The 229,172-nt window shown below is 64.7% G+C and carries 206 protein-coding genes, 4 tRNA genes, 1 pseudogene and 1 other annotated feature (2 of these 212 running past the window's edge); of the genes and pseudogenes, 116 read left to right on the top strand and 95 right to left on the bottom strand.

Features of this window, described 5'->3' with window-relative positions; all coding sequences use genetic code 11:
* Positions 1–762, top strand: the end of a protein-coding gene (gene pheT / locus ACO055_RS13975) for a phenylalanine--tRNA ligase subunit beta (RefSeq protein ID WP_422059484.1). Its footprint begins 1,626 nt before the window's first position; the window shows 762 of its 2,388 coding nt (coding positions 1,627–2,388); its start codon lies beyond the left edge, outside the window; the stop codon is at positions 760–762.
* A gap of 150 nt (positions 763–912) precedes the next feature.
* Here pheT and ACO055_RS13980 read toward each other — a convergent pair whose 3' ends face one another.
* The 8 genes from ACO055_RS13980 to ACO055_RS14015 are packed head-to-tail and all read right to left on the bottom strand — an operon-like array spanning position 913 to position 8,175.
* Positions 913–1,422 (bottom strand): hypothetical protein, encoded by a 510-nt coding sequence (locus ACO055_RS13980; RefSeq protein WP_422059485.1) that lies wholly within the window; start codon positions 1,420–1,422, stop codon positions 913–915.
* Positions 1,423–1,424: 2 nt separating this feature from the next.
* Positions 1,425–2,120: a nitroreductase gene (locus tag ACO055_RS13985; protein ID WP_422059486.1), complete on the bottom strand. Its 696-nt coding sequence runs from the start codon at positions 2,118–2,120 to the stop codon at positions 1,425–1,427.
* Positions 2,107–2,973 (bottom strand): RDD family protein, encoded by an 867-nt coding sequence (locus ACO055_RS13990; RefSeq protein WP_422059487.1) that lies wholly within the window; start codon positions 2,971–2,973, stop codon positions 2,107–2,109. The genes ACO055_RS13985 and ACO055_RS13990 overlap by 14 nt, the downstream gene beginning before the upstream one ends.
* Complete coding sequence (locus tag ACO055_RS13995; protein WP_422059488.1) at positions 2,970–3,989, bottom strand: stage II sporulation protein M; 1,020 nt, start codon at positions 3,987–3,989, stop codon at positions 2,970–2,972. The genes ACO055_RS13990 and ACO055_RS13995 overlap by 4 nt, the downstream gene beginning before the upstream one ends.
* The gene (locus tag ACO055_RS14000) at positions 3,986–5,302 is read right to left on the bottom strand and encodes a DUF58 domain-containing protein (RefSeq protein WP_422059489.1); all 1,317 of its coding nucleotides are present in this window, start codon (positions 5,300–5,302) and stop codon (positions 3,986–3,988) included. Before ACO055_RS14000 ends, ACO055_RS13995 begins: the two co-directional genes overlap by 4 nt.
* Entirely contained in the window at positions 5,299–6,264 is a 966-nt protein-coding gene (locus ACO055_RS14005) for an AAA family ATPase (RefSeq protein ID WP_422059490.1), read from the bottom strand. Before ACO055_RS14005 ends, ACO055_RS14000 begins: the two co-directional genes overlap by 4 nt.
* Positions 6,254–7,486: a DUF4350 domain-containing protein gene (locus ACO055_RS14010; protein WP_422059491.1), complete on the bottom strand. Its 1,233-nt coding sequence runs from the start codon at positions 7,484–7,486 to the stop codon at positions 6,254–6,256. The genes ACO055_RS14005 and ACO055_RS14010 overlap by 11 nt, the downstream gene beginning before the upstream one ends.
* Positions 7,483–8,175 carry a DUF4129 domain-containing protein gene (locus tag ACO055_RS14015; RefSeq protein ID WP_422059492.1) on the bottom strand — a complete coding sequence of 231 codons (693 nt, stop codon included), beginning with the start codon at positions 8,173–8,175 and terminating at the stop codon, positions 7,483–7,485. Before ACO055_RS14015 ends, ACO055_RS14010 begins: the two co-directional genes overlap by 4 nt.
* A 132-nt stretch (positions 8,176–8,307) precedes the next feature.
* Here ACO055_RS14015 and ACO055_RS14020 point away from each other — a divergent pair, with 132 nt between their 5' ends.
* Positions 8,308–10,518: a dehydrogenase E1 component subunit alpha/beta gene (locus ACO055_RS14020; RefSeq protein ID WP_422059493.1), complete on the top strand. Its 2,211-nt coding sequence runs from the start codon at positions 8,308–8,310 to the stop codon at positions 10,516–10,518.
* Between the two features lie 145 nt (positions 10,519–10,663).
* Complete coding sequence (locus tag ACO055_RS14025) at positions 10,664–11,713, top strand: ACP S-malonyltransferase (RefSeq protein WP_422059494.1); 1,050 nt, start codon at positions 10,664–10,666, stop codon at positions 11,711–11,713.
* Positions 11,714–11,755: 42 nt separating this feature from the next.
* On the opposite strand, the gene ACO055_RS14030 is transcribed toward ACO055_RS14025, so the two are convergent.
* The 13 genes from ACO055_RS14030 to ACO055_RS14090 all read right to left on the bottom strand — a co-directional run bounded on the left by ACO055_RS14030 (position 11,756) and on the right by ACO055_RS14090 (position 25,685).
* The gene (locus tag ACO055_RS14030) at positions 11,756–13,126 is read right to left on the bottom strand and encodes a sensor histidine kinase (protein WP_422059495.1); all 1,371 of its coding nucleotides are present in this window, start codon (positions 13,124–13,126) and stop codon (positions 11,756–11,758) included.
* 5 nt (positions 13,127–13,131) lie between these two features.
* A complete protein-coding gene (locus tag ACO055_RS14035; protein ID WP_422059496.1) occupies positions 13,132–13,818 on the bottom strand; it encodes a winged helix-turn-helix domain-containing protein in 687 nt (228 codons plus the stop codon).
* Positions 13,787–14,209 carry a PDZ domain-containing protein gene (locus ACO055_RS14040; RefSeq protein ID WP_422059497.1) on the bottom strand — a complete coding sequence of 141 codons (423 nt, stop codon included), beginning with the start codon at positions 14,207–14,209 and terminating at the stop codon, positions 13,787–13,789. The genes ACO055_RS14035 and ACO055_RS14040 overlap by 32 nt, the downstream gene beginning before the upstream one ends.
* On the bottom strand, positions 14,209–16,797 hold the full coding sequence (gene mprF / locus ACO055_RS14045; RefSeq protein WP_422059498.1) for a bifunctional lysylphosphatidylglycerol flippase/synthetase MprF: 2,589 nt from the start codon (positions 16,795–16,797) through the stop codon (positions 14,209–14,211). The genes ACO055_RS14040 and mprF overlap by 1 nt, the downstream gene beginning before the upstream one ends.
* Positions 16,794–17,225, bottom strand: a complete 432-nt coding sequence (locus ACO055_RS14050) for a DUF2147 domain-containing protein (protein WP_422059499.1) — start codon at positions 17,223–17,225, stop codon at positions 16,794–16,796. Before ACO055_RS14050 ends, mprF begins: the two co-directional genes overlap by 4 nt.
* Complete coding sequence (locus ACO055_RS14055; RefSeq protein WP_422059500.1) at positions 17,222–17,956, bottom strand: AcvB/VirJ family lysyl-phosphatidylglycerol hydrolase; 735 nt, start codon at positions 17,954–17,956, stop codon at positions 17,222–17,224. Before ACO055_RS14055 ends, ACO055_RS14050 begins: the two co-directional genes overlap by 4 nt.
* Before the next feature lie 268 nt (positions 17,957–18,224).
* The gene (locus ACO055_RS14060; protein WP_422062473.1) at positions 18,225–19,283 is read right to left on the bottom strand and encodes a L,D-transpeptidase family protein; all 1,059 of its coding nucleotides are present in this window, start codon (positions 19,281–19,283) and stop codon (positions 18,225–18,227) included.
* A gap of 221 nt (positions 19,284–19,504) precedes the next feature.
* Positions 19,505–19,579: transfer RNA gene (locus tag ACO055_RS14065), tRNA-Glu, on the bottom strand.
* Positions 19,580–19,629: 50 nt separating this feature from the next.
* A tRNA-Glu gene (locus ACO055_RS14070) sits at positions 19,630–19,705 on the bottom strand.
* A gap of 92 nt (positions 19,706–19,797) precedes the next feature.
* Entirely contained in the window at positions 19,798–21,564 is a 1,767-nt protein-coding gene (gene recJ / locus ACO055_RS14075; RefSeq protein ID WP_422059501.1) for a single-stranded-DNA-specific exonuclease RecJ, read from the bottom strand.
* Complete coding sequence (locus tag ACO055_RS14080) at positions 21,561–23,087, bottom strand: PH domain-containing protein (protein ID WP_422059502.1); 1,527 nt, start codon at positions 23,085–23,087, stop codon at positions 21,561–21,563. Before ACO055_RS14080 ends, recJ begins: the two co-directional genes overlap by 4 nt.
* Positions 23,084–23,611 carry a PH domain-containing protein gene (locus ACO055_RS14085; RefSeq protein ID WP_422059503.1) on the bottom strand — a complete coding sequence of 176 codons (528 nt, stop codon included), beginning with the start codon at positions 23,609–23,611 and terminating at the stop codon, positions 23,084–23,086. Before ACO055_RS14085 ends, ACO055_RS14080 begins: the two co-directional genes overlap by 4 nt.
* Positions 23,612–23,723: 112 nt before the next feature.
* On the bottom strand, positions 23,724–25,685 hold the full coding sequence (locus tag ACO055_RS14090; RefSeq protein WP_422059504.1) for an alkyl/aryl-sulfatase: 1,962 nt from the start codon (positions 25,683–25,685) through the stop codon (positions 23,724–23,726).
* A gap of 65 nt (positions 25,686–25,750) precedes the next feature.
* Here ACO055_RS14090 and ACO055_RS14095 point away from each other — a divergent pair, with 65 nt between their 5' ends.
* A complete protein-coding gene (locus ACO055_RS14095) occupies positions 25,751–26,236 on the top strand; it encodes an NAD(P)H-dependent oxidoreductase (protein WP_422059505.1) in 486 nt (161 codons plus the stop codon).
* Between the two features lie 194 nt (positions 26,237–26,430).
* Here ACO055_RS14095 and ACO055_RS14100 read toward each other — a convergent pair whose 3' ends face one another.
* The gene (locus ACO055_RS14100; RefSeq protein ID WP_422059506.1) at positions 26,431–26,898 is read right to left on the bottom strand and encodes a hypothetical protein; all 468 of its coding nucleotides are present in this window, start codon (positions 26,896–26,898) and stop codon (positions 26,431–26,433) included.
* A gap of 19 nt (positions 26,899–26,917) precedes the next feature.
* On the opposite strand from ACO055_RS14100, the gene ACO055_RS14105 reads away from it, so the two are divergent.
* On the top strand, positions 26,918–27,238 hold the full coding sequence (locus ACO055_RS14105) for a hypothetical protein (protein WP_422059507.1): 321 nt from the start codon (positions 26,918–26,920) through the stop codon (positions 27,236–27,238).
* Between the two features lie 400 nt (positions 27,239–27,638).
* Here the strand turns inward: ACO055_RS14105 and glpX are convergent, their stop codons facing one another.
* A complete protein-coding gene (glpX, locus tag ACO055_RS14110; protein WP_422059508.1) occupies positions 27,639–28,613 on the bottom strand; it encodes a class II fructose-bisphosphatase in 975 nt (324 codons plus the stop codon).
* 132 nt (positions 28,614–28,745) lie between these two features.
* On the opposite strand from glpX, the gene ACO055_RS14115 reads away from it, so the two are divergent.
* Positions 28,746–29,150, top strand: a complete 405-nt coding sequence (locus ACO055_RS14115) for a hypothetical protein (protein ID WP_422059509.1) — start codon at positions 28,746–28,748, stop codon at positions 29,148–29,150.
* Here the strand turns inward: ACO055_RS14115 and ACO055_RS14120 are convergent.
* The 3 genes from ACO055_RS14120 to ACO055_RS14130 all read right to left on the bottom strand — a co-directional run bounded on the left by ACO055_RS14120 (position 29,147) and on the right by ACO055_RS14130 (position 32,414).
* Complete coding sequence (locus ACO055_RS14120; protein ID WP_422059510.1) at positions 29,147–29,980, bottom strand: hypothetical protein; 834 nt, start codon at positions 29,978–29,980, stop codon at positions 29,147–29,149. The two genes, ACO055_RS14115 and ACO055_RS14120, sit on opposite strands and share 4 nt — an antisense overlap.
* A gap of 55 nt (positions 29,981–30,035) precedes the next feature.
* A complete protein-coding gene (locus ACO055_RS14125) occupies positions 30,036–31,367 on the bottom strand; it encodes a homoserine dehydrogenase (protein ID WP_422059511.1) in 1,332 nt (443 codons plus the stop codon).
* Positions 31,368–31,529: 162 nt separating this feature from the next.
* Positions 31,530–32,414, bottom strand: coding sequence for a hypothetical protein (locus tag ACO055_RS14130; protein ID WP_422059512.1), 885 nt, complete (start codon positions 32,412–32,414; stop codon positions 31,530–31,532).
* 268 nt (positions 32,415–32,682) lie between these two features.
* On the opposite strand from ACO055_RS14130, the gene ACO055_RS14135 reads away from it, so the two are divergent.
* The 4 genes from ACO055_RS14135 (at position 32,683) to ACO055_RS14150 (ending at position 35,321) form a co-directional block, all read left to right on the top strand.
* A complete protein-coding gene (locus ACO055_RS14135) occupies positions 32,683–33,336 on the top strand; it encodes an energy transducer TonB (RefSeq protein ID WP_422059513.1) in 654 nt (217 codons plus the stop codon).
* A gap of 68 nt (positions 33,337–33,404) precedes the next feature.
* Positions 33,405–34,220, top strand: coding sequence for a MotA/TolQ/ExbB proton channel family protein (locus ACO055_RS14140; RefSeq protein ID WP_422059514.1), 816 nt, complete (start codon positions 33,405–33,407; stop codon positions 34,218–34,220).
* A gap of 121 nt (positions 34,221–34,341) precedes the next feature.
* Positions 34,342–34,860: an ExbD/TolR family protein gene (locus ACO055_RS14145; RefSeq protein ID WP_422059515.1), complete on the top strand. Its 519-nt coding sequence runs from the start codon at positions 34,342–34,344 to the stop codon at positions 34,858–34,860.
* A 35-nt stretch (positions 34,861–34,895) separates the two neighbouring features.
* Positions 34,896–35,321, top strand: a complete 426-nt coding sequence (locus tag ACO055_RS14150; RefSeq protein WP_422059516.1) for an ExbD/TolR family protein — start codon at positions 34,896–34,898, stop codon at positions 35,319–35,321.
* A gap of 117 nt (positions 35,322–35,438) precedes the next feature.
* Here ACO055_RS14150 and ACO055_RS14155 read toward each other — a convergent pair whose 3' ends face one another.
* Positions 35,439–35,978, bottom strand: a complete 540-nt coding sequence (locus ACO055_RS14155) for a phosphatase PAP2 family protein (protein ID WP_422059517.1) — start codon at positions 35,976–35,978, stop codon at positions 35,439–35,441.
* Positions 35,979–36,002: 24 nt separating this feature from the next.
* Positions 36,003–36,794: a hypothetical protein gene (locus ACO055_RS14160; RefSeq protein ID WP_422059518.1), complete on the bottom strand. Its 792-nt coding sequence runs from the start codon at positions 36,792–36,794 to the stop codon at positions 36,003–36,005.
* Positions 36,795–36,921: 127 nt separating this feature from the next.
* On the opposite strand from ACO055_RS14160, the gene ACO055_RS14165 reads away from it, so the two are divergent.
* Entirely contained in the window at positions 36,922–37,455 is a 534-nt protein-coding gene (locus ACO055_RS14165) for a helix-turn-helix transcriptional regulator (protein ID WP_422059519.1), read from the top strand.
* A gap of 122 nt (positions 37,456–37,577) precedes the next feature.
* Positions 37,578–38,150 carry a superoxide dismutase family protein gene (locus ACO055_RS14170; RefSeq protein WP_422059520.1) on the top strand — a complete coding sequence of 191 codons (573 nt, stop codon included), beginning with the start codon at positions 37,578–37,580 and terminating at the stop codon, positions 38,148–38,150.
* 16 nt (positions 38,151–38,166) lie between these two features.
* Here ACO055_RS14170 and ACO055_RS14175 read toward each other — a convergent pair whose 3' ends face one another.
* A complete protein-coding gene (locus tag ACO055_RS14175; protein WP_422059521.1) occupies positions 38,167–39,759 on the bottom strand; it encodes a spinster family MFS transporter in 1,593 nt (530 codons plus the stop codon).
* Positions 39,760–39,867: 108 nt separating this feature from the next.
* Here ACO055_RS14175 and ACO055_RS14180 point away from each other — a divergent pair, with 108 nt between their 5' ends.
* Complete coding sequence (locus ACO055_RS14180) at positions 39,868–40,347, top strand: low molecular weight protein-tyrosine-phosphatase (RefSeq protein ID WP_422059522.1); 480 nt, start codon at positions 39,868–39,870, stop codon at positions 40,345–40,347.
* Here the strand turns inward: ACO055_RS14180 and thpR are convergent.
* The gene (gene thpR, locus ACO055_RS14185) at positions 40,263–40,904 is read right to left on the bottom strand and encodes an RNA 2',3'-cyclic phosphodiesterase (protein ID WP_422059523.1); all 642 of its coding nucleotides are present in this window, start codon (positions 40,902–40,904) and stop codon (positions 40,263–40,265) included. The two genes, ACO055_RS14180 and thpR, sit on opposite strands and share 85 nt — an antisense overlap.
* 141 nt (positions 40,905–41,045) lie before the next feature.
* Here thpR and ACO055_RS14190 point away from each other — a divergent pair, with 141 nt between their 5' ends.
* A complete protein-coding gene (locus tag ACO055_RS14190) occupies positions 41,046–41,777 on the top strand; it encodes a Bax inhibitor-1/YccA family protein (RefSeq protein WP_422059524.1) in 732 nt (243 codons plus the stop codon).
* Between the two features lie 931 nt (positions 41,778–42,708).
* Here the strand turns inward: ACO055_RS14190 and ACO055_RS14195 are convergent.
* Positions 42,709–43,344 carry a glutathione S-transferase family protein gene (locus ACO055_RS14195; RefSeq protein WP_422059525.1) on the bottom strand — a complete coding sequence of 212 codons (636 nt, stop codon included), beginning with the start codon at positions 43,342–43,344 and terminating at the stop codon, positions 42,709–42,711.
* Between the two features lie 103 nt (positions 43,345–43,447).
* Between ACO055_RS14195 and ACO055_RS14200 the strand changes: the two genes are divergently transcribed.
* Positions 43,448–44,209, top strand: coding sequence for a competence/damage-inducible protein A (locus ACO055_RS14200; protein WP_422059526.1), 762 nt, complete (start codon positions 43,448–43,450; stop codon positions 44,207–44,209).
* On the opposite strand, the gene ACO055_RS14205 is transcribed toward ACO055_RS14200, so the two are convergent.
* Entirely contained in the window at positions 44,182–45,420 is a 1,239-nt protein-coding gene (locus tag ACO055_RS14205; protein WP_422059527.1) for an MFS transporter, read from the bottom strand. The genes ACO055_RS14200 and ACO055_RS14205 overlap by 28 nt on opposite strands.
* 60 nt (positions 45,421–45,480) lie before the next feature.
* On the opposite strand from ACO055_RS14205, the gene ACO055_RS14210 reads away from it, so the two are divergent.
* Positions 45,481–46,266, top strand: coding sequence for a transglutaminase-like domain-containing protein (locus ACO055_RS14210; RefSeq protein ID WP_422059528.1), 786 nt, complete (start codon positions 45,481–45,483; stop codon positions 46,264–46,266).
* A gap of 535 nt (positions 46,267–46,801) precedes the next feature.
* Positions 46,802–47,122: pseudogene (locus tag ACO055_RS14215) on the top strand (ATP-binding protein); the annotation flags it as partial.
* Positions 47,123–47,616: 494 nt separating this feature from the next.
* Here the strand turns inward: ACO055_RS14215 and ACO055_RS14220 are convergent.
* The 4 genes from ACO055_RS14220 to ACO055_RS14235 all read right to left on the bottom strand — a co-directional run bounded on the left by ACO055_RS14220 (position 47,617) and on the right by ACO055_RS14235 (position 50,257).
* Entirely contained in the window at positions 47,617–48,849 is a 1,233-nt protein-coding gene (locus tag ACO055_RS14220; RefSeq protein WP_422059529.1) for a tyrosine-type recombinase/integrase, read from the bottom strand.
* A 212-nt stretch (positions 48,850–49,061) separates the two neighbouring features.
* Positions 49,062–49,135 (bottom strand) — tRNA-Gly (locus ACO055_RS14225).
* A gap of 65 nt (positions 49,136–49,200) precedes the next feature.
* Positions 49,201–49,911, bottom strand: a complete 711-nt coding sequence (locus tag ACO055_RS14230) for an RES family NAD+ phosphorylase (RefSeq protein ID WP_422059530.1) — start codon at positions 49,909–49,911, stop codon at positions 49,201–49,203.
* 7 nt (positions 49,912–49,918) lie between these two features.
* Positions 49,919–50,257, bottom strand: a complete 339-nt coding sequence (locus tag ACO055_RS14235) for an MbcA/ParS/Xre antitoxin family protein (protein ID WP_422062475.1) — start codon at positions 50,255–50,257, stop codon at positions 49,919–49,921.
* Positions 50,258–50,543: 286 nt separating this feature from the next.
* Between ACO055_RS14235 and ACO055_RS14240 the strand changes: the two genes are divergently transcribed.
* Entirely contained in the window at positions 50,544–51,695 is a 1,152-nt protein-coding gene (locus ACO055_RS14240; RefSeq protein WP_422059531.1) for an acyl-CoA dehydrogenase family protein, read from the top strand.
* Positions 51,695–52,633, top strand: a complete 939-nt coding sequence (locus ACO055_RS14245) for an acyl-CoA dehydrogenase family protein (protein ID WP_422059532.1) — start codon at positions 51,695–51,697, stop codon at positions 52,631–52,633. Before ACO055_RS14240 ends, ACO055_RS14245 begins: the two co-directional genes overlap by 1 nt.
* Before the next feature lie 281 nt (positions 52,634–52,914).
* On the opposite strand, the gene ACO055_RS14250 is transcribed toward ACO055_RS14245, so the two are convergent.
* Complete coding sequence (locus ACO055_RS14250) at positions 52,915–53,385, bottom strand: Lrp/AsnC family transcriptional regulator (protein WP_422059533.1); 471 nt, start codon at positions 53,383–53,385, stop codon at positions 52,915–52,917.
* A 97-nt stretch (positions 53,386–53,482) separates the two neighbouring features.
* Here ACO055_RS14250 and putA point away from each other — a divergent pair, with 97 nt between their 5' ends.
* The gene (gene putA / locus ACO055_RS14255) at positions 53,483–56,575 is read left to right on the top strand and encodes a bifunctional proline dehydrogenase/L-glutamate gamma-semialdehyde dehydrogenase PutA (RefSeq protein WP_422059534.1); all 3,093 of its coding nucleotides are present in this window, start codon (positions 53,483–53,485) and stop codon (positions 56,573–56,575) included.
* A 128-nt stretch (positions 56,576–56,703) separates the two neighbouring features.
* On the opposite strand, the gene ACO055_RS14260 is transcribed toward putA, so the two are convergent.
* Positions 56,704–57,642, bottom strand: a complete 939-nt coding sequence (locus ACO055_RS14260; protein ID WP_422059535.1) for a TPR domain-containing protein — start codon at positions 57,640–57,642, stop codon at positions 56,704–56,706.
* 158 nt (positions 57,643–57,800) lie between these two features.
* Between ACO055_RS14260 and gdhA the strand changes: the two genes are divergently transcribed.
* The 5 genes from gdhA to ACO055_RS14285 are packed head-to-tail and all read left to right on the top strand — an operon-like array spanning position 57,801 to position 68,933.
* Positions 57,801–59,156 (top strand): NADP-specific glutamate dehydrogenase, encoded by a 1,356-nt coding sequence (gene gdhA, locus ACO055_RS14265; protein ID WP_422059536.1) that lies wholly within the window; start codon positions 57,801–57,803, stop codon positions 59,154–59,156.
* 47 nt (positions 59,157–59,203) lie between these two features.
* A complete protein-coding gene (locus ACO055_RS14270) occupies positions 59,204–60,658 on the top strand; it encodes a multiheme c-type cytochrome (RefSeq protein WP_422059537.1) in 1,455 nt (484 codons plus the stop codon).
* Positions 60,659–60,663: 5 nt separating this feature from the next.
* On the top strand, positions 60,664–62,640 hold the full coding sequence (locus tag ACO055_RS14275; RefSeq protein WP_422059538.1) for a heme-binding protein: 1,977 nt from the start codon (positions 60,664–60,666) through the stop codon (positions 62,638–62,640).
* A gap of 3 nt (positions 62,641–62,643) precedes the next feature.
* Entirely contained in the window at positions 62,644–64,590 is a 1,947-nt protein-coding gene (locus tag ACO055_RS14280) for a hypothetical protein (RefSeq protein ID WP_422059539.1), read from the top strand.
* A 2-nt stretch (positions 64,591–64,592) separates the two neighbouring features.
* A complete protein-coding gene (locus ACO055_RS14285) occupies positions 64,593–68,933 on the top strand; it encodes a hypothetical protein (RefSeq protein WP_422059540.1) in 4,341 nt (1,446 codons plus the stop codon).
* A 527-nt stretch (positions 68,934–69,460) separates the two neighbouring features.
* Here the strand turns inward: ACO055_RS14285 and ACO055_RS14290 are convergent.
* A complete protein-coding gene (locus ACO055_RS14290) occupies positions 69,461–71,554 on the bottom strand; it encodes a RelA/SpoT family protein (protein ID WP_422059541.1) in 2,094 nt (697 codons plus the stop codon).
* 126 nt (positions 71,555–71,680) lie between these two features.
* Here ACO055_RS14290 and ACO055_RS14295 point away from each other — a divergent pair, with 126 nt between their 5' ends.
* Positions 71,681–72,565 carry a glycosyltransferase family 2 protein gene (locus ACO055_RS14295; RefSeq protein ID WP_422059542.1) on the top strand — a complete coding sequence of 295 codons (885 nt, stop codon included), beginning with the start codon at positions 71,681–71,683 and terminating at the stop codon, positions 72,563–72,565.
* A gap of 108 nt (positions 72,566–72,673) precedes the next feature.
* Here the strand turns inward: ACO055_RS14295 and ACO055_RS14300 are convergent, their stop codons facing one another.
* Positions 72,674–73,000 carry a CC_3452 family protein gene (locus ACO055_RS14300; RefSeq protein WP_422059543.1) on the bottom strand — a complete coding sequence of 109 codons (327 nt, stop codon included), beginning with the start codon at positions 72,998–73,000 and terminating at the stop codon, positions 72,674–72,676.
* 127 nt (positions 73,001–73,127) lie between these two features.
* On the opposite strand from ACO055_RS14300, the gene ACO055_RS14305 reads away from it, so the two are divergent.
* From ACO055_RS14305 to ACO055_RS14315, 3 genes are read left to right on the top strand one after another with little or no spacing between them, the layout of a single operon-like run.
* Positions 73,128–73,637 carry a winged helix-turn-helix transcriptional regulator gene (locus ACO055_RS14305; protein ID WP_422059544.1) on the top strand — a complete coding sequence of 170 codons (510 nt, stop codon included), beginning with the start codon at positions 73,128–73,130 and terminating at the stop codon, positions 73,635–73,637.
* A gap of 49 nt (positions 73,638–73,686) precedes the next feature.
* Positions 73,687–74,811 carry a sensor histidine kinase gene (locus ACO055_RS14310; protein ID WP_422062476.1) on the top strand — a complete coding sequence of 375 codons (1,125 nt, stop codon included), beginning with the start codon at positions 73,687–73,689 and terminating at the stop codon, positions 74,809–74,811.
* On the top strand, positions 74,808–75,614 hold the full coding sequence (locus ACO055_RS14315) for a LytR/AlgR family response regulator transcription factor (protein WP_422059545.1): 807 nt from the start codon (positions 74,808–74,810) through the stop codon (positions 75,612–75,614). Before ACO055_RS14310 ends, ACO055_RS14315 begins: the two co-directional genes overlap by 4 nt.
* Before the next feature lie 110 nt (positions 75,615–75,724).
* Here ACO055_RS14315 and ribA read toward each other — a convergent pair whose 3' ends face one another.
* The 4 genes from ribA to ACO055_RS14335 form a co-directional block, all read right to left on the bottom strand.
* Positions 75,725–76,780, bottom strand: coding sequence for a GTP cyclohydrolase II (gene ribA, locus ACO055_RS14320; RefSeq protein WP_422059546.1), 1,056 nt, complete (start codon positions 76,778–76,780; stop codon positions 75,725–75,727).
* Positions 76,777–77,565 carry an exodeoxyribonuclease III gene (locus ACO055_RS14325; RefSeq protein ID WP_422059547.1) on the bottom strand — a complete coding sequence of 263 codons (789 nt, stop codon included), beginning with the start codon at positions 77,563–77,565 and terminating at the stop codon, positions 76,777–76,779. The genes ribA and ACO055_RS14325 overlap by 4 nt, the downstream gene beginning before the upstream one ends.
* A 336-nt stretch (positions 77,566–77,901) precedes the next feature.
* Positions 77,902–78,543 carry a LolA family protein gene (locus tag ACO055_RS14330; RefSeq protein ID WP_422059548.1) on the bottom strand — a complete coding sequence of 214 codons (642 nt, stop codon included), beginning with the start codon at positions 78,541–78,543 and terminating at the stop codon, positions 77,902–77,904.
* 112 nt (positions 78,544–78,655) lie between these two features.
* On the bottom strand, positions 78,656–80,968 hold the full coding sequence (locus ACO055_RS14335; RefSeq protein ID WP_422062477.1) for a DNA translocase FtsK 4TM domain-containing protein: 2,313 nt from the start codon (positions 80,966–80,968) through the stop codon (positions 78,656–78,658).
* A gap of 143 nt (positions 80,969–81,111) precedes the next feature.
* Here ACO055_RS14335 and ACO055_RS14340 point away from each other — a divergent pair, with 143 nt between their 5' ends.
* Complete coding sequence (locus tag ACO055_RS14340; RefSeq protein WP_422059549.1) at positions 81,112–82,341, top strand: FAD-dependent monooxygenase; 1,230 nt, start codon at positions 81,112–81,114, stop codon at positions 82,339–82,341.
* 41 nt (positions 82,342–82,382) lie between these two features.
* Here ACO055_RS14340 and ACO055_RS14345 read toward each other — a convergent pair whose 3' ends face one another.
* Together ACO055_RS14345 and ACO055_RS14350 are read right to left on the bottom strand one after the other, a co-directional pair.
* Positions 82,383–83,033, bottom strand: coding sequence for an LON peptidase substrate-binding domain-containing protein (locus tag ACO055_RS14345; RefSeq protein WP_422059550.1), 651 nt, complete (start codon positions 83,031–83,033; stop codon positions 82,383–82,385).
* Positions 83,033–83,944 (bottom strand): tetratricopeptide repeat protein, encoded by a 912-nt coding sequence (locus tag ACO055_RS14350; RefSeq protein ID WP_422059551.1) that lies wholly within the window; start codon positions 83,942–83,944, stop codon positions 83,033–83,035. Before ACO055_RS14350 ends, ACO055_RS14345 begins: the two co-directional genes overlap by 1 nt.
* Before the next feature lie 161 nt (positions 83,945–84,105).
* Here ACO055_RS14350 and ACO055_RS14355 point away from each other — a divergent pair.
* From ACO055_RS14355 to ACO055_RS14410, 12 genes are all read left to right on the top strand, one after another.
* Positions 84,106–84,180: transfer RNA gene (locus ACO055_RS14355), tRNA-Gly, on the top strand.
* 288 nt (positions 84,181–84,468) lie between these two features.
* Positions 84,469–85,662: a DUF932 domain-containing protein gene (locus tag ACO055_RS14360; RefSeq protein WP_422059552.1), complete on the top strand. Its 1,194-nt coding sequence runs from the start codon at positions 84,469–84,471 to the stop codon at positions 85,660–85,662.
* 120 nt (positions 85,663–85,782) lie between these two features.
* Complete coding sequence (locus tag ACO055_RS14365; protein WP_422059553.1) at positions 85,783–87,876, top strand: ParB/RepB/Spo0J family partition protein; 2,094 nt, start codon at positions 85,783–85,785, stop codon at positions 87,874–87,876.
* A 190-nt stretch (positions 87,877–88,066) separates the two neighbouring features.
* Positions 88,067–89,098: a DUF7146 domain-containing protein gene (locus ACO055_RS14370; RefSeq protein ID WP_422059554.1), complete on the top strand. Its 1,032-nt coding sequence runs from the start codon at positions 88,067–88,069 to the stop codon at positions 89,096–89,098.
* Between the two features lie 310 nt (positions 89,099–89,408).
* On the top strand, positions 89,409–90,341 hold the full coding sequence (locus ACO055_RS14375; RefSeq protein WP_422059555.1) for a DUF2493 domain-containing protein: 933 nt from the start codon (positions 89,409–89,411) through the stop codon (positions 90,339–90,341).
* Between the two features lie 231 nt (positions 90,342–90,572).
* Positions 90,573–91,316: a helix-turn-helix transcriptional regulator gene (locus ACO055_RS14380; protein ID WP_422059556.1), complete on the top strand. Its 744-nt coding sequence runs from the start codon at positions 90,573–90,575 to the stop codon at positions 91,314–91,316.
* A gap of 84 nt (positions 91,317–91,400) precedes the next feature.
* Positions 91,401–92,015, top strand: a complete 615-nt coding sequence (locus ACO055_RS14385) for an acyl-homoserine-lactone synthase (RefSeq protein WP_422059557.1) — start codon at positions 91,401–91,403, stop codon at positions 92,013–92,015.
* A 10-nt stretch (positions 92,016–92,025) separates the two neighbouring features.
* Complete coding sequence (locus tag ACO055_RS14390) at positions 92,026–92,931, top strand: phytanoyl-CoA dioxygenase family protein (protein WP_422059558.1); 906 nt, start codon at positions 92,026–92,028, stop codon at positions 92,929–92,931.
* The gene (locus ACO055_RS14395; RefSeq protein WP_422059559.1) at positions 92,928–93,551 is read left to right on the top strand and encodes a GntR family transcriptional regulator; all 624 of its coding nucleotides are present in this window, start codon (positions 92,928–92,930) and stop codon (positions 93,549–93,551) included. The genes ACO055_RS14390 and ACO055_RS14395 overlap by 4 nt, the downstream gene beginning before the upstream one ends.
* A 93-nt stretch (positions 93,552–93,644) precedes the next feature.
* Positions 93,645–93,767 (top strand): benenodin family lasso peptide, encoded by a 123-nt coding sequence (locus ACO055_RS14400; RefSeq protein ID WP_422059560.1) that lies wholly within the window; start codon positions 93,645–93,647, stop codon positions 93,765–93,767.
* A gap of 55 nt (positions 93,768–93,822) precedes the next feature.
* Positions 93,823–94,473, top strand: coding sequence for a lasso peptide biosynthesis B2 protein (locus tag ACO055_RS14405; RefSeq protein ID WP_422059561.1), 651 nt, complete (start codon positions 93,823–93,825; stop codon positions 94,471–94,473).
* Positions 94,473–96,161, top strand: coding sequence for an asparagine synthase-related protein (locus tag ACO055_RS14410; protein ID WP_422059562.1), 1,689 nt, complete (start codon positions 94,473–94,475; stop codon positions 96,159–96,161). Before ACO055_RS14405 ends, ACO055_RS14410 begins: the two co-directional genes overlap by 1 nt.
* Here ACO055_RS14410 and ACO055_RS14415 read toward each other — a convergent pair.
* From ACO055_RS14415 to ACO055_RS14435, 5 genes are all read right to left on the bottom strand, one after another.
* Entirely contained in the window at positions 96,062–98,032 is a 1,971-nt protein-coding gene (locus tag ACO055_RS14415; protein ID WP_422059563.1) for an Atxe2 family lasso peptide isopeptidase, read from the bottom strand. The two genes, ACO055_RS14410 and ACO055_RS14415, sit on opposite strands and share 100 nt — an antisense overlap.
* On the bottom strand, positions 98,026–100,962 hold the full coding sequence (locus tag ACO055_RS14420) for a TonB-dependent receptor domain-containing protein (protein WP_422059564.1): 2,937 nt from the start codon (positions 100,960–100,962) through the stop codon (positions 98,026–98,028). Before ACO055_RS14420 ends, ACO055_RS14415 begins: the two co-directional genes overlap by 7 nt.
* 63 nt (positions 100,963–101,025) lie before the next feature.
* Complete coding sequence (locus tag ACO055_RS14425; RefSeq protein ID WP_422059565.1) at positions 101,026–101,985, bottom strand: FecR family protein; 960 nt, start codon at positions 101,983–101,985, stop codon at positions 101,026–101,028.
* Positions 101,982–102,563 carry an RNA polymerase sigma factor gene (locus tag ACO055_RS14430; RefSeq protein ID WP_422059566.1) on the bottom strand — a complete coding sequence of 194 codons (582 nt, stop codon included), beginning with the start codon at positions 102,561–102,563 and terminating at the stop codon, positions 101,982–101,984. Before ACO055_RS14430 ends, ACO055_RS14425 begins: the two co-directional genes overlap by 4 nt.
* Before the next feature lie 467 nt (positions 102,564–103,030).
* Positions 103,031–103,744, bottom strand: a complete 714-nt coding sequence (locus tag ACO055_RS14435) for a thermonuclease family protein (protein ID WP_422059567.1) — start codon at positions 103,742–103,744, stop codon at positions 103,031–103,033.
* A 254-nt stretch (positions 103,745–103,998) separates the two neighbouring features.
* On the opposite strand from ACO055_RS14435, the gene ACO055_RS14440 reads away from it, so the two are divergent.
* The 9 genes from ACO055_RS14440 to ACO055_RS14480 all read left to right on the top strand — a co-directional run bounded on the left by ACO055_RS14440 (position 103,999) and on the right by ACO055_RS14480 (position 115,091).
* Complete coding sequence (locus ACO055_RS14440) at positions 103,999–104,322, top strand: DUF736 domain-containing protein (RefSeq protein ID WP_422059568.1); 324 nt, start codon at positions 103,999–104,001, stop codon at positions 104,320–104,322.
* A gap of 76 nt (positions 104,323–104,398) precedes the next feature.
* Positions 104,399–105,328, top strand: coding sequence for a HEPN domain-containing protein (locus ACO055_RS14445; protein ID WP_422059569.1), 930 nt, complete (start codon positions 104,399–104,401; stop codon positions 105,326–105,328).
* Between the two features lie 358 nt (positions 105,329–105,686).
* Positions 105,687–108,506, top strand: a complete 2,820-nt coding sequence (locus tag ACO055_RS14450) for a dsDNA nuclease domain-containing protein (RefSeq protein ID WP_422059570.1) — start codon at positions 105,687–105,689, stop codon at positions 108,504–108,506.
* 106 nt (positions 108,507–108,612) lie between these two features.
* On the top strand, positions 108,613–109,896 hold the full coding sequence (locus ACO055_RS14455; protein WP_422059571.1) for a YiiX/YebB-like N1pC/P60 family cysteine hydrolase: 1,284 nt from the start codon (positions 108,613–108,615) through the stop codon (positions 109,894–109,896).
* A gap of 307 nt (positions 109,897–110,203) precedes the next feature.
* Positions 110,204–110,839 carry a type II toxin-antitoxin system toxin DNA ADP-ribosyl transferase DarT gene (darT, locus tag ACO055_RS14460; RefSeq protein WP_422059572.1) on the top strand — a complete coding sequence of 212 codons (636 nt, stop codon included), beginning with the start codon at positions 110,204–110,206 and terminating at the stop codon, positions 110,837–110,839.
* Positions 110,839–111,927 (top strand): type II toxin-antitoxin system antitoxin DNA ADP-ribosyl glycohydrolase DarG, encoded by a 1,089-nt coding sequence (darG, locus tag ACO055_RS14465; RefSeq protein ID WP_422059573.1) that lies wholly within the window; start codon positions 110,839–110,841, stop codon positions 111,925–111,927. The genes darT and darG overlap by 1 nt, the downstream gene beginning before the upstream one ends.
* Positions 111,928–111,939: 12 nt before the next feature.
* Positions 111,940–112,719 (top strand): DUF5131 family protein, encoded by a 780-nt coding sequence (locus tag ACO055_RS14470; protein WP_422059574.1) that lies wholly within the window; start codon positions 111,940–111,942, stop codon positions 112,717–112,719.
* 134 nt (positions 112,720–112,853) lie between these two features.
* Positions 112,854–114,137: a three-Cys-motif partner protein TcmP gene (locus tag ACO055_RS14475; RefSeq protein WP_422059575.1), complete on the top strand. Its 1,284-nt coding sequence runs from the start codon at positions 112,854–112,856 to the stop codon at positions 114,135–114,137.
* Between the two features lie 12 nt (positions 114,138–114,149).
* The gene (locus ACO055_RS14480; protein WP_422059576.1) at positions 114,150–115,091 is read left to right on the top strand and encodes a hypothetical protein; all 942 of its coding nucleotides are present in this window, start codon (positions 114,150–114,152) and stop codon (positions 115,089–115,091) included.
* Positions 115,092–115,246: 155 nt separating this feature from the next.
* Here the strand turns inward: ACO055_RS14480 and ACO055_RS14485 are convergent, their stop codons facing one another.
* A complete protein-coding gene (locus ACO055_RS14485; RefSeq protein ID WP_422062478.1) occupies positions 115,247–115,450 on the bottom strand; it encodes a DUF6527 family protein in 204 nt (67 codons plus the stop codon).
* A gap of 147 nt (positions 115,451–115,597) precedes the next feature.
* On the opposite strand from ACO055_RS14485, the gene istA reads away from it, so the two are divergent.
* Positions 115,598–117,112, top strand: a complete 1,515-nt coding sequence (gene istA / locus ACO055_RS14490; protein ID WP_422059577.1) for an IS21 family transposase — start codon at positions 115,598–115,600, stop codon at positions 117,110–117,112.
* Positions 117,099–117,827 carry an IS21-like element helper ATPase IstB gene (istB, locus tag ACO055_RS14495; RefSeq protein ID WP_095385564.1) on the top strand — a complete coding sequence of 243 codons (729 nt, stop codon included), beginning with the start codon at positions 117,099–117,101 and terminating at the stop codon, positions 117,825–117,827. Before istA ends, istB begins: the two co-directional genes overlap by 14 nt.
* A gap of 96 nt (positions 117,828–117,923) precedes the next feature.
* On the opposite strand, the gene ACO055_RS14500 is transcribed toward istB, so the two are convergent.
* From ACO055_RS14500 to ACO055_RS14515, 4 genes are all read right to left on the bottom strand, one after another.
* Positions 117,924–118,649 carry a JAB domain-containing protein gene (locus ACO055_RS14500; RefSeq protein WP_422059578.1) on the bottom strand — a complete coding sequence of 242 codons (726 nt, stop codon included), beginning with the start codon at positions 118,647–118,649 and terminating at the stop codon, positions 117,924–117,926.
* 122 nt (positions 118,650–118,771) lie between these two features.
* Positions 118,772–119,257 (bottom strand): hypothetical protein, encoded by a 486-nt coding sequence (locus tag ACO055_RS14505; RefSeq protein WP_422059579.1) that lies wholly within the window; start codon positions 119,255–119,257, stop codon positions 118,772–118,774.
* Positions 119,258–119,288: 31 nt separating this feature from the next.
* Complete coding sequence (locus ACO055_RS14510) at positions 119,289–119,618, bottom strand: hypothetical protein (protein WP_422059580.1); 330 nt, start codon at positions 119,616–119,618, stop codon at positions 119,289–119,291.
* Positions 119,619–119,678: 60 nt separating this feature from the next.
* A complete protein-coding gene (locus ACO055_RS14515; RefSeq protein WP_422059581.1) occupies positions 119,679–120,197 on the bottom strand; it encodes a LuxR C-terminal-related transcriptional regulator in 519 nt (172 codons plus the stop codon).
* 218 nt (positions 120,198–120,415) lie between these two features.
* Here ACO055_RS14515 and trbB point away from each other — a divergent pair, with 218 nt between their 5' ends.
* The 11 genes from trbB to ACO055_RS14570 are packed head-to-tail and all read left to right on the top strand — an operon-like array spanning position 120,416 to position 129,660.
* Entirely contained in the window at positions 120,416–121,396 is a 981-nt protein-coding gene (gene trbB / locus ACO055_RS14520; RefSeq protein ID WP_422059582.1) for a P-type conjugative transfer ATPase TrbB, read from the top strand.
* Positions 121,393–121,716, top strand: coding sequence for a TrbC/VirB2 family protein (locus ACO055_RS14525; RefSeq protein WP_422059583.1), 324 nt, complete (start codon positions 121,393–121,395; stop codon positions 121,714–121,716). The genes trbB and ACO055_RS14525 overlap by 4 nt, the downstream gene beginning before the upstream one ends.
* Positions 121,716–121,985 (top strand): VirB3 family type IV secretion system protein, encoded by a 270-nt coding sequence (locus ACO055_RS14530; RefSeq protein ID WP_105999342.1) that lies wholly within the window; start codon positions 121,716–121,718, stop codon positions 121,983–121,985. The genes ACO055_RS14525 and ACO055_RS14530 overlap by 1 nt, the downstream gene beginning before the upstream one ends.
* Entirely contained in the window at positions 121,982–124,426 is a 2,445-nt protein-coding gene (trbE, locus tag ACO055_RS14535; RefSeq protein WP_422059584.1) for a conjugal transfer protein TrbE, read from the top strand. Before ACO055_RS14530 ends, trbE begins: the two co-directional genes overlap by 4 nt.
* 5 nt (positions 124,427–124,431) lie before the next feature.
* Positions 124,432–125,148 (top strand): P-type conjugative transfer protein TrbJ, encoded by a 717-nt coding sequence (gene trbJ / locus ACO055_RS14540; protein ID WP_422059585.1) that lies wholly within the window; start codon positions 124,432–124,434, stop codon positions 125,146–125,148.
* A gap of 1 nt (position 125,149) precedes the next feature.
* Positions 125,150–125,392 (top strand): putative entry exclusion protein TrbK-alt, encoded by a 243-nt coding sequence (trbK-alt, locus tag ACO055_RS14545; RefSeq protein WP_422059586.1) that lies wholly within the window; start codon positions 125,150–125,152, stop codon positions 125,390–125,392.
* A 4-nt stretch (positions 125,393–125,396) separates the two neighbouring features.
* The gene (gene trbL, locus ACO055_RS14550; protein ID WP_422059587.1) at positions 125,397–126,677 is read left to right on the top strand and encodes a P-type conjugative transfer protein TrbL; all 1,281 of its coding nucleotides are present in this window, start codon (positions 125,397–125,399) and stop codon (positions 126,675–126,677) included.
* A 4-nt stretch (positions 126,678–126,681) separates the two neighbouring features.
* Positions 126,682–127,365, top strand: a complete 684-nt coding sequence (gene trbF / locus ACO055_RS14555; RefSeq protein WP_422059588.1) for a conjugal transfer protein TrbF — start codon at positions 126,682–126,684, stop codon at positions 127,363–127,365.
* Positions 127,362–128,216, top strand: coding sequence for a P-type conjugative transfer protein TrbG (gene trbG, locus ACO055_RS14560; protein ID WP_422059589.1), 855 nt, complete (start codon positions 127,362–127,364; stop codon positions 128,214–128,216). Before trbF ends, trbG begins: the two co-directional genes overlap by 4 nt.
* The gene (locus ACO055_RS14565) at positions 128,213–129,442 is read left to right on the top strand and encodes a TrbI/VirB10 family protein (protein ID WP_422059590.1); all 1,230 of its coding nucleotides are present in this window, start codon (positions 128,213–128,215) and stop codon (positions 129,440–129,442) included. Before trbG ends, ACO055_RS14565 begins: the two co-directional genes overlap by 4 nt.
* Positions 129,439–129,660, top strand: a complete 222-nt coding sequence (locus ACO055_RS14570) for a DUF2274 domain-containing protein (protein WP_293645110.1) — start codon at positions 129,439–129,441, stop codon at positions 129,658–129,660. Before ACO055_RS14565 ends, ACO055_RS14570 begins: the two co-directional genes overlap by 4 nt.
* A gap of 376 nt (positions 129,661–130,036) precedes the next feature.
* Here the strand turns inward: ACO055_RS14570 and ACO055_RS14575 are convergent, their stop codons facing one another.
* A complete protein-coding gene (locus ACO055_RS14575; protein ID WP_422059591.1) occupies positions 130,037–130,849 on the bottom strand; it encodes an alpha/beta hydrolase in 813 nt (270 codons plus the stop codon).
* Between the two features lie 554 nt (positions 130,850–131,403).
* On the opposite strand from ACO055_RS14575, the gene ACO055_RS14580 reads away from it, so the two are divergent.
* From ACO055_RS14580 to ACO055_RS14590, 3 genes are read left to right on the top strand one after another with little or no spacing between them, the layout of a single operon-like run.
* The gene (locus tag ACO055_RS14580; RefSeq protein WP_422059592.1) at positions 131,404–131,679 is read left to right on the top strand and encodes a metal/formaldehyde-sensitive transcriptional repressor; all 276 of its coding nucleotides are present in this window, start codon (positions 131,404–131,406) and stop codon (positions 131,677–131,679) included.
* A 7-nt stretch (positions 131,680–131,686) separates the two neighbouring features.
* A complete protein-coding gene (dmeF, locus tag ACO055_RS14585) occupies positions 131,687–132,631 on the top strand; it encodes a CDF family Co(II)/Ni(II) efflux transporter DmeF (protein WP_422059593.1) in 945 nt (314 codons plus the stop codon).
* Complete coding sequence (locus ACO055_RS14590) at positions 132,628–132,807, top strand: DUF1289 domain-containing protein (RefSeq protein WP_422059594.1); 180 nt, start codon at positions 132,628–132,630, stop codon at positions 132,805–132,807. Before dmeF ends, ACO055_RS14590 begins: the two co-directional genes overlap by 4 nt.
* 53 nt (positions 132,808–132,860) lie before the next feature.
* Here ACO055_RS14590 and ACO055_RS14595 read toward each other — a convergent pair whose 3' ends face one another.
* A complete protein-coding gene (locus ACO055_RS14595; protein WP_422059595.1) occupies positions 132,861–133,565 on the bottom strand; it encodes a hypothetical protein in 705 nt (234 codons plus the stop codon).
* 405 nt (positions 133,566–133,970) lie between these two features.
* Complete coding sequence (locus ACO055_RS14600) at positions 133,971–135,467, bottom strand: SulP family inorganic anion transporter (RefSeq protein WP_422062479.1); 1,497 nt, start codon at positions 135,465–135,467, stop codon at positions 133,971–133,973.
* Between the two features lie 59 nt (positions 135,468–135,526).
* Positions 135,527–135,582, bottom strand: a sequence feature (sul1 is cis-regulatory element that is thought to sense ions involved in sulfur or methionine metabolism; They are found in Alphaproteobacteria).
* A 238-nt stretch (positions 135,583–135,820) separates the two neighbouring features.
* Between ACO055_RS14600 and ACO055_RS14605 the strand changes: the two genes are divergently transcribed.
* Genes ACO055_RS14605 through ACO055_RS14615 form a run of 3 tightly spaced genes read left to right on the top strand, consistent with a single transcriptional unit; the run spans position 135,821 to position 141,401 of the window.
* Entirely contained in the window at positions 135,821–137,326 is a 1,506-nt protein-coding gene (locus tag ACO055_RS14605; protein WP_422059596.1) for a TolC family protein, read from the top strand.
* Entirely contained in the window at positions 137,323–138,363 is a 1,041-nt protein-coding gene (locus ACO055_RS14610; RefSeq protein ID WP_422059597.1) for an efflux RND transporter periplasmic adaptor subunit, read from the top strand. The genes ACO055_RS14605 and ACO055_RS14610 overlap by 4 nt, the downstream gene beginning before the upstream one ends.
* Entirely contained in the window at positions 138,360–141,401 is a 3,042-nt protein-coding gene (locus ACO055_RS14615; RefSeq protein WP_422059598.1) for an efflux RND transporter permease subunit, read from the top strand. Before ACO055_RS14610 ends, ACO055_RS14615 begins: the two co-directional genes overlap by 4 nt.
* 18 nt (positions 141,402–141,419) lie before the next feature.
* Here the strand turns inward: ACO055_RS14615 and ACO055_RS14620 are convergent, their stop codons facing one another.
* A complete protein-coding gene (locus ACO055_RS14620) occupies positions 141,420–142,499 on the bottom strand; it encodes an endonuclease/exonuclease/phosphatase family protein (RefSeq protein WP_422059599.1) in 1,080 nt (359 codons plus the stop codon).
* Positions 142,500–142,653: 154 nt separating this feature from the next.
* Here ACO055_RS14620 and ACO055_RS14625 point away from each other — a divergent pair, with 154 nt between their 5' ends.
* From ACO055_RS14625 to ACO055_RS14655, 7 genes are all read left to right on the top strand, one after another.
* Positions 142,654–143,418, top strand: coding sequence for a hypothetical protein (locus ACO055_RS14625; protein WP_422059600.1), 765 nt, complete (start codon positions 142,654–142,656; stop codon positions 143,416–143,418).
* A 1-nt stretch (position 143,419) separates the two neighbouring features.
* Positions 143,420–144,526: a glycosyltransferase gene (locus tag ACO055_RS14630; RefSeq protein ID WP_422059601.1), complete on the top strand. Its 1,107-nt coding sequence runs from the start codon at positions 143,420–143,422 to the stop codon at positions 144,524–144,526.
* Positions 144,523–145,269, top strand: a complete 747-nt coding sequence (locus ACO055_RS14635; protein ID WP_422059602.1) for a DUF2334 domain-containing protein — start codon at positions 144,523–144,525, stop codon at positions 145,267–145,269. Before ACO055_RS14630 ends, ACO055_RS14635 begins: the two co-directional genes overlap by 4 nt.
* A gap of 250 nt (positions 145,270–145,519) precedes the next feature.
* Entirely contained in the window at positions 145,520–146,266 is a 747-nt protein-coding gene (locus ACO055_RS14640) for a hypothetical protein (RefSeq protein WP_422059603.1), read from the top strand.
* On the top strand, positions 146,263–146,787 hold the full coding sequence (locus tag ACO055_RS14645; protein WP_422059604.1) for a DUF2141 domain-containing protein: 525 nt from the start codon (positions 146,263–146,265) through the stop codon (positions 146,785–146,787). Before ACO055_RS14640 ends, ACO055_RS14645 begins: the two co-directional genes overlap by 4 nt.
* Complete coding sequence (locus tag ACO055_RS14650; RefSeq protein WP_422059605.1) at positions 146,784–147,959, top strand: glycosyltransferase; 1,176 nt, start codon at positions 146,784–146,786, stop codon at positions 147,957–147,959. The genes ACO055_RS14645 and ACO055_RS14650 overlap by 4 nt, the downstream gene beginning before the upstream one ends.
* On the top strand, positions 147,959–149,155 hold the full coding sequence (locus ACO055_RS14655) for an LptF/LptG family permease (protein ID WP_422059606.1): 1,197 nt from the start codon (positions 147,959–147,961) through the stop codon (positions 149,153–149,155). Before ACO055_RS14650 ends, ACO055_RS14655 begins: the two co-directional genes overlap by 1 nt.
* A 160-nt stretch (positions 149,156–149,315) precedes the next feature.
* Here ACO055_RS14655 and ACO055_RS14660 read toward each other — a convergent pair whose 3' ends face one another.
* Positions 149,316–150,050: an HAD family hydrolase gene (locus tag ACO055_RS14660; RefSeq protein WP_158258062.1), complete on the bottom strand. Its 735-nt coding sequence runs from the start codon at positions 150,048–150,050 to the stop codon at positions 149,316–149,318.
* 88 nt (positions 150,051–150,138) lie between these two features.
* Between ACO055_RS14660 and ACO055_RS14665 the strand changes: the two genes are divergently transcribed.
* The 6 genes from ACO055_RS14665 (at position 150,139) to ACO055_RS14690 (ending at position 157,268) form a co-directional block, all read left to right on the top strand.
* Entirely contained in the window at positions 150,139–151,341 is a 1,203-nt protein-coding gene (locus ACO055_RS14665; RefSeq protein ID WP_282949231.1) for a hypothetical protein, read from the top strand.
* Entirely contained in the window at positions 151,331–152,647 is a 1,317-nt protein-coding gene (locus ACO055_RS14670) for a lipopolysaccharide biosynthesis protein (RefSeq protein ID WP_422059607.1), read from the top strand. Before ACO055_RS14665 ends, ACO055_RS14670 begins: the two co-directional genes overlap by 11 nt.
* A gap of 113 nt (positions 152,648–152,760) precedes the next feature.
* Entirely contained in the window at positions 152,761–153,339 is a 579-nt protein-coding gene (locus ACO055_RS14675; protein ID WP_422059608.1) for an RNA polymerase sigma factor, read from the top strand.
* On the top strand, positions 153,326–154,276 hold the full coding sequence (locus ACO055_RS14680; RefSeq protein WP_242446189.1) for a FecR family protein: 951 nt from the start codon (positions 153,326–153,328) through the stop codon (positions 154,274–154,276). Before ACO055_RS14675 ends, ACO055_RS14680 begins: the two co-directional genes overlap by 14 nt.
* Positions 154,277–154,280: 4 nt before the next feature.
* Positions 154,281–156,653: a TonB-dependent receptor domain-containing protein gene (locus tag ACO055_RS14685; protein ID WP_422059609.1), complete on the top strand. Its 2,373-nt coding sequence runs from the start codon at positions 154,281–154,283 to the stop codon at positions 156,651–156,653.
* A 51-nt stretch (positions 156,654–156,704) separates the two neighbouring features.
* A complete protein-coding gene (locus ACO055_RS14690) occupies positions 156,705–157,268 on the top strand; it encodes a cytochrome b/b6 domain-containing protein (RefSeq protein ID WP_282949228.1) in 564 nt (187 codons plus the stop codon).
* 179 nt (positions 157,269–157,447) lie between these two features.
* On the opposite strand, the gene ACO055_RS14695 is transcribed toward ACO055_RS14690, so the two are convergent.
* The 7 genes from ACO055_RS14695 to ACO055_RS14725 form a co-directional block, all read right to left on the bottom strand.
* Complete coding sequence (locus ACO055_RS14695; protein ID WP_282949227.1) at positions 157,448–158,782, bottom strand: MFS transporter; 1,335 nt, start codon at positions 158,780–158,782, stop codon at positions 157,448–157,450.
* 90 nt (positions 158,783–158,872) lie between these two features.
* A complete protein-coding gene (locus ACO055_RS14700) occupies positions 158,873–159,487 on the bottom strand; it encodes a transmembrane anchor protein (RefSeq protein WP_282949226.1) in 615 nt (204 codons plus the stop codon).
* 17 nt (positions 159,488–159,504) lie between these two features.
* Positions 159,505–160,227, bottom strand: coding sequence for a HupE/UreJ family protein (locus tag ACO055_RS14705; protein ID WP_282949225.1), 723 nt, complete (start codon positions 160,225–160,227; stop codon positions 159,505–159,507).
* A gap of 65 nt (positions 160,228–160,292) precedes the next feature.
* Entirely contained in the window at positions 160,293–163,460 is a 3,168-nt protein-coding gene (locus tag ACO055_RS14710; RefSeq protein ID WP_422062480.1) for an efflux RND transporter permease subunit, read from the bottom strand.
* A 28-nt stretch (positions 163,461–163,488) separates the two neighbouring features.
* Entirely contained in the window at positions 163,489–164,736 is a 1,248-nt protein-coding gene (locus ACO055_RS14715; protein WP_282949223.1) for an efflux RND transporter periplasmic adaptor subunit, read from the bottom strand.
* Complete coding sequence (locus ACO055_RS14720; RefSeq protein ID WP_282949222.1) at positions 164,733–165,965, bottom strand: TolC family protein; 1,233 nt, start codon at positions 165,963–165,965, stop codon at positions 164,733–164,735. Before ACO055_RS14720 ends, ACO055_RS14715 begins: the two co-directional genes overlap by 4 nt.
* 110 nt (positions 165,966–166,075) lie before the next feature.
* Positions 166,076–166,504 carry a hypothetical protein gene (locus ACO055_RS14725; RefSeq protein WP_422059610.1) on the bottom strand — a complete coding sequence of 143 codons (429 nt, stop codon included), beginning with the start codon at positions 166,502–166,504 and terminating at the stop codon, positions 166,076–166,078.
* Positions 166,505–166,895: 391 nt separating this feature from the next.
* Between ACO055_RS14725 and ACO055_RS14730 the strand changes: the two genes are divergently transcribed.
* The 13 genes from ACO055_RS14730 (at position 166,896) to ACO055_RS14790 (ending at position 179,966) form a co-directional block, all read left to right on the top strand.
* Entirely contained in the window at positions 166,896–167,288 is a 393-nt protein-coding gene (locus ACO055_RS14730) for a DUF3703 domain-containing protein (RefSeq protein ID WP_422059611.1), read from the top strand.
* The gene (locus tag ACO055_RS14735) at positions 167,285–167,668 is read left to right on the top strand and encodes a hypothetical protein (RefSeq protein ID WP_282949219.1); all 384 of its coding nucleotides are present in this window, start codon (positions 167,285–167,287) and stop codon (positions 167,666–167,668) included. The genes ACO055_RS14730 and ACO055_RS14735 overlap by 4 nt, the downstream gene beginning before the upstream one ends.
* Positions 167,669–167,723: 55 nt before the next feature.
* Positions 167,724–168,932, top strand: coding sequence for a TolC family protein (locus ACO055_RS14740; RefSeq protein ID WP_282949218.1), 1,209 nt, complete (start codon positions 167,724–167,726; stop codon positions 168,930–168,932).
* Between the two features lie 13 nt (positions 168,933–168,945).
* Positions 168,946–170,118 (top strand): efflux RND transporter periplasmic adaptor subunit, encoded by a 1,173-nt coding sequence (locus ACO055_RS14745; protein ID WP_282949217.1) that lies wholly within the window; start codon positions 168,946–168,948, stop codon positions 170,116–170,118.
* A 1-nt stretch (position 170,119) separates the two neighbouring features.
* A complete protein-coding gene (locus ACO055_RS14750) occupies positions 170,120–173,401 on the top strand; it encodes an efflux RND transporter permease subunit (protein ID WP_282949216.1) in 3,282 nt (1,093 codons plus the stop codon).
* Positions 173,402–173,484: 83 nt separating this feature from the next.
* A complete protein-coding gene (gene copM, locus ACO055_RS14755; protein WP_422059612.1) occupies positions 173,485–173,889 on the top strand; it encodes a CopM family metallochaperone in 405 nt (134 codons plus the stop codon).
* A 1-nt stretch (position 173,890) separates the two neighbouring features.
* A complete protein-coding gene (locus ACO055_RS14760) occupies positions 173,891–174,520 on the top strand; it encodes a cation transporter (RefSeq protein ID WP_422059613.1) in 630 nt (209 codons plus the stop codon).
* Between the two features lie 209 nt (positions 174,521–174,729).
* Positions 174,730–175,200, top strand: a complete 471-nt coding sequence (locus ACO055_RS14765) for an SRPBCC family protein (RefSeq protein WP_282949213.1) — start codon at positions 174,730–174,732, stop codon at positions 175,198–175,200.
* A gap of 186 nt (positions 175,201–175,386) precedes the next feature.
* On the top strand, positions 175,387–177,876 hold the full coding sequence (locus ACO055_RS14770; RefSeq protein WP_282949212.1) for a heavy metal translocating P-type ATPase: 2,490 nt from the start codon (positions 175,387–175,389) through the stop codon (positions 177,874–177,876).
* Between the two features lie 100 nt (positions 177,877–177,976).
* Positions 177,977–178,396 carry a hypothetical protein gene (locus tag ACO055_RS14775; protein ID WP_422059614.1) on the top strand — a complete coding sequence of 140 codons (420 nt, stop codon included), beginning with the start codon at positions 177,977–177,979 and terminating at the stop codon, positions 178,394–178,396.
* The gene (locus tag ACO055_RS14780; protein WP_282949210.1) at positions 178,393–178,839 is read left to right on the top strand and encodes a disulfide bond formation protein B; all 447 of its coding nucleotides are present in this window, start codon (positions 178,393–178,395) and stop codon (positions 178,837–178,839) included. The genes ACO055_RS14775 and ACO055_RS14780 overlap by 4 nt, the downstream gene beginning before the upstream one ends.
* Positions 178,836–179,480 (top strand): DsbA family protein, encoded by a 645-nt coding sequence (locus ACO055_RS14785; RefSeq protein WP_194954596.1) that lies wholly within the window; start codon positions 178,836–178,838, stop codon positions 179,478–179,480. Before ACO055_RS14780 ends, ACO055_RS14785 begins: the two co-directional genes overlap by 4 nt.
* Positions 179,481–179,660: 180 nt before the next feature.
* Positions 179,661–179,966, top strand: a complete 306-nt coding sequence (locus tag ACO055_RS14790; protein ID WP_194954597.1) for a hypothetical protein — start codon at positions 179,661–179,663, stop codon at positions 179,964–179,966.
* A 28-nt stretch (positions 179,967–179,994) separates the two neighbouring features.
* Here ACO055_RS14790 and ACO055_RS14795 read toward each other — a convergent pair whose 3' ends face one another.
* Both ACO055_RS14795 and ACO055_RS14800 read right to left on the bottom strand, forming a co-directional pair.
* On the bottom strand, positions 179,995–180,654 hold the full coding sequence (locus ACO055_RS14795) for a class I SAM-dependent methyltransferase (RefSeq protein ID WP_282949209.1): 660 nt from the start codon (positions 180,652–180,654) through the stop codon (positions 179,995–179,997).
* A gap of 47 nt (positions 180,655–180,701) precedes the next feature.
* Positions 180,702–181,391, bottom strand: coding sequence for a helix-turn-helix transcriptional regulator (locus ACO055_RS14800; protein ID WP_282949208.1), 690 nt, complete (start codon positions 181,389–181,391; stop codon positions 180,702–180,704).
* A gap of 315 nt (positions 181,392–181,706) precedes the next feature.
* Between ACO055_RS14800 and ACO055_RS14805 the strand changes: the two genes are divergently transcribed.
* Positions 181,707–183,629: an FTR1 family protein gene (locus ACO055_RS14805; protein WP_422059615.1), complete on the top strand. Its 1,923-nt coding sequence runs from the start codon at positions 181,707–181,709 to the stop codon at positions 183,627–183,629.
* Between the two features lie 68 nt (positions 183,630–183,697).
* Here the strand turns inward: ACO055_RS14805 and ACO055_RS14810 are convergent, their stop codons facing one another.
* Entirely contained in the window at positions 183,698–184,336 is a 639-nt protein-coding gene (locus tag ACO055_RS14810) for a cation transporter (protein ID WP_282949207.1), read from the bottom strand.
* 68 nt (positions 184,337–184,404) lie between these two features.
* Here ACO055_RS14810 and ACO055_RS14815 point away from each other — a divergent pair, with 68 nt between their 5' ends.
* Entirely contained in the window at positions 184,405–184,812 is a 408-nt protein-coding gene (locus ACO055_RS14815; RefSeq protein WP_194954601.1) for a MerR family transcriptional regulator, read from the top strand.
* Between the two features lie 30 nt (positions 184,813–184,842).
* Here ACO055_RS14815 and ACO055_RS14820 read toward each other — a convergent pair whose 3' ends face one another.
* The 9 genes from ACO055_RS14820 to copC form a co-directional block, all read right to left on the bottom strand.
* Positions 184,843–185,205, bottom strand: coding sequence for a copper-binding protein (locus tag ACO055_RS14820; RefSeq protein WP_282949206.1), 363 nt, complete (start codon positions 185,203–185,205; stop codon positions 184,843–184,845).
* Positions 185,206–185,227: 22 nt separating this feature from the next.
* Positions 185,228–188,362, bottom strand: coding sequence for an efflux RND transporter permease subunit (locus tag ACO055_RS14825; protein WP_422059616.1), 3,135 nt, complete (start codon positions 188,360–188,362; stop codon positions 185,228–185,230).
* A complete protein-coding gene (locus ACO055_RS14830; RefSeq protein WP_282949204.1) occupies positions 188,359–189,597 on the bottom strand; it encodes an efflux RND transporter periplasmic adaptor subunit in 1,239 nt (412 codons plus the stop codon). Before ACO055_RS14830 ends, ACO055_RS14825 begins: the two co-directional genes overlap by 4 nt.
* Positions 189,594–190,823, bottom strand: a complete 1,230-nt coding sequence (locus ACO055_RS14835) for a TolC family protein (protein WP_282949203.1) — start codon at positions 190,821–190,823, stop codon at positions 189,594–189,596. The genes ACO055_RS14830 and ACO055_RS14835 overlap by 4 nt, the downstream gene beginning before the upstream one ends.
* Positions 190,824–190,890: 67 nt before the next feature.
* Positions 190,891–191,157, bottom strand: coding sequence for a hypothetical protein (locus tag ACO055_RS14840; RefSeq protein ID WP_422059617.1), 267 nt, complete (start codon positions 191,155–191,157; stop codon positions 190,891–190,893).
* A 65-nt stretch (positions 191,158–191,222) separates the two neighbouring features.
* Complete coding sequence (locus ACO055_RS14845; protein ID WP_282949201.1) at positions 191,223–191,588, bottom strand: hypothetical protein; 366 nt, start codon at positions 191,586–191,588, stop codon at positions 191,223–191,225.
* A gap of 167 nt (positions 191,589–191,755) precedes the next feature.
* Positions 191,756–194,077: a heavy metal translocating P-type ATPase gene (locus ACO055_RS14850; RefSeq protein WP_282949200.1), complete on the bottom strand. Its 2,322-nt coding sequence runs from the start codon at positions 194,075–194,077 to the stop codon at positions 191,756–191,758.
* 186 nt (positions 194,078–194,263) lie between these two features.
* Entirely contained in the window at positions 194,264–195,229 is a 966-nt protein-coding gene (copD, locus tag ACO055_RS14855) for a copper homeostasis membrane protein CopD (RefSeq protein ID WP_422059618.1), read from the bottom strand.
* A 4-nt stretch (positions 195,230–195,233) separates the two neighbouring features.
* Complete coding sequence (gene copC / locus ACO055_RS14860) at positions 195,234–195,617, bottom strand: copper homeostasis periplasmic binding protein CopC (protein ID WP_282949198.1); 384 nt, start codon at positions 195,615–195,617, stop codon at positions 195,234–195,236.
* A gap of 144 nt (positions 195,618–195,761) precedes the next feature.
* Here copC and ACO055_RS14865 point away from each other — a divergent pair, with 144 nt between their 5' ends.
* The 10 genes from ACO055_RS14865 (at position 195,762) to ACO055_RS14910 (ending at position 205,826) form a co-directional block, all read left to right on the top strand.
* Positions 195,762–196,028: a hypothetical protein gene (locus tag ACO055_RS14865; protein ID WP_282949197.1), complete on the top strand. Its 267-nt coding sequence runs from the start codon at positions 195,762–195,764 to the stop codon at positions 196,026–196,028.
* A gap of 26 nt (positions 196,029–196,054) precedes the next feature.
* On the top strand, positions 196,055–196,468 hold the full coding sequence (locus ACO055_RS14870) for a periplasmic heavy metal sensor (protein ID WP_422059619.1): 414 nt from the start codon (positions 196,055–196,057) through the stop codon (positions 196,466–196,468).
* Entirely contained in the window at positions 196,465–197,049 is a 585-nt protein-coding gene (locus ACO055_RS14875) for an RNA polymerase sigma factor (protein WP_282949195.1), read from the top strand. Before ACO055_RS14870 ends, ACO055_RS14875 begins: the two co-directional genes overlap by 4 nt.
* A 114-nt stretch (positions 197,050–197,163) precedes the next feature.
* Complete coding sequence (locus ACO055_RS14880; RefSeq protein ID WP_282949194.1) at positions 197,164–199,014, top strand: copper resistance system multicopper oxidase; 1,851 nt, start codon at positions 197,164–197,166, stop codon at positions 199,012–199,014.
* Positions 199,011–200,216: a copper resistance protein B gene (locus ACO055_RS14885; protein WP_422059620.1), complete on the top strand. Its 1,206-nt coding sequence runs from the start codon at positions 199,011–199,013 to the stop codon at positions 200,214–200,216. The genes ACO055_RS14880 and ACO055_RS14885 overlap by 4 nt, the downstream gene beginning before the upstream one ends.
* Positions 200,217–200,254: 38 nt before the next feature.
* Positions 200,255–200,698, top strand: coding sequence for a DUF305 domain-containing protein (locus ACO055_RS14890; RefSeq protein WP_282949192.1), 444 nt, complete (start codon positions 200,255–200,257; stop codon positions 200,696–200,698).
* 58 nt (positions 200,699–200,756) lie between these two features.
* Entirely contained in the window at positions 200,757–201,224 is a 468-nt protein-coding gene (locus ACO055_RS14895) for a DUF411 domain-containing protein (protein WP_422059621.1), read from the top strand.
* Positions 201,225–201,677: 453 nt separating this feature from the next.
* Positions 201,678–204,380 carry a TonB-dependent receptor domain-containing protein gene (locus ACO055_RS14900; RefSeq protein ID WP_422059622.1) on the top strand — a complete coding sequence of 901 codons (2,703 nt, stop codon included), beginning with the start codon at positions 201,678–201,680 and terminating at the stop codon, positions 204,378–204,380.
* A 10-nt stretch (positions 204,381–204,390) separates the two neighbouring features.
* A complete protein-coding gene (locus ACO055_RS14905) occupies positions 204,391–205,095 on the top strand; it encodes a PepSY domain-containing protein (RefSeq protein WP_282949188.1) in 705 nt (234 codons plus the stop codon).
* A complete protein-coding gene (locus ACO055_RS14910) occupies positions 205,092–205,826 on the top strand; it encodes a hypothetical protein (RefSeq protein ID WP_422059623.1) in 735 nt (244 codons plus the stop codon). The genes ACO055_RS14905 and ACO055_RS14910 overlap by 4 nt, the downstream gene beginning before the upstream one ends.
* Positions 205,827–205,836: 10 nt before the next feature.
* Here ACO055_RS14910 and hutC read toward each other — a convergent pair whose 3' ends face one another.
* The 5 genes from hutC to ACO055_RS14935 form a co-directional block, all read right to left on the bottom strand.
* The gene (hutC, locus tag ACO055_RS14915) at positions 205,837–206,643 is read right to left on the bottom strand and encodes a histidine utilization repressor (protein WP_422059624.1); all 807 of its coding nucleotides are present in this window, start codon (positions 206,641–206,643) and stop codon (positions 205,837–205,839) included.
* 63 nt (positions 206,644–206,706) lie between these two features.
* Positions 206,707–207,462, bottom strand: coding sequence for an arsenical resistance protein ArsH (arsH, locus tag ACO055_RS14920; protein ID WP_422059625.1), 756 nt, complete (start codon positions 207,460–207,462; stop codon positions 206,707–206,709).
* Between the two features lie 5 nt (positions 207,463–207,467).
* The gene (arsB, locus tag ACO055_RS14925; protein ID WP_422059626.1) at positions 207,468–208,532 is read right to left on the bottom strand and encodes an ACR3 family arsenite efflux transporter; all 1,065 of its coding nucleotides are present in this window, start codon (positions 208,530–208,532) and stop codon (positions 207,468–207,470) included.
* Positions 208,533–208,543: 11 nt separating this feature from the next.
* Positions 208,544–208,972, bottom strand: coding sequence for an arsenate reductase (glutaredoxin) (gene arsC / locus ACO055_RS14930; RefSeq protein ID WP_422059627.1), 429 nt, complete (start codon positions 208,970–208,972; stop codon positions 208,544–208,546).
* Positions 208,973–208,985: 13 nt separating this feature from the next.
* The gene (locus tag ACO055_RS14935; RefSeq protein WP_282949176.1) at positions 208,986–209,315 is read right to left on the bottom strand and encodes an ArsR/SmtB family transcription factor; all 330 of its coding nucleotides are present in this window, start codon (positions 209,313–209,315) and stop codon (positions 208,986–208,988) included.
* A 175-nt stretch (positions 209,316–209,490) separates the two neighbouring features.
* Here ACO055_RS14935 and ACO055_RS14940 point away from each other — a divergent pair, with 175 nt between their 5' ends.
* A complete protein-coding gene (locus tag ACO055_RS14940) occupies positions 209,491–209,976 on the top strand; it encodes an arsinothricin resistance N-acetyltransferase ArsN1 family B (RefSeq protein ID WP_282949174.1) in 486 nt (161 codons plus the stop codon).
* A gap of 125 nt (positions 209,977–210,101) precedes the next feature.
* Here ACO055_RS14940 and ACO055_RS14945 read toward each other — a convergent pair whose 3' ends face one another.
* On the bottom strand, positions 210,102–211,370 hold the full coding sequence (locus ACO055_RS14945; protein WP_282949172.1) for a site-specific integrase: 1,269 nt from the start codon (positions 211,368–211,370) through the stop codon (positions 210,102–210,104).
* Between the two features lie 470 nt (positions 211,371–211,840).
* On the opposite strand from ACO055_RS14945, the gene ACO055_RS14950 reads away from it, so the two are divergent.
* Positions 211,841–212,038, top strand: coding sequence for a DUF2274 domain-containing protein (locus tag ACO055_RS14950; RefSeq protein ID WP_422059628.1), 198 nt, complete (start codon positions 211,841–211,843; stop codon positions 212,036–212,038).
* A gap of 265 nt (positions 212,039–212,303) precedes the next feature.
* On the opposite strand, the gene ACO055_RS14955 is transcribed toward ACO055_RS14950, so the two are convergent.
* The 3 genes from ACO055_RS14955 to ACO055_RS14965 all read right to left on the bottom strand — a co-directional run bounded on the left by ACO055_RS14955 (position 212,304) and on the right by ACO055_RS14965 (position 216,702).
* On the bottom strand, positions 212,304–213,860 hold the full coding sequence (locus ACO055_RS14955; RefSeq protein WP_422059629.1) for a wax ester/triacylglycerol synthase family O-acyltransferase: 1,557 nt from the start codon (positions 213,858–213,860) through the stop codon (positions 212,304–212,306).
* A 14-nt stretch (positions 213,861–213,874) separates the two neighbouring features.
* Entirely contained in the window at positions 213,875–215,074 is a 1,200-nt protein-coding gene (locus ACO055_RS14960; protein WP_422059630.1) for a molybdopterin molybdotransferase MoeA, read from the bottom strand.
* A gap of 200 nt (positions 215,075–215,274) precedes the next feature.
* On the bottom strand, positions 215,275–216,702 hold the full coding sequence (locus ACO055_RS14965; protein WP_422059631.1) for an aldehyde dehydrogenase family protein: 1,428 nt from the start codon (positions 216,700–216,702) through the stop codon (positions 215,275–215,277).
* 98 nt (positions 216,703–216,800) lie between these two features.
* Here ACO055_RS14965 and ACO055_RS14970 point away from each other — a divergent pair, with 98 nt between their 5' ends.
* The 4 genes from ACO055_RS14970 (at position 216,801) to ACO055_RS14985 (ending at position 222,166) form a co-directional block, all read left to right on the top strand.
* On the top strand, positions 216,801–219,146 hold the full coding sequence (locus ACO055_RS14970; RefSeq protein WP_422059632.1) for an enoyl-CoA hydratase-related protein: 2,346 nt from the start codon (positions 216,801–216,803) through the stop codon (positions 219,144–219,146).
* Complete coding sequence (locus ACO055_RS14975) at positions 219,143–220,321, top strand: CaiB/BaiF CoA transferase family protein (protein ID WP_422059633.1); 1,179 nt, start codon at positions 219,143–219,145, stop codon at positions 220,319–220,321. Before ACO055_RS14970 ends, ACO055_RS14975 begins: the two co-directional genes overlap by 4 nt.
* 9 nt (positions 220,322–220,330) lie before the next feature.
* Positions 220,331–220,951 carry a TetR family transcriptional regulator gene (locus ACO055_RS14980; protein WP_422059634.1) on the top strand — a complete coding sequence of 207 codons (621 nt, stop codon included), beginning with the start codon at positions 220,331–220,333 and terminating at the stop codon, positions 220,949–220,951.
* 129 nt (positions 220,952–221,080) lie between these two features.
* Positions 221,081–222,166 (top strand): acyl-CoA dehydrogenase family protein, encoded by a 1,086-nt coding sequence (locus tag ACO055_RS14985; RefSeq protein WP_422059635.1) that lies wholly within the window; start codon positions 221,081–221,083, stop codon positions 222,164–222,166.
* Here the strand turns inward: ACO055_RS14985 and ACO055_RS14990 are convergent.
* The 6 genes from ACO055_RS14990 to ACO055_RS15015 form a co-directional block, all read right to left on the bottom strand.
* Positions 222,141–222,803 carry a TetR/AcrR family transcriptional regulator gene (locus tag ACO055_RS14990; protein ID WP_422059636.1) on the bottom strand — a complete coding sequence of 221 codons (663 nt, stop codon included), beginning with the start codon at positions 222,801–222,803 and terminating at the stop codon, positions 222,141–222,143. The two genes, ACO055_RS14985 and ACO055_RS14990, sit on opposite strands and share 26 nt — an antisense overlap.
* 96 nt (positions 222,804–222,899) lie before the next feature.
* On the bottom strand, positions 222,900–224,084 hold the full coding sequence (locus ACO055_RS14995) for an acyl-CoA dehydrogenase family protein (protein WP_422059637.1): 1,185 nt from the start codon (positions 224,082–224,084) through the stop codon (positions 222,900–222,902).
* A gap of 10 nt (positions 224,085–224,094) precedes the next feature.
* Entirely contained in the window at positions 224,095–225,003 is a 909-nt protein-coding gene (locus ACO055_RS15000; protein WP_422059638.1) for an NAD(P)-dependent oxidoreductase, read from the bottom strand.
* The gene (locus ACO055_RS15005; RefSeq protein WP_422059639.1) at positions 225,000–225,317 is read right to left on the bottom strand and encodes a 2Fe-2S iron-sulfur cluster-binding protein; all 318 of its coding nucleotides are present in this window, start codon (positions 225,315–225,317) and stop codon (positions 225,000–225,002) included. The genes ACO055_RS15000 and ACO055_RS15005 overlap by 4 nt, the downstream gene beginning before the upstream one ends.
* Positions 225,317–226,558 (bottom strand): cytochrome P450, encoded by a 1,242-nt coding sequence (locus tag ACO055_RS15010; RefSeq protein WP_422059640.1) that lies wholly within the window; start codon positions 226,556–226,558, stop codon positions 225,317–225,319. The genes ACO055_RS15005 and ACO055_RS15010 overlap by 1 nt, the downstream gene beginning before the upstream one ends.
* Positions 226,558–227,256: an enoyl-CoA hydratase/isomerase family protein gene (locus ACO055_RS15015; RefSeq protein ID WP_422059641.1), complete on the bottom strand. Its 699-nt coding sequence runs from the start codon at positions 227,254–227,256 to the stop codon at positions 226,558–226,560. Before ACO055_RS15015 ends, ACO055_RS15010 begins: the two co-directional genes overlap by 1 nt.
* 236 nt (positions 227,257–227,492) lie before the next feature.
* Between ACO055_RS15015 and ACO055_RS15020 the strand changes: the two genes are divergently transcribed.
* Together ACO055_RS15020 and ACO055_RS15025 are read left to right on the top strand one after the other, a co-directional pair.
* Positions 227,493–228,953, top strand: a complete 1,461-nt coding sequence (locus tag ACO055_RS15020; RefSeq protein WP_422059642.1) for a hypothetical protein — start codon at positions 227,493–227,495, stop codon at positions 228,951–228,953.
* 17 nt (positions 228,954–228,970) lie between these two features.
* Positions 228,971–229,172, top strand: partial view of an acyl-CoA reductase gene (locus ACO055_RS15025; RefSeq protein WP_422059643.1) — the start only. It continues 1,277 nt past the right edge of the window; 202 of the gene's 1,479 nt are visible here — the first part of the coding sequence; its start codon is at positions 228,971–228,973; the stop codon falls past the right edge of the window.

Here is a 229,172-nt window from a genome sequence, read left to right on the forward strand (position 1 = left end):
ATGCGCCCATCGCTGCTCGCCGGCCTGCTCGCCGCGGCGCAGCGCAACCAGAATCGCGGCGCGGGCAGCATCCGCCTGTTCGAGATCGGGCGCCGCTATCTCGGCACGACCGAGCATCCGACGCTCGGCATCGTGATGGCGGGCGAAAAGCGCGCACGCGGCTGGCAGGCCGGCAAGGCCGCGCCCTTCGACGCCTTCGATGCCAAGGCCGCCGCGCTGGTGCTGCTCGAAGCTGCGGGTGCCCCCGCCGACCGGCTGCAGGTGATGGAGCCCGTCGACGCGGCCGGCATCTGGCATCCCGGCCAGTCGGCGACGCTGCGGCTCGGCCCCAAGGCCGTGCTCGCCGAATTCGGCGCGCTCCACCCTGCGCTGGCGAAGCATTTCGACGTCGATGGCGCGGTGATCGCGGTCCAGATTTTCCTCGACGCGATCCCGGCCAAACGCGCGAGCGGCCCCGCCCGCGCCGCCTTCACGCCGCCCGCGCTACAGTCGGTGCGCCGCGACTTCGCGTTCCTCGCGCCCGATACGCTGGCCGCGGGCGATCTCGTCCGCGCGATCCGCGGCGCCGACAAGGCGGCGATCGTCGACGCCCGTCTGTTCGACCGTTTCGCCGGTCAGGGGGTACCTGAGGGTCAGGTCAGCCTGGCCGTCGAAGTCGAGCTGCAACCGCTGGAAAAGAGCTTCACCGACGCCGAGCTGAAAGCGATCGCCGGTCGGGTGGTGGCTGCGGCAGCCAAGGTCGGCGCTGTGCTGCGCGGGTGAGAAGCGTCTCGCGCACGCACGAGGACCGTCGCTGAACGCGCGGCAGCTAACGACCGGTCGGGGTCGTTCTCCATCATCGTGATCCCGACTTGATCCGGGATCACGGAAGGAGAAGGTGTTCGCTCCCCAGCAAAAAACCCGAATCCGCGATCATCCCCGGCAATCCTCGATCACCCGCCCGATCTCCGACTGTACGGGCAACGTCAGCCCGCTGCCGCCCGGCGCGTCGAGCGCGAAGCGGCCGCGGCTGAAGGCAATGCGGTCGAGGCGGATGTCGCGGCTCGGCATCGTCGCGCTGCCGCCATCGAAGCGGATCTGGTCGACTCCCGCACTGGTCAACAGCGTGACATTGCCGTCGAGCGACGCGGTCAGGCGGATCCCGCCGCCGCTGCACGTTATCGTCAGCAGCGCGCCCGAATTGCCGGCCGGAACGAAACTCGCCGTCCGGTTGCCCGCATCATAACGCCACGCGCCGCGGTCGACCGGGCGCTGTTCCCACGAACCGGTCGGGGTCGGAGCGGGCGCCGGGGCCGGGGTCGGCGCGGGCGTCGGACGCTGGGGCGGCGGCGCTTGCGGCGTCGGAACGGCGGTGCAGCTCGCGAGCGCGAACATCATCGGCAGCCCGATGCCATAGGCCGTCCATATCTGCCCGCGCTTCATATTCAAAATCCTTGCCAATCAATCGCTTCCTCGACCCCGACGCGCGGGACGGTCCATTGGTTCACCGCCGCCTCCTCGTCGGCATGGCCGATGGCGAGACCGGCGAACAGAATCTGGTCGTCGCCCAGACCCAGCGTTTCGCGCACCGTGGCGCCGTACATCGCCCAGCATTCCTGCGGACAGCTGGCCAGGCCATTCTCGACGAGCAGCAGCATCACCGACTGCAACCACATGCCCATGTCGGACCATTGCGGCGGACCCATGATGCGCGAGCAATGGAGGAAAAGCATTACCGGTGCGCCGAAACCCCGGTAATTCTCCACGAACTGAGCCAGGCGCCCCGCCTTGTTTTCGCGCGGGATGCCCAGCGAGGCATAGAGCGCCTCGCCGATCCCGAAACGCCGACTTTCCCACGGCTCGGTCAGCCCCTTGGGATAGATGTCATATTCGGGCTGATAGCCGTCACGCCCCATCGCGAGCCGCGCGCCGACGGCGTCCTTCACCTGCTGCCAGGGTGCGCCGGTCAGCACGGTCGCCTGCCAGGGCTGAAGGTTGCCGCCCGATGGCGCGCGCTGCGCCGCCGCGAAGATCCGCTTCAGCACCTCGGGATCGACCGGCCGGTCCGAAAAGGCGCGCACCGACCGGCGCTGGTGCAGCGCGTCGGCGACCGAGTGGGGGAGGGTGTCACTCGCTGGCATATTTATCCTCTCGTCGTTTTCCGAACAGCAGGCCGCGTTCAAGGCGGGCTTTGAGCTGGCGGTAATAGGAAAGCAGGAAGACGTCATCCTCTTCGGCGACCGGGCGGCCGATCTTGGCGCGGATCGCATCGGCTACCTCGCGCATCGCGCGCGCATCGCGGCCGCGCAGGATGCGCTCGAGTTCCTGCAGTTCGAAAATGCCATAGACCGCCAGCTCGGCGTCGCTGAACTGCATCGCCTGCGCATCGGCGGCCGTCGTGATGTCGCTGTCGAGCTTCACGCGCTGCGCCATCACGACCCACGTTCCGGCAATCAGGTCGCCCATCCGCATCCGGTCGCGGTTGAACAGCAGGAACAGGCTGAGCGTCAGCGACCAGACGACGCCGGCCAGGATCGTCCAGCCCGACACCATGTCCTCCGACGCGCCATTGCCGAGCATCATCAGCGGCAGAAACAGCTCGAGCTCGCGGATCAGGTTGCGTGCGACGACCGCGTCGGCGGTCAGCCGGCCGCCGTCGCGTGCGACGACGCGGATGCCCATCAGCCGCTTGCCCGGCGTCGCGGCGCGCGAGCCAAGCTCGAACCCGATGAACCAGAACGTCCTAAGCGCGAAAAAGCCGAGCATCCAGACGGTGTAGGCGATATCGCCGCTGCCGCCGAAGCCGACCCACACCATGAAGAGCGAGAAGAGGAACAGCACGGCGACGATGAGGATCAGGTCGACGATCAGCGCGCCGAGCCGCAAGCCCGAGCTTGCGATCCTCAGCTGGAGGTCGACCCCCTCGGGCGTGATGAACTGGCGGATTTTCTTTGCGGTCGCGTTGCGCGCCTTGGCATTGGCAGCGGCGGTCATGCGACATCCTCGCGCCGCGGGATGTAATAATAGGCGAGCCAGAAGAGCAGCATCAGCGTGCCGATGCCGTAGCGCAGCAGCGTGTCGGTGATCAGCTGGCGGCCAAAGCCCTCGAGCAGGCCGGCGACGAGCAGCATCAATATGACCCCGACCATCACCTTGCCCGCGACCCGGCCCGCATCGGACGCCGCTTCCAGCCGCCCGCGCGCGCCGGGAAAGACGACCGCCGTTCCGATCCGAAGCCCCGCCGCGCCCGATAACGCGGCGGCGAACAGCTCGGTCGTGCCATGGATGAACAGCCAGCCGCCGAAATCGACCCCCAGCCCCTTGCCCGTAAACACCGCAAGCATCGCGCCGAGACCGATCCCCTGATAATATTCGAGCATCATCGTCGGCACGCCGAATGCGAAGCCGAGCGCGAAGGACATGATCGATACGCCGCTGTTGTGCGTGAACAGGAAGGCCGCGAACATATGGAGCGCGCTTTCCTCGTCGCCGGCCGCGGCTTTGCCGTGTCCGATCGTCGATTTCAGGAACTCGACCGTCGCGCGCGGGTCGCGCCCGCCCGACATCTCTTCGGGGACGAAATTGAAATACCATTCGGGGTTGTGTGCAACGAGCGACCAGCTCGTCAGCGCGCCCAGCGTGATGATCAGCGCGATGATGATCGTCTCTTTCCACACCGACCGCACCGCGGCGGGCCAGTCGTACAGAAAGAAACGGCGCGTGCGGCTCCACCGCGTCTCGCGCACGCCATAGACGAGGAAATAGCCGCGGATCGAGAGCGCTTCCAGATGGTCGAGCAACGCCTTGTCGAGGCTGGTCGCGCGCGCGATCGACAGCGACGAGAGAGTCGCGCGATACAGGATCGGCAGTTCGAGCAATTCCTCGCTCGACAGCGCCTTGGCGCCGCGCTTCTCCAGCTTCGTGAGCAGCAGGTCGAACGCGATCCAGTCGGCCTCGCGCTCGTCGCGAAAACGGCTTGTCGAAAAGCCGGGAAGCTCGGCGGCGCTCACAGGCTGCCTGCCCGCTTGATGCCCAGATAGGCTTCGACCACGCCGGCGCCCATCGCGTCGGCGGGCACTTCCAGCACGTCGGCGCCCAGTCGCTGGAGCCGCGCGATCACCAGCTGGCGGTCGCGCAGCATCGCCGCCGCGACGTTCGATCGGGTGATGTCGGCGGCGCTTTCGGGGCGGCGGCGTTCCTCTTCCTCGACCTCGTCGTCGCGGATCACCACGAACAGCAACCGGTGCTTCTTCACCAGCCGCCCCGCGGCGCGAATCATCAGGTCGGCGCTCGTCGCGTCGGTGAATTCGGTGAACAGGATGATCAGCGAGCGGCGGTTGAGTTCGGCCGACAAGGTCATCAGCGCGAGGGTGAAATTGCTTTCGACCGGAGCATAGTCGATCTTGCTCGCCGCGCGTTGCAGCGCCGGAAAGTCCTGGATGTTCATATAGGCCGGGGTCAGCGCCTGCGGCTTTGCGGCAAAGGAAAAAAAGCTGATCCGGTCGCCGAGCTTCAATCCTGCATAGGCGAGCAGCAGCGCCGCCGACACCGCGCGGTCGACGCGCGGCATCCCGCCGACCGGCTCGGCCATCGTCCGCCCGGCGTCGATCGCCAGGACGACGCGGTTGTCGCGCTCGACGCGATATTCCTTGGCGAGCAGTTTGACGTGCCGCGCCGACGCGTTCCAGTCGATCGCGCGCCGGTCCATCCCCGGCTGATACTCGGCGAGCGCTTCATATTCGGTGCCTTCGCCGCGCAATTGCTGTTGGCGGAGGCCGAACCAGCTGTTGCGCTGGAACAGGCGGCTGCCTTCCTCGGTGACGGAGCGAAGGCTGGGCACCACGGCGATTTCGCGGCCGAGCCCGAAACGGCGCTGCTTCCAGACGAGCCCCAGCGGCCCTGCCCAGCGCAGCCACAGCGCGTCGATCATCGCCTGCCCGCGGCGCGAGGCCGCAAGCGGCAGCGTGCGGACGAGCGTATTGGTATCGACCGCTCGCACCATATCGCCCGCGAGCCGCCCGCCCGGTGCGAAACGTTCGTCGAGCGCCAGCGCGATTTCGGCATGGCGCGGCACCGATCGGCCGGTCGCCGACAGCCGCAGGTCGAACGGATCGCCGACCCCGACCTGGTGCGGCACCTGCGCATCGAGCGCCAGGCGGCGCGGATTGGCCCCCAGCATGGCGTCGAGCAGCAGCCCGAACAGAAGCAGCGCGATCCAGGCGGGCGCAGCGACCCAGAATTCGGGACGCAGCAGGCCGAGCGCCAGTGCCAGAGGTGCGCCGAGCAGCAGCAGATAAATTGCCCGGCGCGTCGGATAGATCACCGCGGCACTTCCTCGCGTTCGACCAGATCGGCGATCACTTGCTCGACGTTGCGTCCTTCGATCTCGGCGGCGGCCGACAGGATCACGCGGTGGCGCAGCACGCCTGCCGCGAGCCGCTGGACGTCGTCGGGGATCACATAGTCGCGGCCCTCCAGCGCGGCCGCGGCGCAGGCGGCACGCGCGAGCATCGTCGCGGCGCGCGGGCTGGCGCCGCATTCCAGGTCGGCGCTCGCGCGCGTCGAACGGATCAGGCGGACGATATAATCGACGACCTCCTCGGCCAGCCGCACCGTCGCGATGACGTCGATCGCCGCGCCGATCGCTTTCGCGTCGGTGATCTGCGTGACGCCGAAATCGGCCACCGCGGGGCTTTTGAAGCGCCCGCCATGATCGGCGACGATGCGCCGTTCCTCGGCGGCGTCGGGATAATCGACGACCAGCTTGAACAGGAAACGGTCGAGCTGCGCTTCGGGCAGCGGATAGACGCCCTGCTGCTCGATCGGGTTCTGCGTCGCGAGCACGGTGAAGCGCGGACTCATCGCGTGCGCCTCGCCGTTGATCGTCACGCGGCGTTCCTGCATCGCCTCCAGCAGCGCGGCCTGCGTCTTCGGCGGGGTGCGGTTGATTTCGTCGGCCAGCAGCAGCTCGGTGAAGATCGGCCCCTTGGTCAGGGTGAAGCTCGACGTCTGGAAGTTGAACAGGTTCGACCCCAATATGTCGCCGGGCATCAGGTCGGGGGTGAACTGGATGCGTCCGAAATCGAGCCCGACCGCGCGGGCAAAAGCCTGCGCAAGCAGCGTTTTCGCCGTTCCCGGCGGGCCTTCGAGCAACACATGCCCGCCCGCGAGCAACGCGATCGTCACCATCCGCGTCAGCGGCCCCTGGCCGAACACGACCTTGGCGACCTCGCTCTCGATCGCGGCGCCGAGCGCCTGGACGCTCCCGATGCTGTCAGCCGTCACGCAATAATTCCTTTCTGATGTCGTGCAGCGCCTGGGCGTCGCTCAAAAATTCATGCTTGTTTCGCGCGAGCGGCAGCCGCCGCGCGAGAGCGGAAAACAGGCTGCCGCCTTTCAGCCGCTTGTCGATCCACGCGTCGGTCGCCGCGGCGTCGAGCCCGCTCGGCGCGTGCAGCCGCCGCGCAATCGCGAGGCGCTGGCTGCGGACATAGGCGTCGGCGCCGTCGAGCTCGCGGCGGGCCTGTTTGATCAGGTCGGCGCTGTTCGCGATCAGCGCGGCTTTCGAGATCGCGATCGCGCGTTGGGGCTTCAGCGCCGGGCCGAAGCGCATCCACGCCTGCCACAATGCGAGCAGCCCCGCAGCGATCAGGCAGAGGGTGATGCCGATGAACGGCGGCACGAAAGCAAAGCGCAGCAGCGAGCGCTGGCTGCCGAAACCGTTGAGCGTGAGGTCGAACGCCAGCGCGTCGGCGCCTGCATCCTCGCCCACCGCATCGATCAGCATGGCCGCTGCCTGCGCCTTGTCGCCCGATGCAAAGGCCAGATTGTTGACGAGGTCGGGGTCGGCGAGGACATAGACATCATGCTCCTTGGCGATCGCCAGCACCGCGCCGCCGCTAGCGCCCGCGATCAGCGGAACCAGCCCGTCGCCCTTCACCGTCTGGGCATTGCCCGGAAGATAGGCCGAAAACCCGCGCCCGGCGATCTCGGCCGCGACAATCTGCTGCTTCGCGCGTGGTCCGTCGATCGCCACCTTGCCGAATATTTTCTCGGGTAGCAGGCCCTCGGGCGGTGCGATCGGGATGCCGAATCCCGCCCAGCCCGGCTTCACCGACTGGCCGGGGATCCGCATCGTCTGCCACTTCGGCAGGACGATCAGCACCGGGCCCCCGGCGGCACCGTCGAGCAGAGCCGACATCTCTTCGGGTTTGGTGCGATGCGTGGGGGTCAGGATCAGCAACGTCTCGCCACCCGAAAAGACCTCCTTGCCTTCGCGGCGGCGCAGCTCGACATCGGCGCCCGATCGTTCGAGCAAGTCGACGATCGCCGCATAGCCGGGTGCCCCCTTCGACAGCGCATGGCCCCCGCCGTCGTTGCCGCTCGACAGCTGGGGGCCGAGAGCGATCAGCGCCCACAGCGCGATGAAGGCGATCACCCCGACGATCACCACGCCGGCAATCAGCAGCGGGTTGAAGCCGCCGTTGTCGGATGCCCCGTCGCTCATGCGCGCGCCCAATTCTTCGGCACGGTCAGTTCGGCATAGGCGCTGCGGCATTCGGTCCACGCGGTCTCGTCGATCGCCCGCCCGCCGAACAGGCTGATCTCGACCGCGCGCGCGATGCGGCTGAACGCCGTGCGGGCGACCGCGGGCAAATCTTGCACCGCGGCGAGCTCGCGCGAGGTCATGGCGGGGCGAACCAGGCCGGGGCGGCGCGTCTCGATATCGTCGACGCTGCGATAGAGGAGCAGGTGGATCGCTTCGGCAAAGCGCCCCGCGGCGGCGAGCGCGTCGGCATCGGCGAGCCGCGCGCGCGCGCGCCCGGCCTCGGCCTCGCCCACGACCTCCTCTTCGGCGTCGCCGCGCTTGCGACCAAAGCGGATGGTGTCGACCCAATCGGCAAAGGAGGGCACGAAATGATAGAGGATGATCAGGAGCAGGATCGCCGCGCCGATCCAGGCGAGCGGTTTCAGCGCCGGCGCGCTCCAATCGAAGAAATCGCGCAGCCAGTCCAGATTCCAGCTCGACGGTTTGGGCGGTGGCGGCGGCGGCGGAAAGCTCGTCTGGATTTCGCCGCCCGCGATCGTCTGGCTATAGGCGGGACCCGCGAGTTCGGGATCGATCAGCCAGCCCCCGCTTCCGTCGGTGCTCGGCGCTTCGGCAGCGGCCGACGCCTGGGCGATCCACAGCGACATCATGTTGAAATTTGGAACCCGCCCCGCTCAGTCATCGCTGATCGTGGTAGCGCGAGGCCGCGCGAGAAGGCAAGAGATGCTTGCGCGCCGGAGTGCCCCGTTCTAGCGCGCGCCAATTGCGATCGATGGAGGATGTCGGTGGACGCGGCGCAGGCAGTACATGAAAAATTCCTCGCGGCGCTGGCGAGCGGATCGCTTGGCCGCAACGCCGACGCGCCCGATCCTGCGGTGATCGGCCTGTCGCGATCGGCGGCGACCGACATTTTCCTGTCGCAGTTGACCAGCCGCCAGATGGACCGGCTGTCGCGCCATCTGCAGGCGCGCGGCGAAGGCTTTTATACGATCGGATCGTCGGGGCATGAAGGCAATGCCGCGGTCGCCGCGGCGCTGCGCGTGACCGACATGGCGTTCCTTCACTATCGCTCGAACGCCTTCCAGCTGCACCGCGCGCGGCAGGTGCCGGGTGAAAGCGCGACCTGGGACATGCTGCTCAGCTTCGCGGCCTCGAGCGAGGATCCGATTTCGGGCGGACGGCACAAGGTCATCGGGTCGAAGCCGCTCAATATCCCGCCGCAGACGTCGACGATCGCTTCGCATCTGCCGAAAGCCGTCGGCGCGGCCTTCTCGATCGGCATCGCGCGCCGTAACGGCATGAAAGACCTGCCGCTGCCCGACGATGCGGTCGTGCTGACCAGCTTCGGCGACGCCTCGGCGAACCATTCGACCGCACAGGGGGCGTTCAATACCGCGGGCTGGACGGCCTTTCAGGGCTCGCCGATGCCGCTGATCTTTCTCTGCGAAGACAATGGTATCGGCATTTCGACCCGCACCCCGACGGGCTGGATCGAGGCACAGTTCCGTCACCGCGCGGGGCTGCACTATATCCAGTGCGACGGCACCGACCTCGCGTCGGCCTATGCCGGGGCCAAGGAAGCCGCCGACTATGCGCGGCGCACGCGCAAACCCGTCTTCCTCCACATGGCCACCGTGCGCCTGTACGGTCACGCCGGGTCGGATGTGCAGGGCGCCTATCTGCCCAAAGCGCTGATCGAAGCCGACGAAGCGCGCGATCCGTTGCTCGGCGGCGCGGCGCTGATGGTCGAGCAGGGCTGGATGACCCCTGCCGAAATCGCCGACGCCTATGACGGCATCGGCGCGACGCTCGCGCGGCAGGCCGAAGCCGCGATCCTGCGGCCCAAGATCACCACGACCGTCCATGTGATGGAAAGTATCGTCCCGCCGAAGCGCGAGATTGTCCGCGCGAACACGCCGTCGGCCGAAGACCGCAAGACGATGTTCGGCAGCGACGCGGGTCAGATGGACAAGCCGATGCACATGGCGCGGCTCTTGAGCTGGGCGCTCGCCGACCTGATGCTCGCGCATGAGGAAATTGTCGTCGCGGGCGAGGATGTCGGGCCCAAGGGCGGCGTCTATAATGTCACCGCAAAGCTTCACCAGCGCTTCGGTTCGGCGCGCGTCGTCAACACCCTGCTCGACGAACAGGCGATCCTCGGTCTTGCGATCGGCATGGCGCACAACGGCTTCGTCCCGATGCCCGAAATCCAGTTTCTCGCCTATGTCCACAATGCCGAGGATCAGATCCGCGGCGAGGCCGCGACCTTGAGCTTCTTCTCCGACGGACAATATACCAACCCGATGGTGATCCGCATCGCCGGGCTCGGCTACCAGAAGGGCTTCGGCGGCCATTTCCACAATGATAACAGCCTGGCGGTGTTCCGCGATATTCCGGGCGTCATTCTCGCCGTCCCGTCGAACGGACGCGACGCGGTGCACATGCTGCGCGAATGCGTCCGGCTGGCGCGCGAAGAACAGCGCGTCGTCGTCTTCGTCGAACCGATCGCGCTCTATATGACACGCGACCTTCACGAGGAAGGCGACGGCCTGTGGACCAGCGTCTATGAAGCGCCCGGCGAAGGCGCGCCGATCCGCCTCGGCGAGGTCGGCGTCCATGGCGACGGCACCGACCTGGCGATCGTCACTTATGGCAACGGCGCCTATCTCTCGCGCCAGGCCGAAAAGCGGCTCGCCGACGACGGCGTGAGGGCGCGCGTGATCGACCTGCGCTGGCTCGGCCCCGTCGATGCCGATGCGCTCGTCGCTGCGGTCGGCGAAGCCAAGCGCATCCTGATCGTCGACGAATGCCGCATCACCGGATCGCAAAGCGAGGCGCTGATGGCGCTGTTCGTCGAACGGACGCCGGACAGGAAACTCGCGCGCATCGCCGCCGACGACAGCTTCATCCCGCTGGGCCGCGCCGCGACGCTGACGCTGCCCAGCCGCGACAGCATCTACGCCGCGGCGAAGGCGCTGCTCGCGAAATGACGCCCTTTCAGCCTGTGCCCCTGCGAAGGCAGAGGCCCTTCACCGTGGCTGTCCTTCTTCACCACTGCGCGCAGGACGTCGCGACGTCGGGAGATGGGCCCCTGCCTTCGCAGGGGCACAGCGATTTTTTTGAAGGACAGGTGCCATGACTGCAGCGAAGAAAACCGCGCTCGTGGTCGCTCCCGGCCGCGGTACCTATGGCAAGGGCGAACTCGGCAGCATCGCGCGGTTGCACGGCGCCCGCTTCGCCGACCGCCTCGCGAACGTCGATGCCCAGCGCGCCGACCGCGGCCAGCCGACCGTCACCGAACTCGACGGCGCCGACCGCTTCAGCGTCGCGACGCATATGCGCGGCGATGTCGCCGCGCCGCTGATCTACACCGCGACCGCACTCGACTATCTCGGCATCGACCGCGACCGCTTCGACATCGTCGCCGTCGCCGGCAATTCGATGGGCTGGTACAGTGCGCTCGCGCTCGGCGGCGCGGTGTCGGTCGAGGACGGCTTCCGCATCGCGAACGCGATGGGGCTCAACAGCCAGACGCACGGGCCCGGCGGGCAGATTCTGTTGCAAGTGGTGGACGAGGATTGGCGCCCGGTCCCCGGCCTGCGCGACAGGCTGTCCGACCTTGTCGCCGACATCGCCGCGCGCCCCGGCCACGCGCTCGCGCTGTCGATCGACCTGGCCGGCATGCTCGTCCTTGCGGGCAATGAGGAAGGCCTTGCTGCGCTGCTCGCCGACGCGCCGCCGACCTCTGGGCGCGACCCGCTGCGCCTCGCCGGCCACGGCCCGTTCCACACGCCGCTGATGTTCGGCAGCTCGGACAAGGCAAAGGCCGAACTGCCGGTGTCGCTGTTCGGTGCGCCCGCGATCCCGATGGTCGACGGCCGCGGCCATATCTGGCGGCGCTTTTCGTCCGATCCGGCGGCGCTGTGGGATTACACTTTCGGCCACCAGATCCTCGCGCCCTATGATTTCGCGCTGTCGGTGCAGGTCGCGGTCAAGGAGTTCGCGCCCGATGTGATCATCCTGCCCGGCCCCGGCGACACGCTGGGCGGCGCGATCGCCCAATCGCTGATCGCGATCGAATGGCAGGGGATCGCCGGCAAGAGCGATTTCATGGCGCGGCAGGCGTCGGACCCGATCCTGCTCTCGATGGGCCGCGCCGAACAACGCCCGCTCGTCACGGGCTAGTGGCCTGACCCTGGCCCCGCCGCGCTCGCGGCAGCTTGGGCGTCAATCCGACGCGATCGGCAGGTGCAAGCTCACGATCATGCCATGCGGCGCGGCGCCGCCGATCGCTATCGAGCCGCCGTGCATATGCGCGATCGTCTGCGCCAGCGACAGGCCCAGCCCCGCGCCCGAACCGCCGCGCGCGGGGTCGAGCCGGACGAAACGCTTCGCCGCTTCGCCGAACTGCTCCTCGGCGATCCCGGGGCCGTCGTCGGCGACCGACAGCGCGACGCTCGCGCCGTCGCGCGTCGCCGTCAGTGCGATCGCGCTTCCGCCCGCCGCATATTTCAGCGCATTGTCGATCAGGTTCGACAGCGCGCGGAGCAGCATTTCGCGGTGTGCCACGACATCCAGGTCCGCGGGCGCGTCGACGATGATCGCAAAGCCTTCGTCCTCGGCCAGCGGGCCATAGACTTCGGCCAGGTCCTCCAGCACCGGCGCGAGCGCAAAGCGGGCAAACTGGTCGCGACCGATTCCCGCCTCGGCACGGCTGATCTCGAGCGCGGTATCGAGCAGGCGATGGAGCCCGTCGGCCTCGTCGATCGCACTCGCGAGCGCGGCGGTCGCCTGCGGCTCGCGCGTGCGGCCCAGCGCCTGCTCCAGCGTCGCCTTCATCCGCGACACCGGTGAACGCAGGTCGTGCGCCATCGAATCGGTCACCATGCGCAGTTCGCCGACCAGCGCCTCGATCCGGTCGAGCATCGCGTTGATCGACGTGCCGAGCCGGTCGAAGGCATCGCCGGTCTCGTCGCGTTCGACCCGCGCATCGAGCTTGCCGCCCGCGATCGCCGAGGCAGCGCGGGCAAAGGCATCGACGCGCCGCGCCAATATCCACGCCGCGATCGCCGCGACGACCGCAGCCAGCAGGAGGCCGGCGGCCAGCGCATAAAGGAACGCCGCCTGGCTCGCGCGCGTCAGCTGCGCCTGCGCTTCCAGCACTTCGCCGGTCAGCAGCACGCGGCCTTCGCCCAGCCGCGTCGTGACAATCCCCATCTCTTCGGCGGCCAGGCCGCCCTCGCGGAACAGGCTGATCCGCCGCCAGCGTTCGGCCGGCCCGACCGTCGCCGGCCATTGCTTCAGATTGCCGGCAAGCGGCGACCCGTCGGGGCCTTTCAGCAGCACGACGAAATTGCGGTCGTCGCGCGCTGTCAGCCGGTCGCGGATCGCCCGGACCAGGCCCGCTTCGCCTTCCTGCCGATATTCCTCGGCAAAATCGTCGCGCGCGACCTCGGCGGCGGTGCGCGCGTCGGACAGGATCGTCGCGGCGGTGAAGCGGTGGATGATGGTCAGCCCCAGCGCGAGCGCCGCGACCTGCACCAGCAGCAAGGCGAGCGCGAGCCGGAACGTCGTCGACTGGAAAAACCCCCGCGTCATGCGCGTCAGCCGGTCTTGCCGAGCATATAGCCCGCACCGCGGATCGTGTGCACCAGCGGCTTGTCGAACCCGTCGTCGACCTTGCGGCGCAGGCGGCTGACATGGACGTCGACGACATTGGTGCCGGGGTCGAAATGATATTCCCACACGCCTTCCAGCATCATCGTGCGCGTGACGACCTGTTCCTTGTGACGCAGCAGATATTCGAGCAGGCGGAACTCGCGCGGTTGCAGCTCGATCCTTTGACCCGCACGGGTCACGCGGCGGTTGAGCAGGTTCATCTCCAGATCCTCGCACGCCAGCATCGTTTCGACCTGCGTTCCCCCCGACGGTTTCGCGATCAGCAGCTTCAGCCGCGCGAGCAGCTCGGAGAAAGCGAAGGGTTTGACCAGATAGTCATTGGCGCCCGAGGTCAGTCCCTCGACCCGCGCATCGACCGCGCCGAGGTTCGACAGGATGATCACCGGCGTCGCGACCTTCGCCGCGCGCAAGGCGGCGAGCACGGCCATCCCGTCCATCCCCGGCAGCATGCGGTCGAGGATGATCGCGTCGTAACTGCCGTCGGTCGCGTGAAACAGCCCGTCGCGCCCGTCCGCGGCGTGATCGACGACGAACCCCTCGCCGGTCAGGCTCTTGACGACGAAATCCGCGGTTGTGGGGTCATCCTCGACGACGAGTATTTTCTGCGACATGCGGTTCCTTCGCGCGGGCTGGCGGCAGATGCTTATAGCGGCTCTCGCCGGCATGGCGAATATGAAGCTCGACGCCCTTCGCGGCGTCGCTCTTCACCGCGCGTGCGACGGCGGAGACCGATGCGATCGGCTTGCCGTCGATCCGGTCGATCACGTCGCCAGCGGCGATATCGGCCTTCGCCGCGGCGCTGCCGTCCTGGACGCTGGTGACGACCAGCGCGAGCGGCGCGTGCGGCGTGGGGCGCTCGGTTTCATAGGTCAGCCCCGGAATCTGCTCGCCCGGCGGGGCATAGGGCGCGGCGGCCAGATGCGCCGCCAGCGCCACCACCGCTGCGAGCATCGCCAGCAGCGCGCCGGCGGGCGGCATCGGGCGAAGCGGCACGACGTCCATCAGACCAGCACCGCGACCGGCGGCACGGCCTTTTTCTTCGCGGGCGCGCGGCTGACGATATGGTGGACCGCGGCCATGCTCTGCGCGAACGCCATGCCGCGCGGGCCGGCGATATAGCGCGGCTCCCAATGCGTCGCGAATTTTGCCTTGTAGCTGCGCAGCCCCTCGAAGCCATAGAGCATCTCGCCATGGCGAAAGACGAACGCCGCCCCGCGCGCCCAGACGGGGGCCAGCTTGCGGCCGTCGATCCCCGACAGCGGCGCGATGCCCAGCGTGAAGCGGCGATAGCCCTCGGCCTGCGCATATTGCATCAGGCGGATGAACAGAAAATCCATCACGCCATAGGGAATGGCGGCGACATGGCGCATCAGGTCGACCGACATTTCGGCACGGTTCGCTGTCGCCAGGATGTTCGCAAAAGCGACGATGCGCCCCTCGATCCGCACCACCGCGCACGGGAAATGCGCCATATAGGCGGCGTCGAAGCTGCCCAGGCTGAACGCTTTTTCGCGCTGCTTCTTCGCCGCCAGCCAGTCGTCGGACACGGCGCGCAGCTCGGCGATATGCGCGGGCACGGCGGCGGCGGGGATGATCGCGAACGCGGCGCCGTCCTGCACCGCGCGGCGCTCGGCGTGGCGCAGCGACTTGGCCTGCGGACCTTCCAGCGTGAAGTCGTCGAGTTCGACGCGTGCTTCCTCGCCATATTTGACGATCGACAGGCCCAGGTCGATGGCATGCGGCAGGCAGCGGCTGCCGATCTGATACAGCAGGATGCGCCCCTGCGCGGCGTCGGCCTTTTCGCGCAGCTTCCACAACAGGTCGGACCAGCGCGCTTCATTGCCGACCGGATCGCCCATCATGATCCAGTTCGCCCCCTGGGCGCGGTACATCAGGAACGCGTCGCCTTCGTCGGCGAGCAGGAAGCGCTTGTCGCCGGTAAACGCCAGGAACGCATCGGTCTGGTCGGCCAGCGCGAGCGCCGGTTCGAGCTGGTCGAAGTTCACCGCGCTGCTGCGCCCGCTGCGCCCCGACGGCGCGAACAGCCGCCACAGCGCCAGTCCCGCGAGCAGCACCGCGATGCCGAACAAGGTGCGCAGGAACCGCGGGGCATCGCCGCGCAGGCTGAACTGCCACCACAGGCTGCTGTCATAGGCGACATGCTTGTACGCGAAGAAACCCGCGAACGTCGCGGCCAGTATCGCGGTCAGCGCTGCGGCGATCCACCCGGTCGACAGCGGCGCATCGATCAGCGCGGTCTGGCGATAAAAGGCGGCGCGGCTCCATTGCAGCGCGGCGGCGATCCCGGACAGGATCAGCGCTTCCTCATAATCGAACCCCTTCGCGAGCGAGAAGAGGATCGCGGCGACGATCAGCGCGCGCGTCGCGACGAACGCACCGTCGAGGCGACGGAGCAGGCCGGGCGCGAGGAACAGCAGCAAGGTCCCGGCCAGGCTCGCCGCGAGGTGCGAGGCTTCGACGAAGGGCAGCGGAATGAAATGCTTGAGGTCGTGCATGCGCGCCGCATCGGCCGGCGTCGATCCCGAAAACAGCAGGATCAGCCCGCCGGCGAAGACGAGCGCGGCGAGCAGGGACGGCGCCAGTTCGCGCAGCAACGACTGGCCCGCCGCGGCAAGATCCTTTGCCGGCGCGTGCCACGCGCGGCCTTCGTGCCACGCCAGCAACAGCGCGGCGAGCAGCAGGGGCAGCAGATAATAGATGACGCGGTACGCGAGCAGCGCGGCGAGCAATTGCGCCTTGTCGCCGGGGACGGTCGCGATCACCACCGCCTCGAACACCCCCAGCCCGCCCGGCACATGGCTGATCAACGCCGCGATGATCGCGAGCGCATAGCCGAGGAAGAACAGCGGATAGGCCGATGCGTCGGGCGCCGGGAGCAGGACATAGAGCGCCGCGCTCGCCGCGGCGAGGTCGAGCGCCGCCACCAGCGTCATCGACGCGCTCATCGCTGGGCCGGGGAGCGGCGTGCGCCAGCCGCCGATCTCGACCGCCTCCAGCCCGAAATGGCGCAGCAACAGCGGCATGAAACACACGGTAATCGTCACCAGCCCCGCGACATGCAGCCAGTGAAGCGAGAGATCCCAGTGGAAAAAAGGCAATATCCGCGCACTAACCCCCCCCGCGACCCCGGCGAGCAGGATGACCCCGTTCCAGAAGCTGAGGCTGGCAAGCGCGATCACGCTGCCGATCTCGCCGCCGCCCAGCCCCGCGGCGCGATAGACGCGATAACGCGCCGACCCGCCGGTGAGCAAGGCAAGGCCCAGATTATGGCTGAGCGTATAGCTGGTGAACGAGGCCAACGCCGCTGTGCGCCACGGCAGGGGCCGCCCCAGCACTTTCAGCGCGAAGCTGTCGTAAAGTGTCAGGAGCAGATAGCTCGCGGCGGTCAGCGCCAGCGCCCCTGCGACCTGCGCTGCCGACAGCGCTTCGAAGGCCTGGCGGATCGCGCGCGGGCGGACCGAATGGAGCAGCCCGAACAGCGCCGTGAAGCCGATCGCGGCGACGATCAGCGCCGCGAGGATTGACACCAGCCGCTTGTGCGCGCGGCTCCAGGCGAAGAGGCCGGTCATTGCCGCGTCCAGTCCTGCCGCTTGCACAGTAGCCCGCCCAGGATGCAGCCGGAAATGCGGATATCGTTCGGCCCCTTCTCCTCGATCGTCGAATAGAAACGGCGGCCTTGGTCGGGGACATAGACCTGCCCCGTCCAGCGCCCCGCGCCGCTGCGCCGATAGTCGCTGAGCAATTCGGTGCCGATCAGCGACGACACGCCCGCGTCGCGCGCGTCTGCCATCGCCTTCGCGCTCGCCCAGACGACATTGCCGCAAAGCTGCTGGCCGCCGCACAGTCGCGTGCGGACGCGCAGCGTGCCCTTGGGGTTCTGCCAGATGCCGATCGGCGAAGTGGGCGCCGCCGGCATCGCGGTCGCCGAAGCAGCGAGCGCCAACGGCATCATGGCGGCCGACGCGGCGAGTGCCAACGCCATCGCTATCATTTTCATTGCACACCCTCCGTGGCTTGCGCGATCGCGGGCAGGATCGCCGCGGTCAGCGCTGCATCGTCAAAGTTCAACCGGTGCCCGCCGGGCATCTCGATCTTGTCGACGTTCGGCAGCGTCAGTTCAGGACAGAGGCTGCTTGTTTCTTTTGCCCCCCAGATGCAGGTAACGGGCACCCAGCCGAGCTTCGCCGCGGTCGGCAGCGCCAGCGCATCGGGGGTTTCAAGCCCGGCCAGTTCGATGGGCGAGGCGCGAAAGATGATGTCGTGTCCGGGAACGACGAGCACGACCGCGCGGATCGGCGCCCGCGCCGCCGGGCCCATCTCGGCCAGCCCGGCGTGCAGCATGTCGGCGCCGAACGACTGGCCGATCAGCACGACATGGTCTGTCTTTCCCAGCGTTTCGGCGCGCTGCATCGCTCCCGCGATCAACGCCGCGGCTTCGGCGGCGGTGCGGCGCGGCGAAAAGAAGGACAGGCTGTTCACTGTCACCACGGCATAGCCGCGCGCGTTGAGCCGCGCCGCGACCTTGGGCGTCATCCCGACGCGGTCGCCCATATCGCCCGACAGCATGACGATCGCGGGCCGGTCTGCCCCGGCACTCGCCGCCGGCATGTCGCGAAAGATATCGTGCCGGTAATATCCGGCATAGACATAATAGCCTGCGCAGCCGAGCAGGATCAGCAGCAGGAGAGCGAGTCCCGCCGTGCCGCGCGATAGCTTCAGCCTGTTCATGCCCTTGATCATGCGCCCGGCATAGCGGTGCGCGCGTCTCCGCAAGCTGACGCGCGGATTACGACTTTGTCATGTGGCGGTCATCCGCCGGATGGATGGCGATGCCTAGAAAGGTCGTGCCCGGAGCGAATGCTCCCCGGCGACCCGACCAGGGCCGCACGGACTGAAACCCGGCACCCGCCAGTCCGATGCGACCTGCATCCGGCCAGCTCTTCCTCCCCCCGTTGCAAGAGCTGGCCGGTTTGTCGTTCGGGCGCCTCACGCTGGGTCAGGGTTGAAGCTTGGCGGGGGTCCCGGGCTTCACCATCGCGGCCAGTCGCGCGGCGTCCCAGTTGGTCAGGCGGATGCACCCGTGGCTTTCGGCGCGGCCGATCGTCTGCGGCTCGCTGGTCCCGTGAATGCCGTAATGCGGCTTGTTGAGATCGAGCCAGACGACGCCGACCGGGCTGTTCGGGCCGGGTTTCAAAAGCTGCGCGTCCTTCGCATTGCTGACATCCCAGAACAGCTTGGGATTATAGTGGAAGTCGGGATTGCGGCTGACCCCCTGAATCTTCCAGTCGCCGATCGGCAGCGGGTCCTTGCTGCTCCCCATCGTCGCCGGAAACTGCGCGATCAGTCTGTCGTCGGCACCATAGACTTTGAGCACGCCTTCGGACTTGTCGACGACGATCTTCTCGGCCTTCGGCTGATCGGGCGCAACACCCAGGCGCTGCAAAGTGTCGGCCCATCCGCGCGCATCGTCGCCCGGCGGGGCGGCGGGGGCATTGGGAATATTGGGCACGCGGATCGGCTTGCCGGCGCCGACCGGCGTCTCGGGCGTGTTGAGCGCGACGATCGCCTCGGGCGTGGTGTGGAACCGCTCGGCCAGCGCTTCCATCAGATTGCGGTAACCCAGCGCGGGCAGTTTGGCCTGTTCTGCTGCATCGGATGGAAAGTCGGGGAGGAAGGGGCCGGCGGCGAAGGCGGCGGGGATCACTACCACCCGCGTGGCCGGAATATTGTTCCCTTGCGGCAACTTCGCCAGCGTCGCTGCGTCGAGCTTGCCGCTCTCGGGCAGGTCGTTCGCTGCCTGAAAACCCCGCAACGCGGCGCGATAGGATTCGCCCTCCTTGCCGTCGATCACCCCGGGCGAGAAGCCGAGATGGTCGAGCAACACCTGCGCGCGAAGCGCCGGTGTCTCCGAAATCGCGGAGGCTGTGCTCTTGGCGTCCGCGAAATCGAGCGTCGGCGCGGCGGGCTTGGCGGCTTTCGATGCCGTCGCTTCCTCGCGTTCGGTCGATGCATTGCATCCGCCGAGCAGCGCGACGGCGACGAAATAGGGTGCAATTTTCAACGCTTGATCCTCTTGTTCCGATAAGGACCAAACGTCGAAGCCGTTGAAAGGATGCCCGCTCAGCGCTGCGGCCCGGCGGCGATCCCGATCAGCCGGGAGTGCATCATGCTCTCCCGCAGTCGTGGTTGGTGACCCCTACGGGAATCGAACCCCGGTGGGTCGGCTGTTGCCGATCCACCCGACGCGGAATCACGGGTTCGTGAGGCAGTCGTGGTTGGTGACCCCTACGGGAATCGAACCCGTGTTTCAGCCGTGAGAGGGCCGCGTCCTGACCGCTAGACGAAGGGGCCTTATGGTCGGTGATGGTCGAGAATCGCGGGCCGACCGCCCGCTTGACCGATGGTGACCCCTACGGGACTCGAACCCGTGTTTTCGCCGTGAAAGGGCGACGTCCTAGACCGCTAGACGAAGGGGCCGTCTGATCGGTGAAGCGGCGCCTTAGACTCGGCGGTTCAAGCGGTCAAGCGCAGCGGCACCGGGCCGCGCAAAAATATTGCGCGGACCCGCCTCAATCTGCCCAGGCTGCGTCCTCGAGGTGCAGCTCGGCGGCGGGGCGACTGCCCCAATCGTCCCGTTTCGCGCGGCCCGCAAGCCACAGCTTGCGCCCGCGTGCATTCAGCAAGGTCTGCCCCAATTCGGTCTCGGCGTTGCGAAAGGCGATCGCCTTGAACCGGCCGCCGTCCTCGCCTGCGACGATCAGGCGGAGGTGGTCGGTGCCGACGATCCCCGATTCGACGATGCGCACCGGCCCCGTCGCGACGCGCGGTGCGGGCCAGCCGGCGCCATAGGGGCCCGCGCTCTCGATCGCTTCGCACCAAAGGGGATTGATCCCGCGCGGTGCGAGCACGGCGTCGATCAACAGCGATTTGTCACCGCTCGCCCGCTCGACATCGACGGCCAGTCGCTCGTTCAGGAACGCGCCGAGCGCATCGATCTGATCGGCCTTCACCGTCAGCCCCGCCGCCATCGCATGCCCGCCCCCCGCGACCAGCAGCCCGCTTTCCTTCGCGGCGAGGATCGCGGCGCCCAGGTCGACGCCGCTGATCGATCGGCCAGACCCTTTGCCGGTGCCGTCGTCGTCGAGCGCGATCACGATCGCCGGGCGATGGAGCTTTTCCTTCAGCCGCCCGGCGACGATCCCGATCACGCCGGGGTGCCAGCCCTGCCCCGCCACGATGGCGACCGGCGCGTTGGCGCACGCCGCGCTCGCTGCCATCGCTTCGTCGAGGACGCCCGCCTCGATCGCGCGCCGCTCTTCGTTGAGCCGGTTGAGCTCGACCGCGATATCGGCGGCCTCCTGCGGGTCGTTCGTGGTGAGCAGCCGCACGCCCAGGTCGGATTTGCCGACGCGCCCGCCGGCGTTGATGCGCGGACCCAGCGCAAAGCCCATGTCGCTGGCGGTCGGCGGCTTGGTCAGCCGCGCCGCATCCATCAGCGCCGCCATGCCGATATTACCGCGCCGCGCCATCACCTTCAGTCCCTGCGTCACCAGCGCACGGTTGAACCCGGTCAGCCGCGCGACGTCGGCGACGGTGCCGAGCGCGACCAGGTCGAGCAACTCGATCAGCGACGGCTCGGCGCGGCTGCCGAAATAGCCGCGCGCGCGCAGCGTCCGGAGCAGCGCCGCGCCCAGCAGGAATGCGACCCCGACGGCCGCCAGATTGCCGTGGACCGCGGCCTCGGGTTCTTCGTCGAGCCGGTTCGGATTCACCAGCGCGAGCGCGGCGGGCAGGGTGGTCGCGCATTGGTGATGGTCGACGACGATCACCTCGACCCCCGCGGCATTGGCTTCGGCGATCGCGTCGAACGCTTGCGCGCCGCAATCGACGGTGACGACGAGCTTCGATCCTGCCTCGCCGATCTTGACGAGCGCGGCGCCCGAGGGGCCATAGCCTTCCATCAGGCGGTCGGGGATATAGGCGCCGACGGGCACGTCGAGCGCGCGGAGCAGGCGGACGAGCAGCGCGGCCGAGGTCGCGCCGTCGACGTCATAATCGCCGAAGATCGTCACCGCTTCGCGCTTTTCGACCGCGTCTGCGATCCGCGCCGCAGCGGTCTCCATGTCGCGGAACAGCGACGGGTCGGGCATGAAACCGCGCAGCGTCGGGACGCGCTGGCGCTCGATGTCGTCGCGCGCGACGCCGCGCGCCATCAGCAATTGCGTCACCAGATCGTCGGGAGCCAGGCTTTCGCCGCCCATTTCCGCACTCGTCCGCCGCCAGTGCCACGGTTGACCCAGGATCGAACGCGTGATGCCGAGCGCGGCGTCGGTCATGCGCGCGCGCCGCTGGCCAGGATGCGCGCGCGCAAATCCTGCGCCGTCGCCAGCGGGATCGCCGGAATCTCGTGGCTCGCCAGGCTGCTGCCGCCGGGTACGCCGAAAACGAGCGTTGCCAGGCCCAGCGGGCGGAGAAGGAAGTCGGTCTTCAGATCGACGCTCTGCACCGACGCGTGCGGCAGCAAGGTCATCCTGGGCTTCCACACGCCGCGGCGGATCGCGACGAGCGTGCCGACGTCGGCCCAGCGGTGATAGCGCGCGGCCCACAGGGCGATCAGCGCGATCAGCGGCGCCGCGACCAGCCCCAGCCAGCCGACGGCATTGCCGAGATACAGCGCAACCCCGCCGCCGATCGTCGCGGCGGTCGCGCCGATGATCGGGCCGAGCGCGACGATATGGTGGCTGTGCTGCCACGGCTGCGCGTCGTCGGGCCGAACGATCGCGACTTCGCTGAGCACCGGGTCGATCTCGCCCAGCTTGCCGAAGGGGACGACCTGATGCTCCTTTTCCTTGCCGCCGTCGCTCGCCAGGCTCTGGAGGCGAAGCTCGTGCCAGCCGAAGCGCTTGCGAAACCAGCCGGTGACGACGATCGCCGCCTGCACGCGCTTCACCGGCACCGCGACGTCGGTGCGCGTCGTCAGCCCGCGCGTCCGGCGCAGCGCGCGCGGTTCGCGCGTCAGGCGGAAATCCCAGTTCGCAAAGGCCATCGTCGCGATACCGCTCGCAAAGCCGATGAACAGCAAGGAGATCGCCGCGCCTACCCCCGCGATCCAGCGATGCGCGAGCAGCCAGGTGTCGAGGCCATAGCCTTCGGCGACGTCGATCCAGTCCATCGGGTTGAAGATGTTGAAATCGAACGGCAGCAGATTGTCAAAGAACTGCATGCCCGCGCCGACCACGGCGAGTGCGGCGAGCGAAAAGTTGAACAGCCCGGCAGTCAGCAACCGGCGCGGCCCCATCGCGAAGAGCAGCCTGTCGTCGGCCGCCGCGGGTGCCGCTTCGGGCGTGTCCGCAGCGACCGGCGGCGCAACGACCGGGGCGCTGCGATGCGAGCGGATCGTCGTGCGCAGCGCCTGCGCGGCGTCCAGCCCGATCGCGTCGAGATGCGCATCATTTTCCTTGCCACCGCCCGCGCCGGTCTCGAATCCGACCTTGGCGATCCCCAGCGCCCGCGCCACCAGACCCTGTTCGATGCTGACGTCCTGGATGCGGTCGAACGGGATGGTGCGATGCTGGCGCGAAAGGACTCCGCTTTCGATCACCACCTCGTCGGCGCTGACCGCAAAGCGAAAGCGCAGCCACTGGAACCAGGCCGCGAGCAGCGAGATCAGAAGAAAGGCCAGCAGGGCAGGGACGATATAGATCCAGTTGCCCGTAAAGCCGAGCGCTGCGAGCGCGGGCAGGAAGTTGAACGAGCGCGGTCCCAGCTTGACGATCGCGAGCGCCAGCGTCGCGGGATGCAGCCGCTGCCAGTGTGGCTCTTCGCTTTGCATCGCGGGCGCGGCGGCGACCTCGCTCATGCGAAATCGGTCTGGATATGACGGCGGATCGTCTCGCGCATCGTGGCAGCAAGGTCCGATGGGAGCCCCGGCAAGGTCACGGTGCTGTTGTGCGTGCCGGAGGTGTGGACGACCAGATGCGACAGGCCGAACAGGCGCTCGACCGGCCCCTGACCGACGTCGATATGCTGGACGCGCACGAACGGGACGATCGTGTCGGTGCGGAACAGCCAGCCGCGCGCGACGCGCAGCTGGCCTTCGCCGATCTTGTAGCCCCAGCGCGCGACGCGCCGCGCGGGCAGCGTGACGATCGCGATGATCGCGAGCAGCCAGGCCAGGGTCGTGACCAGCCCGTATGGCCCGCCGATTTCGGGCATCAGGAAAAAATCGAACACGCTCGCGGCTATCGCGATCGGGATCAGGTTGAGCGCGGTGGTGATCCGGACGACATGGCCATAGGAGGGATCGACCGGATCGAGCCCTTCCGCGGCGTTGAGCGCGTCGGGAGCGAAGGGGTCGGCGGGCGCAGCGGGGGTGTCGGTCATGATACGGCCTTTAGAGTGTGATCGGTCGGGACTGAACCCATATATATTTCCGTTCGTGTCTCGACTTCGCCCGACACGAACGGCCTTCATATCGATTCGAGATCATGGGCTGCTAGGGTACGACAACATTGAAGCGCGGGTCTTGCGGCGGGTGCAGCGCGAACCAGCTCAGGAACGCCAGCTTGTCGCCGTCGATCTTGATCGCGCCTGACTGCATCAACGCGGGAAACTGCGCCTGCCCCAGCATCACATCGTCCAGCGTCTTGCGGTCGATGGCGATCGTCGCGGTCGGCGCCGCGTCGGTCACGCCATAGCGCGGGAATTCGACCCCGCCGCCGACGACCACCGCGACCGCTTCCCTGCTGTCGGGCAGGATGAACTGGAAGGTGCCTTTCAGAGCGCCTCCCTTGGCCCCGTCGAAACGCGTCGCGAGCGCGTCGAAAAAGACCGCGGTCGGGATTGCGCTGACGAACGACCGGCTCTGTCCGTTGCCCGACGTGCTTTCGACCGCCTTGCCGCGCAGGCTGGCGGCAGCGGCAAGATAATAGTTCCGCCACGCCCCCGATTCGGACTGATAGCCCATCTGGTCATAGGCCGACGCGAGCGCTGCCCGCGCCTCCGCATTGCCCGGCTGCGCAAAGACGAGCTTGTTCAAAAGCTCGGCCGCCCAGCGATAATCGCCCGCCTTCAACGCGTCGCGTCCGGCGGCGAGCATCTTGTCGGCACCGCCCATCAGCGCGACATATTTGGCCGCCGACGCCTCGGGCGGCAGCGGGTTGAAATTCGCCGGATTGCCGTCCCACCAGCCGAAATAGCGCTGGTACACCGCCTTCATGTCGTGGTTCAGCGTCCCGTAGTAGCCGCGCGTCGCGAAATCCTTTGCCTGCACTGGCGCTTCGGCCGTCTGGTCGGCCAGCTCGTGCAGCGTGGCGCCCTTGTTCGCCAGGAACAGGGTCCGGTCGTGGACATAGCGGTACGCGTCGCGCTGGTTTGCCAGCAGGTCGCCGACCTCGCCCGTTCCCCAGGTCGGCCAATGGTGCGACGCCATCGCTACCTCGGCCTTGCCGCCCCATTTTAGCAGCATCGCGTCGATGACCTTCGACCAGTGCAACGCATCGCGCACCTGCGCCCCGCGCAGGGTCAGCACATTGTGCAGCGTATGCGTCACCACCTCGGTGGTGTGCAGCGCCTTATAGGCGGGGATATAAAAGACGAACTCCGACGGCGCCTCGGTACTGCCGGCGTCGAGGAACTCGAAGACGATCCCGTCGATCGTCAGCGTCCCGCCCTTGTCCGACACTGTCTCGGTCGGCTCCATATAGCCGATCGTCCCTGTCGACAGCTTCGGTCCCAATCCCGTGTCGACCTGTCCCCGTTCGCCCGGCGGCAGGATCGACCCGAACATATACAGCGCGCGCCGCCCCATCGCGGTCCCCGCAAGGACATTCTCCGACGTCGCTTCTTCCGAAAAGCCGTGCGGCGCGATGATCCGGACCTTGCCCGCCTTCACCTGCTCGGGGGTGACGATCCCGCCGACCCCGCCGAAATGGTCGCTGTGGCTGTGGCTGAAAATCACCGCCTTGATCGATAGCGGCTTCTCCTTCGCTGCGACCGTGTCGGCAAACAGCTTCCACCCCGCCGCCGCGGCTTCCTCCGACAGCAGGGGATCGACGACGATCCACCCCGACTTGCCGCGGATGATCGTCATGACCGAGATGTCATAGCCGCGGATCTGCCAGATCTTGCCCGGTACCACTTCGAACAGCCCGTGCACCGCATCGAGCCGCGCCTGCCGCCACAGCGACGGGTTAACCGTGTCGGGCGCCTGCGCCTGGCTCAGAAATGCGTAAGGTCGCCGGTCCCACACCGTCTTGCCATTTTTGTCGAGGATCACCCCGTCCGGAATTTCGGCAAGCTTGCCGCGCATCACATTGGCCTCGTCGCGCGGATCGTCCAGCGGCAGGCGTTTGGCGAGTTCGGCCTGCGCCGTGCGTGTCGCTTCGCTCGCGTCGTCCTGCGCTACGGCGGCAAACGGCAGGCAGCTCGCCAGCAGCACGGCGGTCAATCGGCGCATCTCTTTTCTCCCCCTGCTTTGGGGACAGCTTGCGCTGCGGTCCGGCGCTTGGCAAGCATCGGCGCATGACCGACGCGCCGCACCTCCTGATCGTCTGGCACAGCCGCACCGGCGGCAGCGAAGCGCTCGCGCGCGCCGCGGCGGAGGGGGCGGGGACGGCCAGGCTCGCCGCTGCCGCCGATGTGACGCCCCAGCTGCTGCAAGCCGCCGCCGGCTATCTGTTCGTCGCCCCGGAAAATCTCGCCGCGCTCTCGGGCGCGATGAAGGAGATGTTCGACATTTGCTATTATCCGTGCCTCGGCCGGATCGAAGGCCGCCCCTATGCGACGATCGTCTGCGCCGGCTCGGATGGCGAAAATGCCCAACGCCAGCTCGACCGCATCGCAACCGGATGGCGGCTGCGGCGCGTCGCCGACCCGATGATCGTCAACACCGCCGCGCAAACGCCCCAGGCGATCCTTGCCCCCAAAACCATCGCCGCCGACCGCCTCGCCGCCGCGCACGATCTGGGTGCCGCGCTCGCGGAGGGGCTGGCGTCGGGAATATTCTGAGCCGCGTTCCACGACCGATCCTAACCGTATTATCGATATAATACAGTGAAGGCGCGACGCGGGTCAAGCGGCGCGCGTCCGGTTTGGGGTGGATTGCGGTCGGTCACCTTGCAGTCGTTCCGACCTCAAAACAGCCGTTGCTGAATCAACCTCCACCCTAATCGCATTTGGATGTCGATGAGTTGTCCCTCCCCTTAGAGAATTTCGATATCCTCGTCATCATGCACAACGATCGCGGTTCGACACCTGTACTCTCCCTTATCCAACCCCTGCCATGCATTACGGACCCATACTCTAAGCAACGCTTTATCCACGTCATCAGTCGGCTGTTCGAGAGCGATCATACGATCCCGTCCTTCACCTTCCCAGACATAGAACCGATCGCGTTCGTCGGTTGAAATCAGCGGCGGCATGGTTCTCAAAAGGTCGTTGCTGTGGGCCACGCCATCGACATCCCGGATTTGCATTCCGTCAGGCCCAAAGGCGTGGACCAAGATGGGAGGCTGTTCGGTCAGCCCATCGTCGGGAAAAATCGCTATTTCGATTTGACATTTCATCGACGGCGGTTCGCGCAAAAGCGGCATAAGGGCGGTTCGAAGGTCGTCGCTCCGGGATTGAAGACGCTCTCGTAAAAAGGCCGTGTAATGTTCCTTTAGCGACATAAGATACTTCCTTCGGCAATTGTTCAAGTGGATCAGGCAGAGGATACTTGGCGCCCAGCTTGAACTTTGGGAAAGTGAAGTGATGCAACCTATTTTAGATAAAATTGCCGATACGCTGGCGGATGGTTCACTAAACTATGGCGTATTCTTACAGTTTTTCGAGTTGAAATTAGATTGTGCTGGCACTTCAAGCAACCTCATCGAAAAAGCCTTTGGGAGCGGTGCCATAGTTGGCGGCATCCAAGAAGTAGAACCCTTTGCTGTCTGGCCCGAAATCCAACAGTGCATATTCTTTGATCAAGGCCCCCGACTGGTGGCGCCGGTCCCGCTCAATCGGTAATCGCTTCATCCGAGCTTGCATGGCTGGCGAGTTCGCTGCGTAAGCGGGTTGATGAGCTGGCCGGAGCAGCGACCAAAATCGAGTCGTTTTGGTTGCGAGATGGTCATCCCGCATATCCAGTATTTTGGGACTTTGCATGTCTGTTTCAAGCCGAGGCTAGCGCCACCATGCTAATTGGGTCGGCTCAAATTAAGTCGTTGGGGTCATTCCCGTCAGTGTCGGCTTTAGGGCACGTTGCGGTGCTGATAAACGACGGGCTTCGGTCGATACCAGTCATGGCATCCCGATATGGAGGGAACAATGGGAACAGGGGGAAGCGGACGATTCCCACTCCCGTCATCCCGGACCCGGCCGGGGCCGACTGCAGCACCGTCGTCATAGACCTCGGAAGATGCCCCGATCAGTGCGTCCGATGCTCGCCCTTGACCCAGCGGACCGTCCCAGACGAGGCGCGCATCACCACCGTCTCGGTGGTCATCACGCCGTCACGGCGATGCTTGACGCCGCGCAGCAGCGATCCGTCGGTGACGCCGGTCGCCGCGAAGATCACATCGCCCTTGGCCAGGTCTTCGAGGTCATAGACGCGGTCGAGATCTTCGACGCCCCATTTGGCGGCGCGGCGGCGTTCGTCGTCGTTGCGGAACAGCAGGCGGCCCTTGAACTGGCCGCCGACGCAGCGCAGCGCCGCCGCGGCCAGCACGCCTTCGGGCGCGCCGCCGCTGCCCATATAGATGTCGATATTGGTCTCGGGATTCGTCGTGGCGATCACCCCCGCGACGTCGCCGTCGGGGATCAACGCGACGCCGCAGCCCAGCGCGCGCAGCTCGGCGATCATCGCCTCGTGACGCGGGCGGTCGAGCACGCAGACCATGATGTCCTTGGGGCCGCAGCCTTTTTCGCGTGCCACCGCTTCGACATTCTCGCGGATGCTGTTGTCGAAATTGACGATGTTCGGTGAATATCCGGCGCCGACCGCAAGCTTGTCCATATAGACGTCGGGGGCGTTGAGCAGGCATCCCTCTTCGGCGATGGCGAGCACGGCGAGCGCGTTGGGGCCGGCCTTGGCGGTGATTGTCGTGCCTTCCAGCGGGTCGACCGCGATGTCGATCTTGGGCCCCTTGCCCGGCGCATTGCCGACCTTTTCGCCGATATAGAGCATCGGCGCTTCGTCGCGTTCGCCTTCGCCGATGACGATGGTGCCGTCCATATACAGCGTGTTGAACGCGGTGCGCATCGCTTCGACGGCGGCGGCATCGGCGGCCTTTTCGTCGCCGCGCCCGATCAGCTTGGCGGCGGCGATTGCCGCGGCTTCGGTGACCCGCACCATTTCGAGCACGAGCACCCGGTCGAGATTGCTGCCGCTGCTATTCGTCATCGCCCTGACTCTCCGTCTTTACTTGTTCCGCTCATGCGGCATTGTGGGCGCCATATGGTCGCCCGCGCCGCTTGTCGAGAATACATCGCCCGATTCGGGGCTGCTTTTGTGGGATTTTGGGTCATTGCTATGATGATCTCTCCTGCCGCGGGACAGATGATCGGCCCGCCGACGCCCAGGCCGGCAAAGTCGGCCGCCGACACCGCCGTCGAAAATGCCAGGGACATGACCGACCCCGTCCGGCGCTGCAAGCCCGCCGAGGACGGGTCGATCACCGTGTGCGGCAGCGACACCGAGCGCCACCGACTGACGCCCGAATTGCGTGCGATCGCGCGCGAGGGGCGCGAAGCGCCGCCGAAACTGCCGCGCGCCGAGGCCAAGGCGATGAGCCTCGACAAGCTGCCGTATAATTGGATGTCGATCGGCGGCCGCTATGCCCCCGGCCCCGCCTATAATCCGCTCTATGAAATGGCGAAGCGTGCGACCGATCCCGACAAGGGCGAACCGCCGCCGCCACCCGCCGAAACGCCGCCTTAAGCGAACACCGCCGAGGCGGCGCGCGGACGCGACGCGCGCAGAAAGCCCGCCGCGAACAATATCTGGCCGAGGAAATAGGCCGCGAAGAGCAGCACCCACGCAAAGCTCATCGCCGTTTCGAGGATCGAACCCGGCGCCTGCGCATTGTTCCAGATGACCATGCCGTGCAGCAGGACGAGCCCGCCGAACGCCGCGCCGACGACCAATCCATAGGCGAAGTAGAAGGCCAGGAGTCTTCCCTGCGCTTCGCGGGTCAGCCGCCATGATTCGGCAAAGGCCGAAAAGGGTTCGAGCTTGCCCGACGCGCCCATGATCGCGCCGGTCAGGCAGAGCCGCGCGCCGATCCATGTGCCGAGCAGCGACAGGATCAGGCGATAGACCGCGCTGATCGCGCCGCCGCCGATGCTGTTCCATTCGGACAGGCCGATGGTCGCCGCGATCGGCAGCACGGCGAGCAGCCCGGTGCCCAGATAGACGACGACATTGGCGACCAGAAAGGCGGCGCCCGCGACCATCCCGTACATGATTTCGGACACATAGCCTTCGCGGATTTCGGCGAGGATCGCGTTCCACGCGGCGAGCATCGCGCCCGCAACGATCACCGACACGATGCCGAGCAGATAGAGCGGCCCCGCGATCGAGCCGCTGACATAGGCGCTGTACGGAGAGGCGATCATCGACATCACGGTGCGCAGGTTGAAGATCGGCTCGCTCGACAGCAGCAGATAGGGAACGACGACCCCCAATAGGGCATAGATCGCCAGCGCGCCCTTGTGCTCGCCGGCCAGCGCCCGCGCTTCGGCGAGCCCGCTTCGAATATCGATGTCCATGATGCCCCCTCGTTCCCCGACGAGGGGTATCAAAGGCGGCGTCTATTTCAAGCCGTTACAGCGCGAGGATCGGCATGTGCATCGGGGTGCCGACGACATGGTCCGACGCGGCCAGGCGATCGAGCGCGGCATGGATCGCGCTGGCCGGACCGTCGTGGGTGACGAGCGCGATGACGACGCCGTCGTCGATGTCGGTGCCGCGCTGGATGAAGCTTTCGATCGAGACACCGGCGTCGCGCATCGCGGTCGCGATTTCGGCGAGCACGCCGATCCGGTCCTCGACGATCAGGCGGACATAATGTTTGCCGACCCGCGCCCCGGCATCGGCGACGGGCGCGGCGTCGAGCATGTCGACCGGCATGGCAAAGGCCGGACCATATTCGTCGCGCGCGATGTCGATGATGTCGGCGACGATCGCCGACGCCGTCGGCCCCGCGCCCGCGCCTGCGCCCTCGAAGAACAGCCGTCCGACGAAATTGCCCTCGGCGACGACTGCGTTGAGCGCGCCGGGGACATAGGCAAGCGGATGGTCGGCGGGCACCAGGCACGGCTGCACATGCTGGTACAGCGCGCCATTGGCCAGCGCGCCGTCGCGCTCGGCCATGCCGATCAGCCGCACGCGGTGGCCCAGCGCCTCGGCCTCGCGGATGTCGGCGGCGATCAGGTTGCGGATGCCTTTCGCGGTCACCGCATCGATGTCGAGCCGCGTCCCGAAACAGAGCGCGGCGAGGATCGAAAGCTTGTGCGCCGCATCGATTCCGTCGACGTCGAACGTCGGGTCGGCCTCGGCATAGCCCTCGGCCTGCGCCGCAGCCAGTGCGTCGGCGAAGCTCGCGCCGTTCCGCTCCATCTGCGTCAGGATATAATTGCAGGTGCCGTTGAGGATGCCATAGACGCGCGCGATCTGGTTCGCCGAAGCGCCTTCGCGGATCGCCTTGATCACCGGAATGCCGCCCGCGACCGCGGCTTCATATTTCAGCGGCGTGTCGGTCGCTTCGGCGAGCCGCGCGAGGTCGATCCCGTGATGCGCGATCATCGCCTTGTTCGCGGTGACGAGCGCCTTGCCCGCGCCCAGCGTGTGGCGCGCCAGCGTCAGCGCCGATCCGTCGGCGCCGCCGATCATCTCGACGACGACATCGACATCGGCCGCCGCGACGAGCGCGTCCATATCGTCTTCCCAGCGATAGCGGGCGAGGTCGATGCCGCGGTCCTTGTGCCGGTCGCGCGCCGATACCGCGACGATCTCGATCGCCCGCCCCGCGCGCCGTGCGATCAGGTCGTGATTCGCCTCGAGCAGTCGCACGACGCCGCCGCCGACGACGCCGATGCCCGCGAGCGCGACGCGCAGCGGTGGGCGAGGGGCGGCAGGGGCGGGAGACGGCGACATCGAGGCACTCCTATTATCAGGCGCGCATCGACGCCGCCATCACGAGCGCCCCTATCGGCTTTCCGATGCGAAACAAGGAATTTCACGCGAAGGCGTGACGGCGCGAAGAGGATATTTGGGGCCGGAAAGCCCTCTCGTTCCTTCGACGCCGCGACTGGTCGCTCAGCTCCCCGCCGGCGGCGTCCGTGTGCGGGTGCATTCGCCGAGCGCGCCCAGCACGACGCCATAGTCCGACACCGCCTTTTTGCGGTCCTCGGGTGCGGTGCCGCCCAGCTTGGCGAGCGGCAGCGCGCGCGGCAGGCCGCAGGCGAGGCGATACCACGCCAGCGTATCGCGCGCCGGCACCGCGGCCGATCCGTCGACGATCTCGCCGAAGGCCGCGGCCCAGCGGCGCGATCCGTCGGCGGCGGTGAGGATGGTCAGCGACACCGGCTCGCCGGTTCGGGTGTCGAGGAACAATTGCGTCTCGCCCTCGCCGGGCAGCGTGCCTGGAACGTGGAAGCCATTGGCGACCCCGGTGATCGCCGGGGGCGCACCGGGTTTGACGGTTTCGGTCAGGATCGCGCGCAGCTTCGCCTCGGTCGCGGGGTCCCATGGCAATTGCGCGTCGGGCGAGACGAGCCGCACGCTCGCCGTGCTGTTCGTGCCCGCGGCGGAGCCCGCGACGGGGCGGGCGAAGATCAGGATCGGCTGCTTCTTTTTCAGCTTTGGCGGCTTGCCCTTTGCGTCGAGCGGCAGGTCGACAAGATAGGAGACGCGGGCCGCCAGCGGGCCGCTGCCGCGAATCAGCCCGACGACGTCGGCCTCGACATAGAGTCGCGCCTGTCCTGCCTTCAGGCCGGGCGCCTGCTCTGGTTTCAGCGCGACGGCCTTATATATTCTGCCATGAATCGCCATCGGCGCGATTGTCGCCAGATCGGCGATATCGGCATAGCTATACGGCGAAGCCGCTGTCACCGGTGTCTGCGCCTGCATTGCAGAAACACTGGAAAAACCGTAGCTTAGCGTGACTAGGCCGACGGCCAGAGCCGGCAGGAGCGCGCGCATGATCGAACCACCTTCCATCGTTCAAAGCGCCCGAAAGGCGCCAATTCCCCATCATGGGGAAGCGGACATTAACCGCTGATAAAGGGTTTGCGAACTTGCCGCCACCGCGATAGGACGATGGGCGACGCGTCTGGCAAGAACATAATAATGCTGGTCGCAACGCCGCCGGGTCTGTGGAACGCATCGGAAATCATCCGGGCATTTGGCAACCGAACCCGTCGGTGCGGAATTGGTGTCAGGATGATCTAGCAAGGAGCGTCGTCCCTGAATGGCTTATGGTGATAATGTCGACCCTAAAAACAGGGTAGTGGCAGTTGTCTTGGTGGGCTTGCTGACGGCAGTGCTGGGCTATGGCCTGGTAAACGGCCTGAATATCAGCATCGTCAAGAAACTAGCCGAGAAATTGGACGTGGTGGACGTTGAAGAGCCGCCGCCGCCGGAGGAGCCCCCGCCGCCGCCGCCGCCGGATAACAAGCTGCCACCGCCGCCGCCGGTCGTGACCCCCCCGTCGCCGATCCCGCCGCCGGTGAGCACGAACACGATGCAGTCGGTGCAAGAAGCGCCGCCGCGTCCGCCGGCTCCGGTGTATGTGCCTCCGGCGCCCCCCGCGCCGCCGGCACAGGATCTCAGCGCCGCCGGTACGCCAAAGGGCAATCCGGGCCGCTGGGCGACCAACGACGACTATCCGGCCCGTGCCATGCGCGAAGAGCGTGAAGGTACGACCGGTTTCCGCGTCAGCTATGGCGCCGATGGTCGTATCACATCGTGCGACGTGACGTCGTCGAGCGGCCACGCCGATCTCGATGCCGAAACCTGCAAGCTCATCCAGCGCCGAGGCCGGTTCAATCCGGGCAAGGATCGTGCGGGCAACCCCACGGGTGGTTCGTACAGCAACCGTATCCGCTGGCAGATCCCGCGCTAAGGCGCCGGGGTCTCCAACGGACCATACCAGTTTTTTGATCTTTCGTTTTCTGAGAGGGAATAACCGAAATGTTTAATCTGATTGCAAATGCCGCCGCTGCGGCGCCGGCAGCCGCTCACGAGGCCGGTCTCAGCCTGATGCCCGCGTCGATGTGCGTGAAGGAAGAAGGCACGAACCCTTACGGCCTCGTCCCCGCGCTTTGCGAAGGCGGCATCGTGTCGCAGGTCACCTTCCTCGTCCTGCTGATCATGTTCATCGGCACGCTCTACATCCTGTTCACCAAGCTGTTCGAACAGAATAAGGTGATCAACCAGGGCAAGGCAGTCGACGCCAATTTCTGGCGCGCCCCGACCCTCGCCGACGGCATGTCGAAGCTCGAGAAGAACAGCGCCTATCGTCAGGTCGTTGAAGACGGTCTGCGCGCCAACGAAGAGCACACCAAGCTGACCGACCCCGTCGAGGCCCATGACTGGATGCACGGCACGCTCGAGCGTTCGCAGAACCACATCAACTCGAAGCTGAACTCGGGCCTCGCCTTCCTCGCGACGGTGGGTTCGACTGCTCCGTTCGTGGGTCTGTTCGGTACCGTTATCGGTATTCTTCGCGCCCTCGTGAAGATCGGTGCATCGGGCCAGGCCTCGATCGACACCGTCGCCGGTCCGGTCGGTGAAGCGCTGATCATGACCGCGATCGGTCTGATCGTGGCGGTTCCCGCGGTGCTCGCGTTCAACTGGCTCCAGAGCCGCAACAAGTCGATCGCGCGCCGTCTGTCGACCTTCTCGAACGACGTTCTCGGTTCGATCATGTCGGGTGGCCAGGTGAAGCCGGTTTCGGCAGCTCCGGCCAAGGCTGCCGCTCCGGCTGCCGCGCCGAAGAAGGCCTAAAGTCTGCGGGCTTCGCGGCATCGCCGGTGGCGATGGTGCGGGGCCGCTGGGCGGGACGGGGCGCTGTTCAGGCGTTCCGTCCCGGTCCATGACAGTAATTTTGTGACAGGATGCTAATCCTATGGCGATGAGTGCAGGCGCAAAGGGCGAAGATGCCCCTATGTCCGACATCAACACGACGCCACTCGTGGATATCATGCTCGTGCTGCTCATCATCTTCCTCATCACGGTTCCCGTGGTGCTGAAGACGGTGACGCTCAAGCTGCCCGACGTGGTTTTCGAGCCGACGACGACGAAGCCCGAAAACGTGCTTCTCTCCGTCCGCTCGTCGGATACCGACGGCGATGGCGAGCCCAATCCGGAGAGCACGGGTTGCGAAGTCTATTGGGGCCAGACCCCGGTCGATTCGCGCCAGCTGCTCGAAAAGGGGCAGGCGAAGCTGGAACAGCTTCTCAAAGACATCGGCGGTCCCCAGAATATCACCGAAGAAAACTTCCCCGAAGTGCACATCCGCGGCGACGTCAATACGCCGTACCAGTGCATCGGCGGTGTGATCTATACGATGCAATATGCCGGCTTCCAGAAGATCGGGTTCATTTCCGAACCGGCGGCTGGTTCGGGTACGCTGGGCCGCCTCTAAGGCGTCGGTCCACTTAGGAATGAAGGAATAATCCTATGTCCATGGCCGTTGGCGATCGGGACGACAATGAACCGATGATGGAAATGAACACGACGCCGTTGATCGACGTCATGCTCGTGCTCCTCATCATGTTCATCATCACCCTCCCGGTCCAGACCCACGCGGTGAAGATCGACCTGCCGATTCCGACCGACGCAAAGAACAACGTCGATCCGGAAAAGAACAAGGTGATGATCGACCCCGCCGGGACGATCACCTGGAATGGCACGCCGGTCGATCTGGCGCAGCTTTCCAGCTTTCTGGAACAGACCAAGGCACTGCCGGTCGAACCCGAATTGCAGGTTCAGCCGGATCCTTATGCCCGCTATATCGTCGTCGACCGCGTGATGGCCGTCGTCAAGCGTAGCGGCGTCGGCAAGCTCGGCTTCGTCGGCAACGAACAATATGCACGCGCGTTCTGATCGCTGATCGGAATTCACGTTCAAACGAGAGGGCCGCGGAGAAATCCGCGGCCCTTTCTGCTTTGGGGTTGAGGGTGCGCAGTCGAGGCCTGCCCGACCGCGGGCAGGTCGTACCTGCTAAAAGCGCATCGTGGCGGTCACGCCGCCGCCGTCGGTACTGCCCCAGGGAAAGACCTGGATCCGGTCGGTTGCCTTGCGCGTGATCAGGAATCCCGATGCCTCGCCGATCGCGGCGCCCACGAGCACATCATGGACATGATGCTTCTTCGCCTCGACGCGGCTCAATCCGACGAAGGCGGCGACGAGTTGTGCCGGGAGGCCGACCTTCCAGCCATAGCGGTTCTGGAGCGTTGCTGCGGCCGCGAAGGAGATCGAGGTGTGACCTGACGGAAAGCTTTTCGTGTCGCTCCCGTCGGGGCGCCGCTCGGGGAACACTTCCTTGAGGCCATAGGACAGCCCGCCAGCGACCCCGATGCTGGCCCCGGCCTGCAGTGTACCATCCCAATCGCCCTGCGCCGCAGGAACGCCGAACGCCGCGACGACCAGCGCGTCGCGCGCCAGCGATCCGGCATGGTCCCAGTCCTTGTCGCTTGCATGGGCAGGATTCGCGAACAGCAGCATCGCCGCGGTGGCCGTCGTCGTCAGGGACCTATGCATGGCATTCTCCTCTTCCGGGGGAGGTCAACTCGAAATGACGGTCGCGGTGGGGCGTGCCGGCCGCGACCCGACCCTTTTGGCACCCTGTGGCAAGGCGAGGATCAGCGTCGTGATGACGAGGCCCAGGACCAGCGACGCGCCGGCGCGGCTCAGTTCGAGCCCTCCGTGCGCAACGGGCTTGTCGAGGAAGTCGCCGATCACGGCGCCGAGCGGGCGGGTCAGAATGAAGGCGGCCCAGAACAATCCGACGCGGCTGATCGAAGACCGGTAATGGGCCAGCGCGAGGAGCGCGAGCAGCACGCCGAACATCACCGCCGCACCTGGATAGCCGAGCGGCCCGTCGGCGACCCAGTCGCCCAGCGCGGTGCCGAGCGTCTGCGAAAAGGTGATGGTCAGCCAATAATGAAGCTCGGCCTTCGGTTCGTGCACCGAATCGACCGATATGCTGCCGAGCGCCCGGTGCCAGATCCCTAGCGATGCCAGCACCGCCCCCAACAGCAGCAGCGATCCGCCCGGATATCCGATGCCCAGCGATCGCGTCGCAAAATCCGCCATCGTCGTGCCGGCCGTCGTCGAGGCGATGATCGTTGCCCAATAGAGAAAGGGGTGGAAACGCCTCGCCCGGATCTGAAAGGCGACGAGGACCGCGAGCAGCACGCCGAAAATAGCCGTGCCGATCAGATAGCCGAGGTTCATCGACATGCTGACCGTGTCGCCCGCGGTCTCGCCAAACGTCGTCGCCAATATCTTGATGGCCCAGAAACCCATCGTCACCGCGGGTACTTTGGTCATCAAGGCTTTCGGATCGTCCGTCATTGGTGCCACGCCTTGCCTTTCGCATGTGGGGAAGAGATTTCCCCCGGTTGGTGTCAGGACGCTAGGCCTGCCGTCAGGCGCGGCCTATAAGCAGGCGCTCAAATCGACCGACGTAAGCGGGAGTGCCATGCCGACCGAGCCCCGATCTTTGGCGCCGCGCCTCAAACCGCCCGCCGCTCGCCGTCTGGTCGGTCCGGCGGCCATCGTCGCGCTCCAGGGCGTCGCGGCGGTCTATTTCCTCATCGACGGTGTCGATGACCTGATCGTCGAGGCACGGCGGGGCTTCAGCATCGGCATGGCGATGGAATGCCTTGTCGCGATCGCGTTGCTCGCCGGCGTGATCATGGGCTCGCGCCATATCCGCCGGATCACGATGGACCTGCGCCGGAACGAGCGCGCGCTGGCCCGCGCCCGCGGCGCACTGGCCGATCATATCGCTTTGCGTTTCGACGAGTGGGACCTGACCCCCGGCGAGAGCGACGTCGCGCTGTTCGCGCTCAAGGGCTGCGACGTCGCCCAAATCGCGCGCTTGCGGGGCGCCGCGCAGGGGACCGTCCGATCGCAACTCAGCCAGGTCTATGCCAAGGCCGGGGTCACGAGCCAGGCCATGCTTGTTTCGCTATTCTTTGAAGACCTTTTGGAGACGGGTCCCGGATCCTGACGCCCAACCGGAGCAATCCTGCTAAAAGCCTTGGAAAGCGGGCCGATCGCAGGCATCGTCGGGCTGGATCGAAAACGGCGCCCGCGACGTTATGAGTCCGACCCAACCGGAGAAACAGATCGATGACCGCCCCTTCGCACCCCCGTTCCCTATTCGCCGCGAGCCTTCTCGCGACCGCAGCGCTGGCGCTCGCCGGTTGTGCCAGCATGGGCAAGGGACCGACCGAGACATTGCCTGCCGCCGATGCGTCGGCGCAGCTTGTCGACGCGCGCGGCGCCGATCGCGGGCGCGCCGATTTCTATCGCGATACCGACGGGCTGCGCATCGAACTCGTCGCGCGCGGCTTTGCCGTCGGCACCTATGGCATGCACGTCCACGCCGTCGGCCGGTGCAATCCGCCCGACTTCGCCAGCGCCGGGCCGCACTGGAATCCGACCGCCGCGCAGCATGGCCGCGACAATCCGATGGGCGCGCATCATGGCGATCTGCCCAATCTGGTGATCACCGACGGCGCGATCGGCCGCGCGACGCTGAAGCTGGTCGGGACGCGGCTGTCGGGCGAAGGCGGGCTGATCGATGCCGACGGCGCCGCGTTCGTGATTCACGCGCAGGCCGACGACCTCAAGACCGATCCCAGCGGCAACAGCGGCGCGCGCGTCGCGTGCGGCGTGATCGAACTGCCGGCAGCGAAATAGGCGAAGCGCAAGTGCGCTAGGCGGGATCGCCCGCCGCGCGCTCGGCAATCGTCGCTTCGGCGTCCGGCACGGCGCGGTAGGCATAGAGCAGCAGGCACAGGGCAATCGGCGCGACACCGATCAGCGACAGGATGCCGGTGCGCAGATCGCCGACCGGCTTTCCGTCGACCATCGTGCCCGCAAGGTCCGAAATCTGTCCGACCATATAGGGGCCGAACGACAGGCCGACGAGCGTGGTGCCGAGGAAGAACGCCGCCGTGGCCGTTCCGCGCATCCGCGGCAGCACCAGATCCTGCGTCGTTGCCGCTGCGGCGCCGAGCGCAGCGGCGCCGAACATGCCGGCGAGGAAATTCATGGCATAGAACAGCGTGCCATTCTCGGTCGTGTAGCCGATCCAGATCGGGATCACCGGCGCGACGACGCCGAAGATGATCATCAGGATGCGCCCCGCCGGATTCCTCGTCCGCAGATGGTCGGCGACCCGCCCGCCGACGATGACGCCGACGAATCCCGCGAGTGCGCCATTCGCGCCCAGGATGAACGCCAGTTCCTGTTTCGGCAGGTGCAGCACCGTTTCGGCATAGGGTGCCGACCAGAAAGCGATCGCATAGGCGGCAAGGCTGACCATCCCATAGCCCAGCGTCGTGCAGATGAATGCCGGGGTTCCCCAGATCAGCCGGAACGTCGCGGGATCGCGCGCGCGCAGCGTGCAGGCCCACGAAAAGACCGCATAATAGCCGAGCCCGACGGCGGTCCACTGCGGGAAATTGCCCGTCAGCTTGATCATCCACCACGCAAAACCGGCGATGGCGACCGCGAAGCCGATGTTGATCGCAAAGGCGGCCGCGCCGCGCTGCGCCGCGCCGACCAGCGTGAAGGGGGGCACGATCGTCGACAGGTCGCGGACGAACTCGCGGAACGGCGTCGGCGAACTCGGGCTCGCGACACCGTCCATGGCGCCGCGAACGGGCTCGCGCAGCGTCGACACCCATAGCGCGACGATCAGGCCGGGAATACCGACGGCCAGAAACGCCGCCTGCCAACCGACCAGCCCCAGCGGGCCGCCGCCCGGAAAGCCCTCGTTCCACGCCTTGACGATCAGCGCGCCGATGAACAGCGAGACGCCGCCGCCCAGGTAAAGCCCCGACGAATAGATGGCGAGCGCCGTGGCGCGTTGCCGCTTCGGGAAATAGTCCGAGATGAGCGAATAGGCGGTCGGACTCGCGGTCGCCTCGCCGACGCCGACACCCATGCGGGCGAAGGACAAAGAGACCTGGTTGCGCGCGAAGCCCGACAGCGCGGTCATCGTCGACCACAGGGCAAGGCCGACCGACAGCAGCTTCACGCGGCTCCAATTATCGGCAAGTCGTCCGAGCGGGATGCCGAACAAGGCATAGAAAACCGCGAAAGCGGCGCCGCCGAGAAAGCCCATGTCGGCGTCGGTCAGGCCGAGGTCGGCCTTGATGTCGACCGCGAGGATGCTGATCACCTGCCGGTCGATGAAGTTGAGAATATAGACGACGACGAGGACCGAAAGGACGTACCAGCTGTAACCGGTGGCTTTCGGCTCGCCCGGAACCGGCGCACCATTGGTGTCGTCTTCGCCCATCTGGCAACCCTCTCCCTGACCCATTATCTGTTATGGATCATGGCTAGCAGAGTCGGACACAGGCGCAAGTTGAAAGTCGGTTCAACTTCGGCGGAACAGAGAGGCGATATGCGCGACGATAGACAGAATGGCCCCGCGATCCTGTTCCTCTGCCTTGGCAATATCTGCCGCTCGCCGTTGGCCGAAGGCGCTGCCCGCGTGGCGTTTGCCGAAGCCGGCATCGGCGCGACGCTCGATTCGGCAGGGACCGGCGACTGGCACGTCGGCCATCCGCCCGACCGCCGCGCGCAAGCCGAGGCGCGCCGCCGCGGCACCGACATTTCGGACTTGCGCGGCCGCCAGCTGCAACGCGACGATTTCTATCGCTTCGACCTTATCCTCGCTGCCGACGCCGCGAACCTGCGCGATGCGCTGGCGCTGCGGCCCGCCGACGCGTCGGCCGACATAAAGCTGATGCTCGACCTGATCCCCCGCCGCCGGGGCGAAAGCCTCGCCGATCCTTATTATGGCGACGACGACGGTTTCGCCGCGACGTGGGACGATGTCAGCGCCGTCGCCGCCGCGCTTGTCGCGTCGGCCAGAGGATAGCGCGCCGCGCTTGTCGCGTCGGCCAGAGGGTAGCGCGCAACGGGGTGATAGCGCGATCCGCCATGCCCCATCTCGCTTTCGTACAGCGTGACATGGCCGAGGATGAAGGGGTCGCTCGCCAGATCGCTGTTCAGCGCCAGAAACGGTGCGACCGGCCCCGCGCTCCGGTTCAGTCGGGCCAGCGTGATATGCGGCAGGAACGCCCGCGTTTCGGGTACCACACCGACGCGCACGAGCAATTGGTCGACCTTGCGGTTCAGCGCCGCGAGCGGCTCCGCCGGCTCGACGCCGGCCCAGACCATATGCGGCTGGCCCCGCCGTTCGAACAGGCTGACCCCGGCGATGCGCGCGGTCACGGCCGGCGCATGAAGGCTGCCGAGCGCGGCGGCGATATCCTCGGCGCGGTGATGGTCGACCTCGCCGATGAAGCGCAAGGTCAGGTGGAGTTGCTCGTCATCCTGCCAGCGTGCGCCCGAAATGCCGTGCATCGCGGCGACCAGCGTCTCGCGAACGGGGCGCGGCGGACGGAGAGCGACGAACAGGCGGTGGGTCGACATGGCGCCGCCAGCATAGGCCTTTCACCGGGCGGTGCCACGGCATATCAAACGGCTCCGTCCGGTTTCGCTTGAAACAAGGCGCGAAAATCCCGATATTGTCGGCATGGCCGGTATCGTCTGGCCGAAGATGGAGTAAAGACAATGGCTAATTGGAACGACCCCAATATGGCGGCGTCCGGCTTTCCTGGCAGCGCGAGCGCGATGGATCAGGCCGTCGACGCGGGCCTGCGGTCGTACATGCTGTCGGTTTACAACTATATGGGTTCGGGCGTGCTGCTCACCGGCATCGTCGCGATGCTCGCCTATAATTCGGGCTTCACCGCCTCGATGGTCGGCAGCCCGCTGATGTGGGTTGTCGCGCTGGCGCCGCTCGCGTTCGTGCTGGTGCTGAGCTTCGGCATCAACAAGCTGTCGACGACCGCCGCGCAGATGCTCTTCTGGGCCTATGCGGCGCTGATGGGCCTGTCGATGTCGACGATCTTCCTCGCCTTCACTGAGACCTCGATCGCGCAGACCTTCTTCGCGACGGCGGCGGCGTTCGTCGGGCTCAGCCTCTATGGCTACACGACCAAGAAGGATCTGTCGGGCTTTGGCACCTTCCTGATCATGGGCCTCGTCGGCCTGCTGGTCGCGATGCTGCTCAACGCCTTCGTGTTCAAGTCGGGGCCGATGGGCCTGGCGATCAGCGCGATCGGCGTTCTGCTGTTCGCGGGCCTCACCGCCTATGACACGCAGAAGATCAAGAGCATGTATTTCTATGTCCGCGGGACCGACTTTGTCGGCAAGTCGGTGGTGATGGGCGCGCTGACGCTCTACCTCGACTTCGTCAACATGTTCACCTTCCTGCTCAATATGCTGGGCAGCCGCGACTAAGCGGTCGGACAAGACGCAAGACAAGGGGGCCCGGCGGAGCGATTCGCCGGGCTCTTTCTTTGGGGGTTGGTCCGAGTTTGTGGAGCGAATGACGGCTAACGACTGAAAGAAGACGTCCCATTTGTCGTCATCCCGGACTTGATCCGGGATCCATGGGCTGCCGTTTCCTTCGACGGCGCGCGAGATGAGAGGTCCGGCCATGGATGCTGAAACAAGTTCAGCATGACGGATGGCTAACGACCCATTGCCGACGATTGTGACGTGTTCCCCGGCGAAGGCCGGGGTCCACAGCGTGCGCACGCAATGCCGGCTCTCGAACGTCCTGGACCCCGGCCTTCGCCGGGGAGCACGCTGGGCCGGGTGACTGTCCACTCACGACCCCAACCGGACGCGCAATCGATCGTCACCCCGGACCCTTCGGCATGCTCGGGACAGGCTTGATCCGGGGTCCCCGACGACGGTGCAGCTATGGACCCCGGATCAAGTCCGGGGTGACGAACGAGGAGACGATCGCTCTCCGCTTCGGCCTCAGCCTGCTGGTCCATGTGGAAACCGGGCAACGACCCATTGCGGACGTCCCTTTTGTCGTCATCCCGGACTTGTTTCAGGATCCATGGTCCGCCGTTTCCTTCGACACGGCGCTGACGGAGAGGTCCGGCCGTGGATGCTGAAACAAGTTCAGCATGACGGAGGGCAAACGACCCATTGCGGACGATGCTGATGTGCTCCCCGGCGAAGGCCGGGGTCCAGTGCGTATTCACGCAACGCCGGCTCTCGAACGCCCTGGACCCCGGCCTTCGCCGGGGAACAACACGGGTCAGCTGCCCCGGCCTTCGCCGGGGAGCACCACGGGTCAGCTGCCCCGGCTTTCGCCGGGGAGCACGCTGGGTCGGGCGAACATCCGCTTCCCGCCCCAAAGCCGAGGTTCACATCAGTTCGGGTCCGCCGCCTGCATCTCGGCGATCAGCGCATTGTCGATCGCTTTCGCTGCCTTGTATCCCGCGCGCTCGCGCAGGCCCGCGGCATAGGCCTCGAACGCCGGACGCGACGGGATCGTCCCGAATTGCAGCCCCCAGTCGACCTGGCTGCCGACATAGACGTCGGCGGCGCTGAAGCGGTCGCCCGCGACATAGGTCTTGCCCGCGACGGCGCTTTCGAGCGCGTCGAGCGCGTGCTCGAGCGTCCCGAAGCCTGCCGAACGCTGCTGATCGGTATCGGGGTCGATCCCGAAATGCTTGGCGGTGATCGCCTGTTCGACGGGTCCTGCCGCAAAGAACATCCACCGATAATAATCGCCGCGATCCGCCGCCGCCGGTGCCAGCCCCGCCGCCGGAAAGGCATCGGCCAGATAGGCGCAGATCGCCGCGCATTCGGTCACCACCGTGCCGTTGTGGACGATCGCCGGAACCTTGCCCATCGGGTTGATCGCCAGATAGTCGGCGTCCTTCATCGAGGTGCCATAACCAAGGATATGCGTCTCATAGGGCGCGCCGACCTCTTCGAGCATCCAGCGGACGATCTGCCCGCGCGACATGGGGTTGGTATAGAAAATCAGCGCATCGGCCATCGCGGCTCTCCCTTTGCATTGCGAATCGAGTGCGAACATAACAGGAACATGTTCGATGTTCCATCCCACTTGTTTTGTCATGCCAGCGGGCTAAGGCAAAGCGATGAGCGATGAACGCATCTGGACCGCCGCCGTGCTGGTCATCGGCGACGAGATTCTCTCGGGCCGCACACAGGACAAGAATGTGTCGCAGATTGCGACCTGGCTCGACGTGCAGGGCATTCGCCTGCGCGAAGTCCGCATCGTCCCCGATGTCGAGGACGAGATTGTCGCGGCGCTGAACGCGATCCGCGCGCGCTACGACTATGTCTTCACGACGGGCGGGATCGGCCCGACGCACGATGACATCACCGTCGACGCGGTGGCAAAGGCGCTCGGCGTCGGCGTGATCGTCCATCCCGATGCGCGCGCCATCCTCGAGCGCTATTACACCGCGCGCGGCGGCGAACTGACCGAGGCGCGCTTGCGCATGGCGCGCACGCCCGACGGCGCCGAACTGATCCCGAACCGCATGTCGGGGGCGCCGGGCATCCGCATCGGCAATCTCTTCGTCATGGCGGGGGTGCCGCACATCACCGCGGGCATGCTCGACGCGCTGACCGGCGAGCTGGAAGGCGGCGCGCCGCTCGTCGCGCAGACGATCGGCGCGTGGGCGCCCGAAAGCGAAGTCGCCGACCTGCTCCGTCAGGGCGAAAAGGACTATCCGGGTGTCGCGATCGGCAGCTATCCCTTCTTTCGCGAAGGCAAGGTCGGCGCGAACTTCGTCGTCCGCTCGACCGAAAGCGATGCGGTCGCGGCCTGCGTCGCGATGCTTGCCGCGGGGCTCGAGGCTGCGGGTTATGCGGTGACCGACGGCGGGATCTGATCGGTTTCGCGCGTCGCCCGCGGCAGACGGCGAAGCATGACGATCGCGAACAGGCCAAAGATCGCCGCGACGATGAAGGCGGCGCCCGGAAAATGCACCGGGGCCTTGTCGGCGGTGAACCAGGCCATCGTTCCCGTCAGCAGGATCGGTGCGAAAAGCTGGCCCAGTCCCATCGCCATCGCCGAAATCCCCTGCACCTCGCCCTGCGTCTCGGGCGTTGCGCGCCGCGACATCATCGCCATCAGCGAGGGTTGCACCGGTGCCTGGAGCGCGACCGGGATCAGCAACAGGAAGGCGCCGATCGTCGATGTCGTGAACGCATATCCGACATAGACCGCGACCGCGACGAGGATGCCGAGCGTTGCGGCGTCGCGTTCGCCGAAGCGGGCGACGGCGGGGCCGACGACAAAGACCTGGCCCAGCGCGATCGCCACGCCGACCGCCGCCAGGCTCGCGCCGATCATGCCCGGTGTCCAGCCGAGCTGCGCGATGCAGTAAAAGCTCCACGTCATCGGATAGACAAGGCTGGCGATCTGCCACAGCACCAGCACCGTCGCGACCCCGCCCATGCCCGGCAGGCCGCGCATCGTGCGAAGCGCGCCGAGCGGATTGGCGCGGCGCCAGTCGAACGCGCGGCGGCGCTCGGCGGGCAGCGTCTCGGGAAAGATGATCAGGCCATAGAGCATGTTCGCGGCGGCCAGAATCGCGGCCGCGACGAACGGCGCGCGCGGGCTCAGTTCGCCGAGCAAGCCGCCGATCGCGGGTCCGACGACGAAGCCGACGCCGAACGCCGCGCCGACGAAGCCGAAGTTGCGCGCGCGCTCGGCGGGTTTGGTGATATCGGCAATCGCGGCCTGCGCCGCCGCATAGCTGCCCCCGAAAATTCCCGAGATCGCCCGCGCGACGAACAGCCAGGGCAATGTACCGACGACGGCCAGCAGCACATAATCGGCGGTCAGTCCGCCCAGCGACAGCAACAGCACGCGTCGGCGTCCGAACCGGTCCGACAGATTGCCGAGCACCGGCGAAGCCAGGAAGGTCGCGACCGCCATCACCAGGCCGATCCATGCGCCGATCTCGATCGCGTGCGGCAGGTCGATCCTGCCGACCTCCATGACGAGTTGCGGCAGCACCGGCATGATGATGCCGAACCCGATCGCGTCGATGAAGATTGTCACGACGATAAAGGGTATCGTGCGCGCGGGCGTCACTTGCGCTTTCTCTTTGCGACCACTAGCGGCACCGATCCCTCCCTCATGCGTTGGCGATAGATGAAACTCAAAATTTCCGCTTCCCTAAATTATCGCCTCCCCGAACCGGTCGACCTGATGCTTCAGGTCGAGGCGGCGAACGGGCACGGGCAACGCGTGATCGACACGTCGCTCGACCTCGGCGATCCCGAATATCTGGCGCGCGTTCCCGCGAGCGACGGCATTTGCGAGCCGATCTGGCTGCGCAGCGTCGGCGAACTGCGCGCCGAATATCGCGCGCTGGTCGAGGTCGACCGGCCCGACGTCGATTTCCGCACCCTGGCGGCGGTGCCGCTCCATCGTCTGCCGGCCGAGGCCGTCCCTTATCTCAACGAATCGCGCTATTGCCCGTCGAACAAATTCCACGCCTTCGTCGATCGCCGCTTCGGCGAGCATGACGGCGGCGCCAAGATCGGGCGCATGCGCGACTGGATCGAAAGCCGCTTCACCTATGTGTCGGGCGCCAGCAATGCCGAGACCGGCGCGCTCGACAGCTTTGTCGAGCGGCGCGGCGTGTGCCGTGACTATGCGCATGTAATGATCGCGCTCGCGCGCGCCGCGCATATCCCGGCGCGCATGGCGAGCGTCTATGCCCTCCGCGTCGATCCGCAGGACTTTCACGCCGTTGCCGAAGTCTATCTCGATGGCGATTGGCACATGGTCGACGCGACGGGGATGACGCGCCCGACCGAGACGGCCCGCATCTGCGTCGGCCGCGATGCCGCCGATATCGCGTTCCTCACCGCATACAGCGAGATCGAGTTCATCGGTCAAAAAGTGAAGGTGAAGCGCGACAGCTCGAACTAGGCCGGCCTTCGTCGCGATTCGAAAAGTGGAGCGGTGAAGGGAACCGCGAAATAGGCAAATTCCCCCAGATTTCCGACGTTTCTTATTGTGAGCATTTTCAAAATACCCCCAATAATACCCCCAAGCTTGAAAGCTAGGGGTGAAATTTGCCCTTGTTCGGCTTCGCCCAACGGTTCCCGCTGGCTTGGTTTGCATGGTCCGAAATTGCCATACGGGATGGAATGCCGCAACCATCATCTCAGTTTGAGATACACACCGTACGCGAGCACTCGCGCGCACCAAACGATTGGAATAGAACAGGAAATTGACATTTTCTCACGCGTGCCACTTCTCAATCATGAGGATCAGCGTGCAATAGGCACCCCCGTCGGGGGGTGATCGGCGTGTAAAAAGGACCCCTTCATCCCGAGGATTTAGGCGGCTGACTGGTTTGATCAGTTGGCGAGAACGGGATGTTGGTAGTGGAGACAGTGGTTCGGATTCGGCGTGAGCATGCGTCTGGGAAGGCGATCAAGGCGATCGCCCGTGATCTTCGGTGGTGACACGCCTCGAAGAGGAGACCCGGATCGGCAAGGGCGGGACCCTGGCGGCGCAGCTGTCGCGGCTCGACCTGATCGTGCTCGACGAGCTTGGATATCTGCCGTTCGCACGCTCGGGAGGGCAGTTGCTGTTCCACCTCATCAGCAAGCTTTATGAGCGCACCAGCGTCATCATCACCACGAACCTCGCGTTCGGCGAGTGGCCTACCGTCTTCGGCGATCCCAAGATGACCACGGCGCTGCTCGACCGCGTCACCCACCACTGCGATATCGTCGAGACGGGCAACGATAGCTGGCGCTTCAAAAACCGCAGCTGACCGCCACCTTCGCCGCCTTCAAAAATCTATCTTGCGCTGCGTGCGCCTCCGGTCGGGCTACGCCCGACCTCCGCCGCACGCAGCGCAAGGCTCACCTCAACAAACCCCCATCATATCCGCAAGGGGGTCCTTCTTCGACGCCGATCGGGGGTCCCGTTTGAACGCCGTTTGACAGATCAGAAGCGACAAGCGGAACGGACCAAGGCTCATTGCCGTGATGAACCCAGTTCTCCCGCAGCTTGCGCAGAGCCTCTTGTAGCCTGCCCACGGGGTCTTGCCGCAATGCGACGGTTAGCGGATTGGCATGTTCAACTGGCTTGTCCACTCCGCTTCCCTCGCGGCTCCCAGGTTGAAGCGGGGAAACACGTGGGATGCGCGCTTGTCGGCTGGCCTGCCTATCCCCAGCGCGCAGCATAGGAGAACAGAGCGGGAATGTGCAATATGTGGCTTATCTGCCCACTTATTCCGTGGGGGAAAAGGTGGGGTCGATTCGGTCAGGCAGCGCCCTGCTTTCGAAGCGCCACGATCTCGGCTCCTTTGCGCAACGTGTCGAGGTAGTCGCTCCACCATTGCGCCATTTCCACGCGCTCTTGCCAATGCGCCCCTCGGTGATAGGCCGCGCGCACCTTGTCGGTGTCACCATGGGCAAGGGCACGCTCGATTGCATCCGGATTCCATTTGCCGCTTTCATTCAAGAGAGTGGAGGCCATGGCGCGGAAACCGTGCGCCGTCATTTCGTCGGTGGCATAGCCCAGCCGCCGCAGCCCGGCATTGATGGTGTTTTCGCTCATTGGGCGGGCGCGTGTTCGGATCGAAGGGAAAACGTAGCCGTTCGGCCCGGAGACCGATTGCAATTCGCGGAACAGCTCGACAGCTTGCCGCGACAGCGGAACATGGTGCGCCTTGCGCATTTTCATCTTGCCCGCAGGGATGATCCAGAGTGCGCCGTCCAGATCGATTTCGCTCCATTCCGCATGGCGCAGTTCGCCGGGTCGAACGAATACATGGGGTGCGATTTGCAAAGCGGCCTTCGTAATGCCGCTGCCTTCATAGCCATCGATGGCGCGCAACAGTTCGCCAACCCGCTTGGCATCGGTGATCGCGCCGTAATGTGTCACGGTTGGCGCAGTCAGCGCGCCGCGCAGATCGCGGGTCGGGTCCGACGCCAGCCGCGCCGTCGCCACGGCATAACGAAACACCGCGCCAGCCAGTTGCAGGCTGCGCCGGGCGCTTTCCAGCTTCCCCTTGCCTTCGATCCGGCGAATGGCTGTCAGTACGTCCGCCGGTTCAATCTCACCAATGGGCAACTTGCCGATTGAGCCGCAAACCAGCGAAAGAAGATACTCGCTGCGAATGGCCGTGGCGGGTGCCCAGCCCTTGGCACCGTCGCGCCTCCGCTTGGCGCAATACTCGGTGCTGATCGCTGTGAACGTGTCCGCTGCCTGTATGCGGGCGCGCACCTTGTCGCGCTGCTTTTCGCGCGAAGGGTCTTTGCCAAGGGCAATCAGCTCCCGCGCTTCCTCCCGGCGACGGCGAGCTTCGCCAAGCCCGATTTCGGGATAGGCCCCGATGGCCAGCAACTTTTCGCGCCCATCGACGCGATACTTGAGCCGCCAGAGCTTACCCCCGGCTGGTGTAACCAGCAGGAACATGCCGCCACCGTCCGCCAGCTTGATCGCTTTCGCGGCTGGCTTGGCATGGCGGATGGCTACATCTGTCAGAGCCACGGGATTGCCAGCCTTTCCGGGGCCTATACCCCCAATATACCCCCAAGCGTGGGGGTATCGACTTGGCCATTTCGCAAATGCCCCCCAATCATACCCCCACCGGATAGCGGCTGTATGCGGACGCAGGCGGATGCTATCGGCCTTACAGCCGCTAAATACCTTAGATTTTGGGGGTTTGTCTAGACGCCTATGAACATCGGCGAACAGGAAATTGGAGCGGGTGAAGGGAATCGAACCCTCGTCACTTGCTTGGGAAGCAAAAGCTCTACCATTGAGCTACACCCGCGCACCGATTTCGGCCCTTTGCCGCCTCGCCTAGCTGCGGTCAATCCCCGAAGCGGTTTGGGCCGGTCATATCTCCAGACGGAATATCGGGCCGTCGCCATCGAGGCGAAGCTCGTGGATCATGTCGATCCGGGCGCCATTCCAATGGTAGCGAAAATGGCGGCCCTGGATCGGCGTCGCCACCACGTCGGGCCAGAAGGCGGCGATGCACGCGCCGCCGCGATTGCGAACCGAGGGATAGACGATCCCGTTGCCACCGGCGTCGCGCTGCTGCCGGGCAAAGGCCTGCGACGGGGCATAATCCTCGGGCGCGAGAAGCGCGTCGAAACCGCCGCCGCGGATGTCGACGAGTTCGGCCCGTACCGATCCGACCAGTTCGCGCATGTCCGAAATCCAGCCGGGCTCGTCGCCGGTGTCGAGCAGGCGCCGGGCTTGATGATGCGTGACTTCGGCGACGGCGGTCTCGAAATCTTCGGCCGCGTAATAGGCGCCGAAGTGCCCGTCGTGGAACCGGCCCGGCCGGTCGGGCGAACAATGGGTGAAGGGTGCCATGACATAGCTCGCCCCCGGTCCCGAAACGCGGCGGTGCGCGGGGACGAGGTCGAGGTTGCCGATCGTCTCGGCCAGGCGCGGGTTGGTCTTTGCTTCGGCTGCCGCGAGCAGCTCCCAATCTTCGGGATCGGCGATATCCTCGAACAGGTCGATCGGCGGATATCGGCTTTCGATCAGGCGGACGGCCAAGGGCCAGTCGACAGGAAACAGCGGAGGCTGGATCATCCGGTCGTCACCAGGCGCCGCGATAGCTGTCGAGATAGCGGCGCACGCGCATCAGGTCGGTGAGCTGCCCGCCCAGCATCACGTCGAGCGCCGACCGATCGCCAAAGGCGCGATTCGGCGCCTTGATCCAGCGATAGCCGCGGTCGGCTTCGGTATAGAGCAGCCGCAGCGCCTTGTGGATGCCGATCAAATTCGACAGGCGCGCCGCCAGGTCGACGTTCCACCGGCCATATTCGCCCTGCTTCCACCGCTGATAGGTGCGCACCGCAATATCACCGAGCAGGATTGCGGCCTGCGCGTCGGTCACGCCCCAATGGTCGAGCAGCCGGATCGCCGCCCGCTGCATCGCCTGCACTTCCGCCCGGGAAAACGCGGGCGTCGGCGGTGATGCGGCATTTTCGATCGCTACGAGCTGCACATGTGGCTCCTCTGACAATTGGCGTATATATGGAAATATAATGCCAATTGTCAAGACGGCGACGCCAAGGCGTCTGCGGTTGCCGCGGTTGCCGCGTTCGGATGCACCAACCACCATGTCGTCGCGGCGTCCCGAACGGCGGGAAGAAAGCCATTGTCCTTCGCGCGCCCGCGCAATAGGCGCGATGACAATGCGATAGGGAGAGGACACGCGGTTGTTCGATACGCTCAGCCTTGCCAGCCTGCCGGATGCCGACGAAGCGATCCGGCCGGCGATCCGCGCTCTCGCGGCGGAAGCGGCGGCGGCCGCGGGCACCGACCGGCGCGCCCGCTCGTGGCAGGGCTATGACCCCGCCTTCAGCAGGCGTCTCGGCGAAGCGGGCTTCCTCGGGCTGACGTTGCCCAAACGGTACGGCGGGCACGATCGCGGGCCGTTCGCGCGCTTCGTCGTCGTCGAGGAATTGCTCTCGGTCGGCGCGCCCGTGGCGGCGCACTGGATCGCCGACCGGCAGAGCGCGCCGCTGATCCTCAATTTCGGTAACGAGGCGCAGCGCGAAGAGTATCTGCCGCGGATATCGCGCGGAGACATCTTCTTTTGCATCGGGATGAGCGAGCCTGGCTCGGGGTCCGACCTCGCGAGCGTGCGCACCCGCGCCGAGCGCACTGCAACCGGCTGGCGCGTCAATGGACAGAAGATCTGGACCAGCGGCGCGCCGCACTGCGATTATATGATCGCGCTGGTGCGCACATCGGGCGGCCCCGACGACCGCCATGCCGGCCTGTCGCAGCTGATCATCGACCTGAAGGCCCCCGGCGTCACGATCCGCCCGATCGGCGATCTGTCGGGCGACGCGCATTTCGCCGAAGTCTTCTTCGACAATGTCGATCTGCCCGAGGACGCGCTGATCGGCAATGAAGGCGATGGCTGGAAACAGGTCACCGCCGAACTCGCCTTCGAGCGCAGCGGGCCGGAGCGGATCTATTCGAGCGTCGTGCTGCTCGATGCATGGGTGCGGCATCTGCAAGCCGTCGGCCGCGACGATGGCGCGACGCGTGCGCTGGTCGGCGACTTCACGGCCCGGCTCGGTTTGCTCCGCGCGATGTCGATCGCCTGTACCGCGCGGCTCGCGGCGGGCGAAAGTCCGGTGACCGAAGCGTCGCTCGTCAAGGATCTGGGCACCGCCTTCGAACAGCAATTGCCCGTCGCGATCGGCGACGATCTCGCGTCGCATCCCGACGAACCCGTCGATGCCGAGCTGCACCGCACTTTGCTCTATGTCACCCATGTGGCGCCGAGTTTCTCGCTGCGCGGCGGGACGCGCGAAATCCTGCGCGGGATTATCGCGCGCGGCATGGGGCTACGCTGATGAACGAATTTCTCGAACCGTTCGAGCGGATGCTCGAAAGCCTTTCGCCTCCGGCAGCGGTGCGCGCGATCGAGGCCGGTGAAAGCGCCGATGCGCTGTGGGGCACCCTGGCCGAATCGGGCTTCCTCGACGCGCTGGTTCCACAGGAACGCGGCGGCGCAGGGCTGCCGCTGTCCGAAATATGCGCGCTGTGGCAGGCGCTCGGCCGTCATGCCGTACCGCTCCCTGTCGGCGAGACGATGATCGCGCGGGCGTTGCTTGGCGACTGTCCCGATGGCCCGATTGCGTTGGCGACCGCAAGCGCGGGCGAGACGATCGTCCCCTTTGGCCAGGTTTCGGACCATATCCTGGTCGAAACCGCGGGGCATCTCCACCTGGTCGAGGCCAGGGGTGAGCCGGTTGGCGTGTTCGGCAGCACCGCGCTCCGTCTCGCCTCCATCGACGGCGAAGCGATGGCCGCCGCGCCCGCAGGCGGTCTTCGTGCCATCGCCGCCATCCTCCGCACCGCGCTGATCGCGGGCGCAGCCGACCGGCTCACGACGATGACCGCCGCCTATGCGGGCGAGCGCGTCCAGTTCGGCAAGCCGATCGGCAAGCAGCAGGCGCTCCAGCAACAGATGGCCGTGATGGCCGAAGATATGGTCGCGTGCCGCATCGCCGCGCAGATCGGCTGTGCGGGCGGCTTGCCGCCAAGCCTCGCCGCCGCGGCGACTGCCAAGTCGATCGCCAGCACGGCGGCGGCACGCCTCGCTGCGACCGCGCACGCCGTCCATGGCGCGATCGGGATCAGCGAGGAATATGATCTTCAGCTCTATACGCGCCGCCTTCACGAATGGCGGCTCGCCGACGGGTCGGAAACCTACTGGAACCGCCTGCTCGGCGCCGCGCGCCTCGCCGACGACCGCGGTTCGGTCGATTATGTCAGGGAAGCGCTCTAGCGCCCGTCATCATCCCACCCCTTCGTCATCCCCCTTTTCGTCATCCCCCCCCTTTCGTCATCCCCCCCCTTTCGTCATCCCGGCGCAGGCCGGGATCTCAACCATTCCTCATGATGGACCAGTGAATTCCGGCTTTCGCCGGAATGACGAAAGATTGGGTCTTTCCTACATCCTGCGGCTGTGCGAGCCTGCTCCTTCGCTCTTCCACCGTCGATAATCGATCTCCGCTTAAAGCCACAAAGGACACAATCGGGATGCGTCGGTGCGGGGCTTTTGAGGCTTTAGCGCGCCGATTCGAGGATCGTCTCCATCGCGACAAAGGTCGAGGTGCTCGCGACATGCGGCAGGCTCGAAATCTTCTCGCCGAGCACGATGCGATAGCGACGGATGTCGGGGGTGCGCACCTTGAGCAGATAGTCGAAGCTGCTCGCGATCATATGGCATTCCTCGACCTCGGGGATTTGTCGCACCGCGGTGTTGAACTGCTTCAGCGCGTCCTCGCGCGTGTCGGACAGTTTCACTTCGGTGAAGGCGACATGGTCGAGGCCGACCTTGGCCGGATCGACGATCGCGCGAAACCCCAGGATCAGTCCGCTGTCGACGAGCCGTTTTACGCGTAGCTGACACGGCGTTTTGGATAGCCCCACCTGCTGCGCCAGCTCGGTAAAGGTGATCCGTCCATTGCGCCCCAGAATCGAGAGGATCTTGCGATCAAAGTCATCCAGATCGACTAAAGAAGGTTCATTTTTCATATGTACAGCCTAAGATCGATCGGAAATTTGGTCAAAACTTAATTTGGGAAGCAGAATTCAAGTCGGATCGACTTTCCGCAATATGCTAGAAAAGGCCATGACCCAGCCCACCGATCGCGCCGCCATCCGCGCTCTCGCCCGCCGCTCCGAAACCGATATCGTCGCCGATCTGCGCGCCGAGCTGGCCCGCTCGTCCGCGACCGTCGTCGCCACGACCGAGCGCGGTCTCGCACTGATTCGCAAGGCAAAGGCGGAGGGCGACCGTGAGACGCTCGTTGCGCAGCTGATGAACCGCTATCGCCTGTCGACCGAGGAAGGCGTTGTGCTGATGTGCCTCGCCGAGGCGCTGCTGCGCGTCCCCGACAGCGCGACCGCCAATGCGCTGATCCGCGACAAGATCGCCGGACGCCACTGGCGCGAAGGCGAGGATGAGGACAGCCCGCTGATCGTCGCGCTCTCGGCGCGCGGCCTGTCGCTCGGTTCGGCAACGCTGATGCTCGGCGCCATGGGCAGCAAGGCGAACCCGCTTTCGCTGCTGAAATCGATGATCCGCCGCTCGGGCGAGCCGGTGATCCGCCAGGCGGCGCTCGCCGCGATGAAGCTCCTCGGCCAGCAGTTCGTGATGGGCGAGACGATCGACGCGGCGGTCAAGCGCGCGGACAAGGAAAAGAGCGAACTCGCGAGCTTCGACATGCTGGGCGAGGCTGCGCGCACCGCCGAAGACGCGCGGCGCTATTACGCCAGCTATGCGAACGCCATCGCGCGCATCGGCAAAAATGCGCAGCCCGGCGATCCGCACGCCAACCACGGCATCTCGATCAAGCTGTCGGCGCTTCACCCGCGCTACGAATATCTGCAGGATGCGCGCGTCCGGCAGGAATTGATCCCGAGCGTGATCGAGCTCGCCCGCGCGGCGCGTAGCGTCAACATCCCGCTGATGATCGATGCCGAGGAAAGCGACCGGCTCGAACCGCATATGGACGTGTTCGCGGCGCTGCTCGACGCGGGGATCGCCGATGACTGGACCGGGCTCGGCATCGTGATCCAGGCCTATCAGAAGCGCGCGCCTGCGGTGATCCGCTGGGTCGCCGACTGTGCCCGCGCGCGCGGCGTCAAAATATCCATGCGGCTCGTGAAGGGCGCCTATTGGGATACCGAGGTCAAGCGCGCTCAGACGATGGGGCTCGGCGACTTCCCGGTTTTCACCGCGAAGAACCACACCGATCTCAACTATATGCATTGCGCAGAGATTCTGCGCGGCTGCCAGGACAGCATCTATCCGGCCTTTGCCAGCCACAATGCGATGACGCTTGCCTTCGTGACCGAGCTGTTTGCCGACGCCGATTACGAGCTGCAGCGGCTCCACGGCATGGGCGAGGGTGCGCACGATGCGATCATGGCGCTCTATCCGCCGCCGCGGCCGGTGCGCGTCTATGCGCCGGTCGGGACACACCGCGACCTGCTCGCCTATCTGGTCCGCCGACTGCTCGAAAATGGTGCGAACTCCAGCTTCGTGCATCAATTCTCCGACCCCGACGTCACCGCCGAGCAGCTGGCGGTCGACCCGCGCAGCATCGCGAGCAAGCCGTCGACGATCGCGAGCGGCCTTCAGCTCTTCGATCCCGTCCGCGCCAATTCGCGCGGTTATGACCTCGGCGAGCCCGGGGTTCCCGAGGCGCTGGCCGCCGCGATCGCCAAGGCGCGCCAGAGCCATCGTGTCGCCGCTCCCATCGTCGGCGGCGTAACGCAGAGCGGCAGCGCCGAACCGGTGCGCAACCCCGGAACCGGCGCTATCGTCGGCCAGGTGATAGAGGCCGACCGCGAGACCGTCGAGGCGGCGGTCGCCGCAGCGCGCAGGGCGCACGGCGACTGGAGCCTCGCTGGCGGGACCTTCCGCGCCGAACGCCTCGAACGCGCCGCCGACCTGCTTCAGGACCGCGACGCGCTCTTCCTCGGTCTCGCCATCGACGAAGCCGGCAAGACGCTCGTCGACGCGATCGCCGAGGTCCGCGAAGCGGTCGATTTCCTCCGCTATTATGCCGCGCAGGCGCGCGCCGACTTCACTTATCCGGTTGCGCTCCCGGGTCCGACGGGCGAACGCAACGAGCTGATCCTCGAAGGCAAGGGCGCTTTTGTCTGCATCAGCCCGTGGAACTTCCCGCTCGCCATCTTCCTCGGCCAGGTCTCGGCTGCGCTCGCCGCGGGCAACAGCGTCCTCGCCAAGCCCGCCGAACAGACCCCGCTCATCGCACACGCCGCGGTCGAACTGCTGCTCGAAGCCGGCATCCCCGGCGATGTGCTTGCGTTTCTCCCCGGCCGCGGCGAGACCGTCGGTGCGGCGCTGACCGGCCATGACGGCATCATCGGCGTCGCCTTCACCGGGTCGACCGAGGTGGCGCGGATGATCAACCGCAGCCTCGCTGGCCGTGACGGGCCGATCGCGACCTTGATTGCGGAGACCGGCGGCGCGAACGCGATGATCGTCGATTCGACCGCGCTCCCCGAACAGGTCGCGCGCGATGCGGTGGCCTCGGCCTTCCAGTCGGCGGGGCAGCGCTGTTCGGCGCTCCGCTTGCTGTGCGTGCAGGAGGATGTCGCCGGCACGATGATCGATATGGTCGCGGGCGCGATGGCCGAACTCAATGTCGGCGATCCGGCGCTGCTTTCGACCGACGTCGGCCCGATCATCGACGAAGAGGCTCGCGCGAACATCGCGGCCTATGTCGCCGAAGCCCGCGCCGCGGGCCGCGTGATCGCCGAGGCGGGGCGCACGAACATCCCCGCCGATGGTCACTTTGTCCCGCCCGTCGTCATCCGGCTTGACCATGTCACCGACCTGAAGCGCGAAATCTTTGGCCCGGTGCTGCATGTCGCAACCTGGAAGGGCGGCGAGCTCGACCAGCTCATCGATGCGATCAACGCGTCGGGCTATGGGCTGACGCTCGGCGTCCACACCCGCATCGACGGCGTCGCGGCGCATATCGCGGCGCGCGCGCAGGTCGGCAACGTCTATGTGAACCGCAACCAGATCGGTGCGATCGTCGGGTCGCAGCCCTTTGGCGGCCGCGGCCTGTCGGGCACCGGTCCGAAAGCCGGCGGCCCGCACTATCTCCACCGCTTCGCCGAGGAAAAGTCGATCTCGACCGACATCACCGCGGCGGGCGGCAATGCGGCGCTGATGGCGGGGTAAGTTACCGAAATCGAGTTTCGGTGTTTCCCCGCGAAGGCGGGGATTCATGTCCGTCCGGTCCTCGGCGGCACGATCCGGTGATGGGCTCCCGCCTTCGCGGGAGCCCACTCCTGGCGTTGATTCCGCGGTCAGGCTCCCGGCACGCCGAGCAGCTGTGCCTGTGCCTTCAACCGTCCGGCCGCCGCCGGATTGGCGGCGATTCCATCTTTCAGTGCCTGCGCGGCCTTTGCCGTCTCGCCCAGCGTCATCCGGCTGCGCATCAGCATGATCCAGCGGTCGACGTTGGACGGATCGGTTTTCAGCTTGGCCTCGAGCCCTTCGACCATGCCCTGGATCATCTGGTCCTGCTGGCCTTTGGGCAGCTGCGATGCGGCTTCCATATCCGACCGCGTCGGTCCCGGAATCGCGCGTGCCGCGACCGGCATTTCGTCGGCCTTCAGGGCGCGCGGCTGCGTGTTCATCAGCCGCGTTGCGACATCGATCTTGTGGATCTGCCCGACCTGTTCGATCGTGCGGCGAAGATCGGCTTCCCACGGTGCGCCCTGCGGCGTGTCGGCCAGCAGCGCGAACCAGTCCTCGATCGCGCCCTTGTGATCGCCGCCGACGTCTTTCTTCACCGCCATGAAATAGCGCGCGCGCGGATCTTTCGGGTCGAGTGCGATCGATTTCTCGAAAGCGGCGAGCGCGTCGGCGGGCAAGGGATCGCGCTTGCTCGAATAGACTCGCACTTCGCCGAGCGCGGACCAGAGCCCGGCCGAATCGGGCGAAAGCGCCACGGCCTTCTCGTAAGCGGCGGCCGCACCCGGATAATCTTCCAGATCGAATCGCGCCGCGCCGAGCGCCGTCCACGCCTCGGCGTTGGTCGGTTCGGCCTTTACGCGCGCCTCCAGCGCGGCCAGCTGGCCGTCGGGCGATGCGGCGGCTCCGGGGGGCGTCGAGGGCGCAGAAACGGCGGAATCGCGCCAGATCGCATAGCCAACCGCGGCCAGCAACAGGACGAAGGCCGCGATCAAAATCGCCCGGTTGGTGGGGCTCATGCCGCCTGCCATCTTCTTGCTCTCGTTCATCTTTGTCCCCTTTGTGCGGCGCACCAAAAATCCTGCGTCCCGCGTGCTGGCGTCTTGCCTTTGCTTCGCGATGGTGTAGCCTTTGACCTGCGAGGTCGGTCAACGACAAAATCGTCAGTGGGTCGCACCGATTTTCCCAGCATATAGGGGAGGGGTGCATGGCAGTTTCGGATCACGTCGATTTTTCGACGTTCATGGATGGCGTAAAAAGGCGCAACCCGGGTCAGCCCGAGTTCGTCCAGGCGGTGCAGGAGGTGTCGGAAGACATTTTCGATTTCATCGCCGACAAGGAACAATATCACGCGCAGCAGATTCTGCGGCGTATTGCAGAGCCCGACCGGGTCGTATCTTTCCGCGTGTGCTGGGAGGACGACAACGGCAATGTTCGCGTGCAGCGTGGCTGGCGCGTGCAGAACAATAACGCCATCGGTCCGTACAAGGGCGGCATCCGCTTCCACCCGTCGGTCACCGAAAGCGTTTTGAAGTTCCTCGCGTTCGAACAGACGTTCAAGAATGCGCTCACCGGACTGCCGATGGGCGGCGGCAAGGGCGGATCGAACTTCAATCCCAAGGGCAAGAGCGTGCGCGAGATCATGCGCTTTTGCCAAAGCTTCATGACCGAACTCTATCGCCACATCGGCGCCGACATCGACGTGCCCGCGGGCGACATTGGCGTTGGCGGCCGCGAAATCGGCTTCATGTTCGGCCAGTACAAGCGGATAACCAACGAATTCACCGGCGTGCTCACCGGCAAGGGCCTCGAATGGGGCGGCTCGCTGATCCGCACCGAGGCGACCGGCTATGGCGCGGTGTATTTCCTTGCGAACATGCTCGCTGCCAAGGGGCAGGATCTCAAGGGCAAAACCGCGGTCATCTCGGGTTCGGGGAATGTCGCGACGCATGCGGCCGAAAAGATCGTCCAGCTCGGCGGCAAGGTGCTCACCCTGTCCGATTCGGGCGGCTTCATTCACGATCCCGACGGCATCACGCAGGAAAAGATCGACTGGGTGAAGGTGCACAAGACGCACCGTCGCGGCCGGATCGAGGAATATTGCGACGAATTTAAGGGCGCGAGCTTCACTGCGGGCAAGACGCCGTGGGGCGTGAAGTGCGATGTCGCGCTGCCGTGTGCGACGCAGAACGAACTGCTCGGCGATGATGCCAGGGCGCTCGTCGCCAACGGCTGCATCGCCGTCAGCGAAGGCGCCAACATGCCGACCAATCTTGAGGGCGTGCACGTCTTCAAGGATGCGAAGATCATGTTCGCGCCGGGCAAGGCGGCGAATGCCGGGGGTGTTGCCGTGTCGGGGCTCGAGATGAGCCAGAACAGCGGGCGGCGCAGCTGGAGCGAAAGTGAATTGCAGCAGATGCTGAAAGACATCATGGACGGCATTCACACCAGCTGCATCACCTATGGCGACCAGGGCAATGGCTATATCGATTATGTAAAGGGCGCGAACATCGCCGGCTTCAAGAAAGTCGCCGACGCGATGCTGGCGTTCGGGGTAGTATGATTTCGGTCTAGGCGCAAAAGCGTCAGGCGGGGAAAGGGGACACAGGGATGACGACCGACGCGATAGCAAAGCGCGGCGAGCGACCGTGGGCGGCCATAGCGGCGTTCGCGGCGCTATTGCTTGCGCTCGTGATCGCTGCGGTCGTCGCTGCCCCTCCCGCCCGCTCGCAGGGCGGCGAGGCCGGGCGCCATACCGGTGTCGCTTCGTGCGCCGGATCGACCTGCCACGGCCGGATGGAAGGCGACGGCATCGTCGTCCGTCAGGACGAATTGATGAAATGGCAGGAGCCTTCGACTCCGGGCGGCGCGCATAGCCGCGCCTGGGCCGTGCTGTCGAACAGCCGCAGCCAGTTCATCGCGCGCAATCTCGGCATCGGCGATCCATCGAAGGCGCCGATGTGCCTGGGGTGCCACAGCACCGCCGGCGCCAGCCGCGGTGCGGTACCGCTCGACGACGGCGTCGGCTGCGAATCGTGTCACGGCCCGGCGGGCGGCTGGATATCGAGCCATTATGCCGGCGTCGGCACCAACTCTGATCCCGACCGCGAGATGCGGGAGAAGCATCTGTCGAACCTGCGCGCCGGCCTCTGGAAGCTCGAGGATCCGGTGGTGCGTGCGGGCGTCTGCGTCGACTGCCATTTCGGATCGAAGGGCGAAGGCCAGTTTGTCACGCACCGCATCATGGCGGCGGGCCATCCGCGCATCTCGTTCGAACTCGACCTCTTCTCCTCGCTCCAGGCGCATCATTACGAAGATGACGATTATGGCTCGCGCAAATTTGGGGCGCGGAAGGCGCGCACCGATCATGTCCAGATGTGGGCCGTCGGGCAGGCGGTCGCCCTCGAACGCAGTCTCGACCTGTTCCAGTCGAAGCGCGGGACCGAGGGGATGTTCCCCGAATTCTATTTCCTCGATTGTCACAGCTGCCACCGCCGCATCTATGATCAGGCGAAACCGCTTCGCACCGGCGTCGACAATCCCGGCCGGGTGATGTCGGGCGGCGAGAAATGGCCCGAGGGTATTCCGCCCTATAATGACGAGAATCTGATCATGCTCTCGGCCGCGGCGCGGCTGGCGTCGCCGGCGCTTGCGGACCAGCTCGCGGCGCGCACCGCGGCGTTCCATCGCGCGATGACGACCGACCGTGCGAGCGCCGTCGCTGCGGCGGCCAAATTGGCCGAGACGGTATCGGCGCTGAAGAGCGCCTTTGCGGCGCGCAGCTTCTCGACCACCGACGCGTTCGCGCTCGTCGATGCGGTTTCGGCCCCAGCGATCAACGACCGTCTGACCGACTATGAAGGGTCGCAGCAGGCCGTGATGGGGGTCGACACCTTGCTCAACTCGATGGTGTCGTCGGGCCGCGTCACGGTCGGCGCGGCCGCCGGCATCCGCGCCGACATCGACCGCGCTTATAGTGCGGTCAAGGATCCCAACAGCTTCAAACCGACCGATTTCCAGGCTGCGCTCGGCAGCGCGGTGCGCTCGATCCGGGCGCTGCGGTAAGAGATATGCAAGCCAAGACCCATCTTTTCCGCTCGGCGGCGCTGGCCGCGATCGGCTCGCTGCTTTTGGTTTCGTGCGGCGGGGGCGGGGGCGGGACGCCCACCCCGGCGCCCACGCCGACGCCAACTCCCACGCCCGCCCCGACCGGCGGCCTCTTCACCCCGCCCGCCGCTGAATCGCTCAGCGTCACCGAGGTGCAGACGGTTCTCGCCAATGCGATCTCGGAAGCGCAGGCGCGCGGCCTGCCGTCGGTGATCGCGGTGACCGACCGCGTCGGCAACGTCCTCGCCGTCTTTCGCATGAACGGCGCGCGCGCGACCGCGACGACGGCCCCCGCGCCCAACGGCACCAATATGGACGCGCAGAACGTCACTTTTCCGGCCGAGGGCGGCGCGATCGCGAAAGCCATCACCGGCGCGTATCTTTCCAGCGGCGGCAACGCCTTTTCGACCCGCACGGCGAGCCAGATCGTCCAGGAGCATTTCCCGCCTGCGCCGACGACCGTCGGGCTCGAAAGCGGGCCGCTCTATGGCGTGCAGTTCAGCCAGCTTCCGTGCAGCGATTTTTCGTCGCGTTTCGGTGCTGCGGGTGCTGCGGCGCTGATCGGGCCGAAGCGCTCGCCGCTCGGCCTTGCTGCCGATGCGGGCGGGCTGCCGCTCTATAAGAATGGCGTTCTCGTCGGCGGCATCGGGGTGATGGGCGACGGTGTCTATGGCCTCGATACCAATATTCTCGATGTCGAGAATGATCCCGAGGAATTTATCGCGCTCGCGGGTACGCGCGGGTTCGAAGCGCCCTCGACGATCACCGCCGACAAGATCAGCGTCGACGGCACGACCTTGCGCTTCTCCGACGCGACGTTCGCCGGGGTGATGAGCAGCGGCGGCGCCGGTTTCGCTGGCCTCAACGGCGTCGTGGGCAATCTGGTCGCGGTCACCGGCTATGCCAATGCGGCCGTGATCGCGGGGACGGCCTATGGCACCGAAGCGTCGGGCATCCGCGCGTCGACAGCAGCCGAATTCTCGAACCGCGACGCGTTCGTCTTTACCAACGGCAGCGGCACCAACCGCTTCCCGATCCGTGCCGGCGCCGACGGCGCCGCGGTCGCGACGCCGCTTTCGGCGGCCGAAGTGCGCGCCGTGCTCGAGGAAGCTTTCACGATCATGAGCCGCGCGCGCGCGCAGATTCGCCGCCCGCTCGACAGCCGCGCGCAGGTGACCATCAGCGTCGTCGACACCTTCGGCACGCCGCTCGGCATGGTCCGCTCGCCCGATGCGCCGATTTTCGGATCCGACGTCAGCCTGCAGAAGGCGCGCACGGCGGCCTTCTTTTCGACCGCCCAGGCCGGAGCGGAGCTCAGCGCCAACGCCAGTGCCGACATCCGCCAGTTCGTCACCGCGACGCGCACCTTCCTGAACAACCCGGCGGCGCTGACGGGGACGATCGCGTTTCCCGACCGCGCGAACGGCAATCTGTCGCGGCCCTATTTCCCCGACGGCGAGGTCGGCCGCCCGAACGGACCACTGTCGCGCCCGATCGGGCAGTTCAATCCCTTCTCGACCGGGCTCCAGTCGGCGCTGATCATCGGGAATGTGGGCCAGCATGTCGGCTTTTTGCAGGGCGCAAATCCCGACACGCCCGCCCGCTGCACCACGCTGCCCGACGTCGTGCCGGGGCAGAACCGGCTGCAGAACGGCATCCAGATCTTTCCCGGGTCGGTCCCCATCTATCGCGGCAACACGCTCGTCGGGGCGATCGGCGTGTCGGGCGACGGGATCGACCAGGACGATATGATCAGCTTCCTCGGCACGCATAATGGCGGCGCGCGCGTTGGCGGGATCGGCAACGCGCCCTCGGCGATCCGGTCGGATCAGGTGGTCGTCACCTTGGCGGACGGAGCGAAGGTGCGCCTGCGCTATATCGGCTGTCCGTTTGCGCCCTTCCTCGACACGGCGCAGCAAAATGTCTGCGACGGGCTGTAGGCGATGAGCGTCGAGGTCAGCCTTTGGCCGATCATTGCGACGCTCGCGGCGCAAGGGGCGCCTGCGGCCGAAGTGCCGCCGGCGCCGCCTGCGGCCGATCCGCCCGCGGTGGACGAGAGCGGCGCGGCGGTTGCCGTCGCTCCGGCCGAGCCATCGATCGACGAGCTGACGCCGCCACCTCCGCCGGTCGACTGGCAGGAAGTGATCAAGGACGATCTGGTCACCCAGATCATCGAGGGCCGTCGTCGTCCGGGCTATACCCCCGACCTGCCCGATCAGCTGACGCAGGACAATGTCGGCGCGCTTCGCCCGCCGCCGCCGCAGGCCTTTCCGGGGATCGAGGACCAGCTTCCGGTTCCCGACCGCTGGCGCCTGATCGAGACGCTGGGCGTCGTCAAGGAACGCTGGTTCGACCCCTATCACCAGAACACGTTGAAGGGCGATCGCGCGATCGACCCCGCAAAGGTCAAATGGCTGCCGATCAAGGGCGACGACTGGTTCTTCGTCCTGAACGCCGTGTCGGACACGGTGTTCGAACCGCGCACCTTCCCGATTCCCGTCGGCGTCCAGACCACCGAGCGCCCCGGCAGCGTCGACGTCTTCGGCAAGGACCGCAGCTTCGTCGTCGCGCAGACGTTCATCGCGGGCGCCGCACTGATCAAGGGTTCGACCGCCTTCAAGCCGCCCGACATCGAATATCGCGTCACGCTTGCCTATCAGGCCAATTATGTCGACGTGCCCGAACGGCGCGTCCTCGACGTGCGCCCGTCGAAGAAGAGCCATCGCTACGACAGTTTCCTCGGCGTCCAGGAACTGTTCGTCGACAAGCATCTCGGCAACGACAGCGACCGGTTTGACTTTCACTCGATCCGCATCGGCATCCAGCCGTTTCAGAGCGACTTCCGCGGCTTTCTGTTCAACGACAGCCAGCTCGGCGTCCGCCTGTTCGGCAACCGCGACAACAATCGTTTCCAGTATAATGTCGCGGCGTTCTGGCGGCTCGAGAAGGATACGAACAGCGGCCTCAACGACATCACCCAGACGCCGCGCGACGATTTCATCTTCACCGGCAATGTCTATCGCCAGGATTTCCCGTTCGTCGGGCTGACCAGCCAGGTCAGCGTGACCTATAACCGGAACCGCGAAAAGAACGACATCCAGATCGACCACAATGGTTTTCCGGTGCGGCCGGCGCTGATCGGCGATCTGCGCGGGCGCGAATATGACGTGACCTATCTGGGCTACAGCGCCGACGGGCGCATCGGCCGGATCAACGTCACCGCCAGCTTCTATGCCGCGCTCGGCGAAGACCGGAACAGCATCTTCACCAGCAAGCCCGCAAAGATCCGCGCCGGCTTTGCTGCCGCCGAACTCAGCTATGACCATGACTGGATGCGGTTCCGCCTGTCGGGGCTGTACGCGAGCGGCGATCGCGATCCCTATAATAATGTCGAAGGCGGCTTCGACGCGATTTTCGAGAATCCGATCTTCGGCGGCGCCGACACTAGCTACTGGATCCGCCAGACGATCCCCTTTGCGGGCGGCGGGCGCGTCATCGCGATCAGCGGCCGCAACGGCATATTGAACTCGCTACGCTCCTCGAAGGAAGAGGGACAGTCGAACTTCAACAATCCCGGCACGGTGTTCCTGGGCGCGGGCGCCGATTTCGACCTCTCGCCCGAAACGCGCGTCAGCCTCAACGCCAACCACCTCTGGTTCGACAATACGAAAGTGTTGCAGACATTGCGCGTCGAAGGATCGATCCCCAAGGATATCGGCTTCGACTTGTCGGTTGCGGGCATCTGGCGCCCGAAAGCGACGCAGAATATCGTCGGGCGCCTCAGCACCGCGGTCCTCCTTCCGGGCAAGGGGTTCAAGGATTTGTTCGACAACAAGCAGGGTAACAAGGCGTATGTCTCGATCCTCGCCAATGTGATCGTGAGTTTCTGACGATGGCGCGCAAACTCTTCGCTCTCCTTGCCTTCGCGATGATGACGCTGGCGTTCGGCGCGCAGGGCGTGCGCGCGTCGGAGGAAGAAAAGCCGGTCAAGGTCGTCTATCGCTTCACGCCCCCGGCGCCGAAGGAGCAGACCGAGGCGCAAATGGCCGAGAAATCGGCGGGCTGCTATAGCTGCCACGTCCGCACCGACCTGCCCACGATGCACAGCACGCCGGCGGTGCGGCTCGGCTGCACCGATTGCCACGGCGGCGATTCGACCTCGCCTGCCGCCTTCGGCAAGCCCGAACTCGGCTATGAAAACGTCTATAACCTCGCCGCAAAGAAGGCCGCGCACCCGCAGCCGACCTTGCCTGGCGCATGGGGCGGCAGCCCCGCGAACCCGAAGCGCAGCTACACGCTGCTCAACAAGGAATCGCCCGAATTCATCCGTTTCGTGAACCCCAGCGACTATCGCGTCGCGCGCGAGGCGTGCGGGTCTTGCCACCTCGAAGTGATCGAGGCGACCGAGCGGTCGATGATGTCGACCGGTGCGATGTTGTGGGGCGGGGCGGCGTATAACAACGGTATCATCCCCTATAAGAATTACATCTTTGGCGAAGCCTATACGCGCGACGGCGAGCCTGCGTGCCTCCTCTCGCCGTCGTCGCGACTGACGAAGGAAGACTATGCCGAGGCGTGCAAGCCGAGCTTCGATCCCGAAAAAATCCTGAAGCCCGAAGAGAAAAAGCGCGGCGCGCTCGCCCGAATGTATCCGCTCCCGCGCTGGAGCGTGATCCCGCCCGGTGACGTCTTCCGCGTCTTCGAGCGCGGCGGACGCAATGTCAGCACGCAGTTCGCCGAAATCGGACTGCCGAACCCGTCGGGCAGCATCCAGCGCCTCGAAGAGCCCGGTCGTCCCGACCTCAAACAGTCGAACCGCGGACCGGGGACCGGCCTTCGCGTGTCGATTCCGGTGCTTAACATCCACAAGACGCGCCTCAACGATCCTCTGTCATGGTTCATGGGGACCAACGACCAGCCGGGCGATTATCGGCATTCGGGCTGCGCGGGATGTCACGTCATATACGCCAACGACCGCGAGCCGCGGCATAGCCTGATCTATGCGAAATATGGCCGCGACGGCGAGACCGCGACCGTCGACCCGACGATTTCCGACCGCAAATGGAAGCCCGAAAGCGACGATCATGGCGGTAGCGCGCACGGCGGCGGCGGCGGCGGCGGCGGATCGGATCATGGTGACGGCGCGAAACATGCGCCCGATCCCGACCAGCATGGCGCGCTCGTCGATCCGGCCGACGCTGCGGCGGGTCCGCAGGCCAAGGCCAGGAAGGAGCGGCTCGAAGCGGGCCATCCGATCGGTCACGCTTTCACCCGCGCAATCCCGACATCGCAGTGCATGTCCTGCCACATGCACCAGCCGAATATCTTCCTGAACTCGTACCTTGGCTATACGATGTGGGACTATGAGTCCGACGCGCCGCAGATGTGGCCGGGGCCGGACAATACGGCGCCGCGGCCGCCGGGAATGAGCGACGAGGAATATCAGAAGAAATATAAGCAGCAGCATTATCCGACTGCCGCCGAAGTTCACAAGACGCTGGAGCGCAATCCCGAGGGTGCGGCAACGCGCGGACTATGGTCCGATGTCGAGTTCCTCCGCGATGTCTATGACGTCAACGATTCCAACCAGAACACGCAGTTCGCCGACTATCATGGTCACGGCTGGAATTTCCGCGGCATCTTCAAGCGCGATCGCAACGGCAATCTGCTCGACGCCGACGGCAATATGTCGACCTATGGCACCGATCAGGCGCATATCATCGATCCCAAGGATCCCGAGAAATGGCGCAAGAGCTGCAGCCATTATACCGATCAGAAGGAACGCGACCTGTGCCTGAGCAGCGCGGATCCGGGCAAGCCGGGCGTCGAGGGCAAGTTCGTGCCGCCGGGCATCAACCCCGGCAAGGCCGTCCATATGATGGACATTCATGCCGAAAAGGGCATGCAATGCGCCGACTGCCATTTTGCGCAGGACGCGCACGGTAACGGCTATATCCAGGGCGAAGTCGCGAATGCGGTCGAAATCGGGTGCAAGGACTGTCACGGCACTGCCGACGCGCTGCCCAACCTGTTGACGTCGAACGTCGCGGCGCGGCCGCAGGGCACCAATCTGGCACTGCTGCGCAACAGCGACGGCCGCCGCCGCTTCGAATTCCAGTATAATGACGATGGCGAAGTCACGGGCCTGATCCAGCGTTCGATCGTCGATCCGAAGCTGGAATGGCAGGTCAGTCTGGTGAAACAGGCAGTGACCCCCGGACCGCACTTCAACGCCAAGGCGGCGCGCGCGAAGCTGATGTCGCGGTCGGGCGCCGACGACGGAACCTATGCCTGGGGACCCGGCGTCGCGAAGGAAGATCGCGCGCACGGCGACGACAAGATGACCTGCTTCACCTGTCACTTGTCATGGACGACGAGCTGCGGCGGTTGCCATTTGCCGATCGAGGCGAACTGGAAGACCAAGATGCACCATTTCGAGGGGGAGGAGACACGCAATTTTGCGACCTATAACCCGCAGGTGGCGCGCGACGAGATGTTCCAGCTCGGCCGCCATATGACGACCAAACCCGGCGAACCCGGCCCGAACGGCGAGGTCCGCGGAATCATCACGCCGGTGCGATCGACATCCGCGCTCGTGCTGTCGTCGACCAACCTCAATCGCGAACGCATCTATGTTCAGCAGCCGCCGATCAGCTCGGCCGGTTTCTCCAGCCAGGCCTTCGCACCGCATTTCCCGCACACCGTGCGCCGGCAGGAAACCAAGCAATGCACCGACTGCCACCTGTCCCAGGCCGACGATAACAATGCGATCATGTCGCAGCTGACATTGATGGGCACCAATTTCGTGAACTTCGTCGGGCTCAACGTCTGGTCGGGTCAGGACGGCAGCTTCCAGGCGACGCGCGTCACCGAATGGGACGAACCGCAGGCGGTGATCGGCAGCTATCTGCAGAAATATGCCTATCCCGACTATTGGAAGCTGCACGTCGAACAAAATGGCCGCGAGCTCAAGAATTGGGTCCGCGGCAAGGCCTTCGACAAGAAGGTGTCGGGCGAAAAATATGCGCTCGAAGAGTTCGCCAACGTCGTTCAGGACACGAGCGGACGGGTCAACTGCCTGCAACAGCGCGGCGAATATATGTTCGTCGCCGAAGGCAGGGGCGGCTTTCGCGTCTATGACGTCGCGTCGATCGGCAACAAGGGCTTCTCCGAACGGATCATCCGCGCGCCATTCTCGCCGCTCGGTCATGACACGCATGTGAAGACGACCAACGCGACCTGCATGGCGATCGGCACCAACCAGCCGATCAGCCTCTCGCGCAACGACCATATCGTGAAGGACTTCCCTGAAAACCAGGAGCAGTCCTTCCATCCGCTGTACCGCTACGCCGTGATCACCGACAGCGTCGAAGGGCTGATCCTCGTCGACATCGACACAATGGCGAACGGCGAATTCCGCGACAACAAGCTCACGCGCGCGTTGACGTGGAACGAAGGCAATGTGCTGGCCGGGGCGCGGCACGTCACCCTCGCGGGCAATTATGCCTATATCACCACCGATGCCGGGCTGGCGGTCGTCGACCTGTCGACGCCGCTCGAACCCCGGCTGACGGCACAGCTGCCGCTGACCGACGCGCGCGCGAGCGCCGTCCAGTTCCGCTACCTGTGGGTCACCAATGCCGAGGGTGTCAGCCTGTTCGACATCACCAATATGGCGCAGCCGGTTCCGGTCCCACAGGGGACGGTGCGGGTCGCCAATGCGCGCAAAATCTATATCGCGCGCACCTATATGTATGTCGCGGCAAAGGCCGACGGGCTGGTGCTCGTCGATGTCACCCGCCCCGCGGCGCCGGTCGTCTGGCCGGGCCTGACCTTCAATGGCGCGCTGAACGATGCCGAGGATGTGATCGTCGCTTCGACCAATGCGTCGCTCTTTGCCTATGTCGCCGACGGACGAAACGGCATCAAGGTGCTCCAGCTGACGAGTCCCGATAACCCCGGCCTCTATGGCTTCTCGCCGAAACCGACACCCGAACTGATCGCCTGGGCAAAGACGCCATCGCCGGCGCTCGCGCTGTCGAAAGGTCTCGACCGCGACCGCGCAGTCGACGAAAGCGGCGGCCAGATTGCGGTCTTTGGCCGCGTCGGCTCGCGCCCGTTCACGCGGCCCGAGATAGAGAAGCTGTTCCTCAACAGCAAGGGGATGGTCTACAAGGTCCGCGACGAGGTCGACCAGAACGCCTGGCGCCCGCCGCTGCTCTACGCGAACTGACGACCGGCGGCTAACGAGCAATTGCTGACCTATCGCTTATCGTCACCCCGGACTTGATCCGGGGTCCATGACGACGGTGCAGCGATGGATCCCGGATCAAGTCCGGGATGACGAAGGGAAGGGAGGCAACGCCCGCTCGCCTCCTCGGAGCGGGCATCCGTCGCGCGCAAAAAAAACGCTGTCCTACATTATTCGGCTGTGCCAGCCTTTGTCTCGGCTCTTTGAACATGGGGACAAAAGCGATCGCCACCTGTCTTACGGATCGCGGCAAAAGCTAAGGCGCGGCATGTCTGCGGAGCGCGACAAACCGGGGGCTGCACGAGGCTGAACTTTCCTGAACTTTGGAAGGAAGCGGCGGCCCATGCGGCGGCAATTCCATCATCGTCTCCCCGGTTCCTTCGATCATCGTCACCTCGGACGTGATCCGGGGTTTACGAAGTCGGGCGCTGGCATGGGTCGCGGATCAGGTCCGGGATGACGAACGGGGGACAGCCGGGCTCCGCGCGGAAACTGGGGCGGCGACCTGCCTAAAGCCGCTCGGCCTGCACGACATTGTCCGACGCGCGCAGCGCCGACAGGATGCGCATCACATGGTGGACGTCGCGCACCTCGACAACAATGTCATAGGTGTGAAAGCCGCCTTCGCGGTTCGACAGGCGCAAGTTGGTGATGTTCGCCGAATTGGCGGCGAGGATGCCCGACATTTCGGCCAGCGTGCCGGGCTCGTTGAGGATCACGACGCACAGCCGCGCATTGCCGCCCTCGCTGTCTTCCTGCCAGCGCAGATCGATCCAGTCGGCGTCGATTCCGTCGGCCAGGCTGGGACAGTCGATGACATGCACCTCGATCCCCTCGCCCGGCCGCGCAAGGCCGATGATGCGGTCGCCCGGGACGGGGTGGCAACAGTCGGCCAGCTGATAGGCCACACCGGGGGTCAATCCGGCGATCGACACGGCGGCGCCTTGCGTCAGCTTGCCGGGCTTGGTCTTCATCTCGGCCGTGATGCCGGGCACCAGCGCTTCGAGCACCGCATTGTCGCTGAACCGCTGCTTGGCGATCGCGACATAGAGCGCGCTGTCGTCCTCGAGCTTCAGCCGCGTCAGCGCGGCGGCGCGCGCCTTGTCGCCGACCTTGTTCGGCAGGCGCGCGACGATCTCGTCGTACATCTTGCGGCCGAGCGCGGCCAGTTCGACCTTTTCCTTTGATCGGACGTGGCGGCGGATCGCGGCGCGCGCCTTGCCGGTCACGGCAAAGCCCAGCCAGGCGGGCTGCGGCGTCTGTTTGTCCGACGACAATATCTCGACGGTATCGCCGTTCGCAAGTTGGGTGCGCAGCGGTACCAGCCGTCCGTTGACCTTTGCGCCGACGGTGCGGTCGCCCAGCTTGGTGTGCACCGCATAGGCGAAATCGACGGGCGTCGCGCCCTTCGGCAGCTGGTGCAGGCTTCCCTTCGGCGTGAAGGCGAAGATGCGGTCCTGATACATCGCGATGCGCGTGTTCTCGAGGAACTCGTCGGGATCGTGCGTCTGTTCCAGGATTTCGAGCAGGTCGCGAATCCATCCCGCCTGCCCGTCGGGCGCGGTGCCGCCCTGCTTGTATGCCCAGTGCGCGGCCAGGCCGAACTCCGACTGCTGGTGCATGCCAAGGCTGCGGATCTGGATCTCGATGCGCATGTTCTGCTGGTGCATGATCGTCGTGTGCAGCGACTTGTAGCCGTTGCGTTTCGGCGTCGAGATATAATCCTTGAAGCGGCCGGGGACCATTTTCCACTTGCGGTGGAGAATGCCGAGCGCGGCATAGCAGTCGGCGTCGGTCGGCGTGATGATCCGGAACGCGATGATGTCGGTCACCTGCTCGAAGCTGACGTGCCGCTCCTGCATCTTGCGCCAGATCGAATAGGGGTGCTTTTCGCGCCCCGATACATCGGCCTCGATGCCGTTCTTCGCCAGCAGTTCCTTGAACTCGCGGCTGATGCCCGCGACCTTGTCCTTGCCACCCGCGGTCAGTTTCGCAAGGCGGCCGGTGATCGTCGCATAGGCTTCGGGCTCGAGCTCGCCGAACGCGAGCAGCTGCATCTCGCGCATATATTCATACATGCCGATCCGCTCGGCGAGCGGGGCATAGATATCCATCGTCTCCTTGGCGATGCGCCGCCGCTTGTCGGGATTCTTGATGAAATGCAGCGTCCGCATATTGTGCAGCCGGTCGGCGAGCTTGACGAGCAGCACGCGGATATCGTCGGACATCGCGAGCAGGAATTTGCGCAGATTTTCCGCGGCACGCTCATTCTCGGTCTGTGCTTCGATCTTGCTGAGCTTGGTGACGCCGTCGACGAGCCGCCCGACATCGGCGCCGAACAGCCGCTCGATCTCCTCGGGCGTCGTCAACGTATCCTCGAGCGTGTCGTGGAGCAGCGCGGTGACGATCGTCTCGCTATCGAGATGCAGGTCGGTCAAGATGCCCGCGACCTCGACCGGATGGCTGAAATAGGGGTCGCCCGAGGCGCGCTTCTGGCTGCCGTGTTTCTGGACCGTGAAGACATAGGCGCGGTTCAGCAACGCCTCGTCGACGTCGGGGTCATAAGCGCGAACGCGCTCGACAAGTTCATATTGCCTGAGCATTGCACCCAATGTCGTTCATGCGGGCCCAATTGCAATGCGAAACTTGCTTTCATATTCTCCCAGAGGTTAGCAACTTTGGTAAAGTCCGTTGGAAGCATCGGTCGCGGGGGGTAGGACCGGGAGCTGATGGGGACCGATATTCTCGATTCGACGATCGTGCCGCGGGTGTCGATGGTGATGCCCGTGCACAATGGCGCGCGCTGGCTGGCCGCGGCTATCGAGTCGGTGCTGGTCCAGGATTTCCGGGATTTCGAGCTGATTCTCGTCAACGACGCGTCGACCGACGGCTCGTCCGCGATCATGGCCGAAGCTGCGGCGCGCGACGCGCGTGTCCGGCGCATCGACCTCGACGTCAATGTCGGGCTGCCGGCCGCGCTCAACAGCGGCTTTGCCGCGGCGCGCGGCGCGTTGCACAGCTGGACATCGGACGACAATCTGCTTCGCCCGCCGATGATCGGCCGCCTCGTCGCGACGCTCGATGCGCATCCCGACGCCGATATCGCCTATGCCGACTTCACGCTGATCGACGAGGACGGGGTCGAGCTTGGCCGTTCGCGCGTCGGGCCGATCGAGCGCCTGTTGCACGGCAACAACGTCGGCGCCTGCTTTCTTTATCGCGCCGCCGTGACGGACGCGCTGAACGGCTATGACGCCGGCCTGTTCGGCGTCGAGGACTATGATTTCTGGCTCCGCGCCGCGAAGCGCTTCCGCTTCGTCGAGCTCCACGAGGATCTCTATCGCTACCGGAAACATGGGGGCAGCCTGACGAGCCAGCGCGCCGAGCAAATCCAGGCGCTCACCGCGACGATCGTCGAGCGTGCCATCCCCGCGGCGCTGCCGGCCCGGCAGCGGAGCGAAATCCTGCTCAGGCTTGCGCTCAAGAGCCATTGGCGCTGGCGGTACGATCTTGTGTACCGCGCCTTTCGCGCGCACCCCGGACCCGTTGCCCGGCAGCTGCCGGAGCTGGCGCACTGGTCGCTCATCGCCGCGCGCCGACGCCTGACCGGTTGAATCAGAAGAGCCGCCGCGCTCCGCGAGAGGAAAGCGCAGCGGCTCTGTGCAGCCGGACCGAACTGGGGAGCAAGAAGAGGGGAGCGCGCCCCTGCCCGGTCGGCCGGATTATTTTGCGGCGTTACAGCGCGCGAGCTCTTCGGCTGCGATCGCCGTGCCGTTCACGGTAAAGCTCTTCACTTCGCCGGCCTCGCGGGCGAGGCTGGCGCAGATGATCAGCGGGCGGCTGGTGCCGCGGCCCGCGCCGCAGCTCGGCCCGTCGCACGACCAGATGACATCGCGCGCAACGAACTTGCCGGTCTTGGGGGCGTTCGCGAGTTCGGCGCGATAATAGGCACCGCCGGCGGCGTTGGCCGCTGCCGGAATCAGCGCCGCGCCGCCCAGCGTCGCGCCCAGCAAGGGTAGCAACAGAGCGGGGGAAGAAAGCTTGATCATGGGGAGGTCCTCCTGTTTTGGGCAACCCTAAAGGGTTGCAAAATGAAATTTAGGAGGCGGGTTGCAAATTGCAACCAAAGGCGCATATTTTTTTGTGCGACGGGCAATTTTACGTTAGGGTAGGTTGATGGGAAAATTACGCGAACCGCTGAACGATATTTACGGTGATAATTGCGCGTTGCCGCTTGCGCTGGAGGCGATGGGCGAACGCTGGTCCTTCATGATCCTTCGCGCAGCCTTCAACGGCGTCCATCATTTCGAGGAGTTCCAGCAGGAGCTCAGCATCGCGCGCAACATCCTGTCGAACCGTCTGTCGCGGCTCGTCGACCATGGCATCATGGCGCGCGAAGTGATGGCCGAGGACCGCCGCAAGGTGCGGTACCAGCTCACGCAAAAGGGCGTCGAACTGTTGCCCGCGATGATCGCGCTGCGCCAGTGGGGCGAGAAATGGGGCGCCGGCGTACCATCGACGCCCGTGCTCGTGGACAGCCACGACGAGCAACCGATCGGGCCGGTAACGATCACCGCGCACGACGGTCGCGCCCTGTCCTATGGCGAGCTGGTGTGGAAGCACCGCTCGGAACTGCAGCCACTCGGGCAGGCGCGCGTGCGCATGGCGCCCGTAGCGGCCGAGTGATCCCTTGGCATCGCGCCCCTTGGCGCTGACCGTCGACAACAGCGCTGCAATGCCGCTCTTTGGATTTTCGTCGCCAGAGCCGTTTTTCGGCAACAAGGTGCGCGCGTTCTGGAACCTCCAGCTTCTCGGCTGGGCGGCGTGGCTCGGACTGCGCGGCGTGTCGGGGCTTGCCAATGGCCAGCCCTTCACCTTCCTGATTCCCCAGACGATTTCGGCGATCACCGGTTTCTCGCTGACGCTGGTTCTTTCGGTCTGTTACCGCGCGCTGATCAATCGCCGCCCGCTGCTGATGTGGGGCGTCAGCTTCGGCCTCGCCGGGGTCGCGACGGCGCTCTGGGCGTTCATCGACGCCTGGGTCGCACAGATCCAGAATCCCGCGAGCGAAGCCGGTTTCACCAGCTTGCTGCTCGGCGCGGTCTATATCGACGCCACCTCGCTTGGCGCCTGGTCGGCGCTCTATTTCGCGATCAACTATTTCCTCCAGCTCGAAGAGCAGGCGGATCGCATGCTCCGGCTCGAGGCGCAGGCGGCATCGGCGCAGCTCGCGATGCTGCGCTATCAGCTCAACCCGCATTTTCTGTTCAACACGCTGAACAGCATTTCGACCCTGGTGCTGCTCAAACAGTCCGAGCCCGCGAATGCGATGCTGTCGCGCCTGTCGGCGTTCCTGCGCTACACGCTCGCCAACGAGCCGACCGCACAAGTCACGCTGGCGCAGGAGATCGAAACGCTGAAACTGTATCTCGATATCGAAAAGATGCGCTTCGAGGACAGGTTGCGCCCGCATTTCACGATCGATCCGGCGGTCGCGCGCGCGCGCCTGCCCTCGCTATTGCTTCAACCGTTGATCGAAAACGCCATCAAATATGCGGTGACGCCACAGGAAGACGGCGCCGACATTATGATTTCGGCTCAGCTTGCCGGTCAAAACGTCCGGATTACCGTGTCCGACACCGGCTCGGGATTGTCAGGGGAAACGACCGACCCCACCACAGGACTTGCAACGGAATCGACCGGCGTGGGTTTAGCCAACATCAGAGACCGTCTGGCGCAGGCTTTTGGCGACCAGCAACGGTTCGAGGCCCAGACGGGCGCTGAGGGCGGATTCACGGTGATCGTCGAATTTCCGTTCCAGCCCGACGGGCAAATGACGATTGGAACCGAACGCACATGACGATCAGAACCATCCTGGTGGATGATGAGAAATTGGCGACCCAGGGCCTGCAACTGCGGCTCGAAGCGCATCCGGATGTCGAAATTGTCGACACCGCATTGAACGGCCGCGAGGCCATCCGAAAGATCAAGACGCACAAACCCGATCTGGTGTTCCTCGACATCCAGATGCCGGGGTTCGACGGCTTTTCGGTGATCCAGGGCCTGATGGAGGTCGAACCGCCGCTTGTGGTGTTCGTCACCGCCTATTCGGACCATGCGATCCGCGCGTTCGAGGCGCAGGCTGTCGACTATCTGGTCAAGCCGGTCGAGCCCGAGCGACTGGCCGATGCGCTCGACCGGGTGCGCCAGCGGCTGACCGAAAAGCGCGGCGCCGCGGAAGTCGAACGCCTCAAGACCGTGCTTGCCGAAGTCGCGCCCGACGCGGCCGACGATTATGACGCCGAAATCCAGCCCGACGCCCACGCCGCCGACCGCTATGAAAAGATGATCAACATCAAGGATCGCGGGCAGATCTTTCGCGTCGATGTCGACAGCATCGAACGCATCGACGCCGCGGGCGATTATATGTGCATCTATACCGCCGACAACAGCCTGATCCTGCGCGAGACGATGAAGGATCTGGAAAAGCGGCTCGACCCGCGCAATTTCCAGCGCGTGCATCGCTCGACGATCGTGAACCTGTCGCAAGTCAAGCAAGTCAAGCCGCACACCAACGGCGAATGCTTCCTCGTGCTCGGTTCGGGTGCGCAGGTGAAGGTCAGCCGCAGCTATCGCGACGTGGTCGCGCGGTTCGTGCACTGATACCGCGCCCCTCGTCACGGCGAGGAGCGTAGCGACGAAGCTATCTCCAGCCATCGGCCTGGCCCGACAATAGCTGGAGATTGCTTCGCTTCGCTCGCAATGACGAAACGTTAGAGCTGGTGCCCCGTCCGATCGCGCTTCGTCGCGAGATATTGCTCGTTATATTTGTTGGTCGGCAGCGCCAGGGGCAGGCGCTCGACCACCTCGACGCCCTCCTTTTCCAGCCGCGCGACCTTCTCCGGATTGTTCGTCATCAGCCGGATGCGCGGGATGTTGAGCAACGCGAGCATCCGCGCGGCGATCGCAAAATCGCGCGCCTCGACCGGAAAGCCGAGCCGCAAATTGGCGTCGACGGTGTCATAGCCCTGATCCTGCAGCGCATAGGCGCGCAGCTTGTTGACGAGGCCAATCCCGCGGCCTTCCTGCCGCAGATACAACAGAACGCCCCACGGCGCGTCGGCCATCGCGTGGAGCGCGGCGTGAAGCTGTGGCCCGCAATCGCATTTGAGGCTGCCGAGCACGTCACCGGTCAGGCATTCGCTGTGCAGGCGCACGACAGGCGGGTTGCCGTCGCGCTTGCCGATGACGAGCGCGACATGGTCTGACGCTTCCTCGGGGGAGCGGAACGCAACGATCTCGGCGCTTTCGCTGGCCTCGACGGGCAGCCGCGCGCGCGCCGCAATCTGGAGCCGCGCGGAGTCGAGCAGGACCGCGACATCGTCGGCCGAACATTCGGTTTCGGCCGGGCCCGCCGCGTCGCGGACAAGAAAGGCGGGAAGCAGGCCGGCATGGCGCGCCATCGTCATCGCAGCCGTTGCCGCGCTTTCACCACCCGTCGCGATGGTACGAAACGGACCTTTCAACGGGTTCGCCAGGTCGAGCGCGGGGTCGGCGATCGCAAGCGCCGCCGCCACGGATCCGGCGGCGCCCGCCAGTCGCACCGGCCCCGGTGCCGCCGCAACGCGCTGGTTCGTCAGCTTCAGCGTGACCGCTCGCTCGCCCGACAGCAGCACATCGCCGCTCCCGAAATCGTCGCGCGCTTCGTCGCGCGCGCTTTCGACCGCAAGCAGGTCGAGCGCGCCGTCGGTTCCGGTCACGCGGAACGGCCAGCCGCGGCGCAGCGCGTCGATCGCGCGCGCCGCTCTCCGGGCGCCGGCATAGCTCAAAAAGCGAACTCGGTGATCAGCGGGATATGGTCGGAGGGGCGTTCCCAGCTCCGTGTCGGCTGCACGATGCGATGCGCCACGGCTTTGGGCAGCAGGTCGGGCGTCACCCACATATGGTCGAGCCGGCGGCCGCGGTTCGACGCTTCCCAATCCTTCGCGCGATAGCTCCACCAGGTATAGAGCGGGGTCGGCGCCGCGACGAAATGGCGTCCCAGGTCGACCCACTGCGAGGCTGCCTGCAGTCGCGCCAGCGTCTCGACCTCCAACGGCGTGTGGCTGACGACGTCGAGCAGCGCCTTGTGGTTCCACACATCGCTTTCGAGCGGTGCGACATTGAAGTCGCCGGTCAGGACGGTGGGTGTGTCGGCGAGCGCCCGCGACCATTCGGTCATGCGGCCAAAGAAATCGAGCTTCTGCCCGAACTTCGGGTTGAGATCGCGATCGGGAATGTCGCCGCCGGCAGGAATATAGACATTGTCGAGCCGCACGCCCGACGGCAGCGTGACGCCGACGTGGCGCGCCTCGCCATTCGCCTGCCAGTCATATTTGCGCACGTCGGTCAGCGGCACTTTGCTGATGATCGCGACGCCATGGTGCATGCGCTGGCCGTTGGTGACGATGTGGGTGTAGCCAAGCTGCTCGAACATCCCCTTGGGGAACAGCCCGCATTCGACCTTTGTCTCCTGAAGGCAGAGTATGTCGGGCGCTTCTTCGCGCAGGAATTTCTCGACGATGCCGATGCGCGCGCGGACGCTGTTGATGTTCCAGGATGCGATGCTTGTCATGCTGCGGCTCTATCGGCGCGCGCGGGGGTGCGCAACGGAGTCTTGTCGGGCAGCGGGCTGGCTTCGCTTGCCGCATGAGCGGTAAAAGGAAACGCCCGAAAAACATAAACCCCCGTTCCAGGGGCGGTGGAACGGGGGTTCAAGGTCAGCGTTCGTCACGCTCTTGAATGAAGACACCGGGCGATCCGGATGGGGCAACAGGGGGAAACCCAATGCCGGGGCCGTTTGGCGTCTTCGAGAACCGAAATAGCGCTGCTTCCCTGTCGCCAAGCTGAACAAGGCGGCCTTCGGCGCCGTTCGTCGGCCAGGATCGGCCGTTCGTCGAAGCTGCGCCGCCTACTTCCGCTGGCGCGGCCGCGGGTCGGTCCATTTGAACGCGGAGTCGGCGACGGCGACGTTGAACTGCTGGTTGCTGAGGTCGATGCGCGTGCGGTTGTTCTGCGAATCGAGCGCGACCCAGCCGCGCAGCCGCACCCCGCCCGGCGACGATCCGTCGCGGATGAACACCATCGTGATCGTTCCATATTCGGGGCGCTTGGGATCCTTGACCTCGACGCTCAGCACGTCGCCGCTGCCCGTCGGCAGCACCTTCGCATATTTCGTCAGGTCGCGTTCGGGATCGAGCAGCGCACCCAGCGGCGAATTCTTCACCGGCCAGCTCTGCACCTGCTTTACCTGATAATCGATCATGGTCAGGCGGCTGCCGTCGCCGACGATCAACAGCGGAACATCCTTCTGATACTGGAAGCGGATCTTGCCCGGGCGCTTCAGCGTCAGCTTGCCCGACACGCGCTGGCCGTTGCGGTCGGTCTGGACGAAGTCCGCGGTCATCGATGTCGTCGCCTTGAGGTGCGTCTGCACCGATGCCAGCGCATTGGCCGGCTGGGCAATCGCGGGAGCGCCGATCAAGACAGCCGCGGCAAACGCCGGGGCAAGGGCCACAGCGGCAAGACGGGTCAGGGTCGTTTTGAAGATCATCTGGCTCTCATTCTGGTCGAGGTTCGGTCGGGGCATGCGGCGCGGGCATTGAACCCGCGCTGAACCCCGCCGTCAGAGGGCGTTCAAGTCCCGAACGGGGTAAATGGTTCCGTCACCGCTGCTGGCCGTACTGGTCGGTCAGCACGTCGCGGCGGCCGACATGGTTGGGCGGGCTGACCAGCCCTTCCTCTTCCATCCGTTCGATCAGGCGCGCCGCGCTGTTGTACCCGATACGCAGCTGACGCTGGAGCCAGCTCGTCGAGGCCTTCTGGCTTTCGACGACGATCTGGCACGCTTTCGCGTACATGCGATCCTCGGCGCTGTCGCCGCCCGCGGGCGCGCCTTCCATGGCGAAGCCGCCATCCTCGGGGTCTTCGGTGACGCTCTCGACATAGTCGGGGCGGCCCTGCCCGCGCCAATGGTCGGCGACCGCGCGGACTTCGTCGTCGGACACGAACGGCCCGTGGATGCGGGTGATCTGCTTGCCGCCGGGAACATAGAGCATGTCGCCCTTGCCGAGCAGCTGTTCGGCGCCCGCCTCGCCCAGGATCGTGCGGCTGTCGATCTTCGAGGTGACGTTGAAGCTGATGCGCGTCGGCAGGTTCGCCTTGATGACACCGGTGATGACGTCGACCGACGGGCGCTGTGTCGCCAGGATCAGGTGGATGCCCGCGGCGCGCGCCTTTTGCGCGAGCCGCTGGATCAGGAATTCGACCTCCTTGCCCGCGGTCATCATCAGGTCGGCCAGCTCGTCGACGACCACCACGATCTGCGGCAGCGGCGCATAGTCGAGCGTCTCTTCCTCATAGATCGGCTGGCCGGTGTCGGGGTCATAGCCGGTCTGGACGCGCCGCCCGAGCGACTTGCCCTTGGCCAGCGCGCCGCGCACCTTGTCGTTGTAGCTCGCGAGGTTGCGAACCGACAGCGACGACATCATCCGGTACCGGTCCTCCATCTGCTCGACCGCCCATTTGAGGGCGCGGATCGCCTTCTTGGGCTCGGTGACCACCGGGGCGAGCAAGTGCGGAATATCGTCATAGACGCTCAGTTCCAGCATCTTGGGATCGATCATGATCATCTTCACCTGGTCGGGGCCAAGGCGATAGAGGAGCGACAGGATCATCGCGTTCAGCCCGACCGACTTGCCCGAACCGGTGGTGCCTGCGATCAGCAGGTGCGGCATCGGGGCCAGGTCGGCGATCATCGCGTCGCCGCTGATATTCTTGCCGAGGATGATCGGAAGTGCGCCCGATTGGTCCTGAAACAGCGCACTACCGATGATTTCATGCAGCACCACTGCTTCGCGATGCGCGTTCGGCAGCTCGATACCGATGACCGTGCGCCCCGGAATCGGTGCGATTCGCGCCGACAGTGCCGACATGTTCCGCGCTATATCATCGGCCAAATTAGACACCCGACTAGCCTTGGTCCCCGGCGCGGGTTCGAGTTCGTACATGGTGACGACCGGGCCGGGGCGCACCGCGGTGATCACGCCCTTGACCTGGAAATCCTCGAGCACCGATTCGAGCAGGCGGGCGTTGCGTTCAAGTGCCGCCTTGTCGATCTGCCCCGCGGGACGGTCGGGAGCCGGCGCAAGCAGGTCGATCGAGGGCAGCTGATAATTGGTGAACAGCTCGGTCTGCGGCTTGGCCTTGGGCTTCGACGGCGCCGAGCGCTGGACGGGTTCGGCGATTTCCGGCGGCGCGCGGTCGCTTGGCTCAGCGCGCGGGCGCGGGCGGATGACGCGTTCCATCAAATTGGGTGCCTTCGCGCCGGTATCGATCGCGCGCGCAGGTTCGACGACGCGGCTGCTGTCGGGAACGGGCAGCTTGAAGCGCTGCGACCAGCCTTTTTCGAGGCGGAGTGCGCGCCACGCGAGCCAGATGCCGAGCCCGAGCAGCGCGAGGATCGTTGCGAAACGGATCAGCGCTGACGCGGGGTCGCCTGCCAGCTGGAACCACGGGGCGATCGCGCCGCCGACGACAAGCGCGATGATCCCGCCCCAGCCTGCGGGCAGCGGCGATGCGTTTGCGGGCGCCCACAGTTCGGCGCCAAGCCCTGCGAGCAATATGCCGCCGAAGCTATAGGCAAGTTGGCGGACCCAATAGGGTTGCAGCTCGCCGATCCACAGCCGCCACGCCATGATGCCGAGCAGAGGCAACAGAAGGGCGATCGGAGCACCGCCGACGGACAGGCCAAGGTCGGCGAACCATGCACCGGGCGCTCCCATCCAGTTGGCGGCGCTGCCACCTGCCGCCGTGTTCAGCGCTGCATCGGTGCTGTCATAGGTCAGGAGAGCAAGCGTCAGGAACAGCGTGAAGGCGGCAAGCGCCACCGCCGCCGCGATCACAAGGCTGCGCGCAATGCTTTGCCGGAAAACGGTGCGCCAATCGGCCTTTGCGGCGACGGGCTTGCGGCTGGCCATGCTGAAATCGGTCCCCATGAGTTAACCACGGCGATATGCACATGCGGTGGACTCGCCGTCAAGCATGGCCCGTTTCGGCAGGGCGCCGTGAACCGCTCGTCCACGGTCTTTCCAATCGAAGCACAGCGAGCTAGGGCGAGGTGATGAGCGAAACCCTGCGCAGCGATGTCCTGATCTCGGGCGGCGGCCTTGTCGGCCAGGTGCTCGCGCTCGCGCTCGCGCACCACGGCCTTTCGTCGCAGATTGTCGATCCCGCCGATCCGGTGGCGACGATCGCGCCGGGATTCGATGGCCGCGCTTCGGCCATCGCCAGCGCGACGTGGCAAATGTTCGAAGTGCTCGGCATTGCCGATCGGCTCGCGGGCCATGGATGTCCGATCCATGCGATCAAGGTCAGCGACGGCGGGCAGGCGGGCGAACTCGACTTCGTGACGTCGCCGGAGGATCGCGCACTCGGCACGATGATCGAGAATCGTCAGCTGCGCATCGCGCTCGCCGCGGCGCTCGCCGACGCGCCGCTCGTGCGTCTGTTGATGCCGTCGCACGTCGTCACCCGCGATGTCGGGGTCCATGGCGTCACCTTGACGCTCGCGGACGGGACGACACTCGCCGCGCCTCTGCTGATCGTTGCCGAAGGTCGCCGCTCCCCCACGCGCGACGCGGCGGGATTCAGCATTGCGAACTGGTCGTATCACCATCATGCGATGATCGGTGCGGTGGCGCACAGCAAGTCGCACGATCGCGTCGCGCATGAAATCTTCTTTCCGTCCGGACCCTTCGCGCTGTTGCCACTCGTCGACGATGCGCAGGGGCGGCATCGTTCGGCGTTCGTGTGGACGGTGTCCGAAAAGGACGGGCCGGGCTTTGCCAAACTCGGCGACCGCGGCTTCACGGCCGAGCTGGAGAAGCGCGCCGGCGATCTTCTCGGGTCGATGGAACTCGTTGCGCCAAGGATGACGTATCCGCTTGGCTTTCACCACAGCGCAAAGATCGTGGCCGACCGCATCGCGCTTGTCGGCGACGCGGCGCACGGCATTCATCCGATCGCCGGTCAGGGGCTCAACCTTGGTTTGCGCGACGCCGCCGCGCTTGCCGAAGTGCTCGTCGATGGCGCTCGCCTTGGCCTCGATCTCGGCGATGCCGCGCTGCTCGCACGCTACCAGCGCTGGCGCGGGCTCGACAGCCTGATGGTCAGCCTGGCGACCGATGGCCTCACGCGGCTGTTCGGCGTGCCGGGCCGCACCGCTTCGGCGGTGCGCCGCGCGGGCCTCGGCGCGGTGCAGCGCATGCCGATGCTCAAGCGCTTCTTCATGGACGAAGCGCGCGGCGAAGCTGGCGACCTGCCGCGCCTTCTCGCGGGCGCCGAAATCTAGATATTACCGCTGAGCGACGGGCATGCCGCCGCCAAATCCAGCTATTGCAGCGTCGCGCGGCCATCGTCGCCGTCGAAACGGCCAAAGAACTGCATCATCTGGACGACGAGCTCGGCGCGCGCATCGATCGGCGTCGCTTCGAGCAGCGCCTGTTTCGCTGCCGCGTCAAAGGGCGCGACCTGCGCAATGCCGTTGACCAGCGTCGCGTCGTCAAGTTGGCCGACCGAATCCCAATCGACGACATAGCCTTGCCGCGCGGCAAAGCGTTTGGCCTCGCGCTCGAGGCTCGCGCGCTCGATGCTCGACAGGACGGCGTCCTCCTCGGCTTCGATCTCGATCTCGGCCTCGACCTGCCGGAACGGCGTCGTGACGTCGAGTTCGCGGCGGACGCGGAACCGCGCGACCCCTTCGAGCACCAGGTTGAAGCGGCCTTCGTCGAGCGCCTCGACATCGATGATCCGGCCGACACAGCCGACGTCATAGAGCGCGGGCGGTTCGCGAAACTCTTCGCCAGGAAGTTGTCGCGGCTGGATCATCCCGATCTGCCGGTCGCGCGCGAGCACTTCCTGGACCATCGCTTTATAGCGCGGCTCGAAGATATGGAGCGGCAGGTGCAGCCCTGGAAAAAGGACGGTCCCGGGAAGCGGAAAGATCGCAATCCGCTGAATCGTCAAAGGCGCTGCGTCAGCCATCAGCCGAAGAGGATGAGCGACAGGCGGCGGCGCTGCGCTGCGACCCACGGGTCTTCAAGCCCGACGGCCTCGAACAGCGACAGCAATTTCGCGCGCGCCGCTCCCTCGTTCCATTCACGGTCGGCCGCAACGATATGAAGCAGATTGTCGGCAGCGGCATCGCGCTGTCCGGCACCGATCTGCGCCGAAGCGAGGTCGAGCCGCGCCTGATGATCGTCGGGATTTGCGGCGACTGCGGCTTCAAAGCCGGCCAGCTCGCCTGCGTCGGGGGCATCGGCAGCGAGCGCCAGCGCACTCTTCGCCTGTGCGACCGCGGCATCGCCGGCAAGGTCGGCCGGAACCATGTCGAGCGCGGCTTGCGCGCTAGCCAGGTCGCCAGCGAGGACCAGCGCGCGGATCAGTCCGGCATGCGCGGCGGCATTGTCGGGCGCCATTTCGACGATCTGGCCAAAGATGCCGACCGCACGTTCGCCATCGCCCTCGACGAGCACGGCCTCGCCCATCTCGATCAACGGTGCGATCTCGATCGCGCGGGCACCCGCCTCGCTCTCGATCGGCAGCTGCCCGAGCAGCTGGTCGAGAATCGTCTTGAGCTGGCTTTCGGTGCGCGCATTGGTCAGGTTCGCGACCGGCTGACCCTGAAAGATCGCATAGACGGTCGGGATCGACTGGACCTGGAACTGGCTCGCGATGAAACCGTTCGCGTCAACGTCCACCTTCGCCAGCACGACGCCCTTGTCGGCATAATCGGCGGCGACCTTTTCAAGCACGGGGCCAAGCTGCTTGCACGGCCCGCACCATTCGGCCCAGAAATCGAGGATGACGAGCTTCGTCATCGAGGGATCGACGACATCGCGACGGAAGGCTTCGACAGCTTCCTTTTCCTGCGGGTTCAGACCGAGAGTGGCCACGGCGGCTATGCTCCTTGTTGTGCGCTTGCCTGCTTATGTGGGAATTTCGGCGCATATGCCAACCCTTCGGCAAAAATCGCAAACAGGGCTTGCCGACTCCAAAAGCCGGTGCTAATCGCCCGCCTCACCCGCTGGCACCCACCCGGTCGCCAGCCGCCAGAGCGGGCGTAGCTCAGGGGTAGAGCACAACCTTGCCAAGGTTGGGGTCGAGGGTTCGAATCCCTTCGCCCGCTCCAGTTTTCCTTAGAAAATCAGTCACTTAGCGTCGCGCGGTCAGCGCGTTTTGTGGTGACACGGGCAATTGCAGACCGCATTGTCTCCACAATGTCTCCAGATAATATCGCAAATACGGATAGACGCGGCAGTTTTCGCGTGGCCAGCCCGTCGCGCGCGGCATGCGCCGTGCCAGTCCGCACGCCCGGCGCGCTACATCCGCTGGCCCATAGAGTGAGAGGGGAACGGGGAAACCCGTGACGGGCAAGGGCTTGGAGAGAGGCTCCGAGCGCTCGTCGCGGAGATTTGCCATGACCCACCCTATCCAATCGGCGACCGCCGACATCGCGCCGGGCTACAAGGTCGATATTTCGCGCGGTCAGCGCATTGACCGCGTTTCATCCGAATGGTTCTCGCGCCCCGACGACGAGCGCTACCTTTCCTTGAACGAGCTTTTTGACGTCGTCCGCGCGCGTGCCGAAGCCGCAACTGCCAGGACAGTCGAGACGCGCGCGATCCGCGTCGAGGCCGCCAGCGACAATCCGGAGCGGCTCATTCTCCTGCTCCCTGACCGCGACGCGCCTGTGGCGCCAACCCATTGGTCCTTCGGCCAGCTCTGCAGCCTTGTGGGCGCACCTTCGGGCTATTTGCGCCAGCTGCCTGCGGCCCTGGCGGGGATCAACATGCAGCACGGGTTGCTCGCGCATCGCGGCGAGTTGGTGAAAACTCTTGAGACGGGCGACGGCCGCACCGAACTGCGTGCCGTCACCGGCCCGGATTATGGGCGCATCTGGGACCATGAGCTGGTGTCGGCGGTTATGAAGATCGCGGGCAATGGAACGGGCGACACGCGTTGGAAAGTGCCGGGCATGCTCGACTGGTCGACGATGCGGCACAATCCATTGGTCGAGGTCACCAAGGACACGACGACGCTCTATGCGAGCGATCGCGACGTATTTCTCTTTCTCGTCGACGATATGAACCCGATCGAGGCGGGCCGACTTCCCAACGGAGACCCCGATCTCTTCTTTCGCGGCTTCTATTGCTGGAACAGCGAAGTCGGATCGAAAACGCTCGGCATGGCAACCTTCTATCTTCGCGCCGTTTGCATGAATCGAAATATCTGGGGCGCGGAAGGCTTTGAGGAAATCAGCATCCGCCACAGCAAGTTCGCCGCTGGACGGTTCGCGCAGGAGGCTGCGCCAGCTCTTGAGCGCTTCGCGTCGTCATCGCCGGGTTCATTCCTGGATGGAATCAAGGCGTCTCGGGCTGCCATCGTCGCACGCGACGCCGACGAGCGACAGAATTTCCTCCGCAAGCGGGGTTTCTCGAAAGGCGAGACCGAAAAGATCATCGCCACCGTCCTTCAAGAAGAAGGACATCCGCCATCGTCGATCTTCGATTTCGTCCAGGGCATCAATGCTGTGGCCCGGGATCGTCCGCATCAGGACGCGCGGCTGGAGCTTGAAGGAAAGGGAGCAAAATTGCTCGCGTCGGTGCGCTGATCCGGCGTCGCGTCTTCGTCCGGCGTGGTCCGCTTCCTTAGAGGAAGAGGGCTGCGCCGGAGCCATGGCGGGTTGAAAGCCGGGAGAGAGTCTCGCGGTGGCCCGTCATGGAGACGAGTCATGACGAAACAGGCAAAAATCACGCTCAGCGGCGCGCGGGACATCCCGTTCAGTGCCCTCATGCTGAGCCAGGCCAATGTGCGGCGCGTCAAGGCAGGTGTGTCGATCGACAGCCTCGCCAGCGACATCGAACGGCGCGGCCTGCTCCAGAGCCTGACGGTTCGGGCGCAGCGCGACGGGGATGGCAACGAGACGGGGCGCTACGAAGTCCCTGCCGGCGGCCGCCGGTTCCGGGCGCTGCAGCAACTCGTCAAGCAACGTCGCATGGCCAAGACCGAACCGGTCCCCTGCATCGTCCGCGATGATGACGCGGTGTCGGCCGAGGAAGATTCGCTGGCCGAAAATGTCCATCGCGAGCCGTTGCACCCTCTCGACCAGTTCCGTGCGATGCAGAAGCTCGTCGAGCAGGGCAGCGACATCGAGACGGTGGCGGCGACCTTCATGGTCACCCCGGCGGTCGTGAAGCAGCGCCTCAAGCTCGCGGACGTGTCGCCGAAGCTGCATGACATCTACGCCGAGGACGGCATGACCCTCGATCAGCTGATGGCCTTCTCGGTCGCGAGCGATCATGCGCGCCAGGAACAGGTCTGGGAAATGCTCCAGACGAGCCACAACCTGCAGCCCTGGTTCATTCGCGCCCGGCTCACCGAGGACAAGGTGCGCGCGTCGGATAAGCGGGTGCGCTTCGTGACGCTCGAAGCCTATCTCGCGGCTGGCGGCCACGTCCTGCGCGATCTCTTCGAATCCGATGACGGCGGCTGGCTCGAGGATGTCGCACTGCTCGATCGCCTGCAGACCGAAAAGCTCGAAACCGAGGTTGCAGCGATTGCGGCAGAGGGCTGGAAGTGGGTCGAGGCCGCGACCGATTTTCCTTATGGGCACACTTATGGCCACCGCCCACTCGAGGGCGAGGAAAGCCCTTCGAGTGAAGAAGATGAGGCGCGGCTCGAGGCGCTCCGCGAGGAAGCCGACCGGCTCGAAGATCAATGGGCCGGCGAAGATGAAATCCCCGATGAAGTCGCCGCCCGCATCCAGGCGATCGACGAGGAGATCGCGCCACTCGTGTCGAAGCCGCTCATCTACGATGCCGCCGAGGTTGCCATTGCAGGCGCCTTCGTGAGCATCGATGTGGACGGGTCGCTTCATGTCGAACGCGGTTTCGTTCGGCCCAAGGACGAGCCCGCCGAGGTGGCCGACGATGCCGAGCCGGCCGCCGACGAAGGCGAGCCCGATCAGGATCGCGCCGGCGACGGAGCGGAGGGTGACGAAAATGGCTCGGCAGAGGAAGGCGCCGACGAAGAAGATCCCGACGATCTCCTTCGTCCGCCGCCGGATAGGCTCGTTACCGATTTGACGGCGCACCGGACGCTTGCGCTCCGCGATGCCGTGGCGTCGAGCCCGCTGGTCGCTTTCGCTGCCATGCTGCACGCGCTGGTTCTCGAGACCTTCTACACTTACGCGACGTCGGGGAGCTGTCTTGGCATCGCAATGCGCAGCAATCGGCTGATCGGCTATGGGACAGGCCTCAACGATACGGCGTCGGCAAAGGCAATCCAGGAGCGGCACGAAAGCTGGTCGGCGCGGCTGCCCGACGACACGACCGAACTCTGGACGGCACTGACGGCCTTCAATGCCGATGAGCAGGCCGCGATTTTCGCGCACTGTGTGTCGTTCGGCATCGATGCGGTGTGGGAGCCGGCGACCCAATATAATCAGGGTCGCGTCTCGGCGCGCGCGGTCGCGAATCGCATCGAGCACTCGCATATCCTCGCGCGGGCGGCGAACCTCGACATGGTGGCGGCAGGCTGGACGGCGACTGTCACCAATTATCTCGGCCGCGTGACCAAGCCGCAAATTCTCGCGGCGGTCGAAGAAGCCTGCGGAACCGACGTCGCGGGTCGTCTCGGCGGCATGAAGAAGCCCGAGATGGCGAGCGCTGCCGAAGAGCTCCTGCAGGGCAAGGGCTGGCTCGCCAAGCCGCTCCGCATGCCGGAACCGGCAATTGCGGCGGATCAAGATCCGGCAAATGACGACGAGGTGGCGGATACCGACGATCACGATGGCGAAGCCATCGACGCCGTGGCAGCCGAATAGGCCCCGTCCCTGATAACCTTCCGGGAAGTTCGGCTTCGTGCTGGACTTCCCTTTTTTCTGCCCCGGCCTTGAATCTTCAGGTCTCGCGACGAACATTTGATGCTCGTCACGGCAGGGGCTGCTGGGACGGCCCGCTATACGTCGCTCCAAGGAGAGCCGGCGCGCGGGCCGCGATGAAAAGGAGCCCCGCATGTCCAGTTCGACTGTCGATATCGTTCGCCGTCTCGGCGAAAATGCCGAAGCCGTCTGTCGTCGCTACCTCGGCAACGGCCGGCGCGAAGGCCATTATTGGATGGTCGGCAATATCCATAATGAGCGCGGCCGCAGCCTCTATGTGCGGCTTCCCTCCCATCACGACGGAGCGCTATCGGCCGGCAAATGGACCGATGCCGAAAGCGGAGACCATGGCGACCTCCTCGACATCATCGCTGCGAGCTGCGGACACGCCAGCTTTCGCGACACGCTCGAAGAGGCGCGGCGCTTCCTGAGCTTGCCCATGGAACCGCCTCCCGCGAGAAACCCCGCGCCGCGCAAGCATCCGGCGGGAACGCCCCAAGCCGCGCGGCGCCTCTGGGCCGGCTCGAAACCTGTCGCTGGCAGTCTCGGTCAAGCCTACTTCCTCGGTCGACGCATCCTGAACGCTGCCAGCGCCGACGCGCTTCGGTCTCACCCGAACTGCTATTACCGCGCCTCCGAGGACGATGCCGTGGATTGTCGGCCTGCCTGGCCGGCGATTATCGCAGCCGTCACCGATGACGCCGGCGCAATCACCGGCGTCCATCGTACTTGGCTCAATCCCGCAGGCGGAAAGGCCCCCGTCGCCTTTCCGCGCCGCGCCATGGGGAATCTGCTTGGTCATGGCGTCCGATTCGGACGGGCCGGTCCGGTGATGGTCTTTGGCGAGGGGCTGGAAACATTGCTCTCTGTTCGCGAGGTCCTGCCGACAATGCCGATGATCGCGGGCCTGTCGGGAGCGCATCTCGCAGCGATCTCATTTCCGGATGGACTGAGGCGCCTCTACGTTGCGCGTGATAATGATGACGCTGGCCGGCTTGCCTTCGAGACGATCGCAGATCGCTCGAGCGGCGCAGATATCGAACTGCTTCCCCTTGATTCCGAGCTTGGCGACTTCAATGCCGATCTGACCACATTTGGTCACGACCGGGTCAGGAACGCTATCAAAGCGCAGCTGTGTCGAACCGACCGCCTCGAGCAACTCTGACGACATTCGTGCGGCCGGAACAGGCAGGCATTGGCTGCGCCGCACCGACACTACATCCGCTCAGCGGCCGCGTCCCGGCCTTCGAGAGGGCGACTGCGGCAGGCGCCTCGGGCGCCGCAATGGCAACCACGCGGCTATTTTCCGCCGGGACCCTTGGTCCCTTTGCATCGCGAAACAAAATAGCCTTCGGCCGCCATCCTCCGCTGCCGCTCCGGCCTCGGCGCTCGCGCGCCGTGGTGCGGGCCCGGTCCGCCTGCCGCTCTTGCCGCCGTGAAGGCCGCGAGAGCGCGGCGCAACGCGGAGACTTCAGATGACCGATGCGAACGACAGCTTTGATGAATACCCCGTCGAGACGGGGCCGACCCATCTGCTTCTTCAGGAGGTGCAGCTCTTTGGATATCGTCCTTTCGACGACGAGCCCGATCCTCGCCCATTGCCACATGCGCGACTTACCGCCGGTGCGATCGCTGACATGTTCGATGCGCTTGCCGGATGCCTGCAAGATACTCGCATCGAGCCCGATCTCGACGACCTGCTCTGGAATCTCGTCAATATTTTCCATCGCGCTGGCAGCCATGCCGACCGGAAGCTCGATGACAATGAGCAGCTGCAACGCCGCTTGCAGCGCGAACAGGATGGCAGCGAAATCCGCTCGGTCGAGCTGGAAAGGGCTATCCGAGAAGGCATCTCCCTGATCGAGCGGCGCGACGCGATGGAATTTTTCCGCGAGGCGGCTTCCGACCAATATCGCGCCTTACTGCGCAAAGCCTGGATGCCCCGCACCGGCTCGCGGGCCAATCAAAAGGCGCTGACGGCCACTTTGATCGATAGCCGCGACTTTCTCGACGCCCGCCTTCGGCAGAAAGCGGCGTCACTCATACCCGAGGGCACGCGCATCGCCTTCACTGGCGGTACAGATGCGGATCACCGCGCGGTCTGGGATAGTCTCGACCGGGCGCGAAATCGCCATCCCGACATGATCCTGCTGCATGGCGCGACGCCGACGGGCGCCGAGCGTGCAGCGGCATGCTGGGCCGAAAGCCGGGGCGTGGTTCAGGTCGCCTTTCGGCCCGACTGGAATCGCCACGGAAAGGCGGCGCCGTTCAAGCGGAACGACCGGATGCTCGACGCGCTGCCGGTGGGGGTCATCATCTTTCCTGGAACCGGCATTCAGGACAATTTCGCCGACAAGGCGCGCAAGGTGGGAATTCCGATATGGGATTTTCGGACCAAGGCAGACTGAAGCGGCCTATTGGGCCGATCAGGGAATTAGCCTCAATCTGGTTCTATCTCTCGAATATAGTAGGAATATATGCGCTTAGCCGCCATTTTCACATTCTCCCACGATCGCCTGGACCAGCGGCGGTCACGCCGTCGGCGGCCAGCCTTGTAAGAGGGCGGGGCTTGCCGGCCCTTACGAGGGGCACGCGGATCGGCTGGTTCGGAAACGGCGGTCGGCGCGCCATGGTTCGTAATGCCGACGATCGACGCCGCCCACGCCTTCGAGCTTGAATTCGCGCGTGCAAAGACCCGAGCCGAGCTTGCCGATCTGCTTCGTGAGGCCTGCGCCTTCATGGGCTGCGCCTGGTTCGCACTCAGTCATCATCTGGATTTTCTCGCCGCGCCCGACAAGGGCGTGCGTGTTCACAATTATCCGGAGGAATGGGCCTATTGGTTCGATCAGAACCGACTGGGGCCATCGGATCCGGTACACCGGGCGAGCCAGCGCAGCAGGGCCGGCTTTCTCTGGCACGATATGCGTCGCTACGACGCGCCGCGCCCGGGCGACGAGACCATCCTCGCTGAGGCCGAGCGCCATGGTATTGGCGACGGGCTGACGGTGCCCGCGCATATTCCGGGTGACGCCCATGGCTCGGTGTCCTTTGCATGGCGGCCGGGGTGTGCTGCCGAACCGGATGCGCTGCAATTTGCCCGCATGATCGGCGGCGCCGCCTTCGAAGCGGCGGACAGCATGGCCAATCCCGACCGCGTGAATATTGGTCCGCGCCTGACCAACCGGCAGCGGCAATGTCTCATCCGGGCCGCCCAAGGCAATCCGATCTGGCGGATCGGACGCCATCTCGAACTCTCGCCTGACACCGTGCGCGAGCATTTGCGCAACGCCCGGCAGCGCTATGGCGCCAATGGTGGTACCATGCTTGCGGTGCGGGCGCTTTACGATGGCGACATCAGTTTCGTCGATATCGCACAGCGCTAAAAAAACGCCGACACCCCCCGATCATGCTATGGTGCGGCCGGAAAAAGCGGTTCAATTGGATCGCCTCTTTGAAAGGAGGCATCCATGTTGCGTATCATCGATCACCAGAACCGCGCGAGCGAACATCGAGCCCTTCGCTCGATGTTCGAGGCGCGAAAGCGCGTCTTCATCGATCTTCTCAAATGGGATATTCCGGCGCTCGCGGGCCGGTTCGAGCTCGATCATTTCGACGATGTCGATGCCACCTATCTCATCGTGACCGATGCCGATGGCGAACATCTTGCCTCGGCGCGGCTGCTTCTCACCACGCGGCCAGCGCTTCTCGACAGCCTGTTCCCCGAGCTGGTCGACGGACCGCCGCCGCAGGGACCGGACGTTCTGGAAATCACTCGCTTCTGTCTTTCGCCGGAGATTGGCGCGCGGCAGCGGAGGGGCGCGCGCGATTCACTTCTGGTGGGTCTCGCTGAATTCGCGCTCGCCAATGGAATCCGGATTTATACCGGCGTCGCCGAACTTGCCTGGTTTCGGCAGGTCGAGCGCTTCGGTTGGGACTGTCAGCCGCTCGGACCGCCGTGGCTGCACGGTGGCGAGGCGCTGGTGGCGCTTCGCATCGACATCGACGGTTCGACCATCTCGCGGCTCGCGGCGGCGGGCATCATCAGCAAGGCGGTCGCGGTTTCCGCGGCGCGCGCAGCGTGAGGAGGCCGGGATGTTGGTTCATCCGGACTTGGCGGGACGGCCCGCCCACCATTCAACCGCGGGACGTGAACTGCTCCAGCAGGGCTATACCATCCTGCGCGGCGCGGCACCCGCTTCGCTGATCTGCGGTGTAGCGCACGACCTCGAACCGCGGTTCGCCGCGACGCCCTTTTGCGAGGGCGGATTTTACGGCGAGCGCACAAAGCGCTTCGGCCGCTTGCTCATCCGCTCGCCGCTCATGGGAGAGCTCGTGATGCACAGGGAGATCCTCGATCTCGCCGAACTCGCGCTCGGCAATTGGTGCGAGCGGATTCAGCTCAACCTCGCCCAGGCAATCGAGCTCCATCCGGGCGCGCTGGCGCAGTTTCCGCACCGCGATCAGGATATGTGGCAGGGTGCGCTCGGCGACGTCGAATATCTCATGAATGTGATGTGGCCGCTCACGCCATTCACCGAGGATAATGGTGGGACAATCATATGGCCTCGGAGCCATGGCGTCGAGGCGCTGGTCGAAAAGCCGGTAGAAGCTCCAGTCGTTGCGGAAGCCGAACCCGGCGATGCGATCATATTTTTGGGATCAACCTTGCATGGCGCGGGCGGCAATCGCACTATGGATGTTAGGCGCGGGATCATCGTCAGCTATTGTCTTGGCTGGCTCAAGCCATATGAAAATCAATGGCTCGCCTATCCTCCCGCCTTAGCGAAGGATTTCCCGGCCGATCTCGCGGCGCTGGCGGGATATGCCCAGCACCGACCCAATCTCGGGAATTTCGAGGGGCAATGCCCCTCTGTCCTGCTCGGCGGATATCCGGCCGAACCTCTGGCCGCGATCGACGCTCTTCGTCCCGATCAGGACGCGTTGCTTGCAGACTATGTTGCGGCTCAACGAGAGGGTGGCGAGGATCTTGCGGCATGAACGCGGGATCGACCATGGAGCGGGTCTATCTCGACCTGAAGGCTAGGATTGTCGGCGGCGCCTATCCGCCCGGCACGCGCCTAGACCCGTTCCATCTTGCGAAGCGGCTGGCAGCGAGCCCGACGCCCGTGCGCGAAGCGCTCCACCGCCTGTCCGGTGAGCGCATTGTCGATAGCTGGCACCAGGAGGGCTTTCGCCAGCCGATCTTCGCCGAGTCCGATCTTTGCGATCTTTATCTTTGGTCCGGCGCACTTCTCGGGCTCGCACTTCGCGATCCGGCACTGCAACAGTCGGAGACCGCACCATTGCTTCCGGCGATGGAAGTCGAGGACTATCCGGCGCGAGTCGCGCGGCTGTACCGTGCCGTCGCTCTCCTCAACGGCAATCGCGAGATTCGCTTCGCAATCGCCAACATGATCGACCGAAGCGAGTTCTTCCGCGCAACCGAGGCGCGCACCGACCCCGTTGCCAGCGAGGAACTCGCCTCGATGGAGACCGCCTTTCTGCGGGAACGCTGGGCCGATCTTCGCAGGAAAAGCGCGGCTTTTCACCGCCGACGCGTAGCTCGAGCCGGACGGGTCGCCGCCGAGCTCCGGCCCCGGTCGCAAATAATCGAATGATATTCTTCGGATCGGAAAAGCACATAAATTCTATTTTTTACAAAGGCGTAAGATCGTGCCGCCGCAATCCCGCGGCATTTTGGAGGTAGCGACATGAAACGCGAAACCAATGACATCGTCGAACTGGGCTCGGTGAGCACCGAAACCGCCGGCGACCTCGGCCCGCCCGTCGAAATCGGCGGCAAGGACCGGCAGAACGGCATCAGCCTCGACTGAACGTTCGTTCGGGTGTCGGCGCTTGCGCCGGCACCCGGATCGAGGAGGGATATCTATGGGATGGAAATTGGCACCAGGCGTTGGCTTCTGTCTCGCCGGTGACGACCTCATCTTTCTCGACGTTCGGCGCGACCGCTATCTTCAGCTTAGCGGCGAACGGCGCGCGGCGTTCGAGCGGCTCTGCGCCCGCGAGCCAAATGACAGCGACGCGATGGAAGGCCTGATCGACACCGGGCTTGTTTCGCGCAGCGAAGTTGCCACCGCGATCGCCCCGCTCGAGATCGACGTGCCGGACGCGGATCTCGCCGCGGCCGCCATCCCGCGAGCGGGCCTCACTTTTATCGCGGCGGCGGCGCGTTCGCTCTATTGGGCGCGCAAAGGACTTCTTCCCGGACGTCTCGCTGCGACCCTCGACGGATTTGCCGCGGCGAAGCGGGCATGGGCAGGGGAACCCGACGACATCGGGCTTGCCGCGCTGGCATCGGTCTATGGCGAAGCGCGCCGGTGGGTTCCAGTCCCGCCACGCTGTCTGGTCGATGCGCTCGCGCTCTATCGGCTATCGCTTCGGAACGGCTATGCGCCAACCCTGATCTTCGGTGTGCGCACCAATCCCTTTGCCGCCCATTGCTGGCTCCAGTCGCATTCGGCCGTTCTGACGGGAACCGCCGAGGAGGCGCATAATTATCGTCCGGTGCTCGCCATATGATGGACCGCGGTCTCCTCGGGATAGCGGGCGCGCCGGGGCTCGAATCGGCGGTGGCACAGGCCGCGGCCGATCATGGTCTTGACCGCATCGACAAACTTGACGGTCTCACCCTTTATGCCGGCGCTGGGCTGAAGCGCTCGTGCTCGCCGGCGTCGAACGTCATTCTCGGCGATCATTTCTCGAGCGAGTCCTTCAGCGTTGAATGGGGCAGTTTCCTTACATTCTCTTCGGGACCCGGAAAGCCGACCGAGATCGCTCGCGCCCCGCTGACCGGCCTGCCTCTCTATTGGTGCCGCACGGGTGGCGGATTGCTGCTCTTCTCGCATCTCGAACTGCTGAGGGGGCTCGATATCGAAACTGGCGTCGACGTCGATTTCCTCCGCCACCTTCTCGCCTACAGCAACCATCGAACCGCGCGGACGGGCCTCGCGGGCGTAGAGGAATTGCTCCCGGGAACGCGGCTCGCCTTCGATGGCCATGTCACGCAGGTCAAGTCGATCTGGTCGCCATGGCCGCATGCCGGCAGGCAGATTTATGACCGTGACGCGGTTCCGCTTCTCGATATTACCATCCGGAAATGTGTCTCGGCCTGGGCGAACGAGCGCCAGCAGATCATGCTCGAGCTCTCGGGCGGCCTCGACAGTTCGATCGTCGCCGCGGCGCTTGCTGCCGGGGACCATGGTTTCGCCGCCGCTACGATTGCCACTGCCAGCCCGGACGGTGACGAACGACGCTATGCTCGCGCGGTGGCCGAGCGCTGCGGCGCCGCGCTTGCCGAATATATTCACGACGACAGCGAGCTCGATCTCGCCGCGGGCCCGCGGTTCTTATCGCCACGCCCTTCGACTTACGGCGTGCTCGCCGGGATCGATGCGGCGCTCGGCACCGCGACGGCGCAACTGCCCGGCGCCAGCATCTTCACGGGGATCGGCGGCGACAATGTCTTCGCCATCACCCACTCGATTCTTCCGGTGATCGATGCGCTCAGGATTCACGAGCCAATCAGGCGGCCCGCTGCCGCGCTGCGCGATTGCGCTCGCCTGTGCGATGTCACTATCTGGCACGCGGCGCGCGCAGTGTATCGCCATTGGCGCCGGCCACCGGCCACCGGCTGGCCGCGCGAGGATGAATATTGCGCTCGCTCGGCGCTGCCCGACGCGCCTTTGCCGCACGCCTGGGACCATGGAGGCGAACGCATCCCCCCGGGCAAGATACGGCACGTCCAGTCGATCCAGCGCATCCTTGATTTTCTCGACCGGCCGGGGCGCTGGTATGGCCGCGATGTCGTCGCGCCGCTGCTGTCGCAACCTGTCGTCGAACTTTGCCTCTCGATCCCGGGCTGGCAGTGGGTGGTCGGCGGTCGCGACCGCGCCGCCGCGCGCGCGGCCTTCGCGCCTCGCCTCCCCGAATTCGTCGTCTGGCGCCGCAACAAGGGACGGCTCGAGACACTTTGCGCCAAGGCCTTCATCGAGCAGCGCGCCAGGCTGCGCCCCATCCTGCTCGAAGGTCGCCTCGCCCGCGAGGGGCTGCTCGATCGCGAGCGGATCGAAGCCTATCTCGCGCGCGAGCGCCTCGCGGGCGATTATGACTATTTCCGGTTGCTCGAACTCGCCGATGTCGAACTCTGGATCGCGTCGATCGAAGGCTTCGGGCGCGTGCCGGCGAGTCTCGCCCAGCGGGCATATTGATCGGCCTTGCTCGGATCGGGGTCGATATGGCCCTGCAGCCAGTAGCGAAACCAGTCGAGGTTGCGCTGATAGACCGCCCGCTTCTGTCGCGGCTCCACCTTGATGTGTGGTGCGAAGGGGAAAACATGCAGTTCGCCCTTGCCCGCCGCGGTCAGCCTTGCCTGCAGTTCGGGCGATTGCCGCGCCTCTTGCTCGGGGAGCTGCATCAGCACCGGAGCGTGGATGCGGTCGACCTGAAGCGATGGCGAGCGGCGGCGCCAATCCGGAAGATCGGTGTCTGGCGGACCGAGGCCCCAAACCTTCTCTAGATTCTGGCGGAAGAAATCGCGGCCGATCCCCGCGTTGAACCAGTAATAGGCCGGTTCGGCCTGGACCGAGGCGATCGACACCGCTTTCAGCAGCTGGCTATGCGTCGCGATCCACATCGCGACTTCGCTCCCGAAACTGAGGCCGCCCATTCCCACCCGCTGCGGGTCGGCAAGTCCGCGGCGATCGAGCTCGGCAATCGCGGCGCGCACCGCGGCGAGCCCAAGGTCATAACGCGCCTCGCCGGTCGCATTGGATGTCGGCAGCTGGTTGATGCACAGCGCCGCGATGCCGCTTCGGGCGAGCGCGCGCAGCGGCCACTCATTGCCGAGCCCGCCACGCAAATAGCCCGCGCAGCGATAGTAGGTGATGAAGAGCGGCAGCCGTCCGGGGACCTTCGGGCGGACGAGCCAGCCCGACGCACGGCTGCCGCCCACCCGCCACTCGACCGCCTCGGTGAGAAGATCGTCGTGGTCGGGAACATCGTTCGGCTTGTCGAGGATTTGTGTTGCGCCGTCGACCAGCGCGATGCGCAGGAGATGCGGCGGCGTCGCCGCGCTTTCCGCCACACAGAAAAGCGCCGCGCGCGTTCCGGCGCAGGGCGCGTTCTCGCCGCCGCCGCCGAGCAGGCCCTCGGTCGTCAGTAAGGGACGGAGTCCCGTGGCCGGATCCCAGAGCAGCGCATTCTGGCGGATGCGCCGGTCGCGCGTCATCAGGCCGAAGCGTCCGTCGCCGAGTTCGACATGTGTCCATGATCGGATGCCGCTGTCGCTGTCGCAGCGCTCGGCCTTGGCACAGATGCCATGCGCCAGGGCCGCGCGCTCCGCGGCGTCGGGCAACGCCGCCTGCACGGGCGCCAGCAGCTTATCTTCGTCGGCGGTGGCGGGGCGATCCTCGCCAGTTGCGAGGGGACGCGCCCGGACGCGGCGCGGCTCCTTCGCGAGCAGCGCTTCGCGGTCGAACCAGTCGCCGTTGAGGCGCTGGCTCGCCGGGCGGCCTGCAATCATCGCGCCGCGAAACAGCGTCTGGGCGAGGTCAACGCGGCCATCGACGAGAATGCCATCGTCGCGTTCGGCCTCCTCCGCCCGTTCGATCGTGGCCCGCGACGGACCGGACTCATAGATGAGGGCGCCTGCGGCGCTGACCGCGAAGCGCTCGATATCCGCGTCGCCGACCAGATAGGGTGCGAACGTCCCATCCGGCCGGCCCTCCCACAATCCCGCCGCACCGCCGATCGTCGCCCGGACATAGAAGCGCTCGTTATCGGGTGCCCATCGCGCGGCGCCCGGTTCGACGAGGCCGGTGCCATTCCAGCTCGCGGGTCCACCCTCGCCAAGATAGCGCGGCGGCGATGTGCCGTCGCCCGCGACGATATACCAGCCGGTCTCGATGCGCCCGCTCACGGTCGACGGGCGCTCGCGGCGGTAAAGCAGCCAGCGCCCGTCGGGAGAGGCCGCGAGCCCCGAGAAATCGGTCATCTCGACCAGCTCGCGGGGACTGGTCTGAGCAAGCGCCGGCGACGCGGCCGCAAGGAGCGACGCTGCCCAGACAAGCTTCTTCACCATCGGATCGTTGCCTGCACCGCGACCGAGCGCCCGATCGGGCTCGCCTTTTCGGGATCATAAGCGAGCGCCGATATGTTGGTGCGGCTCTCCACATAGGGCGGGTCGCGGTCGAAGATGTTGAGCGCACTGATCGCAAGCTGAAGTCCGCGCTCATTCTCGTCCTTGCCGAAGCGCTGCGACAGGCTGAGGTCGACCGTGGTCCAAGAGGGAATACGTTCGGCGACGGCCGGAATCTGGTTGAGATAGCCGCCGATATAATTGACGAAGGCGGTCGCTGCGAAGCCATTGTTCGCCCAGCCGGCGCGGCCGCGAAGGCGCCATTTGGAGGGGTTCGCAAAGGTCCCCACGACATCGATGGCAGGCGTTCCCGGTGTGAGCTTCCGGTCGATCCGGAAGATATGACTTCCCGCCAGCCCGAGATCGATCGTTCCGCCAGCTAACTGAGGTGCATAGCCGATATCAAAGTCGATCCCGCTCTGCCGCACCGACGACAGGTTCCGCACCTGTCCGTCGACAATCGCATCGACGGCGGCGGGTGCCAGCCCAAGCGGGTTAGTGAAGGTTGGGAAGGCGAAATAATAGGCGACGAGCTCGGGCGAAGGATTGTCGTTCACAATTCCGCCGAAGAGATCGCGCCGCGTCAGGAAGCGCAGATAATCCTCGGTCACCGAGCCAATGCGATCGCGATAATCGACATCATAATAGGTGATAGCGGCCTTGAACCCAGGCAGCGCGACCGGTGCGATATCGACACCGGCGGTCCATGTCGTCGCGCGCTCGGGCTTGATGCCGGGACCATAGCCGAACAGACCGATGACATTGGCGGTCCCGGTCGGCGACGAGGGATCGGGGAGCTGGAACGTCGTATAGTTCGAGACCGTCGGGCCGATCAGCTCGTCGAAAGCCGGGGCGCGGAACGAGGTGCCATAGCTACCGCGCAGCGCAAGTCCGCCCAGCGGCTCCCAGCGAATTCCAATCTTCGGATTGGTGGTGCGACCGACATCGCTATAGTCTTCCACCCGCCCGGCAATCGAAAGATCGAGCCGATGCAATCCGGGGACTGCATTGTCTTCTCCGAATAGCGGCACGAACAATTCCGCATAGGCCGAGCGGACATGGCGAGGCCCCGGCAAGCCAGTCAGCGGGGTTGTGCTCGGCGTCGCACGGCTCAGATCGTTGATCGTGAGATTGAAATAGCGCTCGCGGCGATACTCGGCGCCGAGCGCGAGCCTGATATCGCCCCCCGGCAACCGCAGCAGCGGCCCGTCGGCGCGCAATGCCGCCGACCAGCTTTCGAAATCGTCGCGCGAGCCGATGCTGCCGCGGATCGCCGCGATCGTGGCGGGATTGTTCGCGTTGCCATTGCCGAAGATGTTGAACGCGGTCGCCGGGTTGGTGTCGGCCAGCGCGGCGGTCAAGCGCGCGCGGTTCGGAATGTTGATGCTGTCGGACCGGCTTTTCTGCCGGCCATAGGCCCCGCCGAGTTGCACCCGCCAGCGCCCGAACGCTTGCTCAAGACCGGCCGCTGCGCTGATACCCCGCACGCGCCCGGTGTCGATCGGCGCTCCGAGATCATTGGCAAAATTATAATTGACCGTGACCGGCTGGTTGGTTCCGATCGGGTCGATGTAAAAGGGGTTGGTGACGGGGACCCGCGCGGCACTAAGATATTGGTTGAGCGCGACCTTGCGATAGCTGCGCTGCGCCGCAAGCACGCTGGTGCGGAGCGTCAGGCTGCTTGTCAGATCGAGTTCGCCCGCGAGATAGAGGCTGTGAACGCGCTGGCGCGGAAGCAGATCGCTCGCTGCACGCCGGTCGCCCCGATTGCGCGTGCCTGCCGTCAGGTCTGCCGGTGTCAGCGCGGTGCCGTCCTGCCCTGATGGAATGGCGAACGTCTGGCCATTGGCGGCGGTGATCGTCCCGGGAACCGCGAAGAGCGAGCGATAGTCGGGCCCGCCGAACGGCCGAAGATCTTCGGTCGCGAAGCGCCGGTCCGCCGCGGCAAGCGCATCGCGCTCGCTGAACTGATAGGCCATGGTCACATGACCGCCGTTCCAGCGCGTGCCGAATATCTGCCCGAACTGCCTTTCGCCCATGTCTCCGTCGGCGGTGCCGATCCGGACGCTTGTCTCAGCCCCTTCGAAGCTGTTGCGAAGTCGGATGTTCACGACACCCGCGACGGCATCCGCCCCGTAGATGGCGGAGGCACCGTCGGTAAGGACTTCGATCCGTTCGATCGCACTCAAGGGGATCAGCGATAAATCGGCGAACACGCCGCCGAGACCGCCGAGTGCCGGGCGGGCGCCGTCGATCAAGACCAGCGTTGACGATGGTCCGAGGCCACGAAGGTTGATGCTCGACGCAAAAGTGCCGTCGGTTCCCGAGCCGTTGCGTGTCGTGGCGCCGAGCGTGGTTTCATTCGGACCGCCGCCGAACGATTGCGGCAGCGCCTGCAGCAACTGCTGGACCGATCCCGTCCCGCTCTTCTCGATCTCGCTGCGGTCGAGCGTGAGGACCGGCGAGCCCGTCGGGCCGGCTCCCCGGATTCGTGTGCCAGTGACGATGATGGCGTTATCTTCGGATGCCTCAGTCGAGCCGTCGTTCCCCGGCACAGCTCCGTTTCCCACCCGAAGCACGAGCGCGCCATCGACGAGTTCCGGCTGAAGACCCGATCCTGTCAGTAGTCGCGATAAGGCACGATCCGACGACATTCGTCCGCGCACCGATGTCGAACGCCGGCCCTTGACCAGGTCGGTCGCGAAAATGATCTGTCGCCCCGACACGTCCGAATATTCTCGCAGCGCGTCGCCGAGCGGCTGCGCCGCAATGTCATAGTCGCGCTGCTCGGTCTGCGCATGCGCGGCGACCGGACAAAGCGCACCGACCGCGCATCCCGTGGCCAGAAAAGCGGCCAGCAAATTCTTGTTCATCCCATCCTCCCAGCAGCCTGCATGGCCGTCTGAGGGGGCAAGACGGATCGGGTCGGAAAACTCCTAGTGGGCTATTTTCGGCATCAGGACATAGCCTCCCGCCTGCTCTTTCACATCGAGGTCGAGCGCGGCCGCGAGCTGGCGCGCGAGCGATCGCGCCTCCGAAACATCGAAGCGCCCGCTGACCAGGCGCCCGCCGATTGCCTTGTCGGCGAGTTCGATCCTGGCGCTGCTGACGCGGTTGGCGCGGTCGATAACCGCACCGAGCGGGAGCCCCTCGGCAAGGAGGAGGTTCGGCCCTTCTGCTTCGCCGACGGGAATGGTCATGGTGACGGTCTCGCCGGCCGGGTTGGTCTCGATGAGCATGGGCGCGTCCTTCTCGACTGCTGCGCGCTGGCCGGGACGAAGGCGGAGCGGGGCTTGGGGGTTGGCGGTGGCGCGCACCTCGACGGAGCCCTCGACAAGATGGACGACCGGCCGCCGCCCCGTCAGGTCGATCTCGAAGATTGTCCCGAGGGCGGTGGTTTCGCTTCCCGCGGCCTCGACACGGAACGGTCGCGCGCTGTCATGGGCGACGGTGAACCGGGCACGGCCGCCGACAAGATGAACGCGCCGTTCGCCCGACGTCAACTCCGCCTCGACGCGGGCGCCGTCCGTCAGCGCGACGCGGGTGCCGTCCTCGAGCACGAGCTCGCCGGTCGCATTGTCAGCGACGATCGGCTCGGCGCTGCGATTGTCGAGCAGCACCCAGGCAAAAGCGAGTGAGATCGCGAGGACCAGCGCAGCGGCAAGCGCCCAGCGCGCGCGCGACGGGGGTGTCGCCTTTGACGGCACTTGGCGGTGCGCGGCGAGATGTTCTTCCGCCACGCCGCCAGTGATGAGCCAATCCTCTTTGGCGTTCGCATAAGCCTCGGCATTTTCGGGATCGGCATGCCAGGCATCGAACTCTGCCCGGTCCGCCTCGGCGCCGGGCGTGCGCATGCGCGCAAACCAGTGCGCGGCCTCCGTGTCGCGGTCGCTCACTTAGTGTCGGCCCGCGCCTTGCGGATTGCGATCATCGCCTGTGCGATATGCCATTCGACGCCCTTCACGCTGATTCCTTTCGCTGTCGCGATTTCCTCATAGCTCAGGCCATCGAACCGATGCATCACGAATATAGAACCAGTTTGGGGCTTTAATTTCTCGATCGCCTCGCCGACGCGCCGCATCGTGTCTCGCGCCTCGAGCGCTGCATGGGGGTCGGGGCCGGCGATATCTTCATCCTCGAAGCTATGGTGCTGCGATGTCAGGCGCGCAGTATCGGCGCGCGCGCGATCGGTGAGCAGGTTGCGTGCGGTGCTGACGAGATAGGCTCCGGGCTTTTCGATCAGGGCCAGCTTTCCGCCCTTCGCCATGGCAAGGCGGCGGAAGCATTCCTGGACGAGATCGCCGAGATCCTGCTTTGGCGCGCGGCGGCGCAGAAAGCGCGCCAGCGCAGGCTGATGCGCAGTATAGATCGCTTCCATGCTCGCCGTTGAACCAAAGCCTGTCCAGTCGGACGGCGGCACGGGGTCGCCGCTGCTCAGGGCCGGTGCGCGCTTCTGTTCGTCTTCGAAATCCATGTCCATCGCCTCCGGTCGGACCGGAAGGCAGGATGCCGGGAGGTAAGAACATACTCGGAAAAATATGCGCCGCCGCCTTTAGCCCGAAGGCCTGGACATACGCGTCGGCCACCCGGCAACGGATGGGAATATCATAAAGGCCCGAGCAGAATTCTTACGTTCCGGCACCGCGCGCCTTCTGGCCCGGTGCATGGTAAGCATAGCCGGACGTAACGTCAGGGCAAGCCCGCGCCACGCAATTGGGTCCAGATTGAGTCTTTTTGGCTGGGGACCTCGATTTGTCGCGTGAAGCTATGATTCGCCTTTGCCCGACTGGCCCTATTCCCTGTTGCGCTGCAACGCGGTCATGGATTTGATCGTATCATTACCCTATGTGGGCATCATCGCACCCGCCCGGCCTCTGTTCGTAAGGACATGCACACTGGGCGGGTCTTTTTTTGGCATAGCGGACGCATGCGAATGACGCGCTAACGTCCGCGATAGGGCTCGCAAGCGATCCCGTCGCCGTCGCCGTCCATTTCCGGCCGGTAACCGGGATGACCTCGGCGGAGCGGAGCCGCACCCGCCGCCCAGGCTTCCTTGCAATTGCGGAAATAGGCTCCGGTCGGCCTCGGCCCTGGCACACGGACTGGCGCCGCGTCTCGCGAAAGGCCCGGCGTTCGGCGCCCCGGCCTCGGATGCGCTGCGCGATAGTCCGCCGGAATCTGGAATGTGCCGGCCCACACGCCGAGACCGGCGGCGCGGGCGCGAGCCTCGGCAGCGACATAGCGGTCGCTAAAATGCGGCAGGGCGACCGCAAGGCCCGCATCGACCATCGTACCGCCGAGATCGACCGAACTCGCGCGGCATGTGGCGACGATCCGGTCATAATCGTCGATATCCTTCTGCTCGCATACGACCGATGTTCCAGCGACGAGCGTCGCGAGCTTCGACGCGGCTTGTTTTCCGCAAGGCCAGGACGCGCCGCCACGTTCGCAATTCTGCGCCAGCTCGGGCGCATCGACCCCGAAGAGCCGCACCGAGATTCCGCTGAGGTCGAGCGAATCGCCGTCGGCCGCGCGGGCCGGGCCGCTGACCTGCTGCGCCGAGGCAGGAAGGGCGAAAAGAAGGAAGGCGGCGGTGATCGTCAGTCTCATGCGCTGCCCATAGCGTGATCCGGTGAGCAAATCCTTGCCGTCCATCTCCATTCCGGCACGCACGGAGCCAGCCGGTGCAAATCCGGCGAGATGAATGGCGCGCCCGTGCGCGCAACGGCGCCGCACCACCTTTTTCCCCGGCCGCAGGCGGCCTCCTCGCGGGCGCTTCGCGCGCAAAAAGCCGGTGCGGCGCCGTCCTTCGCTGGTGCTCCGGCCCTTCGGGTGCGCGAGCTGGCCTGACGCCATTCCCTGGCCGCCGGTGCCCCGGGGATGGCCCCGGGCTTCGCAGGAGCAATATCATGGCCGCAATCGGTCTTGTCAGCGGAACCAACGAAAAGGGCTTTGTGGGCCAGCTCGCGACGATCTCGATCCGCGTCCCCATCGAAATCCGCCCCAACCCGAGCAAGAACGGCGAGGTGCAGCCCGATTATCGCGTCTGGTCGGGCGGCGTCGAATGCGGCGCGGGGTGGCTCCGTCGCAGCGAGGCGTCGGGCAAACTCTATGTCTCGTTGACCCTCGAAGCCCCCGAGTTCGGGCCGCGGCGCATCTATGCCAATCTCGGCCGGGCGGCCGGGCAGGACAATCCCGAAATCTATGCCCTGCTGTGGAATCCGGCAGATTGACCGCAATCGGCGGCATCCTCGCGGCTGGTTCAATCTCGGCGTGCAAGGGTGTCGCCACCTTGTTAGGGTGACCACAATGCGCAGCAGCCTCGATCATCTACCCCCGCACAAACAGCGCGAACTCGAACGGATCGTCCAGATCGTCTTCGAAGAATTCGAGGATGCGCTCGCGCTCGCAACGCAGGACTGGAAGCGCAAGGGACGGATTTCGAAGATCATTCTCTACGGCAGCTATGCACGCGGCGGCTGGGTCGACGAGCCGCATACCGCCAAAGGCTATCAGTCGGATTTTGACCTGCTGATCATCGTAAACGACGATCGGCTCACCGATCGTGTCGAATATTGGTCGAAACTCGACGACCGGTTGATCCGTGAGCTTTCGGTGACGAAGACGCTGCGCACGCCGGTGAACTTCATTGTGCACAGCACCGGCGAGGTGAATGCCGGGCTGTCGCAGGGACGCTATTTCTTCATGGACGTCGCGCGCGATGGGATCGCGATTTATCAGGCCGTGGATGATGAATTGCCCGAACCGCAGCCGAAGACGCCGCATGCCGCGCTGGAAATGGCGCGGGAATACTTTGACGAATGGTATCCGAGCGGTGGCGAGTTTTTTGACAATTTCCGCTTCAATTTGGAGAAGGATCGGCGCAACAACGCAGCGTTTCAACTGCACCAAGCAACGGAGCGTTTTTACAATTGCGCCTTATTGGTATGCTCATTCTACTCGCCACACGTCCATAATCTCGCGTTCCTGAGGACGCAGGCTGAGCGTTTAGATCTTCGCTTGGCCGATGCTTGGCCGCGGGAGACCAAGGCCGATCGCTCGCGCTTCGAGAAGCTCAAGGAGGCCTATATTAAGGCTCGCTACTCGAAACATTATCGTATCTCCGAGGACGAACTGATTTGGCTCGGAGCTCGTGTCGAAGATCTTGCCACTATCGTGGAGACTATCTGCTTCGAGCGCATCGCCCAGCTCGAGGAAACGGCGCGGGCTGCCGGTTAATCGAGTACGACGGCTTTGCGCCCCATCTAAGTCGTAGCCGGCAGCCAAGTGCCCGCCTGAAACCGGCCGTTCGCCCAACAAGCACAGCGTTTCGGTAACGCGCCGGATGTATAAATATTGTTCGCGCCAGACCGGTTCTCACAATTGGCAGCGTGCGGTTCAGCTCGACGTACCCGAGTGCATAGCCAGCACAGGGACGCGGCAAAAATCAACCGCCGGATGATGAGGAGATAGCCCCTATCTGGATGTAGATTTTCGAGAATAGCGCTCGACAGCAAGTCCCTGCGTCCCCATCTCGCGCCGCGAGACGGGCAGAATGCCAAGGCAACCAAAGCAAAGCAATCCAGGGGACAGGGCGATGGCTGAAAGGGAAGGCGAAGGCGGAGCGGAACTTCCGCCGATCCTGGACGCGCGCCAGCTCGTGCGTATCGAGGCGGTCCACCGTGGCTTCTTCTACCAGCATCTCTACGCGGTATCGCTGCTGCTGCAGATGCAGGGCGATGCCCATGGATCGGTCGCGGTCGAGCGCGACGAAGATGTCGAGCTGCGGCGCGATGGCGAGACTCTCTATGTGCAGGTCAAGACGCGCGCTGCGACCTTGCAGCCCTATGACATTACGGGTGCGCTCGAGCGCTTTGCGGAGCTGCGCAAGGCGCATGCGGATGGCGAGCGCGCCGGGGCGGCCAAATTTGCGATTGTCACCAATGTCGAGCCGTCCCCGGGGCTCACCAAGCAGCTTGGCGATGCGGCGTGGCCTGACGATGTCGAACTCGTATCTCCGGCGCGCCCATCCGCGAGCGGTCTGCCCGCGCCGGGCGCCGACGTGCCGCGCCAGCTCGCGGCAACCGAAGCCGCGGCCGCCGCAGTGCCGTTCGGGGGACTTTCCCCGGCGACGCTTGTCATGAAACTCGCATCGATCGTCCAGCTGCGCGCGGCCGGAGCCGGGGGCCACATCATCTTGTCGGACGAGCTCGTGCCGATGCTCGAGCAGATCGTCGCTCAGCTTCAAGACTTTCCCGAACCGCCGCGGCCCTATTATCCGCAGCGCGACGAGCCCCCGATCCTGTCGGACGCGCGGTTCCGGCTAATCGTCGGGTTCTCGGGCGCCGGCAAGACTGCCTGGGCTTCCGAGGCCGCGCGGCACCGCGGCGAGCCGATCGCCTATTTCGATGCCGGAGGATTGCCGAGCGCGTCGATCGCAAGCAACCTCGCGCGCGAACTCGTCGCGCGCTTCGCCGGTGCGCCCGGCGAGGCGGCGCGCCTGCCGCCCGGCATCGGCCTCGATCTGCTGCGTGCCGCCGACGCCCTTCTGCTGCAGCAGGGCGTCCGTCCGCTCGTGGTCATCGACAATGCCCATGAACTGAGCGCAGCGGACCTTCGCCGAGTGGTCGATGCCGCGCCGAACACGGCCTTTCTCGCTCTCGCGCGGCCATGGCCCGACCGCGCGCTGATCGATGCCGAGCTCGGCATCGTGGCCGAGCAGCTCGAAGGCTATGATGTCGATACGGTGGCCGCCATATTCAGCGCCGAAGGCGCTGCGATCGATGTGGAGGAAGGCCTCGGCATCCTCGCGCTGACCGGCGGGCTTCCGCTCTACGTCGCCAATGCCGCGCGTCTCGCCTCATCGCATCATGGCGGGGATGCGTCGGCGCTTGTCGCCGCGATCCGCGAGCAGACGCTCGCGGTCGATACCGCGCAGGCGCTGATCCTTGAGCGCAGTTTCGCGGCGCTCAGCGATCGCGCCCGCGATGCCGCGGGCTGGCTTGGCATGTGCGACGTCCCGATCAGCGACGAGGAAGCGATGGCCTTCCTCGGCGATCTCGGCGAGCCTGGCCAGCGCGCTGCAGCGCTGCGCGAACTGCGCCGCGCGTCGATGATCGTCGCGACCCCCGGCGGCCTGAGCCTACACGACGCACTGCGGCCGCTGGCCGCCGCCCATGCGGCGGGCTTCGCAGCCGATCGAGTGACCGGCGCGCTCATCATTTTGCATCTGATGCTGATGCAGTCGCTTTCGCGCGCCTCGAACATACCGCGGTTGACCTTCATGGTTCGCCTGCTTCCGCGCGTTGGGCAGACCGATGCGCTAGTCGACCTTGCGACCTCGGAGATGTTCTACGAGCAAGGCAATCACGCAATCCTCTTCGATACGCTCACGGCGGCAGCCGAGGACGAGACCGCGAGCCCGCGTGACCGTTTCTGGGCGATGGATGCTGTCGCCTATTGGCAGAGCCGCGATGGCGGTGATCCCGATCGCGATATCGTGGCCCGCATGGTCGCTCTGGTCGATGCGCACCCCGAGTTCGAGGATCGCGAACGGCTCAATCTCATCTTCAAGCAGCTCGTCCTCGCGGGGAGCGATGGGGACCGCAAGGCGATAGACCGCCTGTCCGAGGCAGCGCGGCGCCTCGTCAAAGGCAAGGACGAGGAATCGCGCCTGTTCCGCTACAACCGGGCCGTCGCACTTTACCGGGCGGGCGCGCTGGACGCGGTACGTACTACGCTCGAGCCCCTGATCGATGATTTGTTCAAGCTGCTCGGTTTTCCTGAGCACAGGCTCGTGGGCGCAAACGGCCCCGGCCTCCTCGCCTTGCTCGAGGGTGTCGAGGATGTCGACGATATCAAGCGGACGGCGGATGCCCTGTCGCTATGGTGCGCGGTTGTAACCAGGTCGGGACATGCCCCCGGTCTCCGGCGGATCCAGGCGGCAAAGCTCTTTTACTCGACGCGTGCAGCACGATCGGCGGTTACCACCGCGATGGAAGCGGCCGATGATTTTCTGACCTTTATGGGCGACGCAATGGTTGCCCGGCAAACGATCGAGCAGCATGTACTGCCCGTCGTGCACGAGTTTGGGCTCACCGACATGACGCTGAGCGCACGCGGCCAATATGCGGTCGTACTGGCGTGGCGCGGAGACTTTGAAGCGGCAGACCGGGAGGTCGCATTGCTGCGCAACTTTGGCGGGGAGCCCGAACGGAGGGCGGAGTTTGCAAGACAGGCCGAGTTGATCGAAGACATTCGGAGCGGCCGTGAAATTTTGACGCCATTGCCGAACCAGCAACTTGGGCTTCACCTTGTTCGCCAGCCTAACCTGATCGGGCGCGGCACTCGCGATGATGCTCCTTGTCCGTGCGGATCGGGCCGGAAGTACAAGCGTTGCCATGGCCAGCGCCGGTAGGGAAGGACGGTTGCTGGGGTGACCTTCTCCGAACCGCTGTAAACAGAACGCGGAAGGTGGCATGCTCGTCGCCTTCGATGTCATCTAGTGGATCTCCCGTTCGATTATGGATGCAGCCAAGCCCTTGCGGCGCGTTAAAGTTGAGGCACTTCAGCCGGGCGACATTGTCTTGACGGCGACCAGCGGCAAAATCAGCCGGCTGGTCCGCCGGGCAAGCAAGGGCATGGTGTCGCACGCCATGATCTGCGTCCAGCATGGTTCAACGATCGATTCGACCGATGACGGTGTCCAAGCCAGCAATATCCAGCGCGAGCTCTATGATGCGGACGATTATGTCGCCGTGCTGCGCCTGCGCGATCCGCTGTCGGATATTGGGCTTCACAGGCTGATCGATTTTGCCCGTTCCGAGGTCGGCACGAGCTACTCGAAGGTCGAGGCCGCCCGGACCGTTATGGGCGGCCCGAAGCCCCGCACCCGAAAGATGTTCTGCTCGCGCCTCGTCGCCCGTGCCTATGCGGCCGCAGGCATTCCGTTGGTGATGGATCCCGATTACTGCACGCCGGAGGAATTGCGGACCAGTTCGCTCCTCTGCGAAGTTGCCGACATTCTTCAGGATGTGTCGGAGGCCGAGCTTGCGGCCTGGGACGCCCGGCCCAATCCTGTGGCCGAGATGCAGCGGTTGCACAACGAAATACTGGACTTCGCTCGGTCCATCGATCCGTCGATCGAGAATTTCAACGACCTCGATACCTTCGTTCAGCAGCACCCGGAGCATGACGAAAAGATCGCACGCGTTTACCGGGAGTCGGGCTACCTCGCTTTGTGGAAAGCGGATTTTGCGATCAATCCATGGCACTATGACATCGTCGAGATGGACGCGATCACGAATGATCGCACCGTCGCGGGCCTGCGCGAATATGCGATAGGTACGATCAGCGAGTTCCACACCGGCGGCCTGCGCTTTGCAGTCAATCTTGCACACTACGAGCATTCTCAGCTTGCTGGCGGTCGGCAGACGAGGTTCCAGCTCGTGCAGCTCTACCGGCGGCTCGTCCATAATGACCGCACCCGCCGAGATACGGCGCTCACCTGGCTGCGCCGCCGCTTCCCGGATGACGCGAAGCGATACCTTGAACGCATCGTCCCGCATTCGGAGCTTTGGTTCTCGATCGTCGATAGAGTCGAGCCCCGGCTCGGCATGATCGCACGCATGAATATCGAGGCGAAGGGAGACGCCTCGGGATGCTCGGCGTGCGGCGACCCCGCCAACGACTATCTGTTGGTCAACAGCGCCGATGCCATGCCGGGCGTTCCGTCACTCCGCCTCTGCTCCGATTGCGTCGTCATCCGCCGTTCGGGCGGCGAGATCCTGACGCCGATCGACGATTAGGCTGCGGCGTCCGCTGTGAGGCAAGTCTGCGGCTGATTGGAAGGGCGGGGTCTAAAAGTCGGCCAACGCCTCTCGGCGGCTATCTCGCTACCGCGTCCCGAATGTGATCACTTGACAAATGCGGCACCAAATGTTCATGGTCTGTTCTATTGTGGTAACGGAGGAGATCCTACTGGACGATATTATCCAGCGTTTGCGTTCCAGGTAGAACAGGATATGAGCCTGTCATGGGATTGGGGAAGCGCCATTGGAAGGACTTTTGCGGCGGAGACTCTCGCGCCTGTTCCTTCGGTGACTACGCCATCCGATGAAAGATCTTCGGCCTGAAAAGGCCTTCATTTTTCGTATCGTTCATCGTGACAATATGGATTGGATATTGAAGAACGGCGTTCATTGTCGAAGCGCGAACCAGATAAATCCAAACTATGTCGACATCGGGAATCCGGACCTGATCGGCAAGCGCAGTACGAGGGCAGTGCCGGCGGCGCCGCATGGCACTTTGAGCGACTATGTGCCCTTCTATTTCACGCCTCGTTCGCCGATGCTGTATAATATAAAGACGGGCTACAATGTTCCGCGCCGTCCCAATGAAGAGATAGTGATTCTTGTCTCCAGTCTCTTCAAGATCGTGGATCAGGAGATCGACTTTCTTTTCACGGACAGTCATGCCTATCTTCAAACGGCGCAATTTTATGATGATTTGGACAGGCTTGACGAGGTGGATTGGGCCATATTGCAAGCCAGTGATTTCAAACGCGACAATAATGATTTGGGTAAGTTCGAGCGCTATCAGGCCGAGGCATTGATCCACGAACATGTCCCGCTCGCCGCTCTTCGCGGTGTAGCGTGCTGTAACGAAGCCGAGGCGCAGAAGCTGCGCGGGCATATCGCTGCAGCAGACGTTGAGTTGAAGGTGGCTGCTAAACCGAGTTGGTATTTCTGATGATCACATATACGCAAGGCAATCTTCTCAAGGCTGACGCAGAGGCCCTGGTGAATACCGTCAACACGGTTGGCGTCATGGGCAAGGGCATCGCGCTCATGTTCAAGGAGCAGTTCCCAACCAACCTCAGGGCCTATGAAGCCGCGTGCAAGGCAGGCGAGGTCGACGTCGGACACATGTTCGTGACCGAACGGCTCGAACTCATGGGCCCGCGCTGGATCATCAACTTTCCGACCAAGAAGCATTGGCGGCATCCTTCGAAAATGGAATGGATCGACGACGGTCTTGAAGACCTGAAGCGTGTGATCGCCGAGAAGAAGATCCGCTCGATCGCGCTTCCCCCGCTCGGCAGCGGCAATGGTGGGCTCGAATGGCCGGTTGTTCGAGACCTCATCGCGCGCAAGCTCGGCGATCTCGACGGGGTCGAGGTGATCATTTATGAGCCGACCGCCCAGTATCAAAATGTCGCGAAGCGCGGCGGCGTGGAGAAACTGACGCCGGCCCGCGCGATGGTGGCGGAGCTCGTGCGGCGTTACGCTGTGTTGGGGTTCGAATGCACCCAGCTGGAAATCCAGAAGCTCGCCTATTTCGCGGAGCGCAGTCTCCAGCATCTGGGCATTCAGAACGATCTCGATCTCCGGTTCGAGGCCAATAGGTTCGGTCCCTATGCCGGTCGGCTCCGTCACCTTCTCGAGGCGCTCGACGGCAGCTATCTCCATAGCGACAAGCGGATCGCCGACGCGACCCCGCTCGACACCGTCTGGTTCGACGAGGCGAAACGCGACCGGGTTGCGGCATTCCTGGGATCGGAAGGCAAGGCCTATCTCCCGGCGCTCAACCTGACCGACGAGCTGATAGACGGGTTCGAATCCCCGCTCGGCATGGAACTGCTGTCGACCGTCGACTGGCTGGTCGAAAACGGAACCGAGCCGACTGTCCCGGGCATTCGGCGCGGCATTCGTGCGTGGCCGACGGGCGAAGAGGCAGCAAAGCGCAAGGATGAGTTGTTTAACGACCGTCTGATCGGCATAGCGCTCGAACGGTTAGCCGCCTGGTGCGGCAGCCGGGTAACGGCCGCACACATCTGACCGGAGACTATCGTGGCAGAAACGCAGATCGAATGGACTGACGCGACCTGGAACCCGGTCGCGGGCTGTTCGATCATGTCTGCCGGCTGCACAAATTGCTACGCTATGGAAATGGCGCGCCGCCTCGAGGCGATGCGCGTCGATAAATACAGCGGGCTGACGCGGCAGAGCGGGAACCGCACCGTCTGGACAGGACTGGTCCGGGAGGATCGCGACGCCCTCGCGATTCCGACGAAGTGGCGCAAGTCACGGAAAATCTTTGTCAACTCGATGAGCGATCTCTTCCACGACGCTGTCTCTGACGATTTCATTCTCGAGGTGTGGGATGTGATGCGTGACACGCCGCACCATCATTATCAGATCCTGACGAAGCGTCCCGAACGCATGGCCTCGATCCTCAACGAAACCATCGGCGAGGTCTTGCCCAATGTTTGGCTCGGCACCAGCGTCGAAGACAAGGCGGTAGCGCATCGCGTGGAAATCCTGCGACAGGTGCCCGCCGCCGTTCGCTTCATTTCGTTCGAGCCGCTGATCGGTTCGGTCGGGTCGATCGATCTCTCCGGTATCCATTGGGCGATCGTCGGCGGCGAAAGCGGCCGGTCGGCGCGCCCGATCAAGGAAGAATGGATCGACGAGATCCACGCCCAGTGCAATCGCCACCGCACCAAATTCTTCTTCAAGCAGTGGGGAACTTGGGGAGAAGATAATAAGAAGCGGTCCAAGAAGGCCAATGGCCGCATGTATCGCGGCAAGGCTTGGAACGACATGCCTGAGGCTCCTTTGGCACTCTAGTCCCAAGAGTGCCAATCGCCCCTTCTAGCTAGGGTGTCATTATGTTACGACGGGATTTGCAGCCCGTTGTTCCCCATGGAGCAAATGCTGAATCCTGAACCGCTCCGTAGCGGCCGAACAAGGATCGAGCGGTTATGGCGAAGAAACATTATGGGTGGGAACTGGGCAAAGAGCTTCCGAAACTGGGAGCGCACAGTCTCGCCAAGCATCAGGTATTCGAGCAGTACACCGAGCGCTACATCGAGATCCTCTCGCCGAATCCGGCCAAGACCGAACTAAATTTGTCGATTGTCGACGGTTTCTGCGGCGGCGGCGCTTATGACCTGAACGGTGAGACCGTCCCGGGCTCGCCAATGTTGCTGCTTGGGGCGGTCCAGCGCGCAGAGGCGCGGCTTGCCGCGGTCCGCAAGAACGGCTTCGATGTCCGGGACGACTATTTCTTCATCGATCGCAAGAAGCCGCACATCGACTTCCTGCATGATCGCATCCTGCAGTCGGAGCATGCGCCCGAACTCGGCCGATCTATCCATCTACGCAACGACAGGTTTGAGAACCAGGCCCTCCCGATTATCAACGCAATCAAGGCCAAGGGCTCGAGCCACCGCTCGCTGTTCTTTCTCGATCAATATGGCTGGAGCGACGTGACCTTCGCGACTGTGCGCACCATCTTCCAGCAGTTGAAGAACCCTGAGGTCATCATCACTTTCTCGGTCGACAGCCTCATCGACTATCTGACCGACCAGACCGCTTTGATGAGGAGCGGCCAAGCGATCGAACTCGATCCCTCGCTGGGCGAGGCACTGGCGGCGATGAAGACCGAAGACGGCCAGCGGTCGGTGATCCAAGGGTTCCTATATCGCCACATCCTGAACAATACCGGCGCCCGATATTACACGCCATTTTTCATCCGGTCACCCGACAGCCACCGTTCTTACTGGCTGCTCCACCTGTCTCAGCACGCGCGGGCGCGCGACGCGATGGCACAGTTGCATTGGGAGCTGCAAAACACCTTTGTCCATCCCGGCAAGGCAGGCTTCAATGCGCTCGGTTTCGATCCGTCGATCGACATGAACCAGCCGCGTCTCGAGTTCGATTTCGGCTCAAACGCGCGCCAGGATTCGCTGAATACCGCGATTGAGCAGCTGCCGGGCCTCTTCTATGACGACGCTGTTCGTCTGGGCGAGCCGGTCACGATCGCAAAGCTGTTTGCAGCCCGCTGCAATGAGACTCCTTTGACGCTTGATCTCGTTGCAGAAGCAGTCCGGAGGCTGCGCGACGATCATATGGAGCTTGAGGTCTTCACGAAGGACGGCGCGCCCCGCCTCCGGGCTATGAAACTTTCACCCAAAGACATCGTGCGAGTACCCATGCAAAAGTCCTTTCTTCATGCGGCGGCGACGACACGGCGCCGGACGTGACGGGCCCCAGCCATGCTTGGCAAGGCCCGACTCGGCAATGCGTTTCTGAGGCTTCTTTCCGAACGCTTGGGAGCCGGCTTTCCTCGCGGGGAGCGCGGCAAAACGCTTCTGACAGCCGCTGATTTCAGCGGCACCCACTCGGGTTCGCTGTTCACAAGCTACGCCTTCCTGACGATCGATCTCGATCGGAATGCCAACTGGTTTTCGGCCCAGCAGGCATTCCGTCAGCAAGAGCTGCGCAAGCGAAGAATGTCGTACAAGGCGCTCAACGACAGCGCCCGCCGCCGTGCGCTTCCATCCTTTCTGTTGATGTCAGACCGCCTCGTTGGCGCGTTGACAATCGTTGTTATGCCGCGTGACTTCGGGCCGCTCGTGCTCGATGCCGAGGGTGCCTCGGACGAGGTTCTCGACATCTGGAAGCCCGGCGTCCGCGAGCATCTCCAACGCATGGCCCATCTTGGCGGTATGATCACCGCCCATCTCTCTTGTCCGGGGCAAGATGTCTTCTTCATCACTGATCAGGACGAGATTGCGTCGAACACCGCGCAGCTCACTCGATTGACCGACGTCATCGGCCGGACAATCGGGCATTCGTCAAACCATGACTTCGGCCACTTGCGGGTCGGAACGACGAAGAGCGACGACGGCTCGCTCATGCTCGAGGATCTAGCAGCGATCGCAGATCTCTCGGCCGGAGCGGTCTGCGACATCATGGGCTCGATGGCACAGGAGGGTCTGGCGCCGAGGCATCGGGTCATCACGCCGCTGCCGGCACGGGTGACGTCCAAATCCAGAATGATCAGTATGTGGCTCAGCAAACGCGAGAGCAGCTTGCGCCGGGCGGTCATCATGCTGAAGCCGGGCGCGGACGGTGCGGGCCATACGGTCCAGTCAATCGCGCTCCATGCTTGGCAAGGGAACATCGTCATGCCGAGCGAGCGGTGGATGCCATAACCACCCGGCGCATCGCGAACGTCCGCGTCTCAATTCCTGCTAAAAGCTGCCTGACCGCACCCGGCCATCGTATCTCATTCAGCCGAATCGTGACGGCAGGCCCGCAGGCTAGGGCCACGAAACTTTGATGAGCTACCGCACGAAGCCACATCACTTTAACGGCCGAACATCGACTTGAGCCAGAAGATGGCCCGAACCCACCATCTTTCCGGATACCGCTCGGCATAATACGCTTCGCGTCGCCGGCCCTCCGCAGCTCGGCCATTCGCAATCTGCTTTTCCGTCCACCGGGTCGACCATTCTATCTCGCCACGATCAATCCAATAGTGCGCTCGGCAAGGCCGCTGCCAATTCCCGATGGAGGGATATAGAGATGGACCTTGAGGGTGGTCTGAGGATCAGCGTGCAATAGGCACCCCCGTCGGGGGGTGATCGGCGTGTAAAAAGGACCCCTTCATCCCGAGGATTTAGGCGGCTGACTGGTTTGATCAGTTGGCGAGAACGGGATGTTGGTAGTGGAGACAGTGGTTCGGATTCGGCGTGAGCATGCGTCTGGGAAGGCGATCAAGGCGATCGCCCGTGATCTTCGGTTATCGCGCAAGGTGGTCCGGAAGGCGATCCGGTCGCCGGAGGCGGTGTTCAACTACCAGCGCACAGTCCAGCCTTTACCGCGGATTGGCCCCTATCAGGAACGGCTCGATGTGCTTCTCGAGGAGAACGAGGCGCGAGGTCGCCGCGACCGGCTGCGGATGACGCGTATCCATGATCTGCTTGCGCGCGAAGGGTTCGAAGGTTCTTATGATGCGGTGCGCCGCTATGCGGCGCGCTGGCGTGTGACGCGCCGGAAGGATGCGGGCGAAGGTGCTCCGGCCTTCATCCCGATGACCTTCCATCCTGGCGAGGCTTATCAGTTCGACTGGAGCCACGAGGATGTAGAGATCGCCGGCAAGCCGATGCGGGTAAAGGTTGCGCACGCTCGTCTCTGCGCATCGCGCACACCTTACGTCCGGGCCTATCCGCGTGAGAGCCAGGAGATGCTGTTCGATGCTCATGCTCGGGCGTTCGCTTTCTTCGGCGGCGTGCCCCGGCGCGGTATCTACGATAATATGAAGACGGCGGTGACGAGCGTGTTCGCCGGTAAGGAGCGCGTGTTCAACCGCCGCTTCCTGATCATGACCGATCATTACATGGTCGAGCCGACGGCCTGCTCACCAGCAGCGGGATGGGAGAAGGGCCAGGTTGAGCAGCAAGTCCAGACGATCCGGGGCCGCTTCTTCCAGCCGCGGCTTCGGTTCGCCAGCCTAGCCGAGCTCAACGGGTGGCTGGAGGCGGAGTGCCGACGCTGGGCCGAGCATCACGCCCATCCCGAGCGCAGCGACATCACCGTCGCCGAGGCGCTGGAGATGGAACGACCGGCCCTGCAGCCGATCCTGGCACCGTTCGACGGCTTCCATGAGAGCGAGCACGCCGTCACCGGAACCTGCCTCATCAGCTTTGATCGGAACCGCTACTCGGTCATGTCGACGGCCGCGCGCCGGACCGTGCAGGTGCGTGCCTATGCCGATCGTATCGTCATCCGTTGCGGCGAAGAGATCGTCGGGGAGCATGAGCGCCACTTCGGTCGGAACCGCACCATTTACGATCCTTGGCATTATCTGCCGGTCCTCGCGCACAAGCCCGGCGCGCTCCGTAATGGCGCGCCGTTCCAGGACTGGGATCTGCCGCCCGCGCTGCATCGATTACGGCGAAGGTTGGGCGTCGGGGACGAAGCAGATCGCAGGTTCGTGCGGGTCCTCTCGGCGGTGCTCACCGATGGTCTGGAGTTGGTCGAAGCTGCCACGCGCGAAGCGCTGGCGACCGGAACGGCCAGCGACGAGCTGATCCTCAACATCCTCTCGCGGCACAGCGAGCCGGCGACGCCCCATAGCATCGTCACCTCGGAAGACCGGATGCTGCGCCATCCTCCGGTTGCCGACTGCGCTCGCTATGATCTGCTGCGAGGCTATGATGCAGCGGCATGATATGATCGATACGATGCGTGGCCTTGGCCTCAAGGGTATGGCTGCGGCGTTCGACGAGGCCGTCACCACCGGCCTCCAACGCAAGCGCACCATTATGGAGATACTGACCGACCTGCTCCGCGCTGAAGCGACCCACCGGGATGCAGCCTCGATCCGTTATCGCATGACGGCGGCCAGGCTACCCGTGGTGAAGGATCTGGAGCGGTTCAGCTTCGACGGCACTCCGATCAATGAGGAGATGATCCGGTCCCTTCATGATGGCTCCTTCCTGCCATCCCGGCGCAATATCGTGCTTGTCGGCGGCACGGGGACGGGGAAGACCCACCTTGCCATCGCGATCACCGCCAATGTCGTGCGAAGAGGCGCTCGCGCCCGCTACTTCAACACCGTCGATCTGGTGACACGCCTCGAAGAGGAGACCCGGATCGGCAAGGGCGGGACCCTGGCGGCGCAGCTGTCGCGGCTCGACCTGATCGTGCTCGACGAGCTTGGATATCTGCCGTTCGCACGCTCGGGAGGGCAGTTGCTGTTCCACCTCATCAGCAAGCTTTATGAGCGCACCAGCGTCATCATCACCACGAACCTCGCGTTCGGCGAGTGGCCTACCGTCTTCGGCGATCCCAAGATGACCACGGCGCTGCTCGACCGCGTCACCCACCACTGCGATATCGTCGAGACGGGCAACGATAGCTGGCGCTTCAAAAACCGCAGCTGACCGCCACCTTCGCCGCCTTCAAAAATCTATCTTGCGCTGCGTGCGCCTCCGGTCGGGCTACGCCCGACCTCCGCCGCACGCAGCGCAAGGCTCACCTCAACAAACCCCCATCATATCCGCAAGGGGGTCCTTCTTCGACGCCGATCGGGGGTCCCGTTTGAACGCCGTTTGACAGGTTACGCAAAGGTCGCTGGTCGACAACGGCTTGCCCTCTCCCTCATGAATGAAGAGGTCGATAAGCATCTCCCAAGCGGGTTCGCCAAATAATTCCTCCGCCCCGATGAGCTGGCGGCGCAGCAGTCGGCGGCGAAGCGTCGCTCGTGCGTTCTCCAGCGCGGCGCCGTTACCCCCACCTGTCTCCTGCCTCGGCGACTTGAGCGTGACGCGGGCTGTTCGCGATCGCTGGCGGGCGATCTGGTCGCGGCTGGTAATGTGGCGGGTGTGGCATGCACCGACGACAATATGGTCGACGAGATTGATGTCGAGCGAACGCGCAACCGCGTCGATGTGCTGCGTCGCTTGCTCGTCCTCCTTGCTCGGGGTCGGATCGCCGCTCGGATGATTGTGGATGAGGATGATGCCCGCGGCGTTGAGCTCCAGCGCGCGGCGGAAGATCGTGCGCGGGTAAACGGCCAAGTGGGCCAGCGTTCCATCTTGGAGGCATTCGTCGGCGATCAGCCGATGGCGTGCGTCGAGGAAAAGGATCCGAAGTCTCTCATCCTTGAGCGATCCCATCGATGCAATGAGATAGCGGCGCAGGTTGGGGTCCAGCGGATCGATCGCCCCCGCTTCCAGTTCACCCCGCATCGCTTCGAGGAACATATTATGCGCTCGGATCAACAGGAGCGCCGCGTTCGAATTTGCCCCGAGAACCCGGGCAAGCGCTTCGGGCGGCTGCGACCAGATATTGCCGAGACTGCGAAACTCGGCCAGCAGCGCGGACGCTATCGCTTCGCTGCCGTCGGGGTCGATCGCCGAGATAAAGGCACCCAGGACGGATCGCTGCCGTTCCGTTTTAGCCGTCGTTGATGCCGCCAGGTTGCCACGACGAGGAGCGGCGCCAGAGGCCAGGAGCCGGCAACCTGCATCGTCAGATAGGCTGCCGAGTGCAGGTCCATCTCGATCGCGCGTGTCGAATGCGCGATGAGGGGCAGGAATTGCAGCGCCGCCGCGATCATTGGCCAGAAGCGATGCGCCATCAGCGCGATGGCTAGCGTCGCTGCCGCCGCGGCGAGATCGATCAGCAGGTGCCCGGTGTCCACTGCGAGATATTGCACTGGAACGAACAGGTGCAGCGCTTGGTCTGTCAGAAGCATGGCGAGAAGCACGCCCGCCATCGCCCGTTCGGGTCCCCCGCCTTTGCGCATCGCATAGGCAAGGGCCACCAGCAGGATTGTCACGAAGAAAGCGATCCGCAGCATCGTGATCACAGACCATGCCGATGGCTCCTGGTCAATCTCGTCAAAGAGCAGCGGCAAGTGCCGCAGAATTGGGCGCAATCTCCGGGCACTCATGGAGATCGAGCCCCGCCGTCTCGCGGCCGATTTCGGCAAGCTCCCCATGAACGCGCAATATGTCGCCACTGACGCCGACGAGGGCCACTTGCGCCTTGGCCAGCCGCTGGATCGTCGCATGACCTCTGGCAGCAGGGACGCCAATCGTATCACGGCGCGCCGTGACCACGGTCGCCATCAGCGACGACACGGCGATCAAAGCGTCGTCGATCTGGGTTTCGGCGGCGGGCACCGCCTTCTGGAGTCGCGCTGCATTCAGGTTGATCGGCTGGGTCATAACTTCTCCTTTCCGAAGACGCGATGCGTCTCGGTTCAATGAACACGAAGGGTGAAGGGATTAGCTGGAGAGCAGCCGCGTCAGCGTCTGACCAATGGCGAGACCTGCAAGGATGATGAGGAGCAGGAACAGGAATATCGCTGCAATAATCGCCATCCTCTTCGCTGCTTTGTAATCGCGCCTCCAGACAATCCCGAACGGGGGGCTGCTGCCCGATCGTTCGGCGTCGGTCCCGAGGCTGGCTAGCAGTCCCGGGTCGTCGGCCGAACGCCCGTCTGGAAAGTTGGATGGCACCAGTCGTGGCGGTTGGGGAAGTATGATCGGATCACATAGTATCCGATCATAGGTCTGTTTGAGGCGTGCGTAGATGATAGCGGTCTCGTCGCGGCCCGAGGCGCCCAGGATATCGCGCGCCGCAGTTAGCCTGAGATCGACCGCTTGCTTGGAGATGTCGAGCCGCCGCGCAATCTGTTTCGACGTCTGCCGCTCGAGCAGCAAATCGAGACAAGCGCGCTGCTTGTCGGTCAGACGCGCCCAGCGCGCCGCCTCATGTGATGGGTGCGACCCCGAATCAGTCATAGTTACACTGTTGTCAAAATCGCGCGCAGCACAAGCTTCCCGCTCCACTTCGCGTTTGCTTTGCCCATGTTACCTCCACGGCGCCTACGCCGCTCCCTGTCTTTCTATCCCATTGTACGACGACACGAAAAGCTTGTTGAACTCCCGACTTTTCTGCGCCTCTTACTCGTCCCCATCGAGCCGGGCATGTCCGCCGGGCCCTGAAAACGGGGTCCCCGATGGGCACAGAACCGAACCGGCTGGAGGCACGTCATCGTAGCGCGCGCATGCTGCGCACGGCGCTCGGCGATGCGATCGCCGAATGGCTCGCCGATCCCCAGATCATCGAAATCATGCTCAATCCCGACGGCCGCCTGTGGGTCGATCGGCTGGGCGAGGGCATCGCGGACAGCGGCCGGACGCTGACCCATGCGGATGGCGAGCGCATCATCCGGCTCGTCGCCCATCATGTGGGCGCCGAAGTTCATGCCGCCGCCCCGCGCGTCTCGGCCGAGCTGCCCGAGGGCGGTGAGCGCTTCGAAGGCTTGCTGCCGCCAGTCGTGACCGCGCCGACCTTCGCGATCCGCAAACCCGCAATCGCGGTCTTCTCGCTCGAAGATTATGTCGCGGCCGGCATCATGCTTGCCGGCGAGGCTGAGGTTCTGCGCGCCGCTGTCCGCGATCGCCTCAATATCCTTGTCGCGGGAGGGACCGGAACCGGCAAGACGACGCTCACCAATGCGCTGCTCGCCGAGATTGCCGGCAGCAGCGACCGCATCGTCCTGATCGAAGACACGCGCGAACTGCAATGCGCCGCCCCCAATCTCGTCGCGATGCGCACCAAGGACGGGGTCGCTTCGCTCTCCGATCTTGTCCGGTCTTCCTTGCGGCTGCGCCCCGACCGCATCCCGATCGGCGAAGTGCGCGGCGCCGAGGCGCTCGACCTGCTCAAGGCTTGGGGCACCGGCCATCCGGGCGGCGTCGGCACGATCCACGCGGGCAGCGCGCTCGGCGCGCTCCGCCGCATGGAACAGCTGATCCAGGAGGCCGTGGTCACCGTGCCGCGCGCTTTGCTCGCCGAGACGATCGATCTTGTGGCCGTGCTCGTCCGCGACGGCACCGGCCGCCGCCTGTCCGAACTGACGCGGGTCGATGGGCTCGATCCGGCGACCGGCGAATACCGCCTCATTCCCTCTGTTCCCGCAGGAGACCTCACATGAAATTTGCCTGTCCCAATCGCGCGATGCTGGGCGCAGCCGCCTTCGCCATCGCCTTCACTCTCTCGGCGCCGGCTCACGCCGGCGGCTCGTCGATGCCCTGGGAGGCACCGCTCCAGTCGATCCTCGAAAGCATCGAAGGGCCCGTCGCCAAGATCGTCGCGGTGATCATCATCATCGTGACCGGTCTCAGCCTCGCTTTCGGCGACACGTCGGGCGGCTTCCGCCGGCTCGTGCAGATCGTTTTCGGCCTGTCGATCGCCTTCGCGGCGTCGAGCTTCTTCCTGTCCTTCTTTTCCTTCGGCGGCGGGGCGCTCGTCTGATGAGCCGGGACGGCGAGGTGCCGGGTTTCTTCGCTCCGGTCCACCGAGCGCTCGCCGAGCCAATCCTGCTCGGCGGTGCGCCGCGCAGCCTCGCGATCGTCAACGGCACGCTCGCCGGTGCGATCGGGCTGGGCCTTCGGCTCTGGCTCGCCGGTCTCGCCATCTGGGCGATCGGGCACGCCCTCTCGGTCTGGGCCGCGCGCCACGACCCGCAGTTCGTCGACGTCGCCCGGCGTCACCTCAAATATCCCGTCTGGATGCAGCCATGATGAACCTCTCCGAATATCGCACCAAATCCGCTTCGCTCGCCGATTTCCTGCCTTGGGTGGCGCTCGTCGCCGAGGGAATCGTCCTCAACAAGGATGGCTCGTTCCAGCGCACCGCGCGGTTCCGCGGCCCCGATCTCGACAGCGCGACGCCCGCCGAGCTCGTCGCGGTGACCGCGCGGCTCAACAGCACGCTGCGCCGCCTCGGTTCGGGATGGGCGGTGTTCGTTGAGGCGCAGCGCGTGCCTGCGCTGTCCTATCCCGTGTCCGACTTCCCCGATGTGGTGTCCGAGCTGGTCGATGTCGAACGCCGTGAGCAGTTTCGCGAGGAAGGCGCGCATTTCGAGAGCTTCTATTATCTGACGCTCTTGTGGATGCCGCCCGCGGAAGAGGCCGCGCGCGCCGAGGCCTGGCTCTATGAGGGGCGCTCGAAGACCGGTGTCGATCCCAAGGAATTGCTGAAAAGCTTCATCGACCGCACCGGGCGCATGCTTCATCTCATTGAAGGTTTCATGCCCGAGGCCGAATGGCTGGATGATAGCGAGACGCTGACCTATCTCCACAGCTGCATCTCGACTAAGGTCCAGCGCGTCCGCGTTCCCGAGACCCCCGCCTATCTCGACGCACTGCTCGCCGACGAAGCGCTGGTGGGCGGCCTCGAACCGCGGCTCGGCGACCATCATCTGCGCACGCTCACCATCACCGGCTTTCCGAGCGTCACCTTTCCCGGCCTCCTCGACGAGCTGAATCGGCAGGCCTTCGGCTATCGCTGGTCGTCGCGCGCGATCATGCTCGACAAGACCGATGCGACAAAACTGCTGACCAGGATCCGGCGCCAATGGTTCGCCAAGCGCAAGTCGATCGCCGCGATCCTCAAGGAGGTGATGACCAACGAGGCGTCGGTCCTGATGGACAGCGATGCCTCGAACAAGGCGGCCGATGCCGACATGGCGCTCCAGGAGCTTGGCGCCGACGAGGCGGGCATCGCTTATGTCACCGCGACGATCACGGTCTGGGATCGCGATCCGGCGCTCGCAGCCGAGAAGCTCAGGCTCGTCGAGAAGATCGTCCAGAGCCGCGACTTCACCTGCACGGTCGAAGGCGTCAACGCGCTCGAAGCCTGGTTCGGGAGCCTCCCCGGCCATGTTTATGCCAATGTCCGCCAGCCCCCGGTCTCCACCCTCAATCTCGCCCACCTCATTCCCTTATCAGCGGTGTGGGCGGGGGCGGAACGGGACGAGCATTTCGGTGCAGCCCCCTTGCTTTACGGCAAGACCGAAGGCTCGACCCCGTTCCGCCTCACTCTTCATGTCGGCGATGTCGGCCATATGCTGGTCGTCGGACCGACCGGCGCCGGCAAGTCGGTGCTGCTCGCGCTGATGGCGCTCCAGTTCCGCCGCTACGAAGCCAGCCAGATTTTCGCCTTCGATTATGGCGGCTCGATCCGCGCCGCGGCGATCGCGATGGGCGGCGACTGGCAGGATCTCGGCGGCGCGCTGCACGATGCCGGCAGCGCGGGATCGGTCGCCCTGCAGCCGCTTGCCCGCATCAACGAAGCGGCCGAGCGCGCCTGGGCGGCCGAATGGCTCGCCGCCTTGCTCGCGGGCGAAGGGGTGAATGTTGATCCCGCCGCCAAGGAGCATATCTGGTCCGCGCTGAATTCGCTCGCAACCGCGCCGGTCGCCGAGCGCACGCTGACCGGCCTCGCCGTGCTTCTCCAGTCGCAGGAATTGAAGCTCGCGCTCGCGCCCTATCTGGTCGGTGGTCCCTGGGGCCGGCTGCTCGACGCCGAGGCCGAGCATCTTGGGACGGCGCGCGTGCAGGCGCTCGAAACCGAAGGGCTGGTCGGCGCATCCTCCGCGCCGTCGGTTCTCGCCTATCTCTTCCACCGGATCGAAGGCCGGCTCGACGGCTCGCCGACGCTGATCATCATCGACGAAGGCTGGCTCGTCCTCGACAGCCCCGCCTTCGCGGCGCAGCTGCGCGAATGGCTGAAGACCCTCCGCAAGAAGAATGCGAGCGTGATCTTCGCGACGCAGAGCCTCGCCGACATCGAAGGCTCGCGCATCGCGCCGGCGATCGTCGAAAGCTGCCCGACACGCATTTTCCTGCCCAACGAGCGCGCCGCCGAACCGCAGATCGCGCGCATCTACGAACGCTTCGGGCTCAACGATCGCCAGATCGAGATATTGAGCCGGGCGACCCCGAAGCGCGACTATTATTGCCAGTCGCGGCGCGGCAATCGGCTGTTCGAACTAGGCCTTGGCGATGTCGCTCTCGCCTTTACCGCCGCCTCCTCGAAAACCGACCAGATCAAGATCGGCGAGCTGATCGAAACCCGCGGCCATGCCGATTTCGCCGAATTCTGGCTGCGTCACCGCGGGCTCTACTGGGCCGCCGATCTGCTCGCCAATCTCGAAACCCCCGACCACCTGAAGGAGTGAATGCCATGAAAAATGTGATCAACCGGGCGCTGTTCGCCGCGCTGCTCGCCGGATCGTCCGTGACCGCGATCGGCACATCCGTCCCCGCTGCGGCGCAGGTCGGCGGCATCGTCCACGATCCGCGCAACTATGCGCAGAATATCCTGACCGCCGCGCGCACCCTCGAGCAGATCAACAATCAGATCAGCATGCTGCAGAACCAGGCCACCTCGCTGGCCAATGAGGCGCGCAATCTGACGAGCCTGCCGGTCTCGACCCTGCAGGAACTACAGGGTCAGGTCGATCGCACCCGCCAATTGCTGAGTGAGGCGCAGCGCGTCGCCTTCGACGTCGGCGATATTCAGACCGCCTTCGATGCCCGCTACAAGGGGGCGGCCCTGTCAGGCTCGCAGGCCGCAATGGTCGCCAATGCCGAGGCGCGCTGGAACGATAGCGTCGGCGCGTTTCAGGACGCGATGAAGGTGCAGGCCGGCGTCGTCACCAATATGGGGGTCACGCGGCAGTCGATTGGCACCCTCGTCTCGGCGAGCCAGTCGGCGGCCGGCGCTCTGCAGGCGGCGCAGGCCGGCAACCAGATCCTCGCGGTCCAGTCGCAGCAGCTCTCCGATCTCGCCGCCGCGATCGCCGCGCAGGGCCGCGCGCAGATGCTCGATGCCGCGCGCAGCGCCGCCGCCGAAGCCGAGGGCCGCGAACGCTTCCGCCGCTTCCGCAAAGGCAATTGAGATGGGCCGGGCGGCGAAGATCGCGGCAGTCGCGGTGATGGGCGGCCTACTCATGACGCTGGCGATCCTGCACCTCTCCTCGCCGCCCGCGCCCAATGCGTCTCCCCCGAACCGCATCGCGGCGGACGCAAACCCCGTCGCTTCGACCGTTTCGGAGCGCTGCCGCACCGTGACCGTGGCCGATACCGAATGCGCCGCCGCCTGGGAGGCGAAGCGCCGCCATTTCTTTGGACAGAAGGACTAGCCGCATGGAAGACACCGGCGTGATCGACCAGTTTCTGGCGGTCTTCTCGACCTATATCGACAGCGGTTTCGGCCTGCTCGGCGGCGAGGTTGGCTTCCTCTCCTCGACGCTCATCGTCATCGACGTGACGATCGCGGCGCTGTTCTGGGCGTGGGGCGCCGACGAGGACATCATCCAGCGCCTCGTCAAGAAGACGCTCTACATCGGTGTCTTCGCCTTCATCATCGGCAATTTCCAGACCCTCGCCGTCATCATGCTCGAAAGTTTCGCGGGGCTGGGGCTCAAAGCCAGCGGCGGCGCGATGTCGATCGGCGACTTCATGCGCCCCGGCGTCGTCGCCGCGACGGGGATCGATGCGGCGCAGCCTCTGCTCGATGCCTCCGCCGACTTGGTCGGTCCGGTCGGCCTGTTCACCAATTTCGTGCAGATCATGATCCTGCTCATCGCCTGGGTGATCGTCGTGCTCGCCTTCTTCATCCTCGCGGTGCAGGTCTTCGTCACCATCCTCGAATTCAAGTTGGTGACCCTCGCCGGCTTCGTGCTGCTGCCCTTTGCCTTCTTCGGCCGCACCGCCTTCATGGCCGAGCGCGTTCTGGGGCATATCGTCTCATCGGGCATCAAGGTGCTGGTGCTCGCGGTCATTACCGGCATCGGCGTGACCCTGTTCGATCGCTTCATGCAGGCGGGGCTTGGGCCGGAGCCCGACATCGAACAGGTCATGGCCATCGCGCTCGGCGCATTGACCCTGCTCGGCCTCGGCATCTTCGGTCCTTCGATCGCCAATGGCATCGTCGCTGGCGGCCCGCAGCTCGGGGCGGGTGCGGCGGCAGGCACCGCGGTTGCGGCCGGCGCGACGCTCGCTGCCGGGGCGGCGGGAGCAACGCTCGCAACGGGAGCCGCCGCAGCGGCGGCGCGCGGCACGGCCGCCGCCGGCGCGCGCGGAGCGGGCAGTGCTTCGGCTGCCTATGCCGCGGGATCGGCCGGGAAGAGCGGGGCAAAGGCCTTTGGGGCGGGGCTCGCCAATGTGGCGCGGACCGCAGCCAGCGGCGCTGCTGCTCCTGTTCGCAGCATGGCCGAGCGCATCCGGTCGAACTTCGCGGCGGGCCGCGATGGGCCAGCGGGCGGCGCCGCGCCCGCGCGCGGCGCGGATGGACCCCCGCCCTGGGCCGCCGCGATGCGGCGGCGCCAGACGATGACGCAGGGCGCAACGATCGGCGCCCAGACCCTGAAGGGCGGCGACAGCCATGGCGCCGGATCGGCGCCCGACATCAGCGAAAAGGACTGATCCCATGTTCAAAAGACCCTCCAATCATTATGGCCGCGCGCCCGAGCCGGTCACGCCCTACCAGCGCGCCGCGCAGGTCTGGGACGACCGGATCGGGTCGGCGCGCGTTCAAGCGCGCAACTGGCGCTTCGCTTTCTTCGGTTCGCTCCTCATCTCGGGCGGACTGGCCGGCGGGCTCGTCTGGCAGGCCGCGCGTGGCACGATCACGCCTTGGGTCGTCGAGGTCGACAAGCTTGGCGCCGCGCGTGCCGTCGCGCCCGCCGACGGCGACTATCGGCCGACCGATCCGCAGATCGCGTTCCACCTCGCGCGCTTCATTGAGCACGTCCGCTCAATCCCCGCCGATCCGGTCGTGCTCCGTGCCGACTGGCTCAGTGCCTATGATTTCGCGAGCGCGACCGGAGCGCAGGCGCTCAATGACTATGCGCGGACCAATGATCCCTTCGCCGAGGTCGGCAAATTCCAGGTCGCGGTTGATGTTTCCAGCGTCATCCGCGCCTCGAAGGACAGCTTCCGCATCGCCTGGACCGAGCGCCGCTATCAGGACGGAGGCCTGATCGAGCGCTCGCGTTGGTCTGCGATCGTCACCGTCACACTCCAGCCGCCACGCACCCCTGACGCGATCACGAAAAATCCGCTCGGGCTTTTTGTCACCGCCATCAACTGGTCGAAGGAACTCAGCCAATGACGACGCCATATTCCCTCCCGATCGCGCTCGGGGCCGCCCTTGCTTTGCTCGCCGCGCCCGCCGCGGCAAGCGATCCAGCCGATCCCCGCCAGCGCGTCGGTCGTGCCAATGCCGAGGCGCGGGTCCAGCCTGACCGCCAAGCCTATCGCAACGCGATCCAGCAATATGCCTGGTCAGAAGGGGCGCTGTTTCAAGTCTATGCCGCGCCCGGGCAGGTCACCGACATCGTGCTGCAGGAAGGCGAGCAGCTCGTCGGTCCGGGTCCCGTCGCGTCGGGCGACACGGTGCGCTGGATCATCGGCGACACGGTGAGCGGTGCAGGCACACGGCGCCGCGTCCATATTCTCGTGAAGCCAACCCGCTCGGACATCATGACCAACATGATCATCAACACCGACCGTCGCACCTATCATGTCGAACTGCGCGCGACCGCCGCATCCTATATGGCGTCGGTCTCCTGGACCTATCCCGCCGACGAGCTCATCGCCTTGCAAGTCGCCGAGGCCGAGGCGGCGCGCGCCGCGCCTGTGGCCGGGGCGATCGATCTGGCGGCGCTCAATTTCCGCTACCGGATTGCGGGCGACAAGGTCGATTGGCGCCCGGTCCGCGCCTTCGACGACACGCGCCAGCTCTTCATCGAGTTTGGCGCAGATATCGCATCGGGCGACATGCCGCCGCTGTTCGTCATCGGCAGCAGCGGCGAAGCCGAACTCGTCAACTACCGGGTGCAGGGGCGCTACATGATCGTCGACCGCCTGTTCGAGCGCGGCGAACTCCGCTTGGGGGCCGGGAAACAGGCGCGGACCGTCCGGATCGAGCGAGAGACGCCGCGCCGCCGGGGCCGGTCATGACCGAGCGCGAGGATCAGGTCGTGCCGCCAGCCGAGGGGCTAGGCGACGAAAATCGCACCGCGCAACCGCCTGCCGTCGATGCCTTCCGTCTGCGCGGGGAACCGCCGCGGGTCATGCGCCTGTCGCGCAAGACGCTGGCCAGCATCGGCGCTGCCTTGGGAATCGCGATCGGCGGCGCCTTGCTCTGGGCGCTGCAACCCTCAGCGCCCAAGTCGTCCGATAATCTCTATTCTGCCGACACGGCGAACCGCGCCGAGGTCGTGACGGGCGCTCCTGCCGACTATGGCAAGGTGCCGAAGCTGGGACCGCCGCTGCCCGGCGACCTCGGGCGGCCGATCGTCGCAGCGCAGCGCGATGGCGAAATCGTCCCGGTGCCGCCGATGGGCAGTTCGCCAGCTGGCGCGCGCTCACCGGCCGACGAGGCGCGCGACCGGGCGCGGCAGGAGCGCGAAGCCGCCGCCACCAGTCGTCTCTTTCTTGGCGGCGGGTCCGCGGGTGCAGGCGTGGCCGAGGCGCTGCGCGGATCGATCGAGCCTGCCGCGGACGCACCGGTGCCGGTAGCCGGTGAGCGAAGCCCGGTCGCGGCGCGCCGTGCCTTTCTCGAAGGCGGCGCCGGTAAACCGAACGAGAGCCCCGAACGCATTGGCGGACCCAGCTCGCCCTACATCCTCCAGAGCGGGAGCGTCATCCCGGCGGCGCTGATCACCGCCATTCGCTCCGACTTGCCCGGGCAAGTCACCGCGCAGGTCACGCAAAATGTCTATGACAGCCCGACCGGTCGCACCCTGCTCATACCGCAGGGCGCGCGGCTCATTGGCGAATATGACAGCGAAATATCCGTGGGGCAGGAGCGCGTCTTGCTGGCCTGGAACCGGTTGATCCTGCCCGGTGGCCGATCGATCCGGCTCGATCGTCAGCCCGGCGCCGATTCGCGGGGCATGGCGGGGCTTGCCGATCGCACCGACCATCATTGGGGGTCGATGCTGCGCGCGGCGCTCGTCTCTACGTTGCTCGGCGTCGGAGCCGAACTTGGCTCGGACGGGGATGATGCGCTCGTGCGGGCGCTTCGCGACGGGCCGCAGGATACGGTCAACCAGTCGGGACGGCGGCTCGTCGAGCGTCAGATGAACATCCCGCCAACCCTCACGATCCGCCCCGGCTTCGCTTTGCGGGTCCTTGTCACACGCGACCTGATCCTCGAACCGCCGGCGGGTGCGGCCCCATGAGCAAGCTGCGCCTAGGCCCCATCGCCGACGACAAGCCCGTGAAGCTGTCGATCGAATTGCCGGGATCCCTCCATCGCGAATTGCTCGTCTATGCCGAGGTGCATGCGAAGGCTAATGGCCTCGCGGCGCCTATGGCGCCGGAAAAGATCGCGGTGCCGATGATCGAGCGCTTTATCGCGACCGATCGTGGATTTGCGACGGAACGGCGGCGGCGCTGAGTGTCTGCGGCGTCATCCTCACGTCGGTCAGGCTTGATCGCCCATATGTGTTCGTCCAAACCGCTGACGGCGGTGCGCCAAAAAAAGACGCCCGCGCGATCGAAACCGTGCGGGCGTCAGATGAAGATCTCTGTTTCCTGAAAGGAAGAGCTCTTCTGGGTCGCACGGCGCGGATAGCGTCGCGAGCCGACCGATAATTGTACGGCAGCGCCAAAAGATTCCCCGGAGCTCAAACCGATGTCGGTGTTCGGTTGGTTTCAGCCAGAAGCCCGGCGATCTCCGATCGGCCAAGACCGGCGATTCCCCTGAGTAGCGAACATTCCTGGGAGAGGGGGTCCCGGCGCGCTCATCGAGCGCAATTGCTTGCCCTATTTGCTCAAAGAATTCCCGTGTCCTTGAGCCAATCTTCCACGAGCGTCGGCCATCTCTCAACGGGATGACCCAGCGGGCGCATCGCGAAGGCGTGACCTCCCTTGGCAAAGAGATGGACTTCTGCTGGAACACCTGCCTCGTCCAGCGCTCGCGCATAGACTATGCTATTGCAAATCGGATCGACAGGATCGTCCCAAGCCTGAAGAAGAAATGTTGGCGGGGTCATCTTGGTGACTTTGATTCCAGGATCAAGCGAGCCCCCGGCTCTGCACAGGTGGCCTGGGAACATTGCGATGGCAAAATCGGGCCGGCTGCTCACTTTGTCGATTTGGTCGACCGGCTCATAAGCAGGTTCGAATATATTGCTGGTCTGCGCGACCAGATACCCTCCGGCTGAGAAGCCGATGACACCGATCTTGCGCGGGTTGATCTTGAGCTCACTGGCGCGCGAGCGCACCAGACGTATCGCACGCTGGGCGTCCTGCAACGCAAGGAGGTGCTTTGGCGTCACTGCACAATGGCAGTCTTCATCATAATGGTGGTTGCTTTTGGGAACACGGTATTTGACGAGCACGCAAGTGGTGCCTCTTGAAGTCAGCCAGTAGCAAACTTCACTACCTTCCAGATCGATCGCGAGCTTGGAGAATCCTCCGCCGGGAAAAACCAGCATCGCGGCGCCATTGCCGGGTTGTTTGGCTGGAAACACCGTGAGAGTGGGCACAGAGACATTGAAGACGCCGGTAACCGGACGTCCGGCGAAGCGTTTCGGATTCGTTGCTGTTTCGCTATACTCTGGCGGAAGTTTGACATCCTCCATGTTCGGCGCGGTTCCAGGCCACAATGGCGTCTGCTGATGGCCCGCCGGGGGTTGCCACACGCCCTCCTTCCTGCCCTCAACGCTCGCCGTCTCGGTCACCTTTGTCAGGCGCTTAGCGTCAGGATTAAGCGTCTCAGCCTCACTGCAGCCAACACCGAGGCCTTGAACGCACAAAAGGCCTGCTAGAGTCAGGCTTCGCCGCAATGAAATTCCTAACCGCCCCACATTCCGCATTGTCCTACTTCCTCACCTCGGATCGCGACCGGAAAAGTTTCTCCTGACGACACCTAACCCCCAACTGACCAGGTGACCAAAGGATGATTTCTCGGGCTAGAGCCCAATTTTTTTAGGGACATGCCGTGGATCTCGATCAATCTTGCTAAACACGCTGCGCGCTTTGGACGCTGCGGCGCAGCATTCGGACTTTAAGCGCGTGGTTCCTTGCTGGCACTGTTGCGGACGGGGCCGGTGCCGCGGCGCATTCGCAGCCCTCGTGGAGTTTTGCAGCGATATCGGCTGGCGCTGCGCTATCATATAGCCTAGGGGGCTATCCTATGGGACATATGATTGAAAAGAAGGGCGACCTCTTGGCCCGCGTCAAACGGATCGCCGGCCAGGTTGCGGCCGTCGAGCGAGGGCTTGATCGGGACGCCGGTTGCGCGGAGATTCTGCATCTCGTCGCCGCCGTGCGCGGCGCGGTGAATGGCCTGCTCGACGAAATCGTCGTCGATCATCTCGACGAGCATGTCGCCAAGCCCGGCCTGTCGGACGCCGAGCGGAAAAAGGGCGCTGAAGAACTGATGACGGTCATCCGTCGGTACGTGAAGTAGAGCCACCATGGCAGAGACGCGCAACATCGACACACTCCAGCACAATCACGTCTTCCTGGGCGCGTCGCATGACGTGAATGCGCGGCGCACCCTGTGGGTCGTCGCGCTTACGGCGGTCATGATGGTGGGCGAGATCATCGCAGGCTATGTGACGGGCTCGATGGCCCTGCTGGCCGACGGCTTCCACATGGCGACCCACGCTGGCGCGCTGAGCGTGGCGGCGGCCGCCTATTCTTACGCCAAGCGCCACGCGTCCGACCGTCGCTTCAGCTTCGGCACTGGTAAGGTCGGCGATCTTGCCGGTTTTGCTTCGGCGCTCATTCTCGGTCTCGTTGCGCTCGGAATCGGGATCGAATCCGTCTTGCGCCTGTATCAGCCGATCCGGGTCGCCTTTGGAGAAGCGACGGTGATCGCGATTGTCGGGCTAGGCGTGAACATTGTCAGCGCGTTCCTGCTGTCCGGTGGCCACGCCCATGGTCATTCGCATGGTCATGGGCATCACGATCATCATGGGCACGATCATGGGCATGGTGGCAAAGGTCAGGACAATAATCTGCGATCGGCCTACGCCCATGTGCTCGCCGATGCGCTTACTTCGGTTCTTGCGATCGCGGCCCTGCTGGCCGGTCGATATCTCGGCTGGATCTGGCTCGATCCGGTCATGGGTATTGTCGGTGCCATCGTGATCGCACGCTGGTCCTGGTCGCTCATGCGCGACACCGCGTCGGTGCTGCTTGACGCAAGCGATGAGCAGGTCGCGGGCGAGGTGCGCGACCTGCTGGACGGTCCGGGAGGCGCCCGCATTACCGATTTGCACGTCTGGAGAATTGGGCCGGACGCGCATGCCGGCATTGTCAGCGTCGCGCCCGGACCCGGGATTGATCAGGAGATGATCCGGGGGCGGCTCAAGCCGGTGCATGAACTCGCCCATCTCACGATAGAGATCCGATGAAATCGCCGTGCGTCGAAATCTGTTCGTTTGACGGGCGCACCGGTTGGTGCCGCGCCTGCGGCCGCACCAAGCAGGAATGCCGGAGCTGGAAGAAGGCCCGGCCGCATCAGCAACAGAAGATCGCATCAGACCTGCCACGACGTCTGGCGAAGTTGAATGCGGCACGATCCGATTGACGGCCGTCGTCAGCGTTTGAACGGGACGCACAAATCACGGCTGTGCTGGAAAGTCACTTCGGTGCTGGAAATGCGGTCTCCAGCTCATCGACCATGTCCAGCTCGGCTTTCGCCGCCGCCCGGGCCCGGGTGACATCGCGCGCTTTGACCGCCGCTTCCATCGCAGTCAGCCCATCGTCAAACCGGGTCCGCAGCTTGGCGAGAGGCGCCAACCCGGAAATATTAGCCCACCGTTTGCGCGCAAAGGTGGTGGCTGCTGCCATGTCGTCCCAACGCGGCGGCTTGGCCTGTGCATCGGCATCATAACGAAAGCCGGCATAATCGAGCAGGCTGACATCAATCGGCACCGCAGGTGTGCCGGGAACCGCGCTCACAATGCTGCGAAAGCCCTCAATCGAGGCGAGTGCGAGATCGACTCTCTGGTCGGATTTTCGCGCTTGGCGGACCGCGGCAAGTTGTTTTTGCAGGCTCGCTGACAAGGCAGCGGGAACCATGGGTTTCAACGTGCCAGCCGCCGCTTCTGCCGCCAGTATCGACGTGTCGAGCTCGGCCGGCGTCGCGGTAAATGCCGTCTCAGTCAATGTCTCGAAAGGTTCGCCCGCCGCAGACAGGGCCGCGGCAACTTTCACTTGGTTGCTTGCCATGGCCTGGCTTGGCGCCGATTCCGGCAAGTCTGCCTTCCCGCCCGTGTCGTTCTTGCCGCCACAGGCCGAGAGCATAAGCGCTGTCGCAAATATTGCTATGCCGGGCTTGATCATGAGATGCTCCTTGGGTGACGGGATTTCGATGGCGGCGATGCGACGGTGTTGCTGTCTCGCGGTCGATAAATTCCGCAAGCGATGCGCGTAATACGCAATGTCCCCACTGGTTCGACCAGCCGAAGCTCCTCTTCGGCTGGTCGAACCAGTGCGAGCGAAATGGCTTATACCACATCCCGCGAGGGCGAGTCCTGCTCCAAGCTATAATCGGCTTGGACGTCCGGTCTGGCCATTGTAGCGGGGGAGCTGCGTTCGTCCTTCCGTGATCTTGGACTAATGCCGCCGCAAACTCGCCGGCCTTCAGCCGTGCGCGCGTCGGGGTTCGATCCACCTTGGCGCCCCTCCGGTCCACACCTTCTGCCTGCAATCAGCACCGACGGCCGCACCATGCCAGAGCAAGCGGGTTCAATGCGGCGCCATCCCGATCTCGACACCGGTTTTGTCGTGAAGCGCAAACTTGTCGATGATATCGGCGCTGGCGCGATTATAGCCCACCACCTCAACCGTTCGGCGTTCGCGCCGCAGTCTGGCGACGATCTTGTCGAGCGCGCCAACGCCGGAAATGTCCCAGAAATGGGCCGCCGATACGTCGATCAGAACATCTCCGGTCGGGTCTTCCGTCCGGAACGCACGCGTGAATCTGTCGACCGAGGCGAAGAAAATCTGTCCCGTGACGCGATAGGTCTCCGTCAGACCATCAGGTGAAACCTCGCGCTCGACAGCAAACATGCGCCTCACCTTGCCTGCGAAAAAGACGCCCGACAGCAGCACGCCCGCGAGGACGCCGAGCGAAAGGTCACGCGTCGCGACGACGACGACCACGGTTGTCAGCATGACCACCGACGACGTCGGCGGATGACGGCGGAGGTTGGCGATCGAATTCCAGCTGAATGTCCCGATCGACACCATGATCATCACGGCGACCAGCGCCGGCATGGGCACCTGGCCGACATAGGGACCGAGGACGGCAAGCAGGAACAGCAGAAATGCGCCGGCGGTAAACGTCGACAGCCGGCCGCGCCCGCCCGATGTCACGTTGATCACCGACTGGCCGATCATCGCGCAGCCGCCCATGCCGCCGAAGAAGGCTGCGACAATGTTCGCGCTGCCCTGGCCAGCGCATTCGCGGCGCTTGTCGCTCTCGGTGTCGGTCATGTCGTCGACGATCTGTGCGGTGAGCAGGCTTTCAAGCAACCCGACGGCAGCCATCGTGAGTGAGTAGGGCAGGATGATCTGCAGCGTTTCCCAGGTCAGCGGGACGTTGGGCAGCGCGAGCGACGGCAATCCTTCAGGCAATTTCCCCATGTCGCCCACGGTGTTGACCGGAAGGCCAAAGCCGATGCTGATCGCCGACAGGACCAGGATCGCAACCAGCGGCGAGGGCACCGCCTTGGTCAGCCGCGGCAAGAGATAGATGATCGTTAATCCTACTGCGATCATTGCGTAGGTTTGCCAGGACACATTTATCAGTTGCGGCAGCTGGGCCATGAAGATCAGGATGGCGAGAGCATTGACGAAGCCGGTGATCACCGAGCGCGAAACAAATTGCATGAGCAGATCGAGGCGCAGCAAGCCCGCGATAATCTGGATGAGCCCCATCAGGATCGTCGCGGCGAACAGATACTCGACCCCATGCTCGCGCACGAGCGGGATCACGAGGACCGCGACCGCCGCCGTCGCGGCGGAAATCATGCCCGTCCGGCCACCCGTGAAAGCAATGACGATCGCGATCGCGACCGAAGCATAAAGGCCGACACGCGGATCGACACCGGCAATGATGGAAAAGCCGATGGCTTCGGGAATCAGCGCAAGGGCCACCACGATCCCCGCCAGGATCTCGCGGCGAGCCGATGTGCCGTCGGTGAACCACTGCTGACGATAAGAAGAAATGATATTGGACATTGAAGTTCCACAACAAGCCACATGGCGCCAGCGCGGGCGCATCGAATTTTCATGTGTGATGTCGTCCGGCGGATCGGCGGCCGGAATAGCCACCCGGATTTGCACCGGGTCCATGCGAGTAGGTAGGCGCCTAGCTTGACGTCGATGTCAAGGCAAGAGCGTCGGTAGGCGTGCGCAGGTGTGCCCGTCTGCCCGGTGCGCCATCCTCCCAATAACTGGAACAAGATTTCCTTCATGGACGATAGCGATCCGGTTCCGGCTGACGATAGCCGAAGGACGCGTCGATCGGGAACCGTCCGAGCGTTGAAATTGGCGTTCGAGCGAAATGCTTAGTCGGGACCAACTTCAGATTTTTGGCGAATATTCTCTTTCCGGTGCGGAATGTCACTTGCAGCGGCGTCAACAGCCCAATGTCCGCTCTGCACGCTCCAGCATTGCCGCATGATGTCGAGGCGTTAGTGGTGGGCAGCCGGAAGCGAAGGGGCTATCGTTCGAGCATGACCAAATGGTTTCGGCTGTCACCGCCCCTATTGCTGCTCCTGCCGCTGGGGGCTTGCGCCCACTTTGAACCGCGACCACTCGCTGCCGATCCCATGTCCGCGCCGGCTCTGCAGGCGCCAATCGCCGACCTCTTGTCGCGCGACGCCGCGCATATCGACCGGCCCTATCTGAAACCCGTCGCGCTCGACCTGTCGGCCCCGCTCGATCCCAATGGCATCGCGATACTCGCGGTGATTTCCAACCCGGATCTCAAGGCGCAGCGCGCCCGCGCCGGGGTGCGCGACGCGCAAGTCTTCGCCGCTGGGCTGCTTCCCGATCCCAGCTTCAGTTTCGGCGTCGATCATATCCTCTCGGGTTCCGACCCGCTCGACAATATCGCCGGCGCGCTCGGTTTCAGCCTCAATGCGCTGCGCACCCAAAAGGTACAGCGCGCCCAAGCGGTCGCCGAGGCGCGGCAGGTTCGGCTCGACCTGGCCTGGGCCGAATGGCAGACCGCCTGCAATGCGCGGCTGCAGGCGGTGCGCGTCTTGGCGCTCGAGCAGGCGCTCGCCAATGCGGCCACCAGCGCGGATGCCAGCGAGGCGCTGCTCGGGCGCTATCTGAAAGCGGCGGGCCGCGGCGACATCGCGCCCGATCAGGTCCAGTCATCGCGCATTGCCGCGCTCGATGCCCAGAGCAATTTTCGCAGCGCCCAGACGAATCTCGCGACCGCGCGCTCCGAACTGCATCGCCTGCTCGGCCTGCCGCCGGCCTACGCGCTGCGGCTAGCGCCCGCGCCGCTCCCGGCGCTGGTTCCCGATGCCGATCGCCTCCTCACTCTCGCGCTGACCGGCCGCGACGATCTGGCGGCCTTGCGCGCCGGCTATGATGCACAGGAGGCGGCTGTTCGCCGCGCTATCCTTGACCAGTTCCCCACTCTGGATCTTACCATCAGCGGCGCGCGCGATACCGGTGGCAACAAGCTCATCGGCCCTTCGATCGGCTTCACCTTGCCGCTGTGGAACCGCAACCGCGGCGGCATCGCCGTCGCCGAAGCCACCCGTGAGGCGCTGCGGCAGGAATATGACGCGCGCCTGTTCCAGACCCGCGCTGATATCGCCGCCGCCGCATCGGGGCTTGCGATCGCGCGCCAGCAATATGCGCTCCTGCGCGCCGGGATGCCGGCGCTCGCGACCTTCGCGTTGGCGAGCCGCCGGGCCGCACAGCGCGGCGATCTCGCGCTCGCGACCGCCGAGGTCGCCGAGCAGAGCCTGCGCGACCGCCAATTGCTGCTCCTCCAGTCCGAACAGGCGATCGCCGAACAGACCATCGCGCTCGAACTGCTTGTCGGCGCCCCCCAGGAAGCTTGGACCTTATGATCAGCCGCAAACTTCTTGCCCTGCCGCTCGCTTGTGGCCTCATGCTGAGTGGCTGCCAGTCCCCGGCCGATACCGCGGCGCCCGACCCTGTCGCGACGATCGATGTCGCCGCCGTAACCACCGGCGCCATCGACGAAAAGCTAACGCTCTATGGCGCCGCCGAGGCCAATGGCGCGGGTAAATATACGCTGTCGGCGCCGATGGAGGCGCTGGTCCAGGCGGTCGACGCGCCAGTCGGGAGTCAGGTGAAGCGCGGCCAGATTCTCGTCCGCCTGAGCCCCAGCCCGACCGCTCGGCTCGATCTTGCGACGGCTTCCGCGACGGCCAATGCCGCCGATCTGGCGCATGCCCGCGCGCGGCGTCTCCGGGCTGATGGATTGGTGAGCGACGCCGAGGTCGAGACGGCGCGCGCTGCCAAACAGGCCGCCGATGCGTCGCGCGCAAGTCTGGCCACCCGCAATAGCGCACTGGTCCTTCGCGCGCCTGCGAGCGGCACCGTCGAGGTCATCGGTGCCAGCGCAGGCGAACTCGTCGCCGCCGGTGCGACGATCGTCTCTCTCGTCAAGGAGGGCGATCTGCGTGCCCGCTTCGGCGTCGATCCGGCGATCGCGCGGCGCATCCCCCAGCCCAGCTATGTCGAAATCACCGCGGCCGGCAGCAAAGCGGCCTTCAATGTTCCCATATTGTCGGTCGACAGCGTCGTCGACCCGGTTACCAAATTGGCGTCGGTCTATGTCCAGATACCCGATGAAAGCGGTGTCGGCGCGGGCGAGAGCCTGACCGGCCGTGTGCTCCTCGCCAATATCGCCGGTGGCATGACCATACCCTATGCTGCCTTGCTCGACGATGGCGGCCAGCCCTTCGTTTTCGTCATCGTCCAGAATGTCGCCAAGCGGCGCGATATCGTTGCCGGTCCGCGCACCGGCGACCGGATCGCCGTTACGTCCGGGTTGAAGCCGGGTGACCGTGTCGCCACGGTCGGCGTCACCGCGCTCGAGGACGGCATGAAAGTCCGCATCCAGGCCGCGAAGAAGTGACCGACGTCATCAGCAAACATGCGCGGTCGATCTGGCTCGCGGTGATCCTGCTCACCCTCGCAGGCGTGGTATCCGCGACCCGCGTTCCCGTCGGGCTCTTCCCCAACATCGACTATCCGCGCGTCGTCGTCTCGGTCGATGCCGGGGATCGTGACGCGGCGCAGATGGAAGCCGAGATCACCCGCCCGATCGAGATCGGGCTGCGCGCCGTCCCGGGCGTGACCGGGGTCCGCTCGGTCACGAGCCGCGGCAGCGCCGAAGTCGCACTCAACTTTCAATGGGGCGACGATATGGTCGCCGCGGCGCAATCGACGCAAGGCGCGCTTGCCACGTTGCTGCCGACCCTGCCGACAGGGACGCGCTTCAACGTCCGGCGCTCGGATCCCACGATCTTTCCGGTCACCGGCTTTGCCTTGACCTCGGACAGTCTTAGCCCCGAGGCGCTTCGTACCCTTGCGGAACTCAAGATCCTGCCGGCGTTGACCTCGGTCGAAGGCGTTGCCGGCGTCGATATCCTCGGTAGCAGCCCCCGTGAATTTGCGGTCGAGGTCGATCCATCGCAGCTGCAGTCGCTCGGCATCAGCCTGAGCGACGTCGTGGCGACGCTCGGCAAGGCCAATATGGTGCGTGGTCTCGGCAAGATCGAGGATCGGCACCGTCTCTATCTGGTCCTGCTCGAAAACCGCGTCGCCGATGCAAGCGATCTCGCGGCGGTCCCGGTCAAGGCGGCGGCAGGCGGCTCGGGGGTTGTCACCCTCGGGCAGATCGCGACGATCACGCCCTCGACCGCTCCGGCGTTCAGCCGGGTGACCTCGGACGGCAAGCAGGCAGTGCTGGTCAACGTCCGTCAGGCGCTCAAAGGCGATACCGTGGCGATCGTGCGGGCGGTCGATGCGCGCCTCGCCGCGCTCCGCCTGCCGCCGTCGGTCAAGGTCACCACCTTCTACGACCAGTCCGAACTTGTCGTAGGCGCGGCCAATGCGGTGCGGGATGCGATACTGATGGGCGCGGTGCTCGCCGGAATCGTGCTCTTCGTCTTCCTCCGCTCGGGACGGCTGATGGTCATCACCGGGCTGATGTTGCCCGCGGTCCTTGCGGCAACCTGTCTGCTTCTCTTCGCGCTCGGGATGAGCTTCAACATGATGACGCTGGGCGGCATGGCCGCCGCCGTCGGCCTTGTCGTCGACGATGCGGTGGTGATGCTCGAACATATGATGCGGCGGATGCAGGAGCAGCGGCTGAGCGATCCGCAGTCGCTCCTCGGCGCTGCCGCCGAAATGGGCATGCCTCTGCTCGGATCGACCATGGCGACGATCGTCGTCTTCCTTCCCCTCGCCTTCATCAGCGGGGTGACCGGGGGCTTTTTCCAGGCGCTGGCCGTCACGATGGTCGCTGCGCTGCTCATTTCCCTGCTCTTCGCGCGCTTCGTAATTCCCTTGGTCGCCGCTCATTGGCTGCGCCAGAAGGACGCGGAGTCCGCCGACCGGGCCAACGCCATCCTCGACCCGCTGCTCGCCCGCTACGGCCGCGCGAGTGCGCGCGCCTTTGGCCGGCCTGCCCTGTTTGCGGCGGTCGTCGGGGCGGTTCTGGCGGTCAGCGGCTATGCCGCCTGGCGCAATGTCCCTTCGGGGTTCATGCCGAAGATGGACGAAGGCGGCTTCGTCCTCGACTACAAGGCCCAATCGGGTGCGTCGCTCGAGGATACCGACGCCCTGCTGCGGCGTGTCGAGACGATCATCCGCGCGACCCCGGAAGTGGCGAGCTACTCGCGGCGGACAGGGATCCAACTCGGCGGCGGCCTGACCGAAGCCGATGAGGGCGATTATTTCATCCGGCTCAAGGGCGGCTCGCGGCGCAATATCGAGGCGGTGATGACCGGTATGCGCGAGAAGATCGCAGCCGAGGTGCCGGGGCTCGAGGTCGAGCTGATCCAGCTGATGGAGGATCTGATCGGCGATCTGACGGCTGTGCCCCAGCCGATCGAGGTGAAGCTCTTCGGCGACGATACCGCAGCGCTCGAAGCGGGGGCGAAGACGATCGGCGAGCGCATCGGCAAGATATCGGGGGTCGTCGAGGTGGTCGACGGCCTGCGCGTCGCTGGCGACGCGATCAGCATCGCGGTCGATCCAGGTGCAGCAGCCCAATATGGGCTCGATCCCGACAGCATCGCCGCGCAGCTCGAAACCGCGATCGGCGGCACGGCCGCGACGCAGGTCCGCATCGGTGCGCAGCTGATCGACGTTCGGGTGCGCGCGCCGCAGGACCTGCGAAACGATGTCGCACGGATCGAGAACCTCCCGCTCGTCGCACCGGACGGCAGCAGCATTCGCCTGGCGGCGGTCGCCACCGTCTCGGTCCAGAGCGGACAGAAGCAGCTCACGCGCGAAAATCTCGCCCCCTATATCGCGGTTACCGCGCGGCTCGAGGGCCGCGATCTCGGCTCGGCCATGACAGAAATCCAGAGCGCGGTCGGCCAGCTCAAACTCCCGACCTCGGTCCGCGTCGAATATGGCGGGCTTTATGCAGAGCAGCAGAAGAGCTTCGCCGACCTTGCGTTGGTGTTCGGGGCTGCTCTGCTGCTCAGCGCGTTGCTGATTACCCTTCTGTTCGAACGCGCCGGCTGGACGGCCGCCGCGATCGCGACGGTGCTCCTCACCGCGGCGGCGGTGATGATCGGACTGTGGGTCATGGGAATCGAACTCAATATTTCCGCGCTCATGGGGCTGACGATGGTGGTGGGCATGGTCGCCGAACTCGTCATCTTCTTCCTCGCCGAGATCGAAAGAGACAAGCCGGTCACCGCGGCGATGTTGCTCGAAGCCGGGAAGAAGAGGCTGCGCCCAATCCTGATGTCTGCGTTGATCGCGGTGCTGACGCTCGCGCCGCTCGCGCTCGGGCTGAGCCGCGGCGCCGGACTTCAGCAACCCCTCGCCACGGCGATCATTTTCGGCCTGATTGCCGCGGTGCCGCTGGTGCTCTTCTTCCTGCCAGCCGTCCTGCTGGCGCTGGCGCCGCGCGAGCCTGCACCGGCCGGCTGACCGTGGACGCCGGGCCGATCAGGAGAGCGGGCGCCGCCGATGCGCTGGGGACCTGAACGCCTGCGTCAGGCGATAGGTCACGCGATAACCGACATGGTCTGAAAACATCGTGCCGTCGCGCTCGCGGCCGAACGGCACCGCCATCGCGATGGCCTGGATCGAAGCGCGATAGCCGGGCGAGAAAAATTGCCAATCACGCCCTTTCTGGAAGACAGTGGCGGCGATAGCCGGGACCGCGCGTCCGCAGGGCGCGTCCGATTTCAGGCAATGCTGGAGCGCGTTGTCGATCGCCAGTCGCCGCTCCGTGGTCCAGTTCGCCGCGCTGTGCGCGGTCAGGAATGAGCGCCGCTCGGCCGAGCTGGCGTTGAAATCGCCGGCCAATATGACAGGCTGGTCGGGATTGCGGTAGCGGGTGAGAAAGGCGTCGATCGCCTCGACCTGCCGCCGATAAGCGTAGAGCGAACGGGTCTGGGCGACGCCCGAGGATTTCTTGCTGTTCATATGGGTGGTGACCACTGTCACCGGCGTTGCGCTGCCCGGCACCTTGATCGTCACCATCAGCATGCCCTTGTTGGCGAGGCAGTCATAACCCGCGCAAGCAAAGGCGGGGAAAGCCTCGCGATGCACCGACAGGATCGGATAGTCCGACGCCAGGATCAACCCCGAGCCGACTTGTTTGCCCGAACGCTCGCCCTTGAAGAAGCTCGCGCCGTCGATGAAGGGCCGGTCGCTCGCGCGCGGCTTCACCATGCTCTGCAGATCGCGAGACGGACCTTCGACAATATAGCGATAGCCGCTACGACGCGCGATCGCTTTGGCCGGCGCGGTAAAGGCCTCCTGCAGGATGATTACATGCGGCTGCGCGTTGCGCGCGCGCATCGCGAGCAGACGCGCCTCGATGCGCGTGAAGTCGGCTGTGCGATCGGAGGCGATGGGCCAGGGCAGGCCCTTCACATTGTAGGCCATGATCGAGAGTGCGGAGGCGGCCGGTGGAGCGGCACGCCGCGGCTCGCTCGCGGCGGCACGAGGGGCGAGACCTCCGAGTAGCAGCGGCGCCATCGCCATCAGTCCGCCCACGCGCATGATCTTCGTCTCCATCCTGGCGATCCCTTCCGATTCGAGAATGCTGATTGACGCCGCCGTGCGCGGCGATCCGCACTTTGCGCCGCCGGTGCGGGAATCGCGGCCTGATGGCGTCAGACCTTCCGGACGCCTGACTGGCAGGCGCCGGAGCTTGCCCAGGGGATATGCGATGACGGTGATTGCGGCCCGTGCTGCAGCGATGGCTGCGCTGATACTTCCCTTTGCGGCACTCGCGCAGGAGGCATCGCCGAGCATTGCGGTGACCCACGCCGCGCTCATCGCCCGCGATCGACTGCCTAGCTCGGCGCGGCTCCCCATCGCGCCGGTCCCCACATCGTCGATGTTGTCCTTACTGAACGGTTCGACCGCGCCTGTCTCCGATATCGCAGCGCTCGGACCAATGAAGGTCCGGTCGGCCACCGCCGAGTGGACAGACGGCGAGTTCAAGCTGACTGCGATGCGCGCGCGTTCGCTCCCCGCGACATCTGCCGCGCAAAGTTTCGAATATCGGCATTTCGGGCTGTTGGCGGTTCAACTGGGCACGGCCCAGCAGATATCTGCGCGCGACACGCTGTCGCTTGGCGCAAGTTTTGCGGTTGAGCGCCGACGTCCCGCGTTCATCGTCAGCCCGCACAGAAATTATCGCAGCGACGAGCGCGCATTCGCGCTGCACTGGTCCCGCGACAATCGCTTCGATTTCGCTGCGAGCTTGTTCGACGCCGGTCCAGCGAAGAACCGGACCCCCGTCGAGCGTATCGCCGACCTCGCTGGCGGCGCGCCCCGCGCGGTTCGCGGTTGGGGGCTGACCGCAAGCATGCATCCCGCGGGCGACCCCGAGCGCCTGTCGGTCGGCATCGATTTTCGACAGCAACAGGACCGCGATTTCCAGCAGCGGGACGCGCGCGTCCAGATCTTCCTGAGGCAGAAATTCTGACATGACCCACGCCAGCCACATTGCCATCATCCTCCACGATTTCTCGACCGGAGGAAGCGAGCGGATCGCCATTCGCCTCGCCAACCGCTGGGCCGAGATGGGACGCCGCGTCACCATCATCTGCGGCACCGAGAAAGGCGCGGCGCGCACATTGGTCGGAGCCGGCGTAACGGTCCTATCCTGTTCGCCCGAGACAAGGCGCAGCCCCTGGTCGCGCGCCCAACTCGGCTGGCGCATGGCACGACTCGTCCGTGCCGCAGCCCCCGACATCCTGTTCTCGCCGGGTAATTTTCATCTCATCATCCTCGCCTTCCTCGGACGTCAGCGTTTCACGAAAAGACCGGTCTTTGTCAGCAAGCTCAGCAACCCGATTCGCCGCGGTGGCGTCCGGCGCCTCGTGCGCGGGCTTGCCGACGCCGCCATCCGCCTCGCCGCCGCCCCGGCGGACATGCTGGTCGCGATGTCGCCGTCGCTGCTCGCGGAGGCGCGATCGGTGTTTCCTGGCCACGCGCTCGCCGAAATAGCCGAGCCCATCCTTGAGGATGATATCGCTGTGCCGCAAAGCCGCGCCGGCCATGAACCCGCGCCGCTCATTCTGTGCGCCGCGCGACTGGCGCCGCAAAAGGATTTGCTCACCGCCATACGGGCTTTTGCCGAACTGCCGGTCGCGCTGAAAGCGCGGCTGCTCATTCTCGGCGAAGGCCCTCTGCGCGGCCGCCTCGAACGCGAAGCGCGGCGGCTGGGGGTCGCGTCGCGGGTCGAGATGCCGGGCCATGTTCCCGACATCGCACCCTATCTGGCGCAAGCTGATCTCTATTTGATGAGTTCGCATTACGAAGGCTATCCTGCGGTCCTCGTCGAAGCGATCGCGGCCGGCGTTCCGATCGTGACGACCGATTGTTCGCTCGCGCTGCCCGAAATCTTCCGGTCGTCCGAGCTGGGCGCCGTCGTCCGGCAGCGCCAACCCGAGGCCATCGCCGCGGCGATCGTCGCGCGGCTCCGCCGGGCGCGCCCCTCGACCGGTGCCGCGCGCGAGCTGACCGATCGTCATAAACTCGGTGCATCGGCAAAGGATTATCTGGCGCTCTTCGACCGGCTTGCCGCATGAGCTCCTCGCGCCGCCTGCTGGCCTCGATCCATGACGTCGCACCGGTCCATGCGGCGCGGCTCGACCGCCTCGTACCGCTCGTTGAGGAAGCGGTGGGGCCGGGGCGCTTTGCGCTGCTCGTCGTCCCCGACTTTCACCGGCAAGGATTGCTGACGGCCGACCCCGGGTTCGGGCGCCGTTTGCGCGACTGGTCGAATGCCGGATGCGAGATATTTCTCCACGGCTTCACCCATCTCGACGAGAGCCGCCACCACAGTGCCAGCGCGCGGTGGAAGGCGGCGCGGATGACCGCGGGCGAAGGCGAATTTCTGGGATTGTCGACCCGCGATGCCGAAACAAGGATCGCCGAGGGCCGAGACATGGTCGAACAGCTCATTGGCCGGCCGATCGCCGGCTTCGTCGCGCCGGCCTGGCTCTACGGCGAGGACAGTATTGCCGCGCTTGCGGCGCAGAACATCCGCATGATCGAGGATCATTTCCGTGTCTGGAACCCGCAGACCTCGGCGGTCCTCGCAAGGGGACCAGTCGTCACCTATGCCAGCCGTTCGGCTGCGCGCATTGCAAGTTCGATCCTCTGGTCGCAGCTTGCGACAAGGCTGCTCGCGCGGGCGCAAACCGTTCGCCTTGCGGTCCACCCGCATGATGTCGATTCGCCGCGCCTCCTGGCCGAAATTGCGCGCGCTCTCGCGGCTTTTGCGCGCTCGCATCGGCCATCGCCATACCGCGATCTTGTGCCCGGATGATTTTTCGAAGCCCATGGTGCGGATTATGCGCGCGCCTGGCGTCACTCCCCCAGGAACCGCTGCCAAAAGGTGATCGATGGCCTCTCGAGCTTTGCGCACAAACCCGGGGACATGGACCGAGCGCCTCCGGCCACTGCTTCGGGAGCGACAACCCTGGCAGAAATTTCTCTCCCTGGGCCTGTCGCTCGCGCTCCTCGCGGCGCTAGGCTCGAAGCTGGCCAGTATCGGCGTCACTGACCTGTTGCGGGGCGTGCCCGCCTCGCCGATGTTCTGGATAGGCTTTTCGGCTTATTATCTTGCCCTGCCTGCCTCCGAATGGGTGATCTTTCGGCGCTTGTGGAATATCCCGACCGCTGGTTTTGCCGCCCTGTTGCGCAAGCTCGTCAGCAACGAAATCCTGTTCGGCTATAGCGGCGAGGCCTATTTCTACGGCTGGGCGCGGCGTCGCGCGACGATGGCGGCGGCGCCCTTCGGCGCCATCAAGGATGTCAGCATCCTGTCGGCCGTCGCGGGCAATCTCATGACCCTGGCCATGCTCGCGCTTGCTTGGCCTGCCATCGGCCGCATGGCCCCTGAATTCCATGGTCGCACCGTGGCCCTGTCGGCGGCTCTGATGATCGGGATGTCGCTCGCGCTCCTCGCCTTCCGGCATCGCATCTTCTCGCTGCCGCGCGCTGAATTGCGCATGATCTTCGGCGTTCACCTCGGGCGCTTGGTGCTGACGACATTTCTGTCGGGTCTCATGTGGCACAGCGCGCTACCGATGGTGCCGATGGGCTGGCTGCTCATCCTCGCGACCCTGCAGCTGCTCGTGACGCGGCTCCCCTTCGTTCCCAACAAGGATCTGGTTTTCGCCAGCGTTGCAATTTTCCTGATCGGTCATGACGGCGCTCTCGGCCCGTTGATCGCGATGATCGCCGGCCTGACGCTGCTCGTGCATCTCGCGCTCGGCGCCGTCCTGACCTTGACCGAACTGGCCACGGCGCACCGGGCATGAGACACGCAATTGCGCCGCTTTCGCTTTTGCTGCTCGCCGCAGCGGGGCCGGTCCAACCTGATGCCTCGCTCGGCAAGGCCGAGGCGGTGTGCCGGCCGAATGAAGCCGGCCCGGCCCTGCTTGTCGGGATAACCGGGCTCAAGGATCGCAAGGGCTTGGTTCGGGCCGAGCTCTATCCCGACAATGACAGCGACTTTCTCGCCGACGATGCGGTCCTGATCAACGCGCATAAATTGTTCCGCCGCGTCGATCTGGACCTGCCGGCATCCGGGCCGGTGACCCTGTGCCTGCGTGTCCCGGGACCCGGCCGCTACAGCCTGTCGGTCCTGCACGACCGGAACCGTAATCTCAAATGGGACAAATTGTCCGATGGCCTTGGCTTCGGCGGCAATCCGAAGCTCGGCTGGTCGAAACCGACGGCGGCGGCCGCTTCGGTCCTGGTGGAAGCGGGGCCGACACGCGCCCAGATCGTCATGACGTACCTCAGCGGGCTCAAATATCGCCCCCTGGAGCGCAAATGAAAATCGCCGATGTCTGCGCCTTTTACACGCCGCACGGCGGCGGCGTGAAAACCTATATTGATCGCAAACTCGCGCTCGGCGCTTCGCTGGGGCACGAGGTCGTCGTCATTGCCCCCGGCTCGCACGATCATGTCGAGCTGCGGCCCGGCGGCGGCCGGATCGTCCATATCGCGAGCCCGCAACTGCTCGTCGACCGCCGCTATCGTTATTTCGACGATGTGGCGGCAGTGCATGCCCGTCTCGACGCCGAACGCCCCGATTTCGTCGAGGCCTCGTCGCCCTGGCGCACCGCGAGCATCGTCGCCGGCTGGCAGGGGAGCGCGCCGCGGTCCCTCGTCATGCACGCCGATCCACTGGCGGCCTATCCCTATCGCTGGTTCGGCCGCTTCGGCAGCCGCGAGACGATCGACAGAAGCTTCGACCTCTTCTGGCGTCATTTGCGCCGACTCGGCGAGCGCTTCGATTGTGTTGTCAGTGCCAATCGTCATCTTTCGGCGCGGCTGCTCACGGGCGGCGTGGCCGGCGTCGCGACAATTCCGATGGGGGTCGATCCCGGCCTGTTTTCTCCGGTGCATCGCGATGCCGACCTGCGCCGCGATCTTCTGGCGCGCTGTGCGCTTCCCGAAAGCGCGAGCCTGATCATTGGCGTCGGCCGTCACAGTGCCGAAAAGCGCTGGCCGCTCGTCGTCGACGCATGCCTTGCGGCATCGCAACATCGCCCGATCGGTCTCGTCCTTGTCGGCGACGGCCGCGACCGGGGGCGGCTCGTGCGTCACATCGGCAACAATCCGCATGTCCATCTTCTTGCCCCGATTGCCGATCGTCTCCTTCTCGCCAAGCTCATGGCGAGCGCCGACGCGCTGATTCATGGATGCGAGGCGGAAACCTTCGGCCTCGTGGCGGCGGAGGCTGCGGCGTCGGGGTTGCCGCTGATCGCGCCCGATGCGGGCGGCGCGTCCGATTTTGTCGGCGACGACAACGGCGAGCTCTACGCGGCTGGCGATGCGAGCGCCGCGGCGCGGGCGATCGGGCGGCTCCTCGCGCGCGATCGCAGCCGGCTACGCGCGGCCGCCGCCCGGCGCGCGCCCGACACACCGCGCATCGACGATCATTTCGCGGCACTTTTCTGCCATTATCAGCTGCTCGCGATGCCTCTGCGCTCTGCCGCCTGATGTCCGCCATCGATCTCTATATCGCGCGGCGGCTGGCGCGCCCCTTTCTCGCCACCGGCGCGATGGTCATTCTGCTGCTGAGCCTGGAGAATAGTCGGCGGCTGATGGGCTTGCTCGACAATGTCGAGCAGCCGACCGCGGTCCTGATCAAGCTCATGGTCTATCTCGTTCCCGAATATCTCGGCATCGGCCTCCTGATCTCGGTGTTCGTGGCGGTGGCGGTTGCCTTTCGGGGTTTTGCCATCAGCGGCGAACTCGATATCTTTGCATCAATCGGTCTGTCGCCGGCACGGCTGCTCCGCGTTCCGCTGCTGTTGGCGCTTGCGGTTGCCATGCTGCATGCCGGACTACGCGCCTATGTCGAACCGGCTGGCGAGCAGCGGCTCGATGCGCTCGGTACATCGATCGCGCTCGGCAATCTCGGCTTGTCGATCGCGCCGGGCGAGTTTCTTCGGCCTCGCCCCGACACGGTGTTTCACGTCGACGCCGTCGATCGGCGTACCGGCGAATTTCGGGGCCTTTTTCTTCGCAATCCGGACCTGACCGTCGCTGCCCGGGCCGGAAGGGTCATCAACGGCGGGCGCGATGGGGTGCTGCTGCGGCTATCCGATGGCCATATCGTCGTCACCCGATCGGGCGCCCGGCCCGAAATTGCATCCTTCAGGGCATTGGCGATGCCCGTCCAGCTGCTCGCGCCAAAGCGGGTCCGCGGGACGGCGCGCCATCGCAACGATCGCCTCATGCTGGGCGATTTGATCCGCGCCGCTGTCAGCGGACGAACGGGTGCCGAGCGCAATGCGGCGCGCGCTGCCTTGGGCGGCCGTTTTGTCACCGCCGCCTTCATCATCCTCGTCCCCTTTTTCGGATTTGCGCTTGGCGTTCCCCCGAAGCGGTCGACGTCGGCGCTCGGACTTGGCGCCGGAATCCTTCTCATCGTCGGCTTCGTTCAGGCCGTCGTGGCCATCGAAGATAGCGCCCATGCGCTGGCTCCGCTTTTTCAGCTGATGATCGTCTTCGGCTTTGCCCTCGCGGCTCTCGCCTTGTTTCGCTTTCAGCGCAGCCAGGGTCCCGGCGCGATCGAGGCTGCGCTCCTCTCGGCGAGCCGGCCTGCGCGCCACCTGTCGCGCTGGATTCCGGTCGATCGTTTGATGATGCGGTTGCCGGCCGCGTGCCGGCCGGCGCCATCGGCCGCCTGAATGACCTTGCGCACCCACCGGGTCGGCCAATCGGGCGCGGCGCACTCGCCTTCGAAAGGCAAGACACGCGATCGCGCCCGTTTCGTTTGGCAGCGGGGCGCGCCGCTCTGGTGGAACCTGCTGCGCTTCGCGACACGAAACCGCAGCGATTGATGCGGTGTCAGGTCGGGGTCACTCTGGCCTGCGCTTGCGGAGCCCCATCGCGCGCCGCCTTGGCCTCGCGCCAGTCATAGACAGTCCAGCCGCGCCTGAGCGCCACATTAAGCAGCTTCTTCGACGGATTGACCGCAACGGCCTCGTCGGCCCATTCGAAGGTCGGAAGGTCCGACAGATCGTCCGAGAAAAAGCGGATATGGACCTTGGTGCGATCGATCTCCTGGCCGCGGAGCCAATGTTCCAGCATTCGCCGCTTGCTCTCGCCATAGCAATTCTCACCGGCGATCCGTGGCGTGAGATCGCGCCGGCGCCACATCGACGCGGTACCGACGACATCGGTGACGCCAAGCTGCGACGCGATTGCCTCAAGATAGAAGAGATGCGCCGCCGAGGCGATGACCACTCGCCGTCCGGCAGCGGTTTCGGCGGCGATGCTCGCAATAGCATCGGCATGGACATTGCGCGTGAGGCTGTGTTCGGCATAGGCGTCGGCAAGGTCAGTGACGGCGTCGAGGTCGACGGCGCCTCCGAGCATCAGACGGTGCATCGCCTGCTTGAGCTGCTTGCGCGTCAGAACCCCCGCTTTGTAAGCGGCCATGAGCGCGACGACCAGCGGCACGAAGATCAGCCGCCACGGGCTGCGCCTCCGCGCGGCAAAAAACAGGAACGGCGACCAGGTTCCGTGGATGGTGAGGGTGCGGTCGAGGTCGAAGACCGAAAGCGGACGGGACGATGGCATGAGCGTTTTCCTCCGCAGCGAGGACGCCACCAGAAGCTTTTTTCCGCACTTGATGCGGATATCGCGCCGCCGCGGCGTCATTCCCCCCATGCGGATCGCCTTTCTTTTCAACCACGACCAGATTCACCAGATGGCGCACAGTCTGCCGGTCGCCACAGCGCTGGCGCGAATGGGCAGCGGCGCTGATATCGTCATTGCGACGACCAGCGACCTTCTCGCGCGCGAAGCGCTCCGACTGATGGGCGGCGCGGTCCCGGCGGGCCTGCGTCTCGTCGCGCTCCGGCTGCGCTCTTTTGCATCCCGGGGCATCGAGGCGGCTCTCGGATCCCTCGTCCCTGCTGCGAAATTGCTGGTTTACCGGGACAATCTGGACTTTTTCCGATCGCTCGACCTGCTCGTAGTGACCGAGCGCACGTCGCTGATCCTGAAGTCCCGTTACGGCCTGTCATCGCTCCGCATGGTCCTGACCGATCATGGCGCGGGCGATCGGGCGATCGGTTTCGGCACGTCCACCGCCCTCTTCGATCATATCTTGGCCGCTGGGCCGAAGATCCGCGACCGACTGACTAGCGAAGCCGGAGTCCGTCCCGAGCGATTGACGATCACCGGCTATCCGAAGTTCGATATCGCCGCCGGCGATGGGCGCCCGCTCAAGTTTCGCGGGAGCAATCGGCCGATCGTACTCTACAATCCGCATGTCTCGCCGCATCTCTCCTCCTGGTACAAGCAGGGCAGGGCAGTGCTCGACTATTTCCTTGCCTCCGATCGCTACAACCTGATCTTCGCGCCCCACATCATGATGTTCGAGCGGCGAATGGCGGTCACGATCGACAAGCTTTGCGTCGGTCTGCCCGGAACGCTGCACCGCCGCTACGCCGCAGCCCCGAATATCCATATCGATCTCGGCAGTGCCGCGCTGACCGACATGAGCTATACCAACGGGGCAGACATCTATCTCGGCGACGTCAGCAGCCAGGTCTATGAGTTTCTCAAATCGCCCCGGCCTTGCCTCTTCCTCAACAGCCACGGCATCGATCCCGATCAGGATCCGAATTTCGCGCACTGGCAGTCGGGGCCGGTCATTTCGAAGGCGGTCGATCTTGGTCGCGGCTTGGAGGAAGCGGTAGCGGAGCATCCGGCGCGCTATCGCGCCGTGCAGCGACGGCTCTTCGACCATACGTTCGACCTCACCGCCGAGCCGTCTTCGGAGCGCGCCGCGCGCGCAATCGTCTGTCTCGCCAGCGGTCGCAAGCCCGAGGGCGCATCGTCCGACACCTGTCTTGTTCACTGACATCGCAAAAGGTTCGGCAGGGCCGGTTCTTCGTATCTACCAGAATCTCGGCCTGCTGCTCGGCGGCAAGGCGGCGGCAGGGCTGATCAGTCTCATCTATGTCGTCGCCGCGGCCCGCATCCTCGGCCCCGAGCAATATGGCGTGCTCGTTCTCGTCAATTATTTCGCGATGCTCGTCGGCGGGCTCATCGCCTTTCCAGGTTGGCACGCGATTGTCCGCTACGGCGTCCAGCCGGCTGAAAATGACCACGCCAAGCTCATCCGGTTGCTCCGCTTTGTCGGCGCGATCGAACTCGCCGCGGGGCTGGTCGCGGTGATTGTCGCGGCGATCGCGGTGCCGATCGTCGGACCGCTGCTTGGGTGGTCGCAGGATGCGCAGGCGCTGGCGATACCCTATTGTTTCGCGGTCCTCGCGACCGTGCGTGCGACCCCCGGCGGGTATCTGCAGATCCTGCGACGCTTCGACCTCCTTGCGCTCCACAATATCGTGACGCCAGTGATGCGGTTGCTCGGTACGCTGGTCGTCATCGCCTTCGATCTCGGGCTCACGGCCTTTCTCGTCGCCTGGCTCGTCGCTGCGTTGGTCGAGGGCATATCGCTATGGATCGCGGCCATATACCTTGCGCGCCGTCATATGCTCGACCAGCCTTTGCTCGGCGCGGTGGCGGACGCCCGCCGCGAGCATGACGGTCTGGGCCGCTTCATGCTGACGGCCAATGCCGATATCATGCTCGGCGACCTCACCGTCAGGCTGACGCCGCTCATTGTCGGCGCGATGCTCGGCCCGGCCGCAGCGGGCCTCTATTCGATCGCGCACCGCGCAACGATCGTCATCTCGCAGCCTGCCCAAATATTGGGACAGGCAGCTTATGCCGAGCTGGCGCGTCTCGCCGCGGACGGCGGCGCGAGAATCGCCATTCGGCATGCCCTCGCGCGCTGCGTCGGGATCGCGCTTGCGACAGCGCTACCCTTGGTTCTTCTCCTCGCACTCTTCTCGCGCGAGGTGGCGGTGCTGATCGGAGGGTCCGCCTATGCAGGTGCTGCGACAGTCATGATATGGCTGACGCTGGCAAGAGTCGTGGCAATGGCGGGACCCCCGACAAGTGCGGCGCTGATCGCATTGGGCCATCCCGGGCTGTCGGTCGGGGGAAATTTGGTCGCCGGACTGGGCCTCTTGCCCTTGCTGCCGTTCTTCACCGGTTCCGCCGGATTGGCGGGCGCCGGCTATCTCGCATTATTACAGGCCGTGATGGCCGCAGCTCTGCTCGGCTCCGCGCTGTGGCGGGTTACCGCCCGCGCCTCATGATGTCTCCGCTCGCCTCGGCACCGACGCACGGTCACACGCCTTTCCTATTTCGTCGATATCGGGCAGTGATCATGCCCAGCCGCGAGAGCAAAAATGGAAGTGCGCAGCATTTGATGATCGAAGCCCCTGGGCTAGAAGCGATATTCCTGGCCAATCGGGCGGCCTTGCTGCGCTATTTGCGTGTTCGTCTCCGCGGCGATGGCGATGGCGAAGACATATTGCAGGACCTGTGGCTGAAGCTCGCCGATATCGATGCGAGCCTGATCGCCGAGCCGCTCGCCTATCTGTATCGCGCCGCCGAGAATCTCGTCCTCGATCGCCGCCGCTCGGCGCAGCGCCGTAACGCGCGCGACCACGAGTGGACCAAGGGTCATATCGAGGGCAGCATCGCCGCCCCGCGCGACGCCCAGCCGTCGGCCGATCGCTTGCTGGTTGCGCGCGACCAGCTGCGGCGGGTTGATGCGGTCCTCGACACATTGCCCGAACGCACCGCCTTTGCCTTTCGGGCCGTACGGATCGACGGTGTTCCGCAAAAGCAGATCGCTGCCGAAATGGGGATCAGTCTCAGCGCGGTCGAAAAGCATTTGCAACGGGGGTATCGAGCGGTCCTGGACCTCAAGCAGCAGCTCGATGTGGAAATCGACGCGCCGCAACGTCAATGGGCCGAAGGAATTGATGATGGGGACCGGTAGCATCACTGACGACGCCATTGCATGGCATGTGCGGCTGCAAGGTCCGGCAGCCGACGGGGCACTGTGGGCCGAGTTCACGGCATGGATGGAAGCCGATTCGGCGCACGCCGATGCTTATGATGCCGTTGCCATGGCGGACGAGCATCTCTCCGACGAACTGGCAGGCACCGAAACGGTCATCGAGCCTTTGTCCCCGGCCTCCAACGACAATGAACCTGGAGCGCTGCCATGGTATCGGGGCCGCGCTTTTCTGGCGATCGCCGCCAGCCTCGTCCTCGCGCTGTTCCTGTCTCCTGCATTCTTCAGGTCGCCGGGGATGGAAACGATCACGACCTTGCCGGGCGAGACGCGCGAAATCGCTCTGGCCGATGGGTCTAAAATCGCTCTCAACGGCGGCACCACGATCGCGTTCGACCGGAAAGCCGAACGCTTCGCCCGCCTCGAGAGCGGGGAGGCGATCTTCACGATCAAGCATGACAGCGCGCGCCCCTTTGTTGTCGACACCGGCGACGGCACCCTTCGCGACGTCGGCACGATCTTCAACGTGCGACAATCTGCCGATGGTCTGGAAGTCGCGGTGTCCGAAGGCAGTGTGCAGTATCAACCGGGCTCCGATGCGGTGACGCTCACGCCGGGCAAACAGCTACGCGTTCGGCGCGGAACCAAGAAGGTCCTCGTGTCGGCGGTCGATCCGGCCACCGTGGGGGGATGGCAACAGGGGCGGTTGAGCTATCGCGACGCGCCGCTCGCCACGATCGCGGTTGACTTGTCACGGTCGCTCGGCACGTCTGTGACCATATCGCCGGATCTGGCAGGTCGGAGATTCTCGGGGGTCATCCGCGTCGATCGCGACGAGGCGCGCCTTTTCCGCCAACTGGAATCCTTGCTAGGTGTCCGTGCGCGTCATAGTGCCAAGGGATGGCAATTGACGCGTTGATCCGGTGACCTGGACCCATTTGATACCCGTAGCGGCGATCGCCATCTGGACGGCAAGCCCGGCGGCCGCTGCGGAAAGCCAGCGCTTCGATATCCCAGCCCAGCGCCTCGACAATGCATTGATCACGCTTGGTAACGCGGCGCAAATCTCGATCGGCGGAATCGATCAGAGGCTCGCCGGCGCGCGCAGCAAAGCCGTTCACGGGCGGATGACGATCGCCCAGGCGCTGACGACGATGCTGCGCGGTACCGGTTTCACCTACCAGATCGTCGATACGCAGACCGTGCGGATCGTCGCTTTGGCGCCGCGGTCCAAGCCTGTGCGGCCCGCACCGCGGCCCGCCGTGCCGCCGCCGAGAGCCAGCGCCGCGGCCCCGGCGCCCGCCGAAATCGTCGTGACCGCGACCAAGCAGGGTCAGGCCCTCGACAGCTATCCCGGCACCGCACATATTCAGTCGGTCGGCGGGATCGGCCTCGGTGAAAATCAGGGTACGGCAGCATTCATTGCCCGTATTCCGACGCTGACCTCGACCAATCTTGGGCCCGGCCGCAACAAATTGTTCGTGCGCGGGATTGCCGACAGCAGCTTCTCGGGACCGACCCAATCGACCGTGGGTCTCTACCTTGGCGACCTGCGGCTCACCTATAACGCCCCCGAGCCCGATTTGCGCCTCTACGACATCGACCGCATCGAAGTGATCGAAGGGCCCCAGGGTACTCTCTATGGCGCGGGCGCGCTCGGCGGCATCGTGCGGATTGTCCCCAGGATGGCGGACAATGGCGGGTTTCACGCTTCGGCGACCGTCGGGCGATCCGTCACGCGCGATGCCGAACCCGGCTATGATCTCGGCGGAATGCTCAATATCCCCGTCATCGCCGACCGAATGGCGCTCCGCGTGGTCGGCTACAACCAAGTCGAAGGCGGCTACATCGACAATGCGACGCTCGGTATGCGCAATACCAACCGGACGCGCATAGACGGCGCGCGCGCAAACCTGCGCGTGGAGCCTGGCGATAATTGGACGATCGACCTCAACGCCGTCATCCAGAACATCGATACGCGCGATGGCCAATATGCCGACATCGATCAGCCACTCCGCACCCATGCGGCCAATATCGCCCAGCCGCACGACAATGATTTCAAGGCGACAGGACTGGAAATCGCCAAGGACTGGGGCGATCTCAAGCTGCTCTCCTCCACCGGGATCGTGGACCATGACCTGTCGGACACCTTCGATGCGACCGGGTATGGAGGAAATCCGGAAATCCAGATATTCCAAGGGCATGAGGCGATTCGCCTCCTGACCCACGAGACGCGCCTCTCGCACGGCATGCCTTCGGGCAACAGCTGGGTCGCAGGGGTTAGCCTCGTCCGCAATATCGACCGTATCGACCGTCGGCTCGGCCCTCTCGGAGCGCCGGTCACGCTGGCGCAATTGCGAAACCAGAAGACCGAAGTCGCAATCTTCGGCGAGGCGACCCAGCGGATCGCTCCACGCCTTTCCGGAACGCTTGGGGGGCGTGTCGTCTTTGCCGAGACGATCGGGGAGCTGATGGGTGGCTCCGGCGAGGATTTCGAACCGAAGCGTCGGCAAATTCGTGTCCTCCCGACTGCGGCACTGTCATGGAAACCGACGTCCGACCTCCTGACGTTCTTGCGATACCAAAGCGGCTTCCGCAGTGGCGGCATCGCGATCACGGGGGGACAGATCAATTCCGCGCAGCGATTCGATTCGGACTCGATCCACAACGTCGAACTCGGGGTCCGGTTCGGCAGCGAGGCTGACAGCGCGAGGCCCCGTTTTTCCGGCGGCATCACAGCATTCTATTCGATCTGGACCAGTATCCAAGCCGACCTGATTGGAAGCGACGGGCTACCCTTTACCGAAAATATCGGACGCGGCACGGTTTATGGTGCGGAGATCAACGGCCGGTGGCACGTAACCGATCACCTGTTTTTCGACGGTGCGCTGTTCATCAATCGCAGCGCGCTGACCAATCCCGTGGAGGGGCTCGAAGAGGCCGACGAAAGACCGCTTCCCAACGTCGCTCGAACCGGTGGACGGTTTACGGCGGCTTGGGAAAGCCCGCTGTCCGACCGGCTGAGCCTGAAACTCGACGGGACCGTAAGGCTAATCGGCGCATCGAGCCTTGGGACGACCGCGCCGCTCATCCTCGAGCATGGCGAAACGACCCAGCTCGATTTTTCCGCTTCGCTCGCGGCAAGGGACTGGGCGCTGACGCTCGATGCCACAAATCTCCTGAATGTTAGCGGGAACAGCTTTTCCTACGGAAATCCGTTCACCGTGGCGCTGGGCAAGCAGATTACGCCACTGCGGCCGCGAACCGTGAGGGTGGCGCTTCGGTTAGGCTTCTGAACAATTGGAAAGGCGCTAACAGTGACCTCGCGAACACAGGAGTGGGTATTTATGTCCGATGCCGTGTTGAAAAATAGACGGTCGACCGCCACCAAGATTCTGCACTGGTTGGTGGCGCTCGCCATCATGACGCAATTGGGCCTTAGTTTGGTGATGCAAAGCCCGACTCGCAACCGTCCCGGAGATAGCTTTTTTGAAATCCATGAAAAGGTTGGGATCGCTGCGACGTCGCTGCTCGCGGCATTCTGGATCTGGAGTGTCTTGCGTTCGGGCGAGACGCGCCTCGTTGCGTTTTTCCCTTGGTTCTCGCCGAAGCAACTCAGGTTTGTCGCTACCGATGCCAAAAGACTATTTGCACCGATCGAGGACGGAAACAGGGAGCGGCCATTTGCCAGCGCCATTCATGGTCTGGGACTCATCATTGCCTCGGTGATGGCGCTAAGCGGTGTCGTTGGCTATTTCGTGGCCTCGGCTAGCCCCCTCATGGAAGTTCATGAAACGGTGGCCCCGTTGATGTGGGCTTATCTCATCGGGCATGTTGTCAGCGCACTTTTCCACGAACTGCGCGGCGAGCGGATCATCGCGGCCATGTTCTACGCATCGAGCCGCCAGTAGGTTTCACGGTTGGAATGGCTTCGTTAGGCAAGCCAGCGCGCAAAATTGACAAAACTCGCCGACGGTCGATCCCCCCGTGTTTCATGCTGGCGCGGTGATCTCGACAGTGTCAGGGCATGCTCCATTTTTCGAGGACAATCGGCTCCTTAATCGGACGTGAGTCGTTAAGAGGCGAACCCCTATCGGTCTGGCCAGTGGGGGTGCAGATCGTCAATTACGAATGCGTGTTCTGCTTCCCCCGTCGCATGATCCTCGCGAAGATGCGGATGGTCCGCCGGCAAATCGTCATGACGATGCGTCAGGATGTCCGGGTCCTCGCGCGGCCAGACACGCAGGGCGATGAGCGTTCCCATGAGCGCCAGCACCGCGCTTGCGGCGAGGGCCGTGCCCATTCCGGCGCGGGCACCAACCTGGCCGGCGAGCGGATAGGCGACAAGCCAGCAGACATGGCTCAGCGCGAATTGGGCCGCAAACAGGGCCGGCCGGCCCCCAGCATCCGACGAGCGGCGGAGCAGACGCCCGCCCGGCGTGATGCTGGCGGAATAACTGACGCCGAGCGCAAACCAGCCCAGCAGCAGGAAGCTCCAATAGCCCGGCGCCTCGTGCATCGACCATGATGCTGCCAGCACGGCGAGGACGACGGTCATGGCCACGGCTGCCGCAATCATCACGGCGCGGTCGGCGACCCGATCGAGCAGGCGCGGCAACAGCAGCGCCGCGAGCATCGAGCCGCCGCCGAAGGCTGCAAGCGTGATCGCCATCTCGCTCTGTCCCAGCCCGAGAAGGCCGCGCACCACCGCCGGCGTGTTGACGATGACCATCGCACTGGCGGCCGCCGCGGCAAGCGTAACCGCCAGCAGGCCGCGAAGCCGCGGGGTCCTCAGATATTGGCGGGTGCCTTGCGTCGTCTTGTCATAGATGCCGCCGTCTGGCGCCTTGGCCGCGGTGCGCGGCAGCGTGACCGACAGCACGAGCAAAGCCGAGCAGGCGAAGCCGATCGCGGTGCCCGAGAAGAGCCAGTGGAAACTGATGATACCAAGCAGCGCGGCGGCGAGGATAGGGCTGACGAGGCTTTCCATGTCATAGGCCAGACGCGAGAGCGACAGGGCGCGCGTATAATCCTTCTCGTCGGGCAGCACGTCGGGGATCGTCGCCTGGAAGGTTGGCGTGAACCCGGCCGACGCCGACTGGAGGATGAAGATCAGGAGATAGATTTGCCACACCTGGTCGACGAAAGGCAGGAACAGCGCGACGAGGCCGCGCACCACATCCATCGCGACGAGGAAGGGCTTGCGCGGCAGGCGTGAAGCATAGGCTCCGACGACCGGCGCAACGCCGATATAAGCGACCATCTTGATCGCCATCGCGGTCCCGAGCACTGCGCCTGCATCGGCGCCGGCGATCTCGAAGGCGAGGAGGCCAAGCGCGACCGTTGCGAGGCCCGTGCCGACGAGCGCGATGATCTGCGCGAGGAACAGGTGGCGGTAGGTCCGGTTGGCAAGAACGGCGAGCATAGGTGGAACTCCGCTGTCGGCGATTATAGGGGCATCGTCTCCGACCCGGTCGGCGACCGGGCCGGAGTCCGTCAAATCATTGTTGCCTTGTCAGACAACGCGGCGGATGTCGCTATAGGCGCCGTCGGTGCGCAGCGTAATCGTCACGGGCGCGTCCGAGCGATTGCGCCAGAACCAGCCGTGCTTGCCGTCGAAGGCTGCGACAAGTTCGCCGCTCTCGCCGGTGGTATCCTTGCCCTTGCCATAGCCGTGGTACGCGATGCCCGGTGCGTCGGCGTGCGTGTCGAAATTGACGCGCCCGCCTTCGACCGACCAGTTGAAGTTGAGGCGCGCGTCCTTCGCCATCGTCGCCTTGATTTCGGCACCCTGTCCTGGCGCGAGGGTAAGCTTCATCGTTTCCGAGCGTTGCGGCGCGTCCGCCTTGGCGGCGGTTGCTGTCGGAGATGCCACCTGGGCAGCCGGAGCGGCGGAAGCACTTCCGGTGGCCGCGTCGGCCGCGGCCTCTTTGGCGAGCTGCAGCTTGACCTCGCCCATTTCGGTGAGGCCAAGCGCGCCGCCGATCCCGGTCGGATCGATCGCATATTCGCTGGGCAGCACGACGGCGACGAGGATGGCGCCCGCGGCAACGGCGGCGAGCGCGGTCGCGCGGATCAGCTGGCTGCTGGTCGGCAGGTCTTCGGGGCGGGGGCGCTGTGAATTGAACATGATGTGGTTTCCTTCGATTAAGCGGCCGCGAGGCCGGCGAGCTGGTAGCCGACGAGCACGAAGCCCGCGGTCATGAGGATGGTGTTGACGGCGAAGGCATGGCGCATGAAGCTCGGGGTGCGGCGCCAAAATCCCATCAGGATGAGGATCGTGCCGAGCGCGAGCAATTGCCCGATCTCGACCCCGATGTTGAAGGCGAGCAGGTTGGGGATCAGGCCTTCGTTCGCGATCTCGAACTCGAGGATTTTCGTCGCGAGGCCGAAGCCGTGGAAGAAGCCGAAGATCAAGGTCGCGGCCTTGGTGTTGGGCTGGACGCCGAACCAGCGCTGATAGGCGCCGAGATTGTCGAGCGCCTTGTAGACGACCGACAGGCCGATGATCGCGTCGATGATATAGGCGTTGGCGCTGATGCCGGTGAGCACGCCGAACAGCATCGTCGTCGAATGGCCGATCGCGAACAATGTCACATACAGCCCTATGTCCTTCATCCGGTAGAGGAAGAAGATCACACCGAAGAGGAAGAGCAGATGGTCGTAACCGGTGACCATATGCTTGGCCCCGAGATAGACGAACGGCCAGAAGAGAATGCCGCTGCTTTCCTGGATATAGCCCTTGTCGCCCTCGGCGACATTGTGCGCCCAGGCTTCTGCGCCGATCGCGAAACAGAGAAGAAGGAGGCTCGCGGCGAGCAGTGCGGCGCGCAGGACGCCGCCCGGCGGAGCGATGGATCGGATAGACATCATAATACTCCTAGAATGTCGGGAATGGGTGCCCCGCGCGCCGACTGGGCGCGCGGGGCGAGTGGTCAAGCCGGTAAAGGCTTGGCCGCTGGGGGCTCGGGATTTGGGTCCTTGGCGCGGCGGCCGTGCACCATGCGGTAGAGCGCCGGCAGGATGAGCAAGGTGAGGATCGTCGAGGAGACGATCCCGCCGATCACCACCGTCGCGAGCGGACGCTGGACCTCCGCCCCCGCGCCGACGTTGAACGCCATCGGCACGAAGCCGAGGCTCGCCACCAGCGCGGTCATCAGCACCGGGCGGAGACGCGTCAGCGCACCCTCGCGGATCGCCACATCGAGTCCGCTCCCCCCTTCGCGAAGCTGCCGGATGAAGCTCAGCATGACGACGCCGTTGAGCACCGCGACCCCGGAGAGCGCGATAAACCCGACGCCCGCCGAGATCGACAACGGCATGCCGCGCACCAGCAGCGCCGCGACGCCCCCGGTAAGTGCCAGCGGCACCCCCGAGAAGACGATTCCGGCATCCTTCGCCGAGCGGAACAGCGCATAGAGCAGGCCGAAGATCAGCAGCAGTGCGGCGGGCACCACGAGTTGGAGCCGCTTGGCCGCCGAGATAAGCTGTTCGAACGTCCCGCCATAGCTGATCCAGTAGCCTGCTGGCACCTCGACCTCGGCATCGACCTTTGTTCTCAGCTCCTCGATGAAGGAGCCAAGATCGCGGCCGCGGACATTGGCGGTCACCACGACGCGGCGCTTGCCATCCTCGCGGCTGATCTGGTTCGGACCGATCACCACCTCGACCTTCGCCACATCTGCGAGCGGCACGAACCCGCGCATCTCGCTGTCTGGACCCGGCAAGGGGATGCGCAGCCGGCCGAGCTCGTCGACCCGCTCGCGCGCCGCTTCGGGCAGGCGCACGATGATCGGGAAGCGCCGGTCGCCCTCGAAGATCTGCCCGGCCTCGACCCCGCCGATCGACACGGCGACGACATTCTGGACGTCGCCGACGTTGAGCCCGAAGCGCGCGAGCGCCGCCCGGTCGGGCGTGATCTGGAGCACCGGCAGGCCGGTGACCTGCTCGACGCCGACATCCTGCGCGCCCTCGATACCCGAGGCCACAGTCTCGATCGCGTCGCCGACTTCGCGCAGCGTGTCGAGATCGTCGCCAAACACCTTGATCGCGACATCGGCGCGAACCCCCGAGAGAAGCTCGTTGAAACGCATCTGGATCGGCTGGGTGAACTCGTAATTATTCCCCGGGATCTGGGCCACGGCGGCCTGCATCTCGCGGACGAGCTGGGTCTTCGGCTTTCTCGGATCGGGCCAGTCCTTGCGGTCCTTCATGATGATGAAGGTGTCGGCGACCGACGGCGGCATCGGATCGGTCGCGACTTCGGCCGTGCCGATCTTCGCCACCACCCGGTCGACCTCGGGGAACTGTTTGATCCGTGCTTCGAGCGTCGTCTGCATCGAGATCGCCTGGCTCAGGCTGGTGCCCGGAATGCGCAGCGCGTGCATCGCAATATCGCCTTCGTCGAGATTGGGGACGAACTCGGACCCCATGCGCGTCGAAGCGAACCCCGCGATGGCGACAAGCGCGACCGCGCCCGCAACGAACGCGGTGCGCAGCTTCAAGGCGCTGTCGAGCGCGGGCGCATAGGCCTTGCGCGCCCACAGCATCAGCCGGCTTTCCTTCTCCTCGACCTTGCCGGTGACGAACAGCGCGATCGCCGCCGGCACGAAGGTGAGCGAGAGGATCAGCGCCGCGGTCAGCGCCATCACGACGGTGATCGCCATCGGATGGAACATCTTGCCCTCGACCCCGGTGAGCGCGAAGATCGGCACATAGACGAGCGCGATGATCAGCATGCCGAACAGCGAGGGGCGGATGACCTCCGACGTCGCCGAGGCCGCGAGCGCGAACCGTTCACCACGATCGAGCAGTCGCCCGGCCTTGTGCTGCGCCTCGCCGAAGCGGCGGAGGCAATTTTCGACGATGATCACCGCGCCATCGACGATCAGCCCGAAATCGAGCGCGCCGAGGCTCATCAAGTTCCCCGAGATGCCGCCCCGCACCATGCCGGTGATCGTCATCAGCATCGTGATCGGGATGACCGCCGCGGTGATCAGCGCCGCGCGGACGTTGCCGAGCAACAGGAAAAGGATGACGATGACGAGGAGCGCCCCTTCGAGCAGATTCTTCTCGACCGTCCAGACCGCGCGTTCGACCAGATCGGTGCGGTCGTAGATCGGCACCGCCTTGACCCCGGCGGGCAGCGCCCGTGCGGCGACCTCGAGCCGTTCCGCGGCGGCACGCGCCACGATCCGGCTATTCTCGCCCGCGAGCATGAAGACGGTTCCGAGCACCACCTCCTTGCCATTTTCGGTCGCGGCGCCGGTGCGCAGCTCCTCGCCGAGATCGATGTCGGCGACGTCGGCAACGCGGATCGGGATGCCGTTCCGGTTGCTGACGATGATCGCCTTCAGATCGTCGATGCCCAACGCCTGGCCCGGGGTGCGGACAAGATATTGCTCGCCATAGCGTTCGACATAGCCCGCGCCGCTATTGTCGTTGTTGGATTTCAGCGCGCGCACCACATCGTCGAGCGTCAGCCCATAGGCCGACAATCGCGCCGGGATTGGCGTGACATGATATTGGCGCTCATAGCCGCCGATGCTGTTGACCTCAGTGACGCCGGGCGTGTTGCGGAGCTGGGGCCGGATGACCCAATCCTGGAGCGTGCGAAGGTCCTCGGGCGTGTAGGCACTGCCATCGGGCTTCTTTGCGCCGGGGTCGGCCTCGAGCGTATACATGAAGATTTCGCCGAGGCCGGTCGCGATCGGTCCCATTTCGGGGGCGACCCCTGGCGGAAGCTGTTCGCGCGCCGATTGCAGCCTTTCGTTGATCAGCTGGCGCGCAAAATAGATGCTCGTGCCGTCCTCGAAGACCGCGGTGACCTGGCTCAGGCCATAGCGCGAGACCGAGCGCGTATATTGCAGCCCCGGCAGGCCGGCGATCGCGGTCTCGACGGGGAAGGTCACGCGCTGCTCGGCTTCGAGCGGCGAGAAGCCGGGTGCCTCGCTGTTGACCTGGACCTGGACGTTAGTGATGTCGGGGGTAGCGTCGATCGGCAGCCGCTGGAAGCTCCAGACGCCGATCGCGCAGAGAAGGAGGACGGCGGTGAGGACCGCCCAGCGGAAGCGGATCGAGCCCGCGATCATCCGTTCGAGCAAATGCGCCTTGTCTGGCGGGGAGCTGGTGTCAGTGGTCATGGCTGGCCCCCGATTTCTCGATGTCGGCGCGGATCAGGAAGGCTCCGTCGACGACATAGACTTCGCCGGGCGCGAGCCCGCCGAGGACTTCGGTCCATTCGGGTGTGCGCCGCCCGATTTCGAGCATCCGCACCTCATAAGTATTACCAACCTTGGCGAAGACGACCTCGAAGTCGCGGAAGCGCTGGATCGCCTTGGTTCGCACCGCGAGCGGCACATTGGCCTGCGCCACCGCGAAGCTGCCCTCGACCCCCATGCCGGGCCGGAATGTGCGCGACGCCGTCGGCGGTAGATGGACATGCGCCATCAGTGTCTGGCTGCTGATGTCGGCGGTCGGCAGAATCGCTTCGACCTCTCCCTCGAAGCGCGCTTCGCCCGACAGGCTGCGCAGGTTCACCGGCTGGCCGACGCGGACCCGTTCGGCGTCGCGCGGATAGACGAAGAACTCGGCATGAAGCTTGGTCGGATCGGCGATGACGAAGAGCGCGCGATCGCCGGTCGTGTCGCCGACATTGACATTCTTTTCAACAATCGTGCCGCTGATCGGCGCCGTGATGCTGTAGGTCTGGAGCGAATGGCTCGATTCCACCCGTGCGAGAATTTGGCCGCGCCGTACTTGCTGGCCGAGCTTGCCATTCAGCGACATGATCAGGCCGGGAAGCCGGGCGCGGACATCGGCCTTGCCTTCGGGCGTGATCTCGATCCGCCCGCCCATGTCGATGAGGTCGCTGACGGTCGCGCCGCCCGCCGCCTCGACCTTGACCCCACCCGCCTTCGCGGCTTCGGCGGTGATCGTGGTGCGGCCCTCATAGGAGGCGTAGGACCATTTGTGGTTGCGCCCGCCTTCCGACGCCGCAACGCGAACGTCGAAGCTGTGCGGTTCGGTGACGACGCCGCTGCCGCGCAGGAAATCCTCTTGCGGCGTGAAGCTGAACCGGTCGATCTTGCCGCCGAGACGGCCAAGCTCCATCGTCAGTTTGACCTCGGACGGCTTGACCGGCTTGTCGTTCCGGAAGGCATAGACGCGGAACTCCGGATCGACGCCATCTTCGAAGATGGTGACCTCGAGGGCGAAATCGCCGTCGCGCAGCATCCGCCCGCGATGCGGGCCGCGCTCATATTCGCCGGCCTTGGCAGCGGCTTCGCCGCCATCTTTCGTCGGAGGACCGTCGCTGCACGAAACGAGGAGCGCGGCAGTGAGGAGTGGGAACGCCCACATAAGATGTTTTCTGCTCATCGAGCATTCTCCATGGTCGGGATGAGGGCCGCGTGGCGGCCGGTCAGGCGGTCGAGGCGCACGCCCATAAGGTGGAAGCGGCGCAAGAGTTCGACGCGGCGCGAGCGCGCGTCATGGGCGGCGATCTGCGCCTGGCTGAACTCGAGGAAGGTGAAGGCGGTGCCCCCGCGCGCCAGCCCGTCGCTGATCAGGCGCACGGCGCGACTGGCGCTGGGAAGCACCTCCTCGTCGATACGCTTGATTTCGGAGGCGATCAGCCGGCGGTCGGCGACCAGCCGGTCGATCTCGCGGCCGATTTCGACGCGCGTGACCGCAACCTCGGCTTCGAGTGCGCGCTGTTCGGCGCGCGCGCGTTCGACATTGCCGCGATTGGCGGCCTTGCTGCCGAGCGGAATCGAGCCGCCGACCATCACCGCCAGATCATTGCCTTGCCCGAAATGGCGAAGGCCGACACGGGCGCTCGGATCGGCGACATTGCCGGTTTCCGCAAGCTTCACCTTTGCCTCGGCCGCCGTGATCTCGGCCGCGAGGACCGCGACATCGGCTGAGTCGCCGGTGGCGGGAACCGCCACGTCGAGCGTTTGAAACGCAACGGCATCGAGCTGATAGTCGCCGGTGCCGCCCCACCAGACCGCGAGGTTCGCTCGCGCGTTTCGCGCGGTCTCGCGTGCCTGTTCAAGCGCGATCTCGGCCTGCGCGACATTGGTGCGGGCGCGTTCGGCGGCGAACCACGGATCGAGCGCGCCGGTCACGCGGCGGACGACGTCGAGTTCGACGCGCTTGAGGTCGGTAAGTCGTGCTTCGGCGACGGGGATCGCCGCTTCCGCGGCGAGGGCTTCGACCCACGCCGCTTGAACGCGCGCGAGCCGGTCGAGCAGGCGAATGCGGTTCTGCTGGCCGACGATCGCGACATCGGCGCGCGCGGCGCTGATCCGCGCCTCGCGCTTGCCGCCGCGCTCCCACGTCCGTTCGTACCAGCCCGTCGTCTGTGACTGGTTTAACGGCGAATAGGGGTCGGTCCCCGCGAAGTCCTCGAAGTCGATCCCGACCACATCCCGCGGTCGGACGTCGGCCTGCAATATGGCGGCATCGGCCGCTTCGAGCCTTGCGGCGTTGGCGGCGACCGCAGGATCGCTGGCGGCAACCCGCGACAGCGCTTCATCGAGACTTAGGTTCTGCGCCTGGACCGGCAGCGCGAAGGCGGCCAGCAGGGCGCTCCCGCAGAGCAAGACTCTACGGGCAGCATGCGCGCCAAAGCGCGCGCGATTATGGAAAAACATGAGATAACGGCCTCGCTGAAAGGCGTAGAAACATCCCACGCCTCAGGCGGCGCGGGAACTCAGACGGTCAGCGAGATGGTTCTGGGAGGGCGCTCGGGTCCGAGAGCTCGCAGGCCGGCAATCGGCCGCTCGATCCGCCCGCCAAGCAGCGAGCCCGAAGGCGCAAGGGAGGTTGCAGTTGCGATATTGGGAATGAGCAGGTTCGGCCCGCTATCGCCATGATGATGGTGACTGCCATCCAGATCGTCGTCGGGCTGATCACCGGTATCGTGCGAATCGTCATGAGGCGCCGCATGGTCGTCGTGCACAGCGTCGATCGCGAAACTATCTGCCCCTTCATGATCGTGCACCACCATGAGGGCCGGCGCATGCTGGATCTGGCCGGCTGCCTTGGCGGGCATTGTCGCCGCATAGAACATCATCAGCGCCACGCAGAGCATCGCGATCAGGCGGTCAATTGCACGGGCGGGCGAAGTTGGCACATCCACGCGTGTAGTTGCGATCCCTTCCGTTGACAAGCTGCAGCTACCCGCCTCGGCAGGATCGAAATCAATCTCTGAGTGGAGGCTGCGGGTGGTCGGGACGTGGCGCAGGGCCGGTGACGCCAATTCAGATCCCTCAGACTGAGGTGAGAACCGGCCGAACACGGAGTCCCATGATGGGGAACTCGCTCAGCGTCTCGTGACCGGCATACGCCTTTCGAACCAATCTGCGCCGCCCAATATCGGCGGCGGGCGCCATTGGGTCAGCGCAATAATCCGTTCCAAGCTGTTGCGAATGACCTCAAGATCAGCGCTGTCCTCGATTAGGTGCTTGACCCTGTAGTAACTACAGGGTGTAGGTCGCGTTCCGACTCGAGGTTATTCGAGAGGAACGCGCATGGCAAACGACCCCCACCCCGCTAAGATCGCAAAGGCATCAAGCAAAGCCGAAGACCCCGTGCGCACCGCTTATTTTCTCGAACTGAGGGAATATCGAACAGCGCGGGCAATCGGCGACTTCGCTGCGGCATGGCGGCACCTCGAGCGCGCCCATATCGCCGCTCAGCCCAGGTTATGGCTGCACATGGGATCGCATATTACGATGCTCGCATTCGCTTTTTCGCGCCGCGATATGCGGGAAATGTCGGGTCAGTTGCTGCGCATTGCCCTCGTTCCACTCGGCGCGCTGACCGGCCGCCTCCCGACCGGCAACACCGGTCGCGCCCGCATTAGCGCCTTCGCGCCAATGCCGGACGATTTGCAGACTTATATGCGCCAGGATGCGCCATGATCCTCGGCTTGCCTGCGTCTCGTCCGGCTGCTAACCGGCGGTTGATGCGAAATCGCGCGATCCAGTTCCTGTTGCTCATTGTGGCGCTTTTGGCTTGCCCGGACACACCGGTCATGGCCTATGACGCTGCGCCGATTGGCGTCGACGCGCATCAGCATGTGTTTGCGGAGGCCGCCGACGACGCGGCCCCCGACGACAACAGCCCGACGGGCAGCGGCACCGAACTGGTGCATCACCATCATTGCCCCACAGGCTTGGCCGTTGACGCATCGGACGCGGCCGGTGGCTGGTTGTCGACGCGTGACGTGCATCTCGCCGGCACCGCTTCGGCACTCGCTTCGCGCGCGACCGCTCCCCCCACCGAACCTCCCGCCGCCTGATCTCTGCTTCGCGCAGGCCTTTGCCTGCGCCGTGACGCATTGATCAGGAGTATTTATGTCGAAATCATTGGGCACCCTGCTGTTTGCAGGGTTGCTGACCATGGCAGGTCAGCCGGCGTTCGCCGAACCTGTCTCGTTGTCCGACGCGCTTGCGCGCGGTCAGGATGTCTCCCCTCGAATTGCCAAGGCCAAAGCCGAACTGAAGGCGGCCGAAGGCCGCGCCATGCAGGCCGGCGTGCGGCCGAACCCTACCATATCCGCCGAAGTTGAGAATTTCAGCGGCACCGGGCCTTATCGAACCTTTGGCCAGACCGAGACCACAGTCGCGGTCTCGCAGCCGTTCGAACTCGGGGGCAAGAGGCGCGCCCGCAAAGAGGTCGCGGCGGCCGAGCGAGAGTTTGCGCAAATCGCGCTCCGCAGGGCCGAGGCCGACCTCGCATATGACATCATCGTTTCGCACGCCAAGTTGCGCGCGGCCGAAGATCGCGCGAAGCTCGCCGACAGCGACTATGCTAGGGCGGTCGAACTCGCGCGGATCGCTGAGACGCTCGTCGATGTCGGACGCGATCCGCCGCTAACCAAGCTGCGCGCCGACGCGTTGCTCGCCGAGGCGAAGGCCGAAAGCCTGCGCGCAAAGGCGGAGCTTTTGTCGGCGCGGCAGGAGTTGGCCTTGCGCATCGGCAGCGAGGATCCCGAATTGTCGGCCATCGCTCAGGATATTCCGACACCGCCGGCCTTGCCTGCCGATGCCCAGAGCCTCGACGAACGCCTCGCGGCAGCCGAGCGCGATGCGGCTTCGGCGCGAATCCGGCTCGCTCAGGCTGAGGGCGTTCCCGACATCACGGCGTCGGGCGGGGTGCGCAACTTTCGGGAAAGCAAGGACACCGCGTTCATCGTCGGCGTTTCGATCCCGCTGCCGGTGTTCAACCGCAATCGCGGCAATATCTATGCAGCGCGCGCGAGCGGCGAAGCCGCCGAAGCCGAGCTTGCCCAGACGCGTCTCGATACCCGCTTCTCGCGGCGCGATGCCGAGCTGATGCTCGCGGCCGCCACCGAGCGTGTGACGGCCTTGTCGGGCGCCGGACTCTTTCAGGCGAGCGAAGCGGCCCGGGTTGCCGAAATCGGATACCAGCAGGGCAAGTTCACGCTCATCGAGCTGATCGATGCCCAGGAGGCGCTGACCAGCGCCAACCTCAAACTCATTGAAGCCGAACTCGACCGCGCCCGCGCCTTGGCTGCGCTGGGCCGCGCGAACGCGCAATAGGGGACTGAACATCATGCAAATTTTCGAAAACAAGAACCGCCTCATGGCCGCCGTCGCGGTCGGGGCGCTCATACTCGGCGGCGGCGGGATATTGATCGGACGATCGATGACCGCGCCCGAAGCTGCCGCACCCGCGGCAGCACCCGCCGAGAAAGAAGAGGAAGGCCATGTCGAAGGCCAGATCCTGATGGACGTGGCGCGCGCCAAGGGCGCTGGCATCGTCACTGAGACGATCCAGTCCGGCGGTCTCGGATCGGAGATCCTGGCACAGGGTATCGTGGCAGCGACCCCTGAAGGCGAGGCCGTGTTAACGGCGCGCGCCGACGGGGCGATCACGCGCATCAATCGGCGGCTTGGCGACTATGTCAGCATCGGTGACACGGTGGCGGTCATGGAAAGCCGCGATGCGGCTGCGATCGCGTCCGAACGCAGTTCGGCAACGGCGCGGCTGGCTCTTGCCCGCTCGACATACGCCCGCGAAAAGAAGCTCTTCGATGCGCGCATCACCGCAAAGCAGGATCTCGAGGCCGCCGCGGCGGCGCTCTCAGAGGCCGAATCCGAAGCACGGCGTTCGCAGTCGGCGGCATCGGCCGCCAAGGTATCGGGCGACGGCCGCACCCTTGCGGTGACGAGCCTGATTTCGGGGCGGGTCACCAAGTCCGACGCGAAACTCGGGTCCTATGTGCTAGCGGGCACCGAATTGTTCCGGGTTTCCGATCCCCGTCGCATCCAGATCAATGCCTCGGTGCTCGCCGCAGATGCCCGGCGGATCAAGCCCGGCGATACGGCGGTGATTGAACTGCTCGGCGGTGAGACTGTGAATGCTGTGGTTCGCTCGGCAACCCCGAGCCTCGATCCCGACAGCAAGACCGCAACGATTGTCCTCGTCCCCGATGGCATCGGCGGCCTCACGCCCGGCCAGGGGCTGCGTGCGCGGATCAAGCCGCAGGGCGCCGCAGGTTCCACGCTCATCGCGCTGCCCGAAGAGGCGGTGCAGACCGTCGAGGGCCGCGAAGTCGTGTTCGTCAAGACTGCCAAAGGCTTCCAGGCGACCACAGTGGTCACCGGCAAGCGTGGCGGCGGCCGTATCGAAATCGTCGACGGGGTGAAGCCCGGCGCGGTGATCGCGACCAAGGGCGCTTTCCTGCTCAAGGCCGAAATGGGCAAGGGCGAGGCGGAGCATTGAGATGATCGAAAAACTTCTCGACGCGTCGATACGCTTTCGCTGGGGTGTGGTCATCCTCACCCTCATCATCTCGGCCTATGGCATCACGCAGCTCATGAAGCTGCCGATCGATGCCGTTCCGGACATCACCAACAAGCAGGTCCAGATCAATACCGTCGAACCCAATCTCGGTCCGCTCGACATCGAACGCCTCGTTACCTTCCCCATCGAAACCGCCATGGCGGGAATTCCCGGTCTGCAGACGTCGCGCTCGATTTCGCGCAACGGGTTTAGCCAGGTCACGGTGATCTTCGAGGATCATACCGATCTCTATTTCGCGCGGCAGCAGGTCGCCGAGCGGCTCAATCAGGCTAAAGGCACCTTGCCCGATGGCGCCGAACCGCAAATGGGACCGGTTTCGACCGGTCTTGGCGAAGTGCTGATGTACACCGTCGATTTCGCGCCGACCTCGGGGAAAAACAAACCGACGGTCGCCGGGAAGCCGGGCCTCCAGCCCGACGGCTCCTATATAACACCGACCGGGGAGAAGCTCGTCGATGAGGTCGCCAAGCTTGGCTATTTGCGGTCCGTTCAAGATTGGGTGATCCGTCCGCAGCTGCGCTCGGTATCCGGGGTTGCCGGGATCGATTCGATCGGCGGTTATGAAAAGCAGTTCGTCGTTCAGCCCGACGCGACGAAAATGGCGAGCTATGGGATTTCTTTCTCCGAACTCGCCGAAGCCCTCGAACGCGCCAATATTTCGGTCGGCGCGAACTTCGTCGAACGTGGCGGCGAGGCGTTTCTGGTGCGCGCCGATGGCCGCATCCGCACACTCGATGAAATCTCTCGCGCCACCGTTGCAAGCCGCGGCGGCGTTCCCGTCATGGTTCGTGACGTCGCGACCGTGCAGATCGGCGGCGAATTGCGGACCGGCTCGGCATCCGAAAACGGGAAGGAGCTGGTCGTCGGCACGGTGTTGATGCTGGCGAACGGCAACAGCCGGATCGTCGCATCGGCCGCAGCCGAACGCTTGAAAGACGTCACGAAATCCATGCCCGCGGGCATCGTCGTCAAACCGGTGCTCGATCGCTCGCAACTCGTCGATGCGACGATTGGCACCGTCGAGAAGAATCTCGCCGAAGGCGCCTTGCTGGTGGCCGCGGTTCTGTTCTGGTTGCTCGGCAACTTCCGTGCAGCCGTCATCGCCACGCTTGTCATCCCGATCTCGTTTCTGATCATGGGGACGGGCATGAACATCACCGGCACGTCGGGCAATTTGATGAGCCTCGGCGCGCTCGATTTCGGCCTCATCGTCGACGGCTCGATCATCATCATCGAAAACTGCCTCAGACGACTGGCCGAACGACAGCATCATGAAGGGCGATTGCTCTCGCTGAGCGAACGACTGCACGAGGTGTTCGAAGCCTCGCGCGAAATGGTGAAGCCGACGATTTACGGGCAGGCGATCATCTTCCTGGTGTTTGTGCCGTTGCTCACTTTCACCGGAGTCGAAGGCAAGACCTTCTCGCCGATGGCGATCACGGTGTTGCTGGCGCTGGCGGGTGCCTTCATTGCATCGCTGACCTTCGTCCCCGCGATGGTCGCACTGCTTCTTCGCGGCAAGGTCGCCGAGAAGGAAGTGCGTGCGATCGCATGGGTGAAGACGCGCTACGAGCCCGTGCTCAAGCGCGTCATCGCGCGGCCCTGGCCGTGGATTGGTGCCGGCGGCGGGACCTTCGCCGCGGCTGTCCTGGTGTTCGGCATGCTCGGCAGTGAGTTCATCCCGGTCTTGGGCGAGGGCAATCTTGCGATGCAGGCGCTTCGCATCCCGTCGACGTCTTTGAACAAGTCGCAGGCGATGCAGTTGCAGGTCGAAAAGGCTGTCTCAACCCTTCCCGAAGTCGCCTTCATCTATTCCAAAACCGGTACGGCAGAGGTCGCCAGCGATCCGATGCCGCCGAACGCATCGGATACCTTCATCATCCTGAAGCCACGCGACGCATGGCCCGATGGCGTCCGCACCAAGGATGATGTGATCGAACGGGTTGAAAAGAAGCTTGAGCCGCTCGTCGGCAACGCCTTCGAAATCAGCCAGCCGATCCAGCTGCGCTTCAACGAGTTGATCGCCGGCGTGCGCGGCGACATCGCAATCAAGCTCTACGGAGACGATCTCGACGAAATGGGCCGCGCGGCGCAGCAGGTCGCCGCGATCCTGAACACCGTCCCGGGCGCTGCCGACGTCAAGGTCGAACAGACCGCGGGCTTCCCGGTCCTCGACGTCCAGTTCGACCGCGATGCCATCGCACGTTACGGGCTGACGTTGCAGGATGTCAGCGACACGGTCGCGGCCGCGCTCGGTGGGCGCGAAGCCGGCATCGTATTCGAAGGCGACCGGCGATACGATATCGTCGTCCGTCTCGATCGCGCCACGCGCGACGATCTCGACGCGGTGGGGGCGCTTCCCGTGCTTCTTCCCGGCGAGGGCGGTGCGAGGGCATCGGTGCCGCTCAGTGAGCTGGCCAAGTTCGGCTTCTCCGAAGGGTTGAACCAGGTCAGCCGTGAAAACGGCAAGCGGCGGGTGGTGGTGCAAGCCAATGTCCGCGGCAACGATCTGGGATCCTTCGTCGCCGAAGCACAGGAGAAGGTGAACGCGCAGGTCAAGCTTCCGACGGGCAGCTTCATCGAATGGGGCGGGCAGTTCGAGAATCTGCAAGCCGCATCGGCGCGGTTGTCGATTGTCATCCCGATCATCTTCGCGGCGATCTTCGGCATCCTGTTCATGGCCCTGGGCGGCGTGCGCCAGGCGATTGCGGTCTATTCTGCAATCCCTCTCGCGTTGGCCGGCGGCGTCTTTTCGTTGCTGCTGACCGGGCTGCCCTTCTCGGTGTCGGCGGCGGTGGGTTTCATCGTGCTTTCGGGCGTGACGGTGCTCAACGGGCTGGTCGTGATGTCGAGCATCAACCAGCGCATCGACGAAGGAAAACCGGTCGATGTCGCGATCGGCGAGGGCGTCATGGAACGCGTCCGCGCGGTGCTGATGACGGGTATCGTGCCCGCGATCGGCTTCGTACCGATGGCACTCGCCACCGGAACCGGCGCCGAGGTGCAGAAGCCGCTCGCGATCGTCGTGATCGGCGGGTTGATCACCTCGACCTTGCTCACCTTGTTCGTCTTGCCCGCGATCAGCCATCTGCTGCTTCGCGGCCGGCACAACAAGCATGTCGCCGGCGACTATACGGACGTAACCGCCCTTGGCGAACGGGTGTTCCTGCCCGGTGAGGACACGGGCGGCAAACCGGCATGAGCGAGCATCAAGCTCCTCATGCCACGCAGGACGAAACCGATGGCGGCTCTCCGCCGCCATCGGCTTTCCCGGGAGGCAGGGTGATGAAGACCTCCATATCGCTGCTTGGACTCTTGCTTGCGGCCTGTTCGTCCGGGAAGCCGAGCGCCGACGCGGACAGCGCCGGACATGGCGATATGCAGCATGCGGCCGCGGCCACCTCGACACCGGCGGCCAAAGCGTTCGAGGCGGCCGCTGACAAGATGCACAAGGATATGGCGGTGGTTCTCACCGGCGATGCCGATACCGACTTTATGCGCTCGATGATCCCGCATCACGAGGGCGCCGTGGCGATGGCCAAGGTCGCGCTCGAACATGGTAAGGATCCCGAAGTGCGCGACATCGCCAAATCGGTCATCGCAGCACAGGAGAAGGAAATTACCATAATGCGAAGCTGGCTGGCGCGGCGCGACAAGTCGGCGCCGCAAAGCCCGCCCAAGGTGAACTGACATGGCCGGGGCTCCCGATCGCGCCGGCGTCGCGGGCGGTTCTGAAAACCCGAACGAACGCCGGACGCTATGGGTCGTTCTCCTGCTCAATGCCGCGATCGCCGGCGGCTTTTTTGTCAGCGGCTTCTTCGCGGATTCCAGCGCGCTGGTGGCGAACGGGGTCGATAATAGCGCCGATGTCGCCGTTTACGCGATCAGCCTCGCCGCGCTCAGTCGCGGCGACCAGTGGAAGACGCGCGCGGCCAAGGCGTCGGGTGCGATGCTCCTGCTGTTCGCCGTCGCCATACTCGTCGACGTCGCCCGCCGCTATCTCCAGGGAAGCGAACCGATTGGCGCGACGATGATGATCATGTCCGCCATCGCCGCGGTCGTGAACTATATCTGCCTGCGGCTGCTGCAGCGGCTGGAGAAGCCCGACGTCAACCTGCGCGCAGCGACGACGTTCAGTTTCAACGATTTTGTGTCCAACGGCGGCATTCTTGTCGCCGGAGCGCTCGTCCTGTGGCTCGGCAGCAACTGGCCCGATCTGCTCGTCGGCCTCGCGACAGCGGGGATCGCGATCAAGGGCGGAATAGAAATCCTGCGCGACGCGCGCAGCGAGGAAAAAACCGCAAAAGATGGGTCGACCTAAATGGAAGACTCGGTGGCATCGGCGAAAGCGCAGCGACGGAGATGCGGCGGGATGCATCCGCTGGCTTCATTTCTTTCCGATTTGTCACCGATGCGTGCGCCGCAGAATGTCACGATATCCAGAGTTGGCCGGCACGTTGCCGGTTTCCACCGCGGCGCAGGTCCCTCGCCTGCGTCGCGGACTAGCTTCCCGAAGCAAGGAGCTTGCCGATGTTCTCGGTAGAAAGTTCGCTCCGTCTGCACGTTCCGATCGGGCGCGTCTGGCGCTTGCTCGTCGATGTCGAGCGCTACGGCGACTGGCACCCGACGCTGCGCTTTACCGATCGCCCCGGCGACGAGGAGCGGCTGAACTATATCTATTCGCCGCGCGGCGCACGCGGGCCGGAGTTGGCGGCCGAGGGACGGGTTACCGGGCTCGACTGGCTGACCAGCTTCTCCTGGCTGACGGGGATGCCGGGCGTGCTCGTGATCGAGGAAAGTTACCGCCTCGAAAAATTGGGACAAGGCGTCGAGGTGACGCATCGCCTCGCCTGCCGCGGCCTCTTCTCCTGGCTCGGCTACCCTTTCCTGCGGCGCTTCTGCCGTGTCTTCCTGGCGCGCTCGAACAGCGCGCTCGAACAGCATTTCCGTCGCTCGACGGTCCAATCCCGATACGCTCGGCCAAGCGGACGGCGCGCATGAAGGATGATAAGATCTTGGCCGCCGGGAGCCCTTGGCTCCTTGCCCCCGCCCCCCCGGTCGAGGGTCACTGGCGGCCAAGGAGGTGCGGGAGTGGGTCGCGTGCCAAGGCTCCCGCACCTCGTCCATTCGGCAGGACGGGGTGTCGCCCGGACCCTCTCGAATTTGGCAAAAGAAAAGGATCGCATGATGAGTGACCAGCTGCGGCTCGATATACCGCTTCTTCTGCCCGAGGTCGGCGACGAAGCCGATCGCTGCGTCGCGCGCCTGACCAGCGAACTTGAAGGCCGCGAAGGTGTCGACAAGGTCCATGTCGTGCGCGCCGACGACAGCGTGGTGCCGCAGCTTTGTATTCATTACCGGCCCGACATCCTCCCGCTCGAGCGGGTACGCCAGCTCGCGCGGCGTGCCGGTGCGAAACTTGCCGAGCAATATCAGCATCTCCTCTGGACCGATGTCGAGGGGCTCGGGCACACGCGCCGCGCCCGCACGGTCAGCGACCGACTGCGCCAGCTTCCCGGCGTCGTGGAAGCCGAGGCGACCGCGGCGGGCGTGATCCGCGCGGAGTTCAGCCGGACCGATATTTCACTCGACCAGATCCGCTCGGCACTCGCCGATATGGGCGTCTATCAAAAATCGGCGGGGGAGACGAAGACGATGCCAACGAAGCACGCGCAGGAAGAAAAGGGCGACCATAAGGATCATGATCATGGCGAAGGGGCCGGCGGCGATCATGGTCACGCCCACGGCGGGATCTTCGGCGCAAACACCGAACTTTATGTCGCGCTCTTGTGCGGCGCGGTTCTCGGGATCGGTTTCGCGATTGAGAAGCTGACAGGCTTGCCAAGCTGGGTGCCGCTCGCTTTCTACATCGGTGCCTATGGCCTTGGCGGCTGGTTCACGCTCCGCGAGGCGATCGAAAATCTGAAGCTCAAGCGTTTCGAGATCGATACACTGATGCTCGTCGCGGCCGCTGGCGCCGCCGCGCTCGGCGCCTGGGCCGAGGGCGCGCTGCTGCTCTTCCTCTTCAGTTTCGGGCATGCGCTTGAACATTATGCGATGGGCCGCGCCAAGCGCGCGATTGAGGCGCTTGCCGAACTCGCACCGCAAACCGCGGTCGTTCGCCGCGACGGCGAAACGGCCGAGGTTCCCGTCGAGCAATTGCTCGTCGGCGATATCGTCATCGTGAAACCGAACGAGCGGCTTCCCGCCGACGGCTTCGTGACCCTCGGCCGATCAAGCGTCAACCAGGCCCCGGTGACCGGCGAAAGCGTGCCGGTCGACAAGGAGCCGGTGGCCGACCCGAAAGAGGCGGCGGCGCGCGCCGACGCGCTCGAGGCGAAACACCGGGTGTTCGCGGGCACGATCAACGGCGAAGGCGCCATCGAGATTGCGGTGACCCGGATTTCGAGCGACACGACGCTCGCGAAGGTCGTCAAGATGGTCAATGAGGCCGAGACCCAGAAGTCGCCGACCCAGCGCTTTACGGACAAGTTCGAGCGGATATTCGTGCCGAGTGTCCTCGGCCTCGTTTTCCTCCTTCTCTTCGCAGGGTTCGTCGTCGACGAGCCCTTCCGCGACAGCTTCTACCGCGCCATGGCCGTCCTCGTCGCGGCGAGCCCCTGCGCGCTGGCGATCGCCACGCCCAGCGCCGTGCTCTCCGGTGTCGCGCGCGCCGCGCGCGGCGGCGTGCTCGTCAAAGGCGGCGGGCCGCTCGAAAATCTCGGTTCGCTGACCGCGCTGGCTTTCGACAAGACGGGAACGCTGACCGAAGGACGGCCGCGCATCACCGACACGATCCCGGCGCCTGGGGTCACCAAGGAAGAGCTGCTTGCCATTGCAGTCGCGGTCGAGAGCCTGAGCGATCATCCGCTCGCGGCCGCCATCGTACGCGATGGCCGGGAGATTTTCCCCGACGCCGCGCTTCCGGTCGCCACCGATCTGAAGAGCCTTACGGGCCGCGGGGTCGAAGCCAAGGTCGACGGCGAAATCGTCAGCATCGGCAAGGCCGAAATGTTCGGCACCGACGGCATCGCACCGCTATCGGCCGAAATGGCGACCGCCATCGCCGGGCTCCGTGAGAAGGGTCGAACGACGATGGTCGTGCGCAAGGGAACGCGCGATCTCGGTGCGATCGGCCTCATGGATACACCACGCGCCGCGGCGCGCGAGACGATCGCACGTCTCAGCAAGCTCGGTATTCGTCGCATGATCATGATCTCCGGCGACCATCAAAAGGTCGCCGAATCGATCGCCGCCGAGGTCGGTCTCAACGAGGCATGGGGTGACCTGATGCCTGAGCAAAAGGTCGATGCCATCAAAAAGCTTCGCGCCGAGATGCCCGTCGCGATGGTGGGCGACGGCGTCAACGACGCCCCCGCCATGGCGAGCGCCACCGTTGGCATCGCAATGGGCGCGGCAGGCTCCGACGTCGCGCTCGAGACCGCCGACATCGCGCTGATGGCTGATGACCTGTCGCATCTGCCTTTCGCGATCGGCCTTAGCCGCCGCACCCGCTCGATCATCCGCCAGAATATGGTGGTCAGCCTCGGCGTCGTCGTCGTGCTGGTTCCGGCGACGATCTTCGGCCTCGGGATCGGTCCGGCGGTTGCGGCGCATGAAGGCTCGACCCTCGTTGTCGTCGCGAACGCGCTGCGGCTTCTGGCTTATCGCGAATAACCGGGCCGAGGTGGCGTAGCCAATATGGGAGTTGAGTGTGTTTGAGATTGCAAGGGAGACGCTGCTGCCGCGGTCGCCGGCGCAGCTTTGGGACGTTTTGGTGGATTTCGACCACTATGAGCGCTGGAATCCCTATGTCCGGCCCAAAGGTCTCGCCCGACGCGGGGCGGAGGTCGAATATTCCTTCCGGATGAATCCGGCCAATCCGCGCTTCTGGCGCGTCACCGCAACCCTGTCCGAATGCGAGCCGGGTGCGCACCTCGCGTTCGACGTGAAGCTCAGCCGCCTGCTGCTCTCGATCGAGGAACATTTCCGGATAGAGCCCGCGCCGGAAGGCGCGCGGTTGATCCACATCATAAGCTGCAAGGGCCTGATCGCGCGGCTCAGCCTCCCTAAGACGCGCCGAAATTTTGAAGTGCTTCTCAGCGAAACCGACCGCTTCCTGACCCAATATCTCGCTCGGCCGCGAGCCAAGCCACCAGCGAAGGTCATGCGAAAGAAAGGCGGACGGCGACCGTGAACCGGATTGTCCGCGAAACGCAGGCCGGAGATCGCGCCGCCTGGCCAGCGCTGTTTGCCGCCTGGCTGGCTGCGCTCGCCGCGAGCCTCGGGGCCATCTTCATCGGCGAGGTGATGGGGCAGGCCCCGTGCGTCCTTTGCTGGTTCCAGCGCGCCTTCATGTTTCCGCTGGCGATCACGCTTGCCATCGCCGCCTTCCGATCAGACCGCCATGTCGTGCCCTACGGGCTCGCACTGGCGGCGGGGGGCTGGCTTGTCGCCCTCTATCACCTGCTCCTTTACGTGGGATTCATCCCCGCACCGATCGTTCCGTGCGACGGCGGGCCGTCTTGCTCGGGCGAATCGATGAGCGTCGCTGGCGTGCCGCTTCCGCTGCTGTCACTCGCTGCCTTCTCGGCCATTTTGGGGCTTTTGCTCATTTTCCAAAGGAGACTGAAATCATGAACAGACGTTTCGGCGTGGTAGCCACCCTGGTTGTATCGGCGCTCGCGTTCACCGGCGGCGCCATGCTCTACAGCGGATCGGTCGCAGGCGAGCCCGCACCAAAAGCGGTTGCCGGTCCCGTCGATGCGCTCATCCGGCCCCATTCGGCCGTCATTGGGCCGAAAAATGCGCCGGTGACCATCGTCGAATTCTTCGATCCCTCCTGCGAAGCCTGCCGCGCCTTCTTTCCCAAGGTGAAGGAAATCCTCGCCGCTTATCCGAAGGATGTGCGGCTGGTGATGCGCTATCTTCCCCTCCACCCGGGATCGGCCGAAGCGATCGTTATGCTCGAGGCCGCACGTGTCCAGGGCAAGCTCGAACCCGTGATGGCCGCGGTCCTCGATGCCCAGCCCGACTGGCATGACGGCAAGATGGACGCGGCATGGGCGGCCGCCGAAAAGGCGGGGCTTGATGTCGCGAAGGCGCGTGCCATGCCCTCCGCCGAGGCGATGGCATGGATGGAGCAGGACATCGCGGATGCGCGCGCTGTCGGTGTGCGCGGAACGCCCACCTTCTTCATCAATGGCCAAAAACTGCCCAATTCCTCGCCGGAACAGCTCGAAGCTGAAGTTCGCGCGGCGGTCGCTGCGAAGGGCAAGTGACGATTTGCGTCCCGGCGAAGCCCGGGGCGGGCCGTCCGTACCGCGATTGATGCACAAGATGTCGGCCACCTTGCCGCGAATATAACCCGGGTCGCCGCCCAGTCGTGGGCGAAGACCTCATATTCAGAAGGCATTCAAAGACGAGGGCGGATTGCTGGAAACCGAAAAGGAGAGGCTGACATGCGCAGATTTCTGACCATCGCGGCGGCGATGCTTGCCTTCGCCGTTCCCGGCACGGCCCTTGCCCAGCATCATGACGATCGCGGCGGCTGGAGCCGCGGCGATGATGCCCCGCCGGGGCGCGACCGCGATTATCACTCGGCGCGCCACGACGTACCCAATCATGGCTATGACCGAGGCTATCGCTCGAATGATCGCGATTATCGCGGCAATGATCATCGCTACGAGCGGCGCGATCGCTATGAACGACGCTACCAGAAGCGCCGCATGCACCATCATCATCGCGGGCGCCACTGGCGCGGCTAGGCCCGATCGCGCGGTGGACGAAAGGCCGTTACCGCTCCGCCCGATAGATTGAAATCGAACCGGTCGGCGTCGCGATGATCTTTGCCTCTTCCACGGCGTCGAAACCGGCGGATGCGAGAGTGTCCGGCATGCAGCCTCGGGCATTGGGTTCGGTATATTCGACCCCGTCGAGCCACTGGATCTGGCGGAACAGCATGCGCATCAGGGGCGAGCGCTGCTCGCCGTAATCGGCGATGAACAGTTGGCCGCCCGGCCTAAGCAGGCGATGCATCTGCGCGGCTATGGCTTGCTTGATCTCCATCGGACATTGATGAAACACGAGGCTTGAGACGATCTTGTCGCATCCCTGAAGCGCGGCGAACCCATCCAGCTCATCGCCCATTGCCTCGAACCAATGGATATCGGCGCCAGCAGTGCGGGCTTTGGTTTGAGCGATCTCCAGCACGGCCGGGTCGGGGTCCACTGCCAAAATCTCGCTTTCCGGCTCGCCTTCCTTCAACGCGATCGCCAGGGTCCCCGTGCCGCAACCGATATCGACAATCCGATCGCCCGGTTGCGGTGCGACAAGCTTCAGCAAGTCGCTTCGCCACCTTTTCTCTCGGGTCATGAGTGCGATTGCGGCGTCATAGCGGTCGAGCGAACCGCTCTTGCCAAGCGCGGGTACGAAATCTCTGTCGGTGTCGGTCATGACCCTTCTTTAACGGCGGCCATCGCATCCGCGCTTGAACGGAGGGGCTATCCCTCGATCATGAGATCGCTCGCGCAAATGCCGAACATCGCCTTGATCGTGCGCGCGAAATGGGCACTGTCGCTGAACCCTGCCATGTGGGCCGCCTCCGTTGCGCTATGCTGTCCGCCGATCGCGTCGAATGCAATCAGCAAGCGGCGCCACAGCACATAGCGTTGGAATGGCATTCCGATTTCGGCGGTAAAGAGATGGCGGAACCGTCCGAGCGACAGGCCGCTCTCCCGGCCGGCGTCGGCAAGCCGGACGGGTCCTGCCCCGATGAGCCGATCGATCGTCGTCGCGGCTTGCACGATGCGCGCATCGAGCGGTCGGCGCGGTTCAAGTGCGAGCCAAGCCTTCCAGAAGCCCGTGCCACGGTCGCTCGCGACATGGATCGGCTTCGCGCCGTTCAGGCGCGCTTTCAGATCGTCCGGCGGACCGAATTGGATCGTCGGCTCGACATACCAGAGCTCCGCCTCGCTCGCCGGAAGAAGGCAGTGAACGGCTTCGGGCTCGATGAGCAGGCACCGACCTTTGTAGCGCCGCCCCTGGCTATCGATCACTTCGACCGGATCGTCGGAAAAGACCGCCTGCGCGGCGAAGTGCCGATGGGGAATGGTATCGCCGACCGAACCCGACCAGCAGGCGAGAAAATCGCCAATGCGAAGTCTGCCTTTCCAATGTGCGAGGCCGGTCATGCTATTCTGATAGCAGCAGGTCCACCTGGCCGTCACCCCGGGCGATGAAGCGGCTTGGCGTTCCTATATTTCTGAAGAGGCGGCGTCCGGTCAGGCAAGGTGCTCGCATGGACCGAGCGGAACTTGCTTCGGCGCAGCGCGAGAGGCTCGCGCCCGTTGGCGTTGTGCTCCTCGGGAGTCTGATCCCGTTGATCGCGGGTTAGCCAAAGACGCCGATTCCATCTTGATTGCCAGGCCCCAATCAGTCAGTGCAAATCATTCTCAATAGAGGTGGCTGGCGTGGCGATGACCCTGAACCGAAATTCATTCGCGCCGATGCGGGCGCTGGGGCGCGGCGCTCTGGCTGTTCTGCTCTTGGCCCTGATCGCCCTCCAGCCGGCCCGCGCGAGCGAACCCGAGGTTCAGACCATTTGGCGGCTGCTCGATTATGTTGCCGTTGATTATCCCGGTGCGGTGTCCGGCGGCAAGGTTACGAGTGCGGCTGAATATGCCGAGATGACCGAGTTTGCAGCGCAGGTCGAAGCGCGATTGAAACGCCTGCCGCAGAAGACCGCGAAGCCGAACTTGGTGGCTCGCGCCGCCACCTTGCGGCAATCGATAGCTGCGAAATCTGCACCGGCGACGATCGAAGAACAATCGCGGGGGCTCGCCGAGGCGTTGCTTGGAAGCTACCCTGTTCCGCTGGCGCCGCGGTCGGCTCCCGATCTGGCGCGCGGCGCGAAGCTTTACGCGGAAAATTGTTCCATGTGTCATGGCGCAACCGGCGCTGGAAACGGCCCGGGCGCCGCGGGACTCGATCCGCCACCGATCGCTTTCACGGACGCGGCGCGTGCGCGCGAGCGCAGCCTGTTCGCGCTCTATCAGGTGATTTCGCAAGGCCTTGAGGGCACGTCGATGGCGAGTTTCGAAGCCCTTCCCGACGAAGATCGCTGGGCGCTGTCCTTTTATGTCGGCAGCCTCGCCTTTCCCGAATCTTCGCAATCCACCGGTCGGCAGATATGGGACAGGGACGCGCCCGTTCGGGCCGCCATACCCGATCTTGCGACCCTCGTGGCCAAGACTCCCGCGCAGCTTGCGCGCGAGTTTGGGGATGGCAATGCCGGGCCGCTGACGGCCTTCTTGCGTCGCCAGCCCGAAGCCGTCGTTGCGAAACCGGTCGGCTCGCTGGCGCTGTCCCGCCAGCGCCTCGAAGCGAGCCTGAAAGCCTATGCCGCCGGCGACCGCGGTGCAGCGTCCGATCTGGCGTTATCCGCCTATCTCGATGGATTTGAACCAGTTGAACCGGTTCTTGCGGCGCGCGATCCCGACCTCATGGCGAAGATCGAGCTGGCAATGGGAAATTTGCGTTCGGCCATCGGAAAGGGTCGCCCGATTGCGGAAGTCGAGGCGGCAAATGCCGAAGTGGCGCGGCTGTTCGTCGAAGCCGAGGCGGCCCTCGCGCCCGAGCGGGCGAGTGCGTCGTCCAGCTTTCTCGGCGCGTTCGGCGTTCTCCTGCGCGAAGGCCTTGAGGCATTGCTGATCGTCATCGCCATGATGGCCTTTCTTCGTAAAACCGGGCGGACCGACGTGATGGGCTATGTCCATGGCGGCTGGGTTTCGGCTCTTGCCGCAGGGGCGTTGACCTGGTTCGTGGCAACCTACTTTATCGGGGTCAGCGGGGCATCGCGCGAGCTCACTGAAGGCTTTGGTTCACTCTTCGCCGCGATCATCCTGATCTCGGTCGGTATCTGGATGCATGGCAAGAGCAATGCCGAAGCTTGGCAGCGTTATATCAAGGAGAAAATCTCCGCCGCGCTGTCGCGCCGGTCGGCGTGGTTTCTGTTCGGCCTGACCTTCCTCGTGGTCTATCGCGAGGTGTTCGAGACGATCCTCTTTTACGCAGCCCTATGGGCGCAGGGAAATGGCGGCGCCATGCTGGCGGGAGCTGCGACGGCTGCGGTCCTGCTGGGCCTAATCGCCTGGGCCATGCTGCGCTACAGCGCCCGGCTCCCGATCACGCAGTTCTTCTCCTGGAGCGCGGCGCTGATCGCAGTCCTGGCCATTGTCTTGGCCGGTAAGGGTGTCGGCGGGTTGCAGGAAGCCGGCCTGCTCGGCGTTACGCCGCTGGCCGGATTTCCCCGAGTTCCGATCCTCGGGGTATACCCGACGCTTCAGACGGTGCTGGCGCAGCTTGCGGCCGCGATCATCCTTGCCGCGGGCTTCTGGTTCAATCGGGCAACGGCGCCGCGCGCGGCTTAGCTTCGCGCGGCGGAGAACATCGTGAGCATGCTGTCAGTGGGCACGAGCAACGACGGGCTTCCCGCACGTCACTCTTTGGCAACCCCTGCCTTGTGCGAAGAAATCTCTCCAAGCGCGTCGCGGATAATATCATAGGCCGAATGGAGGAAGAGCAGCGCGATGACGCCGGCGACGAGAAGGTCGGGCCAGGCCTTGCCGGTCACCGCAACCAGACCAGCCGCGACGATAACCGCCACATTGGCAAGGGCATCGTTGCGCGAGAACAGCCAGATCGCGCGCGCCGTCGCGTCGCCTTCGTTGCGGAAGCGGCTGAGCACCAGCGCCGCCGAGATGTTGACGAGCAGCGCCACGACACCGATGCCGCCCATGAGATCGGCCTCGGGCGCGATCGCATGGAAGGAGCGCCAGATCGCCAATCCGATTACCCCGAGTCCCAAGACGGCGAGAAAGCAACCCTGAACAAGCGCCGTGCGGCTACGCGCGACGGCTGTCCAGCCAAGCGCGATCAGTCCAATAAGGGTGATCGAACCATCGCCGATGAAATCGAGCGAGTCTGCCTTGAGCGCCTGCGACCTTGCGAGGAAGCCGCCGGCCAGTTCAATCACGCCAAAGCCAAGGTTGAGAATGACGACGATCCAGAGCGCGCGGCGATAGGCGGGATCGACACCTGCGCGCTCTTCATCGGCCTCGCAGCCACAATCGCTCATGTCGTCAATCCTTTCCCGTCGCGAGTCGGGGGTCTATATGCACCCTCTAGCAACTATAGGGTCAAGCGATGAAAATCGGAGAATTGGCACGCGCGACCGACACCAAGGTCGAAACCATCCGCTATTATGAATTGGCAGGACTGCTGGCGCCGCCTGCGCGGACCGCTGGCAATTACCGTTCATACGGAAGTGACGAACTCGAGCGCCTGTCTTTCATCCGGCGCGCGCGGGACCTCGGATTTGCGCTGGAGGAGGTCCGCGAACTTTTGGCGCTTGCCGACGACCGCGACCAGCCATGCGGCGCCGTCGATGCGGTCGCGAGCAGCCATCTCGCGACGATCGAGTGCAAGATTGCCGACCTCTCCCAGATGCGCGATGAACTCGCACGCATCATTGGCGGCTGCCGTTTGGGAAAGGTCGGCGACTGCAAGATCATCCAGACGCTGGGGCCGATGCGCGGTTCGGCGCAGGGCTGATCCGTGCCGGATGGGCTGGCGGTCAACCCGTCAGGGTGCGGACTTCGCCTCGATCCGCGTGATGCTGCCCTCGGCACCGTTCCAGTCGAGTTCGAACGCGACGCGGTCGCCGACCTTCAGACCTTTGAGCAAATCCGACGGGGCCTTGAACCCCATGGCCATCGGCGGCCATTTCAGGGCAGCGATTTCGCCATGATCGAGCGTGACCGTGCCCTTGGCGGCATCGATCGCGGTGATCGTTCCTTCGCCTTTGCCATGCTGCACTTCGGAAGCCGAGGTGGCCGCTGTCGCTTCCTGGGGAGCGGTGGTGGGCTGTTTGTCGGCTTCGGGGCTGCAGGCCGAAACGGCGATCAGCAGCACCATGCTGCCGGCCAGAATGCGCATCGATTTCATATTCGGTCTCCTTGTTTTCATGTCACGTCGTCGGGGTTTTCAACGGTTGCTGATCGGGCCATCGCCGGCGCATCATCAGATAGGCGGCGGGGACGATGAACATCGAGAGCAGCGGCGCGGTGATCATCCCTCCGATCATCGGTGCGGCGATCCGGCTCATCACCTCGGAACCGGTCCCGGTTCCGACGAGGATGGGGAACAGCCCCGCAAGGATGACCGCGACGGTCATCGCCTTGGGGCGGACCCGGAGCAAGGCTCCGTCGCGGATGGCCTCCTCGATCGGGCCGTCGCCACGCGCGGCGAGCGCCTGTTTAAGATAGATGAGCATCACCACCCCGAACTCCGCCGCAACGCCCGCGAGCGCGATGAAGCCGACCGCGCTTGCAACCGACTGGTTATAGCCGAGCAGATAGAGCAGCCACAGCCCGCCGGTGAGCGCGAAGGGCAGCGTCGCCATGATGAGCAGCGCTTCGTCCCAGCGGCGGACGGTCAGGTAGAGCAGGGCGAGGATGATCGCGAGCGTGACGGGTATGACGATCTTCATCCGCTCGGTCGCGCGAACGAGGAATTCGAACTGGCCCGTGTAGGAGACGCTGATCCCCGGCGGCAATTTGACGTCGCGCGCGACCGCCTGCTGGATATCGCCGACCAGCGTCTGCAAGTCGCGGTCGCGGCCATCGACATAGATCCAGGTCACCGGCCGCGCATTCTCGCTGCGCAGCATCGGCGGGCCATCGCTGATCCGCACCCGTGCCACGGTGCTCAGCGTGATCTGCTGGCGCGACGGCGTGAGGATCGGCAAGTTTTCCAGCTTGCCGAGGCTATCACGAAGTTCGCGCGGATAGCGCACGTTGATCGGGTATCGCGCCAGCCCCTCGACCGTTTGCCCGATGGTCTCGCCGCCGATGACGCCGCCGACCAGCGCCTGCACGTCGGCGACATTAAGCCCAAACCGCGCCGCAGCCGCGCGATCGATGTCGACGTCGATATAGCGCCCGCCGGTCAGCCGCTCGGCGAGCGCCGAGGCGACGCTTGGAACCTTGCGGACGACCGCCTCGATCCGCTTTGCGGTGCGGTCGATCTCGGCGACATCCGATCCTGCGACCTTGATGCCGACCGGGCTCTTGATCCCGGTCGCCAGCATGTCGATGCGGTTGCGGATTGGCGGGATCCAGAAATTGGCGAGGCCGGGGACCTTCACGCGCGCATCGAGTTCGGCGACCAGCTTCTCTGGCGTCATCCCGGCGCGCCATTGATCGCGCGGCTTGAAGCGGATCGTCGTCTCGAACATTTCGAGCGGCGCAGGATCTGTCGCGGTGTCGGCGCGGCCGGCCTTGCCGAAAACGCTGTCGACCTCGGGTACCGTTTTGATGAGCCGGTCGGTCTGCTGGAGCAGGCTCGACGCCTTGGCGGTCGAGATGCCCGGCAGCGCCGACGGCATATAGAGGAGGTCGCCCTCGTCGAGCTGCGGCATGAACTCGCCGCCGAGCTGGGTCAGCGGCCACAGGCTGGTCGCGAAGATCAGCCCCGCGATAACCAGAGCCCTTTTGGGATGGCGCAGAACCTGGTCGAGCGCGGGGCGATAGGCGTGCGTCAGCCAGCGATTGACCGGATTGGCCTGTTCGCTCGGGATCCGCCCGCGGATGAGCCAGCCCATGAGCACCGGGACGAGGGTGATCGACAGGATTGCCGCCGCCGCCATGGCATAGGTCTTGGTAAAGGCGAGCGGTCCGAACAGCTTCCCTTCCTGTCCCTCGAGCGAGAAAATCGGGAGAAACGAGAAGGTGATGATGAGGAGGCTCAGGAAAAGCGCCGGGCCGACTTCTGCGGCGGCGTCGGTGATGACCCGCCAGCGCTCCTTGCCCTCTAATGGCTCGCCGGGATGATCGCGTTCCCAATGCTCGAGATGCTTGTGGGCATTCTCGATCATTACGACCGCCGCGTCGACCATCGCGCCGACCGCGATCGCGATGCCCCCGAGCGACAGGATGTTGGCGTTGAGACCCTGGAACCGCATGACGATGAAGGCGATCAATATGCCGAGTGGCAGGGTGAGGATCGCGACGAGCGCCGAGCGCGCGTGCCACAGGAACAGCGCGCAGACGATTGCGACAATGATGAACTCCTCGACGAGCTTCGAGGTGAGATTGTCAACCGCGCGGTCGATCAGACCCGACCGGTCATAGGTGGTGACGATTTCGACCCCCGGCGGCAGCCCAGCCTTGAGTTCGGCGAGCTTGGCGCGCACCCCTTCGATCACCTCGCGGGCATTCTGGCCCTGGCGCATCACGATCACGCCGCCCGCGACTTCGCCTTCGCCGTTGAGTTCGGCGATACCGCGCCGCATGTCGGGGCCGATCTGGACAGTCGCGACATCACCAATCGTCACGGGAATGCCGCCCGCTGCGGTGCGAACGGGCACGGCGCGAAAGTCGTCGAGACTTTTGAGATAGCCGCCGGCGCGCACGATATATTCGGCCTCGGCCATTTCGACCGTGCCACCGCCGCTTTCCTGGTTGGCGCGCTGGAGCGCCTCGGTCACCTCTTGCGCGGTCACGCCATAGGCGGCGAGCTTCGCCGGATCGACGAGGACCTGATATTGGCGCACCATGCCGCCGATGCTCGCGACCTCGGCGACGCCGGGCACCGCCTTGAGCTCGAAGCGCAGAAACCAGTCCTGGAGGCTGCGAAGTTCGGCGAGATCGTGGCGTCCGCTCTTGTCGACGAGTGCATATTCGTAAATCCAGCCGACCCCGGTCGCGTCGGGGCCGAGCGACGCCCGGGCGCCTTCGGGGAGGCGACTTTGCACCTGGCTCAGATATTCGAGCACCCGGCTGCGCGCCCAATAAAGGTCGGTGCCGTCCTCGAACAGCACATAGACGAAACTGTCGCCGACGAAGCTGTAGCCGCGCACGACACGCGCGCCCGGAACCGACAGCATCGTCGTCGTGATCGGATAGGTGACCTGATCCTCGACGATGCGCGGCGCCTGACCCGGATAGGTCGTGCGGATGATGACCTGCACGTCGGACAAGTCGGGGAGGGCGTCGACCGGCGTCGTGCGGACGGCGGCGACCCCGATCAGCGCCAGGATCAGCGCCGCGGCGACGACAAGGCCGCGCGCGGCGACCGATACGCGAATGACCTTTTCGATCATTTCGCAACGTCCAGCGGCCGGACCGCGATGCCGGTCAGGCTCGCTTCGGAATCGAGCAGGAACTGGCCCGACGCCACGACCTTCTCGCCTGCTGCAAGGCCGCGCAATATTTCGGTCTTGCCGCCGCCTTCGCGCCCGGTCTCGACCTCGGCGGGGTGATAGCGGCCATCGCCCATCTCGAGCATCACGATCGTGCGCGTCCCGGTGCGGATGACCGCTTCGCTCGGCACGAGCAGCGCGGGCTTGGCGTCGCCTCCCAATGCCACGCTCGCGAACATGCCGGGGCGCAGGCGCCCGCCGCGGTTCGCGAGTTCGACCCGCACCGTCAGCGTCCGGCTGTCCGCCGCCGCGGTCGGCAGGATCGCGACGACACGGCCGCCGAAACTTTCGCCCGGAAAGGCGGCGAGCTTCGCGGTCGCGCGCTGGCCGACCTCCACAGCGCCGGCCTGTGCTTCGGGGAGCGCGGCATTCAGCCACACCGTCTCGAGGCCCGAGATTTCCGCAAGCGTCTGGCCGGCGGCGAGCGTCACGCCCGCGCGCGCATTGAGCGTCTGGATGACACCGCCGATCGGTGCACGGACCGTAACCGTGCCGCTCGTCCGCCCGCTGCGATCGACTTGTGCGATCACGGCCTCGGGCATGCCCATCAGGCGCAGGCGTTGCCGCGCTGCGGCGGTGAGTTCGGGCCGGCCAAGGCGTTTGACGCTCAGATACTCGGTCTGGGCGCCGCCCCATTCGGGCGATTGCAGGTCGGCGATCGGAGCGCCCGCGCGAACCACATCGCCGGGCGCGAGCCGATAGACGCGCTCGACGAAGCCGCCCGATCTTGCCTGGACGATCGCGACGTCGCGCTGATTGAAGTCGACCGTGCCGGTGACGTCGAGCGTCGCGGCAAGGCTCCCTGTCTCGGCGGCCACCACCCGGATGCCGAGACTCTGACGCGCCGACGCATCGACCGATATGCCCGGCGTGGCGTCGCTCGCGCTGCCTCCGTCGGCATATTTGGGCACCAACTGCATATCCATGAAGGGCGACTTGCCGGGCTTGTCGAACTTCTGGTTCGGGAACATCGGGTCGTAATAATAGAGTATTTTGCCGGGATCGCCGGTCGCCGACCCGGCCACCGTCTCGTTGTCGCCCCGCTGCCCGAGCCAGTAGCCGGCGCCTCCGGCAAGCAGCACCGCGGCCATCAGTGCGGCGCGCCACCGCGCCGCCGTTGTCGTCGCATCGGTCATGGCCGTGCCTCCCCATAAGTGAAATTGATGCGAATAGTGTCGCGCGCGACTTCGGCCTCGCGCCCCAGCGCATCTACTTCGGCTTCCGCAAGCGTCAGTGTCGACAGGAGCGCGGTCCCGAGATCGAGCCGGCCCGCCCCGAAGCTTTCGAGATCGAGCTGGGCGCGCTTCTTGGCAAGCGGAACCAGCCTGGTCCGCGCATTGGCAAGCTGCTCGTCGTGCATGCGGTGCATCGCAAGGTCGGCCGACAGCGCCGCCGCGATTTCGCGTTCGGCGGCTTCGCGGTCGAGGCGCGCCCGCGTCGCTTCGCTCGCGCGTGCGGCGATCTTTGGATCCTGGCGCTTGGCGGCAAAGAACGGCAGGTCGATCGTGACCCCGACCGTGACGAGGTCGCCATAATTGGGTTCGCGTCGGCCATAGGCCGCATTGACCGTCCAGTCGGGCCGCTTCGCGGCGCGTGCGAGGCCGGTCTCGGCATCGGCAGCGATCGTTCGGGCGTCATAGGCGCGCAGCCGCGGCAGCGCGGCAAGGCCGGTGCGCAGCGTATCGCCGTCGACCGCGAGTGGTGGCGGTGCGCCCGCCGTGTCGGCGGCCGGATCACCCGTGAAGCGAATGAGCTGCGCACGGAAGCGCGCGATCTCGGCGGAAAGCGCGCTCCGCCGATCGGCCACTTCGGCCCGCAGCTGCTCGGGTTCGAGCGCCTGCGCCGGGCGCGCCGCGCCGCTGGCGAGCCGCCCGGTTACCGTCGCCTGAAGATCATCGAGCCCTTCGTCGAGCAGCTCGAGTTCCTTGAGCCGTTTCTTTGCATAGAAAAGATCGATCCACGCGAGCGCGGTCGCGAGGCGCACATCCTGCGCGGCGACCGCCTGCTCGGCCTCGGCGACCTTGATGTCCGCGCCGGCGCGTTGCGCCCGCGCGCGCCGCTTGGCGGGATTGGTGAATTCCTGGCTGATACCGATGACCTGCATCGTGAAATCGTCGCGGTTGAAGCGGCCCGCATCAGGGCCGGTGACCGGAAAATCCTGAAGCGCGAGATTGAGCTTCGGATCGGGAAGGCGATCGGCGGCAATCGCCGCGGTCTCGGCCGCGCCGACGCCCGCCTCGCGCGCCTTCAGTTCGGGGGCCTGACGTTCGGCGAGCCGCAGCGCGTCGCCGAACGTCAAGGGCTCGGCGTGCAGGGCGGCGGGCAGCAGCACCGCCAGGGCTGTTGCAAATAATATGCGCATGATGGGCCTCTCTTCCGGACAGGATGGCGGGACCGTCCCCGGCGCGGGTCGCCGGGGACGGGAGCCATCAGCCTTCAGAGGGCATCGTCGCCTTGCCGGACATCGCCTTCATGCAGTCGGCCGCATCGGACTTCATCATCGCGCAGTCGCAATGCGCCATCTGCGAAGCCGCGTCCTTCATCCAGACGCGTGTGCGCGGGTTGATGTTGGACTTGTTCGGTCCGGGAACATAGCGCTCCTGCCATTCATAATGGCCGCCGGTCTTCTCCTGGGCGAAGGACGGCGCTGCGAAAGCGGTGGCCGCAAGGACTGCGGCAGCAAAAAACATTCTCATGGTGAATTCCTCGATTGAAAAGCCCGGAATTGCGCGTCGGAACAGACCGGCGCGCAAAATGCAGTTCAAGCGAGGATTAGCGGTGGTTCGGGCTCGGGGCCGAAGCTGCGTCCAACCAGCCGCCGCACGGCCAGCGGATCGGTCAATTCGCGCTGGTAGTCGGCAACGGCAAGCGGCGCCGCCGGCGCGACGACCGCCAGCGGAATAGCGCAGCCCATCTTGGCGATGCAGTCGAGCGTCATCCCCTTGCAGGGCTTATCGGACTGCGAGGTTTCGATGCCCATCATCTCGGCGCACTCGGGGCTCATCGCCGACGCGGCAGCGGGTTGCGGCGTTTCGACGACCGGTCTTGCCATAGCGAACGCCGTCTCCTGGCCAAAGAGACCAAGGAGCGCGCCTGCGAGCAGCATCAAGGTGAGCCAGCGTTTCACGGTAAATGCATGATCCTTGCAGCAGCTTTCGTCAATTTGAATCGGGGCGGGATAGCTGCTCCCTATTCGCGGGGAAACGACGTCCAGTTACGCGGCGTCCGTGCCTCTTGTCTTCATTCTCTTTTTCCGCCGGGCGACTGCGATCCGCGCCTGTTGCGATGTCTCGTTCAGATTCTTACGAACCGCAGCCGCAGCGAATTGGCTATCACGCTGACCGACGAGAGCGCCATCGCGGCGGCGGCGATGATCGGCGACAGGAGCAGCCCGAAGACCGGATAAAGCACCCCCGCCGCCACCGGAATGCCCGCGACATTATAGGCGAAGGCGAAGAAGAGATTCTGGCGGATATTGGCCATCGTCGCATGGCTGAGCTGCCGCGCCCGGACAATGCCCAGAAGGTCGCCGCGCAGCAACGTCACGCCCGCGCTTTCAATCGCGACATCGGTTCCCGAGCCCATCGCGATGCCGACGTCGGCGGCCGCCAGCGCCGGGGCGTCATTGACGCCGTCGCCCGCCATGGCGACGATCCGGCCTTGCTCGCGCAGCCGCTGGACGACCGCGCTCTTCTGGTCGGGAAGGACATCGGCCTCCACATCGTCGATGCCAAGGCGCCGAGCGATCGCCTCGGCGGTGACGCGGTTGTCGCCGGTCAGCATGATGACCTTGATTCCTGCCCCGCGTAGGGCCGCAAGTGCCTCGCCTGTCGTCTCCTTTACGGGATCAGCGATGGCGATGACGCCGGCCGCTTTTCCGTTGACCGCAATATAGATCGCCGTCGCACCATCGGCGCGCAGCCGGTCCGCCGCCTCGGCAAGCGCACCCAAATCGACGTCATATTCTTCGAGAAAACTTGCGTTGCCCAGAACGATCGCCTTGTCATCGACGACCCCCACGATGCCCTTGCCGACCGGCTGGTCGACGCCCGAGGGTTCGACGAGCGCGAGGCCTCTGTCTTCGGCTGCTTTGACGATGGCCGCCGCCAACGGATGCTCGCTGCTGCGCTCGAGGCTCGCGGCAATCCGGAGCAGATCCTGCTCTTCGAAGCCATCGGCGACTTCGATAGCAACGACCGATGGCTTGCCCTCGGTAAGCGTCCCGGTCTTGTCGACAACGAGGGTGTCGATCTTTTCCATCCGCTCAAGCGCCTCGGCATTCTTGATCAGGACGCCGACTTCGGCGCCGCGGCCCACGCCGACCATGATCGACATCGGCGTCGCGAGCCCGAGCGCGCAAGGGCAGGCGATAATCAGCACCGAAACGGCGGCGATCAGGCCATAGGCCATGGCGGGCGCCGGGCCGAGAAACGACCAGACCAGGAAGGCGATGACCGCGACGACAATCACGCCCGGCACGAACCAGCCCGACACGGTATCTGCGAGACGCTGGATCGGCGCGCGGCTACGCTGCGCATCTGCCACCATCTGAACGATGCGGGCGAGCATCGTGTCGCGCCCGATCTTCTCGCTGCGCATGAGCAGGCCGCCGGTCTGGTTGATCGTGCCGCCGATGAGAGCGGAGCCAACATCCTTGGTGACCGGCATCGACTCGCCTGTGACCATGGACTCGTCGACCGTGCCGCGCCCTTCGAGCACGGTCCCGTCGACCGGAACCTTCTCGCCCGGCCGAATCCGGAGCGTGTCGCCAACTGCGACATCGTCTAGCGCAATCTCCTCGTCGCTCCCGTCATCGCGGACCCGCCTCGCGAGCTTCGGCGTCAGGTCGAGAAGTGCACGGATCGCACCGCTCGTCGTCTCGCGGGCTCTGAGTTCGAGTAGCTGCCCGAGCAGCACCAGCACCGTGATGACCGCGGCGGCCTCGAAGTAAACTGCGACCGAGCCGTCGGCGGCACGAAAGGCGGCTGGGAAGATGTGCGGGGCGATCGCCGCGATCATACTATAGCCCCAGGCGACGCCCGTTCCCATCGCGATGAGGGTGAACATGTTGAGGCTCTTGTTGCGGATCGAAACCCAGGCGCGCTCGAAAAAGGGCCAACCTGCCCACAGCACGACGGGGGTCGCGAGCAGCATCTGAATCCAGTTGCCCGACTGGCGACCGACATATTGGTAGAGGCCGGTCATATGGCCGCCCATTTCGAGCGCGACCACGGGAAGAGCGAGAATTAGCCCTATCCAGAAGCGTCGCCGCATGTCGCGATATTCATCGCTGGGGCCGTCCGATGCGGTCGGCATGACCGGCTCCAGCGCCATGCCGCAGATCGGGCAGCTTCCGGGGCCGGGGCGCTGAATCTCGGGGTGCATCGGGCAGGTCCAGATGGCGCCCTCGGGTGCACCGGCTGCGACCGCCTCGCCTTCTGCGGCATAGCGATCGGGATCGGCCTCGAATTTGTCGAGGCAGCCTGCGCTGCAGAAATAATGATGTTCGCCGCCGTGCGTCGCGTTGTGCGGCGTGGTCGCCGGGTCGACCGTCATGCCGCAAACCGGATCGGTCGTGCTCCCGCTGCCTTTGCCCGCGTCCAGATGATCGTGCATCGTTGCCGCTCCCGTACATATCGGTTGCCCGCCTGATGGCTGGGCCGTCCGAACGCTCCCGGTCGAGTTCGCCGATGGCGTCCTTCCTGACGGTTCCAGAATGGAACCGCTCCTATCGATACGCGAGAAAAGCGGTTATCCCTCGGATTTTCTTTGCCCCTGCCGTCAGGCCCGGGGGCTGGCCGGTCAAATCGGTTCGGTGCCGGCGAAGGGTTCGAGCGTGCCGACCCAGGCCACGAGCGCGAGGATGGCGAACGCGGCCAGCGCTTCGAGAATCAGGCTTTTGCGCATAGCTGCAAGCGCCCGTTCGGGGTCGGCATCGATGCCTTCATTCTCGGTTCCCGAAACAGCGGCCGCGAGCGCGGGGGCAAGCCGCCAGCGGTTGGCAGCAGCGAGCGCCAGCATCAGTCCGAACAGCACGAGCTTGGCGACGAGCAATTGTCCATAGGGGGAGCCGAGAGACCGGCCGAGATTCTCGGTGCCAACGATCATCTGGCTGTTGATCAGGCCGGTTCCGGCGATGACGAGGACGCAGATCGTGCCAATGAGCGAAAATCGATCGAGGCTCCGCGCCGCGAGGCGCAGCCCGTCAGGTATCTCGCGGATACGCCGCGGCGAGATCAGCAGATGAAAGGCGCCGATCGCGCCGATCCAGACCGCCGCTGCGACCATGTGCGCTACGTCGCTTATCCTGTGAACGGTGCCCGCGGTGCCTTCGGTCGCCCCCGCGTGGCCCGACCAGACCAGCGTTGCAACGGCGACAGAACCCGCAGCGACCAGTGTCACGGCTGTGGCCGTCGGCCGGCGCGTCATCCATATCGACGCCGCCAGCGCGAGCAGAAGTGCGGCACTTCGGATTATCCAGGCCATCCCGACATCGGTTTCGCGCACGAGGTCCCAGAATGGCTGGAGTTCCAGGGATATGAGCCCCACGCCCTGCATTGAGGCTGCCAGCACGCCCATCCCAAGGAGAGAGAGAAGCAGTCCGGCGGCGTAGAGCCATCGCTCCACGCGCCAGATCGCGGCCATCGGCTCCGGCCCATGGCGCTCGCTTTGGGTCAGCGCGTATAGCGGGAACGCTGCGAGGCCGGCGATGAGCATCAGGTCCGCATAGAGCGCGAACCTGATGCCGATCAGGACGATATCGCCCACCGCCCTACTTTACGGTGAAGCTGAACTCGCTGCCCATGCGGTGCGTGTCGGCACCCGCCGCCGACCATTTCACCTTATAGGTTCCGGGGGTCAACGGGCGTTTGACCATGAGCATCATCGATTTGCCGTCCTTGCCCATCATCGACGAATAGGGAATCTTCATCGGTGCGTGATTGGCCATGCCCGGCATTCCCGTCATGACGAGTTCGGTCTTGACCGTCGAGGCAATGACCTTTTCGTTGAATTTCAGGTCGATCTTGGTCACCTTCGAAACGGTCGAATTGGCAGCGGGCGTCGAGCCGACGAGCTTGGTGTGCGCGCCGGCCGCGACCGGTGCGAGAAGCAGCGCGACAGCTGCTGCGGTAGAGGGGAGAATGGACTTGAACATAAAGACCTCCATTTGCGTGTCTGTCCTGCTAATACGCAATGGGCTGGCCTAACCCTCATGCGATCCACATGAATATCGGTGGGGTGAGGGGTAGTCGTCGTTCGCGCGTATGAACAATGTAACAAGTTTTGGCGAGTTGGGTCGATGGACGAAGAGCTGCACATTTTCAACCGGATCGGCCTGCCTGCCGGGCTGGACGCGCTTGACGATCGCGTCATGGGCGCCCTGACCGTTCGTCGGCGCGAAACGATGGCGACGCGCCGTCTCATGGCGCTTGCTGCCTTTGTGTCGCTCGGCGGCGGAATCGTTGCCGGAAGCGCGGTTTCAGAACCCGCCGTTGCGGCAAGCCCCCTAAGCCCGTTCGGGCCGGCAAGCGCGCTGGCGCCCTCGACCCTGCTGGAATCGCAATAGCAATGTCTTCGCGGCGTCTGCTTCTCGTGGGCCTTATCGCCTTCGCTGCGGCGATCGTCGGCGTGTTCGTCGGCCGGCTGGCGACCGATGCTCCCAAGGCGAATGAAACTGAACTGCATACGCTCCTCCACGATCAACTCGATCTGACCCCGGCCCAGGATGCGAAAATCGACCGGATCGAGGCTGACTTCGCCGGCCGCCGCCGCGCACTCGAACTCGAGATGCGCGCTTCCAATGTTCGGCTTGCGGAGGCGATCAAGGCCGAGCAGGGCTATGGCCCCCGGGTGACCGAGGCCATCGATCATACGCATGACGTCATGGGGACGCTGCAGAAGGAAACGCTCGTCCATCTTTTCGCCATGCGAGCGGTCCTCGATCGCGACCAGGCGGAAATGTTCGACGAAAGCGTGGTCAAGGCGCTGACCGCCGATGCGCGGTGAACCCTGGCCTTTCGCACGCTAGCGACCAGGATCTCGCTGCCTATGCCCGCGCCGGGCGCGACGATGCCTATCGTGAATTGCTGAGCCGGTACAAGGCGCCGGTCTATCGACTGATTGTCAAACACGTCGGGGACCCCGACGAGGCGCTCGATCTGACACAGGAAACCTTCCTGGCCGGCTTTTCCGCGCTGAGCCGCTATGATGGCGACCGTCCCTTCCGTATCTGGATTGCCCGCATCGCGATTAACAAGTGCCGCGATTGGGCGCGCCGTCGCAAGGTGCGCGCCTTCTTTTCGCGCGCCCTGCCCCTCGAGAGCGCGCATCATGTCGCCAGCGATATACCCTCGCCCGACATGGAGGCGAGCGACCGGCTGGAGCTCGCCCGCGTTCGCGGCGCGATCGCGCAGTTGCCGCAAAATCTGCGGGAGGTCCTGCTCTTGCGCGGCATGGATGATGTGAGCCAGGCCGAAGCGGCAGCCATGCTCAATGTGAGCGAGAAAACCGTCGAAACCCGTCTCTATCGCGCCCGGATGCGGTTGAGAGGCCTGCTGGCTGAATCGAGTAACCAGGTTCCGGAGTGACCTCGTGCCTTGCCGTCTCGAACGGCGCTCGGTCTATTCAGGCATTTTGGGTGAGGGGTGACCGCCGCGGATGCGTATGGCTTTAGGAACAATCAGTAACGGTCGGGATGAATAATGCAGATAGACAGGCGTCGATTTGTAAACGGGGCATTGGGCGGCGGAGCGGCGGCCGCGATGGCTGCATGGTTCCCCGCTTGGGCCCAGTCGGGATCGACCGGGATCACCGCGCCCGTTCCAACCGTTTCGGGCAACGACATCACTCTGCGCATCGCTCGGCAGACGATGCGAATCGACGGCAAGCTGAGCCGCGCCATCGGCATCAACGGCACGGTCCCGGCGCCGCTGGTGCGCCTCAAGGAAGGGCAGACGGCGAAGCTCACCGTCGTCAACGACCTCGACGAGGATAGCTCGATCCACTGGCATGGCCTGATCCTGCCGTTCCAGATGGACGGCGTACCCGGCGTGAGCTTTCCCGGCATCAAGCCGCGATCGACTTTCGTCTACGAATTTCCCGTCGTTCAGTCGGGCACCTATTGGTATCACAGCCATTCAGGGCTTCAGGAGCAGCTCGGCCATTATGGGCCGATCGTCATCGATCCCGCCGGCGCTGATCCGATCGGGTACGACCGCGAGCATGTCGTGGTCCTGTCCGACCATAGCCAGATCTCGCCCGAAGCGATTTTCCGCAAACTCAAGGTCAATCCTGGCCATTTCAATATGCAACGCCAGACCTTATCTGGCCTCATGGCCGGCAAGGATCAATCACTTGCGGAGCGCATCGATTGGGGCAAGATGCGGATGGACCCGACCGACGTCGCCGACGTCAACGGCTCCACTTACACCTTCCTCGTCAACGGCCACGGCCCGCGCGACAACTGGACCGCGCTTTTCAATCCGGGCGAACGCGTGCGCCTGCGGATCATCAATGCCTCGGCGATGACGATCTTCAATGTCCGTATTCCGGGCCTCAGGATGACGGTGGTGCAGGCCGACGGGCTCAATGTCGTGCCGACCGAGATTGACGAGTTCCAGATCGCCGTCGCGGAAACCTACGATGTGATCGTGACCCCCGTCGAGGACCACGCCTACACGCTCGTCGCCGAGGCCAACGACCGGTCGGGGATGGGCCGCGCGACGCTTGCGCCGCGCGTCGGCATGATCGCCGAGGTTCCGCCGCTGCGCGAACGGCCGCTCGCGACGATGAAGGACATGGGCATGGGCGACATGGACATGTCGGGCGGCGCGATGGCGGGAATGGACCATTCGGGTGGAAGCAATATGGGCGCGATGCCTATGCCCGCGAGCGACCCTTCCTGTTCGCCGGAACATGCCAAGATGGGTCATTGCACGCCGGCAGGCGAAGCCGGCGCGATGGCAGGAATGGATCATGGTTCGGGTGGCGCCATGCAGCACAGCATGCGCGACTTCAATGTCGCGCCGCAGGTCAAGCGCGATCCGGGTGTTCAGACGATCTCGCCGATGCCGGTCGACCGGATGGGCGAGCCGGGACAGGGGCTTGAGGACGTCGGACACAAGGTGCTGACCTACCACGATCTGGTCGCGCTCGAGCGCAACCCCGATGTGCGCGCCGCCTCGCGCTCGCTCGACATCCACCTCACCGGCAACATGGAACGCTTCATGTGGTCGTTCGACGGCGTGAAGATGTCAGATTATCACGAGCCGATCCCGTTCATCGAAGGCGAACGGGTGCGGATCAACCTCATCAACGATTCGATGATGAGCCATCCCATTCACCTGCACGGGCATTTCTTCGAACTGGTTACAGGCAAGGGCGACCGCTCGCCGCGCAAGCATACCGTGCTCGTCCAGCCGGGCGGCACCGCAAGCTTCGACTTCACCGCCGACGCGCTCGGCGACTGGGCATTCCACTGCCATCTCCTCTACCATATGCACGCCGGAATGATGCGCGTCGTCAGCGTCCGCCCGAAGGGAGACGGCGAATGACCCGGATCGCGCTCCTCCTTGCGGGCATCGCGCCGCTCGCTTTTGCTGTTCCCGCCGCGGCCCAGTCGATGGATCATTCGATGCACGGCGCGGCACCCACCGCGACGCCCGCTCCCTCGCCAACGCCGGAGCCGGGTGCGCCGCCTGCAACCGATACGGCCGCAGACGGGTCGATGGAGCCGATGGACCATGGCGATATGCCGGGGATGGACAGCGAGCCCGCGGCCTCGACGTGCGCGCCCGAACATGCGGCAATGGGCCATTGTACGCCCGAGGCGGAGGCTTTGGGCAAGGACGCTGCGGATATGGGTGCGATGGATCAAGACACTGCGCCGCCGACGGATCCCGACTGTCCCCCCGAACATGCCCAAATGGGCCATTGCACACCGAAGGCTGCGGAGCCCATGGCGGGAATGGAAGGCATGGCAGCGGCGAGCAGCGCCAGCGGCACGGACCTGCCGCCGGGCGACGCGGTCGCGCCCGCGCCGCCCGCAGACTGGTATGCCGATCGCATTTATCCCAAGGGCGAAATGGAGCATTCGCGTCACGAGATGATGAAGGAAAATGGGGCGCAGACCATCGCCTTCGTCAGCTTCAATCTCGCCGAATATCAGGCGCGCAAAGGCCGCGATGGTTTCCGCTGGGACGGCGAGGCCTGGTACGGCGGCGACATCAACCGGCTCACCGTCAAAAGCGAGGGCGAAGGCGTGTTCGGCGAGGGTATCGAGAGCAGCGAAGTGCAGGCGCTCTACAGCCGGGCGATCGGGCCCTATTTCAACGCGCAGGCCGGGATCCGGCAGGACTTCGGACCGGGCCCCGACCGAACCTATGCGACCATTGGTTTTGAGGGACTCGCGCCCTATTGGTTCGAAGTCGAGGGCGCACTCTTCCTTTCGAACAAGGGCGACTTGCTCGCCCGGCTCGAAGGCTATTACGACCAGCGCCTCACCCAGAAGCTGATCCTTCAGCCGATGGCGGAAGTCAATTTCGCCCTGCAGGACGTGCCCGAGACCGGCGTCGGCTCGGGCCTCTCCGACGTCGAGCTCGGGCTTCGCCTCCGCTACGAGGTGGTTAAGGAGTTCGCGCCTTATGTCGGCGTCGAATGGGCGCGCAAGGTCGGCGACACAGCGCGCTTCGCGCGGGCCGCGGGCGAGGATCCGAGCGGCGTCAGCTTCGTGATGGGGGTGCGGGCCTGGTTCTAGAAGTTTTGCGGGGTGGCAGGACGTCGAGGAGAAATGCCATGAAACCAGCCTATCGCAGCCTCGCGCTGCAGACGATCGTCAGCGGCATCATCATGTATCTGGTGATGTTCGTCATGATCGACCGCCTCTCGAGCTTCTACAACAATCTCAACATGCTCTACATGACGCTGATGATGGTCGCACCGATGGTCGTGCTGATGATCGTCGCAATGCCGGGCATGTTTCCGTCGAGGCGTCTCAACATGGTCCTGCTGCTCGGATCGGCGCTCGCCTTCTTCGGAAGCTTCGCGCTCATCCGGACGCAGACGACGATCGGCGACACCGCCTTCTTGCGTTCGATGATCCCGCATCATTCGGGCGCCATTCTCATGTGCGAACAGGCTTCGCTCAAGGATGCTGAACTACGACGGCTCTGCAGCGACATCATCGCGGGGCAGGCGGCCGAAATCGAACAGATGAAGTCGATTCTCGCGAGGAAATGACATGAAAAGTCCGATCACCCGGCGCCATCTTTTTGGCTTGGTTGCGGCCGGGTCGGGGATGATGCTTGCGGGCTGCAATTCTTCCTCGCGGCCAACGGCAGCGGAAGAGAAGAATGGCAACGCGCGCACGCCGGTCGCCAATGCGACGAAAAGCAGGCAGATGCTCGTCTATCGCGATCCCGAATGCGGATGCTGCGAAGCGTGGGCGGATATCGCACGCAAAGCCGGTTATCAGGTGACCGTCGAGAACCGCGCGGACATGGCTGCGGTCAAGGTGCGACTTGGCGTGCCTGACCAGCTGGCGTCGTGCCACACGGCCCTCATCGGTGGCTACGCAATCGAGGGTCATGTGCCGATGCGGCATATCGCGAGACTCCTCCAGGACAAACCACGCGACATTCGCGGAATTGCCGTGCCCGGTATGCCGCGCGGCTCTCCGGGCATGGAAATGCCCGATGGCAGTGCGGACGCATTCGACGTGATGGCATTCGGCGGCGACGGCAAGATTTCTGAATTTCGCACCTAACGTCGCGCCACGGCTGACGCGGCCGCTGCTCCGACCGGTGGTATCTCCTCTCCCGCGCCGCTGCCGGGGGCGCGGGGGCTTGTGCGCAGCGCCTCGGGCCAGCGTGAACCATTCGAAATGGCCATCAGCATGAGTAGTCCGGTCTCCGGCGATTCGCGCGTCCGTCAGGAATCGTTCGCAACAGCCGCGGCGCGGGACGGCCAGCAAGCGAGAGTTGCTGTAATTTAATTACCAGAATTTGAGATATGACTACGCGCCGCAGGTGCGGGCTCGCTCCACAGGAAAAAAATGTCTTGGGCATGAGGGGTAGGTCTTTGGCGTGCGTAAAAAGCATATCCGATGCGACCAAGCGAAATGAAGCTAACTTATTGAAGTTAGGCAATAATTTCTATTGACCTGTATATACATTTGATGCTCTCTGCGGTTCATCACGTAACCAAAAGGGGGTTTCGCATGTCGATCAAAAAATCATTGCTCGCGAGCGCCGCGGTGGTCTCCACTATCGCAACGCCGGTCTTCGCGCAGGAAGGAGAGGCCCCCAGGCCCGCCGCGGAGGCCAGCGATGCGGGGAGCGATATCGTCGTAACCGGCTCGCGTATCCGGCGTCAGGATCTGGCCGGTGTCGGTCCCGCCACGGTCGTTTCGGCCGAGCAGATCGAGAACACCGGTCTGGTGAATATCGAGACGGTGCTGCAGCGCCTGCCCGCCAACGCCGGCTTTGCGGGCAACCAGACCTCGGCCTATTGGGCGAACAACGGCTATGGCACCGCGCAGGTCAACCTGCGCGGTCTCGGCATCAAGCGGACGCTCGTGTTGCTCAACGGTCGTCGCCTCGTCGCGGGCGGAACCGGCGCGAACTCGTCACCCGACCTCAACATGATCCCGGTCGTCGCGCTCGCGCGTACCGATGTGCTCAAGGACGGCGCCTCCGCGATCTATGGCGCCGACGCGATGGCGGGCGTTGTCAACCTCGTGACGCGGACCGACTATGAAGGTCTCGGCCTCAGCGTTCGCCAGGGCATCACCGAAAAGGGCGACGGATCGGATTTCACCGCGGACCTGATCTGGGGCATCCGCAACGACCGCGGCGGCTTCATGGCTGCGGTGACCTACCAGAAGACTAGCGCAGTCAACATGGCGACCCGCGCACCTTGCTCGCTGGCGGAAACCACCCCTGGCACACTTGGCTGCGTCAACAGCGCCTCGACGATCGGCGGCCGCGCGGTGCTGCCGAACGGCCAGCAGATCAATTTCAACCAGGTCCTCGGCGGCAACGGCAACTTTTTCGAGCCCTACAGCGCGGCGAAGCATAATTTCAACTCGAACCCATTCCTCAACGCGGTTAGCCCGGTCGAACGTGTCAGCACGGCCTTCTTCGCTGACTATGACCTGACCGACAATATCGAGGCGTTCGGCGAATTCCTTTATACCTTCCGCAAGTCGAACCAGATTGCGACGCCGGGCACGCTGCGCAATCTGTCGATCGCGGCGAGCAACCCGACCAATCCGACCGGGCAGAACATCGTCCTCATCCAGCGGCGTCTCGCCGAGCCGGGGCCGCGGCAATTCTTTCAGGAAACCGACACCTGGCAGGGCACCTTCGGCCTGCGCGGCAAGCTGTCGAATGACTGGGGCTGGGAAGTCGCGGGCGCCTTCGGACGCAACACCGCGGTCGATGGGTCCACCAACATCGCCAATCTTGAACGCGTCCGGAACACGATCAATACCGGTGTTTGTAGCCCGGCGCCTGGCGCGGCTATTCCGTGCGGCGACTATCTCGGGTTTGGCGACCTGACTCCGCAGGTGCTTGACTATATCCTCTTCACGTCGCGCGATCGCGGCGGCAACGAGCTCGCAACGGTCACCGCCGACCTCAACGGCGATCTGTTCAAGCTGCCCGCCGGGCCCGTCTCTTTCGCGGCCGGTGTCGTCTATCGCAAGGAAAAGGGCTGGCGCGATCCCGATCCGCTGACGGTGCTCGGCATTGCCAACACCAACCAGCAAAGCCCGATCTCGGGGACGAGCATCGCAAAGGAAGCCTATCTCGAGCTGTCGGTGCCGATCCTGGCCGATACGCCCTTTTTCCAAGCGCTGACAGCGGGCGGCGCGGTCCGCTATTCAAACTACGACCTCTTCGGCAGCGACTGGAACTATAAGGCAAGCCTCGACTGGGTCATCAACGACAGCGTCCGCCTCCGCGGCACCTACGGCACCGGCTTTCGCATCCCGAATGTCCCCGAACTGTTCGGCGGCGTGTCCGAAGGCAATCTGACGACGACCGACCCCTGCTCGCGTTATTCGACAAGCGGCAATGCAGGGCTGATCGCCAATTGCCAGGCATCGGGCGTCCCGGCGAATTATGTTCAGCTCGGCACGACGATCCTGACGACTGTTGGCGGCAACGAGAATCTTCAGCCCGAAAGCTCGACGACCTGGACGGTGGGGACGGTCGTCTCGCCCAAGGGCCTTATCCCTGGCCTGTCGCTCACCGCCGACTGGTTCGACATCAAGATCAAGGATGCCATCCGCGCGATCCCCGGTTCGACGAAGCTCGCCATCTGCTATGCCAGCACCAACCTGTCGCATCCCTTCTGCGACGATTTCACGCGCAGCCCACTGACCGGAGAAGTCACCTTCCTGTCGGCGCAGCCGATCAACACCGGGCGGGAGGAGATGAACGGCCTCGACCTCGGCCTCGTCTACAACAATGATATCGGCGGGGTGAATATCTCGCTCGACGTCAACCTGACCTATCTCAACAAATATGTCGTTCTGCCCTTTCCGGGCGGTGCGCCGATCAATTTCGATGGATTCATTGGCGGTGGCAACGGCGGTTATTCCAAGTGGCGCGGCTATGGCGTGCTGACTGCCGAAAAAGATGGCATCAGTGCGACCTGGTCGACCCAATGGATCGGCAAGGCGACCGACTTCAATGCGTCACCGGGAGAAATCGGCTACAGCACGCCCAACGTCTTCTATCACAATCTCCAGGTCGCTTTTGAGATCGACGAGAAAACCCGCTTCCAGGTTGGCGTTGACAATCTGTTTGATCGTAAGGCGCCTTATATCCAGAGCTTTACCGATGCGAACACCGACACCATGACCTACGATCTGCTCGGGCGGCGATTCTACGTCGGCTTCCGGACGGCATTCTGAGGCTATCGTCATGGCTATCCGCTGGCCGTTGCTTGTACGGCGAACGCATAAATGGTTGGCCCTGGTGGTCGGTGTCCAGGCTTTGCTCTGGACGCTGACGGGCTTTTATATGGTGGTTGTCCATATCGACACCATACATGGCGACCATCTGGTGCGCGCGCCGGCGACCGAAGTTATCGACCTTGCCGGCCTTGCGCCACCCTCGCGAATCGTTGCGGCCGCACCCGGCGTTTCGGAAATCCGCTTGCAGCGATTTTTCGGGTCCCCGGTATGGCGAGCCGAGACGCCGGAAGGCGCGAAACTGTTCGATGCCCGCTCAGGTGCGCCGCTGCCTGCCCTGACCGAGTCCCAGGTCCGCGAGCAGGCGCGGCGCATCTATACGGGCGAGGGCAAGATCGTTTCGGTGCAGCTGCTTGCGAAGGCGCCGCAGGAAATGCAGTCGCGCAAGCCGCCCTATTGGCAAGTCGAGTTCGAAGGCTGGAACCGTCCGACGCTCTATCTGTCGCCGCAGACGGGCGAACTCATCTCGCGCCGCCACGCCCTGTGGCGCGTCTTCGACTTCGCGTGGATGCTCCACATCATGGATTATGACGAACGGACCGACGTCAACAACCCGCTGCTCCGCGTCGCGACCTGGAGCGCCTTTGCCATGGCGCTGACGGGCGCGTGGCTGCTGATCTGGTCCTTCAAGCGCCGAAAGAAGAAGACGGCATGAAACGCATCCGGCTGACGCCGCTCTTTTTCCGCCGCATCCACAAATGGGTCGGGCTTATCCTCGGACTCCAGTTCCTGCTCTGGGCCTTGAGCGGCTCAGTCATGGCGCTTCTCGACAAAGACAAGGTTGGCGGCCACGGCGGCGGCATGTCGCATGCGCATCCCCTGCCTGCTGGCGAGTATTTCGACATCGCTGCCTTGCCGCGGGGCGAACCTGTCACGGGAGTTCTCTTGCGCGATCTCGGCGCTCGGCCGGTCTATGAACTTCGTACTACCAAGGGCACCCGCCTCGTCGATGCCACCACCGGTAAGGACATGCGCGTTGATGAGGACATGGCGCGCGAGGTCGCGTCGATGATGAACGAGGCGCCGATCCAGAAGGTCAGCATACTCGCCAGGCCAAACCTTGAAGCGCGCGATCATGACGGGGCGATGTGGCGCGTCGACTTTGCCGATGCCGAGAACAGCAGCGCCTATGTCTCGCTCGACACCGCGCGCTTCCTCGTGATGCGCGGCGATACCTGGCGGACGTGGGACTTTTTCTGGATGCTCCACAATATGGATTATGTAAACCGGAAGAGCTTCAATCACCCGCTGATCATCTTCGTCGCCTTTGGCGCGCTATGGCTTTCCGGGACCGGCTTCTATCTGCTCTTCAAAAGCTTCAGCCGCGCCGATTTCCGCTGGTTGCGCCGGCGCCGCAAGCCTGTAGTGACCCGCAGCACAGCCTGACCAGCGGCCGTCAATCGTCGATCGAAAAGGCGGCCGAGAGTTCGAAGCGCGAGCCGGGATGCGTGAGCCAGGCGTGGCTGACTAGGCGTGAGTGGCTCCATGTTCTCCGCGTCATCCGCAGCACCGGTTCACCATTCGACAGCCCCAGCATGCCGTGCGTTCGCGCATCGGGCATCTCCGCGCGGACGCGGTGCTCGACCCGTTCGAGCGGCGCGGTTTGTGTCAGATATTCGTTCGGCGTCGTCTGCGTGAAGTCCATCTTTCCATAGTCGGGGGCGGCCGACGCGAGCACAAAGCGCTCTTCGAGCTGGATCGGGAATTCCGCTTCGTGGTGGACGATGATCGAGTGGAACAATTTCGTCCCGACCGGCACTTCCAGAAGAGCCGCCATGTCGGCATTGGCCCGGATCTCGTCATTCTGCACGACACGGGCACGATAAACATGACCGCGCTCGCGTATTTCTTCCGCAATATTTCGGATTTCGATAATCTGGCCGATCGGTTTCGGCTCCGCAATAAACGACCCGCTCCCGGCGCGGCGAACCAATATGCCCGCAGCCTGCAGCTCGCGGAGGGCTCGGTTCGCGGTCATGCGCGATACGTCGAACTGTTGCACCAGTTCAGCTTCCGAAGGAACACGGTCGCCGGGCTTTAAGTGGCCGTCCCGAACGGCGTCGCAAATGCTTTGCTTGATTGCCGCATAGCGTGGCGCCGCGCGATTGTCCTTGTCCTTGTCCTCGGCTCCGCCTGGCCGGGAACCGGCTGACCCTTTTGAATTGTTTGAACCGCTTCCGGCTGTGCGAGGGCTGAAATCCATAACCCGTCTATACAGGTTGGTGCGGGGAAATTCCAAGCGGCTGAACCGGCGAAGGAAAAAATATCATGTTCCCGGTAAACCCGCCATCTCGGCAGGCGTGATGACAGGCTCGTTGCGGTCCTTGCGCTCCGAATAGCGATCGACGAGCTGGTCGGCATGGCCGCGCGTAAGCACGGTGAATCGCACCAGCTCCTCGGCAACATCGACGATGCGGTCATAATAGCTCGACGGAAGCATGCGGCCGGCTTCGTCGAACTCAGCATAGGACTTCGCGACGCTAGACTGGTTGGGAATCGTGATCATTCGCATCCAGCGGCCGAGAATGCGCAGCGTGTTGACGCTGTTGAACGATTGCGATCCGGCCGAGACCTGCATCACGGCAAGCGTGCGTCCTTGCGTCGGACGGAGGCCCTTATAAGCAAGAGGCAGATGGTCGACCTGTGCTTTCATGATGCCGGTGATCTGCCCGTGACGCTCGGGGCTGCACCAGACCTGGCCTTCGGACCAGAGCGAATGCTGGCGCAGTTCTTCGACCGCCGGATGATCGTCGTCGGCGATCAGGTCGGGAAGCGGCAGGTCCGACGGGTCGAAGATGCGCGTCTCGCAGCCGAACAGCTGGAGCAGGCGCGCGGTCTCCTCGACGACGAGACGCGAAAAGGAGCGTTCGCGCAAGCTACCGTAGAGCAGGAGGATGCGCGGCGCCGGATCGAGCGGGCCAAGGCCAAGGCCCGGCTGCGACCGGATATATTCGGGGCTCAGCGCCGGAAAATGGTCGGGGTCAGCGAGCCTCCGGAGACGGGAGAAAGTCGTGGCGGACATGATGGTCAGTCTTTCGCGGGAGTGGAGGCGGGAAACCAGCGCCTGCCGAACCAGAAGGCGACATGGACCAGCAGGATCAGCACAGGCACTTCGACCAGCGGGCCGATGACCGCTGCAAAAGCAACGGGGGATGCAAGGCCAAACGCGGCGATGGCGACGGCGATCGCGAGTTCGAAATTATTGCCCGCGGCGGTGAAGGCGACTGCGGTCGTGCGCGGATAATCGGCTTCGATGAGCTTGCCCATCCAGAAGCTGATGACGAACTGGACCACGAAATAGATGGTCAGCGGGATCGCGATCCGCACGACATCGCCCGGAATGGTCACGATCTCGCTTCCCTTGAGGCTGAACATCGCGACGATCGTGAAGAGCAGCGCGACGAGGGTGATCGGCGCGATCTTCGGCAGGAAGCGCGTCTCGTACCAGTCGTTGCCCTTGGCGCCGGCCAGTATCTTGCGGGTCAGGAAGCCGGCGACGAACGGGATGCCGAGATAGATCAGCACCGCCTCGGCCACGGTCCAGAAGCTGACGTCAATGACACTGCTTTCGAGCCCGAAGAGCGGCGGCAGGATGGTCAGGAAGAACCACGCATTGACGCTGAAGAAGAGGATCTGGAAGATCGAGTTGAAGGCGACGAGCGCCGCGACATATTGATTGTCTCCCTTCGCGAGCTGGTTCCAGACGATCACCATCGCGATGCAGCGCGCGAGGCCGATCAGGATCAGGCCCGTCATATACTCGGGCTTGTCGGACAGGAAGATCACGGCGAGCGCGAACATCAGCACCGGGCCGATGATCCAGTTCTGGATCAGCGAGATTGCGAGGACGCGCTTGTCCTCGAACACCCGCGGCAGTTCTTCGTATCGCACGCGCGCCAGCGGCGGATACATCATCAGGATGAGGCCGATCGCAATCGGGATGTTGGTCGAACCCCAGGACAGACTGTCGATCGCCGCGGGAAGTCCGGCGAAGGTCGAGCCGAGCAACACGCCCAGGGCCATCGCGAGGAATATCCACAAGGTCAGGTAGCGGTCGAGGAACGACAGGCGTTCGCGCTTCGATTGCGTCATCGTTTCTTTCCTCAGGCGCCGAGGCGATTGCCGCCGTCGTCGACCACCTGTTCGCCGTCTTCCTTGGCAAAGGCGCCGCGCTGTCGCGCCGGGATAAGGTCGAGCACCTCTTCCGACGGACGGCAGAGCTTCACGCCGAGCGGCGAGACGACGAGCGGCCGGTTGATGAGGATCGGATGCGCCATCATCGCGTCGACAAGGGCGTCATCGTCGAGGATCTCGTCGCCGAGGCCGAGGTCCGCGAATGGTGTTCCTTTTTCGCGGAGGAGGGCGCGCGGGCGTATCCCCGCCCGCTCGATCAGCTGTTCCAGCATCGCAAGCGAAGGCGGCGTCTTCAGATATTCGATGACATGGGGCTCGATGCCCGCGTTGCGGATCATGGCGAGCGTATTGCGCGACGTTCCGCAGTCGGGATTATGATAGATGATGATGTCGGTCATGATCGGGTTCCCGTCAGCAGCAGGCGAGTTCGGCGAGCAACGGCTCGCACAGCTCAGGCCGCCCTTGACAGCAGTCCTTGGCGAGGAAGAGCATCAGGCCCTTGAGTGCGTCGATCTCGGCGCGCTGAATAAACTGGCGTCCGCGCTTCTCTGATTTGACCAGCCCGGCTTTGGCAAGAACCGCAAGATGAGTGGAGAATGTGCTCTGGGTCAGTCCCGAGGCATCGACAAGTTGGCCCGTCGACAGCCCTTCGGGCTCATGTTGGACCAACAAGCGGAAGGCCTCGAGCCGGGTGGGGTGTGAAAGCGCCGCGAGCGCGGCAAGGGCGGTGTCGGTGTTCATACATCGGGATTATCCGATAGGTATATGTGCGTCAAGACCCATCGGAAAAATACGATGCATATGCATGGCAGCTGCTTTGCTGTAGCGCCGCCAACACGGCGCCGGACGTGAGGCCTTGATTGCCCGGAGGTGGCAGGCCAATCTGTCCAATCTCCTATTCTGAAACGGTGAAAACATGGATGTTCGTCAAATCGTCATGGAGGACGCACCGGCAGTTCAGGCAATTTACGCACCTTACGTAGCCGGCACGACGATCTCGTTCGAGGAGGTGCCGCCCGACATCATGGAAGTTGAACGGCGCATAGCCGCCATAGTGCCGCACTATCCCTACCTCGTGGCCGAAGTGGACGGGCGGGTTGTCGGTTACGCCTACGCCTCCGAGCACAGGACCCGCGCGGCATATCGGACATCTGTCGACGTGACAGTCTATGTGGCGCCTGGCGCACAACGAAGCGGCATAGCGCGCTCCCTATATTCTCGTCTGCTCCCGGCAGCAGCAAGCTTGGGCTATCACGCCGCTTTTGCCGGCATCGCGCTGCCAAATGAGGCAAGTATCGGGCTCCACGAATCTATAGGCTTCGAGCTGGTGGGCATCTATCGTGAAGTCGGACGAAAATTTGATGCCTGGCACGATGTCGGTTGGTGGCAGCGACTGCTGTGAGCGATGCGGTGATCGCCGAAAGGCGAACGTCCGTCTCTCATGATTTGCGCCGAGAAGGACGCCGCCTATCGCCGAAGTCGATCTTCCACTTTCCCCGGTTTCAAACCAGACGTGTCATGATTGACCTAGGCAGCTAGTTGCATCGTCTGCTGTTTCTCGGCGCCGCGTGCCAGCAATCGTTCGATCTCACTGGATGTCCGCTCCACCGCCAGCTTTAGTGCTTCGTCGATATGGACATAGTCTTGCGTCACATTCTGCGAGGCATGGCCCAGCATGGCGCGAATTGTGAGTTCTGAAAATCCGAGGTCGCCGGCAACACTTCCAAACGTGTGACGAAGCGTATGCGGCGTGACACCTTTGATCCCCGCCAGGCCGCATACCCGCTTCAGGCAACCGCTGACCGCGGTAAACGGGCCTTCGCCAATCGCCGATGGAAACAAGTGCGGGTTGCCGGCAATCTCCGCCTGCGCTTCGAGCACACGGATTGCGGCGGGCCCAATCGCACGAATTTGCGCGCCGCCCTTGGTATCGGGAAACATGACATAGCCGCGATCGGAGTGCAGCCAGCTGCGGTGCATCGCTTGGCCTTCCTGACGGCGATAGCCGGTCAGGAGCAATGTGCGCAACACGCCAAGGGCGATCGGGTTTTCCCCGCCAGCTTCGGCATAGGCGATTGCCTTTCCGAGCATCTCGATCTCGGCGGCGCTCAGGCGCCGGGTTCTTTTCTTTCCGGCGAGTTTCTTGGCGCCAAGCGTCGGATGGGTTTCGAGCAGGCCCTTATGCTTGGCATGGCCGAGGATCGCCTGGAGCGTGCCGACGCAGCGACCCGCGACGCCAGGCCCACCGGTTGCCTTTCCGCCACGGCCTCCCGTCCGGGGCTTTGCAGTCTTGCCGTTCTTTACGTCGGTCTGCATCTGCTCGACGATCGCAATTGTCAGATGCTTGACGATGCGGTTGCCGATCAGTGGGCCGATATGCGTGCGGATACGGCTCTCATCCAGATCGAGCGACGATGTTTTGATGGGGACATTCTTGCGGCCGAGAATGTTCCCGGCCCGAGCCTCTTCGAGATACCAGCTGCACATCTCGGAAACCGTCATACCCTTGCGAACTTGGCGGACCTTGTCGGCGGGATCTTCTCCAACAATGACCTCAGCCAGTTTCAGTTTCGCGAGATCGCGAGCCCGGTCGACAGTCAGCACGCCAAATCGTCCGAGGTTCATACGACGCTTGATGCCCTCGGAATTTCGATACTGGACGACAAAGGTCTTGATACCCGACGCCATGATCCGAAGACCGAAGCCCTTCACCTCGGTATCCCACAGAATGACTTGTTTCGCTTTTGGCGGAACGAGGGCGTCTATGGCCCGCTTGGTCAGCTTCACTATTGGCATGCGCACCTCCTGTTGGAGACACAGCCTCGGAAATCGTCCGTGTCTCCAATGTGTCTCCAAATTCGCGGAAAAAGGGGACGACCGCAGGATACATTAGGTCGAATGGGTTTTCAATAAATTGTGCAAAAATAGTGAGATAGCGTAATATCGGAAGGTATCGAAAAGGTAGAACGGCAAGTTGCCAAGGTTGGGGTCGAGGGTTCGAATCCCTTCGCCCGCTCCATCGTCGTTTGTACGACATTCTTTCCAAAACTTTCTGATGGTGCGATCGAGATTCGCCTCAAAAGCGCGCTGTCACCAGCTGATTTGGCAACAAGGTTTTGGTCCGGAATCCGCGCATTGCGGCGAGAATTCCTGAAAGGCCATGTAAATCATAATGATGGGTGCGGCACGTGCCGCGCGAGAAGGGATTGCTGTCTCCATAGAGTCTCCACCCGGACAAGTTTGCAAGACTGTCTGCTTGGCGCCTCATGTCGGTCGTAGCAGCTGACAAGCTGACGATCGAACTGCCGGGGGCGCTCCATCGCGAGCTGATCGACTATGCCGCGGTGCATGCGGAGGCGACTGGACTTGCCGAGCCGGTGCCGCTCGCGAAGATTGCTGTCTCGATGATCGAGCGATTCATAGCCACTGACCGGGGCTTCGCGATCGAACGGCGACGGCGCTGACGTTATGCGTGGCGCCCGGCCGAGCCGAACCCGCCGGCAATTTCGGGCTGACAGGTGCGCGCCGCAATGCCCAGATGATGGCGGCCCCACACCGTGCGATCTCGCGAAGAACAAATCAGGTCAGGATCACCAGCGGTTGTCATCGGCCGATCAGGAGTGCGCCGATCGTCCGACACTCTCGCAAACCTGGTCCGCCAAGGTTATCGGCGTCAGTCAGCGCATTCCTCCGACATATCTTCTCCGCCAGTCGGAGGTCTTGACAAGATCATGCCTTTTTCGGGGCAGGCAGGTCGGCCGCAGCCCGCTGCAGGTCGGCAAAGCTCGTCTCGATGCACGTCATGTAGAATCCGATGTCGCGCAATATCTCGCGGCACGAGGTCACCGAGATGGTGACCTCGAAATCCATTCCGGTAATCGTGTGGAACAGGCCGATGAAATCATTGACCGGTCCGAAGCCGGCATAGGCGAGCACCTTGGCCCCCGTGAAATAATGGCCGCCGGGCGGGTTCGGGGCATTGGTAACGACGGTATTGATAACCGCCGGCGCGTCGACATTGAAGCGTTCAGGAAATCCCATCACGCTGCGCATCATACGAGACCGCAAAGGATAAGGGGTAAGCGATAGCAAGTCGCCCATGAAGTCTCCGCCAAGCGCTTCGGCCTGCGCCTTGCCCTGCTGCGACCCCGCGGCGATTTTGGTCAGCCGCTCGATAGGGTTGTCGATATCCGTCCCGAGCGCGACCCGCATTCCAGACACGAAATTCCCGCCCTCGTTCGGGTCACCGGCTCCGCGCACATTGATCGGGCAAAAAACCTGCAGTGCCTTATCGGGGAGCTCGTCATGATGGAGAAGATATTGCCGCAGCGCTCCGCCGATGACGGTGAGCAAAAGATCGTTCATCTTGGGCTTGCCGAGCGCGAGGCGTAGAGCTTTCACATCCGTCATCTCGAAGCGGACGAAGTCCCACACCCGGTGCGTCGAAACGCGCTGCTGGAAACGCGTCTTGGGTGCTAGCAGTTTGTCTGGCTTTTCAGTCAGCGTTCCCGAGGTCGAATGAATCCCCGACGCTAGCCCCTTGCCGATCGAGGGCAGCGCCTTGACGTTCGAGATCCATTGCTGCGCGCTTTCCTGGATCGATGACAGGGTCCATCCCAACAGGTCGGGGCGCCGCTCGGGGACCCAGCGTTTTTCGGGCGGCAAGGGCTCGAACTCCGGGGTGTCTTGCATGAAGGCCCAGAGCGCGGCCCCACCCGCTTTCCCGTCAAATGTCGCATGGTGCATCTTGAACAGCATTGCAAAAGCGTCGCTGGATACCCCCTCCAGATTCTCAAGGCCCTCGATAACATACATTTCCCAAAGCGGCCGGTGCATGTCCATCGGACGCGAGATCAACCGCGAGGTCAATATCTTGAGCTGCCTGAGGTCGCGCGGTTTGGGGAGCGCGAGGTGGCGAACGTGAAATTCGACGTCGAAATCGGGATCGTCGATCAGCCGCGGTTCGTCGAGGCCGAGCGGATGATAGACCAGCTTGCGGCGCAAATTGGGGGCAAGGTGCAAGCGGGATTCAACATAATCGAGAATGTCGCGATGGCGAACAAAAGAACCGGGCGCCGTTTCGGGATCGAGCAGGAACAGGCCGCCGATGATCAATGGCGCATTGGGCGTTTCCAGATCGAGGAAAACCGCGTCACTTGCCGATATCCGCTGCATTCTGCTTCTCCCAGATCTATCTTTCGTCGATTGGACGCGGGGGGAAACCACTTTGTAAAGCGAAAACGCACCCCATTCAGCGCTCGGGCGAGGCTTTGCACGCGGTCGCAACCCCGGGGACCGCACTATGTCAAGGTGGGCGGCATGGCGAAGAGCGATGCATCTCCTCCGGCCTCGCTCGCGTCGAGCCGAATCCAGCAGTCGGTATCGAGAAGCGATCGAAGCATGTGCGAGCGCTGCTCGCTTGCCAGTAACGGCACGCCGTTTGCGTCCCGGCTCGCGCGAAGGAAAAGCGTCGTGCCGCGCCGCGCCGACGTAGGCGGCGGGACTGCGGCCGAGCGCTCGGGCGGCAAGCCCATCAGTCGGCGGATAGCTGCCAGAACGAAGAAGCGAAACCCCACCAGCGCAGCGACCGGATTGCCAGGCAGCCCGAAGAAGGGCCGGCCGCAGGGCAACAGAGCGAAAAGCAGGGGTTTGCCCGGGCGCATGGCAATCCCGTGGAAAATGACTTGGGCGCCCCGCGCGTCGAGGATGCGGCGGACAAGGTCGTGATCGCCAGCCGAGACGCCGCCGCTGGTTATGATCATGTCGGCGGGCGAGGCGCTCGCGTGTGTCAGCGCCGTTTCGATCGAAGCCACATTGTCCGACACCGCATCATATACGTCACAGGTAAGGCCGAGCGAACGGCACAGTCCGCCGATCATCGGGCCGTTGACATCGAGCCGCGCGGCATCGCCGGCTGTCTCGGCCGGCGCGAGCTCGGAGCCGGTCGGGATAAGGACCAGCTGCGGACGCCGCCGCACGTCCGCGCTCGCTACCCCAAAGGCGAGCAAGGCGCCGATTGCCTCGGGGGAAAGGCGCTGGCCAGCGGACAGGAGCAGCGCACCCTTCTCGCCGTCCTCGCCGCGCGTGCGGACATTGCGCCCGGCGGCAATTGTCTCGGTTATCAGCAAGGCGCCGCCGTCGAGGCGCCCCTCTTCGCGAGGGAGGATCGCATCAGCGCCCTCGGGCACCGCGCTCCCGGTGCTAACCGGCGCTGCGAGGCCACGGCGCAATATCCCGGCCGGCCCTTCGGCGGGGATCGGCGCGGCGAGGCCCAGCAGCACCGGTTTGCTTGGGCGCGCTGCGCGCGTGTCGCGGCTGCCCAGCGCATAGCCATCCATCGCCGAGCAGTCGAAGCGCGGGTTATCGGCCGCTGCTGCGACATCTTCGGCCAGAAAATATCCGACGGCATCGGCGTCGATGCGAATGCGATCACTCGCGAGCGGCGCGACATGCGCGCCGATCAGGGCAAGCGCTGCGTCGACGGCAATCTTCTCAGCCATCTGGGTCCGCACGCGATGGGTGATCAGCCATGCGGCGGCGACCGCCCACCGTCCCGGTCGCTTCGGCTCCGCCGCGAGGTGCCCGGATGCACATAGCAGGAGCCGGCGGCCCCGCGATCGCCGCCCCCGCGATGCGGCCGTTCACGACCGTCGTCGGGACCGCGATCCGCCGCGAACAGTCGGCGCTATCGGCGATGCGATCACGAGGATTTTCTTGCGGGGACATAGATGCTTTGCGGCGCCATATATTCGAGCAGGCCATCGACCCCATTTTCGACGCCGAATCCGCTTTGTTTGCGCCCGGCGAAGGGCGTGTCGGCGCGCAGCGAAAGATTGTGATTTATCCAGACGGTGCCGGTTTCGAGTCGCCGCGCCACGGCCACCGCCGCTTCGATGTCGCTCGACCACACCGCACCGGCCAGTCCATAGTCGCTAGCATTGGCGCGGCCGATCACCTCATCGAGGTCGGTATAGCGCATCATCGGGAGGACCGGGCCGAAGGCTTCCTCCTGGACGACCCGCGCATCCTCGGGCGGATTGTCGACGATCGTCACCGGGATGAAATAGCCGTCGCCTGCCGGCCCCGCAGGTCCCTCGATCAAAGTCAGCCCATCGGCCTTCGCGTCGGCGATGAGCGCGGTCACCCGCTCGAACTGCCGGCGGTTCTGCAGCGGGCCAAGCACCGTTCCCGGTTCGCTGCCGTCGCCGAGCGTGGTACTTTGCGCGAGCGCTGCGAGGCGGTCACGCAGCGCATCATAGATACTGTCGTGGACATAGAGCCGCTTGGTCGCGATGCAGATCTGGGCGCTGTTGAAGAAGGCGCCGAAGAAAATCTTGTGCGCAACTTTCTCGATATCGACATCGGGAAGAATGATTGCGGCGTCGTTGCCGCCGAGCTCGAGCGTCAGCCGCTTCAAGTCCTTCGCGGCGCTTTCCATGACGCGCTTGCCGGTCTCGGTCGAGCCGGTGAAGGAGATTTTGGCAAAACCGGGATGCGCCGTCATCCGCGGGCCAAGATCGTCGCCCCCTGAAACGATGTTGAGAACGCCCGGCGGAAAAGCATCCTTCAGCAGCTCGCCGATCTTGAGCACGCAGAGCGGCGTGAAAGGCGAAGGCTTCAGGACGATGCAATTGCCCGCGAGGAGCGCCGGAGCGATCTTCCACACCGATAGACTGACGGGGAAGTTCCACGGCGAGATCGCGCAGACGACGCCGAGCGGCACATAATGGGTCTCGACGCGCTGCCCGTCGCCCTTGTCGACGATATGCACCGGCGGCGCCATCTCGGCATAAGCGTGCAGCCATGAGACCGCGAGCTGAATTTCGGACAAGGCGCCGGCATAGGGCCGCCCCTGTTCGCGGGTGAACAGGCGCGCGAGATCTTCGGCATGCGTTGCAAGCAGATCACCGGCCCGTCGCAAACTCGCCTGCCGCTCTTCGATCGGCTGTCCGCGCCAGCCGGCGAAAGCGCGGCGGCCCGCTCCGACGGCGCGCTCAAGATCGGCGTCGCCACAGTCTGGCGCCGATGCGAAGCTGCGGCCGGTCGCGGGATTGACGACATCGATCCGCGCCTCGCTGTCTACCAGCGCCCCATCGATGAGCATGCGAAAGCCGGATTCAAAATTCATGATGCTCTCCCGTCAAGGCGATTGACTCGGTTTAAACGAGTATTTAAACCCCGATTAAATGATCATTTAAAATTCGTCAAGGCGGAGAGGAAGGGCCCATGGCCGACATCGATCCACGAACTCCCATATTGGTCGGGGTAGGCCAGATCGCGCGGCATTGGGACGGACTGCCCGCTGATGCCCCGAGCCCGCTCACGCTTCAGGTGGCCGCGGCGCGAACCGCCCTCGCCGACAGCGGCGCCCCGGACGCGCTGCTCGCGATGATCGATGGCGTGGTGGTCGTCCGCGCCAATCACGACTCGGTCGATGGCGTCCGCCATCCCTTCGGTCGCTGCGCCAATCCTCCTGCGACGCTCGCAGCCGAACTCGGTATTGCCTCGGCGTGCTGCATTTATTCGGTGGTCGGCGGGGACCAGCCGCAGGCGCTTGTCGCCGAGGCGGCCGAAGCGATATTTGCCGGCGATGTCGATGCGGTCCTGCTTTCGGGGTCGGAAGCGACCGCGACGATGAAGCAGGCGATCAAGGCCCGGACGACGCTCGACTGGAGTCATGGCGTCGACGCCCCGTTCGAGGATCGCGGCCTCGGCCCGACGCTCCTGTCGGACTATGAAATCGCCAATGGCCTCGGGGCGCCGACGCAAACCTACCCGGTGTTTGAAAACAGCCTGCGCGCGCGCCTCGGTCTCTCTCCCGAAGCCTATGGTGCAATGATGGCGGAACTTTGGGAAGGTTTTTCGGCGGTCGCCGCAGACAACCCCTATGCTCAATTCCCCAAGGCGCGGACCCGCGACTTTCTCGCGACGCCAAGCGATGCCAACTACCGTGTCGCCGAACCCTATCTGAAATGGCATGTCGCGCAGGATGCGGTGAACCAGGGCGCCGCGCTGATCCTGACCTCGGTCGATGCGGCGACGCGCGCGGGCATTGATCCCGCCAAGTGGATCTATCTCCACGGCTATGCCGCATACAAGGATCGCCTCGTCACCGAGCGCCCTGACCTGTCCCGGTCGCTCGCGATGGAAAAGGCGCTGCAAGGCGCTCTCAGCATGGCGGGCAAGTCGGTCGCGCAAATCAACCAGTTCGATCTCTACAGCTGTTTCCCTTGCGCGGTGCTGCTTGCTGCCGAGGCGCTCGGCATCGACTGGCGCAGGACACCTTGCACAGTGACCGGCGGTCTGCCCTTCTTCGGCGGGGCGGGTAATAATTATTCGATGCACGCGATCGCGACGATGGCCGAGCGGCTGCGCGCCGCCCCTGACGAATATGGGCTTGTCCTCGCCAATGGGGGCTTCCTCTCAAAGGAGGCCGTCGGCATCTATTCGGCGACACCGGTCGAAGGCTGGAGGCCGCGCGAGAAGGACGCTGTTCAGGCGGGAATCGACGCCGCGCCCGCGCCCGTGCGGCTGTCGGAATCGACCGAGGCGGTGATCGACAGCTATACGGTGACATGGAAAAAGGGGCGCCCATCGCGCGGCTATGTTATTGCTTCGAACGAAAAGGGCCGGATATTGGCGCGCGTGCGCACCGGCCATCGCGCGACGCTGCACAGCCTCGGCGTCGGTGACCCGATCGGCAAGCGCGTTCGGGTCGTCCATGAGACTGGCATCAATTATATCGAAGCGGCGAATCGCCTTTGCGAGCCCGCGGCTGTCGGCTGGCTTCCGGCGCGGCAGTTCGACCATGTGATTGTCGAACGTGTGGGTCCCGTCCTTGAAGTGACGCTCAACCGCCCCGAGGCGATGAATGCCCTACACAGCGCGGTTCATTTCGAGCTTCACGAGATCTGGGACGAATATGAGCGCGACCCCTCACTCTGGGTTGCGATAATCACGGGCGCCGGCGACCGCGCCTTCTGCAGCGGCAATGATCTCAAAGTTACGGCGCGTGGCGGCGACATGTCGTCGCCGCCGAGCGGGTTTGCGGGCCTCTGCTCCCGCTTCGACAGGAAAAAGCCGATCATCGCCGCGGTCAATGGCGTTGCGATGGGTGGCGGGCTCGAAATCGTTCTTGCCTGCGACCTCGCGGTTGCCAGCGTCGACGCCCGCTTCGCCCTGCCGGAGGTGAAGGTCGGTCTCTATGCAGCGGCTGGCGGCGTCCAGCGCCTCACCCGGCAGATTGGCCGCAAGGCCGCGATGGAACTCATCTTGACCGGCCGCCATTTCGATGCCGCCGAAGCGAAGGCGATCGGGGTCATCAACGAGCTGGTCCCGGCTGGCGATGCCGCGACCGGTGCGCGCGCGCTCGCGGCGAAACTGCTGGAGAATTCGCCTTCGGCGATTCGCGCATCGAAAGAGGCGCTGAACCGGCTCGAGGAACTGGAATCGCTCGAAGAGGCGATGGCGGCGACCGGCAAGATTTTCGGCCGCTTGATGCGAACCAAGGATTTTCGCGAGGGCGTCACAGCCTTTGCCGAGAAGCGCAAACCCGAATGGACCGGATCATGATGGCAATTTCCGATGGCAAGCCGATGCTGCATGGCATCAAGATCGTTGACCTCACGAGCGTCGTTTTTGGCCCCTATTGCACCCATATCCTCGCCGAGTTGGGGGCCGAGGTCATCAAGGTCGAAACGCCGGGAAGCGGCGACAGCTTTCGCTGGTCGGGCAAGGCCGCAGCGACGCCGGGCATGAGCCCAGGCTTCATGGCGATCAATCGCGGCAAGAAATCGGTGGCGCTCGATCTGAAGCAGCCCGAAGACCTCGCCACGATGAAAGGCCTTCTCGCCGAGGCCGATGTGTTTGTGCTGAATGTCCGGGGCAAGGCTGTCGAGCGCCTCGGCCTCGATCATGACGCGGTGCGCGCGATCAATCCCGAAATTATCTACGCACACTGCGTCGGCTTCGGCCAGGACGGGCCTTACGCCGACCTGCAGGCCTATGACGATGTGATCCAGGCGGCGACCGGCACGGCAACGCTTCTGCCGCGTGTCGATGGCGATCCGCGCGCGCGCTATCTGCCCTCATTGATTGCGGACAAGGTCGCTGGCCTGCATGCCGCTTATGCCGTCCTCGCCGCCATCATCCACAAGCTGCGCACCGGCGAGGGACAGAAAATCGAGATCCCGATGTTCGAAGCGTTCGCCAATTTCATGCTGCTCGAACATTTCGGGGGCCTCGCCTTCGATCCGCCCAATGCGCCGGTCGGTTACTCGCGCCAGATCGATCCCGACCGCCAGCCCTTTCCGACAGCCGACGGCTATATCAGCATCGTCGCCTATACCGACGAGGCTTGGCCGCGCGTGTTCGAACTGCTCGGTAATCCGGGCTTCCTCGACGATGAGCGCTTTGCGACGCGAAAGCTGCGCACCGTCAATCTTCCGCTGTTGTACCAGGAGATGGCGCGGCTATCGCCCGCCTTTACCACCGCCGAGCTGGTTCAGAGATGCCACGCCGCGCAGATTCCGGCGCAGCCGGTACGCGATCTGGGCGATATCATGACCGATCCGCATCTCGCCGCGACGGGCTTCTTCGCGCGCCGCGAGCACCCGAGCGAAGGGGCGCATTTTGCCATGGCGCATCCCGTGCGGTTCGAAAAATCGCTTGATTCGTCCCCCCGGTTCGCGCCTTTGCTCGGCGAGCATAATGGGCAGCTTCGCTCGGCGGGCGATGGGGCGGGTTGACAGCATTCGATGTCTGAAACGGTGATCCAGCAGCCAGACACACCCGCGCGCATCCTTCATGCGGCGCGCAGCCTCATGATCGAAAAGGGCGTGCTCGAAGTGTCGCTAGCCGAAATTTCGCAGCGCGCCGGTACCAATGTTGCGCTCGTCAGCTATTATTTCGGGAACCGCGAAGGCCTGATGATTGCCGTTGCCGAGGCGGACGCCAAGCGCGCCGTCGGCGACCTGGGGCGCCTCCTTGCTGCGGATATATCCCCGACTTCGAAGATCGAAGCGCACATCAAGGGCCTGATCGAGGCCTATTTCGAATTTCCCTATCTTCACCGGCTGCTGCAGAAACTCATCCGCGAGGGCTCGCCCTCGGCCTCGGAGAAAGTGGGGCTCGAGCTTGTGAAGCCTGTCGCCGAGGCGCGACGGAAGATCATTGCCGAAGGGGTTGCGCGCGGCGAGTTTCGCGACGTCGATGCAAGTCTGGTCAATTTCCTGATCGACGGCGCCAGCGCGCATATCTTCTCCTCGGTCGAAGCGCGCCGGGTGGTGCTCGGCGAGGGCGACCTGCATCGGCCGCTTATCGATCGCTATGTCCGCACGGTGACGGACTTTGTTATCGCGGGACTGTCGCCGCGCTAACGGTTGCGGACAGGGGCGCTGCGCGGGGTGAAAAGCGCGCTTGAGCGGCAAGCGCGCGCCATAATGGCTTGCCAAGTCATCGAACGTGTTTGATACATTTCCCGCTTAATGTTTCAATTTGGGGGTCGCATGCAGTTTCAGCTCGACGAACATCTCTCAATCCTGCGTGATACGGTGCATGCCTGTTTCCAGGGTCTATCCGCGTCCGCGCCCGATGCGCAATGGCAAGCCGTTGCACGCGAGCTCGACCTTTTCTCGTTGACCGAGACGGCGGGGGGCGAGAACGAAGGCAATAACCTCGAGCTGATGTTGATCTTCGAGGAAGCAGGCGCGGCGCTTTTGCGCCTCCCGCTTCTCGACACGCTGGTGATCGCGCCTTTGCTTGTGGAGCGCGGCGACTTACGAAAAGCGATCGGTGCGGGCGAGGCGCGGATGGGCTTTGCCTGGCAAGAACAATCGGCGCCCGACGTCGCGGCGCCGCTGGCGACGACTATCGTAGAGCGCGGCGGCCGTCTGTTCCTGTCGGGAACCAAGAAGGCAGTCGCGGCGGAGCTTCCCCTCACGCACCTCTTGGTGACCGCCGGCTCCGAGGAGGGGGATAGCGTATCGACGATCGCCCTGCCCGTCGCGGGGCTTGATCTGGGCGAGGATATCTACCAGTCGTTCGATGGTCGGCGGATGATGGACCTGCGCTTCGACAACATCGAAATCGACCGAGCGACGATCCTGCACAGCGGCGCTGACGGTCGCCTGCTGGTCCAGCGTGTTATCGATCATGCGATTGCCGCGAACTGCGCCGAAGCCATCGGTATCCTGCGGCGACTGGTCGATCTCACGGTTGCGCACATCACCGAGCGCAAGCAGTTCGGGAAACCGCTCTCCGAATTCCAGGCGCTCCAGCACCGGCTCGCCGACATGCTGGCGCACCTTGAAATGGCGACGGCGGCGAGCCTTCGCGCCACGCTGAGCCTGAGCGACGACGCGCTGCGCGCCAAGGCGGTGCTCGCGGCGAAGATAACCGTCGGACGCGCCTGCAAATTCGTCGGCGAGAATGCGATCCAACTCCACGGCGGCATGGGAATGAGCGAGGAAACTCCGGTCGGCGGCTATTTCAAGCGCGCCCTGACCCTGGCGGGCCTCTTCGGTTCGCCCGATCAGGCGGTCCGCAAGCTGGCCGAGACGGGCCCGCTTATGCCTGTCGTAGCATACGGCTGAAATCGGCCTCGGCAGGCCCCCGCTTGCCGAAAGCCGGCAGCACGAAGCGCCGGACATAACGGCGCAGGCGCGGCAGCGGCATTTTCGTGTCGAGCGCCAAGCGGCAGATCGTCACTTGCGACACGAGAATCCACTGGACGATATCCTCATCGTCGAGGGTGTCTAGATTGGGTTCCTCCTTGCGCGCAAGCGACAGCGAATCGCGCCACACGCGCAGGGCTATCACGTGCAACGTCCGGCCTGGCGCCGTGAATACAAGCGATCCGCGCACGAGTTCCTGCGTCACCGGATTGCGGAGCGCGACCATAACCGAGGCGAGGAAATAGAGTTCGAGCTTTTCGGCCAGCGTTGTCTCGGGGCTGATGCGCGCGAAGAAGCGGTGACAGAAGCGCTCGAAACGGTGCGCGGTAACCGCCGCGAGCATGCTCGACCGGCTGCTGAACTCGCGGTAGATCGTTGCACGGGTAACGCCCGCCTCCGCTGCGATCGCTTCCATCGTCGCTGCCGGCGCGCCCACTTTGCGGATGCACCGCATCGCGGCATAGAGATATGTTATCCGCCGCTTGTAGGCGCGCCCCGACAGGGGCGTCGCCGTCTGGCCATCCGCGGCGTCCTCGGTCCAGTCGGATTCATCCAATTCACTTACCCCTGCGTTTCTCGCGTTTGCGGTTGCTTAGCAATGATCCTCCCTCGTGGAAATGGCCGGACCAAAAGCCCTTCTTGCTTCGTTCGTTCAGCCCGGCTGCCATTGGCGAAGGAAAGAAGTCGCGACGATCGTCCGCTGAATCTCGTTGGTCCCGGCGTAGATCGAGGCGGCTCGGTCGTTGAGATAGATGCCGCCGGCCTCCACCGCGTCGTCGTGCGAGGCGCGCGCGCTGCGAGTCGGAAGCGCGCCCGAGCCTTCGATGTCCAATGCCAGAAAGCTCATGTCCTGGCGCAATTCGGTCCCGACGATCTTGTTCATCGAAGTCGAGCCCGATGCCAGCGGCGATCCCTCCGCCTGCCCTCCGATCATGCGCAATTCGCACATCTCGAACGCCGACAGGCGCGCGCCGATTTCCGCCATGCGCAGCGCGAGCATCTGTTGATCGGCGGGATGGCGGTCGCCCGCCGTATCCGCGAGCCGCTGCCGCATCCGCCCCAATCGGGCGTGGAGCAAAGGCGACCAGCAGTGCGACCGTTCGTGCTGGAGCAGATATTTCGCGACGGTCCACCCGTCATTCTCTTCGCCGACGAGGCTCGATCTGCTCACCCGGGCGTCGGTGAAGAAGACTTCGTTAAGCTCATGATCGCCCGATATCGAGATGATCGGCCGGACTTCGATCCCGGGACGGTCGAGACTGAAGACGAGGAAGGAGATACCGATCTGCGGTTTGTCGGTTTTCGCGGTGCGAACAAGGCAGAAGATCTGGTTGGAGAAATGGGCGTGGGTCGTCCAGATCTTCGAGCCGTTGATGACATACTCGTCGCCGTCGGCGACAGCGGCGCAGCGCAATGAAGCGAGATCCGAGCCCGATCCCGGCTCTGAATAGCCCTGCGCCCACCAATCGTCGCCCGATGCGATCCGCGGTAGAAACTGCGCTTTCTGTTCGGGCGTGCCGAAAGCCATCAGCACCGGCGCGACCATATGGGTCGCGTTGGGGGTGATTGCGGGCGCCCCCGCGCTCGCACATTCATAGTCGAAGATATAATGCTGGATCGGCGACCAGTCGCAGCCGCCATGTTCGACGGGCCAGTGCGGAACGCTCCAGCCGCGCCGCGCGAGGATGCGGTGCCACGCATTGGCCTCGGGATAGTCATTGTAGATGCCGGTACAACGGCTGCCGGCCTTGGCCAGATCCGCCGGCAGCTCGGCCGTTAGAAAGGCCTGGACCTCGGCGCGAAATGCGCGGTCTTCCGCAGATAGAGTCAGGTCCATCGGTTCGATTTCACTTTCCAGTCAGGACCGGCGCGATATGCGCCGGGTCGGTCATTGTCGGGAGCATCGGCAGCAGCGCGGCCAGCGCACCGTCCACCACATTGCGCAGAAGCGGGCGACCGGTCGCTTCGGTTTCTTGGAGGAAGAGGTTGGCATCCTTGCGCATGATCGCGACCGCACCGCCCGGATAGACGCTCCCGGTCGACAAAAGCTTGCGGCCCGCCTCGACCGCGTCAAGATAGTAGCTCGCAGCCCAGCTCGCGCCGGTTCCGGTAGTCGTGAAGCGAAGCTGCGCACTTGCGGAGATCCCGCACGCCGCGGCCGTCTCGACCATATCATGGACGAGCGCGAGCTGCGCCAGCATTACCGCGTTGTTGAGCAGCTTTGCGCGCTGGCCATTGCCGACAGCGCCGACGCGAATGAGCGTGCTGGCGCCATCGGACAGCAGCGCAATGCAGCGCGCCACATCGGCCTCGGTGCCCGCGACGCCGATGGTGAGCGTCCCCGCCCGGCCACGCGTTGCGCCGCCGGATACCGGCGCGTCCACCAGGCCGATCTGCCGCTCGCCGAGCTCTTCGGCGAGATCGACGCAGTCGCTTGGACTGATCGTCGAATGAACGACGACGAGGGACCCCGGCGCAAGCGCGCCGGCGGCGCCCTCCGGCCCGAATAATATGTCGCGAATTTGCGCGGTATCCACCGGGCAAAGGCACAGGATGTCGCATTCGGCAGCTACCGCGGCCGGCGAATTCACGATCTGCAGCGCCAGTCCTTCGAGCGGTTCGAGCGACGCCGCGCGGCGCGCGTAGACGACAGGGCGCCAGCCGCGATCGGCGAGATTGGCGGCCATGGCGGCCCCCATATTGCCAAGGCCGATATAACCCAATCTCTCGCGCGTCGGGGCCGCGTCCTGCGTCATGCTATTGCGGGAACAACAAGGACGAGCCCATCCATCGCGTCGTCGAGAACGATTTGGCACGAAAGCCGGCTCGTCGCCCCGACCTCGTCGGCAAACTCCAGGATATCGCGTTCCTCGTCATTCGGTCCGCCCACCGCAGCGCTCCATTCCTCGGCAACATGGACATGGCAGGTCGCGCAGGCGCAAGCGCCGCTGCAGTCGGCATCGATCCCCGCAACACCGTTCGCGCGCGCGGCTTCCATGGCGGTGATGCCGCTGTCGGCCTCGACGCTGAGGCGTTCGCCATCGGGTTGGATGAAGATGATTTGCGGCATCAAATGTCTCCGTGGGTCGGGTGTGAACCCGCGGTGCTTGGTGTGGTTCGCGGCGCGAAATGGGCGGGCAGCGCGATGAGCGAGCGCGTTTCGTTTACCCAATAGTCAAGCTGCGCGTCGCTATCGATCCGGATGTCCGGAAGACGCGCGAAGAGAATCTGCAAACCTTCGGTGATCTCGAGACGCGCAAGGTGGCGGCCGAGGCACAAATGAGCGCCGCGCCCGAACGCCACATGATCGACCGGGCACCGATCGATCGCGACCTTGTCGGGGTCGGGATATTTGGCGGCGTCATGATTTGCTGCTGCCAGCATCATCATGATCTTCTCGCCTTTGCGCATCGCGAAGCCGCCTTCTTCGGTATCCGCGAGCAGCGTGCGCGCCGCACCCTGCGTCGGCGACGTGAACCGGACGAACTCCTCGACCGCATCTGGCCAAAGCGACGGGTCGGCGGCGAGGCGATCGACATCCTCGGGATGCGCCGCAAGGTGGCGCGCACCTTCGAGCAAGGCGGCGGTCGTCGTGTCGAGGCCGCCGAAAAGAATGATCGTCAAAGTCCGGTAGATGTCGTCGTCGCTGAGCGGCTCTCCCGCCACTTCGGCTTCGATCAGGTCGCCCAGCACGTCGTCGCCCTTCGGCGCGGCGCGGCGTTCGGCGATCAGTTCGAGCAGATAGTCGCGGATCTGGAGTTGCGCGGCGCGCGCCTTGTCCATGTCCGCGCGCCCCCGAAGCGAGACGGCGATCCATTCGCGCAGCTCGCGAACGCGTGTCCGCGGTACGCCGATCAGCGGGAGCACTGCGGCAAGCGGCGCCTCGAGGAACAGCTCGCTTGCGAGCTCGACGTGGCCGCGCGCCTCGAAGCCGTCGATCAGCCGGTGCATCTCGGCTGCAAAGGGCGCGCGCCACCGCTCGACCGCGGCGGCCGAGAAGCGCGGATTGAGTATCTTGCGGAACGCGGTCTGGCGCGGCGGGTCGAGGTGAATCGGGAACAAGGGGACATAGGCCCCTCGCGGGATTCCCGCGCCGTCGGTGCTCGAGAAGATCTTGTGGTTCATCGCCACATCGACAACCGCCGAATAGCTACCCGCTATCCAGAATCCGCCATATGCCGACGACCAGTTGATCGGACAGTCCGTTTGCATCCGGTGATAGAGCGGATAGGGGTCACGCATCACAGCGGCGGACCCATGATCGAAGCCGATATCGGGGCGTGCGTCGGGGTAGGGCTCGGCTGGGCCCATCAGGCTTTCCGTTTCGAAAATTGTTCGATTCTGGCGGCCATGTCGGGCGCGGTGCCGGCGTTGCGATGGAGTTCGTGGGACAGCCCGTCGGCAAGGCGCAGTCCGTCGGTCTCGATCGTCAATCTCTTGTTGGCGGCGTTGCTGAACCAGGAGTTGCGCAGGATTGATTGCGCGACCTCGTCGAGACCGGCCTCGAATTCCGCTTCGCCGAAAAGGCGATTGGCAAGATCCATCGAGAGCGCTTCGCTGCCCGTGATCGTCCGGCAGGTAAACATCATTTCGCGCGCCTTGGCGACCCCCACCCGGCGCGGCAGCCGTTGGCTGAGGCCCCATACCGGGGTCAGTCCCCAGCGGGCATGGGTGTCGGCGAACTTGGCCGTTTCGCAGGCGACGATCAGGTCGGCCGCCAGCGCGAGTTCGAGCGCGCCGGTATAGCAGTGGCCGCGTACTGCGGCGATCACGGGCTGCGCCAGATTGGCGAGCCGCTCGACGACCCGCCCCTGGAACCGCAAATGCCCGACGCTCTCGCCCTCGCCGATATCCTGCAGATCATGGCCCGCGGAGAAATTTTTGCCAGCGCCGCGGATGATCACACAGCCGATATGGTCGGCCTTCTCGATCTCGCTAACCTCGGCATCCAGCCTCTCGAAGATCGCCGTGTTCAAGCTGTTCAGCTTTTCAGGACGATTGATTGTCAAGATACACAATCCCTCCGATGTATCTTCTCGAAGCAATATTTGTTCCGGTGATCCGCTCATTTCCTGACCTTCCCTCGTCCGCGTCGGTCCTGATGGCCGACAATAGGCATTGACTTATACATATTTCGCTGTTTGTATCAATAGGACGTCGGGACAGATTGCGCGGCGGTCAGGGAGAGTGGAATGATGCACGAACGGATCGGCGGCGCCGGAGATGTCATGCAGGAATGTGTGCGATGAGCCTCGCCGAGCCCGCAGCGCAGCAAGGTTTCAGCACCGACGCCTTTGTCGCGGCCATGGTCGCTGATCCCGCGACCTATCCTGACCTGCCGATCGATGTCGCCTTCACCCTCACCAGGGCGCAGCGCGACGAGATCGCGCTCAAGGGCATCGCCAGCCGCTTTGCCGCAATGCGCCAGTCAATCGGCGTCCTCGAGCAGTTCGCGAAGGAACAGGGGATCGATGCGATCGATTCGATCGAGCGCGGCGTGTTTCTCCTCTTTCCGCACACGGCCTATAAAAGCTATCCGCTCTCAATGCTCGAGCAGGGGCGTTTCGATCGCCTCACCCGCTGGATGCAGGGCCTGACCCGCATCGATCTCTCGGGCTTCGATGCGACGGGAATCGCGCTTATCGACGACTGGATCGAGCGGCTCGAGGAGCAGACCGGCCTGCAGATCGTCCATACCTCGGGGACGACCGGGAAATTGTCCTTTCTGCCCCGCAGTGTGGCCGACGAGTTCCCGCGCCTCAAATTGCTCGCCCGCAATTATCGCGACTTCCGCGGCGCGAACAGCGGCCCCGACCTGCTCGCGACGCCCTATCCGGTCATCTACCCCTCGTTCCGCGGCGGCTCGAGCGCGCCGCTGCGTAGCGTTGCGACGATGGCCGAGCATGTCGCGCGTGACTGGAACGATGTGCTGACGCTCTATCCCGACCGGCTCAGCGCCGATGTCGCATCGCTCGGCGGCCGCCTCCGCGTCGCCGAAGAGCGCGGCGAGCTTGGCCGGCTTGCCATCTCGCCGGCCTTGCTGGCGCGCCGCGACGATTTCATGCGGCGCGACGCCGAGCGGCCCCAGCTGATGGACCGCTTCTTCGACGAAGCGCTGTCGCGCTTCGCGGGACGCGACGTGCTTGTCTTCGGCGTCCTCCCTTTCATCTACGATTGGGCCGACGCCGGGCTCGCGCGCGAGCTGCGCGGTGTCTTCGGCCCCAACAGCATCGTATCGACCGGGGGCGGGCGAAAGGGGCGCGACCTGCCCGACGACGCCTTCGCTCGCATCTCGGAATTCCTCGGTTTCGACACGATCTTCGACACCTATGGCATGAGCGAAATGACGAGCATTGCGCCGCTCTGCGAGGAAGGCCATTATCATATCCCGCCTTATGTCGTTCCCTATCTGCTCGATGGCGAGACCGGTGAGCCCCTCCCGCGAACCGGCACCCAGACCGGGCGCTTCGGCTTCATCGACCTGTTCCCGAGCGAGCATTGGGGCGGCTTCGTAAGCGGCGACAGGGTGACCGTCGCGGGCTGGGACGACGATGGCGGCTGCCGGTGCGGACGCACCGGTCCGTATATCGAATCAACGATTCAGCGGTTCAGCGAACTCAATGGCGGCGAGGACAAGGTCACCTGCGCGGGTGCACCCGCAGCGCAGGACAAGGCAATCGAATATCTCGCCCGCATCGGCGGCTGACGACAAGGACAGTGATCATGACCAATGCTATCGAGGTTCCGCTCGTCATCCGGGGCGAGATCTTCACTGGCCAGCTGCATTTCGCCGGACGCCGCGGCAACGAGGGCTTCGTCACGGCCGACGTGCGTGACCATCTGAGCGCGCTTCCGCTCGCGCAGCCGAGCCTGCTTGCCGATCTCTACGATCTGAAGTTCGACGACATCCTCGATTATTGCGAGC

Source organism: Sphingopyxis sp. (genome assembly GCF_965227415.1).
GTDB lineage: Bacteria > Pseudomonadota > Alphaproteobacteria > Sphingomonadales > Sphingomonadaceae > Sphingopyxis.

Coding starts and splice junctions, on each gene's coding strand:
- ACO055_RS13980 (WP_422059485.1), bottom strand. CDS start 1,422: ATGAAGCGCGGGCAGATATGGACGGCCTATGGCATCGGGCTGCCGATG.
- ACO055_RS13985 (WP_422059486.1), bottom strand. CDS start 2,120: ATGCCAGCGAGTGACACCCTCCCCCACTCGGTCGCCGACGCGCTGCAC.
- ACO055_RS13990 (WP_422059487.1), bottom strand. CDS start 2,973: ATGACCGCCGCTGCCAATGCCAAGGCGCGCAACGCGACCGCAAAGAAA.
- ACO055_RS14010 (WP_422059491.1), bottom strand. CDS start 7,486: ATGAGCGACGGGGCATCCGACAACGGCGGCTTCAACCCGCTGCTGATT.
- ACO055_RS14015 (WP_422059492.1), bottom strand. CDS start 8,175: ATGTCGCTGTGGATCGCCCAGGCGTCGGCCGCTGCCGAAGCGCCGAGC.
- ACO055_RS14020 (WP_422059493.1), top strand. CDS start 8,308: ATGTCGGTGGACGCGGCGCAGGCAGTACATGAAAAATTCCTCGCGGCG.
- ACO055_RS14025 (WP_422059494.1), top strand. CDS start 10,664: ATGACTGCAGCGAAGAAAACCGCGCTCGTGGTCGCTCCCGGCCGCGGT.
- ACO055_RS14030 (WP_422059495.1), bottom strand. CDS start 13,126: ATGACGCGGGGGTTTTTCCAGTCGACGACGTTCCGGCTCGCGCTCGCC.
- ACO055_RS14035 (WP_422059496.1), bottom strand. CDS start 13,818: ATGTCGCAGAAAATACTCGTCGTCGAGGATGACCCCACAACCGCGGAT.
- ACO055_RS14040 (WP_422059497.1), bottom strand. CDS start 14,209: ATGGACGTCGTGCCGCTTCGCCCGATGCCGCCCGCCGGCGCGCTGCTG.
- mprF (WP_422059498.1), bottom strand. CDS start 16,797: ATGACCGGCCTCTTCGCCTGGAGCCGCGCGCACAAGCGGCTGGTGTCA.
- ACO055_RS14050 (WP_422059499.1), bottom strand. CDS start 17,225: ATGAAAATGATAGCGATGGCGTTGGCACTCGCCGCGTCGGCCGCCATG.
- ACO055_RS14055 (WP_422059500.1), bottom strand. CDS start 17,956: ATGAACAGGCTGAAGCTATCGCGCGGCACGGCGGGACTCGCTCTCCTG.
- recJ (WP_422059501.1), bottom strand. CDS start 21,564: ATGACCGACGCCGCGCTCGGCATCACGCGTTCGATCCTGGGTCAACCG.
- ACO055_RS14080 (WP_422059502.1), bottom strand. CDS start 23,087: ATGAGCGAGGTCGCCGCCGCGCCCGCGATGCAAAGCGAAGAGCCACAC.
- ACO055_RS14085 (WP_422059503.1), bottom strand. CDS start 23,611: ATGACCGACACCCCCGCTGCGCCCGCCGACCCCTTCGCTCCCGACGCG.
- ACO055_RS14090 (WP_422059504.1), bottom strand. CDS start 25,685: ATGCGCCGATTGACCGCCGTGCTGCTGGCGAGCTGCCTGCCGTTTGCC.
- ACO055_RS14095 (WP_422059505.1), top strand. CDS start 25,751: ATGACCGACGCGCCGCACCTCCTGATCGTCTGGCACAGCCGCACCGGC.
- ACO055_RS14100 (WP_422059506.1), bottom strand. CDS start 26,898: ATGTCGCTAAAGGAACATTACACGGCCTTTTTACGAGAGCGTCTTCAA.
- glpX (WP_422059508.1), bottom strand. CDS start 28,613: ATGACGAATAGCAGCGGCAGCAATCTCGACCGGGTGCTCGTGCTCGAA.
- ACO055_RS14115 (WP_422059509.1), top strand. CDS start 28,746: ATGATCTCTCCTGCCGCGGGACAGATGATCGGCCCGCCGACGCCCAGG.
- ACO055_RS14120 (WP_422059510.1), bottom strand. CDS start 29,980: ATGGACATCGATATTCGAAGCGGGCTCGCCGAAGCGCGGGCGCTGGCC.
- ACO055_RS14125 (WP_422059511.1), bottom strand. CDS start 31,367: ATGTCGCCGTCTCCCGCCCCTGCCGCCCCTCGCCCACCGCTGCGCGTC.
- ACO055_RS14130 (WP_422059512.1), bottom strand. CDS start 32,414: ATGCGCGCGCTCCTGCCGGCTCTGGCCGTCGGCCTAGTCACGCTAAGC.
- ACO055_RS14135 (WP_422059513.1), top strand. CDS start 32,683: ATGGCTTATGGTGATAATGTCGACCCTAAAAACAGGGTAGTGGCAGTT.
- ACO055_RS14140 (WP_422059514.1), top strand. CDS start 33,405: ATGTTTAATCTGATTGCAAATGCCGCCGCTGCGGCGCCGGCAGCCGCT.
- ACO055_RS14145 (WP_422059515.1), top strand. CDS start 34,342: ATGGCGATGAGTGCAGGCGCAAAGGGCGAAGATGCCCCTATGTCCGAC.
- ACO055_RS14150 (WP_422059516.1), top strand. CDS start 34,896: ATGTCCATGGCCGTTGGCGATCGGGACGACAATGAACCGATGATGGAA.
- ACO055_RS14155 (WP_422059517.1), bottom strand. CDS start 35,978: ATGCATAGGTCCCTGACGACGACGGCCACCGCGGCGATGCTGCTGTTC.
- ACO055_RS14160 (WP_422059518.1), bottom strand. CDS start 36,794: ATGACGGACGATCCGAAAGCCTTGATGACCAAAGTACCCGCGGTGACG.
- ACO055_RS14165 (WP_422059519.1), top strand. CDS start 36,922: ATGCCGACCGAGCCCCGATCTTTGGCGCCGCGCCTCAAACCGCCCGCC.
- ACO055_RS14170 (WP_422059520.1), top strand. CDS start 37,578: ATGACCGCCCCTTCGCACCCCCGTTCCCTATTCGCCGCGAGCCTTCTC.
- ACO055_RS14175 (WP_422059521.1), bottom strand. CDS start 39,759: ATGGGCGAAGACGACACCAATGGTGCGCCGGTTCCGGGCGAGCCGAAA.
- ACO055_RS14180 (WP_422059522.1), top strand. CDS start 39,868: ATGCGCGACGATAGACAGAATGGCCCCGCGATCCTGTTCCTCTGCCTT.
- thpR (WP_422059523.1), bottom strand. CDS start 40,904: ATGTCGACCCACCGCCTGTTCGTCGCTCTCCGTCCGCCGCGCCCCGTT.
- ACO055_RS14190 (WP_422059524.1), top strand. CDS start 41,046: ATGGCTAATTGGAACGACCCCAATATGGCGGCGTCCGGCTTTCCTGGC.
- ACO055_RS14195 (WP_422059525.1), bottom strand. CDS start 43,344: ATGGCCGATGCGCTGATTTTCTATACCAACCCCATGTCGCGCGGGCAG.
- ACO055_RS14200 (WP_422059526.1), top strand. CDS start 43,448: ATGAGCGATGAACGCATCTGGACCGCCGCCGTGCTGGTCATCGGCGAC.
- ACO055_RS14210 (WP_422059528.1), top strand. CDS start 45,481: ATGAAACTCAAAATTTCCGCTTCCCTAAATTATCGCCTCCCCGAACCG.
- ACO055_RS14230 (WP_422059530.1), bottom strand. CDS start 49,911: ATGATCCAGCCTCCGCTGTTTCCTGTCGACTGGCCCTTGGCCGTCCGC.
- ACO055_RS14235 (WP_422062475.1), bottom strand. CDS start 50,257: ATGCAGCGGGCGGCGATCCGGCTGCTCGACCATTGGGGCGTGACCGAC.
- ACO055_RS14245 (WP_422059532.1), top strand. CDS start 51,695: ATGAACGAATTTCTCGAACCGTTCGAGCGGATGCTCGAAAGCCTTTCG.
- ACO055_RS14250 (WP_422059533.1), bottom strand. CDS start 53,385: ATGAAAAATGAACCTTCTTTAGTCGATCTGGATGACTTTGATCGCAAG.
- putA (WP_422059534.1), top strand. CDS start 53,483: ATGACCCAGCCCACCGATCGCGCCGCCATCCGCGCTCTCGCCCGCCGC.
- ACO055_RS14260 (WP_422059535.1), bottom strand. CDS start 57,642: ATGAACGAGAGCAAGAAGATGGCAGGCGGCATGAGCCCCACCAACCGG.
- gdhA (WP_422059536.1), top strand. CDS start 57,801: ATGGCAGTTTCGGATCACGTCGATTTTTCGACGTTCATGGATGGCGTA.
- ACO055_RS14270 (WP_422059537.1), top strand. CDS start 59,204: ATGACGACCGACGCGATAGCAAAGCGCGGCGAGCGACCGTGGGCGGCC.
- ACO055_RS14275 (WP_422059538.1), top strand. CDS start 60,664: ATGCAAGCCAAGACCCATCTTTTCCGCTCGGCGGCGCTGGCCGCGATC.
- ACO055_RS14280 (WP_422059539.1), top strand. CDS start 62,644: ATGAGCGTCGAGGTCAGCCTTTGGCCGATCATTGCGACGCTCGCGGCG.
- ACO055_RS14285 (WP_422059540.1), top strand. CDS start 64,593: ATGGCGCGCAAACTCTTCGCTCTCCTTGCCTTCGCGATGATGACGCTG.
- ACO055_RS14290 (WP_422059541.1), bottom strand. CDS start 71,554: ATGCTCAGGCAATATGAACTTGTCGAGCGCGTTCGCGCTTATGACCCC.
- ACO055_RS14295 (WP_422059542.1), top strand. CDS start 71,681: ATGGGGACCGATATTCTCGATTCGACGATCGTGCCGCGGGTGTCGATG.
- ACO055_RS14300 (WP_422059543.1), bottom strand. CDS start 73,000: ATGATCAAGCTTTCTTCCCCCGCTCTGTTGCTACCCTTGCTGGGCGCG.
- ACO055_RS14305 (WP_422059544.1), top strand. CDS start 73,128: ATGGGAAAATTACGCGAACCGCTGAACGATATTTACGGTGATAATTGC.
- ACO055_RS14310 (WP_422062476.1), top strand. CDS start 73,687: ATGCCGCTCTTTGGATTTTCGTCGCCAGAGCCGTTTTTCGGCAACAAG.
- ACO055_RS14315 (WP_422059545.1), top strand. CDS start 74,808: ATGACGATCAGAACCATCCTGGTGGATGATGAGAAATTGGCGACCCAG.
- ACO055_RS14325 (WP_422059547.1), bottom strand. CDS start 77,565: ATGACAAGCATCGCATCCTGGAACATCAACAGCGTCCGCGCGCGCATC.
- ACO055_RS14330 (WP_422059548.1), bottom strand. CDS start 78,543: ATGATCTTCAAAACGACCCTGACCCGTCTTGCCGCTGTGGCCCTTGCC.
- ACO055_RS14335 (WP_422062477.1), bottom strand. CDS start 80,968: ATGGCCAGCCGCAAGCCCGTCGCCGCAAAGGCCGATTGGCGCACCGTT.
- ACO055_RS14340 (WP_422059549.1), top strand. CDS start 81,112: ATGAGCGAAACCCTGCGCAGCGATGTCCTGATCTCGGGCGGCGGCCTT.
- ACO055_RS14345 (WP_422059550.1), bottom strand. CDS start 83,033: ATGGCTGACGCAGCGCCTTTGACGATTCAGCGGATTGCGATCTTTCCG.
- ACO055_RS14360 (WP_422059552.1), top strand. CDS start 84,469: ATGACCCACCCTATCCAATCGGCGACCGCCGACATCGCGCCGGGCTAC.
- ACO055_RS14365 (WP_422059553.1), top strand. CDS start 85,783: ATGACGAAACAGGCAAAAATCACGCTCAGCGGCGCGCGGGACATCCCG.
- ACO055_RS14370 (WP_422059554.1), top strand. CDS start 88,067: ATGTCCAGTTCGACTGTCGATATCGTTCGCCGTCTCGGCGAAAATGCC.
- ACO055_RS14375 (WP_422059555.1), top strand. CDS start 89,409: ATGACCGATGCGAACGACAGCTTTGATGAATACCCCGTCGAGACGGGG.
- ACO055_RS14380 (WP_422059556.1), top strand. CDS start 90,573: ATGCCGACGATCGACGCCGCCCACGCCTTCGAGCTTGAATTCGCGCGT.
- ACO055_RS14385 (WP_422059557.1), top strand. CDS start 91,401: ATGTTGCGTATCATCGATCACCAGAACCGCGCGAGCGAACATCGAGCC.
- ACO055_RS14390 (WP_422059558.1), top strand. CDS start 92,026: ATGTTGGTTCATCCGGACTTGGCGGGACGGCCCGCCCACCATTCAACC.
- ACO055_RS14395 (WP_422059559.1), top strand. CDS start 92,928: ATGAACGCGGGATCGACCATGGAGCGGGTCTATCTCGACCTGAAGGCT.
- ACO055_RS14400 (WP_422059560.1), top strand. CDS start 93,645: ATGAAACGCGAAACCAATGACATCGTCGAACTGGGCTCGGTGAGCACC.
- ACO055_RS14405 (WP_422059561.1), top strand. CDS start 93,823: ATGGGATGGAAATTGGCACCAGGCGTTGGCTTCTGTCTCGCCGGTGAC.
- ACO055_RS14410 (WP_422059562.1), top strand. CDS start 94,473: ATGGACCGCGGTCTCCTCGGGATAGCGGGCGCGCCGGGGCTCGAATCG.
- ACO055_RS14415 (WP_422059563.1), bottom strand. CDS start 98,032: ATGGTGAAGAAGCTTGTCTGGGCAGCGTCGCTCCTTGCGGCCGCGTCG.
- ACO055_RS14420 (WP_422059564.1), bottom strand. CDS start 100,962: ATGAACAAGAATTTGCTGGCCGCTTTTCTGGCCACGGGATGCGCGGTC.
- ACO055_RS14430 (WP_422059566.1), bottom strand. CDS start 102,563: ATGGATTTCGAAGACGAACAGAAGCGCGCACCGGCCCTGAGCAGCGGC.
- ACO055_RS14435 (WP_422059567.1), bottom strand. CDS start 103,744: ATGGACGGCAAGGATTTGCTCACCGGATCACGCTATGGGCAGCGCATG.
- ACO055_RS14440 (WP_422059568.1), top strand. CDS start 103,999: ATGGCCGCAATCGGTCTTGTCAGCGGAACCAACGAAAAGGGCTTTGTG.
- ACO055_RS14445 (WP_422059569.1), top strand. CDS start 104,399: ATGCGCAGCAGCCTCGATCATCTACCCCCGCACAAACAGCGCGAACTC.
- ACO055_RS14450 (WP_422059570.1), top strand. CDS start 105,687: ATGGCTGAAAGGGAAGGCGAAGGCGGAGCGGAACTTCCGCCGATCCTG.
- ACO055_RS14455 (WP_422059571.1), top strand. CDS start 108,613: ATGGATGCAGCCAAGCCCTTGCGGCGCGTTAAAGTTGAGGCACTTCAG.
- darT (WP_422059572.1), top strand. CDS start 110,204: ATGAAAGATCTTCGGCCTGAAAAGGCCTTCATTTTTCGTATCGTTCAT.
- darG (WP_422059573.1), top strand. CDS start 110,839: ATGATCACATATACGCAAGGCAATCTTCTCAAGGCTGACGCAGAGGCC.
- ACO055_RS14475 (WP_422059575.1), top strand. CDS start 112,854: ATGGCGAAGAAACATTATGGGTGGGAACTGGGCAAAGAGCTTCCGAAA.
- ACO055_RS14480 (WP_422059576.1), top strand. CDS start 114,150: ATGCTTGGCAAGGCCCGACTCGGCAATGCGTTTCTGAGGCTTCTTTCC.
- istA (WP_422059577.1), top strand. CDS start 115,598: ATGTTGGTAGTGGAGACAGTGGTTCGGATTCGGCGTGAGCATGCGTCT.
- istB (WP_095385564.1), top strand. CDS start 117,099: ATGCAGCGGCATGATATGATCGATACGATGCGTGGCCTTGGCCTCAAG.
- ACO055_RS14500 (WP_422059578.1), bottom strand. CDS start 118,649: ATGTTCCTCGAAGCGATGCGGGGTGAACTGGAAGCGGGGGCGATCGAT.
- ACO055_RS14510 (WP_422059580.1), bottom strand. CDS start 119,618: ATGACCCAGCCGATCAACCTGAATGCAGCGCGACTCCAGAAGGCGGTG.
- ACO055_RS14515 (WP_422059581.1), bottom strand. CDS start 120,197: ATGACTGATTCGGGGTCGCACCCATCACATGAGGCGGCGCGCTGGGCG.
- trbB (WP_422059582.1), top strand. CDS start 120,416: ATGGGCACAGAACCGAACCGGCTGGAGGCACGTCATCGTAGCGCGCGC.
- ACO055_RS14525 (WP_422059583.1), top strand. CDS start 121,393: ATGAAATTTGCCTGTCCCAATCGCGCGATGCTGGGCGCAGCCGCCTTC.
- ACO055_RS14530 (WP_105999342.1), top strand. CDS start 121,716: ATGAGCCGGGACGGCGAGGTGCCGGGTTTCTTCGCTCCGGTCCACCGA.
- trbE (WP_422059584.1), top strand. CDS start 121,982: ATGATGAACCTCTCCGAATATCGCACCAAATCCGCTTCGCTCGCCGAT.
- trbJ (WP_422059585.1), top strand. CDS start 124,432: ATGAAAAATGTGATCAACCGGGCGCTGTTCGCCGCGCTGCTCGCCGGA.
- trbK-alt (WP_422059586.1), top strand. CDS start 125,150: ATGGGCCGGGCGGCGAAGATCGCGGCAGTCGCGGTGATGGGCGGCCTA.
- trbL (WP_422059587.1), top strand. CDS start 125,397: ATGGAAGACACCGGCGTGATCGACCAGTTTCTGGCGGTCTTCTCGACC.
- trbF (WP_422059588.1), top strand. CDS start 126,682: ATGTTCAAAAGACCCTCCAATCATTATGGCCGCGCGCCCGAGCCGGTC.
- trbG (WP_422059589.1), top strand. CDS start 127,362: ATGACGACGCCATATTCCCTCCCGATCGCGCTCGGGGCCGCCCTTGCT.
- ACO055_RS14565 (WP_422059590.1), top strand. CDS start 128,213: ATGACCGAGCGCGAGGATCAGGTCGTGCCGCCAGCCGAGGGGCTAGGC.
- ACO055_RS14570 (WP_293645110.1), top strand. CDS start 129,439: ATGAGCAAGCTGCGCCTAGGCCCCATCGCCGACGACAAGCCCGTGAAG.
- ACO055_RS14575 (WP_422059591.1), bottom strand. CDS start 130,849: ATGGAGGATGTCAAACTTCCGCCAGAGTATAGCGAAACAGCAACGAAT.
- ACO055_RS14580 (WP_422059592.1), top strand. CDS start 131,404: ATGGGACATATGATTGAAAAGAAGGGCGACCTCTTGGCCCGCGTCAAA.
- dmeF (WP_422059593.1), top strand. CDS start 131,687: ATGGCAGAGACGCGCAACATCGACACACTCCAGCACAATCACGTCTTC.
- ACO055_RS14590 (WP_422059594.1), top strand. CDS start 132,628: ATGAAATCGCCGTGCGTCGAAATCTGTTCGTTTGACGGGCGCACCGGT.
- ACO055_RS14595 (WP_422059595.1), bottom strand. CDS start 133,565: ATGATCAAGCCCGGCATAGCAATATTTGCGACAGCGCTTATGCTCTCG.
- ACO055_RS14600 (WP_422062479.1), bottom strand. CDS start 135,467: ATGTCCAATATCATTTCTTCTTATCGTCAGCAGTGGTTCACCGACGGC.
- ACO055_RS14610 (WP_422059597.1), top strand. CDS start 137,323: ATGATCAGCCGCAAACTTCTTGCCCTGCCGCTCGCTTGTGGCCTCATG.
- ACO055_RS14620 (WP_422059599.1), bottom strand. CDS start 142,499: ATGGAGACGAAGATCATGCGCGTGGGCGGACTGATGGCGATGGCGCCG.
- ACO055_RS14625 (WP_422059600.1), top strand. CDS start 142,654: ATGACGGTGATTGCGGCCCGTGCTGCAGCGATGGCTGCGCTGATACTT.
- ACO055_RS14630 (WP_422059601.1), top strand. CDS start 143,420: ATGACCCACGCCAGCCACATTGCCATCATCCTCCACGATTTCTCGACC.
- ACO055_RS14635 (WP_422059602.1), top strand. CDS start 144,523: ATGAGCTCCTCGCGCCGCCTGCTGGCCTCGATCCATGACGTCGCACCG.
- ACO055_RS14645 (WP_422059604.1), top strand. CDS start 146,263: ATGAGACACGCAATTGCGCCGCTTTCGCTTTTGCTGCTCGCCGCAGCG.
- ACO055_RS14650 (WP_422059605.1), top strand. CDS start 146,784: ATGAAAATCGCCGATGTCTGCGCCTTTTACACGCCGCACGGCGGCGGC.
- ACO055_RS14655 (WP_422059606.1), top strand. CDS start 147,959: ATGTCCGCCATCGATCTCTATATCGCGCGGCGGCTGGCGCGCCCCTTT.
- ACO055_RS14660 (WP_158258062.1), bottom strand. CDS start 150,050: ATGCCATCGTCCCGTCCGCTTTCGGTCTTCGACCTCGACCGCACCCTC.
- ACO055_RS14665 (WP_282949231.1), top strand. CDS start 150,139: ATGCGGATCGCCTTTCTTTTCAACCACGACCAGATTCACCAGATGGCG.
- ACO055_RS14675 (WP_422059608.1), top strand. CDS start 152,761: ATGATCGAAGCCCCTGGGCTAGAAGCGATATTCCTGGCCAATCGGGCG.
- ACO055_RS14680 (WP_242446189.1), top strand. CDS start 153,326: ATGGGGACCGGTAGCATCACTGACGACGCCATTGCATGGCATGTGCGG.
- ACO055_RS14690 (WP_282949228.1), top strand. CDS start 156,705: ATGTCCGATGCCGTGTTGAAAAATAGACGGTCGACCGCCACCAAGATT.
- ACO055_RS14695 (WP_282949227.1), bottom strand. CDS start 158,782: ATGCTCGCCGTTCTTGCCAACCGGACCTACCGCCACCTGTTCCTCGCG.
- ACO055_RS14700 (WP_282949226.1), bottom strand. CDS start 159,487: ATGTTCAATTCACAGCGCCCCCGCCCCGAAGACCTGCCGACCAGCAGC.
- ACO055_RS14705 (WP_282949225.1), bottom strand. CDS start 160,227: ATGTCTATCCGATCCATCGCTCCGCCGGGCGGCGTCCTGCGCGCCGCA.
- ACO055_RS14715 (WP_282949223.1), bottom strand. CDS start 164,736: ATGAGCAGAAAACATCTTATGTGGGCGTTCCCACTCCTCACTGCCGCG.
- ACO055_RS14730 (WP_422059611.1), top strand. CDS start 166,896: ATGGCAAACGACCCCCACCCCGCTAAGATCGCAAAGGCATCAAGCAAA.
- ACO055_RS14735 (WP_282949219.1), top strand. CDS start 167,285: ATGATCCTCGGCTTGCCTGCGTCTCGTCCGGCTGCTAACCGGCGGTTG.
- ACO055_RS14740 (WP_282949218.1), top strand. CDS start 167,724: ATGTCGAAATCATTGGGCACCCTGCTGTTTGCAGGGTTGCTGACCATG.
- ACO055_RS14745 (WP_282949217.1), top strand. CDS start 168,946: ATGCAAATTTTCGAAAACAAGAACCGCCTCATGGCCGCCGTCGCGGTC.
- ACO055_RS14750 (WP_282949216.1), top strand. CDS start 170,120: ATGATCGAAAAACTTCTCGACGCGTCGATACGCTTTCGCTGGGGTGTG.
- copM (WP_422059612.1), top strand. CDS start 173,485: ATGAAGACCTCCATATCGCTGCTTGGACTCTTGCTTGCGGCCTGTTCG.
- ACO055_RS14760 (WP_422059613.1), top strand. CDS start 173,891: ATGGCCGGGGCTCCCGATCGCGCCGGCGTCGCGGGCGGTTCTGAAAAC.
- ACO055_RS14765 (WP_282949213.1), top strand. CDS start 174,730: ATGTTCTCGGTAGAAAGTTCGCTCCGTCTGCACGTTCCGATCGGGCGC.
- ACO055_RS14770 (WP_282949212.1), top strand. CDS start 175,387: ATGAGTGACCAGCTGCGGCTCGATATACCGCTTCTTCTGCCCGAGGTC.
- ACO055_RS14785 (WP_194954596.1), top strand. CDS start 178,836: ATGAACAGACGTTTCGGCGTGGTAGCCACCCTGGTTGTATCGGCGCTC.
- ACO055_RS14790 (WP_194954597.1), top strand. CDS start 179,661: ATGCGCAGATTTCTGACCATCGCGGCGGCGATGCTTGCCTTCGCCGTT.
- ACO055_RS14795 (WP_282949209.1), bottom strand. CDS start 180,654: ATGACCGACACCGACAGAGATTTCGTACCCGCGCTTGGCAAGAGCGGT.
- ACO055_RS14800 (WP_282949208.1), bottom strand. CDS start 181,391: ATGACCGGCCTCGCACATTGGAAAGGCAGACTTCGCATTGGCGATTTT.
- ACO055_RS14805 (WP_422059615.1), top strand. CDS start 181,707: ATGCGGGCGCTGGGGCGCGGCGCTCTGGCTGTTCTGCTCTTGGCCCTG.
- ACO055_RS14810 (WP_282949207.1), bottom strand. CDS start 184,336: ATGAGCGATTGTGGCTGCGAGGCCGATGAAGAGCGCGCAGGTGTCGAT.
- ACO055_RS14815 (WP_194954601.1), top strand. CDS start 184,405: ATGAAAATCGGAGAATTGGCACGCGCGACCGACACCAAGGTCGAAACC.
- ACO055_RS14820 (WP_282949206.1), bottom strand. CDS start 185,205: ATGAAATCGATGCGCATTCTGGCCGGCAGCATGGTGCTGCTGATCGCC.
- ACO055_RS14825 (WP_422059616.1), bottom strand. CDS start 188,362: ATGATCGAAAAGGTCATTCGCGTATCGGTCGCCGCGCGCGGCCTTGTC.
- ACO055_RS14830 (WP_282949204.1), bottom strand. CDS start 189,597: ATGACCGATGCGACGACAACGGCGGCGCGGTGGCGCGCCGCACTGATG.
- ACO055_RS14835 (WP_282949203.1), bottom strand. CDS start 190,823: ATGCGCATATTATTTGCAACAGCCCTGGCGGTGCTGCTGCCCGCCGCC.
- ACO055_RS14840 (WP_422059617.1), bottom strand. CDS start 191,157: ATGAGAATGTTTTTTGCTGCCGCAGTCCTTGCGGCCACCGCTTTCGCA.
- ACO055_RS14850 (WP_282949200.1), bottom strand. CDS start 194,077: ATGCACGATCATCTGGACGCGGGCAAAGGCAGCGGGAGCACGACCGAT.
- copC (WP_282949198.1), bottom strand. CDS start 195,617: ATGTTCAAGTCCATTCTCCCCTCTACCGCAGCAGCTGTCGCGCTGCTT.
- ACO055_RS14865 (WP_282949197.1), top strand. CDS start 195,762: ATGGACGAAGAGCTGCACATTTTCAACCGGATCGGCCTGCCTGCCGGG.
- ACO055_RS14880 (WP_282949194.1), top strand. CDS start 197,164: ATGCAGATAGACAGGCGTCGATTTGTAAACGGGGCATTGGGCGGCGGA.
- ACO055_RS14885 (WP_422059620.1), top strand. CDS start 199,011: ATGACCCGGATCGCGCTCCTCCTTGCGGGCATCGCGCCGCTCGCTTTT.
- ACO055_RS14890 (WP_282949192.1), top strand. CDS start 200,255: ATGAAACCAGCCTATCGCAGCCTCGCGCTGCAGACGATCGTCAGCGGC.
- ACO055_RS14895 (WP_422059621.1), top strand. CDS start 200,757: ATGATGCTTGCGGGCTGCAATTCTTCCTCGCGGCCAACGGCAGCGGAA.
- ACO055_RS14900 (WP_422059622.1), top strand. CDS start 201,678: ATGTCGATCAAAAAATCATTGCTCGCGAGCGCCGCGGTGGTCTCCACT.
- ACO055_RS14905 (WP_282949188.1), top strand. CDS start 204,391: ATGGCTATCCGCTGGCCGTTGCTTGTACGGCGAACGCATAAATGGTTG.
- ACO055_RS14910 (WP_422059623.1), top strand. CDS start 205,092: ATGAAACGCATCCGGCTGACGCCGCTCTTTTTCCGCCGCATCCACAAA.
- hutC (WP_422059624.1), bottom strand. CDS start 206,643: ATGGATTTCAGCCCTCGCACAGCCGGAAGCGGTTCAAACAATTCAAAA.
- arsH (WP_422059625.1), bottom strand. CDS start 207,462: ATGTCCGCCACGACTTTCTCCCGTCTCCGGAGGCTCGCTGACCCCGAC.
- arsB (WP_422059626.1), bottom strand. CDS start 208,532: ATGACGCAATCGAAGCGCGAACGCCTGTCGTTCCTCGACCGCTACCTG.
- arsC (WP_422059627.1), bottom strand. CDS start 208,972: ATGACCGACATCATCATCTATCATAATCCCGACTGCGGAACGTCGCGC.
- ACO055_RS14935 (WP_282949176.1), bottom strand. CDS start 209,315: ATGAACACCGACACCGCCCTTGCCGCGCTCGCGGCGCTTTCACACCCC.
- ACO055_RS14940 (WP_282949174.1), top strand. CDS start 209,491: ATGGATGTTCGTCAAATCGTCATGGAGGACGCACCGGCAGTTCAGGCA.
- ACO055_RS14945 (WP_282949172.1), bottom strand. CDS start 211,370: ATGCCAATAGTGAAGCTGACCAAGCGGGCCATAGACGCCCTCGTTCCG.
- ACO055_RS14950 (WP_422059628.1), top strand. CDS start 211,841: ATGTCGGTCGTAGCAGCTGACAAGCTGACGATCGAACTGCCGGGGGCG.
- ACO055_RS14960 (WP_422059630.1), bottom strand. CDS start 215,074: ATGGCTGAGAAGATTGCCGTCGACGCAGCGCTTGCCCTGATCGGCGCG.
- ACO055_RS14965 (WP_422059631.1), bottom strand. CDS start 216,702: ATGAATTTTGAATCCGGCTTTCGCATGCTCATCGATGGGGCGCTGGTA.
- ACO055_RS14970 (WP_422059632.1), top strand. CDS start 216,801: ATGGCCGACATCGATCCACGAACTCCCATATTGGTCGGGGTAGGCCAG.
- ACO055_RS14975 (WP_422059633.1), top strand. CDS start 219,143: ATGATGGCAATTTCCGATGGCAAGCCGATGCTGCATGGCATCAAGATC.
- ACO055_RS14980 (WP_422059634.1), top strand. CDS start 220,331: ATGTCTGAAACGGTGATCCAGCAGCCAGACACACCCGCGCGCATCCTT.
- ACO055_RS14985 (WP_422059635.1), top strand. CDS start 221,081: ATGCAGTTTCAGCTCGACGAACATCTCTCAATCCTGCGTGATACGGTG.
- ACO055_RS14995 (WP_422059637.1), bottom strand. CDS start 224,084: ATGGACCTGACTCTATCTGCGGAAGACCGCGCATTTCGCGCCGAGGTC.
- ACO055_RS15000 (WP_422059638.1), bottom strand. CDS start 225,003: ATGACGCAGGACGCGGCCCCGACGCGCGAGAGATTGGGTTATATCGGC.
- ACO055_RS15005 (WP_422059639.1), bottom strand. CDS start 225,317: ATGCCGCAAATCATCTTCATCCAACCCGATGGCGAACGCCTCAGCGTC.
- ACO055_RS15010 (WP_422059640.1), bottom strand. CDS start 226,558: ATGGGCCCAGCCGAGCCCTACCCCGACGCACGCCCCGATATCGGCTTC.
- ACO055_RS15020 (WP_422059642.1), top strand. CDS start 227,493: ATGAGCCTCGCCGAGCCCGCAGCGCAGCAAGGTTTCAGCACCGACGCC.